Here is a 229,444-nt window from a genome sequence, read left to right on the forward strand (position 1 = left end):
TAAATTCATAAGATTATCTCCAACTAAAGCAAGATTGATTGCTAGAGAAGTTCAGGGGATGAATGCAGAATTAGCTATGGCTAGTTTAAAATTTATGCCAAATAAAGGTGCAAAATACATCGCAAATGCAATTTCAAGTGCAGTAGCAAATGGTGGCTTTGAAGCAAACGAAGTGGTTGTAAAAAGTTGTCGTGTGGATGCAGCTGCGGTATTAAAAAGATTTAGACCAAGAGCTAGAGGAAGTGCAAGTCGTATTAGAAAACCAACTTCACATATTTTAGTAGAAGTGGCAAAAGCGGAAGTGAAAGCTGAAGAGAAAAAAACAGTAGCTAAAAAAGCTCCAGCTAAAAAAACAACAAGCACTAAAAAAGCAACAGCAAAAAAGGAAAGCTAATGGGACAAAAAGTTAATCCAATTGGTCTAAGACTAGGAATCAATAGAAACTGGGAATCAAGATGGTTTCCAACTAAAGCAAATTTAGTAGAAAATATCGGTGAAGATTATAAAATCAGAGCTTTCTTAAAAAGAAAACTTTATTATGCAGGAATCAGTCAAATTTTAGTAGAAAGAACTGCTAAAAAACTTCGCGTTACTGTAGTTGCTGCAAGACCAGGTATCATCATCGGTAAAAAAGGTAGTGATGTTGATAATTTAAGAAAAGAATTGCAAGATTTAATCGGTAAAGATGTAAATATCAATATCAAAGAAGAAAGAAAAGCAGGAGCTTCAGCTCAACTTGCTGCTGAAAGTGTTGCAACTCAACTTGAAAAAAGAATTGCTTTTAGAAGAGCAATGAAAAAAGTAATCCAAGGTGCGCAAAAAGCAGGTGCTAAAGGAATTAAAGTTTCAGTTTCTGGTCGTTTAGGCGGTGCTGAAATGGCAAGAACAGAATGGTATCTTGAAGGACGCGTTCCACTTCATACTTTAAGAGCAAAAATCGATTATGGTTTTGCAGAAGCTAGAACTACTTATGGAAACATAGGAGTTAAAGTATGGATCTTTAAAGGTGAAGTATTGCATAAAGGTATGCAACCTGAAAAAACTGAAGAAAGTGCTCCAGCTAAAAAGCCAAGACGCACAAGAAGGGGTAAATAATCATGTTAATGCCAAAAAGAACTAAATATCGCAAAATGATGAAAGGGCGTAACAGAGGTTATGCTAATCGTGGAACAGAATTTACTTTTGGTGAATTTGCATTAAAAGCAACTGAAGCAGGACGCATTAACTCACGCCAAATCGAAGCAGCACGTATCGCTTTAACTCGTTTTGTTAAAAGACAAGGAAAAACTTGGATTAGAGTTTTCCCAGATAAGCCTTTGACAAAAAAACCTTTAGAAACTCGTATGGGTAAAGGTAAAGGTGCTGTTGAGGAATGGGTAATGAATATCAAGCCAGGCCGTATCATTTATGAAATGGCAGGAGTAAGCGAAGAAATGGCAAGAGAAGCATTGACTTTAGCTATGCATAAACTTCCATTTAAAACTAAGTTTGTTACAAGAGAGAGCCAAAATGAAATATACTGAGATTAAAGATAAAACAGCAGCTGAGCTTGCAACAATGCTAAAAGAAAAAAAGGTGCTTTTATTCACTTTAAAACAAAAGCTAAAAACAATGCAACTTACTAATCCAAAAGAGATTAGCCAAGTAAAAAAAGACATTGCTAGAATAAATACAGCAATTAACGCTTTAAGATAAGGATAGAAAATGGCATTTAAAAGAGAAATTCAAGGCGTTGTTGTTAAAATCGCTGGTGAAAAAACCGCAAGTGTTTTGGTTGAAAGAAAAGTGGTTCATCCAAGATATAGAAAAATTGTTAAACGCTTTAAAAAATATCTAATTCATGATGAGAGAAATGAAGTTAAAGTGGGTGATACTGTTGTTGCAGTAGAATGCAGACCACTTTCAAAAAGAAAATCATTTCGCTTAAAATCTGTATTAGCTACAGGAGTTGAGTAATGATTCAAAGTTTTACAAGACTTGCAGTTGCTGACAATAGCGGTGCAAAAGAATTAATGTGTATCAAGGTTTTAGGAGGTAGCAAAAGAAGATATGCTACTGTAGGTGATGTAATCGTTGCATCTGTTAAAAAAGCTTTACCAAATGGAAAAGTTAAAAAAGGTCAAGTGGTAAAAGCGGTTATCGTTAGAACTAAAAAAGAAATTCATAGAGATAATGGTTCTTTGATTCGTTTTGATGAAAATGCTGCGGTTATTCTTGATAACAAAAGAGAGCCTATCGGAACTCGTATCTTTGGGCCAGTGGGCAGAGAAGTTAGATATGGTGGCTTTATGAAAATCGTTTCACTAGCACCGGAGGTATTATAATGGCGGTTAAATTAAAAATCAAAAAAGGTGATAGCGTTAAGGTTATCACAGGCGATGATAAAGGTAAAACAGGTAAAGTTTTAGCGGTATATCCAAAAACACTTAAAGTGGTAGTTGAAGGATGTAAAATCGCTAAAAAAGCTATTAAGCCGAGTGAGAAAAACCCAAATGGTGGTTTTATCAATAAAGAAATGCCAATGGATATTTCCAATGTGGCAAAAGTTCAGGAGTAAGCGATGGTGAGATTAAAAGAAAAATACAATCAAAGCATTAAACCTGCATTGGTTAAAGAATTTGATATTAAAAATCCTATGCTTATCCCTGTGATCGAAAAAGTAGTTATCAGCGTAGGTGCTGGTGAGTTGGCTAAAGATCAAAAAGTATTGCAAAATGTTGCAGATACTATTTCTTTAATTGCAGGACAAAAGGCTGTGATTACTAAAGCTAAAAAATCAGTTGCAGGATTTAAAGTTCGCGAAGGTTTTCCTGTAGGTGTAATGGTAACTTTAAGAAAAGAAAATATGTATGCTTTTCTTGATAAGTTAATTTCTATTGCTTTGCCAAGGGTGAAAGACTTTAGAGGTTTAAGTAGAGATGGTTTTGATGGACGCGGAAACTATAACTTCGGTCTTGATGAGCAGTTGATGTTCCCAGAAGTGGAGTATGATAAAATTTTAAGAACTCATGGTATGAACATTTCTATAGTTACAACAGCACAAAATGACAAACAGGCACAAAAGTTATTAGAACTTATCGGTGTGCCATTTACAAAAGGAAAGTAAGATGGCTAAAAAATCAATGATTGCAAAAGCGGCACGCAAGCCTAAATTTAAAGTTAGAGCTTATACAAGATGCCAAATTTGTGGGCGTCCGCATTCGGTTTATAGAGATTTTGGAATTTGCAGAGTTTGCTTAAGAAAAATGGGCAACGAAGGTTTGATTCCAGGTCTTAAGAAAGCAAGTTGGTAAGGATAAAATATGATAAATGATATTATTTCAGATTCACTCACTCGTATCAGAAATGCAGGAATGAGAAAGCTTGAAACAACCAAGCTTTTACATTCTAAAGTTGTAGAAGCTTTAGTTGGAATTTTTCAAGCTAAGGGCTATATTGAGAGTTTTAATGTTATTGAAGAAGATAAAAAGAAATTTATCAATGTAGTTTTAAAATACGATGAAAAAGGTAAGAGTGTTATCAATGAGCTTAAAAGAATTTCTAAGCCTGGTCGTCGTGTTTATAAAGGTAAAGATGAAATCAAGCGTTTTAAAAATGGTTATGGTACTATCGTAGTTAGCACAAGTCATGGCGTTTTAGCTAATGATGAAGCTTATAAAGCAGGTGTTGGCGGCGAAATTTTATGTACCATTTGGTAAAAAATCTGCTTTTTATGGCATTGGGTATCCATTCTTTTAAAAAAGTAGAAATATCCTAGACAAATAAAAAGGAAAAATATGTCTCGTATAGGTAAACAACCGATTGCTATTCCAGCAGGAGTAGAAGTAAAATTAGAAGGAAATTTGCTTAAATTTAAAAAAGGAAATTTAGCAAAAGAACTTGATACTAAAGCAAATGTAAATGTTGAGATTAAAGATAATAATATTCTTTTTTCTCCAAAAGGTGAAGACAGACAAAGTAGAGCTTATTGGGGAACTTACAGAGCTTTAGCTTACAATATCGTTGTAGGTTTAACTCAAGGTTTTTCAAAAACTCTTGAAATCAATGGAGTTGGTTATAAAGCAGCTTTAAAAGGTAAAGTTTTAGAACTAAGCCTTGGTTTTTCTCATCCTATTAATTATGATATTCCAGAAGGAATTGAAATTGTAGTGGATAAAAATACTATTGCAGTTAAAGGAAGTGATAAACAAGTTGTAGGTCAAGTTGCTGCTCAAATTCGTGAATTTAGACCACCAGAGCCATATAAAGGAAAAGGCGTTAAGTATTCTGATGAACGCATTATCCGCAAAGCTGGTAAGACATCTAAGAAGTAAGGGTAGAATATGAGAGCAAATGTATTAAAAAGAAAACTAACTTTAAGAATCAAAAGAAAAAAAAGAATTAGAGCGAAAATTTCAGGTTGTGAAAATTTTCCAAGAATTTCTGTATTTAAATCAAACAGAACTCTATATATCCAAGCGATTGATGATGTAAAAGCTGTAACTTTAGCAGCAGTTGATGGACGCAAACTTGGCGTTAAAGCAAATAAAGAAGGTGCTAAAAAAATCGCTGCTGAATTTGCTAAAACTTTAAAAGCTAAAAAGATAGAACAAGCTGTTTTTGATAGAAATGGTTATGTATATCATGGTGTTATCGCAGCATTGGCTGAATCTTTAAGAGAAAATGGCATTAGGCTATAAGGGGTAAATCGATGGAAAAATATAATAGAGAAGAATTTGAAGAAGTAATCGTCGATATCGGCAGAGTTACTAAGGTTGTTAAAGGTGGTAGAAGATTTAGATTTACTGCTTTAGTTATTGTTGGAAACCGCAAAGGTTTAGTAGGTGTTGGTTATGGTAAGGCTAAGGAAGTTCCAGATGCTATCCGTAAAGCTGTTGACGATGCGTTTAAAAATATCGTTGAAGTTAAAACTAAAGGCTCGACTATCGCTCACGATGTAGAGGTGAAATACAACGCAAGTAGAATTTTACTTAAACCAGCTAGTGAAGGTACAGGAGTTATCGCAGGTGGTTCTACACGCCCTATCGTGGAACTTGCAGGTATTAAAGACATCTTAACCAAGTCTTTGGGTTCAAATAATTCAGCTAATGTGGTTCGTGCTACAATCAAAGCTTTAACAATGTTAAAAGGATAAGAAGATGAATTTAACAAAAGCAGCGGGTTCAACGCATAAAACTAAAAGAATTGGCCGTGGTCAAGGTTCTGGCATGGGTAAGACTGCTACTAAAGGGGGTAAAGGTCAAACTGCTAGAAAAGGTTATAATGAAAAAAGAGGTTTTGAAGGGGGTCAACAACCACTTCAAAGAAGACTACCAAAAGTAGGTTTTACTTCTAAAATTCAAAAACCTTATGTGATCAATGTTGAAAAAATCACAGCTGTAAAAGAGCTTAGTGAAATTACATTTGAGAGCATTAAAAGTGTTCACAAAATTTCAAAATCTGTGAATAAAATCAAATTAATTGGTGCAAGTGCAAAAGACTTAGTATCAAAAATCAAAGACGAGAATATTAGCGTCACCGGATCAAAATAATGAATAGAGCATTGACGAATAAGATTTTAATCACCTTGGCATTTTTATTTGCTTATAGGGTTCTGGCTTATGTGCCAGTTCCTGGCGTCAATGCTGATGTGATTGCGGAATTTTTTAATAACAATCAAAACAATGCTTTGGGTTTATTTAATGTTTTTAGTGGTGGAGCGGCTGAACGCTTTTCTATCATTTCTTTAGGTATTATGCCTTATATTACTGCTTCTATTATTATGGAGCTTCTTGCAGCAACTTTTCCAAATATTGGTAAGATGAAAAAAGAGCGTGATAGTATGCAAAAATATATGCAAATTATCCGTTATGCAACTATAGTGATTACTTTGGTTCAAAGTATAGGCGTTGCTATAGGTTTGCAAAGCTTGCACGGTCGTGGTGGTGCAGGGGCTATAATGGTAGAAGATTTAAATATGTTTATCGCACTTTGTGCTATTTCTATGCTTGCTGGAACTATGCTTTTAATGTGGCTTGGCGAACAAATCACACAAAGAGGTATAGGAAATGGTATTTCTTTAATCATTTTTGCAGGTATTGTTTCAGGTATTCCAAGAGCGATTTCAGGAACTGTAGGACAAATCAATTCAGGCGAGATGAATTTCTTAACCGCTTTTGCAATTTTTGCTTTGATTTTAATCACCATAGGGGTGATTATTTATATAGAACTTGGAGAAAGAAGAATTCCTATTTCTTATTCTCGTAAAGTTGTAATGCAAAATCAAAACAAACGCATTATGAATTATATTCCTATTAAACTCAATCTTAGTGGGGTTATTCCACCGATTTTTGCTAGTGCGATTTTGATGTTTCCAACAACAATTTTACAAACTAGTACAAATCCTTATCTACAAGCCATTAATGACTTTTTAAATCCAAATGGTTATTTGTTTCATGTTCTAACTTTCTTGTTTGTAATTTTCTTTGCTTATTTTTATGCTTCTATCGTATTTAACGCTAAAGACATAGCAGAAAATTTGAAAAAACAAGGCGGTTTTATCCCTGGAATTCGTCCAGGTGAAGGAACTTCAAGTTATCTTAACGAAGTGGCTTCTCGTTTAACTTTATCAGGTTCTATTTATTTAGGGCTTGTTGCAACCTTACCTTGGGTTTTGGTGAAATTTATGGGTGTGCCTTTTCATTTTGGCGGCACTTCTGTACTTATTGTAGTTCAAGTAGCACTTGATACGATGAGAAAAATTGAAGCTCAAATTTATATGAGTAAATACCAAACTTTAAGTGCGGTAGGTTTGTAATAAATAAAATTAGCAAGATTTTTCTTGCTAATTTATTCTAGGTTTTTGCTTTAAAAATAAAAACACAATGCACACTATAAAAATTACTATTGACCATATTAAAAAAGCATCTACAAGACCCATTTGTCTAACGATAGGTTGAGAGATAATAGGACTTAAAAATTGTCCTAAAAATATACAACTTGCTAAAATTCCATAAGCCCTAGAGCGAGCATTTTCAGGACAGATTGAAAAAAGATAAGCCGTATTATTTACAAGCATAATACCTCCACCCATTCCAAGCAAAGCTAAGGCGATTAAAACTGTGAAAAAGCTATCTACTAAAAAAAGCAGCAAAAAAGAACAAGATACGATAAAAAGAGTTAAAACATAGATAGTTTTAATACTTAAGAATTTTATAATATATCTATAGCTTAGAGAGAAAAAACCATAACATAGTGCAGATACAGACATCGAAATACCTATATATTTAGGATCCAATCCCAAATGTTCTTCTATATAGTAAGGAAGTTGAGTTGGCGAAATATAATAAACTACCATGATAAAAAAACCTATAAAATAGATAGGGAAAAATTGCCAATAATTTGTTTTTGTTTCTATTTTTGTATGATTATAGAATTTAAATTTTCTAGGTTCAAAAAGATAAATGATAGCCATTAAGGTAATTAAAATTCCAAGTCCATATACTAAAAAAGGATAACGCCAAGAATAACTTGAAACAAATCCTGCAATGGAAATAAAAACAGCACCCCCTACTGCACAAAAAAATCCTTGAAGACTTAAAGCATTTTCTCTACGATTAAAGCCACCGCGACTATAATAATCTCCAAGCAAGGCTGAAGCACCTGTCATTATAAAAGCAGTTGCCATACCAAAAATAGCTCTTGAAGTCAGTATAGCATAAATATCATTTAAGAAAAAGCCACTTACCCCAGAAATAGTCCAAACCACCATAGCAGGAAGAATAAATTTTAATTTGCCAAATTTATCCATTAAAATACCAGCAAATGGAGATAAAATGACAACAAAAATAGCAGGGATGGTTAAAACTAAGCGAACAAGTATATCAAGATGAGCTAATGTGAAACTTGAAGCAAGAGTAGCACCACTTTGGGTTAAAAGTTCTTCAAAATGTCTGTTGATAGCAGGTAGAGCAGATGAAATGACTACACTTCCTAGCATAGTCATAGCAGCCATAGAAAACACAGCTGCTTTAAATCCGGACTTTTCAGTAATTTGAATTATTTTTTTATCCATTTTTGTGTCATTTGGATGAAATTTATAAGTTTTGTCATTCATAATTTTTACCTTTTTTATTTTATTATACTCCAAAAATTATGGTTTGTATTTAAAATTACTTAAAATTATATTTTATTTATTTTGTTATGATAGTTTTGTTTTTAAAATATTTTAGCTTGATTAAAATATATTTTATAAGTAGAATTTTAAATATTTTTAGCTAAATTCAGCTTTTTATTTAACAAGGGTGCAAAATGAAGAAAAATTTAATCATAGTAGAATCTCCTGCAAAAGCTAAAACCATAGGAAATTTTTTGGGAAAAGATTATGAAGTTATCGCTTCTAAAGGACATATTAGAGATTTGCCTAAATCAAGCTTTGGGATTAAAATAGAAGATGATGAATTTATCCCTGAGTATAGAATCACAAGTGATCATAGCGCCTTAGTTAAAGAACTTAAAAGCAAAGCCAAAGATGCCAAAGAAGTCTATCTTGCAACGGATGAAGATAGAGAAGGAGAGGCTATAGCCTATCATATTGCAAAAGCTATAGGAAAAGATGAAAACACCTTACCACGCATTGTTTTTCATGAAATCACTAAAAGCGCTATAGAAAATGCTTTAAAAAATCCAAGAAAATTAAACATGCACTCTGTAAATGCTCAGCAAACCAGACGTCTTTTAGATCGCATTGTAGGGTATAAGCTCAGCCCTTTATTAGGACAAAAAATTCAAAGAGGACTTAGTGCTGGGCGTGTTCAAAGTGCGGCTTTAAAGATCATAGTCGATCGTGAAAAAGAAATTCGTGCCTTTGTACCCCTAGAATACTTTAGTATTGATATGATTTTTCAAAAAGATTTAGATGCAGAACTGGTTGAGTTTGACAAAGCTAAAATAGAAAAACTTACCATTACCAACAAAGATCGTGCTAAGCTTATACTAGAGGCTTGTAAAAATGAAGTTTATAATATAAATGATATTGAAAGCAAAGAAAGAAAAATCGCTCCACCACCTCCTTTTATGACTTCAACCTTGCAACAAAGCGCAAGCAATCGCCTTGGTTTTAATCCTAAAAAAACCATGATGATAGCTCAAAAACTCTATGAGGGAGTAAATACTCATCAAGGTGTGATGGGGGTTATTACCTACATGAGAACTGATAGTTTAAATTTGGCCAAAGAAGCTATAGAAAATGCAAGAAAATTCATACAAGTAAATTTTGGCAAAGACTATCTTCCAAGTAAAGCAAATGTATACACTACAAAAGCCAAAGGCGCTCAAGAAGCTCATGAGGCTATACGCCCTACAAATTTAAGTTTTACTCCAGAAATTGCGTCCAAATTTTTAGACAAAGATGAGTTAAAACTTTACACACTTATTTACAATCGCTTTTTAGCTTGTCAAATGAATCCTGCTATCTCTCAAACTCAAAATGTATTTGTAAAAAATGATAGAGCAGTTTTTAAAATAAGCGGTAGAAAAATCCTTTTTGATGGATATTATAAAGTTTATGGTGATATGGATAAGGATAAAATTTTGCCAAATTTTAAAATAGGTGAAAATTTAAAAGTGCAAAATTTAGAAATGAACTCACATTTTACCGAACCACCTTCAAGGTATTCAGAAGCTGGACTTGTAAAAAAACTTGAAAGTTTAGGCATAGGTCGCCCTTCTACTTATGCACCAACCATTTCTATACTTACAAGCCGTGATTATGTAACAATAGATAAAAAACAACTCATTCCTAGCGATGTTGCTTTTAATGTAACCGAAGTGCTTGAGAAAAATTTTAGCGATATAGTAGATAGTAAATTTACTTCAAACCTTGAAAATACCCTAGATGAAATCGCAGAAGATAAGGCAGATTGGCAAGAAACTTTAAAAGAATTTTACTATCCTTTTATGAGAAAAATCGAAGAAGGAAAAACAAAAATAGCTAGTCAAAAAACTGTCACAAAACTAGGCGAAAGTTGTCCTGATTGTGGCGGAGAGCTTGCTATCAGAAAAGGGCGTTTTGGAGAATTTGTAGCGTGTTTAAATTTCCCAAAATGCAAGTATTCAAGAAATTTAAAAAGTGAAAGCAAAAACGAAAGCGAAAATACAGCCACAAAAGCTAAAGCTAATGGTACAGGCATTACTTGTCCAAGTTGTCAAAAAGGTGAAATTGTAGAACGCTTTTCAAAACGCGGTAAATTTTATGGCTGTAGTGCTTATCCAAAATGCAATTTTATAAGCAAATACAAACCAAGTGAAGAAAAATGCGAAGAGTGTGGCGAAACTTTAGTGATAAAAGAGCTTAAAAAAGGTACATTCTTAGAATGTTTAAAGTGTAAAATCAAAAAAGAAATGAAGGATTAGAATGCAAATCATGCTTTGTGCTATTTCAAATATAGCGAGTGGAAATTGTTCAGAAGACTGTAAATACTGCACCCAAAGCGCTCATGTAAAAACAGATATTCAAAAATATCGTCGTAAAGAACTTTCACAAATCGTTTTAGAAGCAAAAATGGCAAAGAAAAATGAAGCCTTGGGTTTTTGTTTGGTTACGGCAGGACTTGGGCTTGATGATGAAAAGCTTGAGTATGTTTGCGAAGCTGCCAAGGCTGTGCAAAAAGAAGTGCCTAATTTGCTTTTAATTGCCTGTAATGGTATGGCAAGCGTGGAACAACTCAAAGAACTTAAAAAAGCAGGAATTTTTTCTTATAATCACAATCTTGAAAGTTCTAAGGAATTTTTTCCACAAATTTGCACCACACATACTTGGGAAAGTAGATTTCAAACCAATTTAAACGCTAAAGAAGCAGGGCTTATGCTTTGTTGTGGTGGAATTTATGGTATGGGTGAGAGCGAAGAAGATAGGCTAAGTTTTAGAAAATCTTTGCAAGAATTACAACCTTTTTCAACGCCTATTAATTTTTTTATAGCAAATGAAAATTTAAAACTACAAGTTCCAAGACTTAGTGCTGATGAAGCTTTAAAAATCGTGCGTGACACCAAAGAGGCTTTGCCTCAAACTGTAATCATGGTTGCAGGTGGACGTGAAGTGGTATTGCAAGAAAGGCAGTATGAAATTTTTCAAGCAGGTGCCGGGGCTATTGTTATAGGGGATTATTTAACCACTAAAGGTGAAGAACCAAGTCAAGATATAATAAAATTAAAAGAAATGGGATTTACTTTTGCATCAGAGTGTCATTGATACACAGGCTTTAATCGATTTAAAAATTCTCATTGTTATAGCCTTGTGTTTGCTTTTTTCTCCGCATATTGCGAGAATTTTACGCTTGCCTCTTTCAGCTACTGAAATTATTTTAGGGGCAATAATAGCGTATTTTGGTTTCATAGGAAAAAGTGAAAATTTTGCACTTTTAGCCAATGTAGGTTTTTATTATCTAATGTTTATAGCGGGTATGGAGGTAAATTTAAGAGCCTTTTTTAATATGGATAAAGAAATTGCTAAAAAAAGTTTTTTTTATATTTTTTTACTTTATACTTTATCTTCTTTTATAGTATGGATTTTTGGACTTTCTTTAGTATTTGTTATCATTATACCTGTGATGAGTGTAGGGCTTTTATCTTTACTTTTTAAGGATTTTGGAAAAGAGTGTTATTGGCTAAATATTGCTATGATAGTAGCTACTTTAGCTGAGGTGATTTCTATTGTGCTTTTGACTATAGCGGGAGCTTTTTTGCGCGAAGGAACAGGTATTATTGATGTAGCGCAAAGTATTTTATATCTTAATATCTTTTTGGGGCTTTGTTTGCTTGGATTTAAAATGCTTGGTGTGCTTTTTTGGTGGTATCCTCAGCTTAAAGTTGTGCTTATGCCATGGGAAGATAAAAATGAAAAAGATATAAGATTTTGTATGGCCATTTTTATACTGATCATTGTTGCTATGGTTATTACAAAACTTGAAATCGTTCTTGGTTCTTTTATAGCAGGTTCATTTATAGCTACTTTTTTTGATCATAAAAAAGATCTTGAGCACAAGCTTTCTACTTTTGGACACGGGTTTTTGATCCCTATTTTTTTTATCCATATAGGTTCAACCTTTGATCTTAAAATGATTTTAGATTATAAAATCGTTTTACAAGCATTTTTACTTATGTTTGTTATGGTGGGTTTAAGAATTTTATGTGCAAGTGTTTTTTTAAAAAGAATTGGTTTTAAAAATATGATTTTATTTGGTCTTAGTCATTCTATGCCTTTAACCTTGCTTATAGCAACAGCTACTCTGGGTTATTCGGGCAAGGTTATTGATGAGAAACTTTATTCAGCACTTATTTTAACAGCGTTATTTGAGGCTGTTATTGTTATGAGTATGATTAAATTTCTTTCTAATTCTAAAAAATGAAAGTTACTTTTTTACTCAAAAAAGCAAACAAAATCTTAAAAATTTAATAATAAAAAAACTCATAATCGTCCTTTTTTGTTAGAATTAATAAAAGTAACAATAAAAGGAGCGAAAATGTCAAATTCCGTTACTATAACCGATAATAGAAATGGAAAAAGCTATGAATTTCCTATATATGACGGTACAACTGGGCCAAGCGTTGTAGATATGTCAAGTTTTTATAAACAAACAGGAATGTTTTCTTATGATGAGGGCTTGACTTCTACAGCTACTTGTAAATCAAAAATCACTTATATTGATGGAGAAAACGGAATTTTAATGCACCGTGGCTATCCTATAGAGTGGCTTGCTGAAAACAAACTTTATTTAGATGTGGTTCATCTTTTACTTTATAAAGAATTACCTGATGCTACGCGTCTTGAAGCATTTCGTTATGAAATGAAAAAGCGTTCTTTTATCCATGAAGGTATGCATCGTCTTTTTGATTCTTTCCCTGATAATGCTCATCCTATGGCAGTTTTACAAGGTGCTGTTTCATCGCTTAGTGCTTTTTATCCTGATCATTTAAACATGAATGTAAAAGAAGAATATATGGAAATGGCAGCTAGAATAGTAGCTAAAATCCCTACTATAGTGGCTACTGCTTATAGATATAAACACGGCTTTCCTATGGCTTATCCAAATTTAGATCGTGGTTTTACAGAAAATTTCTTATATATGTTAAGAACCTATCCTTACGATCATGTAGAGCTTAAACCTATAGAAGTAAAAGCACTTGATACAGTTTTTATGCTTCATGCAGATCATGAGCAAAATGCTTCAACTTCAACAGTTCGTGCTGTGGGTTCAACTCACGCTCATCCTTATGCCTGTATAGCAGCAGGTATTGGTGCGCTTTGGGGTCATGCACATGGTGGAGCTAATGAAGGTGTTATTAGAATGCTTGAGCAAATAGGTAGTGTTGATAGGGTAGATGAATTCATCAAAAGAGCTAAGGATAAAAACGATCCTTTCCGCTTGATGGGCTTTGGGCATAGGGTTTATAAAAATTTTGATCCTAGAGCAAAAGTACTTAAAAAACTTCGTGATCAACTTATTGATGAGTTGGGTATTGATACCAATCTTATTAAAGTAGCAACGCGTATAGAAGAGATTGCTTTAAGTGATGATTATTTTGTTCAAAGAGGGCTATATCCGAATGTTGATTTTCATAGTGGACTTATTTTAAAAGCCTTAGGTATTCCAAATGAAATGTTTGCTACTTTATTTGTTATAGGACGCACCCCAGGATGGATAGCTCAGTGGATAGAACAAAAAGAGCAAGAAAGTCTTAAAATAGTCCGTCCAAGACAACTTTATTTGGGTGAAACTAGTAAAATATAATTAAAATTTTTGTGGAAATTAAAAATTCCACAAAATCTTCTTGTATAATTTTAAAAAATCTTATAGAAAGTGTATAATCATGCTTAATCTTGATAAATTTTTAGAAATTGCTATAAATGCTAGCAATCAAGCTTCTAAAGCTATTTTAGAAGAGAGAAAAAATTTCAAAACTTGGGAAAAAGAAGATAAAAGCCCGCTTACATCAGCAGATCTTGCTTCTAATAAAATTCTAAATGATATTTTGGGTTCTACGGATATTAAAATTCTATCAGAAGAAAAATTACTCAGCAAAGAAGAGTGTGAAGAATTAAAAACTTTTTGGCTTATCGATCCTCTTGATGGAACAAGTGGTTTTTTAAAAGGCAGTGATGAATTTTGCGTTATGACAAGTTTGGTTCATGACAATCGCCCTGTTTTATCACTCATACAAAATCCATCAAAAGGTGATATATTCTATGCTCATGCAAAAACCAAGGTTTATAAAAACGATAAACCTTTGCAAATTGACCAGCAAGAATACGAGAAAAATAAATATAAAGCCTTATTGAGTGTTAATCATCTTAGCAAAGAAGATGAAGACTTTGCAAAAGAGCATCAATTAGAAGCTATTAATATAGGCTCTGGATTGAAATTTTGTGCTATTTTAGAGGCTAGGGCAGGAGTTTATAAAAGATTTGAAAAGCTTAATATTTGGGATATTGTAGCAGGAGATTTTTTGATTAATCAAAATGGAGGATTTATGGGAGATTTTTCTAAAAAATACATTTTATATAGCCCTTTAAATTATAAATCCAGTCCTTTTATTTGTGTTTCATCTTGGAATTTTTTACAAGATTTTTTATAAAATAAAGAGTATAATTTTATATTTAAATAGTTTATAAGGATGAAGATGAGGTATTGTTTCATTTTGTTTTTAAGTTTAGTTTTAAGTTCTAATCTTTTAGCGAATAATTTTTCTCAGAAAAAAGTTATTAAAATTGAAAAAAGCGCAGATAGTTTTGAAGTAATAGATCTAAATCAAAATGTTGCAAATCCAAATCTAAATCAACAAAAAGCATTGTTTGATAGTTCTACCTTGATTGAAAAAAAATCGCAAATCATCAAAGATAAAGATATTGATTTTGCCATTGTATTAACTTCTAGGAAAAATTTTGGTTATTTTTTAGATGGTTTTAGGGTGAGTGATAAGGAATTTTCTACATTATTTGCTAAAAATTTGATTCAAAGTTTAAGGCTTGATTGGGTTAATTCTGCTGCAAATGGTATTTATCAAAGTCCTAAAACTTTGTCATATTTTAGCCCTAAGGATGCAAAACTTATAAATGTAAGTCCTTTTTTAACACAAGAAAAAGATAAGGCTAAAATGTATGCCAAATTTACAGATTATGTTGTGGTGGTAAATTTGCAAGATTTTTATGTAAATATTACAAATTATTTTATCACAACTAGTAAAGAGGGTGTGGCTAGTGTTAATTTTAAAATTATTTCTACAAGCAATGGAAAAATTCTTGCAGCAAAAAATGCAAAATTAAATTTGATATTAAAAGATCAAGATACAAAACAAAATTATCAAGATATTGTAAATCAAATGCCAAAAATGTTAGCTAGTGTTATAGATAATGAAATAAAAAAATTAAAATTAACTATCAATTAATTTAAAGATATATTGAAAAATTTTTAGATAATAATCACTTCATTTTCTAAGTTTATGCCAAATTCTTCAAAGACTTTTTTTCTAGCCAATTCGATAAGAAAAAACGCATCTTCAAAACTTGCATTTTTTTTATTGATTAAAAAATTTGCGTGCTTATCGCTTAACATAGCATCTCCTTTGCTAAATCCTTTAAGTCCTACAGCTTCGATTAAACGTCCTGCAAAGTCGTTTTTTGGATTTTTAAAGATAGAGCCAAAGCTTGCTCCATTAGGTTGGTTGCTTCTTGCATTTTTTAAAGCTTCATCTTTAAGGGTATCAAAGCCAAAATTTAGTTTAAATTCAGCCCAAAAAAAAGGCATATTTAAAGGACAAAAACGATAATCAAAATTTATATTTTCTCTTGGAATTTCGCCTTGAGAAGTAGCAATTTTGATTAAATTTTGACTGATACACTCTCCTTTAAGCCCTGCATTCATTTTCAAAAGACCACCAAGTGTGCCAGGAATTTTGCTTAAATACTCAAAACCCTTAAGATTATTTTCTTTAGCAAAGCGATATATTTTACTTGATTTTGTTTTGCAGCCTATGCGAAGATGTATAAAATCTTTATTTCGATCTAAAATTTGTATAAAATCAAAACCATCTCCTAAAATTCCTATATTTTTAGGTTTTGGGCTAACTAAAAGGTTGTTTGCACCACCTATTAAAAAACCATCAAAATCATAAATTTGATCCAAAACTAAAACTTCAAATTCATTTCCTATACGCACGGAAGAGTATTTTTTAAAATCAATGATCATTTGATAAAAGTTGGAATTTGATTTAGTATATTCTCAGTAAAATCAATCATAGTTGTAGTCATCCAAGGCATTAAAAAGATTAAAATAACCACAACCAAGATGATTTTAGGAACAAAAGAAAGTGTCATTTCATTAATCTGTGTAGTTGCTTGAAAAATACTGATCACAAGCCCTGCAATAAGTCCTGCCAAAAGCATAGGCAAGGAAAGTAAAAGTGTGATTTTAAAGGTTTGCACTCCAAGAGCAACTAAGGTACTTTCGTCCATTTTTATCCTTTTTAAGAATTTCTAGCTTCTTCGTATTCGCTAGGGATAAGATAATCATTTACATGTATGATTTTATCATAAAATTTATAATCATATCCTAGTTTAAAAAGCGTATCTACAGCTAAAAGTTGAGTTTGATTCATGCTAATAGAGTTTTTATTGGCATATAAATTAAGATAAGTATCAAGTTTTTCTTCATCAACACGGATAAGTTTTCTTTCCATAAGCATAGGGGCTAAAATTTTACGATTTGCATCGGCAATTTTTACAGCATTGGTTAAATCTCTTTCGATCTTAATCGCATCGCTTAAAGGCAAAGAACGACGCAAAGCCATTCCACCTAAAGGCAAAGGTAAATTTTCTTTAGCAAATTCAAGCCATATATCCCAAAGTTCCGCTTCCACGCAAAGACTTTGATCAAATTCTAAAATGCTTTCATGGATTAAAACTCCTGCATCCACTTCGCCACTTAAAACCGCATTTTCAATGTCTAAAAAATTCTTATAAATAATTCTTGCTTCAGGGTATTTCATACGAAAAATCAAAGCATTGGTGGTATTTGCTCCACTCAAAGCGACTTTAAAATTTCTTTTTAAATGCGTGTCTTTTTTCTTGATGAGTTTTGGCCCATAACCTTCACCAAAACTCACTGCTGTGCGTAAAAGCGCATACTCAGAAGCGATTAAAGGATAAAGTCCAAAAGAAATAGCCGTAGCATCAAATTCATTTTTCAAGGCAAATTCATTTAAAGTTTGTATATCTAAAGCTGTATTTTCATAAGCAAAATCATTCCCTATCCACCCAAATTTAATAGCCATATACATAAAAATATCATCAGCATCAGGAGAATGTGCAATAGTAATTTTTTTCATCTATGCTTCCTTTAAATCTTTGCTTTAATTCTAGCAAAATAAATCATTATTTAATTTTATTTTGTTAGAATTCTAACTAAAAATTTAGAATTTTTAAGGAAAGTTATGGATGATAATAAAAGAAAATCTCTAGACGCTGCCCTAAAAAGTTTAGATAAAACCTTCGGAAAAGGCACTATCTTAAGACTAGGGGATAAAGAAGTCGAGCAAATCGATAGCATAGGCACAGGTTCAGTTGGACTTGATCTTGCTTTAGGTATAGGCGGTGTTCCAAAAGGAAGAATTATAGAAATTTATGGACCTGAAAGTTCAGGTAAAACCACTCTAACTTTACATATTATCGCAGAATGCCAAAAAGCAGGTGGAGTTTGTGCTTTTATCGATGCAGAACATGCGCTTGATGTAAAATATGCTAAAAATTTGGGTGTAAATACAGATGATTTGTATGTTTCTCAGCCTGATTTTGGAGAACAAGCCTTAGAAATTGTAGAAACTATAGCAAGAAGTGGTGCAGTAGATCTTATCGTAGTAGATAGTGTTGCAGCACTTACCCCAAAAGCAGAAATTGAAGGCGATATGGGTGATCAACATGTAGGACTTCAAGCAAGACTTATGTCTCAAGCTCTAAGAAAACTTACAGGTATAGTTCATAAAATGAATACCACGGTAATTTTTATCAACCAAATTCGTATGAAAATTGGTGCTATGGGTTATGGCACTCCTGAAACTACAACAGGTGGAAATGCGTTAAAATTCTATGCTTCTGTGCGTTTAGATGTTAGAAAAGTAGCAACCTTAAAACAAAACGAAGAACCTATAGGAAACCGCGTTAAAGTAAAAGTAGTTAAAAATAAAGTTGCTCCTCCATTCAGACAGGCTGAATTTGATGTGATGTTTGGAGAGGGTTTAAGCCGCGAAGGTGAATTGATCGATTATGGTGTAAAACTTGATATCGTAGATAAAAGTGGTGCGTGGTTTTCTTATAAAGATAAAAAACTTGGACAAGGTAGAGAAAATTCAAAAGCCTTCTTAAAAGAAAACCCTGAAATTGCAGATGAAATCACAAAAGCGATTCAAAATTCTATGGGAATAGAAGGTATGATCAGCGGTAGCGAAGATGACGAAGGAGAAGAATAATGTTAGTAATTGAAGATGTTAGAGCCTATGAAGTTCTTGATAGCAGAGGAAATCCAACTGTAAAAGCCGAAATTACGCTAAGCGATGGAAGTGTAGGTGCAGCTATAGTTCCAAGTGGTGCGAGTACAGGTTCAAAAGAAGCTTTAGAATTGCGTGATAATGATGAAAGATTTGGCGGAAAAGGTGTTTTAAAAGCTGTTGCAAATGTCAATGAAACCATTGCAGATGAAATTTTAGGACTAGATGCTTTTAATCAAACTCAACTTGATGATACTTTGCGTGAGCTTGATGGAACAAATAATTACTCAAATTTAGGTGCAAATGCGACTTTAGGCGTATCTATGGCAACAGCTCGTGCGGCTGCGGCTGCTTTGGGAATGCCTTTGTATCGCTACTTAGGTGGTGCAAATGCGAGCATTTTGCCCGTACCAATGTGTAATATCATAAATGGCGGTGCTCATGCAAACAACAATGTAGATTTTCAAGAATTTATGATCATGCCTTTTGGTTTTACTAGCTTTAAAGAGGCTTTGCGTTCAGTTTGTGAAATTTATGCGATATTAAAAAAAGAACTCGCAAATTCCGGACATTCTACGGCTTTAGGTGATGAAGGCGGTTTTGCTCCAAATTTAGCTAACAACACAGAACCTATCGATCTTTTAATGACTTGTATCAAAAAAGCAGGTTATGAAAATCGTGTAAAAATCGCTCTTGATGTAGCAAGTACAGAATTTTTCAAAGATGGCAAATACCACATGGAAGGCAAGGCTTTTTCAAGTGAAGATTTGATCGAACGCTATGTAGAACTTTGTGCAAAATATCCAATTTGCAGTATTGAAGATGGCTTAGCTGAAAATGACTTTGAAGGCTGGATTAAGCTGACTGAAAAATTAGGCAATAAAATTCAGCTTGTAGGCGATGATTTGTTTGTAACCAATGAAGATATTTTAAGAGAAGGTATCATCAAAAAAATGGCAAATGCTGTGCTTATTAAACCAAATCAAATCGGAACTATTACCCAAACTATGAGAACTGTGCGTTTAGCGCAAAGAAATAACTATAAATGCGTGATGAGTCATAGAAGCGGCGAAAGCGAAGATGCTTTTATAGCGGATTTTGCTGTAGCTTTAAATACAGGACAAATCAAAACAGGAGCTCTAGCAAGAGGTGAAAGAACTGCAAAATACAATCGCTTGCTTGAAATTGAACTTGAAAGCGATGAATATTTAGGAGAAAAGCTCTGAGCGATTTACTTAAAGAATACGACGAAAGCACAAGAAAAAAAAGTTTTTATACCCATGTTATAAAAATGATTTTTTGGGCTTTTCTTGTTGTAATTGGAGCGATTTATTTTGGCAATATGTTTTTTGGGCAGTATTCTTTAGATACTTTATTGAGCTTAGAAAATACCAAAGAAGAGCTTAATAAAAAGATTATTTTGCTCAAAGAACAAAATGCTAAAGCACAAAAAGATTATTTTGAATTAAAAGGATTATACCCAAATGAAAACTAGAATTTTAGCAATATTTTTTATTTTTACCTCTCTTTTATATGCTGATGAAAATCCTTTCAAGACAGATCAAAATATAACCTTGGTTGCTCCACCTGAATTTCAAAAAGAGGAAGTTAAATTTAATTCTAGTGCAAGAATTTTAAAAAGCATTACTTTTAATTATATCAATTTAGACGGAAGTGAAGATAAGATCGATTTAGATGTCAATAAAAGTATTGATTGGCACGATACTTATACTATATCAAGATTTAAAAGCCCTGATCCTTCAAAAGTACTTGATGTTTCAGTTACTATACCTGAAAAAAATAGTTCTAAACAAGAATCAAACTCAACAGCCAATGTTGAAATACCTTTACAGGTTGCAAAGATTTATGATTTTATTTCTTATGCGGTTTATAAAAACAAAATAAAACTTAACACTAGTGATGAAATGATTACAGATTTTTCAGTAGGAAATCCAAGCAAAATCGTTATAGATTTTAGATCTAAAATGATTAGCCCTACAAAAAACATACGCCTTAGCAATTCTATTTTTAAACGCATAGACTTTGGATCTCATAAAGGATATTATCGACTTGTAATATATCTTGATGGAACTTATAATTATAATATTCAAAAAGATGCAACTGGATATATGATTAATCTGCTTTGATGAGATTTATTTTTTTAATATGTTGTGCTTGTTTAGTTTTTGCTAATGAAATTTTACTTCTTAGCAAATTCGATAAGCAAGATTTTAACTCTAAAGATTTTAATGCTTATTTGATGAGCGAAAAACTTGATGGAGTGCGTGGAATTTGGGATGGGAAATATCTAAAAACTCGCCAAAATTACCAAATAAAAACTCCTGACTTTTTTACAAAAAATTTCCCTCCTTTTGCTGTTGATGGTGAGCTTTGGATAGCAAGAAATAAATTTGATGAAATTTCAGCTTTAATTCGTAGTGGCGATAGCAATTTGACTTTATGGAAGGAAGTAACTTATAATATTTTTGATGTACCAAATGCTTGCGAAGAATTTCAAATTTCTACTTGCACTCTTAAAAATCGTTTGGCTGTTTTAGAAGAGTATTTGCAAAAATATCCTAGTGCCTATATAAAAATTATTCCTCAAATTCCAGTTGAAAATCAAAATAATTTAAATCAATTTTACGAAAGCATTATAAAAAATCAAGGTGAAGGTATTGTCATACGCAAAAATTTAAGTCCTTATGAAAAAGGCAGAAGTAAAAATGCTATGAAATTAAAACCCTATGATGATGCAGAGTGTGAGTTAGTAGGATTTCGCAAGGGCAAGGGTAAATTTGAAAATCAAGTAGGTGCCTTACTTTGTAAAATGCCTAATGGACAAATCATTAAAATAGGCAGTGGTTTAAAAGATGAAGATAGAAAAAATCCTCCAAAAATTGGTAGTATTGTGACTTATAAATTTAATGGATTGACCAAAAATTTCTTACCTCGCTTTCCGGTGTTTTTAAGAATAAGAGATGAAAATCCTTGACTTTAAAATTATTTTGTGATAAAATATTTCCTTTTATTTATTCGGGGTGTAGCGCAGTCTGGTTAGCGCACTTGGTTTGGGACCAAGGGGCCGAAGGTTCGAATCCTTTCACCCCGACCATTTTTTATAAATTTATACAAAATGGTGAGTGTAGCTCAGTCGGTTAGAGCATCAGATTGTGGTCCTGAGGGTCGTGGGTTCAATTCCCATCACTCACCCCACTAGCGCTCGTAGCTCAACTGGATAGAGCGACAGACTTCGGATCTGTAGGTTATGGGTTCGATTCCTATCGGGCGCACCACCAAGATTTTATATGCGTTCATAGCTCAGCTGGATAGAGCAACGGCCTTCTAAGCCGTAGGTCAGAGGTTCGAATCCTCTTGGGCGTACCACTTTGCGGATGTGGTGAAATTGGCAGACACGCCAGACTTAGGATCTGGTGCAGCAATGCGTGAAGGTTCAAGTCCTTTCATCCGCACCACTTACTTTTATCATTTTCAAACAAGAGTTGATTTCTCATAAATTTTTATTTCATTTTAAAATTTCTTATGATTGTTAGATAAAATGCAAATTTAATTTAGATAAATTTAAAAATTATCTTGCAAAAGATTTGAAAAATAATTCAAATATACAAAATTCAATTCAAGGAGATTAAAATGAAAAAATTAGGTTTAGCTTTGGCAGTTTTAGTTGCTTTAAATGTGTCAGCATTTGCAGGGGTTATCACTATACATGATTCTAATTTAGTTAAAGTATCAGGAGGAGATGATGCCTATGCAAAAATAGCTTTAGATAACGCTAAAGAAGAAATGAAAGATGAATTCAATACTGATAACTTAGAAATTTATGCTATAGAAAGTATCAAAAAAGATGATCCGCATGAATATGATATTATTCAAAGGGCTTTAAAAGTAATGAAACAAAAGATAGCAAAAGGAAAGACTGTTTATTATAATGAATTCTTAGTTGTAGATAGAAAAACAAATTGGGCTTCTGAATGGGATATTGAATGTGATCATCTTGATAGACCTATAAAATTAAGCAATAATGTTAATTGTCGTTCTGGTATCTCTTCAAAGCGCTATAATTTCAAATAATACTTGAAAGCTCTAAAATAATAGAGCTTTCACACCATAAAGGTTTTAACTATAAAAAACATAGTAAGTATAAAATATATCTAAATTTTAAGCTTTTTAAGTTAAAAATTTCTAGTTTTTTTAAATCGTTTTATCTTTTATATCTTTGCTGCAAAGACAAAATCAGCACTCATTAAAATCTTTTCTTGATTAAATTTTTGTAAATTCATTTTTAGTGTTAAAAATGTGATGATATTAACTTTATAAAAGTATTATTATATATTTTTTACTTAGGATAGCGATTATGAAAAAAACAATTTTAACCATTCTTTTTTTACTCACTCTTACGCAGGCTAAGGAAATACAAGTTTATGAAAGTCCTACTTGTGGCTGTTGTGATCTTTGGGCTGATTATATGAAAGCTAAGGGTTATGAGGTTAGTGTTCATAAAACCAATGATTTTCTTAAAATCAAAGAAAAAATGGGTATAAAAGATGAGTATCAAAGTTGCCATACAGGTGTGATGGAAGGCTATGCTATTGAAGGGCATGTTCCTGAAAGTGCTATAGCATGGTTGCTTGAAAACAAACCTAAAGATGTTATAGGAATTTCAGCTCCTGGCATGCCGCAAGGAAGTCCAGGAATGGAACAAGGTTATAGTGAAAAATATCCTGTAATTTTGATGAAAAAAGATGGAAGCTATGAGCTTTATGGATATTTTATAGGGGATAAAAAGCTTTAAAGTAAATTTTTAGCTTTTTACTTTTTTGATTTCTTTTTCAAGTATGCTATAAGGAGTTAAGCCTATGAATTTTTCATCCATTTTTCCTTCTTTGAAAAAACTAAGCACAGGTACTCCATATATTTCCCCAATGGCACTTGAAAGGTATTTAGCTGCTCTTTTTTCATAAAACATTGCTAAATTAGATAAACCTTTTTCATCAGCCCAAGCTTTTGCATCATTTGCATCATTTGCATCGCCTAAAACCACAAAGATATTAAAATCATAATTTTTAGCCAAATTCTGCAAAATAGGAATTTGTTCTTTACAAACTCCACAATCTTTTGTGAAAAATACTAAGGCAAAATTTTGTGCTTTATCATTTAGTTTTAGGCTTTTTTCAAAACCATTGTAGGCAAAATTATAGGTTTTATCACTATTTAAAGCTTTAAAATTTTCTCCACTATCACAAGCTACAAAAAATAAAGCTATAATTAAAGCAAAGAAATAAGCTTGGATTCGAAAAATTCCCATGGTTTTTCTCCTAAAATTCTATCTTTTATCATCCCATCTTTAATGATGATGGTAGTAGGGGTTGCAAACACAGCGTAACGATCATTGGTGATTTTAAGATCGTCTTTTAAAACTTTTACATTTTTAAAGTCAAATTGTTCGGCTAAAACCTTAACCACATTGGCATTATCGATGGAATTTATAGCATAAACACTGATTTTATTGGGGTGATTTTGTATGAATTCATCTAAAGAAGGGAGTTCTTTTAAGCAAGAAGGGCAGCCATTTTGAAAAAAGACTAAGACTTTTAAACTTGTATTATCATCAGCAAGTTTTACAGCTTTTCCTAAGGTATCTTTAGCTGAAATTTCAGCGCTTTTTTCTCCAACTTTTCCAGTATCTTTTGAATTTTCAAAAGAACAAGCATTGAGCAAAAACAAAATGCTTAAGATTAAAAGGCTTTTTTTCATTTTAACACCCCATGTTGTAAGATAAGGGTTCGATCTGCGAATTTGGCTAAATCAGGATTGTGTGTGATTAAAACTATGGTTTTACCTTCATTTTTTAATTTTTGCAAGGTTTGAAGAACGATTTGTTCATTGGCTTCATCTAAATTTCCTGTGGGTTCATCTGCGAGTAAAAGCTCTGGGTTGTTGATTAAAGCTCTTGCTATACAAACTCTTTGTTGTTCTCCGCCACTTAATTGGCTAGGTAAATGAGTGAGTCTATGCGAAAGTCCTACTTTTTCAAGAACCATTTTGGCATCTTCTTCATCTACACTTGAGTGATAATGCTGAGAGAGCATAACATTTTCTAAGGCGTTAAGATAGGGGATAAGATGAAATTGTTGAAAGACAAGCCCTATTTTTTCACGACGCAAGGTGATTTTTTGCTCTTCATCCATTTGCTCTAGGTTTTCATTATCCAAGATATACTCTCCAGAGCTTGGAGTATCCATGAGTGATAGTATGTTTAAAAGCGTTGATTTTCCACTTCCTGATGGACCCATGATGGCAAGCCATTCTCCTTCATAGACACTTAAGTTGATATTGTTTAAGGCTTTAACTTTGCCAAATTCTTTATTTAAATTGTTTATTTTAATAAGTTCTTTTTTCATCATTCACCTTTCAAATTTTCACACACATTGATTTTTAATGCTCTTTTTATAGGAAAAAATGCAGCCAAAAAGGCAAAAATCAAAGAAATGATTAAGGCTATAAAAACAGCTATAAATCTAAAATCAATACTAGAATTAAAAATCAAATAACCAAAGATATTGGCTAAAAATATCCCACAAAAAGCTCCGATTAAACTAGCAAAAAAACTTACTATAAAGCATTCACTAGCAAAAAGTTTAAAAATTTCACTTTTTTTCGCACCCAAGGCTAAACGCAGTGCGATTTCTTTTTTACGAGAAAATATAATAGAACTTAAAGTTGTATTAACGCTAGTAGTAACTATGATCAATACTACAAGTATGATTAAAAACATTAAAGCTTTGATTTTTCCAAGCACTAAACCTTCACTTAAGGATACTGAAGATATAGGTTTTGCATCGATGAATTCATTGCTGATTGCTTGTGTTTTGGCTTTAACTTCATCAAAATTTCCATAAACTACAGCATTAGCATAGTTAATACCGGCTCTATCGCTTAAATTTTGCACCACGCTTAAAGGGGCTAAAACAATGCTATCAAATTCATCATTGCTTGAAAGTATGCCTTTTATGGTAAGTTTTATGCTTTTTCCGTTGTTTGGATTATAAATTTGAAGTTCATTACCTGTTTTTAGGCCTAGTTGCTTGGCTAAATTAACTCCTAAAAAGGCTGAATTTTCATCAAAATCATTTAGAGAAAAGCTTCCTTCTTTAACTTCTAAAAAAGGTTTGGTGATTTTTAAAGCCCTAAAATCAGTGCCTAAAACCACCCCGCTTGTACTGCCTAAATTTAAAAAATCATACAAAAAAGGAGTTAAAGCTCTAGCCTTTAAATTTTCTTTTATTTTTTCATACTCAGCATTGGAGATAAAATTTTCATCTTGCTTAGGACTTATCATTACATTTGCTCCATAAGCTTTTAATTCTTTAGAAAGTTTGGTGTCAATATCAAAATAAATATTTAAAAAAGCTGAGCAAGTAAGTGCTCCTATAAAAACACTTAAAACTATTATAAAAAGTCTTTGATAAGAAAAGCTAATGCTTTTAAAAAGCTCATTAAGGAAAAACTTATCTACCATAAAGCACTCCTGCGGCTGAAAGTTGTGTGATATTTTTTATAGGAAGCAAGCAACCAAGTAAGGCAATAAGTCCTGCAAAAATAAAGCTTAAAGGTAAAGCTATAAAGGCTATATCAATAAAATATCCAAAAATACTAAGACTGATGATTTGAGAAAGTGCTGTGCCAAAAATAAAGCCAAATAAAGCAGCAAATAAAGCTACGATTAAATTTTCACTAGCAAAGATGAGATAAATTTGAAAAGTATTAGCACCAAGTACTTTTAAAAGTCCTATTTCTTTCTTTCTGCGATGAATTTCAGAACTCATTAGACTTGAAATTGCAATACTTGCAACAATAAGACAAATAATGCAAGTAATGCCCATTAAGGATTGGATCTTTTTAACCACCAAGCTTTGAGCATCGCTTATAGCATTTAGAGCTTTTGCATCAGCACCTGGTAAGCCATCGCTAATTTGACTAGCGATTGAGCCTACATAAGCTGAGCAATACCATTTATCATATTCTAACTGATCTAATTTTTCTTCTCCCATGCGACGTACTTTTTCAGAAAGGGCTGATTCAGGTATGGTAAAAGCTCTTACTTCTGCACTTGAGTAAAGCCCTTGTTTGTTGAGTAAATCTTGAGCTAAATTTAAAGGAGCGATGATTTTATTTGACATTTTAGGATTGGCATGAAGTAAAATGCCTACGATTTTTGCTTCTTTGCTTTGATTGTTTTCTCCTATGAGTTTGATAGTATCTCCTAATTTTAATTTATTGTTTTTAGCAAAGTCTTCGCCTAGCATGATTTCATTGCTATCATCTTTTGCCCATTCTCCTTGCACTGCTAAATAAGGATAAAGACTTTTTATACCTGTGATAAAATCATCATCATCTTTAATTTTTATGGCTTTTTGAAAATAAGTACCATAAATAAGTGCTTTTTGTTGGGAGTTTTCAATTGTGATTTTACCTTCCAAAAAAGGAGCAAGTGCGGTGATGTTGTTACGCCAATAAATGTCTTTAATCATATATAAATTTTTTTCTTCTAGGTAGTTTTTGTTTTTTAAGGGTTCATAAAGTTCATTACCTATTTCTATACTAAGGCTTGAGCCTTTGGGTAAAACAAGGATATTAGAGCCATAGCTTTTGAGTTGTTTGGTTACTTCATCGCCTATACTTAGGGTAATATTTAGCATAGTAGAGAGTAAAAGCGTGGCTAAAAAACAAGTAAGAAAGGCTAAAAATTTTTGAATTTTGTTTTTAAATATAGAGTTAAAAATCATTTTAGCCAACATCGTTTCTCCTTTGGATTAAAAATTGGGCTTCGTTTTCTTCTACATATTTTGTAGGATCTTTTTTAAATTCTTCATAGTTGTTTTGATTTGAAAAATAATAAGTAATCCCTTTATAGCTATAAGAAAAAGGAGCTTGGGTGTTTATAACCTTTGTTTTTGATACAGGATCTTGCACTTCGATTTCTTTGATTTGGCTAAAATAATTAGATCCTGCTATTACATCTTTAACATCTATGGTGATTTTTTTACCATCGTATTCGTATTTGAGTGGGATAGGATTACAACCCCCGCTTTTACCTACACTAGGTAAGAAAATACGCACATTGCAAGAAATGCAAATGAGTTGTCCATCTTTTTTGATATAGCCCATATCTCCACAAATCATACAAGCATCAAAAACAGCTACAGGAGAATCCCTATCTTCTCTTTTGTTGATAAGAAAAAACCTTATCACTTTGCCTTCTGCACTAATATAAGCAAAGCGGTGGAGTTTGTTGTCCCTTAAAAGAGCTATATCAAAGATAAATTTGCCATTCTTATCGGGTAAAATTTCTTTAGGTTCATCTATGGTTAAAGGCTTAGAGCTTACCATAAAAAAGTATAAAATAATGCAAAAACTTATAACACAAGAGATAAAAACACTGGAAAAATAGCGATTAATAAGACTTGTTTTAGCTTCGTTTTTGCGATAATTTATATCTAAAATTTGTTTTTTGCTTATATTTTTTTTGCGAATTTTTAAGCTTAAGAATGCTAAAAAAGTGATTAAAATTAAATAAACATAAATTCCAAAAACACCAAAATAATTACTTTTTCCTACAAAACTCACCAAAAAAGTATGAGTTTCTATGATGGAATTTCGCATTAAAGTAAGCAAGATATTGGCTAGAGCTTTATCGCTTTCTATAAGGATAAGCAGTAAAAACAGCATAAAGCTTGTTTTTTGATTAAAATTTTTTTGCCATTTTAAAAAGAAGAAAATCAAAATACAAACAAGCAAGGCTAAAGCAATAAAACCTAAAGAACTTATACCTTCGCTATCGATTAAAGAGCTAGTAAAAATAGGGAAATCTTGACTTAAAAAATAATAATGCAAAGCGGTGCAAAAACTTAAAATTCCCAATAAAATAAAATTTAAAATTTCAATTTTTTTCCAAAAATAAAATATAAAGCTTGCTAGCAATAAACCTATAAAAACAAAATCAAAATTAAAGATTAAATTTTCGGTTTTTAAAAATTGTGCTGCGATAAAAAAAGCAAAATATCCAAATAAAAAGCCCAAAAAAACTACTAAAAAACTTTTAAAAATATATTTTTTATCAGGAGTGATAAAGGCCATTAAAATACTTAGCGGTAAAACACTGATAAGAAAATGCACAAAATATATACTCATAATTTACTCTTTAAACATTGTTATTTTAATTTTTCAAATAAAAATAAAAATATTTAAACACTCGGAAAATCCGAGCGTAAAATTATTTTGGCGTGCCTGTGTATTTGAATTTATAATCTACTTTAAAAGGTTCAAACCACTTACCTACGCCTGTTTCTTCATCAACATGGCGTCCAAAACCTTGTTTTTCTGGATTTGAGATATAAAAAGTAAGTTCATAATTTCCTACGCCAAAGCCACCTTTTTTATCTTTTTCCATAGCGATATTTGCACCATAGTGAGGACCATCATCAGCCACCATAGGCATTAAAGTTCCACGTTTAATTGCACCTGTGTCGGTATTTTTAAGTTCATAAGCTATGGTTAAATAAGGCATCCAAAAACCTTCTGGAAAACCATTTGGATTGTTTTTAAGTGCGTGAATGTCAGCTTCTAGGTGAATATCTGCTAAAGATGCAGCTAAATCAATACCTCTTGGTTCCATTTCAATAGGTTGTAAATAAACAGCGGCTATTTCCATGCCATTAAGTTCTTTTGGATCGCCGATTGGCACTTCACCTGCAAATAAATTTGTACTAATAACCGCAGCTGCAGCAACTACTGATAAAACTTTTTTTATCATGATTTTACTCCTTTTTTTGAAATTTGTTTTGTTATTAAAATGCCAATAATTAGCATAATTAAAACTATAAATTGAGGGATTAAAGTTTCATAGTAAGGATAAATTCCAAGCCATAAAATCGGTTCAAAATTCATAGGTATAAGACTAGGAATGATGACTTTTCCTTCTATGAGTTCGGCTATGCCTTTGCCTGTAAAAACAAAAACCATGTAAAAAATAATGTAAGAAGTGATATAGAAAAATTGTTTTACAGGTATGCGAATGGCTCCTGCTTTTAAAAGAAAATATAAAACAATAAGTATTAAAATTCCAAGTCCAAGTCCGCAAAAAACAGCACCAAAATCAGTGCTTGTTTTAGCATCAAAAAGCAAGGCTTGATAAAAAAGCACAGTTTCTGCACCTTCTCTATAAACAGCTAAAAATACGGTGATCCAAAGGGTTTTTGCGCTATTATTTGATATAGCATCTATAGCACCTTGTTTGATAAAGCTTGTCCATTTTTTATTTTGTGCGTTTGAAAGTAGCCAAAAGCCCACATAAAAGAGTAGTAATACGGCTATAAGCATGGTAATACCTTCTATAAGCTCTCTACTTTGACCTGCATTTTCTTTAAATAGCCAAGAAACTCCAAAAGCGGTAATGAAACTTAAAATCACTCCTGTGAAAAGAGCACTATAGGCGATATTTAGACGATTTTTGTTGCCACTTTGCACAAGATAAGAAACAATGGCTACAATGATAATCAAAGCTTCCAAGCCTTCACGCAAAATAATACCTAAAGCCCATATAAACAGCGAATAAGGAGTAGAATCTTGAATTTTATCCACGCTGCTGGCTATGAGTTGTTCTAAGTCATTAAAAGTAGCTTCAAGCTCTTTTTTATCTGCACTTGCTTTAATCAGTGCCACGCCTTTGGAAAATAAACTTTCTATTTTAAGTTTTAAGCCACTATCTACAGCACCGATTTTATTTTCCATACCGCTTGCTTCAAAAATATCTAGATAAATTCCTTGTAAATCATCTACCATAGAAGTGCTAAAGCCATCATAATTTTTTAAAATTTCATCTAAAGCAAGTTTGATATCATTAGAAACTTTGGCATAATCTTTGCCTTTTGTTTCATCATTAAAGCCTGAAATTTGCAAACTTGAAAGTTCTGAATTTGGAATTTGTAAGAAAACATCAAAAATTTGTTCTTCTATGTTATCTAAGCCATCTCTTAAGCCTTTTTCATCTATTTTTGCATCGTTGATTTGGCGTATAAGGGTGCGTATGGCTTGTTGAATTTTTTGATCGTTTCCTGCTTTGGTAAATTTATTTACTAAAATTTCTACTTTGGTATTGCGATAATCACTAAATAAGGCATCATTTAAAAAATCTTTACTAGTTTGGTAGTTTTTTTCTTTAAAAGCATTAGCTGCCTGTGAAAATTTGGTAGAGATATTATCTAGTATAAATTGCAATCTTGCGTCCATTGCAGCGGCAGCTTGTAAATCAGCGCTTGCATTATTATCTGTAAGTTTGCTTGTATCATTATTTATAGGTATAGGAGCTTGGGTGGTTAAAGAGCTTTGTGCTAAATCTTTTTTATCCACACCCATCATTTGTGCGATTAAAGCTTCTGCATCAGCTTCGCGTTTGGCATTGGCTTCTAGGCTTGATTTTTCAGCTTTAGCCTTATCATAGTTTATATCGCTTGCTTCTGCTTTTAAACGATATCCATTTTGTAAAATTGGAGCTACTTCATCAAGATCATAATAAAGACTATCAATTAAAGCATTAATTTGTGTCAAAGGAGCTTCATCTTTATACATGCGACGCAAATTTACAAATTTACGTTCCATAGTGATAGCTTTTCTTCCTATGTTTCTTCCTATTGGGCCTTCCATATTTTCAAAATGTTGAAAATACGCATCTTCGCTAAGCTTTTTGGCGCCTAGATTATCGCCCTTTTTATAAGTTTCTATGCTTTGTTTTAGCATATCTTTGATAAGATTTGCTTCATTAATATAATCATCTACCCTAGCAAAAGCTGAGCTTGATAAAAAAATACTTATAATTAAAAATATAATTTTAAAAATTTTCATTATCATTACCCTTGATTTTTGATAAAAATAATATTTATTATCAAAATAAATAATGGCTAGTATAATACTAAAAATCTTAAATAGAACTAAAAAATAAGCTTTTATGTTGATAATATTTTTTTATTAAATTATAAAATGTATTTTAATAAATATTTAAATATATTTTATTTTTGTGATTTAATATGGGTTGTTTTTAAGTATCGCAAGGTCTTCTTCTAAGCTATGGACTTTGGGATATTGTGTTTGTGTTTTTTAATTTTTCCTTTTTTTCGATGTTTTAAAAGCTTAATAAAAATCAAAAAATCATTTATTGCGTATTCTTTAAGGAGATATAGCTATAGTATATTTTAGACTAAGCAGATATATCCAAAAGTTTATCTTTTTTATTGGTATTTGTGTTTGTAGAATCGCTATTGTCTTTATTTGCTTCTTCTTTCTCAGCCTTAGCTTCTACTTTTTCTTTTTTTCTTGAAATTTTAAAGTTGAAGTTATGCTAATTCTTTTGCTTTCAAAATTTGTATCTACTATCCCCCTGCAAGGCGTGTTAAGTAACATTAGCAAGCTCCTGATTTCTCATTTAAAATTATAATTTTAGATTATATTAAAAATTGTATAAAATAAGATAAAACTTAAATTTATTGAAGTAAAATTTTATCTATTTCATTCGCTTCTAAAAGTATCAACCATTTATATTTTGCTTATTGTTTTATAGTGTAAAAATTTTTAAAATAGAATGTTATCTTAAAAAATTTATGATTTTTAATTTCAGATATTGGCTTCCTTGAAAAATTTTAAAAAGTTTAGTAAAAAATATTAAGTTTTAAAAATATCATCCGATTTAAATAAAGTCTTAAGACTCAATCTAAAAGGAGGATGATATGGTTTCAGATGTTTCTATGGGTAATGCTAATTTAATGACTGCTGTTAATACTTCAGTTTTGAAAAAATCTATGGACACAAACGAGGCATTGATGAATGAACTCATCGAAGGTATGGAAGGTGTCTCTCAAGCCTCCGCTCCACAAGCTTCTAGCTCTAGTGGTTTGGATATTTACGCTTAAATATCTTAAGAACAAGCTTAAGAGCTTCTTGGTATCTTGGGCTTGTTTTTTTAAATAATTATTTCTTTAGTATTTTTTCGTTATAATTTTGCCATTTTATTTATCGTATTAAATTTTTACAAATATTTACTTAGGAGCAATGATGCAAATGATAAAGAAGATGGTTTTAAGTGAAACTTTCCCTGGTATTTTGCTTATATTTTTTACATTTTTAGCTTTATTATGTAAAAATTCTTCTTTAAGTGTTATTTATACAGATTTTTTTCATGCTAATTTTACAGTAGGATTTGATCATTTTCAAATTTCAAAGTCGTTGGATTTATGGATAAATGATGGTTTGATAGCTATATTTTTTCTATGTATAGGGCTTGAGTTAAAATATGAAATTTTACGTGGGCAACTTAAAAATATAAGAGCTGTATCTTTACCTATATTTGGAGCTTTAGGGGGTATGATTACTCCGGCTTTAATTTTTATTGCTATTAATTATTCTCATGATTTTGCTATGAAAGGTTGGGCAATACCTACAGCAACTGATATAGCTTTTGCAGTGGGTATTTTAATGCTTTTGGGAAATAAAATTCCTACAAGTTTAAAACTTTTTTTACTCTCTTTAGCTATTTTTGATGATTTGGGTGCTATTGTTATTATTGCTTTGTTTTATACAGATCAGCTTTCAGCTTTAGCGATTATTATTTGTTTGTTTTGTATATTTGCTCTGCTTTTGTTAAATTATTATCACATCACCCATCTTTCTTTGTACGTGTTGGTAGGTGTTGTGTTGTGGATAGCTATGCTTAAAAGTGGAGTGCATGCAACTTTGGCTGGTGTGATCATTTCTTTATTTATACCTCTTGATACAAAAAATAAAAAACCTTATTTACATGAAGTTCTTAAGGATTTAAATCCTTGGGTAGTTTATTTTATTTTACCTTTATTTGCTTTTGCCAATGCTGGAATTGATATTAGAGATATGCATCTTGGTTCAGTATTTTCTCCTGTAAGTCTTGGGATTATTTTAGGACTATTTTTAGGAAAACAATTAGGTGTTTTCACTTTTTGTTTTATTGCTATCAAACTTAAACTTGCAAAATTACCTGAAAATATTAAATATGGAAAATTTTATGGTATATGTATTTTAACAGGCATCGGTTTTACGATGAGCTTGTTTATTGATGGTTTGGCTTATAAAAATAGTGATATTTTTGAATATGCGGATAAACTTGCTATTTTAGTAGCTAGTTTTTTAAGTGCCATTGTTGGTTTTATTTATCTTAAGATTATTAAATGAATAATATAGCACATAAATTAAAAACTTTAGTTTTAAATGAGGCTTTTGGCGGCGTTTTACTTATAGTTTGCACTTTGCTTGCTTTGCTTGTGCAAAACGGGTCTTTTAGCGAACATTATCGAGAATTTCTAAATTTAAAAGTCGGATTTAGTGTAGGTGAATTTGAGCTTAACAAGCCTTTTTTACTTTGGATAAATGATGGGCTTATATCTATATTTTTCTTTGCTATAGGGCTTGAGCTTAAGAAGGAATTTTTGCACGGAGATTTTAAAAATCCTAAAAATATTGTTTTGCCTTTTATGGCTGCGTTAGGGGGTATACTTATACCAGCAATGTTGTTTGCTTTGGTGAATATAGGAGATGCTTATACTTTAAAAGGTTGGGCAATACCTACAGCTACAGATACAGCGTTTGCTTTAGCGATTTTAATGATGTGTGGCAAGCACATTCCATCAAGTTTAAAAATTTTCTTACTTTCTTTGGCTATTTTTGATGATGTGGGTGCTATTTTAATTATAGCTATTTTTTATACGACAAAATTATCAATAGCTGCTTTTGTAATTGCAGGACTTGCTATTTTGGTAATGCTTATTTTAAATCTTTTAGGGATAACAAGAAAGTCTTTTTATTTTATTTGCTCAGTTATTCTTTGGATTAGTGTTTTAAAAAGTGGAGTACATGCAACTTTAGCTGGAATTGTAACAGCATTTTTTATACCGATGCAAACTAAAAATGGGGAAGCATTTTTAGAAGAAATTTATGAAAGCTTAAAATTTTGGATTGCTTTTATTATTTTACCTTTATTTGCTTTTGCTAACGCTGGAGTAAATTTATCCAATATTGATATAGGAGCAATTTTTTCAGGTGTAAGTATAGGTATTTTCTTAGGGCTTTTTGTGGGTAAACAAGTGGGTGTATTTTTATTTTCTTATTTGGCAATCCGCTTTAAATTTGCAGCTTTGCCCCAAGGTTCAAATTTGAAACAACTTTATGGGGTTTGCATACTTACAGGAATTGGTTTTACAATGAGTTTGTTTATTGATGGATTGGCGTATGAAGTTAGTGATATTTTTAATTATGCAGATAACTTAGCTATTCTTATAGCCTCATTTTGTTCTGGGATTTGGGGTTTTATTTATCTTAAATTCTTTACTACTCGATCTTAAGGGGATTGATGAGGCATATTTTTTTTATTATTACGATTATATTTTTTATAAGTGGATGTAGTTTTTATCAGAATCTAAACTATCGTCCTAGTTACAACACAAATAAAGAAGCAAGGCTCAAGGTTATTGCAAATGAATGGAAAAAAACCCCTTATGTTTTAGGTGGAACTAGTAAAAAAGGTGCTGATTGTTCAGGATTTACACAGAGTGCATTAGCTCAGCTTAATATACGTATACCTCGCACTACAAAAACTCAATTAGGTTCTGGAAGAAAAGTTTCTAAATCAAAATTGCAAACAGGAGATTTGGTGTTTTTTAAGACAGGTAGAGGGCCAAATGGTATGCATGTTGGTATTTATATGAGCAAGGGAAAATTTATACATTTATCTACTAAAGGTGGAGTAAAAGAAGTCGAGCTAAATAGTTCTTATTGGAAGGCTCGTTATATAGGAGCAAGAAGGTATTAAAGTGAAAATAGGTGTATTTGATAGCGGAGTAGGAGGGCTTAGTGTTTTAAAATCTCTTTATGAAGCTAGACTTTTTGATGAAATTATCTATTATGGAGATACCGCAAGAGTTCCTTATGGGGTGAAAGATAAAGATACTATTATAAAGTTCTGTCTTGAAGCATTGGAATTTTTTGAACAATTTCAAATTGATATGCTTATCATTGCATGTAATACTGCTAGTGCTTATGCTTTAGATGCTTTAAGAGCAAAAGCACATTTTCCAGTATATGGCGTAATTGATGCAGGGGTTGAAGCAACGATAAAAGCTTTGCATGATAAAAATAAAGAAATTTTAGTCATTGCGACAAAAGCAACCATTAAATCAGAAGAATACCAAAAGCGTTTATTATCTCAAGGATATACAAATATAAATGCTTTAGCTACAGGGCTTTTTGTGCCTATGGTTGAAGAAGGTATTTTTGAAGGAGATTTTTTGCAAAGTGCTATGGAATATTATTTTAAAAATATCACAACTCCAGATGCTTTGATACTCGCTTGCACTCATTTCCCTTTACTAGGACGTTCTTTAAGTAAGTATTTTGGTGATAAAACAAAATTAATTCATTCAGGAGATGCTATAGTTGAATTTCTTAAAGAAAGAGAAAATATAGATTTGAAAAATCATAAAGCAAAATTACATTTTTATGCTTCAAGCGATGTTGAATCTTTAAAAAATACTGCTAAAATTTGGCTAAATTTATTAAGGAAATAAAATGATAGAATTGAAAAAACCAGATGAAATAGAAAAATTAAGAATAGCAAATCAAATTGTAGCAAAAACTTTAAATTTTTTAGAGAATGAAATTAAAATAGGAATGAGCTTAAAACAAATTGATAAAATGGCAGAAGATTATATTTTAAGCCTTGGCGCCAAGCCATCATTTAAGGGACTTTATGGTTTTCCAGGTGCCATTTGTACATCTTTAAATCAAGTTTGCATCCATGGAATTCCAGATGATAAAATTATCAAAGAGGGTGATATTTTAGGTCTTGATGTGGGAAGTTTGATTGATGGGTATTATGGGGATGCAGCAAGAACTATTGCTATAGGAGAAGTTTCACCCACTGATAAAGCTTTAATCTCTTGTGCTAAAGATGCGTTATACCATGCTATAGATATTATTCATGATGGAATGCGTTTTAAGGAACTTTCAGCTGCTTTAGGCGAATTTATCCATGCAAGAGGTTTTGTCCCGCTTCGTGGATATTGCGGGCATGGTATAGGACGAAAGCCCCATGGAGAGCCTGAAATTTTAAACTATTTAGAAAAAGGTGCGAGTGCAAAAAGTGGCCCTAAAATTAAAAATGGAATGGTGTTTTGCATAGAGCCTATGATATGCCAAAAAGATGGAACACCAAAGCATTATAATGGAAAATGGGATGCTGGAAGTATTGATGGGCTTAATGCGGCTCATTATGAACATTGTGTTGCTGTGATTAATGGGCGTGCTGAAATTCTTTCTATGATATAATATTAAATTATAAAAATAATATTTTTTTCTTAAAATCCTAAAAATTTAAAATTTTTTAAATAATATTGTAGTAATATTCTTTAATAATTTAAGTTACTAAATGATATTTTTATAGCAGTTTAAGTGTTATTAGAATAAAATGTTACATCTTATTAAACTAAAACATAAATATGGTTTAGATAATTTAATAAAAATTATTAAATTATCTAAATATTTATTTTAGTTTAAAGAGATCTTTTAAGATCTCGTTTGGGTTAGGCTATTTCCCTCCCCCTTTTTATTCGTAGCCTAACTCTCTTTTAAGAGTTTGGAAAATCTCTTTAAGCTAAAATATATTATATTTGCTTAAAGAGAATAAACGATTACTATTCTTATTTAAATAAATTTTTAAAATCCATTGTAGAGTTATAAATTCCAGTATTATCCATAGTTTCGCCCATGGTAATTGTGGTTGCTAACTCTGATAGAATGATTTTTATTTCATCTCTTTTATCTTGTATATAGGCCAATACACCTTCGTAATTACTTGTTTGAAGAATTAAAAGTGGATTAGCAATTTCAAATTCAAAAAGTTTTTTACCAACATAAACATTGAAAATATTTCCAAAAAGGGCTGTTCCCATGAAAGAGCAGTTTTGTATAAGTTGTGATGCTGTGGCATCAAGAGTTCTTTTTTGCATATCATCTGAATTTTCATCTATTCTTTCTAGAATGCTTTTTTCTATTTTTTTTAAAGACATATCAAGCACTTGAAGTGCTCCTATAAAATCATTTGCATCATTGATTTGAGAGCAAATTTGATTTGCTTTAAATTCATTCACGCCTTGAATTTCGCCTAAGTGTTTTTTAAATATTTCTAAATCACTTTTCATTGTTTACCTTTCAAAAATATTGCTAAATATTTAAAAAGCAAAAAGTGTTCCTAAATTAGGATAAGTTAGAATTTACCCAAAAAATAATCTCATTGCCAATTTTATTCAAGGCTTTTTGAAAAGCATTATAAGTAGAGCGGATATCTTTTTTTTCTATTTTTTCTTTAGTATTGAAAATTTTATGAGCTATTATCTGATTGTTTTCAAGATTTATGAAATTTACACTTATAGAAATTTGAGCGTAGTTTTCATTGTTGCTAAGAATTTGCTCAAAAGAATTAATCCTGCTCTCAAGGGCATAATCCGCACTTAAAGAGCTTGTTGAAGAAAGCAAGGTTGTAAAAATATTGCTTTGTTCAAATTTTGACAAAATTAAAAAAGAATAAAGATTGCTTGGTAAATCTCCCCAGAAATAATGTGCGTATTTGTTGCTAAAACCATTATCTATATAAACAATAGCTCTTGAGTTTAAATACAAAGGTGCATTTGCATTGCGAATTTTAAGAATTTTACCAGTTTTTTTAAAAAAAATATTTGAGTCTATTCCTTCATCTTTTAATATGATATTTTCATTTTTGTTGATGGTTTCGTGTCTTAAAGAGCATCCGCATAATATAAAAATAAAAGTCAAAATATAGAATATTTGCTTTAGCATTATTTTTCTCCTGGTCCAAGTTTAGGTTTGGTTTCTTTAAAAATCAAATCAGCAGGGCTATTTTGTAAATTTTCTATTAGAATATTGCTTTCAATTAAAACTCGTTTAAAAAGCTCTAAATTTTGAATCAAAGATGCTTTAATATCATCATAAGTGTTTAATTTTTCATCAGCTTTTTTTATGAAATTTTTTAAAATCATTGTGCTTTCTTTTATGTCTTTAAGACTGGAGTTGAAATTTTGCGCACTAAGGCTTATATTATCAGCCATTTTTCCTATTTTTAAACTTGCGTTTGAAAGATTAAGGCTTAAATTTTTAGAATTAGCGTTTAAATTTGCACTTAGTTCTGCTAGATTTTGCAAAAGGATTTCTAGATTTTTAAGATTTTTTTCGCTTAAAAGTTCTTTTGATTTATCATCGGCCGTTTTAACCAAAGAAAAAATATGTTCACTTTGTCTGTCTATGGTCGCTAAAAAACTTTCTTTAAAAGGAATGACTGGAAGTTTTCCCTGTATAGATACTAGATCTTTGCTATTTTTACTTCCGCCTTGAAGTTGGACAAATTTAAGTCCTGTAATACCTTGAAGTTGCAAAGTAGCAAAAGTATCTTCTTTTATAGGGGTGTTATTTTTAACCTTAATGCGTATGTTAACGCCGAGTTCATCTTGATTGTAAATGCCAATTTCTTCTACACTACCTACTTCCACGCCCAAAAGCCTTACGGGTGCTTTTACGCCAAGTCCTGCAACGGATTCTTGTGTGTGAATTTCATAATACTTAAAACTTTCTTCTTTAGAGTATCCACCAAGCCAAAGTATGAAACCAAGGCTTGCAAAAAATACTCCAAAAACAAAAAGTCCTACAAAAAAATAATTTGCTCTATTTTCCACTTTTACTCCATAAATCTTTTAAAAAGTCGTTCATTTTGCAGGCGTAATTCTCCATAAGTACCGCAAAATCCAACTTTTTTATTTTCTAAAATGATAAAGCGATCGAGTAAATTTTTCATACTTTCTTTATCATGTGTAACCAAAATGATATTTAAATCAAAACTTTTTTTTAACTCTAAAACCAAATCGTCAATTTCACGACTACTATGAGGGTCAAGTCCTGAGGTAGGTTCATCTAAAAAAAGCAATTTACTATCAAGTGCTAAAGCTCTAGCAATTGCCACTCTTTTTTGCATGCCGCCACTAAGTTCACTTGGAAATTGTTTTAAAACACTTTCGTTTAAACCTACCATTTTTAGTTTCATTAAAACCAGTTCTTGTATGCTATTTTCATCTAAATGAGTGTATTCTTTTAAAGGAATAGCGATATTTTCATAAATATTAAAAAAGCTAAAAAGTGCAGCAAACTGAAAAACCACACCCCATTTTTTACGCAAAGCAAGCGCATCTTCTTCATTGATATTTTTAAGCTTATAGCCTAAAATTTCATATTCTCCACCATCAAAATGTTCAAGCATAAGCATTTGTTTTAAAAGGACAGATTTTCCACTTCCACTACCTCCTAAAATACCAAAAATTTCGTTTTTTTTGATTTCAAAACTTACGCCATCATGGACGATTTTTTCTCCAAATTTTGTAATGATATTTTGCGCTTTAATAACCATTTAAATTCCTGTAGAGGTTAAAATAACGGAGAATAAAGCATCAAAGGCTATCACCCAAAAAATAGCATTTACAACGCTTTTTGTTGTATAAATTCCTATACTTTGTGTAGTGTTTTTTACCTCAAAACCACGAAAACAAGCAATAAGTCCTATCAAAAATCCAAAAATAGGTGCTTTTGCAAGTCCTATAAAGATATGTTTTATATCTACAGCTTCTCTAAAGCGTCTTAAAAATTCGGCAAAAGAAATATCAAGATTTAATTTTGCAACCATCATTCCACCTATAATACTGATTGCATCGCTAATGGCAACGATTAAAGGCATAGCTACTACCAAAGCCATGACACGTGGAATAACAATAAATTCAAAAGAACGAAAACCCATAGTATTCATAGCTGCAATTTCATCAGTAATTTTCATCACCCCAATTTGTGCGGTATAAGAGCTTGCACTTCTTCCTGCGATCACTATGGCAGCGATTAAAGGTGCAAGTTCTCTAGTGGCTGAAATTCCCATCAAATCCACTATGAAAATATTGGCTCCAAATTGTGCGAGTTGGTAAGCAGCCTGATAGGCTAAAACCACTCCTACTAAAAGAGCGGTTAAAATAACTATAGGTAAGGCTTTAAAAGCAGAATTTTCTATATGATATAAAAAAGCAATAAAGCGAAAATTTTTAGGATTTTTAAGGCATAAAAAAAGACTTGTGAAAAAAGCTCCTGTGAAATTGATGAATTTTATTAAAATTTTTAAAAGTTCTAAACTTAATTTTCCAAGATCGATAAAGTATTCACTGAAATTTTTATGTGATTTTTTTGTTTTGCCTAGTCTTTGGTAGTTTTTTTCACAAAGTTCAAACAGGATTTGAAAGCGTGAATTTAAGCTTTCTTTGGTGATTTTAATATTTTTATCTTTAAGATCATTTTCTAAAGCAAGGAAAAATCTCACTCCAGCGGTATCGATTGCTTTTAGATCTTTAAAATCAAAAATCACTTCCTTGCTTTGGATCAAAGCTAAAAAATCTTTTATTTTTAACTTATAAATACTTGTTTTATCCCAAATTCCAAAGATAAAAAGAGTGTTATTTTGAAATTTGAAATTTGTATTCATTTTATTTGCTAAGGATAAAATTTACAAGCTTTGAAACGCTAAATCCAAAGCATTCAAACACATCTTTGTCTTTACCACTTTCTCCAAAACTTTCTATGCCATATACTTTATGGCAAAATTTATAAAGTTCATTAGAATGTGCTGCTTCAACACCTATAACTTCACCTTTTAACAATCTTTCTTGATAAGCTTTATCTTGTTTTTCAAAAAGTTCAAAACAAGGCATGGAAACAACATTACAAGCAAAACCTTGTTTTTCAAGTTCGTTTGCACTTTCTAGACAAAGCCAAACTTCACTTCCACTTGCTAGAAGTGTAAATTTAGCGTCTTTGCTTTCTTTGAGTAAATACGCTCCGTTTTTTACATCTCCAAAAATAGGTTCATTTAGAGCTTTGAGTTTTTGGCGTGAAAGCACAAAAGCACTTGGAATATCAGCATTTAGGGCTATTTGCCAAGCTTTGACATTTTCTACCCCATCAGCAGGCCTAAAGGTTAAAAAATTTGGCATAGCTCTAAAAGTGCTAAGTTGTTCTATAGGCTGGTGTGTTGGGCCATCTTCGCCCACGCCTATGCTATCATGCGTGAAAATAAAAAAATGTTTGATTTTCATTAGGGCTGCTATTCTTGCGGCAGGTTTTAAGTACTCACTAAAGATGAAAAAAGTTGCCGAAAATGGTAAGAAAATTCCATATCTTGCAAAAGCATTGTTAATCGCTGCCATAGCGTGTTCTCTGATGCCAAAATGGATATTTTTACCTTCTATAAAGTCTCCCATACCGTGAAGTTCTGTTTTATTTGAAGGGCCTAAATCCGCACTTCCACCTAAAAATCCTTCTAAATTTTTAGCTAAAACATTTAAAATTTCACCATTGCTATCTCTTGTAGCAAGATCTTTTCCTTTAAAATCAGGATAAGCTATCTTGCTAAAATCAGGGTTTAATAGCCTTTCTAAAAGTTCTTTTTTACCACTTTTTTCAAGTTTATCTTTCCATTTTGCTTCTTCTAAATCCCCAAGTTCTACAGCACTTTCAAAGCGGATTTTGCTTGCTTGTGGGATATGAAAACTGATATTTGGATCAAAACCTGCTTGTTCTTTGGCTTTTTTAATCACTTCTTCGCCCAAAGGTGCGCCATGGCTTTTATGACTGCCTTCAAGCTCTCCTGCACCCTTTGCTATAGTTGTTTTTGCGATGATAAGACAAGGTTTTGTGGATTTTTTAGCTTGTTCTAAGGCTTTATTGATTTCTTCATAATCGTGTCCATTTATACTTAAAACTTCAAATCCTTGTGCTTCAAAACGCATTTTTACATTTTCGTTAAAGGCTAAACCTACATCGCCTTCTATGGAGATATTGTTGCTATCATAAATGAGTATGAAGTTATCAAGTTTGTGAAGTCCTGCTAAAGAACAAGCTTCATAAGAAATGCCTTCTTGTAAATCCCCATCTCCGCAAAGACAATAAATTTTATGATCGATTAAATCACTGCCTAGCAAATTTTGTGCTTTTTTTGCTGCCATAGCAAAGCCTACAGCATTGGCAACGCCTTGTCCTAAAGGGCCTGTAGCGATTTCTACTCCAAGAGTTGAAATTTCAGGGTGTCCAGGGGTTTTAGAATGAAGTTGGCGGAAATTTTTAAGATCTTCTAAGCTTAAGTCATAGCCGCTTAAATGTAAAAAACTATAAAGCAAAGCACTTGCATGTCCGCCTGAAAATACAAGTCTATCACGGTTTAGCCAAGTGGGATTTTTAGGATTGTGTTTTAAATGATAACTTAAAACACTTAAAATATCTGCTAAACCCAAAGGTGCACCTGGGTGTCCTGAGTTTGCTTTTTGCACCATATCGGCACTTAAAAATCTTAGAGTATTTGCCTGTTCTTGTAAAATTTGAATGTCCATTTTTTGCCTTTATAAGTATTGAATTATTAAATTTTGTATCATTTGCGCGAGTTTTTCATTAAGTTTTTCTAAGTCTTGTTCACATTCACTAAGAAGATTTTCTTTTGTTTTTATGGCTTGTTCAAGTCCAAGTAAATTGACAAAAGAATTTTTATGAGTATCGTTGTTAGTAGGCTTTCCGCTTTGTTCTTGACTTGTAGTTACATCGATAATATCATCATTGATTTGAAAAATCAGTCCTAGTTTTAAACCAAGTTTGTAAATTTGATTGCTTTCTTCGTTGTTAAGTTCGCAAATTTCACAACCCATTTTTAAAGCTGCAGCGATTAATCTTGCGGTTTTGTGTGTATGTAAAAACTCAAGTTCATTTAAACTCAGTCTTTTGTCTTCAAAGAAACAATCAATAGCTTGTCCTATGACCATTCCATTAAGTCCTGCATTAAAGGCAAGGGTTTTGATGAGTTTGATTTTGATTTCATCTTTTAAATGAGCATGACTTAGAACTAAAAAAGCTTCAGTATTTAAAGCATCACCCACTAAGATGGCTGTAGTTTCATCGTAGCTTTTGTGTAAGGTTGGAATTCCTCGTCTAAAATCCGCATTATCCATAGCGGGTAAATCATCATGTATGAGTGAATAAGTATGGATAAATTCCAAAGCTAAAGCCACATCTAAAGCTTGATTTAAAAGTTCAGGTTTATTGCTTTGTACTACGCTTAAAAGCAATTGTGCACGAAAATGCTTTCCTCCTGCTTTTAGCATAAGGGCTAAAGCTTCATTAAAAAAAGGATGAAAACTTTCAACTTTAGGTAGATTTTTTTCTAAGTGATGGATAAAAAGTTCTTTTAAATTCACTTAGTAAGCCTTATGAAAAATTGAAATTTACCGTCGCCACCTGAGTTGGCATTTCCGCCTAGTTCATTGTTGAAATTTGATAAAGGTAATTTAGTACTTTTGCGTTCAATCAAGATGCTAAAGTCATTACCAGCGCTTAAAATATTTTGTAATTCTTTAAAATTATTTAAAATAATATTATTAACGCGTAAAATTTTATCTCCTACCATAAATCCTGCATTTGATGCTTTTGATTTTGGATCTATTTTAGTTACAACAAGACTAGTATTAACCGTTAAACCAAGATTGCTTGTGAAATTTGTAATTTTTGGTTTTGGTTTAGAATCAGGAAGATTAAATTTGCTCAAATCTTTTGCAAAAACTTCAGTAGAAATATTTAAATCCATATTATCACGCAACACTTGAAAATAAAGAGTGCTTCCGCGATCTGCAAAAAGAATTTTTTCATTGAGTTTTCTTAAATCATTGGCGGGCAAGCCATCAACACTTATAACTTGATCGTTGATTAAAAATTGTGGATTTTTTCTTACATTGTTAACATAAATTTTATTTTCTCGAACAACAAAATCAACGCCAATATCCCCCCAATAAGCATCGTTATATTTCATAAAATGTTTTAAATAGCGATTGCCTATAAAAGAGCTATTATTTAAAGCAATCCCCATCATTTCACAGCACGGAGTCCCTAAAAGTCCTATTTTAGAATTAAAATCAAGTTGATCTTTTTCGTCAATATTTTGAGCTAAATACTTAATATGCCCTATATAAGGTTTATTAGGATCCCAAATTCCAACCCAATCATTACGAGTAAGTTTTTCTTCATCACCCATAGGAGTAGGGATTAGGCTAAAGTCAGTTCTTACAAGATATAAATTTAAAAATGGATCATATTTTACATATTTGTTAAGCTTAGTATTAGGCTGTTTTAACACAGCAAGTAAATTTTCACTGAGTGCAAAAGCTGGCATTCCTTCATAGTTGAGCATGCTTGCCTTATTTCTTTCATAACCTGCTAAAAAATCTTCAAATTTAGGTCTTTCTATACCAAAAGACAAAGTAAAAAGCATGCAAATAATTAAAATTTTTTTCATAATTTCATACCTCCAAAACCGCCTAAAACATCATTCGCCATACTTGAACGATTTTGCGCAACCATAGCCAAAACATCATTAATTGCAGAAATAAGTAAAATTTGCAAGGATTCTTTATCTTCAAGTAAAGAATCATCAATGCTAACATCGATAATCTCGCCTTTTCCATTGGCACTTACTTTAACAAGCCCTGCTCCACTTTTGGCACTAAATTCACGATTTGCAAGTTCTAGTTCTATATTTTTTGCTTTTTCTTGAACTTGATTTAAAAGTTCTCCCATTTTAGAAAAATCCATATTTTCAAACATTGATTATCCTTGATTTTTTAAAATTTCATTAACAACTACTTTATCACTAAAAGGATATTTTATCCCTTTAATTTCTTGAGTAGTTTCATCACCTTTGCCTAAAATAACGACTAAATCGTCATTTTCTTTTAGTTCTAAAGCTTTTTTTATAGCTTCTTTTCTATCTTCTATCATTAAAACTTTTTCTTTTTTAGTAAAGCCTGATAAAATTTCTTCCATGATGGTTTTTGGTTCTTCGCTGCGTGGATTGTCACTTGTAATGATAGCAATTTTTGCAAAATGTTCGACGATTTTTCCCATTAAAGGGCGTTTGGTTTTATCTCTATCTCCACCTGCTCCAAAAACAACGATGAGTTTTTTATTTTTAAGAGTGTCAAGCACTTTTTCAATGCCATCAGGCGTATGAGCAAAATCTACAATCACGCCTTTTGCTACTTGTTCTACCCTGCCACAAACCCCGCCAAATCCACTGATAGCTTTTTCCAAGTCTTTTAAATCAGGCTTTACGAGTTCATTCACACAAGCACTAGCAACTAGAAGATTGTAAAGATTAAAAAGTCCTAGCAAGGGCGAGTCTATGTGAAAAGTTTGATTTTTATTTGTTACAATAGCACTAATGCCTTCTTCTAAAGAATAAGCTTTGATTTGATATAAAGCAGGATTTTCTATGCCATAAGTAAAAGCATTACGCACATTAAATTTAATAGCCAAAGCATCTTTGTTGATAAATTTTAAACTCTCATCGGTAAAAAAAAGTTCTTTTGCTTCTTTATAATTTTCAAAAGTACCGTGAAAATCTAAATGATCTTGAGTGATATTGGTAAAAATTTTAGCAGCAAAATTTAAGCCTTCGATGCGGTTTTGAATTAAGGCGTGTGAGCTTACTTCCATGATGAAAAAATCACATTTTTTTTGAGTGGCTATTTGTAGGTATTCTAAGGTTTTAAGAATAGGGGAGGTGGTTAAGGATTTTTCATCGATTTGTTCATCGTTGATAAAAGCTCCTCTTGTCCCACAAAGCCCACACTTATAACCTAAATCCAATAAGATAGAATAAATCGCTGCTGCGGTTGTGGTTTTGCCATTGGTTCCTGTGATTCCTATGATTTGAATCTTTTCATCGATTTTTAAAAGTTTTTTACACTCATTTACATCAATGATTTTTGCACCTTTTTCTAAGGCTTGAGCGTGAAATTTAGCATTTTGTGTGGTTTGCAAAAAAAAGCATTCTTTTTCACACTCTAAGGTGTTATCTGTAATGAATGAATTTTCAAGTTTTAATTTCACTTTTAAATCCCATGAGTTTTTCTTGGAGTTTGATAAATCTATCATTTGCCCAAAAATGAGGCATAACATTTTCTATGTAATTTAAAGTCATATCTTTATAGCCATTATCAAGTAATTTTTCCAAAAAATCTAAAAAATCATCACGATTATCAATAACTAATTTAGTGCTGTTAATGATATTTTCAAAACTTTTTTGAAAGCCAAGTTCTTCTTCGCTTTTTAAAAAATCTTGATAATTTAACGCATGCCCATCTTCAAATTCGTTTTCCTGTTTGTTTTCTTGTTTTTTAAATTCAATTGTACTTAAAATTTCTTCTAAGTCTTTATCGATACTAGAGATTTTGTAATGTTCTATATAAAAATCAAAAAGTAAAGAAGCTTCTTTGGGAGATTTTAAAGCAAGATCGCAAAGGCAGATAAAATTTAGCAAGCGTTTATTTTTGCGTTTTTCATAAGCCATAGAAAAATACATTTTTGCAGTTTTAAAATCTTTTTTGTAAAAATGTTCAATTCCAAGTTTTTTATAATTTTGCAAATTCGTCTGCTCCGCCATTTAAATTGATTATAGTGATTTCTGGATGAATATCAATCTTAAGTTGCCTTTCAAGACCGTATTTTAGCGTTGTTCCACTCGATGCGCAGCCTTTACAAGCTCCTATTAAATGGACATAAACGATCCCATTTTTAATTCCTAAAAATTCAAGCCCTCCGCCATCACGTTCAAGCATAGGCAAGCTCTTTTCTAAACTTGCTTTAACAGGATTTACAAGCTCTTCATCACTAAAAGGCATCATAATTTATCCTTAAAAATTTTTATATACTTTAGCGTGATTGTGTTTAAAAAAAGGTAAATTAAGGCTTGAAATTTAAATAAATTAAAAAGGTTCGTCATTATTTTGTATGCTAAATCCTAAATCATAAGCTGTAAAGTTTTTGTTACCAAAAATTCCATTTAAGTTTCTAAATGATTGTTGGAGAATTTCTTCGTTTTTTTCATATTTTAAGAAGCTTAAATATTCTTTTAAAAAATTATTTAATTCTTCGGTATTTAAATTTTTAATTAAAAGATTTAAATTTTTATCAATAAGCGTAAAAAGTTGTTTTTTTAATGCGAGTGTAGAATTTTTAATTTTTACATTGTTTAAAAAAGCTAAATTAACCTTACAAATACCTAACAAGAATTCGCTATAGTTTAAATTTTTTCGAATATTTTTACTTTCAAATTCTCTAATATCGCTATCTTCATAACCCTTTTTTTCTAAAATTTTATCCAATAAAATCTTATGTTTAAAACAAACACTATCACTAATTTGCTTAAAATCGTTACATATATCTGGATGCTGTTTTAAAAAAGCTATAAGTTCTAATTCTGCAATGTGAATTTTTTCTTTAGGAAAATTGTATTTATTTTGAGAAATTAAAGGGGTTTGTATGGTTTTTTTTGAATTTTGTGATAAGACAATAAATTTTTCATCCACTTTTAATAAATTTGAAACTAGACTAGTGTAAGAATTTGCCACTAAAGGTTCAAGATTAAAGGTGAATTGTTGTATAGTTTCTAAAGCTTTTTGTTTATCAAGAGCAGAAATTATGGAATGAGTGGATATTAAGCGTCTGATATAAAATTCACCAAGCTCTATTCCTTCATCGAGTATATCATGAAGTTTTGTGCTTTCATTTTTTGCTACGAGCTCGGCAGGATCTTTTCCGCCTTGTAAAATTGCCACTTTACCGTCTATTTTGTTTGTGCTTAATAAAAATGCAGATCGTGTCGCAGCTTTTAATCCTGCTTCATCATTGTCAAAACATAAAATCACTTTTGCATCATAACGGCGGATTAAGGGTAAATGATGTTCGGTTAATGCTGTTCCAAGAACTGCTACAGCATTGTTAAACCCTGCTTTGTGAAAAGCTATTGCATCCATGTATCCTTCACATACTATTATTTCTTTTTTTTTGGCTATATTTTCTTTAGCGATGTTAAAAGCATAAAAAATTCTACTTTTATCAAAAAGTATATTTTGGGGTGAATTTACATACTTTGCCGGTACATTGGGATTTAAAGTACGCCCTCCAAACCCTACCAATAAGTCTTTATGATCGTAGATTGGAAAGGTGACACGCCATATAAAACTTGCGTAAAATTCATTATTTTCATCTTTTTTTAAAGCCCCAACACTCATAGCATCTTCTAAAGGAATTTTTTGATTTTGCAATAATCTTATGCTATCTTCGCTTGCTCCTGCAAAACCTAATTCGAATTTGGCTATATCTTTGTCATTTAAAGCTCTTTGGTAAAGATAGGTTAAGACTTCTTTGTGGTGTTTGAGATTATCTTTAAAATACGCATTTAAGCTTGGTAGTATAGACTTTAGCTCTTTTTTATTTTCTTGTTTTTCTTTTGTATAGCTCAAAGTAAAATTACTAAGGCTTGCAACTTTTTCAACCGCATCAGCAAAACTTAATTTTTCATAATCCATTACAAATTTAAAGGCATCTCCACCAGCTTTGCAAGCAAAACAATGATAAAAACCTTTGGTAGGATTGATATGCATAGACGGGTTTTTATCTGCATGGAAAGGACAGATACACACAAAACTAGAGCCTTGTTTTTTTACTTCAATATAATTTTCTATAACATCAACAATATTAAGTCTTTGGGATAAATTTTCTATACTTTCTTTAGTTATCATTTTACAAACCTTGTTAAAATTATACAAAGATTTGGCTATAATTTGGCATAAAATTTTTAGAGCGAGACTATGGATTTTTTCTTTGTAGAATACAGAGACCCTTTAGTAGGGCTTATAATTTTAACCATTTTAGTATTTGTTGTAGCTGTTGCAAATTATATTTGGAAAATATTTGCTAGCAAAGATGAAGAACAAAAGCTTGAAAAATTTATAAAAAAATTTGAAATGGATAACGCTCATAAAGAGTTATTAAGAAATAGTAGCTTGAGTTTTGGAAATTTAAGTTTTTTGGCTGAAATTTTTACTAAAAGCGGGGAATTTGAAAAAGCAACTCAAATTTATTTGATTGCTCTTGAAAAATGTAAAGATAAACAAGAAAGAGAATTTATTTTCCTTTCTTTAGCAAAAGTTTATTTTAAAGCAGGATTTTTAGAGCGTGCAAAAGAAGTTTTATTACAAGCTTTAAAACTGCGTCCAAGAAATATACAAGCCTTAAAACTTTTAAAAATTGTTTATTTAAAACTTCGTTCTTATAAAGAAAATTTAGAACTTTTAGAATGTCTTTTTGAGCTTAATGAAGATGTACAAAAAGAGCGTGATTTTATCAAAGCTTTAGAACTTTGTACTTTTAATATTACTGATGAAGAAAAAAAGAAAAAACTTTTAGAATTTAAAATAGAAGATAATCCTATGTTGGGGCGTTTAGTTTTTGAAAAATATCATATGTTTTTAGGGCAAAATTTTTTTGATATTTGTGATTTGCTTTATAGAGAAAATGAAGCGTTTAATTTAGAAAATCAAGATTTTTTAGAATTCTTTTATGCTTTGGGTAAAATTTCAAAGCATGATGATACGCACCAGTTTGTTTTTGAAAATTCTAACTTTAAAATGTTAAAAATTTTAAAAGATAATTCTTTTAATGCGGGGTTAGAATTTTCATATCGTTGTTCTGAGTGTAAAAATGTAATGCCTTTGTTTTTTTATCACTGTCCTGTTTGTTATGAGTTTAATACTTGTAAAATTATTTATGAAGTGAAAAACAATGAAACACATTGAAATTTATACAGATGGCTCATGTCTTAATAATCCAGGTTTTGGCGGATGGGCTTATATTTTGCGTTATAAGGAGTATCAAAAGGAAGGTTTTGGAGCTGAGGCTAATACCACTAACAATAGAATGGAGCTAATGGCAATTATTGAATCTTTGAAGGCTTTAAAAGAGCCTTGTGAAATTTCGCTTTTTACAGATTCTAACCTAATGGTTCAAAGTATTAATGAATGGCTAGAAGGATGGATAAAAAAGGATTTTAAAGGTAAAAAAAATATAGATTTATGGAAGGAATATATTAAAGTGGCAAAATCTCATAAGATTAAGGCTTTTTGGGTAAAAGCACATAATGGACATTTGGAAAATGAAAGGTGTGATACATTGGCGCGTGAAGCTGCTTTGAAAATTGCAAGGGAAAATGATGAAAAACATTGAAAAGCTAGAGCAGAGTTTAACTTATGAATTTAAAGATAAAAATCTTCTTATACATGCTTTAACCCATAAAAGTTTTAAAAAATCTTACAACAACGAACGCTTGGAATTTTTAGGTGATGCCGTGCTTGATTTAGTTGTAGGTGAATACCTTTTTCATAAATTCGCCAAAGATGCCGAAGGAGATTTATCTAAGCTTAGAGCAGCTTTAGTGAATGAAAAGTCTTTTGCAAAAATTGCAAATAGTTTAAATTTGGGCGATTTTATTCTTATGAGTGTTGCTGAGGAAAACAATGGAGGAAAAGAAAAGCCTTCTATACTTTCAGATGCGTTAGAAGCCATTATAGGTGCTATACATTTAGAAGCTGGGTTCGAGTTTGCAAAAACTATTGCTTTAAGGCTTATAGAAAAAAATTTCCCTCAAATTGATGCAAAAATTCTTATAAAAGATTATAAAACAAAATTACAAGAGATTACACAGGGAAAAATCGGACAAACTCCGCAGTATGAAACAGTGCGTGCTTTTGGCCCTGATCATTTAAAGCAATTTGAAATTGCTTTAATGCTTGATGGTAAAGAACTTGCAAGAGCTATTGCAGGAAGCAAAAAAGAAGCACAGCAAATGGCAGCAAAAATTGCACTTGAGAAATTAGGAGCTTTATAGTGAATACCTTTGGTACGAGATTGAAATTTACAAGTTTTGGTGAGTCTCATGGTGTGGCTGTTGGATGTATTATTGATGGAATACCTGCTGGGGTTAAATTTGATGAAGAATTTTTGCAAAATGAGCTTGATAAACGCAAAGGCGGAAGTAAATTTGCAACACCAAGAAAAGAAAGCGATAAAGCTCAGGTTTTAAGCGGGGTTTTTGAAGGATATACAACGGGTCATCCCATAGCTATAGTGGTTTTTAATGAAAATGCTCATTCTAAAGATTATGATAATTTAAAAGATCTATTTCGTCCTGCTCATGCGGATTTTACTTATTTTTATAAATATGGCATAAGAGATCATAGGGGTGGGGGTAGATCAAGTGCTAGGGAAAGTGTTGCTAGAGTGGCTGGTGGTGCAGTTGCAGCGATGCTTTTGCGTGAATTTGGCATTTGTGTTCAAAGTGGTGTTTTTGGGGTAGGAACTTTTGTATCAAATTTGAAAGAAAAAGAATTTGATTTTGAATTTGCTAAGAAAAGTGAAATTTTTTGCCTTGATCCAAAACTAGAAAGTGACTTTAAAAATGAAATTTTAAATGCTAGAAATTCAAAAGATAGCGTAGGCGCTGCTGTTTTTACAAAAGTTAGTGGTATGCTTATAGGACTTGGAGAAGTTCTTTATGATAAGTTAGACTCTAAATTAGCTCATGCTTTAATGGGAATTAATGCTGTTAAAGCAGTTGAAATAGGCGAAGGTATTAATGCAAGCAAAATGCGCGGATCGTGTAATAATGATGCTTTAAAAGATGGCAAGTTTTTAAGCAATCATAGCGGAGGAATTTTAGGAGGAATTTCAAATGGAGAAAATCTTATTTTAAAAACTTATTTTAAACCTACTCCTTCTATTTTTTCCAAGCAAGAAAGTATAGATAAATTTGGCAATAATTTGGAATTTGAACTCAAAGGTAGGCATGATCCTTGTGTAGGTGTTAGAGGAAGTGTTGTAGCTAGTGCTATGGTGCGTTTAGTTTTGGCTGATTGTTTGCTTTTGAATGCGAGTGCGAATTTAAACAATTTAAAAAATGCTTATGGATTAAAATAAAAAAAGCCCATTTTCATGAGCTTGATTGCAATATTTTGAAAAGATTCAAATACTATATCGCTTGTTTTGCTAAATACTTTATACTTTAACTAATAAAAAATTGATTAATATCAGCCTTATTTTCAAAAGCTATGCTTGTATAAGCTTGATTTTTAAATTTAAGTTCATAGCTTTTTCCTGCTTCGTGTTTAGTATAGGTAAGGGCTATTTTTAAGGCAAGTTCTAAGTCTTTTTCTGAAATTTTTTCATCTACCAAAGAGTAAGCTCCGATTAAATCCCCAATTTCTATTGCTTCATATTTAGGGGTTTTTAAACCTTTTAAAAGAGTATTTTCAAGTTCATTTCTACCTATGATCATTTTAGCTCCATTGGGTAATCTTAAATGACGACCATATTTTAAAAGTTGTGCGTCATTAACCTGCATATCTTTGTCAAATTCTATGAAATCTCGAATTTTTTTAGCAAAACTATCAAGAGTTAGCAAACAACCTCCACCCGGGCTTTCAAAGTCTTCTAAGCCAAATTTAGCTGCAAGTTCAAGTTGTCTTTTACGACTTCTTCCACTAATACCTTCGAGTTTTTCTCTATCTACCCAACCTTCTCTTTCAGGTTTGGTTAGAGGCAGGTTTTTTGCACACATAGGACGCAAGATTAAATCTTCTTCATCAAGAGCAAGTTTTTTAACCTTTGCCATCGCATCACTTCTTTGACTCATAGGGCGTTGTCCTAAAACTTCTCCTGTGATGATAAAACTTGCATTTTCTTCTTTTAACATAGCAAGAGCAGTTTTAAACATAAAAGCATGACAATCTATACAAGGATTAAAATGTTTGCCATAGCCATATTGTGGATTAAAAAGCACTTCTTGAAGATAGGAATTTCTTACATCTATCATTTCAAAATCCGCACCTACCATTGCCGCACGCTTTTTCATGATTTCGCTTTTATCACTTGTGCTTCCAAAACCTATGTTGATATTTAGAGCTTTAACTTCTATGCCTTGTGCAGTGATGAGTTTCATTGCAAGCATACTATCAAGCCCACCGCTAAAAAGAGCTAATGCTTTCATTGATTCCTTTCTGAGATTATAAAGTTTTTTAAGATTTTGTCGATTATAAAAGGTATAATTTTAACTAAAAAATCTTTAAAATAAGGATTAGAAAGTGTTAAAAATAATTTTGGTTTTAAGCATTTTGAGTTCTTTTACTTTTGCAAATTCTTGTGCTAACTACGAGCAAGAACTTAAAAAGTGTAATTCTTTAAAAAATTCACATGAGAGAAAAATGTGTCGTTTAGGTTTATTTGCAAAATGTAAAAAAGGATAAATAATGCAAATCGATACTTCTGCTAGTTTAACTCATTCTTTAACTAATAATGTTGATAAAAAAGAGCTTAGCGTATTAAAAAAAGAAGATCAAGATAAAATTCCCGTGCAAGATCTTTCGAGTTTAAATAGCGATAGTGTTAAGGTTGTTTTTGAAAATAAGCAAGGTGAACTTATAGCTTTAAATTTAAGCAATGAGAATTATAGTAGTTTACAAAAAAATTTTGGTTCTTATACGAATTATGTTGCTAGAAATGATGGTAGTATAAGGCTTAATGGCGAAGCAAACCAATTTGTTTCAAATTGGTTTGAAAGTGTAAAAGATAATTTTGGTTCTTTAAATTCAAATTTAAATAATAAACAACAAAGTGTAAAATTAAATTTTAATACAAGTACTCTTCAACAAAGTATGCAAAATTTAGGCTTTAAAACAAGCGATGAAAAAATATCTGATGATGCAAATATAGAAGAAAAATTAAATTTTTTTATTGATAAAGATGTAAATAAAGATGGTAAAGTTGATGATAGTGATGTTAAAGAACCTAGCATGAGAGAAATTTTAAGCGACATTAAAGAAGCATCAGGTGGTGGAGCTAATGCTATGAAAACCATAGATCCGCAAAAAATCAATAAAAAAGATGATAGGGAAAATAATATCAAAGAAAAAGAAGACGAAGATTTGCTTCAAAAAGCTCAAGAAAAAGGTTTAAGTGCTTTAAGTGCTGATGAGCAGGCAAAGCTTGAGGCTAGTAATCCTGAAGAATTTGAAAAACTGAAGCAAAAATCTTTGCAAGAATTAAGTCAGAATTTAAGTAAAGATTTTCAAAATAAAATTGAAAATCAAGAAGCGCAAATTGTAGATAAGAGAGTGTAGCAAATTATAATTTTATCCTCTTAGGGTTTTAAAATCATATATAATAGGTAGTGTAATTCTTAAATCCCCGTTATAGTATGGAAAATTTAAAGAAGCTTTTCTTATGCTTTCTAAAGCACTTTTATCTAATAAATCATATCCTGAGCTTTCTATAATTTTTAAATCTGCTAAAGTTTTGTTTTCTTTCCATAAAAATTCTACTTTTACAGTTCCTTGCATACGCATTTTTTTTGCTTGCCTTGGATAAAATTGTGCTTGTTGTATAGCTTTTTGGATTTCTTTTAATACAGGGTGATTATCTTTTCCTTGTGTTAATTGAGTGATCTTAGGTTTGACATTTGTATCAGTTGTTTTTGCAAAAGTTTTAACTTCTTGAGTTGGTGCTATTGGGGTTTTATTTGGTATTGGGTGTGGAGGTGTTTTTTTTATCTTTTTTTGAATTTTTTCAGGAGTTTTTTTAATAACTTTTGGCTGAGGTTTTGGTTTGATAGGTTCTATAATGGATTCTGTTGGTTTGGTCTCATTTGTTGGATTGGTTTGGGTAAATTGTTTTATTGCTAAAGAAAAAGAATCTTCATTTTTAATTTCCATTTTAAAAAAGTCATTTGAGTAAAAAATGACAAAAAGCAAAGGTATAAAGACTATAAAAGTTATATAAGAAGCTTGGTATTTATGATTTAAAAATAAAGTTTTCATTTGTTTTTCTCAGTAAGAATCTGAAAATTTTCATGTTCTTTGGCTTTTAAAAAATCTATAATTTTTACAAAGCTTTCAAATTTAGCATTTTTATCGCTTTTTAGTTCTACTATGGTTTTTTTATCAAGTGAAAAAATAGCATTTTGAACTTCATTTAAATCAGCTAATTTATCATTTAAATAAAAAGTATTTTTTTCGTCTATGGTTATAAGAAGTTTTTTTTCATTATTGCTTATATTGGTAGCATTTTCACTTGAAGGAAGTGAGATTTGAATTTTTCCATGCGCAATAAAGGTTGAAATACTAAGCACTATAGCAAGCAAAACAAGCATAATGTCTATAAATGGAACTATATTTAAACCTTCATTTTTTGGTAGTTTAAGCATTTTTATTTGCCTTATAAGCATTGCTTAATAGAGAAACTTTTCTAAGTAAGGCATTATAAGCCATTAAAGCAGGAATAGCAACCAAAAGTCCTAAAGCTGTAGCTTTAAGAGCTAAAGAAAGTCCCACGACTATAGATTTGACATCTATATTACCCGCCAAGCCCATTTCGTAAAATGTAACCATGATGCCTATTACAGTACCTAAAAGTCCTATATAAGGGGCATTGGAATAGATGATATATATAGTGGTTAAATTTTCACTAATCGCATCATCAAATTGCTCTTGATTCTCATAATTTTTAAAGTTAATTTTTCTAAAAAATAGCATTCTTTCTACGACACACCAAAAAGCTATAAATGCCATAATTCCTAGAATTAAAAAGATAATTAAGTCGATGTAATCTTTTAGAAATTCCACATTTTTCTCCAAAAATATACTTATAAATTTTAAAAGATTATACTATATAAAAAATAAATTTATAATTAATATCAATTATCATAATTTTTAAGAAATTCTTGTTTATAGTTTTTATTTTTATTAGGTTATAATTTATAAAAATTTAATAGGGTTTAACATGACTATAGATTTAAATCACAATTTTACCTCTTTTGTTCTTCTTGATGAAGTTGATTTTAATTTTTCGGAGTTAAAAAGCATTTTAGAAGATAAATTTAATATAAAAATAGCTGATGAAAATTTTACCAAAGAGGGCGTGATTTTTTCATATGAAAATATGTTAGTTACTCTAAATTTGATTAAAAATCCTATACCTAATCACGAAGCAGAATACTATGCAAATTTTAATTTTATGTGGAAAGATGCCTTAGAGCAAACTAAAAAACATAAAGCTCATCTTCTTATAGCGGTGCTAAGTCAAGATCAAAGCAAATTAGAACAAGCTAAAATGTTTACGAAAATTGCAGCTTTATGTTTGGATAATAAACATGCTTTAGGTTTTTATACAGGTGCAGTTGTTTTAGAGCCCAGTTTTTATATAGAAAATGCAAAAATGTTAGATGATAATCGCTTGCCGGTATATAATTGGATATATGTTAGTGTTTATTCTAGTGAAAATGGAGTTAATGCTTATACTTATGGGCTTAGAAATTTTGATAAATTAGAACTTGAAGTTTGTGATTTAAACATAGAAGAAAAAGAACTTTTCTTTTGTATTTATGATATTGTTTTGCATATTTTAACTTATGATATTAATCTAAAAGATAAAGATATTTTAAAATTTGAAGATGGAAAAGAAATAAAATTTATAAAAAGTCAAGGTATAAGTGTTGAGAATGAAAGCTTGAAAATTATTTTTTAAGTTTCACATTCACTTCACAGTTTTGAGTTAAACTTTCGCCAACCAAGACAAAAAAAGGAGAAATTATGAAAGCAAAACTAACTTTACTTGCTTTGTTGGGTACTACGGTGCTTTTAGCTAAAGATATGGTTGTTCCTGCTAGTGAACTTCCAAATAATGCCAAAGAATTTATTTCTAAAAATTTTAAAACCGCTCAAATTGGTTTGGTGAAAAAAGATATAGATTCTTATGATGTGATTTTAAATGATGGAACTGAAATTGATTTTATGATCAATGGAGAGTGGAAAGAAGTTGATGGAAAATATAAGGCTTTGCCACATACTATCTTACCTAATGTTATGAAAAAAGTGAGTACAACTCAACCAAATGCTCAAATTCTTGAAGTAGACAAAGAAATTAATGGTTATAAATTTAAGTTTAATAACAATATGGAAGTTTATACAGATATGCAAGGAAATATTCTAGGTCAAAAATTAGATTAATTTTTGAAAATTTAACTCCCTTAGAAAATTTGATGCAAAAATTTGGAAGCATAGTCTTCCAAATTTTTATTTTTTGATTGCAAAATCCAAAATATATTTAGTTTTAAAATAATACTTTATTGATACAAGTGATTGTTTTTTTTATAAAATTAAATTTACAAAATGTTACATAAGATTTAAAATATTTTTTTTAAAAAATAATTATTTATAAATATTTTGCTAAAATAAAAGAGATGTAATCTTAAATTTAAGGAAGAATAATGAATACTCCTAAATGGACTAGTCACGATACAAGGTGGGTTTTATCTCTTTTTGGAACGGCTATTGGAGCCGGCGTACTTTTGTTACCTATTAGTGCTGGGCTTGGTGGATTGATACCTTTGTTAGTTATACTTGTTTTAGCTTTTCCTATGACTTACTTAGCTCATAGAAATTTATGTCGCTTTGTGCTTTCAAGTTCTAATCCAAAAGATGATATTACTTTTGTTGCAGAAAGTTATTTTGGCAAGGGCGGTGGATTTTTAATTACACTTTTGTATTTTTTTGCTATTTTGCCTATTTTATTGGTTTATAGTGCTAATCTTACAACAACTTTGCTTGAGTTCTTAATCAATCAGTTCAATTTCAATGCAGATCTTACTCATGCTGCTCGTTGGTGGGTGAGTTTTTTGATTGTTGGAGTTTTGGTTTTGATTTCTATTCTTGGTGAAAATGTTGTAACAAAAGCAATGAGTTTTCTTGTTTTTCCTTTTATTATATTTTTATTTATTTTTTCATTGCTTTTAATTCCACAATGGAATTTATCGTTATTTGCAAATGTTGATTTTTCCGTAATTTCAACAAGTAATTTTTGGGTTACTTTATGGCTTGTTATTCCTGTGATGGTATTTAGTTTTAATCACTCTCCTATCATTTCTTCACTTGCTTGTTATTGTAAAAAAGAATATGGTGGTTATGCTGAACCTCGCGCTAGAAAAATTATTTCTTTGGCAATTATTCTTATGGTTTTTGTTGTAATGTTTTTTGTTTTTTCTTGTGCTTTAACCTTTACACCAGAAGATTTTGCATCAGCAAAAGATCAAAATATCAATATTCTTACTTTTATAGCAAATAAATTTCCTGAAGTTTCTTTACTAGCTTATGTTGGACCTATTGTTGCACTTGTGGCTATTAGCAAAAGTTTCTTAGGGCATTATCTTGGTTCTCAAGAAGGCTTAAATGGTATTTTATATAAAGCAAGTAATGGTAGAATTCAAGGTAAATTCGCTCAAACTTTAACAGCGATCATTACCTTTGCTATCGCGTGGTTTGTTGCGTATAAAAATCCAAGTGTTATAGGAATTATCGAGGCTATTGGTGGTCCTGTTTTGGCTATTTTGCTTTTCTTAATGCCGCTTTATTGTATTTATCGTTTTGATATTTTGGCAAGGTTTCGTAATAAATTTTTAGATCTTTTTGTTTTGGTAATGGGGATAGTTGCAATTTCTGCTGCAATTCATGATCTTTTATAAATTAAGGATAAAAAATGAGTAATTTAAGCATTTTTAAAATAGGTGTTGGCCCTTCTTCTTCTCATACTTTAGGGCCTATGCTTGCTGGAAATTTATTTTGTAAAAAAGTTGCTAAAAAGCTTGATGAAATTGATAGAGTTGAGGTTACTCTTTATGGTTCTTTGTCGTTAACAGGCAAAGGACACTTGAGTGATAAGGCTGTGATTTGGGGGTTAAATGGCTTAGAAGCTAAAAATTTAAGTGCGGCAATACAAGATGAAGTAAATAAAAATGCTATTGAAAATGCTCAAATTGATTTTTGTGGCGAGAAAAAACTTAGTTTTAATTATGAAAAAGATTTGATATTCTCTAAAGATTTTTTACCTTTACATGAGAATGGTATGAAAATTAAAGCTTATGATTGTAAAGGTGGGTTAGTTGATGAGGAAACTTATTATTCTGTAGGTGGAGGCTTTGTTTTAACAGCTGCGGAATTAGAAAAAAAAGGTAAAAATTCTAACCAAAATAAAAAGAAAAAACTAGATATAGAGCTTAATAATGCTAAAGAAGCTTTAGAGCTTTGCGATAAAAGAGATTGGGATTTAGCAGAGCTTTCTTATCGTTATGAATTGCAATTTCACACTAAAGAGGAAATTCGTGCTTATTGTCTTGAAATTTGGGAAGTGATGCAAGAAGTGTATTATAATGGTACGCACCCGAATGAAGATTATTTGCCTGGAAAACTTCATTTAAAGCGTAGGGCTAAAGGACTTAAAGAAAGAGTAGCGATGACAGCTGATCCTATGGGTATTATCGATTTTATTTCTTTATATGCTATTGCGATTGCTGAAGAAAATGCTAGCGGAGCAAAAGTCGTAACCGCGCCAACAAATGGAGCATGTGCTGTTATCCCTGCTGTTATGCTTTATCTTAAAAATCATACTATAGGTTTTAGTGATGAAAAGGCTATAGAGTTTTTATTAACAGCAATGCTTATAGGTTCTTTTTATAAGAAAAATGCAAGTATTAGCGGAGCAGAAGCAGGTTGTCAAGCAGAAATTGGTAGTGCTAGTTCTATGGCAGCTGCGGCTATGGCAACAGTTTTAGGAGCTAATGCTTTTAAAGCATGTAATGCTGCTGAAATGGCAATGGAACATCATCTAGGTCTAACTTGCGATCCAGTTGCAGGACTTGTGCAAATTCCTTGCATAGAAAGAAATGCCTTTGGAGCCATTAAGGCCATAAGTGCTGCTAGAATGGCAATGACACGCAAATCCACTCCTATGGTAAGCCTTGATGAGGTTATAGAAACCATGTATGAAACAGGAAAAGATATGAATTATAAATATAAAGAAACTTCTTTAGGTGGTCTTGCTACAAATTTAAAAACAGTATGCTAAAGTGTTTTTACACTTTAGTGTATTTTTTCATTCTTTGACTCAAAAATTCTTTCATTTCTTCTTTGGAAAAACTTTTGAGAATGCGAATTTGCTTAAAAAGCAAGCCAAGATTGATTACTCCCATCACTAAAAGCAATAAGCAAATCATTAAAAAAAGAAGATCTATGGCTCCAAATTCATTAATCATAGCCAAACTTGCAAAAAATACACTCGCTAATAATAAAAAAAATAAAAGCAATATTTGTTTTAATTTTGCTTCATTAAAATTATCGCAATTTTGAGTGAAATTTCTAAAAAGTATGATCTTTTTACCCAAATTTGAAACTAAAATTTCATCATTTTCCTTAAATAAGCCTTCTTTTAAACTTTGATAAAAAAAGATTTCATTGTTTAAATTTAAATCATCTTTGTAGCTTGATAAGGTGTAGTCCTTGTAAAAAAAGGATTTTAATTCATTTTTCTTTTCTATTTTAAATAATCTTAAATCATTTCTCGCATAAAAAAATCCACTAAAGTTCATAAATGCCATAAGTATCACTCCCTAAAAAATTCCTGTAAAGTGGCTTGAAATTTAAAGGTATTGTAACATTTTTTTCATCATTTAAACTTGAACTTTGGAAAATCAAAAACATATCTATTTCATCTTTAAAGATTTTGAGAAAATTTTCTCCACCCTCATACATTAAAAATTTAGCTTCACTTGGAATTTGGGTATAAATTTGGCGGTTTGGAACTTTAAATAAAGGGATATTTTTATCAAAATTATCTATATTTTGACGGCTTAAGATACAAAGATTAGGCGCTTTTGCTTTGCAAAGCCTAGCATCTAATATAGGGCAATCTTTTCTTATGGTTTCTCCACCGACTACAAGCAAATCAATCACCGCTCTAATTTCATGTGCATAAGTGCGACTTAGCTCATTGCTTACGATTTTGCCAAAAGGTGAGCCGTTCATAGAAAGGGCTAATTTAAAAAGTTTAAATTGCCCTTTTTGCCATTTTAAAAAAGGTTTTAAAAGTTTTTTTCCTTCTTCTTTAAGTATGTCAAATTCAACCTCTATACCTTGTTTTTTTAAAAATTCAGCTCCACCACTTGCGATTTTATTTTCATCTTTAACGCTGATGAAAATTTTTTTAAAACCTAGCTCGCTAAAGAGTTTTGCACAAGGAGGTGTTTTTCCTTGATGAGAGCAAGGCTCAAGCGTTACAAAAGCTATGCTATCTTTAAATACACCTTGATGGTTTTTGCAAATAAACTCATGTAAGGCGTTTACTTCTTTAGGCAATGAAATTTCAGGTCTTAAGCTTTTAAAAGCATGAGCTATGGCATTAAGTTCTGCATGAGCCAATCCAGCTTTTTCATGAGCTTTTATGGCTAAAATTTTTTCATTTTTATCTAAGATTACACAGCCTACGGCTGGATTTGGATAGGTTAAAAACTGATATTTCCAAGCCTCATTTAAAGCTAAATTCATATAAAATTCTTTCATTTAGCTACCTTGTATTTTAAAATTTGACATATTTTTAAAATTTTATATTTTTGTTTTAAAATAATAAATTCTAAATTTTCCATTTGTATTTCTTATTTTTAATTATATTAGTCATAGTTTTTCTAAGTTTTTTAGGATATAACAAAAATAGTAAGACTGAAGTATTATTTTTCATTTGTAGTATCCTTTATAATTTCAGGAATGATATAAGCTTAATAAACTAGAAAGTCTTGGTGGCCGGGAGAAAGGGATTCGAACCCCTGGAGGTGTGACCCTCAACGGTTTTCAAGACCGCCGCTTTCGACCACTCAGCCATCTCCCGATAAAGTAAAGTTTTGCCTTTTGGAGGCGACATCCGGATTCGAACCGGAGATCAAGGCTTTGCAGGCCCATGCCTTACCGCTTGGCTATGTCGCCCTGATAATGTTGAAAAAGTGGTGCCCGAGGCCGGACTTGAACCGGCACGGAAGAAAAATTCCGAGGGATTTTAAGTCCCTTGTGTCTACCAATTCCACCACCCGGGCGGGTGATTATGGAGCGGGAAACGAGATTCGAACTCGCGACCCCAACCTTGGCAAGGTTGTGCTCTACCCCTGAGCTATTCCCGCATAAATTTCTGAAAGAATTGAAGATAAAAGTATAGCAAAATAAACTTAAAAGGAGTTTATTTTGCCTTAAGTTATTTGCAAATAAATAAAGCTTTCGCGTTTAAAATTTGTTCTTTTTCGCTGATAATTGGAGATGAAAGTTCTATATTATCAGATTTTGCATTTAGCATTCTAGGTGCGATATTGGTATTGGCATTTACTTGTAAATTTTTCAATACACAAGTTTTATTAAGATCTAAAGAGTAAGTTTTTTCATATTCGTATGATGTTTTTAAAAGCTCTTTGTAGAGATTTTCTTTGTTGTTGTTTAGTGTATCTTTTGAAAATTTTGTTTGTATGGCTGGTGTTGAAACGCTGATGAAATTATTTTTAGCTATGATAGAATTGATGTCATTTAAAAGATTGTTAAAATCTGCAAGTTGGTTTTCTTTAAATTCACATTCTAAATTCGCATCAAATCTTTGACCTTTTGGAGTTTGTATACCATCTTTATAGGAAAAATTAGGTTCTAAAGAAAAACTTCCTCCGCTACAAAAATTTTCTTTTTTTGAGCGTTCTAAAATTTGATTGAAAGTATTTGTGATTTCAGCTTTTTCACTATTGTCTAATGTAATTTTTGAACTTAAATTTTCATTTGCCCAAAAATTAATATTTGCATATAAAATATCGGGTTTTAGTGTATTGCTTACTTCTATATTTCTTGAAAAATATAAATCATGATTAGAGTCTTTTTTGCCTAAAAATTCTACATTAAAAACTACTCCTGCAACAAAAAGTAATAAACATAAAAAACCTACACCTAAACCTTTAAAAAAAGCTAACATGGATATCCTTAATAATTTAATTTGAGCTAATTTTAGCAAAAAATTTTAAAATTTTTTTGTTATACTCTCATTTATGCAAAAAAAAGAGCTTGAAAAACTACAAGAAAATTTACTTCTTTGGTATGAAAAAAATGGACGCAAAACTTTGCCTTGGCGTAATTTACAAAGTCAAAATTGTGATGAAAGTTTAAAGCATATTGATAGAGCTTATGGAGTTTATATCAGCGAAATTATGCTTCAGCAAACTCAAGTTAAATCAGTTTTGGAAAGGTTTTATTTCCCCTTTTTGCAAAAATTTCCTACTTTAGAAAGTTTGGCTAATGCTAATGAAGATGAGCTTTTAAAGGTTTGGCAAGGACTTGGTTATTACACTCGTGCTAGAAATTTAAAAAAGGCAGCTTTAGAATGTGTGGATAAGTTTGAAGCTAAATTACCCAAAGAAGTTGAGGATCTAAAAAAATTAAGCGGTATAGGAGCTTATACAGCAGGCGCTATAGCTTGTTTTGGCTACGATCAAAAGGTTTCTTTTGTTGATGGCAATATACGCCGTGTGCTTTCTCGTCTTTTTGCTTTGGAAAATCCTAGCATGAAAGAACTTGAAAAAAGAGCTAAAGAGCTTTTAAATGTAAGTCATGCCTTTGATCACAACCAAGCTTTGCTTGATATAGGGGCTTTAGTTTGTGTGAGTAAAAATGCAAAGTGTGGGATTTGTCCTTTGTATGATTTTTGTCAAGGTAAATTTCATACAGAGCTTTATCCAAGAGCTAAAAAAATACTTTATGAGAGTGTAAATTTAAATCTTTTTTTGTTTGAATTTAATAAAAAATTTGCGATACAGAAAAGTCAAGATAAGCTTTATAAGGGTATGTATAATTTTCCTTTTTTTAAAGAAGGAGAGTATAAACTTTCTAAAGATATGAGTTTTGTAGGGGAGTTTAAGCACGGTTATACTAAGTATAAACTTAATATCAAGGTTTATCATCAAATTTTAAATAATGAAAATAAAAATTATGAATTTCAAACCTTAAAAGAGTTAGAAAGTACCGCACTTTCGGCACTTTCTTTAAAAGCGTTAAAATTAATTAAGCTCTGATTTTTTAGGCAAACATAAAGTAGCTATAAGCATGATGATTGTAAAAATAGCTATATAGATAAAAAAGCCATTTTCTATACCTGCATTTTTAAATTGTAAAGCAACCCAAGGAGCAGATCCTCCAAAAACAGCATTTGAAATAGCATAACCCAAACCCGTACCTAAAGCTCTTACATGTTCAGGAAAAAGTTTTGCTTTAAAAATCCCAGCAACTGAAGTATAAAAACTTAAAATAACAAACAATAATACCACCAACATAAATGTCAAAGAAGGATTATTTTGTGCGTTATTGGCTATAAGTGAAAAAATAGGATAAATTCCTACCAATGCCAAAATACAAAATACAATTAAAGATCGTTTGTGACCTATTTTATCTCCTATATATCCAAAAAGAGGTTGAATGATCATTAGTATAAATAAAGCACCTAAGAAAAGATTATTAACAAGCATTTTATCCATACCCGTATTTTCCATAAAAGTTTTAGTATAAGTTGTAATAGTATAAAAAGCTAAAGAACCTCCAGAAGTAACCCCAAGCACCATTAAAAAAGGTTTCCAAGATTTGCATAATGCTTTTAAAGTACCACGATCTTCATGCTGGCGAAGTTTTGTAGCACTTTCATTCATCATTTTTCTTACAAAAAGCGAGCCTAGTGCTAAAATTCCGCCTATTACAAAAAGTATTCTCCAAGCATAATCTTTCACATCATCAATGCTAAAAAATAAAAACATTATACTAATGCTTGCAACGGCCAAAAGTTGACCACCTATTAGGGTTACATACTGAAAAGATGAGTAAAAACCGCGTTTTCCTTCTGTAGCAAGTTCTGAAAGATAAGTAGCTGCTATGCCATACTCTCCACCTACACTAAGACCTTGAATGAGTCTTGCTATTAAAAGTAAGATAATAGCAAGATCGCCCACTGTATCTTTGCTTGGTAAGGCTGCTATCATAAAAGAGCCCAAAGCCATTAAAACCACTGATATAACCATAGATTTCTTACGACCTACTTTATCAGCTAAAGAGCCAAAAAGCCAAGAGCCTATAGGACGCATAAAAAATCCTGCTGCAAAAACCCCAAAGGCATTGATTTGCTGGATAACAGGATTATCTGAAGTTGAAAAAGTATGAGCAAAATAAGTTGCTGTAAAAGCATAGATATAAAAGTCAAACCACTCTACTAAATTTCCACTACTTGCAGCAATAATAGAGCGAATTTTTTTCGTGCGAGTAAGCTCTTGCATAAACCCTTCCTTCATTTTAGATTTTTATTTAAGTATAGTGTGATTTTTGTTTAATATATTTAAAAATAAAGAAGAGAAATAAAAAAGATAAAAATATTGATAAAAATGTTACATATTTTTAATAAATTTCATAAATTTTGGTAAAATGTTTACTCTAGGAAATATAATGAAATTTAAAAAAATATATATAGAATTAAGTGATATTTGTGGTTTAAAATGTGATTTTTGTCCTTCTCAAAAAGGAATTCGCGGGGTAATGAGTGAAGAAAAATTTCAAAACTTAGCTCATAAAATTTCTAATAAGGCTGAGCTTTTTACCTTTCATCTTTTGGGTGATCCTTTGCTTTTACCTAATTTGGAAAATTATCTAAAAATCGCAAAAGGTGAAGCTATGAAACTTGAAATCACTACAAGTGGCTTTTATCTAAATTCTAAAAATCAAGCTTTATTGTTAGGGTATGAGAATATCCATCAAATCAATATTTCTTTAATGTCTTTTTTAAGTCAAAGCAAAATTTCTTTAGAACAGTATTTTAAGCCTATTTTAGAACTTTGCAAAAAGCATTTAGAGCAAAAAAGCCTTTCTTTTATCAATCTAAGACTTTGGAATTTAGATGCTAATTTTAAGGCACCTAAGTCAAATTTAAAAATTTATGAGTTTTTAGCCAAAGAATTTGAAGCCAAGATCAATGCAAGCTTAAGTAAAAATCGCTTGCAAAGACATATTTTGCTTCATCAAAATAAACTTTTTAAATGGCCAAATTTAAAAGATAAACCCCTTTATAAAAAAGGAAAATGTCATGCTTTAAAAGAGCAAATTGGGATTTTAAGTGATGGAAGTTTGGTGCCTTGCTGTTTGGATACTAAAGCAGATATTAACTTAGGAAATGTTTTTGAAAATAACTTTGATAAGCTTTTTAAATCACCGCGTATAAAGATGATGAAAAAAGCTTTTGAAGAAGATAAACGCATAGAAAAACTTTGTCAAACTTGCGAATTTTTTAAAGCAAGATTGAGTGATTAAAAATTGTTATTTTCTAGCTTTGTTTTAAATTCTTGAATTCTGTCTATTATCTTAGGACTAAGACGTAATAATATATGTGTATCTTTGTTAAAATAAATACTTCCTGTTTTAACTGCTTTGGTATTTTTCAATAAAGTATTTGCATCTAAAAGATTGTTTTTAGCATTAATTCCAAGAATAAGTATGTCTGGATTTTGTTTAAGTATGTATTCTGCTGATATAACAGGTCTTGAAATTTGACTTTGTGGACTTAAATTTTTAATCCCTATAAGTCTTAAAATATCAGCTATTAAAGAATTATCATTAAAGGCCATTAAAGGGTTGCTAGAATAAAGATAAATCGCACTTTTATTTAGGGGTTTATCGCTTAATTTTTTTAAATTTTGGGTAAATTCTTGTTTTAAAAGCTCTGTTTCTTTTTCTTTTTTGGTGATTTGGCCTAAGGTTGTGATATTTTTTGTTATATCTTCTAAACGCTCGGCTTTTAAATTGATACTTTTGATACCAAAATTTTTAAGTCCTTCTTCTAAATTTAAAGAATAAGAGCTTAAAATCACCAAACTTGGTTTTAATGCTACTATTTTTTCAAGTGAAGGATTTGAAAAAGTGCCTACGCTTGTAAGTTTTGAGGTTTGATCTTTAGGATAGATATTTGAGTGTTGTAAAGTGGCAATGCCTACGATTTGATCTTCAGCCTTAAGCATAAAAAGGGTTTCTATGCTTGCAGGATCAAGCACTACAAGGCGTTCTTTTGCATTTAGTGTGATTAAAAACAAACTCATAATAATTAAAATTTTTTTCATTTTTTCTCCTTTAAAGCTAAAATATAAGGTTTAGAATTTTTATAAATAATCTCGCAGTTTAAATCATAAATTTCTTTTAAAATTTCTTGAGTAAAAAGCTCTTTACTCGTTCCAAAATACTTTATCTCCCCTTCTTTTAAAAAAAGGATTTTATCGCAGAACATAGAAGCTAAATTTAAATCATGCAAGATAGCAACAACGGCTATATTTTTTTCTTTAACCAGTTTTTCGCAAAGGCTTAAAAGCTCTATAGCATAGTTTAAATCAAGGGCTGAAGTGGGTTCATCTAAAAAAAGAATTTTTGGCTTTTTAAGCAAGGCTCTTGCCAAAAGCATTCTTTGAAATTCACCCCCACTTAAAGAAAGTATGCTTCTTTCTAGAAAATTTTCAAGTCTTAAATCCTTAGCAAATTCTTTAATTTCTAAAATATCTTCTTTAGAATAAGAACTAAAAGCGTGTTTTAAATTCGCATATTTGCTCATTAAAAGCACATCGATGACTTTTAAAGGGGTGTTTAATTCTGATTTTTGAGGCACAAATCCGCAAATTTTGGCAAATTCTTTAAGAGAAAAATCTTTGATATTTGTATTGAAAAGACTTATTTCTCCTTTATTTGGACTTAAATTTTTAAGTATAAGTTTTAAAAGAGTGCTTTTACCTGAACCATTTGGCCCTAAAATTCCTATAAAAGCTTGGTTTTTAAGTTCTAAATGAATATTTTTTAGTAAATCTTTTTGGTGATAAGCAAAGCTTAAATTATGTATTTTTAGCATTATAAAAATCTCCTAGCGCTTAAAGCTAAGTATAAAAAAATAGGAGCTCCAAAAAATGCAGTTAAAATTCCAATCGGAATTTGCACAGGAGCTAAAAGAGTTCTTGCTAAAGTATCACAAATAAGTAAAAATAATCCTCCAAATGCTGTACATAAAGGGATAACCAAGGCATTATCATAGTTTTTAAGCAAAAGTCTTATAGTATGAGGAATGATGAGTCCAACAAAGCCTATAAGTCCGCTAAAAGCAACCGCAAAAGATACAGCCAAGGATGAGACAATGAGTAAATTTATCTTTAATTTTTGAGCATTTACCCCTAGATTTCTAGCTTCATCATCTCCGCTTAAAAGTATGTTTAATTCGTTTTTATGAGCGTAAAAATAAAACAAACAAAAAATTAAAGGCAAGATTAAAATTCCCACACGAAACCAAGAAGCATTGCCTATATTTCCCATAAGCCAAGCGACTATTTTAAAAGAATCCTCGCCTATAAGATAAGTGAAAAAAGAAGTAAAAGCTCCTAAAAAAGATGAAGCTGCTATGCCGATAATGAGTAAAGTCGCTATAGAAGCTTTAGAAGAAATTTTAAAAACTCCTAGGGCAAAAAAGGCAGAGCAAACAAAACCTAAAATTCCATAATAATAATCATTCAATTTTAACAAATACGCCAAAACCGCTCCAAAGGTTGCCGCAGAAGCTATACCTATGATATAAGGATCAGCTATAGGATTTGAAAATACATTTTGAGTGATAGCCCCACTACTAGCTAAAAGCATACCGATTAAAATCGCCATTATAATCCGTGGTAAGCGTCCATCTATGATGATTTGTCTTAAAATTTCATCTTGGCTAAAGATATATGAAAAAAGCTCTTTTGGATTTAAATTCTCATCTCCTAAGCAAAGTGCTGTAAAGGAAGCGATTATATAAGCTACCAAAAGCCCTATAATCACTAAAATTTTAGAATGCGTATTTAAATTCAACATAGTAGTTTCTGCCATTTCCAACTAGGTATTGATCATTTATACTGTCTTGATAGGTGTAGTATCTTTTATCGAAAAGATTGCGAATTCCTGCTAAAATTTGTAATTTTTTATAATTATATTTCATGCCAATATCTGTTAAAAAATAATCCCTTATCCAAGAATTTTTAGACATTTTTCCTGTATTTTCATCTATAGTTCCACCATCTTTTGCTCTAGAAAAATAGGTTAAATCAATAAAATTTGAGAAATTTTTATTCCAAGCGTATTCAATCCCAGCTGTGGCTTTGATTTTTGAAACATAAGGAATTCTCATGCCGTCATTAACACCTTTAGAAATTTTAGCATCAAGATAAGTTAGACTTTCTCTAAAGATTAAATCATCATCTAAAAAATTTTGACTCAGGCTTAATTCTACTCCTAAACGGCGAGTTTGATCTATATTATAATATTTCCACCAAGATCCACTAGTAGAATGAGGGTTTCCAAGATAAGAAATTTCATCTTTGCTTAGGGTGTAAAATAAAGTTAGATTAAAGCCGTAAAAATTCCACCAAAAATCATCAATACCTAGTTCAAAGGTATCAAAGATCTCAGGATTTAAATTTGCAGAATAATACTTTTGTGAATTTTTATCCTTGTTGACAAATTGTGCTGGATTTGGAGAGACAAAACCTCTTTCGTATTTGATATAAAGCTTTCCTGTGTCTGAGTATTTAAAATTTGGAGTGATTTCAAAAGCAAAATTATTGGCGTTTTTATTGGTATCAAAAAGTGTTGTTGAGTCTATGATAGTAGGCGATGGGGGTCTTCCGTTCATACTCATTTCATTTCTATAAGATCTATCGGTATTATAAGAGCTAAATTCATATCTAGCTCCACCGGATAAAGTAAAAAATTCATTAAAATTATGAGAATCAAGAGCAAAAATAGAATGGCTTTGTTTAGTCATATCCATTAAAGTTGTCATCCTGTGATAATTTATGACACTTGGAACGCTATAATACACCAAACTCTTTCTTTTTGCATCATGGTTTGCAAATTCATAACCAAAAATAAAATAAGAATTATTTGCATAATTTAGTTTGTTTTTTAAACTTATCCCTGTAAGTGTGTCTTCAAAACCACTTCCATTTTGATATACAGGGACGCTTAGCCCCATAGAGCTCATTGTGGAAACATCTTTTAGATAATTGATTTTTTGATTTTGCCAAAAAGCTTCTAGGTTAAATTCCCATATATCATCAAAATAGTAATGATAATCCAAAGAAATTTCAGGGCGATTAATTTGTGTGATATTGTCACTATTGCCTTTTTGAGTTGGATCGCTTTGAGCTTGTGCTTTTGTTAGATAGCCACTGCTGGTATTTTTGCTTTTAAAATAATTATACCCCAAAGTTAAATCACTATTATCATTGATATCAATATAGGTTTTTGTGTTGATAAAATAACCTTTTTCATTATAACCTTCTTGATATCCATCAAGGTTAAAACTTTGTATATCAAAGCTAAAAGCTAAATTTTCATTTATTTGTTTGGCACCATTGATACCTAAATTTCCACCTAGTCCACCATGATCATAAGCACTGCTTTTTAAATTTATAGCAAAAGCATCTGATTTTTGTTTTTTTGTAATGATATTAATCACGCCACCTCTAGTACCACTTCCATAAAGCACAGATCCACCCCCAGGTATGATTTCTATGCGTTCTACATTATCTAAATTGATACTATCTAGTGGGGTTACACCATGGGAATTATCAAGAACATTAATAGCATGCCCATCAATCATAACTTTTACAGCTATATTGGATTTATTTCCTTGTCCACGCATATCTATATTGCGTCCAAGTCCAAAATTTACAAAACTAATGCTCGAAATTCTTTCTAAGGCTTGTTCTAAAGAAACATAACCTTTATTTTGTAGATCTTTGCCTTCTATGCTGATTACATTGCGTAAATTTGAATCCGCATCTTGTTCAAAACCTGTTGTACTAACAACAACTTTTTGTAGATTAATAGCTTTATTTGATTCTTGTGCATTTAAATTAGTTATTAGCAATAATGCAAATAAAGATAATTTAAAAGCTTTTTTATTTGGGTGCAAATTTTACTCCTTAAATAAAATAAATAATGATAATTTATATCATAATAATTTAGAAATAAATTTATCCTTTATTAACTTAATCTAGTATAAATTTTTGTTAAAATAGATAATTTATATATTTTAAGTGCTTTTTAATTTGATAATTGATACCATTTTTTTTAATATTTTATTTTAAAATCAAGAAAGGATAAAAATGAATTTTGAAAGCATTATTTCTCATATGAATGATCATCATAAATCAAATTTAGTCGATCTTTGTAAAAAATTTGGTGGTATTGAGCAAGTACAAGATGTTTTTCTAAAAAGTGTTGATTTTAATGGCTTAGATCTTGTTTACAATGATAAAGAAAATTTACGAGTGGAATTTCCTAAAAAAGCTGATGAAAACACGATTAAAGATACTATAATATCCCTTTGCATGAGTGTAAAGAGCGAGCAAAATTTTAGTGGCGTAGAAAAAGAATTAAATGAATTTATGCTAAGTTTTAATTCTGTAGCTTTGGCAACTTTAAATGCAAATGGAGAAGTTGTTTGCTCGTATGCACCTTTTGTAAGCACACAATGGGGAAATTATATTTATATAAGTGAAGTAAGCGAACATTTTAACAACATCAAAGTAAATCCAAACAATATAGAAATAATGTTTTTAGAGGATGAGAGTAAAGCTGTTTCTGTTATACTTCGTAAAAGATTGCGCTATAGAGTAAATGCAAGCTTTTTAGAGAGAGGTGAAAGATTTGATCAAATTTATGATGAGTTTGAAAAACAAACCGGAGGAGAAGGAGGTATTAAAACTATACGCAAGATGCTTGATTTTCATCTAGTAAAGCTTGAATTTAAAAAAGGACGCTTTGTAAAAGGTTTTGGTCAAGCTTATGACATAGAAAATGGAAATGTTGCACATGTAGGTGCTAGTGGAAATCCACATAAATTCCCACATAAACATTAATTTATATAAAATCTTATAAATTTTGTTCTTGTAAAGCTTGGGCTTGATGATGAGTGATTAAAGGTTCTATGATTTCATCAAAAAGCCCATCTTGCATAATGGCATCTAAGCGATATAAAGTAAGATTTATTCTATGATCGCTGATACGATTTTGTGGAAAATTGTAAGTGCGAATGCGTTCGCTTCTATCTCCACTTCCTACTTGTGATTTTCTTGCTTCACTTTCTTTTGCCAGTCTTTCACTCTCTTGCATTTCATAAAGTCTTGCTTTTAGGACTTTCATCGCACTTTCTTTATTTTTGTGTTGGCTTTTTCCATCTTGATTGACTACAACTATACCTGTAGGGATATGAGTGATACGAACAGCTGAATCAGTAGTATTTACACTTTGTCCACCATGTCCAGAAGAGCGCATCACATCAACTTTAAGATCGTTTGGATTGATTTCGATTTCTATATCATCAACTTCTGGCATTACTGCCACGGTGATAGCAGAAGTATGCACACGTCCTTGGGATTCTGTTTGAGGAACTCTTTGAACACGGTGCGTTCCACCTTCATATTTAAGTCTTGAATAAGCCCCTGTTCCTTTAACAAGCATGATGATTTCTTTAAATCCACCTACGCTTCCTTCACTAGAGCTTACAATCTCAAGTTTATAGCCGCGATTTTCAGCATATCTTGCATAAGCTTTTACAAGATCTCCTACAAATAAAGATGCCTCATCGCCACCTGTGCCTGCACGAATTTCAAGAAAAATATTTCTTTCATCATTGGGATCTTTAGGAAGAAGTAAAATTTTAATTTCTTCTTCAAGTTTTGGTTTTAGTTCTTCTAAAATTTTTAGTTCTTCTTTTGCAAGTTCCCCAAGTTCTGGATCGTTTAGTAAAGCTTTATTTTCTTCTATATTGTTTAAAGTTTGTAAATACTCTTTAGCTTTTAAAACGATAGGTTCTAAATTTTTTTGTTCTTTAGAGAGTGTAGTCATTTTACTGATATCGTTGATTATATCAGAACTGCTAAGAAGAGAATTTAACTCTTCAAAGCGTTTTAAAAAAGGATCTAGTTTGCTAGCTAACATTAAAAACTATATAGAAAATTATGCGATTTTATTTACTAAAAGGGCTAAGCGGCTTACACGGCGAGAAGCAGTTTGTTTTTTAATGAAACCGCGACTTACCATAGCATGAATGCTTTTATTAGCTACTTTTAAAGCTTCATTAGCAGCATTTTTATCTCCATTTGCTGCAGCTTCTCTTACGGCTTTAGTTATATTTTTAAGTCTTGTTCTATAGAATCTATTTCTTTCTGTTTTTTTAATAGTTTGTCTTGCTCTTTTTTCAGCAGATTTATGGTTTGCCATTTATATTTTCCTTTTTTGAAATTAAAGACTAAATTATATAAGAATAAAATTTAAAATTTAATTAATTTAAGCAAAATTTCAAAATAAGTCTTTTAAATTTATATCCCAAAAAACTAAATTAAATTTAAGTAAAAATCCATAAATTACCGCACTTAAAAGTCCAGCAAACAATCCTGCTAACATATCATCAAGCATTACACCTAGTCCGCCTTTGACTTTTTTATCTATCTTACCAATAATAGAAGGTTTTGTAATGTCAAAGAGTCTGAATAAAACAAAAGCTAAAATAAAATTGACTATCGAGTTTTCAACACTTGCTGCAATAGCACAAGCAAGAAAAACTCCAGCAACCTCATCGATAACTATGTGTTTGTCATCGTGAATTCCTGTTTTTTTTTCATAATCATCTATAACACGAATACTTGCAACAAAAATTAAAATGCTTAGTAAAAACAAAGTGTTAATCCCGAGATATTTAAGTATAAAAAAAGCAGGTATTAAAGCAGCGATAGTACCAAAAGTCCCACTTGCCTTTTTTACAGAACCTGAATAAAAAAAAGTTAAAAATAATTTTTGCATTTTATTACACCATATAAGACATTTGATGAATTTCTAAAAGTTTTTGATAAAATTCTTCATCATTTTTGTATTCTAAAATTCCATCAGTTGGAAAAAGCTCATTATAAATTTTTTGCATATTTTTTAATCTATTTGGAAAAAGAGAAGTTAAAATAACACTAGATACTTCCTTGCGCATGAAAATTGCTGGAGGAATGATACCCGCTCTTAGTAAATCTTTTAAAGACTGAGAATTATAGTGCAAATGGTGATGACAACCATGAGGGCAAGATCTTGTGCTAACAATCATGCGACATTGATCGCAAAATACAAATTCAGGCAAAACGATCACTTCTATGCCATAGTCCTTGGAAAAATCATCAAGTATAGTTTTTGGTTGGTTATCATCATAAAACATTCCAAGTCCTGTATGATTTTGTCCTACTACTAGTTTGGTACAACCTAGACTTTTTGCGATAATACTTTCTAAGCCAGGATTTAAATGAGCGTGAAAAATATTAATATTTTTTAATGGAAAAATGAAAATTCTATCCGGTGGAAGATAGTTTTGAATAAATTTTTTCAAATATGCTTCTTTAAGTTCGAATTCAAACCCATTTACATCAAAAGATTCTACAAGAAAAATTACAACTAAATCTGCTTTATCAATAGTCCAACGAAACATTCTTTCATGGGCACGATGCAAAGGATCAAAACTTGAAACTATAGCAGTAATTTTTTGTGCATTAAGATTGTTTTTGATTTGTTGAAAATTCTCTTTTATTTTTTCAATTTGAGAATTATAAATTTCTATTTTTCCACTTATGCAAGTTGTTCCCATGTCTTCTAAAGAGCAAGTGTTAGGACTGAAAATATCAGAAAAATTTTTATTATTTTTAAATTGGCTTTTAAAATCTATATGTCCTACTACTTTTTCATCTAGCATGAGATCGATTCTATCGCCAGATTTTATATCATTTAGTGCTTCTTCGGCATTTTTTGGTGCAAAGCTTAAGGGATAGGGAAAGCTTTCTCCTTTAAATTTTCCTGATTTAATGATTTCATTGACTTCTTTTTCATTCATTAAATGAGTGCAAGTGCCTAGCAAACCTTCTTTAATAAGTGATAAGATGCCAAATTCATTTTGATCTATGATAATGTTTTTATTTTTTCTTGCTGATTTCATATTTCTTCCTTTTTTCCCATAAAGATTTACGTGAAATGCCTAATTTTTTTGAAAGATCGGTATCAGGAAATATATTTTGGTAATTTATAATAACATATTTTACATACTCATCTATAGTTAAAATTTCATTGCTATTGATATTTTTTTCATTATCATTTAAATTAATGCAGTTTATTTTTAAATCATCTGTATTTGAATTGGTATGCAAAATAACATTTTTGTTTTGTATAAAATCTAGGAGTTTTTCCTTTTCTGTTACTTTTAATGCTTGAAAATTACTCAAAAATAAAAGATTGTTTTCTGTGGGAAGTTTCATAACTTTTTCAACTGAATTTGTAGATGTTAAATCAATAAAAGAAAGAGTAATGTCACATTCATTTGCATAATTAAAAACAAAAGCATCAGCGCTGCTTTGCTTGTTGGATTTTAATATCAATGGAAGTTTTAATTTTTTATAATTATACTCTGGAATTTTGATTGTTTCTAATCTTGATTTGATATAGCTTTGATAAGCTTTATTAAGGATTGAAAGTTTTCTAAAATCCTGATAATGCTTTATTTTTCTAATCAGCTCTTCTATCATAAAGGGTTTTTGAATATAATCACTAGCACCTAATTTCAAAGGATTTGAAACTGTATCTGTACTTATATAAGAAATAAGCAAAATAATAATACTATGTTTAAATTGACCTACGGCTTTTAGAAAATTATTAGTATTTGTAGAAAGCAGTATAATGTCATAGTATTTTTCACCATTGTATTCATCAAACGAGTTAATAATTTCACAGCTATATCCAGCATCACTTAGTTTAATGCTAATGCTTTGCGCTAGATAAATTTCATTTTCAATAATTAAAACTTTCATAATCTTGTCCAATCAAAATATTTTAAATTTACACTACTAAGCACCGCCATACCTTCTTTTCTTCCAATAAAACCCAATTTTTCCGTTGTTGTGGCTTTAACATTGATTCTAAATTCATCTAAATCTAAGGTATGAGCTATATTGCTTTGCATAGCTTGTTTAAAGTCTTTAAGTTTAGGGCTTTGTGCCATGACGCAAATGTCTATATTAATGAGTTCAAAACCTACTTCTCTGACTTTATCATAAGCTTGTTTTAAAAGCTCCATGGAGTTGGCATTTTTAAATTTCATATCAGTATCAGGATAAAGCTCTCCTATATCTCCAAGTCCTGCAGCACCTAAAATCGCATCGGTTAAAGAGTGAGCTAAAACATCTCCATCGCTGTGTGCTTTAAGCCCCATAGTAGGATGAATTTGCACTCCTGCTAAAAGCAAAGGGCGATTCTCTCCAAATTCATGCACATCAAAACCATTGCCAGTAAAAATTTCAAAGCTAGGTGTAGGCAAATCAAGTTTTTTAAGATCTTCTTTAAAGGTTAGTTTTCTTGCATTTTCTTCACCTTCAACAAACCAAATTTTTCCACCCATTGCAGCTATAGCTGTGCTATCATCTGTAAATTCTAGGTTTTGATCCAAGGCTTTTTTAAGCAATTTGGTTTTAGAAATTTGTGGGGTTTGAATGAGTTTGATTTTTTCTCTTTGCAAGGCTTCATTGTCAAAGAGTGTTGTATCTGCAACTTTTAAAGCAGGGGTAATACAATCTGCTTTATCTAAATTTTCAATCAAACGATCAAACAAATTTTTACTCACCAATACCCTTGCTACATCACTTACCATAACAAATTCGCTATCTATGAGCTCTAAGGCTTTTTTTAAGGATTCTGCTCTGGTATCACCACCTTCTATGAATTCATAGTTTTTAGTAAATTTTTTCATATAAGTGATATTACTAGAGGTAACAACTATTTTTTTAAAAGGATAAAAAGAGCTTAAATTTTTTGTTGCATAAAGCCAAAGAGGGTCATTTCCAAGTCGTAAAAATTGTTTTTTTACCTTTGTGTTAAAACGAGTAGAATTTCCAGCTGCTAACATAATGAGGCTAATTTCACTCATTTTTTCATTCCTCTTTTTAATATTGTTGGTTTTTATAATGTTACCATATTATACACTTATAAAAAGCTAAATTTTATCATTTTATTAGTAAAATTGATTTTTTTAAAAGACAAGGAAAAAATATGAAAGAACAAATTTTAGAGAAATTAAAAACTGTAAAATATCCTGGTTTTGAAAAGGATATAGTGAGTTTTAACTTTGTAAAAGATATTAAAATTCAAGATGATGGTGTATTCATTGATATAGAAATCGTTTCAGCAAATCCTGAAGTAGCTAATGAAATTCGTAAAAATGCTACTGAAGCTTTATCGAGTTTGGCTTTAAAAAATATCGAACTTAATATCATCACTCCAAAAATTCCTGAAGAAAAAAGTAATTCAAGAAGTGGAAAAAATATCGCTCCACAAGTAAAAAATTTCATCATGGTTTCAAGTGGAAAAGGTGGTGTGGGTAAATCTACAACTACAGTAAATTTAGCAATTTCCATGGCTAAAATGGGAAAAAGAGTAGGGATTTTAGACGCGGATATTTATGGGCCAAATATTCCAAGAATGCTAGGAGAAACCAAAACTCAGCCTGAAGTAGTAGGGCAGAGATTAAAGCCTATTTTAACTCATGGTGTTTATATGATGAGTATGGGGGTTTTGATCGAAGAGGGTCAAGGTCTTATGTGGCGTGGAGCTATGATTATGAAAGCAATCGAGCAACTTTTAGCTGATGTGATTTGGCCTGAACTTGATGTATTGTTTTTAGATATGCCTCCAGGAACAGGCGATGCACAAATTACTTCTGCGCAAAGTATTCCTATTACTGCAGGAGTTTGTGTAAGCACGCCTCAAACCGTATCTTTAGACGATAGCAAAAGAGCTTTAGATATGTTTAATAAACTTCATATTCCTATAGCGGGTGTGATTGAAAATATGAGTGGATTTTTATGTCCTGATAATGGTAAAGAATATGATATTTTTGGTAAAGGAACAGCTGAAGATATGGCAAAAGCCTATAAAAGTGAAGTTTTAGCACAAATTCCTATAGAAATGATAGTAAGAGAAGGTGGAGATGAAGGCAAGCCTGTGAGTTTTTATCACCCTGAAAGTGTGAGTTCAAGGCGTTATTTAATGGCGGCCGAAAAAATTTGGAGTTTTATAGAAAAGATTAACAATGAAGGTGGTGCGGATAATTCTGCTATACAACCTGTGATGAATGGAAAAAGTGCGTGTTCGCATTAAAAATTAAGTGGATAAGGAAAAGAAAATGATTAATACTAAAGAAGATTTTTTACTTTTAATCAAACAAATCGAGCAAAAAAGTGGTTATAAAAAACCTAAAGCTTTTGGTATAGCAAGGCTTGATAGAGGACAGCTAAATAAAAATAAAATCTTACAAGCAAGTTTTGCTTTGATTAATTACGAGCAAAATTTTGGCTCAGCAGCAATCATGCTTGAAGCTTTTATGCAAAGGGGCGTGGAGATTGATTTTAATGCGAGTGAGTTTGTGCAAACTTTAAAATTAGAAGATATTGATTTTGCACTTTCTTGTTTTAAACCTTTTTTAGAAGAAGAAGGGCATCAAAATATTGATTTATTAAAGATTATCAAAGATAAATTTAAAGACGATGAGTTTGCTTTTGTTTGTCTTTTTGAAGATAAAGAACCTTTAAGTGTAGAAAGTGTTTATCTAAAACTTTATTTGCTTTCTACTAAAAAAGTACCTTTAAGAAGTATCAATCTAAATGGAGCTTTTGGACTTTTAAGCAATGTAGCTTGGAGTGATGATAAGCCTATCGAGCTTGAGTATTTAAGAGCAAATGAAATGCGTTTAAAAATGAGCAATCAATATCCAAAAATCGATTTTGTTGATAAATTCCCAAGATTTTTAGCGCATATTATCCCTGAGGATAATACAAGAATTTTAGAAAGTTCCAAAGTAAGAATGGGTGCATCTTTAGCAGCAGGAACAACCATCATGCCAGGGGCAAGTTATGTGAATTTTAATGCAGGCACAACAGGAGCTTGTATGGTTGAAGGGCGTATTAGCTCAAGTGCTATAGTAGGAGAAGGTTCTGATGTAGGTGGTGGAGCTTCGATTTTAGGTGTTTTAAGTGGAACAAGTGGCAATGCTATAAGTGTAGGTAAGGCTTGTCTTTTAGGAGCTAATTCAGTTACAGGAATTCCTTTAGGGGATAATTGTATAGTTGATGCAGGTATTGCGGTGTTAGAAGGAACGAAATTTTTACTCAAAGATGCCGAGGAACTTGCTAAACTTAATCCTTATTTTAATTTTGATAAAGAAATTTACAAAGGCTTAGAGCTTAAAGGTTTAAATGGACTACATTTCCGTCAAGATTCTATAAGTGGTGCTATGATAGTAGTTTTAAATAAAAAAGCAGTCAAACTTAACGAAGCCTTGCATTGATATAAATTTATTTACATAAAGCTTTAAGCTTTATGTCTTTCTTTTAATTTTGAAATCACATCTGAGAAACTAAGATTTGCATCTGTAAGTAAAACACTTAAATGATACATTAAATCCGCTGCTTCACAAATAAGCTCTTCTTTATCTTTTACTGTCGCTGCTAAAGCTGTTTCTACGCCTTCTTCACCAACTTTTTGTGCAATGCGTTTTGTGCCACTTTTGAAAAGTTTTGCTGTATAAGAAGTATTTTCATCGGCATTTTTGCGTGAATTGATAAGTTTTTCAAGTCTGGCTAGAAAAACAAAATCTGCATTTTTAGAAATTTTTTCAAAACAAGAAATATCGCCCGTATGACAAGTAGGCCCTACAGGATTTGCTAAAATTAAAAGCGTGTCATTATCACAATCTAAGCTTAAATCTATGATATTTAAGAAATTTCCACTTTCTTCACCCTTCATCCAAAGACGCTGTTTTGTGCGTGAAAAAAAGACTACTTTGCCACTTTCTAAGCTTTTTTCTAAGGCTTCATTATTCATAAAGCCTAGCATTAAAACTTCGCAAGTTTTTGCATCTTGGATGATGACAGGTAAAAGATTATCCACTTTTTGCCAAGCGATTTTTTCATTAAGTTCTTTGAAATTTTGCATATTATATCCTTATACTTAAGCCTTGATTTTTAAGATAAATTTTTAATTCTTTAATGTCTATAAGTTTTTGATGAAAAACAGAAGCAGCTAAAGCCCCATCTATACCTAGTTTAAAAGCTTCTAAAAAATGTTCCATTTTTCCCGCTCCCCCACTTGCGATCAAAGGTACTTTACAAATTTTATATACAGCTTCTAATTGTTCTAAATCATAGCCATTTTTAACACCATCTTGATTCATCATATTTAAAACAATTTCGCCTGCACCTAGATCTTGCACTTTTTTAACCCATTCTAAAGTGCTTTTTCCACTATGTTTACTTGTTTTTTCATCCCCTGTGTATTGAAATACTTTTAAATTTCCATTTTCATCTTTAAAACTATCAATCCCTACTACTACGCATTGCACGCCAAAGCTTTTAGCAAGGCGTGTGATTAGGCTTGGATCATTTAAAGCAGGAGAATTGATAGAAATTTTATCTGCCCCATTAGCCAAAAGTTCAGCTGCATCTTCTTCGCTTTTAATACCCCCTGCAACACAAAAAGGAATATTGATATTTTTTGCTACTTCACTTACCCATTCTCTTGATATGCGTTCTTTTCTAGCGCTTGCAGCAATATCGTAAAAAACAAGTTCATCAATACCATTTTGAGAATAATACCTAGCAAGTTCTATGATATCTCCCATATCTTTATGGTTTTTAAATTGTGTTCCTTTTACTACTCTGCCATCTTTGACATCTAAACATGCAATTATGCGTTTTGTAAGCATCTTATTCCTTCTTCTACGCTAAAAACTCCGTCTAATAAAGCTTTTCCTACGATAACCCCGCTACAAATTCCTTTTAAGTTTTCAAGGTCTTTTAAGCTTGCTACTCCACCACTTGCCTGAATGCAAATATGAGGAAAAATTTCATGGATAAATTTGTAAAGTCTTACATTTACTCCTTGCATGGTGCCATCTTTTGAAATATCTGTGCAAAGTATGTGTTTTAAGCCTTTATTGCTATAAAAATCTAAAACTTCCATAAGCTTTTTATCGCTTGCTTCTTGCCAAGCATTTACAGCCACAACATAATCTTCTTTTAAAATCGTATCTAAGGCTAAAACTATAGCTTCACTACCAAATTCTTTTAAAATTTCAAGACATAAAGTCGCATCTTTAATTGCCATAGATCCTATAACTACTCTTTTTACTCCACAATCAAGCAAAGCTCTAACTTCTGCTTTAGAGCGTATACCTCCACCTACTTGCAAATTGACACTGACTTCTTTGGCTAATTTTTCTATCAAAGCAAATTGTCTTTTGCTAGGATCTTTTGCACCTGTAAGATCTACAAGATGAAGTTCTTTCGCTCCTGCTTTTTCGTATTCTTTGAATTTTTCCAAGGGATTGTATTTATATACTTTTTTTTGTTCGTAATCCCCTTTTACAAGACGCACCACTTCGCCATCTATAAGATCGAGTGCGGGTATGATTTGAGTCATCCTATATCCTTAATAAAATTTGAAATTAAAATTTCCCCAGCCTCGCTACTTCTTTCAGGGTGAAATTGCACCCCGTAAAAATTATCTTTCATTACGCTTGCGCTAAATTTTTGCGAATACTCACAATCTGCTATAGTGTATTCTCCAAGTCCTACACAATAACTATGCACAAAATAAAAATAAGCCCCTTCTAAGCCTTTAAACAAAGCATGAGAGCTATAAACTTCATTCCATCCCATATGTGGAAAAGTAAAGCCTTCTTTAGCTTTAAATTTTTGAGTTGTAAAATCTATGAGTTTTAAGGTTTCTTGATTTAATTCTTCAGAAAAATTTCCTAAAATTTGCATACCTAAACAAATACCAAGCAAAGGTTTTTTGGTATTTTGAATAAAATCAATAAGATTAAATTGTTCTAAATTTTTCATTGCTTCTTTTGCGGTACCCACTCCAGGTAAAAAAAGCTTATCCGCACTTTCAAGTTCTTTTAAATCCCTACTGATAGTTGAATTAAAACCTAATCTATCTAGACAAAATTTCAAAGATGCTAAATTCGCACAGGCTGTATCGATGATGATGATTTTCATATCACTCCTTTAGAGCTGGCTAAATTTTCACTTTCTATTTTCACTGCCATTTTCAAAGCTTTTGCAAAGGCTTTAAAAAGCCCTTCGGCTTTATGATGATCGTTTTTGCCTTTAACTTTTAAATGCAAACTCACGCCCATAGCATAGCTTAAAGAATAAAAAAAGTGCTCGATCATTTCTGTGCTTAAAGCCCCTAAATAAGATTTTTTAAATTTGGCTTTATAGACTAAATGAGGACGATTGCAAAAATCCATCGCACAACTTGCCAAACACTCATCCATAGGTAAAGCAAAACCATATCTTGCAATGCCGATTTTATCCCCTAAAGCTTTTTTGATACAAGCTCCAAGTGCTAAGGCTACATCTTCAACGCTATGATGCTCATCGATTTCTAAATCCCCTTTACAAGAAATTTCAAGCCCTATACCTCCATGTACAGCGATTTGCTCTAACATGTGATCAAAAAAATCAATGCCTGTTTTAATGCTAACCTTGCCCCCATTTAAGCATACTTTTACTTTTATATCTGTTTCTTTAGTAGTTCTTTGATAACTCGCGCTTCTAAAAGAACTTAAAATTTCATTTTCTATTTCTTTCCAAGAAAGTTCGCCGTATTTTAAACCACGCACGCCTAAATTTGAAGCCAAGATCATATCACTCTCACGATCTCCTATAACAAAACTTTGCTCCTTATCATAAAGTTCGTGTTTGATATACTCTTCTAACATAGCGGTTTTAGGTTTTCTGCAAGCACAATTTTCATTTTCAAAATGCGGACAAATAAAAATATCTTGAAATTCTATACCGCAACTTTTTAAAATATCAAGCATTTTTTCATGAGCGATTTCAAAATTTTCCTTTGGAAAACTTGGCGTTCCAAGACCATCTTGATTGCTTGCCATGACAAATTTAAATCCAAAATTTTTTAGTTTTAAAAGAGTGGGAATAGCATCTTTTTCAAAACGCAATTTTTCAAGAGTATCGATTTGAAAATCGCTTTTTGGCTCCTCTATTAAAGTGCCATCTCTATCTATAAAAAGGATTTTTTGACTCATTTTAAGCTTTCTAAACGAAAAGTTACTGCATTTTTGTGCGCGTCTAAATGCTCATTTTGTGCTAAAATTTCAACACTTTTACCTAAAGCTAAAAAACCTTCTTTACTTAACTCTTGAACGGTCATTCTTTTACTAAAATCTGCCAAACCTAAACTAGAATGCGTTTTAGTAAGTCCATAAGTAGGTAAAACATGATTTGTCCCGCTTGCATAATCACCCATAGACTCTGGGGAATAAGCTCCTAAAAATACTGATCCTGCGTGTTTTACACCTTTTAAAAGTTCTCGTGGATTTTGAGTTTGTATGATCAAATGTTCAGGGGCGTAAAGATTTGAAATTTCTAAGGCTTGATTTAAATCTTTAGCTATGATAATGCGTGAATTAGCAATGCTTTTGCTTGCAAGTTCTTTGCGAGGCAAAAGTTCTAATTGACTTTGGACTTCATCACTTGCTTTTTTAGCAAAATCTTGACTTAAACACACTAAAATCACTTGAGAATCTGCACCATGTTCAGCTTGTGAAAGCAAATCACTAGCTACAAATTTTTCATTAGCTAAATCATCAGCTATGACTAAAACTTCACTAGGTCCTGCTTGCATATCAATAGCTGCTCCGTTTATATCACTACTTACTTGGCGTTTTGCTTCGGTTACAAAGGCATTTCCTGGGCCAAAAATTTTATCCACCTTTAAAACACTTTGGGTACCGTAAGCCAAAGCTGCTATAGCTCCTGCACCGCCCATTTGATAAATTTCATCCACGCCACAAAGCTTAGCACAAAAAAGCACAGCATCATTGATTTTTGCAGGACTTGCTAAAACGATTTTTTCACAACCTGCAATTTTTGCAGGAATAGCTAGCATTAAAACCGTTGAAAACAAAGGTGCCAAACCCCCTGGTATGTAAAGTCCTACTTTTTCTATAGGGCGTGTTAAAACTTCACATTTAACGCCTTTTGTAGTTTCAAGAGCGATTTCATGTGGGATTTGGGCTTCGTGAAATTTTTTGATATTTTCATAAGCCACTAAAATAGCTTCTTGTAAATCTTTATCTAAACGATTGCTTGCTTGAGTGATTTCTTCTTGAGTGATTTTAATCTTTGAAATTTCAGCCTTATCAAATTTCAAAGCTTGTTCTATCAAAGCTTCATCGCCTTTTTCTTGCACTTCTTTAATGATAGAACTTACTATTTTTGAAATTTCATCTTTCGCACTTATAGCAGGTCGTTTTAACGCTTCTTCTTTTTGTTTTTCATCTAAATTATCATATACTAAAATTTGCATTTTTTACTCACTTTAACATTTTTTCTATAGGCAGAACTAAAATCGAACTCGCACCTTCTTCTTTTAAAGCCTCCATGGTTTCCCAAAAAAGATTTTCTTTACTTACCATATGTAAAGCTACATTTTTTTCATCGTGTGCTAAAGGTAAGATAGTCGGTCTTTCAACTCCTGGAAGTAGGGCTTGAATTTTATCAAGCTTTTCTTTTGGAGCATGAAGCATAATGTATTTAGATTCTCTTGCTTGCATTACTCCTGCTACACGCAACATAATTTTATCCACTAAGGCTTGTTTTTCTTTACTTAAAGCATTTTCTTTCTGAATCAAACAAGCACGAGATTCATAAATGACTTTAACTTCTTTAAGATTGTTTGCTTGTAAAGTTGCCCCGCTTGAAACAAGATCGCAAATCGCATCGGCTAAATTTGCCCTAGGGGCTACTTCAACAGAACCTGTAAGCATACAATTTTTATAATTAATCCCATTTTCTTTCATAAAACGCTTTAAAAGTTGTGGATAAGAAGTAGCTATCCTTAAGCCTTCAAAATCTTTCAAATTTTGAAATTTATTTTCTTGAGGTAAGGCAAGAGAAAGACGGCAATATCCAAAATCTAGCTTTTTTAAAAGCTTATAGCTTGGATTTTCTCCTAAAGACTGGCGTTCAAGTTCATTTTCTTCTAAAACATTTTCCCCTATAATGCCTAAATCTACAACCCCATCAAAAATAAGCCCAGGGATATCATCATCTCTAACGCGTAAAATATCTATGGGTAAATTTGTAGAAAAAGCGATCAAACTTTGTTCATGGATATGCATTTTAACACCACATTCTGAAAGAAGCTCTATGGATTCTTTTGAAAGTCTACCTGATTTTTGTATCGCAATGCGTAAACGAGTGTTTTCTTGCATAACATATCCTTGAAATTAAAAATTAAAAACTTATATTAGCATAAGTAGTTGAATTTTTAGCAAGGGTTTTAGAAAATAAATAAATTTAATTTTATTTAAAATAATTATTTAAAACTTTTTATTTTTAGGATATTTAATTGAAGTATTAATCCTAGCAAAAGCTAGGATTTGATTAAGCTACAAATTCGATGAAAGCCATTTCAGCGGCATCACCACGGCGAATTCTTGTTTTGATGATTCTTGTATATCCGCCATTGCGATCTTTGAATTTTGGAGCAATTTCAGTTACTAGTTTATTGGTAGCGTTTTTATCTTGTAATAAAGCAAAAACTGCTCTATGAGCGTTAAAATCTCCAAGTCTTGCTCTAGTAATCAATCTTTCTACATAACCTCTTAATTCTTTAGCTTTTGGTAGAGTGGTTTCGATTTTTCCGCTATTTACTAAAGCTATAGTTAAATTTTTTAATAAGGCAGCACGATGAGATGAAGTTCTGCCAAGTTTTCTATATCCATGTTTATGTCTCATTCTTTATCCTTCGTTTTGTGCTTTTAATTCTGCGATTTTATTTTTAAGTATTTCTTTATTATCGCTAAGCTTAGAAGTTCCCACAGGAAAACCTATGCTTTCCATGATGTTTTTAATTTCATCAAGAGATTTTTTACCTAAATTTTTAAGCCCTGCAAGTTCACTTACACTCATCAAAGCAAGCTCGCCTATGTAAACTACTCCTGCTTTTTCAAGACAATTATAACTTCTAGCACTTAAATTTAAATCTGTAATGTTTTGCAATAATTTAGTATTTTCTAGTTCATTGCTTGTTGCTTGATTTTTAATTACACTTCTAACATTGGTAATTTTATCAAATACTGATAATTGTTTATACATAGCTTCTAGAGCATTTTGAAAAGCTTCATTTGGAGTGATTTGTCCATCAGTTGTTACGGTTAAAACCACTTTTTCATAATCAGGATTATCTTCAAATAAAACTTTTTCAATATCATAGGTTGCCTCTCTTACAGGTGTAAAGAAAGCATCTAAAGCTATAAATTTAGGATCATTTATAAGCTCTTTAATTTCTTCGCTTGGTACATAGCCAATACCTTTTTCAACGATCAATGTGAATTTGAGTTCAGCATCTTCGTTGATTGTTGCTAGATAGGCGTCTTTATTTACTACTTCTACTTGATCATTATTTAGATCTTTGCCGTAAATTTCTTTTGAGCCTTTAAAGCTAAATTCTACTATTTCTTTATTTGATTCGCCTTTAATTTTAAAGCGTAGTTTTTTTAGATTAATGATAAAAAGTGCTACATCTTCAAGCATACCACGCATGCTATCAAATTCATGAGCTACGCCATCAATATGAATCGCAGTTGGAGCATATCCTATGGTGCTAGTGTAAAGTAAACGGCGTAAAGGATGGGCTAGGGTGATTCCATAGCCGATCTCAAAAGGCCAAGCACTGATTTTAGCCACAGTATCACTAATGTTTTCTATTGTAAATTCTGTTGGCGTATAAGCAGATGTTGTAATATTTCTCATATTTAGCCCCTATTACTTAGAGTAAAGCTCAACGATAAATCTTTCCTCAACCGGAATGACAACTTCTTCTCTTTCAGGTTTTCTTGTGAAAATTCCAAATCTTTTATCTTTTTCAACATCAACCCAAGCAACGATTCCAGTTTGTGCTGTAAGTTCGATAGCTCTTGTAATTTGAGGATTGTTTTTGCTTTTTTCGATAATTTCGATTTTAGCACCTGCTTCTACTCTAAAGCTAGGAATATCCACTCTTTTACCATTTACTAAAACATGTCCATGTGTTACAAGTTGTCTTGCAAAACGACGTGTTGTAGCAAAACCCATTCTATATACTACATTGTCTAATCTTTGTTCTAAAAGTTGGATAAGTAATACCCCTGTATTTCCTTCTCTTCTTGCTGCTTCAGCAAATAAACGACGGAATTGCTTTTCGCTTACTCCATACATAAATTTAGCTTTTTGTTTTTCTCTTAATTGAAGTCCATACTCACTAATTTTACCTTTTCTTGCTCCGTGTTGTCCTGGTGCATAAGGGCGTTTATCTAGTGCACTTTTGCCAGCTAGTCTTCTTTCTCCTTTTAATGCTAAGCTAACACCAAAGCGTCTTTCTAATTTTTCTACTGGTCCTCTATATCTTGCCATAATATTCTCCTAAATTTTTCTTATATCTTAGACACGACGACGCTTAGGCGGTCTGCAACCATTGTGAGCTAATGGAGTGATATCTTTTAAGAAAGTTACTTTGATTCCTTCCATAGCACCTACACTCTTAACAGCAGTTTCTCTACCGCTTCCTGGTCCTTGTACTTTAATGCCTACTTCTTTAATTCCGTGTTCTTTTGCTTTATTTAAAGCGTCTTCTACTGCTTGTTGTGCTGCATAAGGAGTTGATTTTTTAGAACCTTTAAATCCTAAACCACCTGCACTACTCCAAGCGATAGCATTTCCCATTTCATCAGTCACTGTAACCATAGTATTGTTAAAAGTCGCACTGATATAAACAATACCTTTTGCTATATTTTTTTTAACTACTTTTTTCTTTACGATTTTTCTTTTTGCCATGATTTATCCTTATGATTTTGCACCAACAGTTTTTCTCTTACCTTTTCTAGTTCTTGCGTTTGTTTTTGTTTTTTGTCCGCGAACTGGTAAGCCTTTTCTGTGTCTTAAGCCTCTAAAGCTTCCTAAATCCATAAGTGCTTTAATATCCATAGCAACTTGTTTTCTCAAATCCCCTTCAACCATATAGTTTTCTTGAATTTCTTTACGGATAGCTGCTGCTTCATCTTCACTTAACTCATGAACTCTTTTATCATAAGAAATTCCTACTTTATCTAGAATTTTTCTTGAAGTGAAAAGTCCTATACCATAAATATAGGTTAGTCCATACTCAATTCTTTTTTTCTTTGGTAAATCCACACCTGCAATACGAGCCATGTTTATCCTTGTCTTTGTTTATGTTTTGGATTTTCGCAAATAATGCGAACCACGCCTTTACGGCGAACTACTTTGCACTTGTCGCACATCTTTTTAACCGATGGTCTCACTTTCATGAGCGTCTCCTTGAATGAATTCCACTTGATTTACGACTACATCAGGTTTTATGAATAACCAACTATTTTCAAAATAAGTGGTGGATTTTAAAAATACTTCTTCATATAGTTCGATGTAATTTGTCGCAAAAACTCTAATTTTATCTAAAATTAGCTTTTAAATAACTTAGATTATTTATATCTAAAAGTTATACGCCCTTTATCAAGGCTATAAGGTGTAAGTTCTACTTTTACTTTATCACCTGGCATTATTCTTATATAATGCATACGCATTTTTCCTGCAATATGACATAAAATTACATGTTTGTTGTCAAGTTCAACCTTGAAATTTGCATTAGGCAATGCTTCAAGTACAGTGCCATCAATTTCAATTACATCATCTTTTGCCAAAATTTTCTCCTTTCATGAAATAAAAAGGCTATAATTTTAGCAAAAATTATTAAAATTTTTACTTAATTTTTAGTAATTTTTAAGTAATTAATCTAAAAATTTAGGTTTGATAAAAGGCACATGAGTCCCTATAACTTTGAGTTTTCTTTCTTTAAATTCTTTAAGTAGTTTTTCCCTCGTTTGTATAGCCTCATTTTGATCTATATCAAATTTTATAGCGATTTTAGGTTTTGGGATTTGTATATCATAAAGATGAAGTAAATCTCCCCAAAAGACTATTTTATCATCAATTATGATAGCATTTTGACCTGGGGTATGCCCGTAAGCAGGTATGGCTTTAATGCCTGAATTTTGAAAGATCAAATCTTTGGAATGATCGATAAATTCTATATTTTTAAGTTTAAGCAAGGTGTTTTTAATTTCTTGTCTATCGCTTTTGATCCAAAAATCATATTCTTTTTTATCGATTAAAATTTGAGCTTTTGGAAAAAGATTTTCTTCGCTCATTAAAGCACCTATATGATCAGGATGTGCGTGTGTTAAGATAATATGAGTGATATCTTTAAAATCGGTTTTATGGATATGTAATTTTTCTTTTAATGTGTCAATAGTATCTAAAAACCCTGTGTCTATTAAAGCATTAAAATTTGGATTTTTTATCAGAGCAATATTATGCTCATTTCTTTTGATTTTTGTGCGAGTTTTTTCTATAAAATTCTTATCTTCATCGTTTTGTGGCACTAAAAAAGAAAATAATAAATTTAAAAATTCATCATCAGATTGTTTAAGCGAGATTATATGGGTTTGATTTGAACTTTTGCTTGTGGTTTTTTCTTCTAAAAAATAAAGATTGGTTTTTAAAAGAGTGGTTATAAAATTAAACATATTTATCCTTAAATTTTTAGATAATATTTTGGAAATGATTATAGTATAATAAAAACAATGTTTTTAAAATTTAAGGTAATTAATCAATGAGAAAATCAAAATTTGGAACAAAGGAAATTAAGATCTTAGGACTTTCTTCACTAGGAGGAACTTTAGAATTTTATGATTTTATTATTTTTGTCTTTTTTGCTGAATATATAGCCAATGTATTTTTTCCTAAAGGTATGAGTGAATTTTGGGCTTTATTAAATACTTATGGAGCATTTGCAGCTGGATATTTAGCACGTCCTTTAGGTGGTATAGTTATGGCACATTTTGGAGATAAATTTGGGCGTAAAAATATGTTTATGCTAAGTATTTTACTAATGGTTCTTCCCACCTTTGTCTTAGCTTTTATTCCAGGTTATGAAACTCTTGGGTTTTTAGCTCCTATTTTATTGATACTTATAAGAATTTTTCAAGGCATAGCTATAGGTGGAGAATTGCCTGGAGCTTGGGTTTTTGTAAGAGAGTATTGTCAAGAAAAACAAAAAGCTTTCTTTTTAAGCTGTTTAAATTCAGCTATGGCTTTAGGAATTTTGTTAGGAAGTATAGTATTTTTAATCATTAATGCTTTTTTTAGTATAGAAGAAATTGCTACTTATGCATGGCGTATTGCTTTTTTTGTAGGTGGAATTTTTGGGATTATTTCTATTTATTTGCGTAGATTTTTGCAAGAAACTCCTGTTTTTAAACAAATGAAAAAAGAATCATCGCTTAGTTCTTTTCCACTTAAAGATTTATTTAAAGAAAAGGATATTGTAAAAAATTTATTTTCATCAATGATGATGACTTGGGTTTTAACAGGTTGTGTTATTGTGCTTGTTTTATTAATGCCTAAATTTATGCCCAGTATTTTAAATTTAAGTGGGGTTGAAGGAAGTTATTTACAGATATTAGGAATTTTGGGAATAGCTTTAGGCGGGCTTTTTATGGGTTATCTTGTAGATAAATTTGGTTTATTTAAAATTTGCATTTTCTTTTCTTTAGCTTTTGTATTTTTTTCTTTTTTATATTTTTATGCTTTATATGAGCTTAAAAATTTGGTTTTGGTGTGTATTTTGTATTCGATTGTTTGTTTTTTAGGTGGGATTAATGTGTTCGCACCTATTTTAATGAGTGAAGTTTTTAGAGCTAAAATAAGATTTTCAGGAATTTCTTTTTCTTATAATATTGCTTATGCAATTTCAGGCGGTATTACTCCGCAACTCGTTTTTTGGCTTAATACACTTGCGAGTAAAAATGAAAATCCATTTTTATATGGTATGAGTATATATATGATTTTTTTAGCGTTATTAGCTATTTGTGCTGTTTTTATAGTAAAAGATAAAATAAAATTTTGATAATCACTCTTAAAATGTTATAATTAAAATTATATTTTGGAGTTTATAAATGCCTTTTATTATGGAATTACTTAAGCAAAATAAATTAAAGTTAATTTCTTTTTTGCTTTTTTCTTTTATTACAAGCGTTGTTGGAGTTTTAACTCTTGTTTTTATCAATGATTATTTGCTTAAAAATGCACAAAACATTCCTATTTTTTATTTTATTGTTTTGCTTTTGATTTTTTTTATAAGTTCTACCATAGTTGAACTTGGACTTAGTATTTTTGGACAAAATTTTATTTTTAAAATGCAAAGGCGCGTAGTAAAGCAGATCTTAGACACCCCTTTGTTAAGAGTCGCTAAAGTAGGTAAGGCTAGAATTTTAGCTTCTTTGGGAAGTGATGTGAGAAATATATCTTTTGGGCTTTTAAGATTGCCTGATTTTTTACAATCAAGTATATTGATTTTATGCACTAGTGTTTATTTATGTTATCTTTCACCACAAATTTTTGCTTTGTGTGTGGTATGGATTATGGTTATTTTTATTACTAATAATTTTTTGATGATGAAAGTATATCAGTATTTTAGAAAGGCAAGGGAAAATGATGATGCTTTGCAAAATAATTACCAAAATATACTAGATGGACATAAAGAACTTTTGATCAATCGTGATAGAGCCAAGCTTTATTATGAAGATGAATTTGAAAATAATGCAAGATTGAAAAAGAAAAATAGTACTTTAGGTAATCTTTTTAACAATCTCTCAAACAACTGGACAAATGTAACTCTTTTGGCTTTAGTGGGTGTAGAGTTTTACTTAGCTTTAAAATTTGAATGGGCAAGTGTTGCAGATGCTACAACTATAGCTCTTTCTATTTTGTTTTTACGAACCCCTTTAGTATCTATGATAGGATCTTTTCCTACTTTGCTTTTGGCAAAAATCGCTTTGGATAAGATCGCAAAATTGGAATTAGATGATTATATAGAAGGTTTTAAAAAAACACATTATATCAGTGAATGGAAAAAAATTTCTTTTAGAAATACTCAATTTGCTTATGAAGAAAATTTTCATTTAAATCCTGTAAATATAGAGCTTAAAAAAGGTGAATTGGTATTTTTAATAGGTAAAAATGGAAGTGGTAAATCCACTTTTTGTATGCTTTTGACAGGACTTTTTAAGCCAAGCAAAGGCGGAATTTATGTTGATGATACGCTTATAGATGATAAAAATTTAGATGAGTATAGATCTCTTATTTCTGCTGTTTTTAGCGATTTTCATCTTTTTACTAAAACCTTAAATAAAGAAAATTTTGCAAGCGAAGAAAAAATTGCTTTTTGGTTGGAGTTTTTAGAACTTAAAGATAAAACAAGTGTCAAAGATAATGAACTGACCTTAACCAAACTTTCTACAGGGCAAAAAAAGCGTTTAGCTATGCTTATAGCCTTGCTTGAAGAAAGGGATATTTTAGTGCTTGATGAATGGGCGGCTGATCAAGATCCTGTTTTTAGAAGATTTTTTTATAAAAAACTTTTACCTTTGCTAAAAGAGCAAGGTAAAACAATCTTTGCTATCACACATGATGATGTGTATTTTGATATGGCTGATAGAATTTTACTTGCACAAAATGGTCAAATTTGTGAATTAAAAGGCGATATAAAAGAACTAGCAAAAAATGCGGTAGAAAAATTTTAAAGGAAAAAAATGAAAAAATTACTCATTTTATGTGTATTTTTAGGAGTAAGTTTAATGGCAAAATCTTTTGAGCTTGTAAAAGAGCCTGTGTTAACTACACAAATGGTTGAAGGGATTTTGGAGCTTGCAAAGAAAGAAGCAAGAAAAAATGGCTTTTATGTAAGTATTACTATAGTAGATAAATCTGGCCAAATTTTAGCAGTTTTAAGAGATGATAAGGCGGGCGTGCATACACTTAATGCTAGTTATAAAAAAGCTTATACGGCCACTTCACAAAAAAGAGAAACAGCGGTTATTTTTAAAGGTGTAAAAGATGGTAAAATACCTGAAGATATTCGTTATTTAGATGATAAGTTTTCCATTATGCCTGGTGGGGTGCCGATTTTTATAGATGGAGTTGTTGTTGGTGGTATAGGTGTGGGTGGAGCACACTTAGATGAGGATGTAAAAATAGCTAAAGCAGGGATAGCATTTTTAAAATAGGCTTTGAACATCAAAGCCTATGATTACTTAGCTTTTGCATAAATTTCTTTTTCAATGTCTATGTAAAATTGTGCGATAGCTTTGTAAGCTTCTTCCCAAGCTTTTAGTGTGGTTTCATCTGCATTTAATACTACTTTGATAGCTTTTAAAAGACAAGCCCCCACTATAGGATAGTGCTCTTCTTTAACATTTAATTTTGTATGGGTTATAGCTACTTTATCAACAAAGCTTCTCATATTTTCTAAATTTTCTATATTTTTAGCTGCCATTAAAATTGCCATAGCTAAGGCTTTTGGTTGTTCTCCAGATGCTTGTTTTTCCATATTAAACATAGGTTTTACCTCAGGATAATCATTAAACATTATTTTATAAAACTCATTGGTTAAATCTACTCCATTTTTTTGCAAAATAGGCACACAATCTTTGATGATTTGTATTTGTTCTTTTGTCATAATTTCTCCTTTTTAATGTAAAAGAGATATTATATATCTTAAAAAGGAGAAAAAAATTGACTTGTGTTAAAATTTTGTATTTAGTTGATTGAAAAAGTCTTGCATTAACATTGTTAATGCTTTATAAAAATGTGTTTTAGCTTTATTGATAACATCAAAACTCCACATGTTAAACCAAGTAAAAAATTCTTCTTTTAAGAATTTTTGCAAAATTATATCATCTTGTTTTTTGATTAAAAAACTAATAAATAATAATTCATTTATCAAGCTATCTGCAGGTTCTTTATTAAAAAAAGAAAAAAAGTTATTTTGCACAAAAATTTGCTTAATTTTATCAGAATTATCTGAATAAATTTCTTTATTTTCATCAAGATAAAAAGAAGCAAAAGGCGGTGCTTTTACATAATCAACATCGCTTAAAAACAAAGATGTAAAATCACTTGCTATTAATTTATCATCTTCGTTTGAAGATGATAAAAGCTTTAAAGCGGTGCATTGCAATTTGCTATTATTTTTTAAAAACCAATTTTGCCAGAATTCTTCTTTTTTAAGTTTTTCTAGCAAAAAATGATTAGGTGGATTTTGCATAAAATTGATAAATATATCTATTGCTAATTTTTGCATTAAGAATGTCCCAACATGATTTGAGTACTTATAAGTCCATAAAATAGCATTCTGGTGGTAAATACCCCTAAAAATGCACAAAGTAAGGCAAAATAAGCAAAAAATTTACTTTTAAATTTTTCATGTAAATAATTATGCAAATGCCAAGTAACAGTCCCAAGTCCTAAGAATGCAAAAGAAAGCGATATAAACCAATCATAGGTTCCACCTAAAAGTTCAAAAGGGTTTACAAGCCCCATAATCCAAGTTTGTCCTACATGTAGGGTTTGCAAAACTATAGCAGTGCTTAAAAGCCCTATACCTATAAGTCCTGTAAAAAACGACATTTTTCTTTCATGTTCGCTATTTTCAAAAAAACAATAATAAATAATAGCGCCTAAAAATATAGCACTAGCAAAAAAATAAAGCAAAGTGATCTTAAAATCCCAAGTAGGCACACTTTCTTGCATGGAGCCATAAGCTCCACTCATAAAGAAAAGTCCTAAAATTCCACATATTAGCGTAAGATAAAACACCCAATTTGAAGTTTTTAGATAAAGTAAAAAACCCAAAGCACACACAAGAGATACAAATAAAATTTCATTATTCATCCAGCCTATGTGCCACTCATTGTTTGCATAAAAAACACCCATTCTATTTAATACATTAAAAATGTGTGTAATATCATTTAAATGAAAAAATGAAGGGATAAAAGCAACCATCATTGCAATTCCTAAGGCTAACCCAAAAGACTTTAAATTTGCATAATTTTTGTAACCATTTATAAATGCAGGTGCATAAACCAAACTAAGTCCAATTACAGCTTGTGCTAAAATAGTAAATAACACCAAAGGCATTTCGCTTAAAATGTGATTAAATGATGTCATTTTTAACTCCTTGGTAGTTTTGAGGTAGATGAAAAATCGCACTTTTATTACCTGAAGGCAAACTATGCTTTTCAGGCACTATACATAAATTCGGATGCGTGATAGAAGCATCAGGTAAAGGTGTGATAGAGGCTAAATTTCCGTGTTCTTCTCTCAGTTTTGTTATATCGCCTGCTTTTAATGCTCTAAAAGGACAAGAGTCCACGCAAATTGGATTTTTACCTTCTTTTAATCTCTCATAACACCCATCGCATTTGCTCATATGACCACTTTCATGGTTAAATTGAGGTGCGCCATAAGGACATGCCATAGCACAAGCTTTGCAGCCTATACACATATTATCATCGATTGCTACTATTCCCCATTTTATTTTCATTGTTGCACCGGTTGGACAAGCTTTAAGGCAAGATGGATTAGAACAATGATTGCAAGAAATAGAGGTGTAGTAAGCAAAAACACTTTGCTCAAAACTTCCATCTTCTTTACAGGTCCAATTTCCCCCTTCAGTCTCAAACACACGGCGAAAATTAACCCCCACAGGCATGTTTTTATAATCCTTGCAAGAAAGTGAGCAAGTCCTACAGCCTACGCATTTGCTTTGATCTAGCATAAAACCAAATTGTGAATTTTCTTCTAATTTCATCTTTTTCTCCTTAAACTTTTGCAATTTCAACTAAAATAGAATGTTGTCCATTTCCTTTAGAAATAGCAGTTGGTACTATACTTGCCAAAGAATTTACACAAGTTCCCATATCGATACCATTTTCATATTTTGCCCATGCACCTTGTGGGGTTACTGCACAACCTGGTATGATTTTTGGAGTAACTTTTGCTATGCCTTGTATGATTCCTAAGTCATTTCTTACTTGCACCACATCGCCCGTTTTGATACTTCTTTGCTCTGCATCTATGGTATTTATCCAAATTTCTTGCGGATTAGCTTCTCTAATTTGTGGAATTTCCCAAAAGCTAGAATGCGTTCTACCTTTGTAGTGATAGCCAAAAAATTGCAAAGGATACTTTTGTTTTAATGGATCCAAAATCCCTTCTCTTTGGCTTTCAAAAACAGGAATAGGCACTATTTGTTGTCCTTCTTTTAATTTCCAAGTTTTTTGCATTTGTGCGAGTTTTGTGCTATAAATTTCTATCTTTCCGCTAGGAGTTTTTAAAGGATTATTGATAGGATCTTTTATAAAACTTTGTAATGCCACTACAGGTTTTACAGGCTCAAATTTTACAAGTCCTTTTTCACATATTTCTTCAAAACTAGGCAAAAGTGGATTTTTTTTCATACTTTCTTCATAAAGGTATTTTAGCCAATCTTTTTGTGTTCTTCCTTCGCTAAATTCTTTTTCTATGCCAAGTCTTTTAGCAAGTTCAAGACACATTTCATAAATAGGTTTTGCTTCACCAACTGGCTCGATAGCTTTTTGACAATAAATAATATAAGGTTTATTGCTATAATATCCTGCGCTAGGTCTTATAAAATCTTCTTGCTCTAGCATAGTTGCATCAGGTAAGATATAATCTGCGTAGTTATTTGAAGGAGTTCTAGTTACATTAACATCTACTATACACTCACATAAATTCTCATCGCTTAAAATATCATGCACTTCTTTAATGGTGCTGTGCTGATTTGTAAGACAATTTCCTGCTGTATTGAAAATAAATTTGATATTTTGTTTTAATTGTGTTGTGCCACGCACCCCATCACTAATATCTGTCATTTCTTTTCCGCGATAAATAGCGTCTGTAAATAAAAAACAAGGAATGGAATCTTTTATTGGATTTTTAAAAGGCATGCCCATTATATCATATGTTTTACTTGACCCTGTTCGACATCCTGTATTTGTCCCTTCTATGCCAATATTTCCTGTAATACAAGCTAGAGTTGCTATCGCCCTTGCATTTTGTTCTCCATTTGAATGTCTTTGCACTCCCCAACCTTGTTCTATAAAACAAGGCTTTATGGTGGCAATTTCTCTTGCAAGTTGAACTATGCGGCGTGCTGGAATTTTTGTAATCTTGCTAGCCCAATCAGGAGTTTTTTCTACTCCATCGCTTAGTCCTAAAACATAGCTTTCATAGCTTGAGTTTTTGGCTGCATCTTGTGGCAGAGTATTTTCGCTAAAGCCTATGGTGTATTTATCAAGAAAAGTTCTATCAAGTAAATCTTCTTTTATCATCACATAAGTTAGTGCAGCAATTAAAGCTGCATCGGTTCCTGGTGCTATAGGTATTCACTCATCGCAATGCCCTATCATAGAATCATTGTATCTTGGGTCAATGTGAATTATTTTACATCCACTTTCTTCTAAGGCTTTTTGATAAGCATAGCCTACTCCACCACCTCCCATTCTAGTTTCAACATGATTTGCTCCAAAAAATATAGCTAATTTTGCAGAGCGTAAAGTGTATATATCGCTAGCAGGAGATCCACCATAGAAAAAATTCATAGCATTTGAAATTTGAGCCGTAGAATAAGAATTATGATAATTTAAATAACCACCATAAAGACTTAAAAGTCTAGCCCATGGACCTTGTGTACAGCGATTGATTATTGTTCCTGTTGTTCCTGTTGCATAATTTATATAAAAGGCTTCATTGCCGTATTTTTCTTTAATTTCTTGCATTTTGGCAGAAATTTCATCAAAAGCTTGTTCCCAAGAAATAGGCATAAATTTACCTTCGCCTCTTTTTCCCGTTCTTTTTAAAGGTCTTTTTAAGCGATTTGCATTGTAAACTTTATATCTTGAACTACGCCCTCTAATACAGGCTCTTGCTTGACGATTATCAAAGCTATCATCACCTTCATTATTAGTGCTGACATATTTAATAATTCCATCTTGAGTATGCACTTTTACAGGACATTTTGTTCCGCAATTTACATTACATCCAGCCCATTTGCTGATCAATGGTGGAGTTTTTAATAAATTTGCACTTAGACTTATAGGACTTAAGGTTAAGCCGCCAAACAAAGAACTCCATTTTAAAAAATCTCTACGATTTTGTTCCATGTTATCTCCTTACATTTATGTGACAAAAAGTAATTGCGATTATAGTACAAATAATAATTTTATTCAATTAAAATTAAGACTTTAAAACTCATAAATATAGGCTTTATAATGAATTTTTCGTTTATGAATTTAACATCAAAAAATAAAAATTTGAATAATATAATGATAAAAATTTATTAAAATAGTATTTAAATATAAATTTATAACTAAAATATAGCTTTATCCCCCATATAGGCTTGCGAGTTGAGCTTTTTTGTTTTATAATTTTGTGCGTTATTAAAATAAAAAGGTTTTTTATGTTGAGATTTTTAATTTTTGCAATGTTGTTGTTTGCGAATTTAGAAGCAAAAATCCCAAAAGATACACTTATTATAGCAGTTGAAAATGAAATCGCAAGGATAAATCCTGCTTATAGTGAGGATCATGATGCAGTGATTAATCTTGTATTTTCAGGGCTTACGCGTTTTGATGAAAATATGAGTTTAAAACCCGATTTGGCTAAGTCTTGGGATGTTGGTAAAGACGGGCTTGTTTATGATATTTTTTTAAGAGATGATGTTTTATGGCATGATGGAGTCAAATTTAGTGCTGATGATGTGAAATTTAGTATAGAAGCCTTTAAAGATCCTAAAAACAATTCTTCTATTTATGTCAATTTTAAAGACATTAAAAGTGTGGAAATTTTAAATCCTTCTCATGTGAAAATCACACTTTTTAAACCTTATCCTGCATTTTTAGATGCTTTAAGCATAGGTATGCTTCCTAAACATTTGCTTGAAAATGAGAATTTAAACACAAGCTCTTTTAATCAAAATCCTATAGGTACAGGTCCTTATAAATTTGTAAAATGGAAAAAAGGTGAATATGTTGAATTTAAAGCCAATGAACATTTTTATCTTGATAAGGTAAAAACTCCAAGACTTATTATAAAACACATTTTTGATCCTTCTATAGCTAGTGTTCAGCTTAAAAATGGCAAGATAGACGCAGCTTTAATCGATGTTTCTCTGCTAAATATTTTTAAAAATGATGAAAATTTTGGAATTTTACGTGAAAAATCGGCCGATTATCGGGCTTTAATGTTTAATTTTGATAATGAATTTTTAAAAGATTTAAAAGTAAGACAAGCCTTAAATTACGCAGTTGATAAAGAAAGTATAGTAAAAAATCTTTTACATGATTATGCTTTTGTAGCTAATCACCCTTTAGAGCGTTCTTGGGCAAATTCTAAGAATTTTAAAATTTACAAATATGATCCTAAAAAAGCCGAGGATTTACTTGTAAGTGCAGGTTTTAAGAAAAATAAAGATGGAAATTTTGAAAAAGATGGGAAAATTTTAGAATTTGAAATTTGGGCGATGAGTAATGATCCTTTAAGGGTAAGTTTGGCTGGAATTTTGCAAAGCGAATTTAGAAAAATAGGAGTTGTAAGCAAGGTGGTGGCTAAACCTGCTGGAAGTTTTGATTATTCTAAAGTAGATAGTTTTTTAATAGGCTGGGGAAGTCCTTTGGATCCTGATTTTCACACTTTTAGGGTATTTGAAAGTTCGCAAGATAGTGCTTTAAATGATGAGGGTTGGAATTTTGGACATTATCATGATAAAAAAGTGGATATAGCCTTGCAAAAAGCAAGAAATACTTCAAATTTAGAAGAGAGAAAAAAATATTATAAAGATTTTATAGATGCTTTGTATGAAAATCCACCTTTTATTTTCTTGGCCTATCTTGATTTTGCTTTGGTTTATAATAACGATTTAAAAGGTATCAAAACAAGGACTTTAGGTCATCACGGAGTGGGTTTTACTTGGAATGTTTATGAGTGGAGTAAATAGTGCTAAAACGCTTAGTTTTTAGTATTTTCATAGCATTTTTTAGTACTTTTTTATGTTTTGTTTTACTTCATTTTAGCAAAGGTAGTATAGCTTATGCTAATGGAGTTAATTCACAAAGTAAAGAATTTATTCAAAGAATAGAACAAAATTTAGGGCTTGATAAGCCTTTGTTAGAGCAGTATAAAATTTGGCTTTTTAAGGCTTTAAAAGGAGATTTAGGAGTTTCTTTTTTAAGTGGAGAAAGTGTTTTAAAGCTTATAAAAGAAAGAATTTTTAATACTTTTATTTTGGGTTTTGGTGCCTTAATGCTTTTGTTTTTACTCAGCGTTTTTTTGGCACTTTTGGGATATTATTATAAAGAAAGTTTTATAGATAAAATCATCACTTTTTTAGCTTTTAATTTTTTTGCTTTACCTCCTTTTGTTTTGGCTTTATTGTTTGTTTTGATTTTTGGAATTTTTTGGAAAATTTTACCTGTTATAGGAAGTAGTGATATAGGCTTTGAAGATGATTTTTTAAATCGTTTAGAGCATTTGATTTTGCCTGTTTTGGTGCTCGTTTTATCACATTTGGCGTTATTTTTAAGGATTGCTAGAAATTTTATCAATGAAAGTTTTTCTCAAATTTTTATTCAAAATTTATACGCTAGGGCTTTAAGGGAGAAAGATATTTATTTTTTAGTTTTGAAATATTCTTTAAGTCCTATTGTAGCTTATTTTGGGGGAAGTGCTTTAAGTTTTATGATGGGAACTTATGTGGTAGAAAGTGTCTTTGCTTACGAGGGGCTTGGATCTTTACTTTTTAAAAGTATTATTTTTAAAGATTATCCTGTTGTGCTTGCACTTATATTTTTTAGTGTTTTGCTTGCAGCATTTTTTACATTTTTAAGTGATATTGTAGCTAGGATTTTAAATCCTAGATTAAGAAGGCTTGATTTTGTTTAAATTTCTTATCATTCTTGCGCCTTTAATTTTTTTATTTTTATGTGCCTTGTTTGCACCTTGTTTGACTCCTTTTGATATTTTAAGCACTCATTTAGAAAATTTGCATCAAGCTCCTAATTTTACTTATATTTTAGGGACTGATTTTTTAGGCAGGGATTTGTTTTCTCGTTTGCTTTTTGCTTTGAGAAATTCTTTGATTATAGGTGTTGGTGGATCTTTATTGTCTATTATCTTTGCTTTGTGTTATTTGTTTTTAGCGCGATGTTTTTTTTATGTTTTTTGGATGCGTATTTTAGAGTTTTTTTTAGCCTTGCCTGCTTTTTTACTTATGATGTTTTTTCAAAGTATGATAACTTCTGATGTGTTTTTGATGATTTTTTTAATCGCTTTAATTCATTGGTGTTTCATAGCAAGAATTATAGAAAGTGAATTAAAAAGACTTGAAAATTTAGATTTTTACAAAGCAAATATAGTGCTTGGAAGAACTAAATTTAGAGCTTTTTTTAAAGATTTAATACCTGCTTTAAAAACACTGATTTTTACACTTTTTATATTTAATATCGTTCATGCTATAGCCACAGAAGCTACTTTGAGTTTTTTTGGATTGGGTTTAGGATTTGAAATTCCAACTTTAGGTACTCTTTTGAGTGAGTCTTCAAAAGCAGTTTTTATAGGTGCTTGGTGGATGATACTTTTTCCACTTTTAAGCTTGCTTTTGTTGTTTTTACCTCTTTTATGGTTGGGTAATTTTTTACAAAAAATTTGGGGTATAAGATCTTGAAGGTAAGAAATTTAAATATCAGTTTGAAGAATAATTTATTGCTTAAGGATATTAATTTAGATATAAAAACAGGTAAAACTTTAATGATACTAGGACAAAGCGGAGTGGGTAAAAGTTTGTTAGGAAAAGCTTTGGTAAGACTTTTAGACTCTAATTTCACAATAAATTTTGATGAATTAAGTTTTCATAATTCTTGTATTTTTAATTTTAACAAAGAAGAGCTTAGAAATTTTCGTTCTAAGGTGGCACTTGTTTTGCAAGATGCAGAGCTTAGTCTTTATCCTTATTTGGATATTGGAAATTTATGTCATCTTGTTTTAAAAACTCATACAAAATTAAAACAAAAAGAAAGAAAAGATTATGCTTTTTCTTATTTTCAAAAATTAGGATTTGAAAATCTTGATCGTTTGTGGCATTCTTATGCTAATGAATTAAGTTTGGGTATGGCAAGAAGGGTGAGCCTAGCTTTAGCATTATTAAATCAACCCCAAATTTTAATTTGTGATGAAATCACAGCTTCTTTGGATAAAGAAAACGCTTCAAAGATCATATCGATTTTAGAAGAATTAAAAAATACCACAGCCTTAGTTTGTATCACTCATGATTTAAATTTGGTAAATTCTTTAGCAGATGAAATTCTTATGCTAGAAAAAAATAGTTCAAATTTATATAGCTTAGATGAGTTTTTAAGGTATTATAATGCTTAAAGTTTGTAATTTAAGTAAGTTTTATGAGCTTAAAAAGCATTGGTATTTAAAAAAAGAAAGACATATTATTTTTGATAATGTCAATTTTTCTTTAAATGAAAATGACAATTTAATAATTTTAGGTAAAAGTGGTGCAGGTAAAAGCACATTAGCTAGAATTCTTTGTTTTTTAGAAGATCCAAGTGAAGGTGAGGTATGGTATGAAAATCTTAACTTGCACAAGCTTGATAAAAACAAACAAAGACTTTTAAGAAAGCAAATTCAGTATTGCTTTCAAGATCAAAAAATGGCTTTAAACCCTTATAAAAAAATCAGAAATCTTATACAAGATGGTTTGGAAAATTTTAATTTACAAAAGAATGATAACTTGATTTTAGAATTTTTTGATTTTTTTAGTCTAAAAAAACAAATTTTAGAACAAAAGCCCTATGAGTTAAGCGGAGGAGAAGCTACGCGTGTAGGTATTATCCGTGCTTTGGTTTTAAATCCTAAATTGTTGATTTTAGATGAAATTACTTCAGCGCTTGATATTAAAACTTCTAAAGAAATTTTAACTTTTTTATATGACTATCAGCAAAAAAATAATATTTCTTATATATTTATAAGCCATCAAAGTGATCTTTTTTATAAATTTAATCATAAAAAATTAAAACTTTAAAAAATATTTTTTAATATAAGTTTCAATATAGAAAATTTAGAGTAAAATAAAGAAAAGTGTAAATTTAATTTTTGTTGTGGAGTGATTAAAGTGCTTTAAAAAAGGAGAATAAATGTCTCATATAGATGCTTCGCATCCTTATTTTGGTATTTTTTTAATGCTAGTACTTGCTAGTGTTATTTTTTTTGGACTGGTTTTTTTAGCTTCAAAAATCGGTAATAATTTTGCCGCAAAAAATCGTAAAAAATTAGGACTTGGAATTTATGAATGTGGTCCTATTCCTGTTAAACAAGCTAACAAGATTAACTCTCAATTTTTCATCATCGCCTTAATCTTCATACTTTTGGATATAGAAGTTGTGTTTTTGTTTCCTTGGGCATTGATTTTTAAAGATTTAGGTTGGTTTGGACTTTTAGAAGTTTTTGTTTTTATCGTACTTTTAGGAGTTGGATTTTTATATGCTTATAAAAAAGGAGCGTTTGCATGGCAGAGCATCAAATAAATTATGCAAGTGGTTTACCCGTAGTTTTAACTAGTGTTGATAAACTAGTTCAATGGGGTAGGAGTAATTCTTTATGGGCTTTATCTTATGGACTTGCTTGTTGTGCGATTGAGATGATGGCGGCTGGGGGTTCAAGATATGATTTTGATAGATTTGGAACGATTTTTAGAGCTTCACCACGTCATAGTGAAGTGATGATTATCGCAGGAACTTTATGTAAAAAACACGCTGAATTTACAAGAAGACTTTATGATCAAATGCCTGATCCTAAATGGGTGATTTCTATGGGAAGTTGTGCCAATACAGGCGGTATGTTTAATACTTATTCTACTGTTCAAGGAGTGGATAGAATTATACCTGTAGATATTTATGTGCCAGGCTGTGCTCCACGTCCAGAAAGTTTTCAGTTTGCTTTGATGATTTTGCAAAAAAAGATCCGCAAAGAAAAAGCAAGTCGTAAAATCGCACCTAAAAGGTTGGTATAATGAGAAAGTATAGCGATAAAAAAAATGCTCAAACTCAAAATTATTACAAAGATAGATTTTATCACGCGCCACACACTGTAAAATCTGATGTTAATGAAAGTGTTTTTAAAGAGGATTTTGAAGTTTTAAAAACTCAAGTAGAAATTTTAAATTCCTTTGTAGAGCTTGATTTTTGGGTAATAGAAATTAAAAAAGAAGACAATGTTAAAACCTTGCAAATGCTTAAAACTTTAGGGTATTTAAGTTTTACAGAGGCAAGTGCTATTGATTTTGTAGCAGATAAAAATGGTTTTGAAGTGTTTTATCAGCTTTTAAATTTAGAAAAAAAATTAAGAGTGAGAATAAAAACTTTTGTAGGCGTAAAAGAGCGTTTGCAAAGCGTGGCTCATATTTTTAAAGGAGCAAATTGGAGTGAGAGAGAAATTTATGATATGTTTGGAATTTTCATCATAAATCATCCCAATTTAAAACGCATTTTAATGCCTGATGATTGGTTTGGACATCCGCTTTTGAAAACTTATCCTTTAAAGGGCGATGAGTTTGCAAGATGGTATGAGATTGATAAAATTTTTGGCAAAGAATACCGCGAAGTAGTGGGCGAAGAACAAAGAGATTCTGGTTTTGCTGATGATAAAGATACGCTAAATTTTGCAAGACTTTATCATGAAGTGCCAAAAGGTGGTCAAAAGAAGGAAATTTCCTTTAAACAAGAATATCAAGAAGATGAAGGCGTGGCTTTTGTAAAAAAAGTAAAACGTGATGAAGCAAAAATTTTAGAGAAAAGGCGTTAAAATGCAAATTCCTAGCAAGTTAAAACCTTATTATGAAAATATAGCTTTTGAGCAAGAAGACTCAAAAATAATTATCAACTTAGGCCCTCAACACCCTTCAGCACACGGAAATTTACGCCTTATTTTAGAACTTGATGGAGAGCAAGTTGTAAAAGCGCGTCCTTGTATAGGTTATATGCATCGTGGTATGGAAAAAATGGCTGAAAATATGATTTATCAAGAGTTTATTCCTACTACTGATAGAATGGATTATATCGCTGCTTCAGCGAATAATTATGCTTATTGTGCAGCGGTTGAAAAGCTTTGTGGTTTAGAGATTCCACGCCGTGCCGCAGTGATACGCATGATACTTTTAGAATTAAACCGTATCACATCGCATTTGCTTTGGCTTGCTACTCATGCGCTTGATATTGGTGCGATGAGTGTATTTTTATACTGTTTTAGAGAACGAGAGTATGTTTTGGATTTGATAGAAAAGTATTGTGGTGCAAGGCTTACGCATTCTTCTATGAGAATAGGCGGGGTTATGCTTGATTTACCTGAGAATTATTTAGAAGAAATGCTTGCATTTTGCGATAAATTTCCAAATGATTTAAAAGATTATGAAGATCTTTTAGATGATAATAGAATTTGGCGTTTAAGAACTGAAAATGTAGGTGTGGTTACTAAAGAACAAGCCTTAAATTGGGGTTGTACGGGTGTGATGTTAAGAGGAAGTGGCATAAAATACGATATACGCAAAGAAGAGCCTTATTTGCTTTATAATGAAGTTGAATTTGGTGTGCCTTATGCTACGCAAGGGGATTCTTATGCAAGATATAAAGTTTATATGCAAGAATTTCGTGAAAGTTTGAAAATCCTTAGACAATGTGCCATGCTTTATAAAGATACTCCGCCTGAAATTTTAGCTATGCATCCTGAGTATGTAAGTGCTTCAAAGGAACAAATTTTAACGCAGAATTATTCTTTAATGCAGCATTTTGTTTTAATCACTCAAGGTTTAAAACCCCCTAAAGGCGAAGTTTATGTGCCTACTGAAAGTCCAAAAGGTGAGCTTGGCTTTTTTATCCATAGTGATGGTACAGGAAGACCTTATCGTTTAAAGGCTAGAACGCCTAGTTATTGGCATTGTGCGTTTTTTGAAGAAATGCTTGTAGGTACTTATTTAGCTGATGTTGTAGCCATTATGGGTAATGTAAATATAGTTTTAGGTGAGATAGATCGATGAGAAGGGTAGATTTAAGAAAAAGCAAAGAGCTTTTTGAAGATTTAGCACAAATCATAAAAGAAGCAAAACAAGGTGAGGTTTTAGTGGTGCTTTTTGAAATCGGCGATTTTTCTCCTGTTGAAAAAAGTTTTTCTTTTGTAAAAGAACAAGGCTGTGAGCTTTTAAATTCTTTGAAATTTAATCAAGTCGATTGGACTATTGTTATAAAAAAGGAGAGAGTATGATTTATGATAATGCTCTTTGTTTTTTAGATATGCCAAGCCTTAAAAACAAAAATTTATGTGAAAAAATAGGTGTAAATAGCATTAATATTTCTTGTTTGGAAGATAAAAACTTAAAAGCTAAATTTTACAAATGCGAAATTGCAAGTTTGAGTTTTGTTTTGGCCTTGCTTTGTAAATTAAGCGATGAAGGACAATTTTGCGATTTAGATGAGGGATATTTAAGTGCTGAATCTTGTTTTGGAGAGGAAGAAGCAGGCGAAGTGCTTGCTTTTTTAAAAGAGGTTAAGTATTTAATTATAGATAAAAATATCCATTCTTATAAAGATAGTGAAAATATCAAATATTTTTTGAATTTCCTAAGTGTAAAATATGGATTAAAGATTTTAGATAGCGATGAAGAAGAATGCGATTTTAAAAAGGCAAAATTAAACACCCTAAAAGAACTCGATAATTATGACGGGTTAGTGCTTTTTAGAGCAAATTTGCAAGATAAAAATTTACATTGTTCAAAGCAATTTTTACAAATTGCAAAATGCAAAGATCAAAGTGAAGTTGAAATTTTAGCTAAAGATTTTAGTTTTAAAACTAAGCTTTGTTTAGATGAAAATTTACAAGGCACCATAGCTTTTTTAAATTATGAAAATAATGGTTTTGATTTTACTCCAATTCGCATAAAGGAAGCAAAATGACAGTTAAGATTAATGGTATAGATTGCGCCTTTGAAGAAGGCGAATATATCTTAAATATAGCAAGAAGAAATGATATTTTTATCCCAGCGATTTGCTATCTTTCAGGCTGTAGTCCTACTTTGGCTTGTCGTATGTGTATGGTTGAAGCTGATGGTAAAAAGGTATATTCTTGCAATACTAAAGCAAAAGAGGGTATGGTTGTAGAAAGTGATTTGCAAAATCTTTGGGATGAAAGAAATGAGATCATGCAAGCTTATTGCATCAATCATCCTTTAGAATGTGGAGTTTGTGATAAATCAGGCGAGTGTGAATTGCAAAATTTCACTCATAAAAGTCGTGTAAATGTTCAAAAATATTGGATTAAAGACACGCATAAACCGCATAAACATTGGGGAATGATTAATTACGATCCCGCACTTTGCATAGTATGTGAGCGTTGTATTACAGTTTGTAAGGATAAAATCGGAGAAAGTGCTTTAAAGACTGTTCCTCGTGGCGGAGATAGTGTGGATAATAGCTTTAAAGAGAGCATGGGAAAAGATGCTTATGCGATTTGGACTAAATTTCAAAAAAGTTTGATAGGCCCTACAAATGGCGACACGCTTGATTGTTCATTTTGTGGAGAATGTACAAGCGTATGCCCAACAGGAGCTTTAATAGGTTCGAAATTTCAATACACTTCAAATATTTGGGAACTTAAAAGAATCCCTGCTTCAAATCCGCATTCAAGCGATTGTGAGTTGATGTATTATGATATTAAGCAAAGCGGCATTAGCAATCAAAAAGAAAAAATTTATCGTGTGAGTAATGATTTTGCCTTTGCAAGTTTAAATAAGGCTGCAAGATTTGCTTTTGATACGCAAAATGAGGCGGATAAAGATGAAAAAGCCTTTAAAGAACTTGTGGAACTTTTTGAGAAAAATGAAATTAAAAACATTAAATTTAATAGTTTTATTACCAATGAAGAAGCTTTGATTTTACAAAATTTAAAAAAGAAATTTAATCTTTCTTTGATCAATGAAGAAGCTTTGAAATTTAAAGAATTTTTACAAGAATTTATCGCTAATTCTGGTGAGTTTTATAGTGCTAATACTCAAGATATAACAAAAAGTGATTTTTTGGTTGTAGCTGGAATGCTTTTAAGATATGATGCTCCAACGCTTAGCTATAAAATCAATAATGCTTTAGTGATGAATAAAGGCTCAGGGCTTTATTTTCATCCTATGGAAGATATGGGTATAGCAAAATATTCTAAAAATTTTATTTCACATATTCATAAAAGTGGCGATGAAGAGCAAATTTTATATTTTTTACTTCAAAAATTTAGCCAAGATGAAGGTATCAAAACTCATTTAGCAGAGTTTTTTGTTAGTGAAAATAAAGAAATAGAAGAAAGTATCAACGAAGAAGTTGTAGAACAAGTCATAGAAAAAGATGAAGAAGGCAATGAAATTCAAAAAGAAGTAAAAAAAGTCGTGCCTAAGAAAGTGAAAAGCAACATAGAAGTACAACGCTCTGTTTTTGCTAAAAATTTAGGCATAGATGAAGATAAATTAGAAGATTTATTGCTTAAAAAAGCAAATTTTACTCTTGTTATAGGGAGTGATTTTTATTTTCATAAAAATGCGAAAAAACTTGCTAAATTACTTGCTTTGATCCAAAATACCACTCCTTTTAAAGTCTTTTTAAATCCTACGCATACTAATACCTTAGGTGTGGCTATGATTTGTGATTTGGATAAAAACGCACAAGAAGGCAAGACTTTAGGCTACAATGAAAAAGGTGATTTTAGTTTTTCTTATGAAGAGCATGCAAATTTAGCTAGTGCGAGTTTAAATCAGCAAGAAGGAACTTTTTTAAATTATGATAAAAGAGTGGTACCAACTAACGCTGCTTTAGAATTTAAGGGATATTTTTTAAATGATTTGGCTAATGCTTTAGGTTTTGATGAGGAATATACTATAAATTATACTAAGAGACTCCCTATAAATAAAGGTTTTTCTCCGATTGATTTTGATCATTTAGACAATTTTTATACCAATGCAGGCGATTGTAAAAGGGGATATGAGCTTAATTTAGAATGTTTCAAACAAGTTGCTAAAAAAGAATTCATCTCTCCAAATTTTGAAAATTTAAGCCTAAAAGAAGATGAAATTTTGCTTTATAGTGCTAATCCTAGCTATCAATTTGGTAGATTTTCAAATCGTGCTAGTGCGATTAATGAGGTGATTTTTTTAGGTGTAAGTGAAAATTTAGCTAAAGAGAAAAATTTAAAAGATAAAGATCTTGTAAAACTTAAAATAAAAGATAAAGAATTAAGCCTTAGTGTGCGTGTGGATAAGGATATAAAAAATGGAGCTTTCTTGCCGTATTTTGATGAAAAACTTGACACGCTAAGCTTTTTTGATGAAAGATTTGTTGTGGCGAATTTAGAAAAATTAGGAGCAAACCATGAGTGATTTTGCTTTTTTTGCTTTAGAGACTTTGATTAAATGTATTATTATCATTGCAATATTTGCGAGTTTAGCAGGTCTTGCAACTTATGCTGAAAGAAAGGTTTTAGCTTATTTTCAAAGACGCATAGGGCCTGATATGGTAGGGCCTTTTGGGTTTATTCAACTTGTAGCTGATATGATAAAGCTTTTTACTAAAGAAGATATAATCCCTTCAAATTCGCAAAAATTTATTTTTGCTATAGCACCTTTGATTTCTGCTATTTGTGCTTTTATTTCTTTAGCAGCTATTCCTATGCTACCTGAATTTACTTTATTTGGAAGGGTTATTCAGCCTATAGTGGCAGATATCAATGTAGCTTTGCTTTTTGTCATCGGTACTTCAGGACTTTGCTTTTATGCGGTGTTTTTGGGTGGACTTGCAAGTAATAATAAATGGTCGATTTTAGGGGCTGCAAGAGGGCTTGTAGCGATTATTTCCTATGAAAGCGTAGGAGCTTTAGCTTTGATTGCTATTATAATGCTTGTAGGTTCTTTTTCTTTGGTGGATATTAACAATTATCAAAGCGATGGATTTTTTTCTTGGCTTATTTTTAAACAACCTTTGGCTTTTGTGCTTTTTATAATTGCTTTATTTATAGAGACTAATAGAACTCCGCTTTGTTTGACGGAAAATGATGCTGAAATTGTAGCGGGTTATGGAACGGAGTATTCGGGTTTAAGATGGGGTATGTTTTTCATAGGTGAATATACTTCTATGATAGCTGGAGCTATTTTGGTCACTCTTTTGTTTTTAGGGGGTTTTAATAGCTTTTGGATTATTCCTGGTTGGATTATGATGATAGTAAAATCAAGTTTTATTTTCTTTTGGTATTTTTGGGCAAGAGCTGCTTTTCCGCAATTGCGTCCAGATCAAGTGATGAAAATGTGCTATTTGATCTTAATCCCTTTAGCTGTTTTAAACCTTTTAATCACTGCTTTGACAGTTCTTTTATAGGAGTTTGATATGAAAAATTATTATTTAGTAGATGAGAAAAGAAAAACTCCTGTTAGCACTTGGGAGAAAATTTCACAAGCTTTGCGTAGAAGCGTTAAACTAGAGCTTTTTGTAGGGCTTTTTGTGATGATGAGAGAATTACTTAAGAGAAATAATAGCGCTACGATTAAATATCCTTTTGAAAAGGTAAAGCTTGACAATCGTTACCGTGCTGTTCATCGTTTGATGCGTTTTATAGAAAGCGAAAATGAAAGATGTATAGGTTGTGGGCTTTGCGAAAAAATTTGCATTAGCAATTGTATTAGAATGGAAACTTCTTTAGATGAAAATGGGCGTAAAAAAGTAGGAAATTATAGTATTAATTTAGGGCGTTGTATTTATTGTGGTTTTTGTGCTGAGGTTTGCCCTGAACTTGCTATAGTGCATGGCACAGAGTATGAAAATGCAGCCGAGCAAAGGTCTTATTTTGGCTATAAGCAAGATTTTTTAACTCCTATTGATAAGCTTAAAAATCAAGTTGAATTTGAAGGAGCAGGAAGTCTTAGAAAGGATGCAAATTTGTGGGTTAAAAAAACGCCAAATTATTATGATGTGATGCAAGAAAGAGCCTTAGAAAATCAAAACACACAAGAGCAAGGAGAAAATAAATGATAGAAAATTTGGCTTTTGTATTTTTTAGTGTAGTGGTTTTAGGCTTTTTTGCTATTGCGGTTTTAAGTAAAAATATGCTTTATTCTCTTTCTGCTTTAGCGGGTGGAATGGTGTTTTTATCGGGATTTTATTTTTTACTTGATGCAGAGTTTTTAGGCGTGATACAAATTATTGTTTATAGTGGAGCTGTACTTGGACTTTATAGTTTTGCGATGATGTTTTTTGATGCTTCTAAAGAATTTAAAGAACAACTTAAAGCTAAAAAAAGTTTTTTTACTTTGGTGGTTTTAAGTGCAATTTTACTTTTGGCCATGCTTATAGGTTTTAAATACCAAAATATCAGTACGGATTTGCCTTTAAATGATCCTGCTTTGTTTGATTTTAATAAACAACTGGCTTTAGCGATTTTTTCAAAATATCTTTTAGCTTTTGAGTTTATAGCTATTTTGCTTTTGATCGCTTTAGTTTGTGCTATCACTCTTACTCATAAAGAGCTTACAAAGGAAAAACAATGATAGAAAAGTATTTTTTCGTTGCTATTTTAATGTTTGTCATAGGGCTTGTAGGGATTTTAAAAAGACAAAATCTCATTATGCTTTTTATTTCGAGTGAAATTTTATTAAATAGTGCTAATTTAGCTTTAGTAGCAGCTTCTAAAATGCACAATGATTTAAATGGACAGGTTTTTGCGCTTTTTATCATGGGTGTAGCGGCTTGTGAAGTAGCTGTTGGTGTAGCTTTGTGTGTGCTTTGGTATAGAAGAAAAGGCACTTTGGAATTAAAAAGCTTAAAAGAAGTGGAGGCTTAGTATGCAAAATTTGGCTTTGATTTCTCTTTTTAGTCCTTTTATGGCTTTTTTGTTTGCAAGTTGTTTTGCTTTGAGTGAGAAAAAACAATTTGTAGGGATATTTTGTTCACTTCTAGTAGCTTTGAGTACTTTTTGTTCTTTGTATTTGCTTTTTTGCAATGAAGCTTTTAATGTGAGTTTGTTTGAATGGTTTGCTGGAGTAAATTTTGGTTTTGATATAGATGCTATTTCACTTACTATGATGAGTGTTGTAGGTATTGTAGCTACTTGTGTGCATTTTTATAGTATTTTTTATATGGCTCATGATGAAGGTTTTAATAAATTTTTTGCTTATTTGGGGCTTTTTGTTTTTTCTATGCTTTTTTTAGTCATGAGTGATAATTTTTTAGGACTTTTCGTAGGTTGGGAAGGTGTTGGGCTTTGCTCTTGGTTGCTCATAGGTTTTTGGTATAAAAATGATACTTATTCTTTTGCGGCTAATGAAGCTTTTATTATGAATCGTATTGCGGATTTGGGTATGCTTTTAGGAATTTTTTGGCTTTATTTGCAAGCAGGAACTTTAAAATATGATGAAGTTTTTTCCATGGCACAAAGCCTAGATCACAATGCTTTGATCTTAATCGCAACTTGTTTATTTATAGGGGCTATGGGAAAATCTGCACAATTTCCTTTTCACACTTGGCTTGCTGATGCTATGGCAGGGCCAACTCCTGTTTCTGCATTAATCCATGCAGCAACCATGGTAACAGCGGGGGTTTATTTGGTAATTCGTGCAAGTACGCTTTATGATTTAGTTCCTGAGGTTTCTTATATTATTGCTTTACTTGGAGCTTTTGTAGCGATTTTTGCAGCCTCTATGGCTTTGGTGGCTAGGGATTTAAAACGCATTATTGCTTACTCTACCTTATCGCAACTTGGATATATGTTTGTGGCTGCAGGACTTGGGGCTTATGGTATAGCTTTATTTCACTTAGCTACACATGCTTTTTTTAAATCTTTACTTTTTTTAGGTGCTGGAAATGTAATGCATGCTATGAATGATAAATTAGACATTAAAAAAATGGGTGGACTTTTTAAACCTTTAAAATTTACCGCTATTTTGATGTGTATAGGATCTTTAGCTTTAGCAGGAATTTATCCTTTTGCAGGATTTTTCTCTAAAGATTTGATTTTGGGATATTCTTTCATTTCTTTTCACCATGGTATTTTTTTAGTGCTTTTAATCGCAGCTTTTTTAACAGCATTTTATAGCTTTAGACTTTTAATGTTGGTATTTTTTACCCCTGCAAGACATGATGAACATCCGAATGAAGCAAGTAAAATAGCACTCTTGGCTATGAGTCCTTTGATGGTTTTAGCTATTATTGCAGGATTTTTTGAACATAGTTTTTTTGAATATTTAAGCACAAAATTAGTTTTTATTGATGCACAAAATCAAATTGTAATGATTTGTGCGAGTGTAGCAGCTATTTTGGGTGTAATTTTGGCTATTTTTGCTTATAAAAATTCTTGGTTTAAGGAAAGTATTGAAGAAAATAAAATTCACAAACTTTTAAGTAATGATTATTTTATTCCTAGATTTTATCATCAATTTATCGTTTCAAAATATGAAAGTTTATGTGCGATTTTAAAGCATTGTGATCTTTATATTTTTGACAGAATAGTTGAAAAAATTGCTTTGTATTCTCAAAATATTTCACAAAAAATGATTATGCCAAACAGCTTAAACTTAATGCTTAGGTTTTTGGTGGCAGCTTTTGTGATTTTGTTGATTTTAGTATGGATGGTGTAAAATGCTAAATTATTTGATATTTTTTCCTTTAATTTCTGCTTTTGTGGTTTTGCTTTTAAATCGTGGGGGTGTTAAGGTTTTTAGCGTTGTTGTAAGTTTTATGATTTTGGCTTTAAATTTGGATATTTTTGCGGATTTTTTACAAGGGGTAAGCTTTGATTATAATCTCTCTTTTAAAATTTTGAAATTTTTTAGCTTTCATGTAGGAGTAGACAGTATTGCACTTGTATTGATGCTTTTAAGTTCTTTGATGATATTTTTAAGCTTTTTATTTTTGAAACTAGAACAGAAAGCGCTTATATCTTGTATATTCTTTTTAGAATTTGCTATTATGGGACTTTTTAGCGCAAAAGATGGTTTGTTGTTTTATATTTTTTGGGAATTTTCTCTTTTGCCTTTGCTTTATATTATGGGAGTTTATGGTAAAGATTTTAGAGCAGGGGTGAAATTTTTTATCTATGCTTTTGCGGGTTCAATTTTAATGCTTGTAGCATTGATTTATCAAGCTTATTTAAATTATCAACTTTTAAATATCTTCACTTTTGACTTGGAAATTTGGAAAAATAATGCCTCAGCAGCAAATTTTACAGAGCAACTTTTACTTTTTGGAGCATTTTTTATCGCTTTTGCTATCAAAGCTCCTTTATTTCCACTTCATACTTGGGCACCTAAGGTTTATGCAAATTCGCCTATACTTGTTTCTGTAATGCTTGTAGTTTTTAAAATGGCTCCTTTTGGATTTTTACTTTTTTGTTTACCACTTTTTCCAGATGCGAGTGTGTATTTTATGCCTTTAATTGTAGCTTTATGTATAGTAAGTATCGTTTATAATGCTTTAATTGCTTATAGAGCAGAAAATATTAAAGAATTGATTGCTTATAGTTCTATTTCACATCTTGGTGTGATGATTTTGGGAATTTTTTCTTTAAATGCTTTGGGTATTAGTGGTGCAGTTTTTTATATGTTTGCACACGGTATTGTAACAGGAACTTTATTTTTAATGGTTGAACTTTTATACCAAAGATATCATACTTATGATATTTCTTTTTACCATTCTTTGGCCAAAAAAGCACCTTTATTTTCAATTTTCTTTATGTTAATTTTACTCGCAAGCGTTTCTTTGCCTTTAACTGTTTCTTTTGTGGGAGAGTTTTTAATTCTTTTAGGTATAGCAAAGATTAATTTATTTTACGCTTTGTTGGCAGGTTTGGTGATTATTTTAGGAGCGATTTATATGTTCGCAGTATTTAGAAAAATATTTTTCATGCAAAAACAAAGCTTTATAGAGGGTTTTTCTTTACGTTTTAGAGAAATAGTAGCGCTTGTGTGCATTGTAGTAATGATTTTTGGACTAGGGCTTATGCCAAATATACTTTTAAAGCCGATACAAAAAGATGTGGATAATCTTATAAAAACAATGAATATTAGAGCTGTTGAGCAAAATACTTTAGATTTTTTATCTAAAATAGGAGAGGCAAATGTTAAATAATTTTTTAAATTTAGAACTTTTAAATATAAGCTTATCTTATCCATTTTTATTTTTAATTACAACTGCAATAGTTCTTTTGCTTTGCTCTGGTTTTTGGAAATTTCATCGATCGTTTTATATCGGCATAAGTTCTTTGTCTTTGATTGTAAGTGCTTTTTTGATTTTAAATAATGCAAATGCTCAAGGTTTAGAAGCAAAAGCTTTTTTGGCTACTTTAAATAATGATATTGTTTCATTTTATGCTTCTTTGGTGATTTTGTGTTTTTCATTTTTATATCTTTTAATGCAAAAAGAAGAAAATCAAGGTGAATTTTATGCTTTATTTTTATTTATGATTGCATCTTTGCTTTTGATGGTTTCAAGCTCAAATTTAGTACTTATTTTTATAGGACTTGAAAGTTCTTCTTTAGCGCTTTATACTTTAATAGCAATGCGTGGAAGTGATAATGCTATTTCAAGTGCGATAAAATACTTTAGTATAGCGGCTGTAGGAGCTGGGTTTTTTGTTATGGCTGTAGCTTTTATTTATTTAAAAACAGGAACTTTAGATTTATCTGCTAATTTAGCGTTAAAAAATGAGTTTCAAAAAGATCCCATGCTTTTGGGTGCTGGAGTGATGATTTTTGTTCTTTGTGCAATCAAGCTTTCTTTGGCACCTTTTCATTTTTGGCTTAAAGATGTGTATTATGCAGCACATACAAATTTGGTTGCTTTTATTTCAGTTGTGCCAAAAGTTGCCATGTTGGTTGTGGTTATTCGTTTGTTTGATTTTTTAAATAATACGGGTTTTGAATATATCATAATAGTTCTAGCGATTTTTTCTATGCTTATAGGCGCTTTTGCGGCTCTAAGTCAAAACAATATCAAAAAAATGTTTGCTTATAGTTCTGTAGTGCATTCTTCTTTGGTTTTGGTAGCTTGCATTCCTTTATTAAAAGAACAAAATTTTGATGGAATTTTGCTTGCTATTTTTGGATATTGGACTTTATTTGCTTTTGCAAATTATGCTGTATTTATGATTTTAAGCAATTATGAGAATAATTCTTATGAGAGTTTAAATGGGCTTTTGGTTAAAAAACCTTTAATTGCTTTTTGTTTAAGCATTAGTGTGCTTTCTTTAGCAGGTATCCCGCCTTTTGGAGTGTTTTGGGGTAAATTTATGATTTTAAATACAGCAATTTTAAATGGATATTGGTATTTGGCGCTTTTTGTGGCTTTATCTTCTGTTATTATGCTTTATGCGTATTTAAAGATTTTAATTCATGTTTTATTTATGAAAAATGATAGGGTTCATAATATTAAGTTTAGTTTTATACAAAATTTTATTTTAGCTTTTTGTGTTTGTGTAAGCACTTTTGCTATATTGTTAATGTTATAAGAGTTTTGCTATAATTATTTTATGAGAATATTATTTTTAATTTTATTAAGTTTTTTAAATGCTTTTGCTTTTGAGCTTGTTTTAAACACGGGTCGCGAAAATAATCAAGCTTTTGCAGTTTTACATGCGAGTAATGATTTAGAATTTACATGTCAAAAATTTATTACCGAAGCAAAAGTTCATTTTGAATGTGATATTGCAGGTATGGTTGATAATAAATTAAAAGATCAGAGTTTTTCTGCTTTTGATTTAAAATTTATACAAGAAGCTCAAAAAATTAAAATGATCATTTTGCCAAAAATACAAGCAAGAATGTTTGACACTTCTCAAAATATTTATATAGATAAAGAACTCAGTTCATCAAGTTCGCATAAAAGTAAGGCTTTTACTTTTATTTTTACACCAGAACTAGCACCTATTAAAGACTATGATGGACTTGATTTTAATATCAATTTTCCACATGAGAGTTTGCCTTATGTTGGAGCTTTGGATTTAAATTCTGATCCTGTTGTTATTCCTCAAAGTGCAGATATCAATACTTACTTACGCATCAAAAAAGAATACGATAAGGCTAATTACAATCAAGTGGTGATTGATGCACAAAATGCTATCAATAGATATCGTGGCAGTATTTTTACTAGTGAATTTATACTATATAAATTAAGAGCTCAAAATAAACTTTACACCCAAGATCCAAGCATGCGTGATCAGCAAATTTTAGAAAAGATGATTGATGACGCTAAAAATTGGACGCGTACTTTTACAAGTGATAAAAATTTTTCAGAAGTTTTACATATAATGTTAAGAACTTATATTGCTTTAGCTCAGCGTGCTGATGTAGAATATACAATGTCGATTTTGGATAATGAACAACCTAATAATTATTTTACTCAGTTATCAAAACTTGATTATGCAGACTATATTTATAATTTAAATGAAAAAGAAAAAGCTGTAAATATTTATGAAAATACTTATTTTAATACAAAAAATTTAGATTTAGCTGCAAGAGCAGCTATGAGTTTGGCAAAGAATTTGCTTTTAAATGAGCAGGTAAATAAAGCTATAGAGTATATTAATACCATTTTAAAAGCCAATCCTGAATATTTTGGAAAAGATATTCCAAGATCTTTAGAACTTGCTAAATTATTTAATCAAAAAGGACAATTTGATATAAGTGCAAGTATTTATGAAGATGCCTTTGCTAAAATGTCCAAACTTGATCCAAGTTATGAAGAAACTTTAAAAGATTTAGCCTTGGTTTTATCACATACTAACAGATCTAGTGATGCTAAAAAATACCTTGATTTGTATATGGATGATTATTTAGATGGTAAGTATTTAGATGAAATTAAAAAAGCAAGTGATGAGGTATTCTTTGCTTTAGGTGATAATAATGCAAGCTTTTTGCATCAGCGTTATACAGATTTAATGAAGCAATATGCAAATAAAGATGAGAATATTGCAAATAAAGCTTTAGATGAAGATGTTGCACTTTATTATAAAGAGGGAAATTTTAGTGCTATTTTAGCTTATAAAGATCTTATAGAAAGTAAAAAAATTCCAAATGCTACTCAATTTTTAGAGAAAGCAGCCATTAATGATTTAAAAAATGCCATAAAAGCTGATAATTGTATCAATGCTGTAAATATTTTTATGCGTTTTAGTGCTTATGATATAGGTCAGAAAATTGAGAATAAAAAACAAATGTTAGCTTGTCTTATCAGAACTTCTAATGTTGAACAAGCACTTGATTATATAGATAAAAATTATAATGAAGATTCTATATTTTATGGTCTTCAAAAAGCATCTATTCTTTTTGACAATAAACAATATCCTCAGGTGATTAAAATTTCTAAAGACATAACTAATTCTAGAATTTTAAAAAGTGATGATGAGAATTTTAAGGCTTATTATTTGCAATTTTTATCTTTATTGCGTTTAAATGACTATAATCAAGCCATTAAAATTTTGCAAATTTTAGAAAGTTTTCCAATGAATTTTAGTATGGTGGAAGCTTATGATGCTTTACTTTCTTACGCTAATGATCATAATATGCAAACAACTATTTTAACTTACGCACCTAAGGCCATTGACTATCAAAATTTTAAAGGTATAAATCTTTTTAGTCCTAATTTAGAATTTATGTATCTTGATGCTTTGACTAAAATTAATAAAAATGAAGAAAGTTTAGCTGTTTTAACAGATTTACTTAAATTAAAACTTTCAGATGAAGATAGAGCAAGAGCTTTATATATCCAAGCCTTAACTTATGAAAGAATGCAAAATGTACAAGCTGAAAAAGAAAGTTTAAAACAATGTCTTGAAATCAAAAGTGCTTCAAATTGGCAGAATTTATGTAAGAGTAAAAATCAAATTTTAAATCAATAAGTAAATTAGAGATAACTAGCTTTTTAGCTAGTTATCTAAGATTAAAACCTCTTCTTCTTAACATCTTCTAAGATATTATTAGCTATATCACTTACTGTACTAGAAATAATAGCTGATTCATTAGCAATTTCAACATTATCTTTAGTAGTTTGATCAATTTGAGCTACGCTATCATTGATTTGAGTGATACCTGCAGTTTGTTCTTTAATACTTTCTGCCATATCATTGATAGATTGAACAAGTAAATTAGTATTAGCTTCAATTTCTGATAAAGACTTTTGAGTTCTTTCAGCTAACTTTCTAACTTCATCAGCTACCACTGCAAAGCCTCTACCATGTTCTCCAGCACGAGCTGCTTCAATAGCTGCATTTAAAGCTAAAAGATTGATTTGATCTGCAATATCACCTATAATACCTGTAACATTTTTAATCTCTTCAGATTGAGTGATAACATCACTAGTTTTAACTGAAACATTTTGCATAGAAGAAGTGATCTCTTCTAAAGCTGCTGCAGTTTCTTCTAAAGATTGAGCTTGAGAATTTGAAGAAGTGGTTAAGCTTTGAACAGCAGTTTGTAATTTTCCACTTTCATTAGCTAAAGCATTAGCAAAGTCTGAACTTTGTTTTAGCATTTTAACTATTTCATCACCTAAAGCATTAGTAGTTAATTCTACACTACCGCTAGCATTTTCTAATTTATTTCTAAAGTCTAAGCTTTTGTATTCTTCAAAAATTTTATGAATAGCATTCATATCAGAACCTACTCTAGCTTGTAAAACATCAAGAAGTTTATTTAGAACATTTTTAAGTTCAATAAGCTGTGGGTTTCTTGGATTAGCAGTAATTCTTGCTGTTAAATTACCACCTTCTACAACTGATACGGTTTGAACTGATTCTTTAACGGCTTGATTGTCTTGTTCTAAGCCTCTTTTAGTAGCAAGAATGTTTTCATTGATAGCATTTGAGATTTGTCCAAATTCATCATTGCTTTTTACTTCTATAGTAGAAACATTTTTTGTTTTATAGTTGATAAAATCAAAGAATGAAGTTAAACCTGTTTGGATAGCTGCAAGTGGGGAGAGGTATTTTGATACGATGAAATAAAGGAGGATGATGCTAATAGATATCATAACAATTAAGGCTATAACTTGTATATATGCTGCTTTAAATATAGGTTTATTTATAATATCAGCGCTTTCGGTAATACAAGCTGTATAAGCAAAGACTTTAGTACAAGCTCCAAGTCTTTCTTCATTATTTAACTTATAAGAGAAGAAGTTGTTATCACCATTGAGTTTATATGCATTTAGAACAGGAGAATGGTCTACCGAAGGATCTAATAAAGCTTCGTTGGTTGCTGCAAATATTTTATTTTTTTGATCAAATAAAAAAGTATTTCCAGGAGTGTTTGCAACTAAATTTTGCAAATCTTCTGATGGTATATCGACACCCAGTACTCCTATGATTTTGCCATCTTTATAAATAGCTTTAGAATACGTTATTACATATTGTTTTAAAATTGTATCTAAATATGCTGGTGTAACAAAAATATCATTTGTTTTTAAAGCTTCTTGATACCAATCTTTTGTCTTTATATCTAAATCATCACGTAATTCAGGCATTTTTGCATCATTAGATTTTTGACTAAGTAAAACTTTTCCATTGTTTAAACCTAAATAAACATTTAGTGCATTTATACTATGACGATAATATTTCAATATTGGACCAACATTGTTAATAATATTTTCTTCAGTGATTAAAGATTGATAAGGTAAGTTCGCGATATCTTTTTCTAAAGCTCTAGTAAAAGATTGATTTGTGGAACGGAAATCTTCAACGGTAGATTGTGTGACTTTAAGTAGATCAGTTTGATTTTTAAGAGTGCTTTCATATAGTGAGGTTTTTGTAAAATAAAAACTTACAATACCTAGAACAATTAAGGCAAAAATTGCAATTAAATTTGCAATGAGAGAAAGTTTGATTTTAATACTATTCATTATTTTCCTTTTAATTTTTGTTATTTTTAGTATAAAACTAATAATTTGGCTATTATTTTATCACAAAAAAATAAAAATAAATTTTTATTTTTATTTTAAAAAGGAGAAAATATGGCTTATACTATGAAAAGAGGTAGAAAAAGAAACAAAAATTAGTGCTCATACTTTAAGATTTTGGCCTAAAAAGGTTTGTTTCCTTTTGTTCAAAAAGATGAAAATAGTGTGAAATATTTTTCAAAAAGCGATATAGAATGGGCAAAATGGATAGAATGGTTTCGAATTTCAGGTATGCCAATAGAACAAATCAAACATTATATAAAACTTTGCTCTTTGGGTATAAAAACTGCCAAAGAGAGACAAGAGATGTTAAAGCAAACAAAGAAAAAATTACAAAACCAGATTAAAACATTAAAAGAAAGTGAAAAAGTTTTAAGCAAAAAGATAAAAATTTATGAAGAAATGCTTGCAAATGAAGTCGATGGGTTTAATCTAGAAAGCAAGGACTATCAACCTTGCGATAAGTTTTGTAAAGAATCATGAGGCTTGATTCATTTTTTTAGAATTTAAACTTTTGCCTAATGCCCATTTTACAAGTAAGATAAGTACAGGAACTTCTACTAAGGGGCCTATAATGCTTGCAAAAGCTTGTTCTGAGTGAAGCCCAAAAGTAGCAATACAAATGATTATAGCTAATTCAAAGTTATTTCCACTAGCACTAAAGCATAAAGAACAAGTTTTAGGATAAGAAAGATGATTTTTCTTAGAAATAAACCAAGTTAGAAAAAACATGAAGATAAAATACAAAGTCAAAACAAAGGCTATTTTTAAAGCTTCTAAAGGCAGGTGAAATACTTCATTTGCTTTGTAAGAACACATAATGATAATAGTTGCTAGCAGGGTGATAAGAGTTATAGGGCTGATTTTAGGTAAAAAGGTATTTTCGTACCATCGTTTGCTTTTGTATTTTAAAAGTAGGGTTCTTGTTATAAAGCCCATTAAAAAAGGAATTCCTAAATAAATCAAAACATTTTTACTTAGAGCTGAAAAATCTATATCTAAACTTGTAGCTAAAGTGCTTTGACCTAGTAATTTTGGTAAAAAATCCAGATAAATATAAGCCAAAGTGGAAAAAAATAAAATTTGAAAAATGCTATTCATCGCTACTAAAGCACTGGTGTATTCTCTATCACCTTTTGCTAAATCGCTCCATACCACCACCATTGCGATACATCTTGCCAAGCCGATGATGATAACTCCTTGCATATATAAAGGCTCGTCTTTTAAGAAAATAAAAGCTAAGATAAACATAAGCAAAAGGGCCTATAAACCAATTTAAAATCATAGAAAGCAAGATAACTTTTTTAGAATCAAATACCTTTGAAAGCTTTGCATAATCAACCTTAGCCAAAGGCGGATACATCATCAAAATAAGACATAAAGTCAATACTACATTTACAGACTTGTACTCAAATAAATTCCAAAATAAAGCGATATTGGGGAAAATGATACCTAAAATTAAACCCAAAAAAATAGCTAAAAATATCCAAAGCGTGAGAAATCTATCGATAAAACCTAACATGTAAAGTCATTAAGAGAATTTGTCTTTATGGCTTGTAAAAGAGCTGTTATTTTATAATCTAAAATTTGAATTATTTTCTTAAATTCATCATCATAACTTCCGCTAGGATCTTTTAATCCAAAATCAAAATAATACCTTGATTTTAAGCTAGGACAAGCCACGCCACAACCCATACTTACGACTATGTCTAAATTTTGAGGCAAAGAATCAATGAGTTTAGAATAATGCTTTTTCATATCGATTTGATAAATTTCACGCATAAGTCTTATAGCCCGTGAATTTACACCCTTAGAAGTGTCGCTTCCTGCGGAAAATACTTCGATATCTACGCCCATTTTTTCAGCTTTATGCCTAGTTAGTGCTTCTGCCATTTGAGAACGGCAGCTATTGTGAATACAAATAAATGCAAGTTTCATTTATCGTTCTCGCAAGTGTTTTGTTCTAAAACTATGTTGTCAATATCTAGATTTTTAATATTTTCAAAAAGGTCAGAATGCAGTTTTAAAAGCTCATTGTTGATACCATAATACGCCCAAGTTCCCTTACGCTTGACATATAAAAATCCTGCATCTTTTAAAATTTTTAAATGTCTTGAAAGTCTTGATTGCCCCATGTTTAAAAGTTTTTGCAAATCACACACGCACAGTTCTTGATATTTTAAAAGATGGTATAGGATAAGCACTCTGCTTTCATCGTTGATCGCTGAAATGATGGTTAAAAACTTTTGCATTTATTTTCCTTATATGAAATTTATAAGCATACCAAAAGATATGGCTACGCTTAAAATGATAGATATAAACAATAATAAAAATTTCATCTTAAACATTTGCTTAAGTAAAACAAGTTCGGGTAAAGAACACCCCGCACCTGCGATTAAAAAACTCATAATCACACCTTGAGAAATTCCCATTTGTAAAAGTATCAAGCCTATAGGGATGATGGTTTCTACTCTTAAGTAAAGCAAAACTCCAAAAAACGCTGCTAGGATAATGCTTAAAATTTCATTGCCACTTAGGTATTTTTGTAAAATTTCTTGAGGGATGAAATCATGGATCAAAGCTCCTATAAGCACTGCGATTACTATATAGGGTAGCAATTTTTTATAGTTTGCAATACTCTCTTTAAAAAGTTTTTTGAAATTTATCTTCGTATCGTTAGTTTTGTTTTGAGTGTTAGCACAACAAGAGCTTGGTTTAAAGACTATTTTACCTATGTTTTTAGCATTTTGTGTGAAAATGCTTGGGGCTGAGTTTTTAGGAGTATGTTTTAAAAAGTACTCTTCTTTAAATTTTGAAAAAATAAGAGAAATTATAAAAATAAAAATTACTAAAAACAATACATACATAAGACTTAATTTCAAGCCAAAGGTAACAAAAAGCATGGTAAAAATGATAGGATTTATAAGAGGTGAGGTAAAAAGATAAGCCAAGCACACGCTAAGTTTTACCCTAGCTTCCAAAAATGCTTTTAAAAGCGGTATGGTAGAGCAGGAGCAAAAAGGCGTTAAAGCACCTAAAAATATAGCTTTAAAATAGCTTGAAATTTTATCTCCGTTCAGTTGTTTTCTAAACATTCCTTCGTATTTTTGGTTGATAATGCTAATAAGAAAAGAAATTCCTATAAAAAGCACAGAAAGTTCGACAAATAGATACAAAAACTCTTTAAAAGTGCTAAAAAATACTTGCATTGTTTTTCCTAAAAAATTTTTAGAGCAGTGTAATATAAATTTATTAATATATCAATATATATTTATATATTGATAATGTAATATATATACAGAGTGTTTTAAAATAAAGTTTTTACTTGAAATAATAAAGTTAAGATATAAAAGTTAATTTTAAAATTTCTATAGTTACTATTTAGATGTTGTATATTTTAAAAATGCAAACTTAAAATATTAGCATAATAAGGATATTTGAATTTATAACAATTTTCATTAATAATGTAAATTATCGTTTATAGTTAAATATTACAATGCCTACTTAAAAATTTTGAAACTAGGAGTTTGTAATGAAAAAATATATTAGTAGCTGTTTGGCTATTTGTTGTTTAAGTAGTGCTATTTATGCAAATGATGTAAAATATGATGCACAAAAAATAGCGGATATTTTTTATCAACTCAATGCGGATCCTAAAAATCCCAAAGTAAAAGTTAATCATGCAAAAGGTTTTTGTGCTATGGGAACTTTTGAGCCAGCACAATCTATTAATAAAGAAATTGATGTGCCTTTATTGACATACAAAAGTTTACCAATTCAAGTAAGGTATTCTTTAGGTGGAGCTTTTAAAGATGATAAAAGCAAAACAAGAGGCATGGCTATTAGAATTACTGATCCTCAAGATTCTGCTTCTTGGACTATGGTTATGTTAAATACAGAAATAAATTTTGCAAAAAATCCTAAAGAATTTGGTCAGTTTTTTGAAATGAGACTTCCTGTAAATGGTAAAGTTGATCAAGAAAAAATAAGTAAAATGATGCAAGAGGTTGATTCCTATAGAAATTTTGCTGCATATACTGATAAAATTGGTATTAGCAAAAGTGTAGCAAATACTCCATTTTTTAGCATACATACTTTCTATTTTAAGCAAACAGGGAGTGAAAACTATTTGCCAGCAAGATGGAAATTAGTTCCAAGTGAAGGTGTGGCGTATTTAAATGAGGCACAAATGAAAAGTGCAAGTAGTGATTTTTTAAAAGAAGATTTCGAAGATCGCGTAAAGACTAATAAGCCGGTAGAATATAAAATGTATTTAGTATATGCAAATAAAAATGATATTATTAATGAAACGACAGCTTTATGGAGTGGTAAGCATAAAGAAAGCTTAGTTGGAACTTTTAAAGTTAATGCTTTGAGTGATGAAGATTGTAATTTTGATGTATATTTCCCTTCAGATGTACCTCAAGGAGTAAATCCGCCACAAGATCCTTTGTTCGATGTAAGAAACGAGGCTTATGCTATCACTTTTGGCATGCGTCAATAAATCTTTACTTTCAAGGGTTAAAGTCTTTTAAGAATTTATACTGTTTTGCCAAAGCTTGTCTTAAGATTAAGCTTTGGGGATTCATTTTTTTATGTTTGTGAAAAATATAGGTTTTATGAGATATAAAATACAAGTGATAATTTAGTATTTTTGAAATATAAAAATGTGATTTTAGAGTAAAAATATAAAAATAATTAACCCTAGTATTCTATATAATATTTACACTTATACTTTATAATTTAGTAAATACTAAAAAAGGAAAAAATGAAAACTTTAATCATTTTCGCACATACATTTTGGGAAGATTCTAAGGCAAATAAGGCTTTGTTTGAAAGCATTAAAAATTCAAAACAAGTACAAATTCACAATCTTAGCGAAATTTACAAAGAGGGTAAAATCGATGTCAGTAAAGAAATGGCTTTGTTAAAAAATGCCGATAAAATCATCTTTCAATTTCCACTTTTTTGGTTTAGCACTCCAGCGCTTTTAAAAGAGTGGCAAGATAGGGTTTTAACAGCAATTCTTTATGGAGAAAATAAAGAACTTTTAAAAGATAAAAAATTTCAGATTGTAACGACTTTAGGCGGCGCGCAAGAGAGTTATGATGGGCATCATGGTGCGACTTTAGAAGAGCTTTTAAAGCCGATTTGTTATGCATTTGAATATCTAGGATGTAAGAGTTTAAAGCCTTTTGCAATCTTTAGTGCAGATGCAAATAAGCTTGATTTAAAAGCTTATCAAGACGCTATAAGTCAAAATTCAGGGTGTTCTTAAATACTTTTTATAAATTTAAGAAAATGCTTACAACTTACAAAAAATTTCTAAAACTCTAGCAATATAAAAAGCTTGAATTTAAGGTGATTGATCGCCTTAAATTTTTTAATTAAATTTTAATCCTCAAAATTTCTAAGCAAGGGATAAATTTTTATTTTTTATAAACACTGAACTAATATTTATAGTATAATTTTTTCCAAATTTTATGTATCAAATTGGCGATATAAAGGAAGATAAAATGACTTATGACATAGCGGTTATTGGAAGTGGTAGTGTGGGGAGTTTTGCTGGGTATTATGCGGCTAAAATGGGCTTAAAAACCTGTCTTATCGATAAATTTCAAGCACCTCATACTCAAGGTTCTTATCATGGTGATACAAGGATTTTTCGTATAGCTTATGGCGAGGGTGAAAAGTATATACCGCTTTTACAAGAGGCATACACGCTTTGGGGAGAATTTGAAAAAGAGCAAAATATCAAGCTTTTTGAGCGTTGTGGGCTTTTAAATATCGGCTCAAATTCTACTTTTATGCAAAATGTGCTCTCAAGTGTGAAAAATTACGATCTTAAAGCAAAAATTCTAAATGCCAAAGAATTGCAAGAAAATTATAATATTTGCGTATCGGATGATTTTTTCGGCGTGTTAGAAACAGATACAGGCTTTGTGTATAGTGATTTGAGTGTAAAAAGTGCTATCAATGCTGCTTGCAAGCTTGGTGCGCATACTTTGTGTGATGAAATCGTGCGCATATGCAAAGAAAATGGAGTGTATAAAATACAAACACAAAATTCCAGCATACAAGCAAAACAAATTCTAATCAGTGCAGGAAGTTATGTCAATGAAGTATTGGGCGTGTGTGAATTTGACTTGCCAAAAGTGCCTGTGGGCATTAGACGCAAAGTGGTGAATTGGTTTGATACGGATTCTTATAAACTCTCACAAGGTTTTCCAGCGTTTATACTCGAATTTGAAGACGATTATTTTTATGGTTTTCCTGATTTTGCAGATGGATTAAAAGTGGGTAGAGATAAAGTAGGGGAGATCATTAGCACCCGCGAAGAACGCGTGGAATTTGGATCTTATGAGCAAGATACTCTTGATATAGACAAGCATATCAAAGAATTTTTTCCTGATTTAAAAGATTTTAGCAAAGGCAGTGTTTGCACCTATCCTTTAAGCCCTGATGATGATTTTATCATCGATTTTTTAGATGAAAATCTCTTTTTTATGGGTGGGCTTAGCCATGGGTTTAAATTCGCTCCCGCACTTGGACTTTTAGGCGTGAAAGCATTGCAGACTCAAAAGCTAGATCCGAGTATAAAGCAGTATTTTAGCCTAAAGCGTTTTGGATAAAGCTGTATAACCCTTATATTTAAGGGTTATTTAATACGCTCTAATTCTTCTATAACCAAAGGCAAATCTTTAAAGCCTTCGCTTTCCATAAAATGTCCACCATTTGGAGTTTGTATGAATTTAGCATTTAGCTTTTTGGCTAAATTTTCACTCACCCAAATTGGCACGACTTTATCGTCTTTTGCGCTGATGATGATTTTGTGAATTATCATGTTATCAAGCTTTTTATAGTCTAATTTTGGCTTTATAAAATCATTTAAAATAGGCAATTTTGCCAAAGGTTCATCAAAGGGTGCAACCATTATTACACCGCCGATTTTAGTCCTTTCATCAAGCGAATTTAAAAAATCAAGCACCGCAACTCCACCTAAAGAATGCGTGATAAAAAAGGTATTTTCATCAAGTTTTGTGAAATTTTGACTCATGGTTTGCATCCACTCATCAAGCTTAGGCGAAAAAGCATTAGGGAAACTTAAAAGTAAAACTTCATGATTTTTAGCTTTTAAATTCTTTGCTACACTTGGTAAAAATCCGTAATTCTCATCGCTGCCATAGCCATGCACGATATAAATTTGCTTAGCAAAAACAAAGCTAATGCAAAGACAAAGCAAAAAGATGATTTTTTTCATAAGTGTCCTTTCTAAAATTCAGTAGTTTAGATAATATTTTGTATTTTTTGCAAAAGCTCATTGGCTTTTTCTTGATTTGCCTTTAAAGTGCTTAGGATTTCTTCTACTTCACGCAAGGTTTTTTCTTCTTTGGAATTTGGATTTTTAGCACTTATATCATAGTTTCTTTCTTCAAGTTCTTTTATGCTAACTAGATAAGAATGAGGAGTGATTTTTCTTTCCTTATAGATTTTTAAAAATTCCTCAAAATGTGCGTATTCTAAAGGCTTGTTTTTGGTGAGTTTAAAAGGTGGTATAAGCTCATAATAATACACCTTATCATCTTCACCACAAATACTTCTTTTTCCTTTTGAGAAAAAAAGCACATTAGTCTTAACAGCACTATAAGGCAAAAATACCCCACTTGGCAAACTCAAAACGCATTCTAAATTAAAATCATCTAGTAAATCTTTTTTTACACTCACAAAGGCATTTGAATTTTGAAAAAGCACACCTTCAGGCACAATGATCGCACATCTTCCGTTGTTTTTTAAAGATTTTAAAATGTGCTGTAAAAATAAAAGTTCAGTAGCATTTGATTTTATAGGAAAATTTTCTTGAATTTGTTCTTTTTCTTTGCCACCAAAAGGTGGATTTGCAAGTATTACTTCGTATTTATCTTTTTCTGTTATATCTGTAATTTTTTTACTTAAAGTATTTGTTTTTATGATATTTGGACTTGAAATTTCATGAAGTATCATATTCATAACGCCCATTGCATAGCTAAGCGGAGTTTTTTCTTTACCAAAAAGAGCATCATTTTTTAAAAATTCAAGCTCTTCTACGCTTAAATTTGCTTTTTTGCCTTTGGTTCTGTCTTTATATAAAATATGTAAAAAACTCTCAACTAAAAATCCACAACTACCACAAGAAGGATCATAAATTCTTTCTTTTGGTTTAGGATCTATTACTTCCACCATAGTCTTTATCAAAGGACGAGGGGTGTAAAATTCTCCACTATTTCCACCATCGCTACCCATATCTTTTAGAAGTTTTTCATAAACTTCACCTAAGGCAAATACTTCATCTTCTTTATTAAAACTAATCTCATCAATGATATTTATCACTTCTCTTAAAGTATGTCCATTTGCTATGCGATTGTCTATAAATTCAAAAATTCCACCGATTTTATACTCTATACTTTTAAAATCATCATTATTTTTAAAATTTTTAAGATAAGGAAAAAGCTCTTTATTTACGAATTCAAGCAAATCCGATCCACTTAAAGCATTTTTTACATCAAGTTTGCCATCTTTTTTAGGCGCTGCCCAAACACTCCAGCTAAATTTTTCTTGCAAAATGCTTTTATAATCTTTGCCATCTAAAAACGCTAAATCTTTTAAATTTGTCTCATAATCATCTAAAAATTTTAAAAAAAGTATCCAGCCAATCTGCTCTGTATAGTGCATAGCACCACTTATGCCATCATCTCTTCTTAGAATATCTGTGATTTTATCGATTTTATTTTGCATTTAAAAAATTCCTTTTCTAAAAAGTCTTAAAAGTTCTATATTTATATAATAATTACTTCTACCCATTTTAATACACTCTAATATTCCTAAATTTTCACAAATTTTAAGATATTTTGAAGCACTTTGTCTTGAAATGTCTAATTTTTTTATTAAAAAATCTATCTTTGTATAAGGATGAGAAAACAAAAGCTCCACAAAATCTTTACTATAAAAATTCGTTTTATTTTGTAAAATTTCACCTACATTAGACATCATTTTTTCTATCTTAATAATAGTTTCAATAGTTTTTGCAGCGGTTTGCTCTATGCCTTTAAGTATGTATTCTATCCACTTTAAAATATCCCCTTCATCACGCACTTTTTGCAAAAGCTTATAATACTCATCTTTATTTTTTACTATGTAAGCACTAAGATATAAAATAGGAAAATCCAAAAGTCCTTTATATACTAAATAAAGTATATTTATAATCCTACCCGTTCTGCCATTGCCATCATAAAAAGGATGAATGCTTTCAAATTGATAATGTATAATTGCCATCTTTACTAAAAAATCAAATTCATCTAAACTATCATCGTTAATGTATAGTTCTAAATTTCCCATAAGTTCTTGTATATCATTAGGATTTTGGGGTGGTATGTGTTTGATTTCTCCTGTAATAGGATTTTTAAGCATAGTTCCACTTTGTTTTCTAAAACCTGCATTATTTCTTTCTAATCTTTTTTGAATTTCTAAAATATGTGCATTTCTTAATAACTGCTCTTTTTTTAATAACTCATATCCTTTTTTCAAAGCACTTTCATAATCTTTCACTTCTTTTGCTGCTCTTGTGAGTTTGTTTTCATCAACTCGTGATAAAAAAAGTTCATCATGTGTTGTGATGATATTTTCTATCTCGCTCGAATCTTTTGCTTCTTGCAAAATCAAAGCATTAATTAAAATACTTGGATTTGGTATGCTTTTACTAAGTCCATTTAACTCTGCTAATTTTCTAGAAGCTTTAATGATAAGACTATAAATATTTGCATTTAATTCTATATTTAAAGGCAATTTTTGAGGTATAAATTCTTTCATAATTTTCCAATATGTTAATTTTTTCTAAAAATTTTAACATTATAAAAAAATATGTTAAAAAAATCAAAAATTTTTAACATATTAAGCCAATGTGTTAAAATTTGGCAAATTTTTTAACATTATAAATTTCCTTTAAAAGCTTTATCTAGTAATGAATTTTTAAGCTCTTGCAAGTCTTTTATCTGTGCTTGATAGTTTTGCTTTAAATTTTTTACATGAGAAGAAAGCTCATCTAAAATTCCTACTATTCTTTCTTGCTCTTTTATATCTTTCGGTAGGGGGATTTGAATATTATGTATTTGCTCTGTACTTAAATTCGGCTGAGCTGCACCAAGAGCGTTCGTAAGATTTTGCTCACTATTGCAATATAAAAACCAAAAAATATACTTCCTTAAAATATCATTATTAATTCTTAATAAACCAACTCTTTGATTTAGATAAGCTTTATTATTTAAATTATATAATCCTATTTTACCAGTAGTAGCACCACTCATAGCTATTAATATATCATTCTTTTGTATCAAATAATTGTCTAAATTATTTTTATAATCATTAGGATTACAAAAAACTAAATCATCTAAAACAATATTTTCATTTTGTATATTTTTAATTCTTATAATAGGAATTCCTATATCACAAAATAAATTGCTTTTAAATGCAAAACCATTTTTTAATTTAACAATATCACCAAGCTTTTTAACTTCCCAACCCCGCGGTAAATTTGTCATTTTATTATCCTAAACCATCATAAAAATAATTTAATATATAATCTTCAAAATCATCGTAAAGATTATTTTCTTTTAATATATTAATTATATCACCAGCTGTATATTCTTTAAATTTATCTAGTACTTGCTCTAGTGTTAATTCTTTATTTTCAAAATTTATAAATTTGCATTCATGGAGTTTTTTAGAAATGATTCTAGGTAGTCCAAATTCTTCAAGAGTATATACCACAGATGGCAAAAAAGCATTTGAAAGTTTTGTAACAAAACTTGAAATATCTATCCACTTTTCAGGATAAAGTATCTTTTGCAAAATGTTAATATCAGAAAATAACGATGCAACTTTAAAAGCCACATGGTTTTCAAATTTAAAAAAATCATCTAAATCAATTTGCATATCTTTAATAAGTTCTGGCAATGGTTTAATCCAATTTCGTGATATTTTTTTTACCAACTCAACATTATTAATATCATTAATATTTCTACAATGAAACTCTCTTATAGTTGCAATTTTAGACAATATATACCATTTATCCGGTTCATCATTAAATAAATATGTAAAAATTTCACTATTAAAATCTTCACTTTGTAGTATTTGAATTATTTTTATAATAACTTCTAAATCATTTTTCAGTGAAGCTTCTTTTTTAAGCAAATTAAATTTATCTTTTCCTATTAATTTTATTATTTCTAATTGATTATTTTCAACTTCTACTTGTATATTATTCGGAATTTCATTGTTTATTTCATCATTAATAGACAAGGATTCTGATTTGATTTCTACATCTAATATTTTTTCTTGATTATTATCTTCGTTTGGAGATTCAAATAAATATACTTCACCTATAAAATATTTAAACATCCTTCCACTTCTGCCTATAATATTTTTATAAGTTAAATGATTTATAATTTTTGACCCATTTTTATTATCCCATAAAATAAGATTTTTTGCTGGAATATTAATTCCCTCTATTAAAGAAGAGGTGGAAATGATAGTTTTTAACAAATCCTTCTCATCAAATAGTTTTACTTGTAATTGTGATAGGCATCTATGAAGCTTTCCATGATGTATCCCTATACCAATTTTTAATGCATTATTAAGGTAATGCTTTCCATAATATTTTGATAGCCATTTTGAAAAATTTTCTAATAAAATATTTGAATTTTCTACAACATCATTTTTTGACAAAATAGCATAAACATTCTTTATACTATTTTGACTTTTAGTATAAACTAGAGTTTTTTCGTCTCTTTTTATTATATCTATAATTTTTTGTTCTTTTTTAAAATTTTGCTCCTTGTAGCATTTATTAATATTAATAAAAACAGTATTAAAGTTCAGGCATTCAAATTCCATTCCTTCACAAAGAATACTATTTTTATTATTTATCTTATCTATATTAGGGCAAACATAATATCTTTGACTGGAGATATTTGTGTATTTCAAAATAGCATTTTGCAATGGGGCAAATCTTTCATTTTCGTATTCCTTTGATATCTTATAAAACTCATCAACAATAAAAAAATCAAGCTTTATATTTTCTTTGCGAATAAATGAAAAATATTCAACTGCTCTTTCTGGAGAAAAAATAAAGATATTATTATTTTCAAGTTTGGTTTGTTGTGTAGTTGTAATTATTTTATAGTCGTAAAATTTCCTTGTAAGTCTTCTTCTTGTCTCATCCAATAAAGAAATGGTAGGTACAATGATTAGTATGTTTTTTGGTTTTTTTATAGCTATTAAAGCATCAATAATAAAACTTTTGCCAAAGCTTGTTGGAGCAGATAAAATAAGACTATCATTGCTTAAAAGTCTTTTTAAAACCCTTGATTGCTCCCTATGTAAAACCTTTGGTTCATCTTCTCCTATATTTGTTTTAAAACATTCTAGTAAGAATCTATCTTCTAAAATTGAAGTGGATTGATTCATATAAGGATATAAGCCAAATTGCCTGATGAGATGATTTAGTATAGGTGGATATAAAGCTTTATCTTGAATTTCATCAAGCAAGTAAAAAAGCTCTCTCTTAGCCTCTGTTTCTTTGTTGTTATCATTTAAAATCTCATATATTTCTACACATTTATCAAAAATTTGCTCACTAGTCATTTGAAAAGACTCCTAAATTTTTAATGAAGTCATTTTCTATTTTATTTTTTTCAGGTACAGGAAATAAGATAATATGAAATTTTATTTCATGTATGTTGTGTATACTACCTAATTTTTCAGCAATTTTTTTAATTATTATTTCTGCTTGGTCTTTGTGAAAATTTGCTATTTTTTGTTTATATTCTTCTGATAATTCATCGTACTGATTAGTTATACAGCACTGATAAATAATTGATATAGGAATATGTAAAATTTTTTTTAATTCATCTATAGAAGCTTCTTGTTTTAAAATCTTTTTAATCTTGTTAATATTTTCTTCAGAAATTTCATCTTTTTTATCTTTCATATATAACTCTAAATCATTTAAATTGGTAATAATAGACTTTTCTTTATTTAATTTATTTTTTTGTAAAAGTTCTTGAATAGATTCAATAGCCTCATCAATTGCGCCTCTTATATTTGTATAAATTTTAGATTCACCTAGCCATAAATGGCATTCTTGATTTTCTATAGTTAGATGAACACTATCTGCGCCTTTTGCATAATCATTGGTATTTTGTTTATAAAAAATCTTAGGCACAATAGGTAAAGCGTTATAGTATTTCTTCATAATACCATAAAGAAAAATTTCTCCTATTTCCCCTTCTTTTTTATTTAAATTTTTAATAGATTGTTTTACTAGGGAATATGACTTTTCTCCTAAAGCTTCTCTCTCTTTTTTTGATAAAGCAGTCTCAGCTAATGTATCCATTATATAATCATTAAATTTCTCAAATCTCCACTTACCTTCCTCATAATCATTAATTAAAGATAATAAAAATCTACTGCACGAATCATCCATTACAGAATCAAGACAAATCTCAAAAGTAACATCATTTTTATTTTTTACATAGGTATTTATTATTGTTGTATTTTCTATCTCTTTACCTCGCATAAATCTCCCTTTGTAAATCATCAAAGCTTTGTTTTAGAATTTCTAAGCCACCAAATTCATCGGCCAATTCTCTTACATTACCCAAAGAACTAAGTTCTATAAGCGGTTTTAAGCCATCATCAAAATCTTTTATGCCGTATTCTTGATATCTATTTAGTAAAAATTCTATAAATTTTATAGCCTTTTCTTTTTGAAAGCGTTTTAAAAACTCACCATTTTCTACTTGTAAAACACGCTCTTGCCTTGTTTTTATCTCGGCATTAAAGCTTAAATGCGCTAAAACATCGTATATATCACAATCTTTTTGAAAAATTTCTCTTAGATCTTTTAAAGCATCTTCATCTACTCCATCATTTGCAAGGGCTTTTAAAAATCTTTCTCTATTTTTTTGATCACTCCAAATTTCACGCAATTTTGCTTCATCATCATAATACTCACCAAGCTTTCCTATCAAAAATTCTAAAAATTCTTTAGTGCTAAGTGGCTTACCTTGTGCTCCTACATAAGTAGTTGTGATATCTAAAACCTTAAGTTTTGTGCCTTTTAAGTGTATGGTTACGCTCTTTTTTTCTTTGCTTTCTTCTTTTGTTTGTTTTATATGCTCTTTAGTGATTTTTTCTTTTTCATCTTGCTCTTTTAATTCTTCTATTTTTTCACCATCCCATTTTGGATCATAAAAAAGTTTAGTCGCACCGACAAAATCAAGTATAGTAAAAAAGTCTTTACCTTCATAAACCCTAGTGCCACGCCCGATGATTTGCTTAAATTCCACCATAGAACCTATATTTGCTAGCAATACTATATTTCGCACATTTTTTGCATCAACTCCAGTTGTAAGCATTTTAGAGCTAGTAAGTATGACAGGATAGCTTTTGTCATTATCTTGAAACAATTTTAGATAATCAAGCCCTATTTTACCTTCATCACTCGTAACTCTTACACAATAATCATCTCTTTTAACGCTTTTATATTTATCTATAGCCCTTTTTACTTCATTTGCATGAGCTTGATTTGCACAAAAAATTATGGTTTTATCCATAGGATTTATAAGCTCTAAAATTTTCTTAGCGATAAAGTCATTATAGTTTGGTAAAAAGATATTTCTTTCAAATTCACTTTGTTTATAAAAGCCTTTTTCAAGCTCACCTTGTATCAAATCATCAGGATTATAGGTATAACCATCACTCAAAGTTGTTTTTATGAGTTTGACTTTATAAGGGGTTAAAAATCCATCTTCAATACCACTTTTAAGACTATAATCATAAACACTCTCACCAAAATACTCATAAGTGTCTATATTTTCTTCTTTTTTTGGAGTAGCGGTTAAACCAAGCTGAGTCGCATAAGAAAAATACTCAAGTACAGCTCTCCAGCTTCCTTCTTCGTTTGCTCCACCTCTGTGGCACTCATCTATGATGATAAGATCAAAAAAATCTTTTGGGTATTGAAGATAAAATTTGCTCTCTTGTTCTTCTTGGGTGTTTTCTTGTTCTTTTGAATTTGCGGCTAAGCTTTGATAAATTCCAAAGAAAATATTTGCATTTGTTATGATTTTTCCATCATTTTTCTTTATTTCTTCAGCACTAATTGCCTTACAATCACTTTCTATAGGATTAAATTCTCCTAAGGCTTGATCTCTTAAGCTCACTCTATCACATAAAAATAGTATTTTAGGCTTTTGATCTTTGTTTTCTTTATTCCATCTTGCCTCTAACAAACGATAGCACAAATTAAAAGCTATGGTTGTTTTTCCTGTGCCTGTAGCAAGAGTGAGTAAAATTCTATTTTTGTTATTTATAATGGCTTCTATGACTTTATCTATTGCTATTTTTTGATAATATCTTAATTCTTTTTGCGGTATATACATAACATTTTGGGTTAAAAGCTTGTATTGCCATTCTTTGACATTGCCATAAATCCTATCAAAAAGCTCTTTAGGACTTGGGAATTTATCTATATATTTACCACTATGATTTCTTATATTGTATTCATAAATTTTTTCTCCATTGCTACTATATACAAAAGGCACATTTAAAATTTTTGCATATTCTATGCCTTGAGATAAACCATCTAAAGGATCTTTACTAAATTTTTTAGCTTCTATTATAGCAAGGTTGTTTCCTTCATATCTAAGCAAATAATCTGCAAATTTTCTTTGTGCTCTTTTACCACCTAAAAGCTTTCTACCATCTGTAAAATAATAATTTCTTTTTATATTTTTTTCATTCCAAGAACTATCATAAAGCTTTGCATCTATAAATTTTACTCTAGTATCATCTTCTGAATACAAATTTTGCATTTTTACCCCAAAGTGAAATTAAATTTTATAATTATAGCATTTATACTAATTTTTAAAAAATTATTTTCACTCTTGACTTATAGCTACTCTAATGTTTTATAATTATAAAAAAATCAAAAAAGGAGCAAAAATGCAATACAAAATTTTAGAAAACAATCGCATCGCAAGTAAAGGCTATGCAATGCTTAGCAAGGATGCGAAATTTACACCCTTTGAATTTAGCCGCCATGCTATTGGCGATAATGATATTTTGATTAAAATCCTATATGCAGGCATTTGTCATAGCGATATTCACACCGCAAGAAGCGAGTGGGGAGAAGCTACTTATCCTTGCGTGCCTGGGCATGAGATAGCAGGAGAAGTTATCGCTGTGGGTAAAAATGTGAGTAAATTTAAAGTAGGAGATTACGCAGGGGTTGGTTGTATGGTAAATTCATGCGGTGAGTGCGATGCTTGCAAACGCTCACAAGAGCAGTTTTGCGAAAATGGCAAAACCATCTTTACTTACAATAGCTGCGATATTTTTCATGATAATGAAAACACCTATGGAGGCTACTCAAACAACATAGTCGTAAGTGAAAAATTTGCTGTTTGTGTGCCAAAAGATGCACCGATGGAAAAAGTTGCGCCTTTGCTTTGTGCAGGAATTACCACTTATTCTCCGCTTAAATTTTCAAACATTAAAGCTGGCTCAAGCGTAGCGGTAGCGGGATTTGGCGGACTTGGTATGATGGCGGTTAAATATGCTGTGAAAATGGGTGCAAAAGTAAGTGTTTTTGCTAGAAATGAAAACAAAAAAGCCGATGCTTTGGCTATGGGCGTGAGTTCTTTTTATACAAGCACAGATAAAAATGCTGTAAAAGAACGCTTTGATCTTATCATTTCTACCATCCCAACTCCTTATGATCCTAGTGCTTATATGGATTTGCTTAAATTTGGCGGTGAAATGGCGATAGTGGGTTTGCCACCTCACGAAGTTGCTCCAAGTATCAGCGTGATAACCTTTGTGCATAAAGCGGGTAAAAAAGTCTATGGTTCACTAATCGGCGGAATCGCAGAAACTCAAGAAATGCTTGATTTTTCTTTAAAGCATAAAATTTACCCTGAAACCGAACTCATCACTTCAAAAGATATCGACAAAGCTTATGAAAATCTCACTTCAGGAAAAGCAAAATTCCGCTATGTGATCGATATGAGAGATGAGTAATTAATACTTATCAAAAACTATATCGCTAATGTCAAAACCTTTTTGCTTAGCGATATCTAAAAGTTTATCTATCTCTTTTTTATCGATGATTTTTCTAGATAAAATCCAAAGATACTCTTTATCAGGACTTCCAACGACAGCGACTTCATAGTTTGTGTCTATAAAGAGAATTTCATAATTTGTTTTATTAAATAAATTCATAAAAATGCTAAATTTCACCGATAAAGCTCTTGGGGATTTTACTTTGGCTTTGCCTTGTACTTGCGAAACCTCTCCATCTTTTTTAACACAGATATTTTTTATATTTACAACAGGGGTAGAGCCTTCGTATTCTAGTTGATATTCAGCTTTAGACTGAACGCAAGATTTTTGAAAAAATGCAGGTTTTCTAGCCATTTCAAGCCAAGTTCCCATATATTTTTCTAAATTAACATCTCCTATAAGTTCTATCATGATATCCTCCTTTTGTTTTTTGAAATATTCTTTATATCTGATTAAATCATCACTTTATGTATTGACATTATAACTTGCATAAATTAAAATTGCGAGTTTAATTTTTCGAAAAAGGTTTTTTTAATGCAACAATCAAGTATAACTATAAACAATACTTATCAAATCAAGATCTTAATCACGCTTTGTCTAGGTGTGTTTGGGCTTATCAGTATGGAGCTTGGGGTGATGGGGATCATACCGCTTATATCGGAGAAATTTGGCGTGAGTGTTAGTGATGCGGGGTGGAGTGTGAGTATATTTGCACTTATTGTAATGTGCTGTGCGCCTATAGCACCTATGCTTTGTGCGAATTTTAATCCTAAAAAGCTTATGTTATTTTGCTTGGCTATTTTTTCTCTTAGCTCTTTGGCAAGCATGTTTGTAAATGATTTTTGGCTTCATTTGATCTTAAGAGCTATCCCTGCTTTTTTTCATCCTATTTATCTTGCACTTGCTTTTAGCACAGCCGCAAATTTAGCAGATGATAAAAGTAAAGTACCCCATATAGTCGCAAAGATTTTTATGGCTATTAGCGCAGGTTTGGTTCTTGGTGTGCCCCTTAGTAGTTATTTTGGTGGGAATTTTAGCTTTGAAATGGCGATGGCTTTTTATGTGGTGATCAATTCTTTAGCGTTTTTTATCACTTTGTTTTTTATGCCTGAATTTAAAAAGACAAGTAGGATAAAGGTAGGAAAACAGCTTTTAAGTCTAAGATATGCGCTTTTGTGGATTTCTATGCTTGCTGTTTTTTGTATTTCGACTGGATATTCAGGATTTTATTCTTATTATTCTGAATTTTTATTTAGCGTGAGTAAAATGAGCTTTACAAATATCAGTTTAGCACTTTTTATTTATGGTTTTGCAAGTATTATTGGTAATAATATCGCAGGAAAAACTTTAGTCAATCACTCAAATCAAACGCTTATATTTGCTTCTATAGCAATGATTTTGATATATGCTTTGATTTTTGTAAATGCAGCGCAATTTGCAATCATGCTTACATTAAGTTTGATTTTGGGAATTGTAAATGGAGCTATGAATAATGCAATGCATTATATCATCACTTTTCCTTTCCCTAGGGCAAAAGATTTTACCAATGGGCTTTTTATAAGTGTTTCAAATATTTCTATCAGCGTAGGTGCTACTCTTTGTGGCTTAGTCATTTCTATAAAAGAAACTAAATACATTGCGATAAGTTCTATCATCATGGTGGGCTTAGGGCTTATTTTGGTATTGGTTAGAATGAGATTAGAAGATAAAAAATTAAAAATTTAATTATAAAGGAGAAAAGATGAAAAATATACTTTTATTAAATGGAGCAAAAAGTTTCGGACATTCAGGCGGCAAGCTCAATGATACTTTGCATGAAGTAGCAAAAGAAAGCCTTTTAAATTTAGGATTAAAGGTCGATGAAACGCATATCGATAAGGGTTATGATATAGAAAATGAAGTTGCAAAGATACTTAATGCCGATGCGATCATCTATCAAATGCCAGGATGGTGGATGGGTGAGCCTTGGATAGTGAAAAAATACATTGATGAGGTTTTTACCGCAGGACATGGAAAATTTTATGCAAATGATGGTAGAAGTAGAGAAGATGCAAGTAAAAAATATGGCAGTGGCGGACTTGTAAATAATAAAAAATATATGTTTAGCCTTACTTGGAATGCACCGCTTGAAGCTTTTAATGATAAAGAGCAGTTTTTTGAAGGCGTGGGCGTGGATGGAGTGTATTTGCATTTACACAAAGCAAATCAGTTTTTAGGTATGAAGCCTTTGCCGACTTTTATTTGCAATGATGTGATGAAAAATCCACAAGTAGAAAAATACATCGAGGATTATAAAGCGCATTTGCAAAAAGTGTTTAGCTAAGCTAAATAGCAAATGTAAAATTTGCACCATTTCATAGATGATTTTAAATAAACATTAATTCATGCTGGGTTATTATTTAACCTAGCATTTTGATATCATAAAAACATTCTTATTTATTTCAAAGGTAGTATAAATGGATCGTTCAAAATATTTATTTATCTTGCTTGTTATTGCTATGTTTTTATGGGGTTCTTCATGGCCGACATCTAAGATTTTGGCGAACTATACAGATACTTCTATTATTACCTTCTGGCGTTTTTTCTTTGTTGTATTGGGTTCATTTTTTGTTTTAAGCTTTTTAAAAATTCCTCTTAGACTTGAAAAAAATGCTTTAAAATGGGTCTTGATAGCAGGAGTTTTAAATGGACTTTATGCCTTTGTATTTTTTATTGCTATAAAGCATGGTTTAGCAGGTAAAGGAGGGGTTTTAGTAACCACTATGATCCCTATATTTTCTTATTTGATATTTGTGATAGCGATATTCTTTCAAAAAGATAAAAAATCAACTCACAAGATCACAAAGAGTGAAATTCTAGGCTTATTTTTGGGTTTGATTTCAGGGCTTTGTTTGCTAAATTTAGGCTCTATGGAAGAGCTTTTGGGTAAGTTTAATGCTTTGTTTTTAAGCTGTGCTTTTATATGGGCTTTGATGGCTGTTTTTACTCATAAAGCAAAAGGGACTCATCCTTTGGCGATTAATTTTTATATCAACCTTATGTCGTTATTGATGTTTTCATGGGTGTTGTTTGATCTTAAAAGTTATGAGATCTTTCAATTTGATTTTAAATTTTGGATCAATCTTTTTGTGGTGGCTTTTTTATCTACGGTGGTAGGTACGAGTATATATTATTATGGAATTCACATTTTAGGAAGCGTAAAAGCAAATTCTTTTGTTTTAATCACTCCTGCTAGTGCTTTAATTTGCAGTTATTTTATACTAGACGAGGTGCCAAATGCACTTACCTTGTTAGGTTGTGCCTTGGCTATAGGTGCTATATATTTTATCAATATTTATGGTAAAAAAGCTTAGATTAAATTTTCAAAATCAAGATTGATTTTTTGATCCATAGCTTTAAATTTCATTTCTCTTTGTTTATAAAGTTCTAAGGCTTCTTGCATGCTAATGCTTTGAAATTTAAAGCTAGAACCTAATTTAACTTGTGCGAGTAAGCTTAGATCATTTTCTATAACCGTGGCTATTTTTGTATAGCCTCCTGTGCTTTGTCTTCCTGCCATTAAAATAATAGGAATACCACTTTTTGGCACTTGTATACTTCCAAAAACCGCAGGATCTGAGATGATATCTGCTGAGTTTTTATGCTCTATACTTTCACTAGATTCTGCATAAATTGCCATTCTATCGCTTTTTAAACCTACTTTATAAGTAGTATTTAAAAAGGTTTCTATGCCTTTTTGGGTAAAAGCATCTTCATTTGTTCCTAAAATAACGCGTATAATAGGCTCTTTAGGGCTTTTAAAAAGAGGGTTTTCACATTCTCTAGCTTCTAAATTAAAAGGTATAAAAGTATTATGAGTATTTAAAATATCATCTTTTTGCAAAGCTCTTCCTTCAAAAATTCCAACTCCCATTTTAGCATCACTGGATTTAGAGTTTAAAAAACTTTTTACTTTAAAGCCACCCGCTACGCATAAATACCCACGAAAACCTATTTTTGCTAAATCAAGTTCTAAAATATCGCCTTTATTTGCTTGATATACTTTGCAAGTTTTGATTTTTTGATTATCAAGCTTTGCCTCAAATTCAGCTCCACTTAAAACAAAATAATTCTCATCTAAAAATTCGTATTTTCCACCCTTTAAACAAAGCTCAATTCCTGCTTCATCTTGTTTGTTTCCAAGCAAGATATTTGCCATTCTTAAAGCATCTTCATCCATAGCTCCACTTCTTGCTATGCCAAATTTAGCAAATTTTTTTCTACCAAAGTCTTGCAAACTTGAATTTATAGACGCTTCAATGATTTTTATACTCATAAATTTCCTTTTGATAGACTTTTTTAGCAACTTGCTCTTGGATATCGAAAAATTCATCTTTTGAAATGGCTTTAAATTTTAAAAACATACCCGCTTTTAAAAGAGTGGGATTTTTTTCATCTTCTTTATCAAAAAATTCCAAAGGTGTTCTAGCAATGATTTGCCAACCCCCTGGGCTTGATATAGGATAAACTCCTGTTTGCTTATCAGCTATGCCTACACTTCCAGCTTCTATTTTTGCTCTAGGGCTTGAAAGGCGTGGGGTAAAAAGTCTTTCATCTAAACCTCCAAGATAAGGAAAACCTGCCATAAAACCTAGCATAAAAACAAGATAATAAGGTTTAGTGTGAAGAGATATAAGCTCTTCTTTTGAAATTTGATTGTGTTTGCACACAAATTCTAAATCCAGCCCAAATTCTTCATCATAACAAAGTGGAACTTCTATACAAAGACTTGAGTTTTGTTCTGCAAGTTTAATATCCTTTTTAATTTTTTCCAAAAAATCAAGCAAGGAATTTAAAGAAAGCACGCAAGGATTAAAATATATAAGCAAGCTTGCATAAGCACTTACCAACTCATCAATCCCATAAATTTCACCTTCTTTTAGGGCTTTTTGTATCCTTTGTTCTGTGCTTAAAACATAGGCATTGATTTGAGGTGAAATTTCTTGCTCAAAACGCAAAAGCAAAGCTTTACTTCCACTAAAATGCACACTAAACATTGCTAAAACTTATATAAAATTTTCCAAAGCACAAATTTGAATTTGCTCTTTTTTTAAATTTTCTTTGATTTTTTTAACAAATTCTAAAGCTTTTGCATTATCCCCATGAACACAAATACTATCGGCTTTTAAATCAATTTCTTTGCCATTTATACTTGTAACTTTGCTTTCTTTTATCATTTTTATCACGCGTTTGATGGCTAAATTTTCATCGTGTATTAACGCCCCTTCTAATTTTCTTGAAACTAAAGTGCCATCATCATTATAAGCACGATCTGCAAAAACTTCATTAGCATATCTTAAGCCCTTTTTCTTAGCTGCTTCATTCATAGCAGAATTACTAAGCCCTAGAAAAATAATATTTTCATCAAAACTCGCCACTGCCTCACAAAGTGCTAAGGCTAAATTTTCATCAATAGCTGCCATATTATAAAGTGCACCATGGGCTTTAAAATGTTGTATTTTCATACTTTTTGCCTTAGCAAAGCCAAATAAAGCTCCTAGTTGATACAAGGCATAGTTTTTAGCCTCTTCAAAGCTTATTTGCATATTGCGTCTTCCAAAACCCAAAAGATCAGGATAAGATGGATGTGCTCCTATGCAAACACCATTTTGCTTGGCTAAATTTAAGGTTTCATCCATCACACAAGGATCACCCGCATGAAAGCCACAAGCGACATTTACTGAACTTACAAATTTTAAAATTTCTTCATCCATTCCTATTTTATAGGCGCCAAAACTTTCCCCCAAATCACTATTTAAATCCACTTTGAACATTATTTGACCTTGTATATTTAATTATTGATTTTATTATATCTAAAGAAGAATTTTAAATAAACTAAAAGTTTTGAAAAATAAATAAAAAAGTTACAATAAGTAAAAAATGATATTTTAAGCAGGTTAAAACCTGCTTAATTTTTAGTCTTTTCTTGTTTTTGCATCAATTACAAATAAAGGTTTATTAAGAAGTTTAAAATCAGCAATGAAATTTAAAGTCTTATCACTTGTTACCCATTTGATAAATTTACTAGCTTCTGTATAATTTACATTTTTACAATGCTTAGGATTTGTCGCTATAACAGAATAAAAATTTTTAAGACTATCATCGCCTTCATTTACGATTACTAAGTTTGGCTTGCCTTTTTCATTGGCTTCGTATTTGATATAAGTGCCACGATCGGTTAAAATCACACCTTTTTTTTCTTCAGCGATTTTAATGCTTGCTAGCATACCTTGTCCGCTTTGTTGATACCAGCTTTGTTTTTCAGGCACACCTCCAAGATTTTTCCAAAGACTTTTTTCTTTATTATCAGTGCCTGATTTATCACCTCTTGATATAAAAGTGAGTTTTTCATTTTTGATAAGTTCTAAGCTTTCTTTTAAATTTTTACCTTTAAATTTAGAAGCTAAAGATTTATCTGCGATGATGATAAAATCATTATACATCACAGGAGTTCTATCTACACCAAAGCCTTTTTTCATAAATTCTTTTTCAGCCTTTGGAGAATGCACAAAAAGCACATCAGCATTGCAATCTTCACCCATTTTTAAAGCCGCACCTGTTCCTACGGCAACCCATTTTAAGGTATTGCCACTTTCTTTTTCATAAAGAGGTTTTAGAGCATCTAAAAGTCCTGTATTGTCAGTGCTTGTTGTAGTTGCCATTTTAAGTTCTGCTGCACTTGCACTTAAAGCTAAAGCAAGGGCTAAAGAAATGATTTTTTTCATTTTTTTTCCTTATAAATTTACATAAAAAAATATTTTAGCATAATTATGCTAAAATTACTTATTTTAAAAAGGATATTTTTGGATTATATTTTTGATGGTTTTAAACAGGCTTTATTTTTACTTTTCAATGCTGATGAAAGCGTAATTTCAGCTATAAAAACTACACTTTTAAGCTCAAGTATTTCTATAGTTTTAGCTTTGCTTATAGGTTTTCCTTTGGGATTTATCTTAGGTTTTTTTGATTTTAAATTCAAATGCTTTATAAAACTTATCATAGATACTAGCCTTTCTTTTCCAACAGTTGCAGTAGGACTTATACTTTATGCACTGATTTCAAGTCGAGGACCTTTGGGAGAATTTGGACTGCTTTTTACTATAAAGGCTTTAATTTTAGGGCAGTTTATCTTAGCGCTTCCTATAGTGATCGCACTTTTTTCAAATTTGATAGAAAATATGAATAAAAAACATTTTTTACTTATAAAATCTTTTCACCTAAGTCCTTTAAAACTTGTTTTAACGATGATTTATGAATTACGCTTTGCTTTGATTAGCGTCATTGCACTAGCTTATGGACGCATTGTAGCAGAAGTAGGAGTAGCGATGATAGTAGGTGGAAATATCAAATACGACACTAGAACCATAACCACAGCTATTTCTCTTGAAACAAACAAAGGCGAATTTGCTAGCGGTATAGCTTTGGCTTTGGTTTTAATTCTCATTGCCTTTTGTTTAAATTTCATCACGCACAAACTCAAAAGAACATAAAATGATAGAAATTTCTAATCTTTTTTTCAACTATCAAAACAAAGAAGTTTTAAAAATCAAAAATTTAAAACTTGATACAAGTAAAATTAGCATCTTAATGGGAGCGAATGGAAGTGGAAAATCTACATTTTTAAGAATATTAAAATTTTTAGAAGGAGATTTTTCAAAAAATATTTCTTATTTTGGAAATTTTAAACCTAATAATAAACAAAAGCGTGAAATTTATTTGCTTTTTCCAGAGCCTATTTTGTTAAATCGTAGTGTAAGGGCAAATTTTTTATTTACCTTAAAAACTTATGGGATTAAAGAAGATATTGAAGAACGCATAAAAGAAAGTTTGATGTTTTTAAATTTAGATGAAAGTCTTTTAAGTAAACATCCTAATGAACTTTCATCAGGACAAAGTCAAAAAATAGCTTTTGCTATAGCTTTAAGCGTAAGAGCGAAGTATTATTTACTTGATGAACCAAGTGCTTTTTTGGATAAAAATACTACACTTTTATTTAAAAAAGCTATTCTTAAAATGCATGAAAATTTCAATACAGGTTTTTTAATCGCAAGTCATGATAAACATTTTTTAGATTCTTTGGCGCAAAAAAAACTTTATTTGCACAGTGGAGAAATTTTAGAATTTGAAAATACTAATGTTTTTGAACTAGAAAATCAAGGTGTGAAATTTTGTAATTTTATAGATTTTAGTAATTGTAAAAAATATAAAGATTTTAAAAAACCTCCAAGTAAAATTGCTATTGATCCTTATAAAATTTCTTTTTTTAATTCTAAAAATATTCCAAAAAATAATTATGATTTTATTTTAGAAAAATGTTATATTATAGCACTTAGAAGTAGGAAAAGTGATGTTTTTATAAGGGTAAGTTGTATGGATAAAATTTTAGAATTTGCCTTGGAAAAACAAGAATTTTTAAGATTCGATTTAAAATTATACGAAGAACTCAGTCTTTATTTTTATGAAGATGCAATATGTTTCTTAAATTAACATACATTATAAAATTTAAATAAAATATTACAAATATCCCCATTTTTTATAAAATTTATCTTAATTATTTTTTAAATTTGTATTTCATACAAATAAACTCTTATATAATGTTTAAAAATAACCATATAAGGAGTTTTTATGCTTAATCAAAATAATCAAGAGCTTTTTAAGCCAAGTAAAGAATTTTCTCGTAATGCTCGTATAAAAAATTTATGTGAATACTATGATTTATGCGATGAAGCCAAGGAAGATTTTGAAGGTTTTTGGAAAAGACAAGCACTTGAGAAGATCGAGTGGTTTTCGCCTTTTTCAAGAGTGCTAAATGAGGATAAAGCTCCATTTTATAAATGGTTTGAAGGTGGAACTTTAAATGTAAGTTATCAATGTCTTGATCGTCATATGAAAACAAGACGCAATAAAGCTGCTTTGATTTTTGAAGGTGAAATGGGAGATTATGAAGTTTATACTTATAGAAGATTATTGCATGAAACTTGTAAAACAGCTAATTTGCTTAAAAAATTCGGAGTAAAAAAAGGTGATAGGGTTGTAATTTATATGCCTATGATTCCTCAAACAGCTATAGTAATGTTAGCTTGTGCAAGGATTGGGGCTATTCATAGTGTGGTATTTGGAGGGTTTTCTCCAGAAGCCTTAAGAGATAGAATTATAGATGCAGGAGCTAAACTTGTAGTAACGGCTGATGGTGCTTTTCGTCGTGGCAAACCTTATATGTTAAAACCTGCAGTAGATAAGGCTTTAAGTGAAGGGTGTGAAAGTGTAGAAAAAGTACTTATAGTTATACGCAATAATGAGCCTATAGAATATATTAAAGGAAGGGACTATGTTTATAACGAACTTGTGAAAAATGAGTCTTATAAGTGTGAACCTGAAATCATGGATAGTGAGGATTTGTTATTTTTACTTTATACTTCAGGATCAACGGGAAAGCCAAAAGGAGTTATGCATGCAAGTGCAGGATATATACTTTGGGCACAAATGACTATGGAATGGGTTTTTGATATTAAAGATTATGATAATTATTGGTGTAGTGCTGATGTGGGTTGGATTACAGGACATACTTATGTAGTTTATGGGCCTTTAGCATGTGGAGCAACGACTATAATGCATGAAGGAACTCCTACTTATCCAAATTCTGGGCGTTGGTGGAGAATGATAGAAGAGTATCAAATAAGCAAATTCTACACTTCGCCAACTGCTATAAGAATGCTTCATGCTGATGCACCTAACGAGCCAAGAAAATATGATTTAAGCACGCTTGAAGTGCTTGGAACGGTTGGAGAGCCTATCAATCCTAGTGCTTGGAAGTGGTTTTATGATGAAATAGGGGGAACTAAAAGTCCTATAGTCGATACTTGGTGGCAAACAGAAACAGGTGGGCATATGATCACGCCTTTACCAGGCGCTACTCCTTTAAAACCAAGTTGTGCCACCTTGCCTTTGCCAGGAATTTTTGCAGAAGTTATTGATGAAGAAGGCAATAAAAAAGATGAAGGTGAAGATGGATTGCTTTGTATAACTAAACCTTGGCCTTCGATGATTCGTGGAATTTGGGGTAATGATGAACGCTATATAGAAAGTTATTTTTCTCAAGCTAAAAAAGATGGAAAAGCTGTATATTTTAGTGGCGATGGTGCTTTTTACGATAAAAATGGTTATATTACCATCACAGGAAGAACAGATGATGTGGTTAATGTTGCAGGACATCGTATAGGAACGGCTGAAATTGAGAGTGCTATTGCTAAACATCCAAGTGTAGCAGAATCAGCTGTAGTGAGCATTTTGGATGCGATTAAGGGTGAGTCATTGTTTGCTTTTGTGGTTTTAAGCCCTACATCCAGTTGTGATCTTGGTGGAGCTATAGAAACTTTAAAAGAACTTAATGACATTTTAAGAGTAGAAATAGGACCTATAGCTAAAATAGAAAAAATTCTTTATACTCCAGGTTTGCCAAAAACTAGAAGTGGTAAAATAATGAGAAGAATTTTAAGAACTATAGCAAGAGGTGAAGAAATCAAACAGGATATTTCAACACTTGAAGATTCTAAAGTAGTAGAAATCATTGTTAAATTAGCTAAGGCAGAGTTTGAATAACAAGGCAAAAAGAACTTTGCCTAGTTGCATGAAAATTCATAAAAATAAGCTATAATGATAAAAAAATAAAAGGAAATTTTTATGCTTCAAACTTGTATTTTCCCTGCGGCAGGTTATGGGACGAGATTTTTACCTGCAACAAAAACTTTACCTAAAGAGATGTTACCTATCTTAACCAAGCCTTTGATCCATTATGGAGTTGATGAAGCTTTAGAAGCAGGAATGGAAAATATGGGATTTGTCACAGGGCGTGGAAAAAGAGCTTTGGAGGATTATTTTGATATTTCTTATGAACTTGAACATCAAATTTCAGGTACAAAAAAAGAATACTTACTTGATGAAATTCGTTCTTTAATCAATCGTTGCACCTTTACTTTTACAAGACAAAATCAAATGAAAGGCTTAGGTGATGCGGTTTTAAAAGGTAAACCTTTGGTTGGCGATGAAGCTTTTGGCGTAATTTTAGCCGATGATTTGTGTGTCAATGAAGAAGGCTTAAATGTTATGGCTCAAATGGTAAAAATTTATGAAAAATATCGCTGCACCATCATAGCTGTGATGGAAGTACCAAAAGAGCAAGTTTCAAACTATGGAGTAATTTCTGGAAATTTTGTAGAAGACAATCTTATTATGGTTAATTCTATGATAGAAAAACCAAGTCCTGATGAAGCTCCAAGTAATCTTGCTATCATAGGAAGATATATTTTAACTCCTGATATTTTTGGAATTTTAGAAAATACTAAAGCGGGAAAAAATGGTGAAGTCCAACTTACAGATGCGCTTTTAACTCAAGCAACCAATGGTATGGTTTTAGCTTATAAATTTCAAGGGAAACGTTTTGATTGTGGAAGTGTAGAAGGCTTTGTAGAGGCGACAAATTATTTTTACGAGAAAAGTAAATGTTAAACAATACGCTTTTTTTTAAACAAAGTGAAATTCACACTATAAGTTCTTATGCAAATCGTATTAATGATGAGGTAAAAAGTGGAGATATAGGGTATTATCATCTTATTGACACAAGTTTAAATTTAATCGATGAGAGCTTGCAATTTATTCAAGATAAAGAGTATGTAAAAAATATCGTTTTAGTGGGAATGGGAGGTTCAAGTTGTGGTGTAAAAGCCTTGCGTGATATGCTTTTTAATGAAAAAAGCAACCAAAGAGAGCTTTTTATACTCGATAACACAAGCTCGCATTCTTTTAATAAGACTTTAGAAAAAATCAAGCTTGAAGAAAGTTTGTTTTTAATCATCAGTAAAACAGGTAGCACTATAGAAGTTGTATCGCTTTTTAAACTTCTTATTGAACATTTTAAACTTGATATGCAAGAATTAAAAAAATACTTTGTTTTTATTACCGATAAGGATTCAAAACTTCATCAAGAAGGTGAAAATTTAGGTATTAAATGCTTTTTTATCCCTGCAAATGTAGGAGGTCGTTTTAGCATACTTTCAGCCGTAGGTATAGTTCCGCTTTGTTTTTGTGGCTATAATGCCAAAGCTCTTTTAGAAGGAGCTAAAGCTTGTTTTGAAGATTTTTTTACTCATAAAAAAGATGAAATTTTACAAAAAGCCTATCATTATTGCACACACAAAAATGCCAATATCAATGTACTTTTTTCATATAGTGATGCTTTTAAAGGCTTTAATGAATGGTATATCCAGCTTATTGCTGAAAGTTTAGGTAAAAAGCAAGGCTATAAACGTATAGGTTTAACTCCTATTGCACTCATTGGAGCAAGAGATCAGCATAGTTTTTTACAACTCATTATGGATGGACCTAAAAATAAAACTGTAACTTTTTTAAAAATCAAAGACGCTCAAAAAGCACCTATTATTCCTGATATTCATTTTAAATTTTTAGATTCTTTAAGTAATAAAGTCAATCTTCACGAACTTTTAAACGCTCAATGTGATGCAACTATGCACGCTTTAATCGCTGAAAATTTGAGTGTTGATGTGATAGAACTTGAAAAACTTGATGCTTGGCATGCGGGATATTTGATGTATTATTATGAACTTTTTACTTCAACTTGCGGTGTTATGCTAGGGATTAACACTTATGATCAACCTGGTGTGGAAGTTGGAAAGTTGATCTTAAAAAATATATTAAATTCTTAATCAAAATTCATTAAAAAAGAGTATAATGATTTTAAATTAAAATTATAATAAAAATTTTTAATTAATAATAATTATTATTTAAGAATTTTATGTTATAATTTTAAAAATCAAAAAAGGAGTCAATTATGTCAGTTACAAAACAATTATTACAAATGCAAGCAGATGCTCATCATCTATGGGTTAAATTTCATAATTATCACTGGAATGTAAAAGGTTTGCAATTTTTTTCTATACACGAATACACAGAAAAAGCTTATGAAGAAATGGCAGAACTTTTTGATAGTTGTGCTGAAAGAGTTTTACAACTTCGCGAAAAAGCCATCACTTGCCAAAAAGTTTTAATGGAAAATGCAAAAAGTCCAAAAGTTGCAAAAGATTGCTTTACTCCACTTGAAGTCATAGAACTGATCAAACAAGATTATGAATATCTTTTAGCAGAATTTAAAAAACTCAATGAAGCAGCAGAAAAAGAAAGTGATACCACAACAGCTGCTTTTGCGCAAGAAAATATCGCAAAATATGAAAAAAGTCTTTGGATGATAGGCGCTACTTTGCAAGGTGCTTGCAAAATGTAATTTAAGGGGCTTTATGCCCCAATTATACAAACTAGGTTATAATATCCTTTTTTAAAGGATAAAATTGAAAGTACTTAATTTTTTTTATGAAAATCACCCTAAATTTGAAGTAAGTTATGAAAGAAAAATTCAAATTTCAAAACCAAATATTATCATAAAAGGCCCACGATTTTGTGGTAAAAAAACACTTATTTTTAATTTTTTATCTCAATTTAAAGCAAGTGAAATTTTGTTTTTAGATTTATATGATACACGCTTTGAAAAACAAAGTTTAGAAAGACTTGCTGATTTTCTGAATGAAAATTTACAAATTAAAATTCTTTGCCTTTATAATTTGGATTTTATCCCTAATTTAGAAAAAATTAAAATTCCCATCATCTTAAGTACAAATATAAAAGATTTAAATATAAATGGGTTTGAAGAACTTGAACTTGATTATTTTGATTTTGAAGAATTTATTAGTGTAAGTAAGAAAAATTTACCTATAAATAATTTAGTAGGTCTTTTTTTGCAAAGTGGACGCAGTAAATTTGGAGAAAAAAACATACTTCTAAGACAAAGCTTTACTCTTTTAGAATTAGAAATTTTAAAGTATTTAGCTTTAAATTTGGGTCAGCAAATCAGTATTTCTAAGATATTTATAGAACTTAAAAAAATATTAAAAACTTCAAAAGATAGTGTTTATCAAGCTATAAAAAAATTAGAAAATACTTATGTGATCTATACTTTAAAACATGATGAAAAAAAACTTCAAAAGATTTATTTTAAAGATTTTGGCCTAAGAAATAATCTTTGTATTTCAAAGGATTTTTCGCATTTATTTGAAAATTTAGTTTTAAGCGAGTTGTTTAAATTTAAAGAAGATTTTTTTTATAACAAATACTTTAACTTTTATAGCCAAATATCTAAAATTGCTTATATTTCAAGTCCAACTTTAGATATTGATTTGATTAAATTACGTGCTAAGAAAATTTTACCAAAGGCTTTAGAACTTGGAATTTTTCATGTGATTTTTATCACTCTTTCAAGCGAGGATAGTTTTTTTGAGCAAGGGGTTAAATTTGAAGTCATATCTTTTGATAAATTTTCACTTGGATTTTAGGTGTTGTTTGAGTTTGTATCGTATTTTTCAAGGTTGTATCGTTTGATGATTTTTGTAATAAGATTGATATAATATCCCTTGCGTTCAGAATAAGAATCTAAAGTTTTAATAGCCTCTAGTCCTGTTATCTCTTTGCCTTCGCTTGCAAATTTAGCTCTTGCATCGCGAAACTTTTCATAAGCAAAATGACGATTTAAATTTAAAACATAAGAGTAAACACTATCTTGCAGACTATCAAAAATCTTAATTTTATGTTTTTTATCTGGATGTCTTAAATCAGGAATTAAACCTTTCTCACCCCAAGTCCATTCTCCAAAAAGATTATTTGCTTCTCTTGCGAAGCGACTTGTACCTGTAGCACTTTCAACTAAAGCTTGGGCTATACCCATGGATTTTGGAATTTTTTGAATACGTTTTTTATATTCTGCAAAATCATAAAGATTTTCAATGCGATATTTGTTTTTTATCGTGATAAGTTTTTCAAGATTTGTTTGATTTGAAGTCCTAAAGCCTGTTTTGTAAGCATCTTTAAAAAAGGCTTCGATAAAAGCTCTTTCTTGTTCAATTTTTTTAAAGCTTTGATCAAACATTTCATTCATTTTTATAAAAAAAATTTGTCTTTTTTGATCTATATCAAGTTTGTAATATTCCTCTCCAAAGCCATTTTTTAGATCATCAGCAAAAAGTGGGATTAGAAAAAGACTAAGAAAAATTATAATTGGCTTCAAAACAATACTTTACCTTTCCTTCAAAAAACAATTCTTCATTTTTATATGTAAACCCAACCTTTTCACCACTTTTAGGAGTTATTTTAACTTTATTTTGTACTTTTTTATTTAAAAATGCCAGATAAAAACAAGCCCCCATTCCTGTGCCACAAGCTAAGGTTTCATCTTCAACTCCGCGTTCATAGGTACGAACTTTTAAATGATTTTCATCTAAAATTTTTACAAAATTAACATTGGCATTATATTTTTGTCTCATTTTTTGACAAAGTATTGTATCAAATTCATCTAAATTTTGACAAAAATGCACTAGATGTGGAACTCCAGTGTCGCAAAGTTGCCAAGTTTTTCCTAATTCTTCAAAAGTATTTTGCACGCTTTTTATTTTGCCTAAAGATACTTCAACTTTATCTTGATTTACCTTTGCTTTTATTATTCCTGCACCGGTTAAAAAACTCATGTTAGGATTTATTTTGTTAATATGATGTGCAAAATGTGCCGCAGCCCTTGAGCCATTGCCACACATAGCAGCCCTTGAGCCATCGTTATTATAAAATTCCCATTCAAAGTCGTATTTTTCATGAGGCAATATCACGATAAAGCCATCCCCACCTATGCCCTCATAACGATTGCAAAGTTCTTTAGCTAAAGCACTTCTATCTTCTTTTCTATCAGCATTTGTTATGACAAAATCATTCCCACTTGCACAATATTTATAAAATTTCACATTTTTCCTTTAGAAATTTCTTGTATTACTTTAACACATTCTTGCCTAAAATCGACATAAGAATTAGTATTTTTAATGATAAAATCTGCTTTTTTAAGTTTTTCTTCAATATCTATTTGAGAATCAAGTCTTGTTTTTGCAGCTTCTAAGCTGAGCTTATCTCTTTGCATGATTCTTTTAAGGCTTAATTCTTTAGGTGTGTAAATTACAATGACTTTGCCTAAATTTTCATAAGCACCGCTTTCAAAAAAAAGAGGAATTTCTACAAAAAAAGCTTTATTTTCTTTATCTAGAATTTGCATTTGTTCTAAAATTTTAGCTCGAATTTTAGGATGAGTGAAATTTTCTAAGGTTTTTTTAGCTTCTTTGTTGTTAAAAACAATTTCTCCAAGGATTTTTCTATCGATTTTCTTTTCTTTTGTGAGTAAATTTTTTAAGTTAAAGGGAGAAAAAATCTTTTCAAGTTCTAAAGCATTTTCATCTAAAATTTTATGAGCAATTTTATCTGCGCTAATGCTTTTAAAGCCTAAAGAATTCGCTATTTCTATAAAAGTGCTTTTACCACAAGCAATTGAAGCGGTTACAAAAAAAGCATTTTTCATCTTATGCCTTATTAAAACTTTTTTCGTTAAAATACCTTTTTAGTTCTTAAAGGAAAATAAATGAAAATTTCATATGAAGATGCAGGCGTAAGTATAGATAATGGAAATGCCTTTGTAGAGGCTATAAAACCTTTGGTTAAAGAAACTTTTAATGATAATGTTGTAGGCGGAATTGGTTCTTTTGCTGGTGCTTTTAGAATGCCAAGTGGTTTTAAAAAGCCTGTGATTTTAGGTGCAACAGATGGTGTTGGTACCAAGCTTCGCTTGGCAATTGATGCTAAAAAATATGATACTATAGGGCAAGATTTAGTAGCAATGTGTGTGAATGATTTGATTTGTAATTTTGCTACGCCTTTGTTTTTCCTAGATTATTATGCTACAGCTAAGCTCGAAGTAGAAGTAGCAAAGGCTGTTGTATCAGGCATTGCCAAGGGATGTAAGATGGCAAATTGTGCATTAATCGGCGGAGAAACTGCTGAAATGCCTGGAATGTATGCAAAAGATGATTTTGATCTTGCGGGTTTTGCAGTGGGTATGGCTGAAGAAGATGAGATCGATAGAAGTAAATTTGTTAAAAATGGTGATATTTTATTGGCACTTCCTAGTTCAGGACTTCATTCAAATGGTTATTCTTTAGCTAGAAAAGTACTTTTTGAAAGTTTAAAATTAAAATTTGATGACAAGATAGGGGATAAAAATTTAATTGATATTTTATTAGAGCCTACAAGGATTTATGTGCGTGATTTTCTTACATTAAAGCCTTATATTAGTGCTCTAGCTCATATTACAGGGGGTGGTTTAGTAGAAAATTTACCACGCGTTTTGCCTCGTGGTATGGGTGCAACTATACGCAAACATCATCTTAAAACTCCTGAAATTTTTTATACTATAGGACAGGCTGTAGAAGAAAGCGAAATGTATAGAAGCTTTAACATGGGAGTGGGTTTAGTAATGGTTGTAGATCCTTCTAATGTAAGTAAGGTTTTAGAAAATTCAGATGCCTTTATTATCGGCGAAATTTGCATTAATGAAGGTATTGTTTTAGAGTGAAAACAAATTATTATGATTATTTATGTGCTAAAATGTATGTAATTTTGCCCATAAAAGCCCATAAAGACAAACTAAAATTTTATCTTTCTTATGTAAATAAGAAAGATAAAATTTTTAGAGTTAATGTGTGGAAATGGGCGGTTTTGATAAAAATTGCCAAAGATGATAAAACGAAATATTTTTGTTCGAATGTATTAAATAAAGGATAAAAATGCACAATTTAAATGAAGCTTTGTTTCAAAAAAAGATAAAAGAAATTCGCTTAAAAGCAATAGCGAGTATTATTTGTGGGTTTTTAGGTATCATTCCTTATCTTGGAGTTTTATTTGTTCTTGCGAGTTGGATTTTATTTTTTATTGTGCTTTATGATTTAAAAATCTATGGTGATGCTAAAAATTTGTTTAAGAATTTCCTTATTAGTGTAGGGATTGGATTTTTTTGGTCTTCTTGTTAATACAAGTATTTTATTTGCAATGCTAAAGCCTAGAACTGGCATTTTTGGTGGGCTTTATTTTAATCAAGATAATATTTTATGGCTATTGCTATATTTTTAGTATTACATTTTGCTATTTTGGCTTTGATTTTTCCTTTTTTGAAAGCTTTTTCTTATGAAATCGCTAGAGTAACAAAGCAAAAGTATTTTATTTATGCTTTTAATACTTGTTTTTTTAGGGCTTCTTACTTTGATTATCGGCATAGGCTTGGTGTTTTTGCTAGCAAGTTTGGTTTTTTGGATTTTAGCGTGGGTCAAATTTAAAGAATTTGATGAGCAAGAACTTTCAAATTTAGAAGAAAGATTGGCAAAAGCACAAAAAAAGGTTTTTGATTTTGATTTAAAATGGATTAAAATCACAATGGCTTCATTTATAATTTTAAACTTGCTCGTTTTAACATTTTCGTTTATATTAGAAATTATTAGCTTTGAAGATTTTAGGTTTTACTACACAAAAAAAACTTTATTTTACACAGCCATAATTCTAGCTTTGCTTAGTGTGTTTTTGTTTTGTAAAAAGATAAAAAATTACAAACTTTTTATTTATTTTTTTATATGGCAAGGTTTAAGTGTTTTTGGTAGTCATCTTCTTTTTATTCCTGATTTTATGGTAGATCAACGACCAGAAATTGTATATGGAAGTTTAAACATAATATTAAGTCTATGCTATATTATTTTTGCTTTTTTATTTTTTAAAATTTTGATTCAAATTACAAAGGAAAAACTTTTTTATCTTATTTTTGCATTTTATGTTTGCATAGAAATTTTGATAATATTAATTTTCTTTATTTTTATGATGGTTGATAACTATTATATATTTACAAAAAGTCCTATAAAGATGCTCATAGATAATTATAAATTACTTTTTCAAGTTGTTTATTTCGTTTCATTTTTAATTGTTTGGCTTATGCTTAAAGGACAAAAAAATGTAAAAATATGTTAGAATGATGAAAAAATACTATTTTACGTAGATGTTTATTAGGATATATTCGTATGTCTTAAAGCTCTTTATGGGGTGTTAAGTAATTATAATATTTAAAAATTAAAAAATATATAGTTTATCCACATTTTATAGTTTAACTTCTAAAAATTTGATCATCTCTTTTTTCATTTTTTAGAGCTAGAAAACATATGAGTGAAATTGCTTTAAAGTTAGTTAGAGCAGTTGATACTAAATATTTTGATAAGAAATTTAAATAGATTGATTTTACTTAAATTAAAGACTTTTTGCCTCGTGATACAAAATTAAGTGATGAATTTTTAGTTAAATTGATATTAAATATGAAAAAATTATAAATATTAATACTTTTTCAAATTAATAGTAAATATAGAGGGTTTGATTTTTTCACAAAAGATTTGGATAGAACTTGCAAAAAACTTTCTTCAATATTTATACTTTTAAATTTTGATGCAAATCCTATTCAATATAGCATTGGCAAAATAAACTAAAAAGCTTAAAATAGCTATACTCAAAAGAATTCCAAACCATGCAAAATTTCCTGTTCCAAGATTTGAAACCGCGTTAGTAAGGATATTAACTCCACCAAGTGCTTTAATGCCTTTAGCGCATACTCCAGCGGCGATGATTATGCTTACGACTGAGATAAAAATTTCAGCCATAGTCTTTTAAAATCACCATCATATCTTCGCCTAATTTTCTAGCATTTCTGTGTCTTGCAAATTCAACAAGAAAAACTAAAGAAATTCTTACAAAATTTGCTATCACAACATTGAGCTTGATAGTAAAAAAATACGCTATAAATAAAAATATAACAGGTAACCAAGGAAAGAGTATGTAAAAAGTAGGACATTTAGGATCAATGATTTGCGGAATTTCAACTTCATCATTTAAAACACCTTTTTCTTTATCTCTTTTATCAATCCAAGCAAAATAAAAAGGAATCAAGATGGCAATAATTACAACATAGGTAATCACACTATAAATTTGGTAATTTAAAAAAAGCCCTACGACATTATCACTTTGTCCTACCATATCTGCCATATTGATTGAATTTCCATCTTTTGGATCATAATCAAGTGCAATTAAAGAAAGCGCACATACGGCTGTAATAGGACGGATTTTAAGTGAGATTAAAACAGGATAAATACATGCTAACAAAAGCAAAAGCAATCCAGCATAGCTAGAAATGACGATTTTTAAAGCCATTCCAACAACAAAGTTCCACTTAAAATCAAGTATTTATTTTTGATTTTTCCTAAGGGTTTATTTGCTAAAAAAGCAAGTTTTGCTGAAGCATTAATATGTTTCATATAAGCAGCAAAACCTGCCACACTCATGATAATAAGTCCTACTCCAGAAAGCTGACTTTTAAAAGTCGCTGTGATAAAAGCATAACTATCAAGTAAAACATTTAAAAGCTTGTATACTCTCTGCTTGGAGCTTTTGGTATAGGTGTTCCTGTGATATAAAAAGCAAAAATAAGCAAGATAATATTTGAAAGAAAAATACAAAAATGGGATCGTATTTTTTTGAGTATATCATAAAAATTAGCATAGGGTCTCTTGAATTTACAATAAATTGGATTTTATCTAAATTTTTAAATAAAAAATATTTTTTTATTTAAAAATTACTTGTTTTTTGTATTATAAAATTAACATATATAGTTTGGTTACTGAAAAGTTTATGTTTGTTTAAAAAATGATTTTTGTATTATAATTATACACAAATCATAAATATTAAAAAGGATCTAGTGTGGCAAGAATTTTGGCATTTGATATAGGAATAAGCTCTATTGGCTGGGCATTTAGTGAAAATGATGAGTTAAAAGATTGTGGAGTTAGGATTTTTACAAAGGCTGAAAATCCCAAAACAGGAGAATCCTTAGCCTTGCCACAAGACGCCTTGCAAGAAGTGCTAGAAAACGCCTTGCTAGACGCAAAGCAAGGCTAAATCACTTAAAACATTTAATCGCAAATGAATTTAAGTTAAATTACGAAGATTATCAAAGCTTTGATGAAAGTTTAGCCAAGGCTTATAAAGGATCTTTAATTAGCCCTTATGAGTTAAGATTTAGAGCTTTAAACGAGCTTTTAAGTAAGCAAGATTTTGCAAGAGTGATTTTACATATTGCAAAAAGGCGTGGCTATGATGATATTAAAAATAGTGATGATAAAGAAAAAGGTGCGATTTTAAAAGCTATCAAGCAAAATGAAGAAAAACTAGCAAATTATCAAAGTGTGGGCGAGTATCTTTATAAAGAGTATTTTCAAAAATTCAAAGAAAATTCCAAAGAATTTACAAATGTTAGAAATAAAAAAGAAAGTTATGAACGCTGCATAGCGCAAAGTTTTTTAAAAGATGAATTAAAGCTTATTTTTAAAAAACAAAGAGAATTTGGCTTTTCTTTTTCAAAAAAATTTGAAGAAGAGGTGCTTAGTGTAGCATTTTATAAAAGGGCTTTAAAAGATTTTTCTCATTTGGTGGGAAATTGTAGTTTTTTTACCGATGAAAAAAGAGCGCCAAAAAATTCTCCCTTAGCTTTTATGTTTGTAGCACTTACAAGAATTATCAATCTTTTAAACAATCTTAAAAATACTGAAGGAATTTTATATACAAAAGATGATTTAAACACGCTTTTGAATGAAGTTTTAAAAAACGGCACTCTAACTTATAAACAAACAAAAAAGCTTTTGGGCTTAAGCGATGATTATGAATTTAAAGGAGAAAAAGGAATTTATTTTATTGAGTTTAAAAAATACAAAGAATTTATAAAAGCCCTAGGTGATCATAGTTTAAGCCAAGATGATTTAAATGAAATAGCAAAAGATATTACCCTTATAAAAGATGAGATTAAGCTTAAAAAGGCTTTAGCAAAATATGATTTAAATCAAAATCAAATTGATAGTTTAAGCAAATTGGAATTTAAAGACCATTTAAATATAAGTTTTAAAGCCTTAAAACTTATCACTCCTTTAATGCTTGAAGGTAAAAAATACGATGAAGCTTGTAATGAGCTTAATTTAAAAGTAGCAATCAATGAAGATAAAAAAGATTTTTTACCCGCATTTAATGAAACTTATTATAAAGATGAGGTAACTAATCCTGTGGTTTTAAGGGCGATTAAAGAATACAGAAAGGTCTTAAATGCTTTACTTAAAAAATACGGCAAAGTGCATAAAATAAACATTGAATTAGCAAGAGAAGTAGGTAAAAATTATAGCCAAAGAGCTAAAATAGAAAAAGAGCAAAATGAAAACTACAAGGCCAAAAAAGACGCCGAACTTGAATGTGAAAAACTAGGCTTAAAAATAAATAGTAAAAATATTTTAAAATTAAGATTATTTAAAGAACAAAAAGAATTTTGTGTTTATAGTGGGGAAAAGATTAAAATTAGTGATTTGCAAGATGAAAAAATGCTTGAAATTGACCATATTTACCCTTATTCTAGAAGTTTTGATGATTCTTATATGAATAAGGTTTTAGTTTTTACCAAGCAAAATCAAGAAAAGCTTAATAAAACCCCCTTTGAAGCCTTTGGCAATGATAGTACAAAATGGCAGAAAATTGAAGTTTTGGCAAAAAATTTACCTGAAAAAAAGCAAAAAAGAATTTTAGATAAAAACTATAAAGACAAAGAGCAAAAAGACTTTAAAGATAGAAATCTAAACGATACTCGCTACATCGCAAGGCTTGTTTTAAACTATACTAAAGATTATTTAGATTTTTTACCTTTAAGCGATGATGAAAATACAAAGTTAAACGACACACAAAAAGGCTCAAAAGTGCATGTAGAAGCAAAAAGCGGTATGCTAACATCGGCTTTAAGACACACTTGGGGCTTTAGCACTAAGGATAGAAATAATCATCTTCATCACGCTATTGATGCAGTAATTATTGCTTATGCAAACAACTCTATCGTAAAGGCTTTTTCTGATTTTAAAAAAGAGCAAGAAAGCAACAGTGCAGAACTTTATGCAAAAAAAATTAGTGAATTAGATTATAAAAACAAAAGGAAGTTTTTTGAGCCTTTTAGTGGTTTTAGGCAAAAGGTTTTAGATAAAATTGATGAAATTTTTGTCTCAAAACCTGAGAGAAAAAAGCCAAGCGGAGCCTTACACGAAGAAACATTTAGAAAAGAAGAAGAATTCTATCAATCATACGGCGGAAAAGAAGGGGTTTTAAAAGCCCTAGAACTTGGTAAAATCCGCAAAGTAAATGGTAAAATTGTTAAAAATGGCGATATGTTTAGAGTGGATATTTTTAAACACAAAAAGACAAATAAATTTTATGCTGTGCCAATTTATACTATGGATTTTGCTTTAAAAGTATTACCAAATAAAGCTGTAGCACGAAGTAAAAAAGGTGAGATAAAAGACTGGATTTTAATGGATGAAAATTATGAGTTTTGCTTTTCTTTATACAAAGATAGTTTGATTTTAATTCAAACTAAAGATATGCAAGAGCCAGAACTTGTTTATTTTAATGCTTTTACAAGCTCTACTGTTAGTTTGATTGTTTCAAAACACGATAATAAATTTGAAACGCTAAGCAAAAATCAAAAAATATTGTTTAAAAATGCAAATGAAAAAGAAGTAATCGCAAAAAGCATAGGAATTCAAAATCTAAAAGTATTTGAAAAATACATAGTTTCAGCACTTGGAGAAGTGACAAAGGCTGAGTTTAGACAAAGAGAAGATTTTAAAAATGAGTTACGATGAAGCTTTTAAAACACTGCTTATTAGCTCTAATGCCAAGCTAAATTTAGAGCTAAATCATCTTGTGATTAAGCAAGATGAAAATATAGCCAAATTGTTTTTAAAAGATATAAATATCATCGTTTTAGAAAGCTTACAAGCAAGCCTTAGTTCCGCGCTTTTTAACGCTTTTGCAAAGCATAAAATCATCTTGCTAACCTGCGATGAAACTCATAGTATAAATGGTATTTTTGCTCCTTTTTTAGGGCATTTTCAAAGTGCAAAAATCGCAAAAGAACAAATAAATGTAAGTGCTCAAAAAAAGGCTATTTTATGGCAAAAAATCATTAAAAATAAAATCCTAAATCAAGCCTTTGTTTTGAAAAAACACAATAAAATAGAGCAAAGCAATGAGCTTATAAATTTGGCTAAAAAAGTAAGTCTAAATGATAGTAAAAATATCGAAGCTGTTGCAGCGGCGCTTTATTTTAAAACTTTGTTTGGGACTTCTTTTTCAAGAGATGAGCTTTGCTTTGAAAATTCTGCTTTAAATTATGGCTATGCAATCATTAGGGCTTGTATTATTAGAGCAGTTTGTATAAGTGGGCTTTTGCCTTGGCTTGGCATAAAGCACGATAATATTTATAATTCTTTTGCGCTTTGTGATGATTTGATAGAAGTGTTTAGGGCTAGTGTTGATGATTGTGTTTTAAAGCTTAAGGGTGAAAGTGAGTTTTTAAGCAAAGATGACAAAAGAGCGTTGATTGGCAATTTACAAAGCAAAATCAATTTTGATGGGCAAAATTATCCTTTAAACAGAGCGATAAATCATTATGTGGCGAATTTTAAAAATGCTTTATTGTATGAAGATGAACTAAAGATAGTGAAATTTGATGATTGAAGATAAATTTATGCGCGTGCTTTTGATGTTTGATGTATCTACTAAAAGTAAAAAAGAGCAAAAACTAGCAAGTAAATTTAGAAACAATCTTATAAAATTAGGTTATTTTATGCTGCAATTTAGCGTTTATATGCGTATTTGCAAGGGTTTAAGTTCTGCAAAAAGTTCTATTGAAAATGTAAAAAAGATTTTGCCACCTTATGGAAATGTAAGGGCTTTAATCATCACTGAAAAGCAATTTGATAAAATGGAGCTTTTGCTTGGTGGCATAGTTTTTAATGAAAAAGTTAATAACGAAACCAATTTAACACTTTTTGATATAGATAGTCATGGAGAATTTAAATACAAAAATTCAAATAATGAAGAAATACAACTAAACAAAAAACAAGAAAAATATCATCAGCAAAATTTATTTGAATTTTAAAAGCGGTTTTAAGGGATTGTAACCCCGCAGAGTCCCGCAAACTCTTTATTTTAGTCCCTTTTTAAATTTCTTATGAGATTATAGCATAATTTTTGCTATTTTTCATCAAAAAACCCCTAAATTTTCATTATCTGGTAAATATCTATTTTACCATAAAGAAATTTAAAAAGGGACTAAAACCAAAACAATAGCAAATTTTAAATATTATATATTTTACCATAAAGAAATTTAAAAAGGGACTAAAACCCAGTGTATTAAAATTGCACGACTTGCTGGATTTTACCATAAAGAAATTTAAAAAGGGACTAAAACTGGTTGCTTCGTTCAATCAAAAACAGGTGCATTTTACCATAAAGAAATTGAAAAAGGGACTAAAACCCTAGTGGATTGAAACTCTGCTAGGGCTAATTACTCCACTAAAAGGAGGTTGCAAATTTGAAACTTATTGAAATTTAGGGTTGATTAAAATCGAAATAAAATTATTTAAATAATTTTAAGGCATAAAGATAATATCCACTAAGCTTTCATTTTCTAACATTTCACATTCTTTTGGTACCACCATAAGGGCAGCTTTATTGTTAAGATTGTTTATAATCGCACTAGAGCCTTCTTTCTTACCTTCAAGATTGGCTAAAATGCGTCCATTTTTAAACTCTATATTGCAAGCGACAAATTCTAAATAAGGTGTTTTTTTCTTGTAACTTCCTTGTAAAAAGGCTTTGCAAATATAGTCTTTAGGTTGAAGTAACCAAGAGTTTAAAATCTCTCTTGCGTAAAGATTAAACATTACCATAGCCGAGTAAGGAAAACCTGGTAAGGCGATGATGAATTTTTCATTAGCCTTAGCTATTTTGATATGTCTGCCTGGTTTTATGTCGGCTTTATCGATGATGATTTCATATTCTTTGACGGCTTTTTTTAAAAAGTCAAAATCTCCCATAGAAACCCCGCCCGTTGTAATCAAAATATCACAACTTTGCAAAGCACTTTCAAGGGTAGAAAAAGTGGCTTTTTCATCATCTTTTAAAAGAGGAAAAACCCTTGTATCGCAATTTAAATTTTTAGCTAAATTAGCTATGGCGATATGATTTGAAGAGCGGATTTGAGCGGGATTTTCTAAGGCTTCTCCTAGATCTTTGATCTCGCTTCCACTACTTAAAACCCCTACAATAGGCTTTATAAACACACTAATGTGAAAAAATCCAAGTTCAGCCAAAAGAGCTATCTCACTATAATTTAACCTTGTGCCTTTTTTGAGTAAAATTTCATCTTTTTTATAGTTTTCTCCTACCGCACGCACAGCAAAAGCTTGGGGAACTTTTTTTTCTATAAAAAGAGTATCATTTTCTACGCGTACATTTTCAACAGGGACTAAAGTATCGCTTCCTTCGCTCATGAGTGAGCCTGTAAAGGTTTTTACACATGTGCCATTTTGCACGCTAAATTGTGGCATAGTGCCCGCAGGTGTGAGGCCTAAAATTTTTAAAGGCTTGTCTTGATCTTCAAATTTGATCGCATAACCATCCATAGCCGAGGTTGGAAATTCAGGCTGATTTTTAGGGGCTTTTATATCTTGAGCTAAAATGCGTCCTAAACACTCTGTAAGAGCTATTTTTTCAATCTTTTCATAGGTTTTGATATGAGAGTGTAAAATTTTTAAACTTTCTTCATAAGACATTAGCATCTTTATTCCTTTATACTGATATAAATTTGAGTCTTGTTTGTTGTATAAAATTCAAAATCTGTGTCAAATTTTCTTTGGAGACTTGAATTTTTAAAAAATTCATTGATATTTTGCCAAAGTTTTGGGGCAATGATTTCAGGTTTTCCAAAACCTTCAAAAAGCATGTATTTGCCACCTTTTATACAGATTTTTTCGCCTTTTTCGTGAGGATTTTTCACGCCCACACAAATTTTATACTCTAGCTTGTGAGTGTTTTTATAATCATAATACACGCTATAAATTTCATCGGGCGCACCAAAGATGCTATGAAATTTTTTCCACAAAGGAAAAATCAAAGAACTATTTAAATCGCTCTCAAGTTCCTCATCAGTTTTAACGCTTACTCCATAAATACTAAATTCTTCTATTTCTTGTATCATTTTAAAAGTCCTGCACCGCAAAGTTTGGTTGATCTTTCTTTGGCATAAATTCTTTCTTTGTTTATCACATCATACTTCCAAATGGGCGCACTTGCTTTAAAATCTTCAACAAATTCATTAAGAAGTTTAAGTCCTAATTTTCTTTGTTTGCTTAAAATTCCTGCAAAATACGAGCTTTCATGTATCGCTACATCGCCTATAGAGTGAGCAAAAAGCAAGCTAATACCATCAAAATCTACTCTTTTTTGCCACTCATCAAACCATTTTTTTAAAAGCGGTTCATAAATATCAAAACTAAGTGCCTCAATACCTCCTTCTTCACGCACAATACCACAAAAAGTCAGCAAAGCACCGCAGTTTTTATCCTTGGAAAATTCATACCATTGGCTATAAATTTTAGGAATATCTAAAGAGCCTTGATAAAGTGTAAAATGTTCCATTTAACCCCCACAAACTGGCGGTAAAAGTGCTATTTTATCACCATCTTTTAACTTGGTGTTTTCATCAAAAATGATTTCATCATTTAAAGATACAGCACAAAGTTCTAGCCATTCTTTTAAACTCTCATCTTTTTGCAAAATTTCTTTTAATTCTTTTAAATTTTTTACTTCAAGTTCTAAATTTTCTTTATTTATAGGGCCTAAAAATTCCACTTTTACCATTTTATTCCTTTACTTCTAAATTTCCCATCATTCCTAAATCTTCATGTTCTAAAATATGGCAATGATACATTCTAAGTCCTTTAAAATCTTGTTTCATTCTAAGTCTTAACTCTTCATTAGGACGCACATTTATAGTATCTCTGAAGGCTCTAAATTCGGCTTTTTGAACTTTGCCATTGAGTTTTGATGAGATGAGTTCAAATTGCGTGCCGTGTATGTGGAAAGGATGATCCATGTGAGATTTATTTATCACTATCCAGTCTTCAACTACTCCAAGCTTGGAGCTTAAATCAATGCGTTTTAAATCATAGCTTTTGCCATTGATTAAAAACATAGACGCAAGAGCGATTTTTAATTCGCTTTCACTTTTTCCCATCATACCATGCATTTGCATATGATCTTCACTCATGATTATTTCTTTAAATTCCTTAGGCTCTTCTAAAGGTTTGAAAATTTTTAAATTTTTTGGAAGTTCTAATTTTTCTTTTTTTAGGCTAATACTAGCTAAAAATAGGGTATTAGGTTCTTCTTTTACCATCATTTTATCCCTATCATAATAAGCACTTTCTAGTCTAAATTCCCCATCTTTTGGAGCATCGATTAAAACTTCTACGCGAGAAGCAGGACTTAAGAAAAGTTCTTCTTTATAAATAGCTTTTTCTATAAGTCCGCCATCAGTACCAACAAGTATAAATTTAGCCCCTTGTATGCGTAAATTTAAATATCTTGCCGCAGTAGCATTATAAATGCGTATGCGTTCGTTTGTGGCGAGTTTGATTTTAGGTTTAAATTGTCCATTGATGAGTACAAATTCTCCTTCTCTACCATTAAGCCAATCATTTAGGTTGTTGTTTGGAATTTGAGCGTTTTCATCAAGACGCAAATCGCTAATCATCAAATCTCTTTCTTTTAAATGACTTAAAGCATCTTTTTTCGCTTTGATCACAAAAGCCCCCGCCAAACCCATAAAGACTTGTTTAGAAGTGGTATAATGAGGATGCGGATGATACCAGTAAGTTCCTGCGCTATCTTGAGGAATTTCAAAACGATATATTCTTTCTTCCCCTGCTAAGATAGGATCATGTGGGCTTCCATCTTGATCAGGTGGTACAGGAACGCCATGCCAATGTATGGTTGTAGCTTCTTTGAGTTTATTTTTGACTAAAATTTCAAGTTTATCTCCTTCAAAAACTTCTATTTTTGGAGCAGGCACTAGACCGTTGTAAGTATAAAATAAGGTTTTTTTACCTTTGATAAGCTCTATATAATTTTCTTTGATTTCTAGGGTAGCACGAAAAATATTTTTTTCTTTACTTTCATTTTTGAGCAAAGGCAAGGCTTTTAAAATTTCTCCTTGGGGGAATTGTTTTGGATCTAAAAGCTTTAAATTTTTTGGAGCAAAGTTGATAAAAGAAGTATCTAAGTCATGATTTATAGAATGATTTTTATGCATGGAGTGCATATCATGCATAGGATTTGCATAGGCTACACCCATACTTGCTAGAGTGAGTGCATTAAATTTTAAAAAATTTCTTCTATTCATTAGTTTTTCCTTTTGCTTGATTTTTTGTATTATAGTCATTATTTTTTTAGTTTTAGTAAATATTTATTTTGAAAATTTGGTTTAATTTTGTTATGATTTTAGCAATTTAATCAAGGAAAAATAATGTTTTATGAAAATATTCAAACCCCAGCTTATATTTTAGAAGAAGATAAATTAAGAAAAAATTGCGAGCTTTTAGCAAGTGTTGGCGAAAAAAGTGGTGCTAAAGTGCTTTTAGCTTTAAAAGGTTTTGCTTTTTCAGGAGCGATGAAAATTGTTGGAGAATACTTAAAAGGTTGTACTTGTAGCGGACTTTGGGAAGCAAAATTTGCTAAAGAATACATGGATAAAGAAATTCATACTTATTCGCCTGCTTTTAAAGAAGATGAAATCGATGAAATAGCCAGCTTATCTCATCATATAGTGTTTAACTCTTTAGCTCAATTTCATAAATTTCAAGCTAAAACACAAAAAAATTCCTTAGGTCTTCGTTGTAATGTTGAATTTTCTCTAGCCCCAAAAGAACTTTACAATCCTTGTGGAAGATACTCAAGACTTGGAATTCGTGCTAAAGATTTTGAAAATGTGGATTTAAGTACCATAGAAGGACTTCATTTTCACGCACTTTGTGAAGAAAGTGCTGATGCTTTAGAAGCTGTTTTAAAGGTTTTTGAAGAGAAATTTGGCAAATGGATAGGGCAAATGAAATGGGTGAATTTTGGAGGAGGGCATCACATCACCAAAAAAGGCTATGATGTTGAAAAGCTTATTGCTTTGTGTAAAAATTTCAGTGATAAATATAGCGTGCAAGTTTATCTTGAACCAGGTGAAGCGGTAGGTTGGCAAACAGGAAATTTAGTGGCTAGTGTAGTAGATATCATAGAAAATGAAAAGCAAATTGCTATTTTAGACACTTCAAGCGAAGCACATATGCCAGATACTATTATCATGCCTTATACAAGTGAAGTTTTAAATGCTAGAATTTTAGCCACAAGAGAAAATGAAAAAATTTCAGACTTAAAAGAAAGCGAATTTTCCTATTTGCTTACTGGAAATACTTGTTTAGCAGGTGATGTAATGGGAGAATACGCCTTTGATAAAAAGCTTAAAATCGGCGATAAAATTGTTTTTTTAGATCAAATTCATTACACCATTGTGAAAAACACAACTTTTAATGGCATAAGACTTCCAAATCTCATGCTTTTAAATGCAAAAAATGAACTTCAAATGATAAGAGAATTTTCTTATAAGGATTATTCTTTAAGAAATTAGTATTATTTATAATTTGCATAAAATGTTAATTTTACTCGGAAGAGAATCAAAGATGTAAATTTTATGCAAAGTATTTTATTTTTTCAAATATAAAATCAACTCAAATATCTAATTTTCAATACTTTGGTATGATTTTTTAATATTTTAAATCCTTGTGGAATTTTATTGAAATTCAGTGATTTTTAAATCAAATAGTATTAAGATAAATCGATTTAAAAATCGGCTTTAAAATGAATATTAGGTATATTTTGCATAATATTCATTCAAGCAAAATTTAAAGCTATTTTTGAAAATTTTGAATGCATGGGGGCTTTAATGGATTTGGAAAAATTAAGATTAGCTAGAAGTCTTTATTATCAATGTCTAGGAGAGCTTTTTGTTTTTTCATTTTCTGAAGAAAGATTGTCAAAATTACAAGAGTATTTAAAGACAATGCAAGAATGTTTATTTGATGAAAATTTAAAATCAAATTTCGATATCTTGCTTAAGCATTTAGATGATGAAAATTCTATACAAGCATTTTTTAAAGAATATGATTTGCTTTTTTTAAGTCTTAAAAATAGCATTCCAACGACTTTTTCTTACATAGAAGAAGGTTTTGAAAATTCAAATCCTTTACTTTGCGTGCGTCAAATTTTAGTCAAAAGTAAAATAAGACGCAATGAAAAATTTTTTAAAGAAAGTGAAGATAGTGTTGGATTTTGTTTATTGTTGATGAGTGAATTTTTAAGGCAAAATGAAGATGATTTAGCCAAAGAGCTTTTTGAAAAAGTGATCAATAAAAACATCGATGAGTTTTTAGGTGATGTTTTCATGAATAAAAATGCGAATTTATACAAGGAAATTTCAAGTATTGCATCGGCTTTTATGGAATTTGAAAGACTTTGCTTTGAAGTGGAAAAACCTGCAAAAATAAATTCTAAAAAAGTGCAAAACGATCTATCGCGTTCAGAATTTTTAAGAAGAGAAGCAAATAAACAAAGGAGGACTCGTGAAAAATCGCAGGGAATTTCTTAAAAAATCCGCTTTTGCCTTAGGGGCTGCTGGAGTGCTTGGTAGCACGACTTTAGCTCTAGCTAAAGATGAAGAAAGAAAAGATTTAGTTAAAGGTAAAAGTAAGAAAAAAGAAGTGCTTTTTCAAAGAAGTGCTAATTGGGAAAATTATTATATAAAGGCTGAGTAATGTCAAGTGTAGGTGAAAATATCAAGCTTACGCGTCGTTCTTTTCTTAAAATGGCAGCACTTTCAAGTCTAGCAACACCGTTGCTTGCTAGAAGTGAAACTTTAAGAGAAGCGAGTGCTGATGAGCTTAAAGAAGCTTATGAAGGTAGTAAAAAAGTAAAAACAGTTTGTACAGCCTGTTCTGTAGGCTGTGGGATTATTGCAGAAGTGCAAAATGGTGTTTGGGTGCGTCAAGAAATCGCTCAAGATCATCCTGTGAGTTCAGGTGGACATTGCTGCAAGGGATCTGATATGATCGATATGGTGCGTTCACATGTGCGTTTAAAATATCCTATGAAAAAAGAAAATGGAGAATGGAAACGCATAAGTTATGAGCAAGCTTTAAGTGAGATCGGAGAAAAACTAGCTGCTTATCGTAAAGAAAATCCTGAAAGTGTTATGTTTTTAGGTTCTGCAAAACTTAATAATGAACAAGCTTATTATATAAGAAAATTTGCAGCATTTTTTGGAACGAACAATGTAGATCATCAAGCTAGAATTTGACACAGCGCAACAGTCGCCGGTGTGGCGAATACATTTGGTTATGGCGCTATGACAAACCATCTTGGAGACATCCAAAGAAGTAAATGTATCATTATCATTGGAGCAAATCCAGCGGTAAATCACCCTGTGGGTTTTAGACATTTCTTAAAAGCAAAAGAAAAAGGTGCAAAGCTTATCGTTGTAGATCCTAGATTTACAAAAAGTGCAGCAAAAGCGGATATTTATGCAAGAATTCGTCCAGGAACTGACATTGCTTTCATGTATGGAATGTTAAAAATCATTTTTGATGAAGGCTTGGAAGATACAAAATATCTTGATGAAAGAGTTTTTGGAATTGATAAAATTCGTGAAGAAGCAGCAAAATGGACAGCTGAAGAAGTGGAAAATGTTACAGGGATCTCTAAAGAACTTTTGGTGCAAATCACTCACGAAGTAGCTAAAAACAAACCAACTACGCTTATTTGGGCTATGGGTTTAACTCAACATACTGTAGGAACTTCAAATACACGTTTAGCACCTATTGTGCAAATGGTACTTGGAAATATAGGTAAATTTGGTGGTGGAGTTAATATCTTACGCGGACACGATAATGTTCAAGGTGCTTCAGATATGGCTTGTTTGAGCGAAAATTTACCAGGTTATTATCCTTTAAATGAAGCGACTTGGAGATACTATGCCAAAATTTGGGGTGTGGATTATGAGTGGCTTTTAGGAAATTTTGTAAGCAAAGATTGGATGCATAAAACTGGGCTTTCACTTGCTAGATGGTGGGCAGCGGCTTTAAATGGAAAAGATGGAAATGATGCTATCGATAATGCAGGAACGCCTTTAAAAGCTTTAGTAGTTATGGGAAATGGTATTACTTCGACTGCACAACAAGTAAAAGTTAAAGAAGGTTTGGAAGCTTTAGAGCTTTTAGTTTTAGCCGATCCTTTTGTAAATGAAGCAGGGATTATTGCAGAAAGAAAAGATGGAATTTATCTTTTACCTGCAGCAACACAGTTTGAAACAAGCGGAAGTGTAACAGCAACAAATCGTAGCGGACAATGGAGATTTAAAGTTGTAGATCCACTTTATGAAAGCATGGAAGATCAAGAAATTTTATTTGAGCTTGCTAAAAAATTAGGTTTTTATGAAGACTTTACCAAGACTTTACGCGATGAAAAAGGTGAGATTGTTTGGCCTGAAAATGCAACAAGAGAAATTGCAAAAGCAGTTAGAAGTATAGGGCTTAATGGTTGGAGTCCTGAAAGGCTTAAAAAGCATACTTTATACTGGGATAAATTTGATGAGGTAACTTTAGAAGGAAAAGACGAAGTTGCTGGCGAGTATTACGGGCTTCCTTGGCCTTGTTGGAGTGATAAGCACCCAGGTTCTCCTGTGCTTTATAATACCGACATTGAAGTAGCAAAAGGTGGTATGGGCTTTAGAAATAATTTTGGACTCGAGTATGAAGGAGAGAGTTTACTTGCTAAAAATGCACCTTTAAATTCACCTATTGATACAGGTTATCCACAAATTACTAAAGATAATATAGAAAAAGTTTTAGGTATTACTTTAAGTGCTCAAGAAAAAGAAAAAATGGGATCAACTTGGTCTTATGATGATAGCAATATCATAGCAACTAAATGTATAGAAAAAGGCATAGTTCCTTATGGAAATGCTAAAGCTAGAGCTGTAGTTTGGACTTTTAAAGATAAAATTCCACTCCACCGTGAGCCTTTACATTCTCCAAGAAACGATTTGGTGCAAAAATATCCAAGTTTTGAAGATCAAAAAGCGCTTTACCGCGTGGATACTAAATTTGTTTCTGTGCAACAAGCTAAGGATTATTCTAAAGAATTCCCGCTTAATCTTGTTACTGCAAGACTTGTGAATTTAAATGGTGCAGGTATGGAAAATAGAGCATCTATGTATCTAACGCGTTTAACACCTGAAATGTTTTGTGAGATCAATCCTGAATTAGCAAAAGAGCAAGACATTAAAGCAGGAGATATGATTTGGGTGCATTCTCCAGAAGGTACTAAAATTCATGTAAGAGTGAAGGTTAATCCAGGTGTAGCAAAAGATATGATTTTCTTGCCTTTCCATTTTACAGGAGTTATGCAAGGCGTGGATTTAACGCACAATTTCCCAGAAGGAACTAAGCCTTATGCAAGCGGAGAAAGTGCTAATACGGTAACAAATTATGGTTATGATATCATGTGTCAGATTCCAGAGACTAAAGGCGGGCTTTGTAGAATCAGTAAGGATGGAAAATGAGTAAGGTAAATTTTGCAAATTTAGAAAAAGAACGCTTGAAATTCTTTTGTGATAATGAGCGTTGTATTGATTGTAATGGTTGTGCGGTAGCTTGTGATGAAGCACATGAGCTTCCTATTCATATTCGCCGCCGCCGTGTGATTACTTTAAATGAAGGAATTCAAGGAAAAGAAGTTTCAACTTCTATTTCTTGTATGCATTGTGATGATGCTCCTTGTTCTATCGTTTGTCCTGTGGATTGTTTTTACATCCGTGCTGATGGTATTGTTTTGCACGATAAAGAAATTTGCATAGGTTGTGGATATTGTCTTTATGCTTGTCCTTTTGGTGCACCACAATTTCCAAAAGATAGTGTTTTTGGAAATAAAGGCATTATGGATAAATGTACTATGTGTGCAGGTGGCCCTGAAGCAACGAATTCAGAAAAAGAAAGAGAACTTTATGGTCAAAATCGTATCGCAGAAGGAAAAGTTCCTGTATGTGCTGCGATGTGTTCGACAAAAGCACTTTTAGTAGGTGAAAGTTCTAAAATAGAAGAGATTTATCATAATAGACTTATGAATAGAAATTATGGCATTCCAAATCCTTCGGAAAGTTTGGAGTGGAAGATTGCTTACACAGGAAAGGAACGCTTATGAGAAAAGTATTTGTAACGCTTTTATTAAGCGTAGCGAGTTTATTTGCTTATGGTAGTGAGAGAATGGGACAAGATACTCAAATTTGGGATTTTCATCGTATTACAAATATCCCAAATTATGATACTTTTGGCAAACTTTGGACAACTTTGCAAGGTGAATATATAGCTACTATAGCTTTAATCGCTGTTATTGCGGTATTATCTGCATTCGCTTTGCATTATATGGTTATAGGACCTAAGCAATTTTCACACGATGGAAAGAAAATTTATGCTTTTACATTATTTGAAAGACTTTTTCATTTTATCGCGGCAATTTCTTGGGTGATTTTAGTGCCAACTGGTTTTGTGATGATGTTTGGGGCGACTTTTGGAGGCGGACTTTTTGTAAGGGTTTGTAAAAATTTACATGCTTTTGCAACGGTTTTATTTATCATCTCTATAATCCCTATGTTTTTATGGTGGATTAAAAGAATGCTTCCTGCAAGTTATGATATCAGATGGATGATGATAGTAGGTGGTTATTTAAGTAAAATCAAACGTCCTGTACCTGCAGGTAAGTTTAATTTTGGTCAAAAATCTTGGTATTATATAGCCGTATTTGGTGGATTTTTGATGATAATTACAGGTGGATTTATGTATTTTCTTGATTTCAATTCCACAGCAATTCAAGGTCTTTTTGGTTTAACTCAAATTGAACTTTTAAGAATTTCAGCTATAGTGCATAATTTCTTAGGCATAGTGTGTGCAGTGTTTTTTGGTGTGCATATTTATATGGCAGTATTTGCAATCAAAGGCAGTATCCATTCTATGATTAGTGGTTATAAAGAAGAAGAGGAGGTTTATATTTTACATTCTTATTGGTATAAAGAATTAAGCAATAAAAAGCAAATTGAACCTAGTTTTTCTTATGATCCTAATGTAAAAATTTAATCTTTAACCGCTATGTTATTGCATAGCGGTAGTTTTAAGCTTTTTTGAAATAAATAGAACGAATTTTATTTTATAAGTTGAATCTAAAATATATTTTTCCATATATAAATTTGTTATTTATGTTTTTTTTGATATAATATTATTTAAAGATAATTAAAGGATAAGGTATGGATCCGTTATTTACAACTCAAATTTTAAAATATAAAGGCAATGAATCTTTTACATGTGATGATACTTTAGTGCGTGAAATTAAGCTTGAAATTTTTATTAATGATGAAAAAGTAGGTGCTTTAATGGCAACTCCTGTAGATGAACAGGCATTAGCAATAGGATATTTAATGAGTGAAAATATCATTGCGAAAGTAAGTGATATTGAGAGTATAGAAACAAAAGATGATGGTATGAGTGTGCATATTAAAGCAAAGATTGATAAAGAAAATTTAGCAAAGCTTAATGCTGAAGGTGTAGTTATAAGTGGTTGTGGTAGAGCACATACTGCAAATATCGATCCAGAAGCCATTGAAGCGAGTAAAATTAGTTCTGATGCAAAATTTAGCAAAGGTGAAATTTTAAAACAAATGAGTACTTTTTATACTCAATGCGAGCTTTATGAGAAAACAGGCTGTGTACATACGGCTAAGCTTTTTGTAGATGAGAAAACTTTTTTTATAGGTGAAGATATAGCTCAGCATAATACCATAGATAAAGCTTTAGGAAAAGCACGTTTAGCTGGGATTGATTTAAGTCAATGTTTTTTAATGGTTAGCGGAAGGTTAAGTTCTGAAATGGTAGCTAAAGCAGTTATGCATAAAATTCCAGTGCTTGTTTCACGCACGGCTCCTACTTGTTTAGGAGTTATGATAGCAAGAAAATTTGATTTAACGCTTTGTGGTTTTGCTAGAGAAAATAAGATCAATATTTATAGTGGAGAATTTAGAATTCATGGATAAAAATCAAGAAAAAAAAATCATCTCATATATGAGAGAATTGTTAAATAGTAATGAAAAGTTAGATTGTGGTACGGCTTTTAAAATTGCAAAGAAATTTAATGTAAATATAGAAAAAATCGGACAATTAGCCGATGAAAATCACATGAGAATTGATAATTGCGAGTTGGGGCAATTTGGACATTTAGATTTTGAAAAAGCAAAGATTGAAGTACTTAAAAAAATAGAACCTAGTTTAGATGAAAAGCGTAGAATTTTTTGTAAAGATGCAAGAGATATTGCTAAAGAAGGTTGTGGGCTTAAAAGTATGCGTTCAGCTTTAAAAGCTTATAAGGTTGATGTAAAGTATTGTCAACTTGGTTGTTTTAAAGAAAAAAAAGGTAAGCAATTTATAGTAAGAACAAAAACTTGGATCGAAAATGCGGATGGAGATTTGCTTTTTGGACGAGGAAAAACAGAACTTTTGGAACTTATCGGACAAACAGGTAGTTTATTGCATGCTTCTAAACTTATGGGGATTAATTATAAAAAAGCTTGGATGCATTTACAAACCTTACAAAAAAATTCTCAAGAAATCTTAGTTAGCACAAGACAAGGACGCTCTAAAGAATCAGGAACAAAACTTACTCCTAGAGCTTTGGAATTAATGGAAAATTACTCTATTTTACAAAAAGATATAGAAGAATACGCTAATAAACGCTTTAAAGAACTGTTTTTAAAAGGAAAAAAATAAATCTTCTATCAAAAAATACTAATACATAATATTTTTATAATTAATTAATATTATTTTTTTAAAAATATGTTAAAATTAGAATCTAAATTTTTTATTTTTTAGGAGTTATAAGATGTTTAAATCTTTAAATATAGGTTTAAAACTTATTTTTTCTGTGGCAACTGTTGTTGTTATTGGACTTGTTATTTTAATTTCATTAATCACAAAACAAGTAAGTCAAAATATTACTAAAAATACAGAAGATATTCTTGCTTCTATCACGAAAGAATATGCTACCCAAACTCAAGGAATTTTTGGGGAAATGATCGCTTTAAATAAAAGTATTTCAGGTACTTTAACAGAAATGTTTAGATCAACCTCTAAAGAAGATTTAGATATAGATAATATAACAAATATTATAACCAATACTTTCGATAATAGTGCTTATTCTAATTTTACTTATTTGTATCTTATCGATCCGCCAGAATACTTTAAAGAAGAGAGTAAATTTTTCAATACTCAAAGTGGAAAATTTGTCATGCTTTACGCTGATGAAGAAAAGGATAATAAAGGCGGAATAAAAGCAATACAAGCTAGTGATGAAATAGCTAATCTGCAAGTTGTGCAAGATATATTAAAAAAAGCAAAATATGGGGAAAATAAAGTATATATAGGCCGTCCTATTAAGATGAATTTAGAAGGTCAAGATTTTGATGCTGTAAATGTTGCTATGCCTATTTTTGATCGAAAAAATCAAGTTGTAGGTGTCATAGGCATGACTTTAGATTTTTCAGATATTGCTACTTATCTTTTAGACCCTAAAGGTCAAAAATATGATGGTGAATTAAGAGTTCTTTTAAATTCAGATGGTTTGATGGCGATACATCCAAATAAAAATCTAGTTTTAAAAAATTTAAAAGATGTCAATCCTAATAAAGGTGCACAAGAGACTTATAAGGCTATGAGTGAAGGAAAAAATGGAGTTTTTAACTATATAGCTTTTGACGGTGATGATTCTTATGCTGCGATTAATAGTTTTAAAGTGCAAGATAGTTCTTGGACGGTTTTGGTAACTGCCCCTAAATATTCAGTTTTTGAACCTTTGAAAAAATTACAATTAATTATTATTGGTGCATCTTTTATTTTTATTTTTGTTGTTTTAGGAGTGGTTTATTATTGCGTAAGAAAAATTGTCGCATCTAGATTACCTGTGATTCTTAGTTCTTTAGAATCATTTTTCCGTTTTTTAAACCATGAAAAAATTGAACCTAAGGCTATTGAAATTCGTGCCAATGATGAGCTAGGAGCAATGGGCAGAATCATAAATGAAAATATTGAAAAGATTCAAATATCTTTAGAACAAGATCAAAATGCTGTAGATGAATCGGTGCAAACTGCTAGAGAAATCGAAAAAGGTAATTTAACTGCAAGAATTACTAAAAATCCTATAAACCCTCAATTAGTAGAACTTAAAAATGTTCTTAATAGAATGCTTGATGTTTTGCAAAGTAAAATTGGTTCTAATATGAATGAAATTAATAGAGTTTTTGATAGTTATAAGGCTCTTGATTTTAGTACAGAAGTATTTGATGCTAAAGGCGAAGTTGAGATTACAACTAATATTTTAGGTAAAGAAATTAAAAAGATGCTTGTAGCTTCTTCAAATTTTGCTAAAGATTTAGCTAATCAGTCAGAAGAGTTAAAAAATTCTATGCAAAAACTTGCTGATGGCTCTAATGCACAAGCGAGTTCTTTAGAACAATCGGCTGCAGCTGTAGAAGAGATTAATTCTTCTATGCAAAATGTAAGTGGAAAAACAGTTGAGGTTGCTTCGCAAGCTGATGATATAAAAAATATTGTCAATGTGATTAAAGATATCGCTGAGCAAACGAATCTTCTTGCTTTAAATGCAGCTATTGAAGCTGCACGTGCTGGAGAACATGGGCGTGGTTTTGCAGTTGTTGCAGATGAGGTAAGACAGCTTGCGGAAAGAACAGGAAAATCCTTATCTGAAATCGAGGCAAATATTAATATACTTGTTCAAAGCGTAAATGAAGTAGCAGAATCTGTAAAAGAACAAACAGCAGGAATCACACAGATTAACGATGCTATAGCACAACTTGAAACTGTAACTAAGGAAAATGTCGAAGTTGCAAATGTTACCAATAATATAACAAATGAAGTCAATCAAATTGCTGCGGCAATTCTTGAAGATGTGAATAAAAAAAGATTTTAAAAAAAGCTCATTTTTGAGCTTTTAAATTTTTTCTATATTATTTAAAATTTTTAAACACAAAACAAGTAATAAAATAATATTATTTTTCAAAGCTAATATCAAGGAAAAATAATGAAAATTGATTGTCGCAATCTTTCTTGTCCTCAGCCTATAGTTGAAACAAAAAACGCTCTTGAAAAACTTCAAGAAAATGAAATTTTAGAAATTGTTTTAAATTCTATTATTTCAAAAAATAATGTTGTAAAATTTCTTAACTCTTTAAATTTAAACCCTGTTGTAGATGAAAATGCACAAGAGTTTTGCATCAAAGTACAAAAAAAGAATTTTAATTCTAGTGAAGTAAATATTCACAATTATAATGTTTTATTTTTAAAAACCGACAAAGTGGGTGAGGGTGAATTGGGACAAAATTTACTTGTAGGATTTTTAAGTACCTTAAAAAATTTAGATCATACTCCAAGTAAAATTCTTTGCGTAAATGAAAGTGTTTTAATCAATGTTGATGAAAATCATAAAGCACATTTAGCTATGAAAGAACTTGAAAATTTAGGTATTGAGATCATAAGTTGCGGAGCTTGTTTGGAATTTTTCAATAAAAGCAAAGAACTTAAAATAGGAAATATAGGCAATGCTTATGAAATTTTAAACGAGCTTTTTGGTAAAGCAAAAATCATTACTCTATAAGGAAAAACACTGCAATATAAAAATCAAAATTTAACCCATTTTGTTAAAGCAGCAGGTTGAGCAGCGAAATTAAGCCCGGGTGGTCTTAAAACAATTTTAAATTTCATGCAAAAAACTCCTGCTTTACTTAGTGATATCGGAAATAATGAAGATGCAAGCGTATATCAAATCAGTCCTGATTTAGCTTTGGTGCAAACGCTTGATTTTATCACTCCTATAGTAGATAGTGCTTATCATTTTGGTGCTATTGCCGCAGCAAATGCTTTAAGCGATGTTTTTGCTATGGGTGCAGAGGTGATTAATGCCTTAAATATAGTAGGTTTTGATACTTGTAATCATGATTTAAATATCTTAAAAGAGCTTTTAGAAGGTGCAAATGATAAGGTGCAAGAATGCAATGCTTTAGTTGTGGGTGGCCATACTATAGAAAGCACTGAGCTTTTTTTTGGACTTAGTGTTACAGGAAAAGTACATCCTAGTAAATTTATTGCTAATAATACGGCTAAAGTTGGAGATTGTATCATTTTAACCAAGCCTTTAGGAACAGGAATTTTAAGTACGGCTTTAAAGGCACAAATGTTGAATCAAAAACATTTAGATATAATGCTTAAAAGTATGATGGAGTTAAATTATAAAGCCAGTCAAATTGCTCTTAAATTTCATCCAAGTGCCATGAGTGATGTCACAGGTTTTGGACTTTTAGGACATTTAAAAGAAATGCTAAATAAAAATATTTCTTTTGAAATTTTTGAAAGTGAACTTCCTTTTTTAGATGGAGTAAAAGAGTATTTTAATATGGGTTTAATTCCTGCTGGGGCTTATAAAAATTTAGAATTTATAAAAGAACTTGCCCCTGATTTAAATGAAGAAAAATTATTACTTTGTGATCCACAAACTTCAGGAGGACTTTTAATTTCTATAAGTGAAAAAGATTCCTTAGAATGTTTAAAAAAACTAGAAGATGAAAATATTCAAGCTAAAATTATTGCTAAGGTTGTAAATAAGCAAGAAAATGATATTATCATTTCTTAATTTTTGTTACTTATATACCCATTAAAATTTTTTTTATCATTTTTTATACATTTTCTATGATTTAAAATATTATTTTTATCTTATTTATATATTATTTATTAAAATTTATTTTATCTTAGGAGATACGAAATGATACAAAAAGCTTTAGCCTTAGCTGAAGAATTGCAAGGACAAATAGAAGCCAATATTTCAAATTCTGAAAAAGAATTCCATGCTAAAATGCAAAAACTTCTTAATAATCCCAAAAATAAAGTTATGCTTATAGAGCTTTTAGATCGTTCTTTTAGATGTAAAGATAAAAATGCAAGTTTTGAGCTTATAGAATATACTTTGAGTAAATATGGCATAGCGGATTTTTTTAGCACTTTTGAAAAATTCCTACTTTTTAGCTTTTTAAATTTTGGCAAATTTGCTCCTAATTTAAGTGTACCTTTTTTTGTCAAACATTTAAGAGAAGATACTAAAGCTATGGTTCTAGATGCAAATCCTAGTGTTTTAGAACCACATATTAAGAAAAGAAAAGAGCAAGATAAAATTACCTTAAATGTGAATTTAATCGGCGAAGAGGTTTTAGGTGAAGCTGAGAGTAAATATCGTATGCAAAAATACGAAGAAGCCTTAAAATCAAGCTATATCACTTATATTTCCATAAAAATTACTACTATTTTTTCACAAATTAATATTATAGATTTTCATTATTCCAAAGAAGAGGTCGTAAAAAGACTAGATTATCTTTATGCTTTAGCCTTAGAAGAAGAGAAAAAACAAGGTGTATCTAAATTTATCAATCTTGATATGGAAGAATTTAGGGATTTAGAGCTCACCGTTGCAGCTTTTATGGAAAGTGTGGCTAAATTTGATATTAAAGCAGGGATTGTTTTGCAAGCTTATATTCCTGATTCTTATAAGTATCTTAAAAAACTTTTTGCTTTTTCAAAAGAGAGGGTTTTAAAAGGTATGAAGCCTATTAAGATCCGTTTTGTTAAGGGTGCTAATATGGAAAGTGAAGAAACCATTGCGTCTCAAAGGGGTTGGGAGCTTCCTACTTTTTACAAAAAAATAGATACTGATAGTAATTATAATAAAATGCTTGATTTTATTCTTGAAGGAGACAATTATAAATACATCAACATAGGAATTGCAAGTCATAATATCTTTGAGATTGCTTATGCTTATACACGTATAAGTGAAGTGGGTGCTTTGGATTCTTTTACTTTTGAAATGCTTGAAGGTATGAGTTTGCAATGTTCTTATGAATTATCTAAAATGCATGATCTAATCCTTTATGCCCCAGTTTGCGATGAAGCACATTTTAACAATGCCATTGCTTATCTTGTAAGACGCCTTGATGAAAATACAAGTGAAGATAATTTTATGCGTTATTTTTTCAATCTTAAAGTAGGAGATAAAAACTGGAATATCCAAAAAGAACTTTTTTTAAAATCTTTAGAAGGCATAAAAACTCTTGATAATACTACACATCGTAAGCAAGATAGAAATAAAGAATCAAATATCATAAGTTCTTATGAAAGTAAAAAATTTAGCAATGAAAGCGATACGGATTTTATTTTAGCACAAAATAGAGCGTGGGCTAAAGAAATTAAAACTAAATATGAAAATTTAAAAGATTATGATGTTTATCCTGTTATAGGCGAACTTGATTTTAAAGCAGAAAATTTAAATGTTTTAGAAGTTAAAGATAAGATCGAAGATAGAGTTATAGGAAAGGCTTATTTAGCAGGAGAAAAAGAAATCAAACAAGCTTTAGAAGTAGCTAAAAATTCCAAATTTACACAAAAAAGTCATGATGAAATTTATCAAATTTTAGCCAAAAGTGCAAAACTGATGAGAGAAAGAAGAGGGGATTTGATAGGTTTGGCAGCTTTAGAAGTGGGCAAAACCTTTTTAGAGATCGATCCTGAAGTAAGTGAGGCTATTGATTTTATAGAGTTTTATCCGCACTCTTTAGAAGAGCTTAAAAAACAAAATCCAAAAGTTACATTCACACCTAAAGGTATAGGGGTTACCATAGCTCCTTGGAATTTTCCTATAGGAATTTCAGTAGGTACTATAGCTGCACCACTAGCCGCAGGTAATGTGGTGATTTACAAACCTTCTTCACTTTCAACTCTAACAGGTTATATGCTTTGTAAGTGTTTTTGGGATTCGGGTATTCCAAAAGATGCTTTGATTTTCTTACCTTCAAAAGGAAGTGATATTTCTAAATATTTACTTATTGATGAAGCGATTAAATTTTCAATTCTTACAGGAGGAGAGGATACTGCTTATGCTATGTTAAAAGCTAATCCAACCTTGCTTTTAAGTGCTGAAACTGGCGGAAAGAATGCGACTATCGTTTCTAAATTTGCTGATCGTGATAGTGCGATTAAAAATATCATTCATTCTGCTTTTAGCAATAGCGGTCAAAAATGTTCAGCTACTTCTTTGCTAGTCTTAGAAGAAGAGGTTTATCATGATGAAGAATTTAAAAAGACTTTAGTGGATGCTGCGAGTTCTATGGCAGTGGGCAATCCTTTTGAATTTAAAAATAAATTAGGTACTTTAGCTGATAAGCCAAGTTCTAAAGTTCAAAAGGCCTTAGATGAATTACAACCTTATGAAGAATGGGCATTAAAACCTAAGTTTTTAGAGGATAATCCTTATTTGATGACTCCAGGCATAAAATATGGCACTAAAAAGGGTGATTTTACTCATATGAATGAACTTTTTGTACCGATTTTAAGTGTGATGAAGGCTAAAGACTTAAAAGAAGCTATTGATATAGTAAATTCCACAGGTTATGGTTTAACTGCAGGTTTTGAAAGCTTAGATGAAAGAGAATGGGAGTATTTTCACACTCACATAGAAGCAGGAAATATTTATATCAATAAACCAACCACAGGGGCTATAGTGCTGCGTCAACCTTTTGGTGGGATTAAAAAATCAGCTATAGGTTTGGGTAGAAAAGTGGGAATTTATAATTATATCACTCAATTTTTAGAGATTAAGCAAGAAGATTTTGATGATCATTTAATTGAAGATAAATTTTCAAAAAAATTAGCACAAATAGATTTAAAAGAAGCACAAGATTTTATGAACAATTTAATTAAAATGTCTCAATCTTATGCTTATCATTATAAAAACGAGTTTAGTGTTTCAAAAGATTATGTCAATATTCGTGGAGAAGATAATCTTTTTTCTTATACTAAAATAAAGAATATGGTTTTAAGACTTTGTGGAAAAGAAAGCTTAAAAGATGTTTTAGGTGTGGTTTTAGGTGCAAATATTGCAAATATTGATCTAAGTATCAGTTATGATGAACAAGATGTTAGTATGATAGAACGAATTGTTCAAAGCATAGGAGCAAAAGTATTATTTTTAAAAGAAAATAAAGAAAATTTTATCAAGAGTATTAAAGAATATGAAAGAGTGCGTTATTTAGCAAAGCCAGATGTAAATGATGAGATTTATAAAGAGGCTGCAAAGCTTGCTAAAATCATTATAAGAGAAAAGCCATTATTAAATGGTCGTTTTGAACTTTTAAATTATTTTAATGAAAAAGCTTTAAGTATATCTTTTCATCGCTATGGAAATTTAGGCATTAGAGCAATATCTTAATGATCAAGGAGAGATTGATGGAAGTGGTTCAAATTAATACCCCAATAGCAGTGATGTTTGTAGTGTATGCCTTATTAATGCTTTATATAGGTTTTTATTTTTATAAGCAAAATAAAAATTCAGAGGATTATTTTCTAGGTGGGCGTACTATGGGGCCTGTGATATCTGCACTTAGCGCAGGGGCTTCTGATATGAGTGGTTGGCTTTTAATGGGTTTACCGGGAGCTTTATATGTAAGTGGTTTTATAGATTCTTATATTGCAATTGGGCTTACTATAGGAGCTAGTTTAAATTGGATTTTTGTGGCAAAAAGACTTAGAATTTATACCAGTGTGATTGCAAATTCTTTGACTATTCCTGATTATTTTGAAACTCGTTTTGATGATGATAAACATATACTGCGCATCGTATGTGCGGTGGTAATTTTGATATTTTTTACCTTTTATGTTTCATCAGGGCTTGTAAGCGGAGCAAAACTTTTTGAAAGTACTTTTGGTATCAGATACGATTATGCTTTAACTACTGGAACGATTATTATTGTTGCTTATACTTTTTTAGGTGGATATAAGGCGGTTTGTTGGACGGATATGATACAAGGGCTTTTAATGATGATGGCTTTAATTATTGTACCTTTGGTTATGCTTTATCATTTAGGTGGTTTTGGTGAAGCGATGAATATAGTAAGAGAAATAAAGCCACAAGCTTTATCTATGGGCGAAGGAGTAGGAATTGTAAGCATTATATCTGCACTTGCTTGGGGTTTGGGTTATTTTGGTCAACCACATATTTTAGTGCGTTTTATGTCGATTCGTTCTACTAAAGATATTCCTATGGCCACTTTTATAGGTATTGCTTGGATGGCGGTTTGTCTTTTAAGTGCTTGTATGATAGGTATTTTAGGTATAGCTTATGTGTATAAATTTGAATTAAGTTTGCAAGATCCTGAAAAGATTTTCATCGTGATGTCACAGCTTTTATTTAATCCTTGGATAGCAGGTATTTTACTCAGTGCTATTTTAGCGGCTATTATGAGTACGGCAAGTTCACAATTGCTGGTTTCAAGTTCTACTATAGCGGAAGATTTTTATAAAAAGATTTTTAGAGAAGATGCACCAAGTCATGTTGTATTAAATTTAGGTAAATTAGGTGTTTTATTGGTAGCTGTAATAGCGTTTTTGATTTCTACTGATAAAAACTCAAGTGTTTTGAGCATAGTTTCTTATGCATGGGCTGGATTTGGAGCTTCTTTTGGTTCTGTAATGCTTTTTTCTTTATTTTGGAGTAGGATGACAAGAGTAGGAGCGATCTTAGGTATGATAACAGGAGCTGCTACTGTGGTGCTTTGGAAGAATTTTGCAAATTCAGGTCTTTATGAAATAGTTCCAGGGTTTTTAGTAGCTTCGGTGGTGATTATTATTGCAAGTTTGTTTACAAATGTAAGATCTGGAACTAAGGCAGCTTATGAAAAGATGTTAAAAGAGCTTTGAGAATAAAAGCCTTTTTTAAGGCTTTTGGATTAAAAATCTTAGTGTAGGTCCACTTTGATCGATTTCAAGCACTTTAAAACCACGGTTTTTTACATCTTGAGGTATAGAATTGATACTTTGTGGGCAATCGCAAAGCACTTCCAAAATTTCTCCACTTTTAAGCTTAGGTAAGACATCAAGTGTTGCTATAGCAGGATAAGGACAAGCTTCACCTTGTAAATTTAAACTATGAGTAATTTTCACTGTTTATCCTTTAAGTTGATTTTTAAAAAAGTGTTTTTTGTAAAATACTACAAAAACAAACATTAAGATGAATAAAATAAGGTTGATAAAAAATCCATTTAAATTGCCAAATTCAGTTAAAAGATTGATTTTTATACCTTCTTTAAAAGCTTTTGGTAAAAAGTCATAACTTAAAGCTAAAATCACAGTTCCTATTATATTTGCAATTCCTACTATTATAAAATGACTTTGTCCTTCAAAGGCACGATAAGTCCAACCACACTCGCAACCTCCGGCAAAAACTATACCAAAACCAAACAAAAATGCTCCCACAGCTACAGCAGGAGAAAGTTCTATGAGTTTGCTAGTATGACCTTGCAAGATAAAAGCAAAAGCGATTAAAGAGGCGATAATCATACCGATTAATGCGCCTTTTATAGCATTATCTCTACCAAATAAAAATAAATCTCTAAAGCAAGAAGTAAAACAAATTTGCCCTCTAGAAATAACAAAGCCAAAAACAAAGCCAAAAATCAGTGCTAAAGCTAGAAGACTTTGTTTGTTTTGTGTGCTGATATTGCCATTTGTAAAAACAAGATAAAACACCCAAACTAAAAAGGCTATGAAAAGCAATATGCCTAAGTTAAAATATAATTTTGTACGCAAACTTTGCTTGTTTAACGGCAAGTTTTCTTTATTTACCCGTTCTAATTTAGCTTTAGGTTTAAAAAAGGAAGTGTTGCAAATTTTCACTCCTAGATAAATTCCTAAAACCATAAAAACAGTAAAAAGCCAAGTGTGTAAAGAAAAATAAGGTAAACCTGTAAAAAAATTAGCTAAATTGCATCCAAATGCAAGTCTTGCTCCATATCCTGAAAGAATTCCACCTACTATTGCTTGAAAAATTCTTATATTGCTAGCAGGTAGACGAAATTTGACTTTGTTAGCTAAAAGTGCGGCTACTAAACAACCTATAAACATACCTATGAGCATAATACCATCAGTTCTTGTTAAAGGGGTCCCATTTAAATTTTGCTTTTGGTAATAAGAATACCCATCTAAATTCATACCTAAAAGTTCTAAAAATTCACCACCCCAACGCGTCATTTCCCCAGTAACAGCCCAAACGCCACCAAAAATTCCAAAATACACTGCACTTAAAATTCCAAGTGCAATCATAGAACGGGAATTGTCCCAAAAATTGATTAAATATTTTTGTTTAAAAGAATTCAAAGAAAGATCCTAAAAATGTAATCATCAAAACTTGATGCTAAAAAAGAGTGAGATTATAGCTTAAATTTAATGTGAAGTCAAAAAGAATATTGATAAATTTATTTTGTTTTTCATTAAAAATCGCTATAATTATCACTTTGGAAGATTAGCGTATCTGGTGATCGCCACTGACTTCAAATCAGATGAAAGGATAGTTGACTATTCTTTGGGGAGTTCGATTCTCTCATCTTCTCGCCAATATTAAGTAAAATCAAGGAAATTTTTATGAGCAAAGCAGATATTATTGTCGGCATTCAATGGGGCGATGAAGGAAAAGGTAAGGTAGTTGATAAATTATGTGAAAATTATGATTTTGTTTGCAGAAGTGCAGGTGGACACAATGCAGGACATACGATTTGGGTAAATGGTGTAAGATATGCGCTTCATCTTATGCCAAGTGGAGTTTTGCATCCAAGATGTATTAATATTATCGGAAATGGAGTTGTGGTTTCTCCTGAAGTATTGATCGCTGAAATGGCTCAATTTGAAAATTTAAAAGGTAGATTATATATCAGTGATAGAGCTCATTTAAATTTAAAACATCATTCTTTAATAGACATTGCAAAAGAAAAACTCAAAGGCAAAAATGCCATAGGAACAACAGGTAAGGGTATAGGACCTTCTTATGCAGATAAGATTAATCGTACAGGACATAGAGTTGGTGAGCTTTTAGAACCACAAAGACTTTGTGAGGCTTTGATGAAAGATTTTGAAGCTAATAAAACTTTTTTTGAAATGCTTGAAATTGAAATTCCAAGTGCTGAAGAATTGCTTGCTGATTTAAAACGCTTTAATGAAATTTTAACTCCTTATATTACAGATACTACAAGAATGCTTTGGAAGGCTTTAGATGAAGATAAAAGAGTACTTTTAGAAGGAGCTCAGGGCTCTATGCTTGATATTGATCATGGAACTTATCCTTATGTTACAAGTTCAAGTACTATTTCAGCAGGCGCTTTAACAGGACTTGGGTTAAATCCTAAAGAAGTGGGAAATATTATAGGTATTGTAAAAGCATATGCAACGCGTGTGGGAAATGGGGCTTTTCCTACGGAGGATAAGGGCAAAGATGGAGAAAAAATTGCGCAAATTGGAAAAGAAATTGGCGTAAGCACGGGACGTAAAAGACGCTGTGGATGGTTTGATGCGGTTGCTGTAAGATATACAGCAAGGCTTAATGGTCTTGATGCTTTATCTTTGATGAAGCTTGATGTTTTAGATGGTTTTGAAAAGATAAAAATTTGTCGTGCTTATGAATATAAGGGCATGGAAATCGACTATATACCAAGCGATTTAGAAAATGTTCAACCTATTTATGAAGAAATGGATGGTTGGGATAAAGTTTTTGGTATAAAAGATTATGATTTATTGCCAGAAAATGCTAAAAAATATATAGCAAGACTTGAAGAGCTTGCAGGGGTTAAGGTAAAGTATATTTCTACTAGCCCTGAAAGAGATGATACTATCATCTTATGAAAAGTAAATATAATTCTGTTGTAAAGGTAAGAAAACAACAACTTGATAAAGCAGAATCAAATCTTAATCAAGCCAAACAAAGACAGCTTGAATATGAAAAAGCTTATGAACTTTCACGCCAAGAGTGTGAAAGTTTAGGCGTATTGCCAAAATCAGGATCTATAGCAGAGTTAAGATCGAATTTAAGTATGGCACAAGTAGGACGCGAGGCTTTGGCAAGAGCTAAGGAGAAAGTAGAACTTTCTAAAAAAGAAATGAATCATTATCAGTTTTTATATCAAAAAGCACATTTAGATTATGAAAAAATGAAGGTTTTGGAAGCCGAGGAAATTAAACAAAAGCAAAAAGAACTTGCCAAGGCTGAAGAAAAATTTTTAGATGAAATTGCAATCAGTCGTTTTTTCAAAGGAGAAAAAGATGATTAAAAAATTTATATTGTTAGTTTTTATTTCAAGTGTAGTTTTTGGAGCTGAACAAGATTGTGAGCAGTATTTTGAAGCTAGAAAAGCTCAAATTGAATTGCAAACTAGAGAATTTGATGAAGCAAGACAATCTTTAGAAGCTTATAAAGCCTCTTTTGAAGCTTTGCAAAAAGAAAGGCTTGAAAATTTAGAAAAAAAAGAGGCTGAGGTTAATGCAACTTTGGCAAAAATTGAAGAATTAAAGCTTGAAAACGCAAGGCTTGTAGAAGAACAACAAAAGATTTTAAATTCAATCAATGATAAAACTCAAGGTAGGGTTAAAGAAATTTATTCCCAAATGAAAGATGCAGCCATTGCAGATGTTTTAAGTCAAATGGATGCAGAGGATGCAAGCAAAATAATGCTTTCTTTGGAATCGCGTAAAATTTCAGGTGTTTTATCTAAAATGGATCCAAAAAAAGCCAGCGAGCTTACTTTGCTTTTGAAAAATTTAGATAATAATGCTAGTAATTAGGTGATTAAAATAATGAAAATTTTTCATTTTTAACATTCTTTTACCAAAAATAAGCTATTATTTCAAACATTATCAAATAAAAGGTTTTTAAGATGCGTATAAAATTACCACATATTCCTTATATCGCAAATAAAATGATGTTAGATATAGCTAATTCTTCTTTTGTAGAAATTAAAGATCAATTAGAAAAGCTTAAGGTATGTATAATAGAAGTTTTAGAGAAAGATATTCTAAATGAAAGAAAATTAGATGAAAGAGTAAAAGAGCTTTTAGAGCAACAAGAAGATGAAATGGAGCTTATGCAAGTAGATCGTAAAAATATGTTTTGGCTTGTGAAGAAAAAGTTAGCTCCTGAATTTAATGTGATTTTAGATTCTGAAGATAGACATAATCATCTAGCGCATCAAATTTTAGAAGAACTTGTAGAGAATGATTATATTAATTTTATAGTGAGTGAAAATAGAGTTAAAAATTTAATCTTTTCAAGCATAGAGTCTTATCTTAAAATTTATGAAAAACTTGAAGATGAGGTTTATGAGAAAATTAGCAATTATAAAACAAAACCTATTCCAGGTAGCGAAGAATACGATCTTATCTTTGAAAAACTCTATCAAGAAGAGCTTAGAAAAAAAGGTATGTTTTAATGAAGGCTTATATTTATTTAGAAAATGATATTTTTTTAAGTGCTAAGGCTTTTGGAAAGAGCGGTACTTTTTTTGGAGAGCTTGTATTTAACACTTCTTTAACAGGGTATCAAGAAATTATTTCAGATCCTTCTTATGCAGGGCAATTTATCGTATTTTCCATGCCAGAAATTGGTATAGTGGGAACCAATGAAAATGATAATGAAAGCAAGGAAATTTTTGCAAGTGGTGTTTTAATGCGTGAATTAAGTTCCAGTTTTTCAAATTTTCGCGCTAAAGAAAGTCTGCAAGATTATCTTGAAAAACATGGAAAAATAGGAATTTATGAACTTGATACGAGATATCTAGTAAAAATGATAAGAAATAATGGCAATTTAAGAGCTGTAATTTCAACTGAAATTTCAAATAAAGAAGATTTAAAAATCGCCTTAGAAAAATCAGCAAAAATTGATGAAGTAAATTTTGTAAAAGAAGTTAGCACTAAGAAAAATTATTCTCATAAACAAGGCGTTTGGAACGCTAGTTTTCAAAAATTTAATGATGCTAAAAGAAGTGAGAAAAAAGTTGCTGTTATAGATTATGGTGTTAAAACAAATATCTTAAATGAACTTGTAGAAGTAGGTTTTGAAGTAGAAGTTTATCCATATAATGTTAAAGCAGATGAGTTGATTACTCTGTATAAAAAAGGTGAAATTCAAGGCGTGTTTCTTTCTAATGGTCCAGGTGAGCCAAGGATTTTAAAACAAGAGATTGCAGAGATTAAAAAACTTGCAGAAGCTAAAATTCCTATGCTTGGAATTTGCTTAGGTCACCAGCTTTTAAGTAATGCTTTTGGATATGAAACTTATAAAATGAAATTTGGACAACATGGAGCAAATCATCCTGTGATCAATCTTGATACAAAAACGGTAGAAATTACCGCACAAAATCATAATTATAATGTTCCAGAAGAATTAGCTCAAGTGGCTCATATCACTCATAGAAATTTATTTGGCGATAATGTTGAAGGAGTAAGATATAAAGACTATCCTATTATTTCAGTGCAACATCATCCAGAAAGTTCTTCAGGTCCTCATGAAAGTAAGTATATTTTTAAAGAATTTATGAATTTGATGTGAGTATAGATTTTTTAGCTATTATCAGCGTTGCTTTTTTATCTAGTTTTGGACACTGCTATTCTATGTGTGGTGGTTTTAATTTACTTTTTATAAATTTGAATTCAAAAAGCAATAATTTATTTTTATTAACTTTTATTTATCATTTGTTTAGAATTTTTGCTTATATTGTTTTAGGGATAATTTTTGGGACTTTTGGGAATATCTTGGCAATCAATGCTAAGGTTCAAAGTTTGTCATTTTTTATTCTTGGTATATTTATGATGATTTTGGGTTTTGCTCTTATTTTTAGAGGCAATATGTTATCTTTTATTGAAAATAATGTTTTTTTTGATAGTTTTGTAAAGAAAATTATTAAAAAATCTAAAAATTTTAAAGGATTAAAATCAGCCATATTTTTAGGATTTTCAAATGGTTTTGTTCCTTGTGGATTGGTGTATTTTTTTATAGCCAATGCAATGAGTAAGCAAAATATTTTTGAAGGTATTTTGGTAATGATGATTTTTGGAATATCAACTTTACCTGCGATGTTATTTTTTTCTAAAATTTCACAGTTTTTTAGTGATTTTTTGAAAAATTTATTTAATTATTTATCGTATGGCGTTATTGTTTGTTACGGTATAAATCTTGCCTATATAGGTTTTAAGGCTTTTCAATGAAAGATTTTTTTAAAGATCAGTTTTTTAAAGCTCTTGAAAAAAATACAATTTTTTCAAGAGCTGATGTTCAAGGAAATTTAATTTTTGTCAGTGATAAACTTTGTCAAATAAGTGGATATAGTAAAAAAGAGCTTATAGGAAAAAAACATTCAATATTTAAACATCCAGATGTTGAGGAATGTTATATTGAAGAACTTTTAAAAAAACTTTCATATAAAAAACCTTATCAAGTTATTTTTAAAAATATTGATAAATTAGGCAAAACTTTCTATCTTGAAACTTTATTAATCCCCATATTGGATAAAAATAATGAATTAATAGAAATAGTAGCATTCTCTCATGATGTTAGTAATTCTTTTAAGCTTAATGAAGAGCTTGCTCTAAATCACGCTAAATTAAGAGAATTAAGTATTAATCTTGAAAATACAGTTAAAAATCACCAACAAGAATTTATACAGTTAGGTAAAAAATTTGAGAAAAAAATGCAAATTGCCTTGGAAAAAAATGAAAAAGATATTAAAATAGCATATGAAGAGATTTTGAAATCTTCATTAGAACAAATGATTAGCGATATAGCACATCAATGGAGACAACCGTTAAATGAGCTCGGTATTGCCATGTTTCAAATGAAGCAAAATCTTAAAGATGAAAAAGGATTTGCTGAAATTTACTCACAATCAAAAGATATGATTAAAAATATGTCAGAAACAATTGATGTGTTTAGAACTTTGTTTAACAAAGGAGTAGAGCAGTGTGTATTTATAAAAGAGACTTTAAATAAAGCCTTGGAAATTGCTTTTGAAACTATAGAAAAAAATCATGTAAATATTAATATTGTTTCGAAAAGTGATTATGAAGTTTTGGCATATGAGAATGGTTTAATAAGAGTTTTTCTTAATTTGATTTTAAATTCAATAGAAGCATTTAAAAACAAAAAAAGGAAAATCATAACAATAAATTTTTCAAAATTTGGAAAAAATTATCTGAAAATTACAATAAAAGATAATGCTGGTGGGATTGATAAAGAAAATTTAGATAAAATTTTTCAACCTTATTTTACAACAAAACATCCTAGTCAAGGTATAGGAGTAGGACTTTATATAAGTAGACAAATTATCGAAAGTTTCCAAGGAAAAATAAAAGTTAAAAATGGAAAAGACGGGGCTTGTTTTGAGATATTTTTAAAACTAAAAGAGAGGGTAGAGTAGAAATGTCACAAGAATGTAAAGAATTGATAATATTAGTAGTTGAAGATGAGGTTAAGGCTAGAGAATCAATGATTAATATATTAAGCGAACGCTTTAGTAAAGTAATCGGAGCTCAAAATGGAGATGAGGGGCTTAAAAAATTTAAAAAATTTAAGCCAGATTTAGTTATCACAGATATTGCTATGCCTATTATGGATGGACTGGATATGGCAAGAGAGATTAAAGAAATTTCAGATGATGTTCCAATTGTTGTTCTTAGTGCGTATTCAGAGAAAGAGAGACTTTTGCGTTCTATTGATATTGGTATAGATAAATATTTGATTAAACCTGTTGATATAGAAGAGTTGTTTAAAGTTTTAGATTATCTGATAGGTGAAAAAATTGAAGCAAATATGCTTGTAAAAATTTCTGAAGAATATCAATTTAACAAAACTAAACGAACTTTAATTTACAGTGGTGAAGAAATTGTTTTAACTAAAAAAGAATTGGCTTTTATTTCTTTGCTTTTAAAGCAACCTGGGGCTTTGGTTTTGCATGAAGATATTAAGAAAAATGTTTGGATAGGTGAACATGTGAGCGATACTGCTGTTAGAACTTTTATAAAAAGAGTAAGAGATAAAGTGGGTGAAGATTTTATAAAAAATGTGCCAAGTTTAGGTTATAAGATAAATATCAATAAATAAGACTGATTTAACCTTAAAATATAAAGCATAACAAATGATTAACAAAATTGTTGTTTTTAAGAAAAAATGTATAATTAATATTCTATAATATTCTCTTGTTATCAAAAATTTTAAGGAGAAAGTCGATGCATCCAGGTAATGTATTAAATTACGACTATACGGTTACAAGATATTTTATGTTTGCGACCATATTGTTTGGCATTGTTGGTATGGCTATAGGAACTCTTATAGCTTTTCAAATGGCATATCCTAATTTAAACTATTTAGCAGGAGAATATGCCACTTTTTCAAGACTTAGACCACTTCATACTTCGGGTGTGATTTTTGGTTTTATGCTTTCAGGGATTTGGGCAACTTGGTATTATATAGGTCAGCGTGTTCTTAAAGTGAGTATGGCTGAGTCAAGATTTTTAATGGCTGTTGGTAAGCTTCATTTTTGGCTTTATATGCTTACTATGGTTTTAGCTGTTATATCTTTGTTTATGGGTGTGACTACATCTAAAGAATATGCAGAGCTTGAGTGGCCTTTAGATATTCTTGTTGTTCTTGTTTGGGTTTTATGGGGTGTAAGTATTTTTGGACTTATTGGAATTCGTCGTGAAAAAACCCTTTATATTTCTCTATGGTATTATATAGCTACATTTTTAGGTATAGCTATGCTTTATCTTTTTAACAACATGGAAGTACCAACTTATTTTGTTACTGGAATGGGTAAATGGTGGCATAGTGTATCAATGTATGCAGGAACAAATGATGCTTTAGTACAATGGTGGTATGGACATAATGCTGTGGCATTTGTATTTACTGTGGGTATTATTGCTCAAATTTATTACTTCTTGCCAAAAGAAAGTGGTCAGCCGATTTTCTCTTATAAACTCTCTTTGTTTGCATTTTGGGGCTTAATGTTTGTTTATCTTTGGGCAGGTGGTCACCATTTGATTTATTCAACTGTACCTGATTGGATGCAAACTATGGGTTCGGTTTTCTCTGTAGTATTGATTTTACCTTCTTGGGGTTCAGCGATTAATATCTTGCTTACTATGAAAGGTGAGTGGAGTCAGCTTCGCGAGAGTCCGTTGATTAAATTTATGATTTTGGCATCAACTTTCTATATGTTCTCAACACTTGAAGGGCCAATTCTTTCAATTAAATCTGTTAATGCTTTAGCACACTTTACAGATTGGATTCCAGGACATGTTCATGATGGAACATTAGGTTGGGTAGGATTTATGACTATGGCTGCGCTTTATCATATGACTCCTAGAGTTTTCAAAAGAGAGCTTTATAGCAAATCTTTAATGGAAGCTCAATTTTGGATCCAAACCACAGGTATAGTTCTTTATTTTGCTTCAATGTGGATTGCAGGTATTACTCAAGGTATGATGTGGAGAGCGACAGATGAGTATGGTAACTTGCTTTATAGCTTTATTGATACCGTTGTGGCTATTGTTCCTTATTATTGGATTAGAGCGATTGGTGGATTGTTGTATCTTATCGGTTTCTTTATGTTTACTTATAATATTTACAAAACAATTGCTTGTGGAAGAGTGCTTGATAAAGAACCAAAAAGCGCTTCGCCTATGGCAGCATAAAAAGGAGAAAATATGTTTAGTTGGTTAGAAAAAAATCCATTCTTTTTTGCTGTAGCTGTTTTTGTAGTGATTGCTTATGCAGGCATAGTTGAAGTTTTACCAAATTTTGCAGAAAATGCAAGACCAATTGAAGGTAAAAAACCTTATACGGTTTTACAACTTGCAGGGCGTGCAGTATATATTAAAGATAGTTGTAATGCTTGTCATTCACAGCTTATTCGTCCATTTAAATCAGAAACAGACCGTTATGGTATGTATTCTGTAAGTGGTGAATTTGCTTATGATAGACCTTTTCTTTGGGGTTCAAAAAGAACAGGACCTGATCTTGCTCGTGTAGGAAATTATAGAACGGCTGATTGGCATGAAAATCATATGTGGGATCCTACTTCTGTTGTTCCAGATTCTATTATGCCTTCATATAAGCATATGTTTAAAAATAATGCAGATATTGAAACTGCTTATGCTGAGGCTTTAACTGTGAAAAAAGTTTTCAATGTTCCTTATGATACAGAAAATGGAACAAAACTTGGTTCTTGGGAGGATGCACAAGCTGAAGTAAAAGCTGAAGCTCAGGCTATAGTTGATCAAATGAAAAATCAAGAAGTAAAAGATGCTTTTGCTAAAGGTGAAATCAAAGAAATAGTTGCTTTGATCGCTTATTTAAATAGCTTAAAGTAAGATGATGGAACATTTATCAATAGTTTTTGATGTGATTAAAAATTTAATCACACTTGATTTAGCAACAGTTCAAAAACATGAGTGGGAGATTTTCCAAGGTTATGGTTTTTTTGTACTCGTGATGTTTTTGTCAATAGTATTATATGCGTATTGGTATCATTTATATAGAACAGAAAAAAAGGGCGAGAGAAATTATGAAAATTATGCAAATCTTGCCTTAAAAGATGATATTGATGATAGTGTATTAGAAAGTAAAAGGAGTGCTTAATGCAATGGTTAAATTTAGAAGATAATGTTAATCTCTTATCTTTAATTGGAGCTATTCTTATCATTTTAATCACACTAGTTATTGTGGGTAGAATGTTTAAGCAAATGAAAGAAAAAAAGGGCGAGTCAGAGCTTAGTGAACATAGTTGGGATGGAATAGGAGAGTATAAAAATGCTGTTCCTACTGGTTGGGCTGTGGTATTTTTCCTGACTATTGTTTGGGCTATTTGGTATTTTTTATGGGGATATCCTTTAAATTCTTTTTCAAGTATAGGTCAATACAATGAAGAAGTAGCAACTCATAATACAAAATTCGAAGAAAAATTTAAAAATTTATCTCCTGAAGATAAAATAGCAATGGGTCAAAATATCTTTTTGGTTCAGTGTTCAGCTTGTCATGGAATTACAGGAGATGGTATCAATGGTAAAGCTCAAAATTTAAATATTTGGGGTAGTGAAGAAGGTATAATCAATGTAATTAAACACGGTTCAAAAGGGATGAATTTCCCAGGTGGAGAAATGCTTGGTGCTGCTGATTTAGGTGTGGCAGAAGAAGATATCCCTGCTATTGCTGCTTATGTAGCAAAAGATCTTTCAGCTATTAAGAAAACTGCAAATGAAAATTTAGTAGCAAAAGGTAAAGAAGCTTATGCAACTTGTGCAGCATGCCATGGAGAAGATGGAAAAGGTCAAGATGGAATGTTCCCAGATCTTACAAAATACGGTTCTGCAGCTTTTGTAGTAGATGTTTTACATAGTGGTAAGGCTGGTTTTATAGGAACAATGCCGAGTTTTCCAACACTTAATGATATTCAAAAAGAAGCTGTTGGCGAGTATGTAATTTCTCTTTCAAGGGGTGAATGATGGAAAATAATAATAGATGCGTGTTTTCTCTTTCAGGTGTTACAGGTATGTTAATTGCTACGGTTTTGTTACTTGCTATCTTAGTAGTTTTAACTACTTGGGGTCTTAAAGCTCAGCAAGAAGTGATGCAAAAGCCATATAGCCTTAAAGATGTACAAAGTGTAAAGATGTTTGGTTCAAAAGAACAAGATCATAGAAGTATAAAGGAAGCACAATGAGTAAGGCTTTGGAATATTTAATTGTTATTGGTTTAGTTGTTGCTGCTGCAATCACCGCTTGGTCGGTTTTAACTGCAAATCATCTTCATATAGGATGAAAAAAATATTACAAGATGGCTTTTTTTTAGCCATCTTCTTCTTTGTTTTATTGCCTTCTAGGGTTTTTGCTCTCGATGCTGTACTTTTTAATGAAAATATTTTAAGTCAAAAAGTAAGTAATGAGATTAATCTTATAGGAAAAGAGCTTTACCAAAAAAGTAATATTTTTATTGGTGTTATGGTTGGTGATAAAACTGAAATTGAAACTTTATTAAATAAACAAAAAGAACTTCCTCAATCTTATATATTGCTTCTTTTGTCAAAAAATTCTCACAAAGTTGATATAGTGGGCTCAAAAGGTGCTTTAGCTTTGATTGATAAAGAAGCCGTGCTTAGTCCTTATCCTGGAACAGGATCTATTTTACCGATATTAGCTACAAATAAAGGTGATATTTATAATGCTGCTATACTTAATGGTTATGCAGATATTGTAGATCGTGTGGCAAAATCCTTGGGATTGCAATTAGAACATTCTATAGGTAATGCAAATCGTGATACTATCAATATCTTAAGAATACTTATTTATGGATTTATTTGCTTTGCATTGTTATACTATGCACAAAGAAGAATAAAGAGGAAAAAAAATGTTAGAAACTAAAAAAAGTTTTTGGCCTTATGGTATTTTGCTTTCACTTTTGGCTATAATTATTGCTTGTATTGTAACGATTTTTATAGCAAGTCACCATCCTGTGTATGAGGATGATTTTTATTTTGACTCTTATCAAAATGTTGAAAATAATTACAATCAAATACAAAAACAACAAGTAAATTTTGATAAATTTTTTAAAGTAAATTTTCAAAATGATAAAATCACTTTTATAGGTAAAAGAAAAATTCCTAGTTATGAAGTGGATCAAAATTCCTATGTTGCAAATTTTAAAATTTCTGCATTACAAAATATAAATTCTGATGATTTAAAAGTTCAAGTTCTTCTTACAAGACCATTCACTAAAAATTTTGATCAAAAGTTAGAAGGACAAGTTAAAAATGGAATTTTAAGTATCGCTTTACCTAAATTAGATAAAGGTAGATGGGAGCTTAAGCTAAAGTTTTATGCAAATCAAGAAACAGTGGGTTTTTTTAGCTACGAATTAAATGCTCAATGAAATTAAGAATTTTTAGTTCTTCAAGACAAATTAGAGAATATTATAATCAAAAAAAACAGCAAAATGCTTTATTAGATAGTGCTATTCATATAGGTGAATTTTTAGATAAAGTTTGTTTGAGCAATTTTCATAAAGCAAGTTCTTATGAAAGTTTGCTTTTAATGCAAGAAGCTTGTCTAAAAAGCAAGGATTTAGAAAAAAAACTAGGAATTTCGGTAGAATTTTTTGCTTTTTTGAAAAATAACGAATATCTTTTTTCTTTTTTTAAAGAACTTAGTTTAGAAAAAAAAAGCATAGAAGATCTTAAAAATAATGATTATTATGCCACCTATAATGAACATTTAGAAATTTTAGATGAGGTATATAAGAATTATCTTGCTTTGCTTGAAAAGAATTCTTTTTATGATGATCTTTCTTTACCTAAAAATTACACTCTTAATAAAGATTTTTTCGATGAGTATGAAGCTATAGTTTATGATTTGCAAGGTTTTTTAAGTAAATTTGAAGAAAATTTATTAAGTGAAATTTCTCAGATTAAAGAAGTGGTTTTAAGTTTTAAAACGAGTAAATTTAATCTTGAATATCTTTTAAAACTTGATTTTTTAAAAATATTTGATTTAAAAATAAACACTCATTATGAAATCAATCTTTCAAAACAAGAGATCTTAAAAGAAGAAATTTTTAAAACAAAAAATTCAAAAATTAAACTCAAATCTTTTGAATTAAGGGCTTTGCAATGTGCTTTTGTTATGGATGAAATTTCACATTTTGTACGCAAAGGTTTAAAGCCTGAAAATATTGCAGTTATAACTCCAGATGAAAGTTTTTGTGAGTTTTTAAGACTTTTTGATAAAGACAATATGCTTAACTTTGCAAGTGGAATTAGTATTAAAGAGAGTTTGTTTTATCAAAAATTTCAAGCACTTTATGAAAGTGCTAGCAGTGCTTCTTTTGTCTATAAAAATCAAGAGGATTATTTTGAAGACGCGCAGATGATTTTTGATTATCACAATACGCTTTTACATTCTTTAAAACTTGATTTTATAGAGTTTAAAAAGTATTTTGATGAGAAATGTGATTTTGAATATTTTGAAAAATTACTTGCTTTGTTTTTAGAAAATGAAAAGCAAGAGCTTATTTATTTGATACGAAAAGAACTTTATTTTATTAAAGATTTATTGAAAAATCAGTCTTTAACTCTTAAAGAGTTGATCCATCTTTTTTTCATGCAAATTTCACAACTTTCCCTTAGTGATGTAGGTGGAGGTAAGGTTACGGTAATGGGACTTTTAGAAAGTCGTGGGCTTTGTTTTGATGGAGTGATTTTGGTTGATTTTAATGAAGAATTTATTCCTAAAAGAAGTGTTAATGAGCTTTTTTTAAACAATGAAGTGCGTAAAAAAGCAGGATTGATTAGCTATGATAGAAGAGAAAATTTACAAAGATTTTATTATGAAAGCTTGATGAAGAATGCTTTAGAAGTAAGTATTTGCTTTGTGGAAAATGAAGAAAAAAGCAAATCACGTTTTTTAGATGAACTTGATTTTGACTTTTTTTATGAAACTCATATCCACCAAAAAGCTTATCTTAATGCTTTAAAATTAGACTATGAAGGCATAAAACCTAATCTAACTCCTATAAAAGCTCCTATTTTAAAGCATAATCCTTTCGAGTTTCCGCTTTCTTTTAGTCGTTTTAATTTATTGGAAAATCAAAAAAGAACTTATTATTATCGTTATATTTTAAATTTAGCAGAACCTAGGGTTTTAAGCGAGGAAAGCAAAGCGAAAAATCAAGGAAATTTTATCCATAAAATGCTTGAAATTTATTATAAAAATTATGCAAATAATAATTTTGATATAAAAGTTTTTGCAAATTTATTGGATAAAGAATATCAAAAATACAATATCAGTGAACTTGATCTTGAAGTATTTAAATTAAAATTTATACAATTTGCTAAAAATGAAAAAGAGCATTTTTCAAAAGGCTTTTATGTCGCACATACAGAGCTTGAGTTAAACAATATTTTAAAGCTCGGAACAGATAGTATAAAACTTAAGGGTACTATAGATCGTATCGATAGTTCAAAAGAAGGTAATTTGATTATTGATTATAAAAGTGGAAAAGTGCCAAGTAATTCTTATCAACTTGCTTTTTACCAAGCTTTATATGATGAAAATGCAAGCGTGGGTTTTTATGATTTAAATAGTATGCAAATATTGCACCAAAAAGCTAAAAGTTTAGATGAGCTGAAAGAAAGACTTAAAGACTTAGTTCTTATGAGCAAGGAAGAAATAGAGTTTGAAAATGAACAAGATGAGTACTGTCCTTATAAACTCATTTATAAAAAGGAATTAAAATGAGTCAATTTGAGCCTTTTTTGGCATTGGAAGCGAGTGCGGGAAGTGGAAAAACCTTTGCTTTGAGTGTGCGTTTTGTAGCACTTATTTTAAAAGGAGCTAGGATTAATGAAATTTTAGCTTTAACTTTTACCAAAAAAGCTGCTAATGAAATGCAAAAAAGAATTATTGAGACTTTTTTAAATTTAGAAAAAGAAAATAAAACCAGTGAATGCAATGAACTTTGCAAGCTTTTAGGTAAAGATAAAGAAGAGCTTATTTCTTTAAGAGATGCTAAAAAAGAAGAATTTTTAAGAACAGAGTTAAAAATCAGTACTTTTGATGCTTTTTTCGGAAAAATTTTGCGTGTTTTTGCTTTAAATTTGGGCTTAAGTAGTGATTTTACAATGAGTGAAGAGAGGCTTGATGTAAGAGAGATTTTTTTAAAACTTCTTAAAAAAGATGAATTAAAAGATTTGGCTTATTACATTAATTTAGTTGATGAGAAAGAAAATTTTTTTAACGAGCTTGAAAAATTTTATGAGAATGCTTATTTTCAAAATCGTCCTAAAATTCCAAATCCATCTAAAGCTTATATCAATAAAGCTTATAGTGAGTTAAGAAGTTATTGTTTGGGTCTTACTCATGTAAAAAATTATAAAAATTTGTGTGACAATTTTAAAAGTGAAGTTTTAGATTTATCTGTATTTATGCAATCAAGTTTTATGACAAAATTTGAAAGTACAAAATATTTGCAAGATTTAGAAAGCACTAACTTGCATTTTAGTGCAAAAAGAATGGAGCTTATAAATGCTTTAAATACTTATGCCATAGAGCTTGAAAATTATAAAATTGCTAATTTAATGAATCTTTTAAATCATTATAGTGAAGCTAAAAATATATTTCATAAAGATAAAAATACTTTAAATTTCCAAGATGTGAGTAAAAAAGTTTATGAGTTAATAACCAGTGAATTTAAGGATATGATTTATTTTCGTTTAGATGGTTTTATTTCGCATTTGCTTATTGATGAATTTCAAGATACAAGCGTGATCCAATATCAAATTTTACGCCCTTTGATTGCTGAGCTTGTTTCAGGGGAAGGAGTTAAGAAAAATCGCACTTTTTTTTATGTAGGAGATAAAAAACAAAGTATTTATCGCTTTCGTAAAGGAAAAAAAGAATTATTTGATTTGTTAAAACAAGAATTTGATCAAATTAAAAGTGACAGTTTAAATACTAATTATCGTTCTAAAGAGCTTTTGGTTGATTTTGTTAATGAAACTTTTAAAGAAAAAATCAAAGATTATAAAGAGCAATTTGCCTTAGAAAGCAAAAAAGGCGGTTTTGTGCGTATTGTGGAATCTAAAGAACAAAAGGTTAAAAACCAAGCTCAAGAAATCAAGGAAAAGACTTTAGAAACTTTATTTGAGCAAGTTAATTTTTTAAGATCTAAAAATATTTCTTATGATGATATTTGTATTTTGTGTTGGAAAAATAGCGATGCAGATATGGTTTTGGATTTTTTAAGAGAGCAAAATATTCCTGCATTTACTCAAAGTAATGTTTTACTTGAAAATAAAGCAAGCGTAAGACTTGTTTTAGAATATGCTAAATATTGTATTTTTGGTGATGAGTTTTACTTGGTATTTTTAAAAGAACTTTTAGGTTTTGAGCCGAGAAAAATCGCCCTTGATTTTTCAAAAAATGCTATGGAAAATGTACTTTTTTTAATAAAAGAATTAAAACTTGATTTAAATGATATCGCTTTAATACAATTTATCGAATATGCTAAAACTAAGGAGAATTTTTTAAAGCTTTTATTTGAGCCTTGCACTTTGAAAATAGTAAGCGAACAAAATATGGGTATTAGTATTATGAGTGTGCATAAATCTAAGGGTTTGGAATTTGATCATGTGATTTTGCTTGATAGTTTATCTAAAAACAATTCAAACAATGAAGATATCATGCTTGAATATGATATCAATCAAGGTTGGCAACTCCATATTAAAGATAAAATTCGAGAGCTTACTAAAGAGCCTATTTATACCCTTTTTAAAGAAAATATTACAAGAGCAAATTATGAAGATGATATCAATAAACTTTATGTGGCTTTTACAAGAGCTAAGGAAAGTTTAATAATCATAAAAAGAAATGAAGAAAGTGTAAATGGAAATTATCCAAGTTATTTTAAGGGGGGATTTTTAAATATACATTCTCAAGAGAGAGGTTTTTTAGAAAGCAAAGAACAAATTTTAAGCGTTAAAAAAGAAAGCATTCAAACTTTGCAAAAATTTGAAAAAATTAGCCTACAAGAAGTTCAAAGCGAAGAAAGGCTTGATAGTAAAGAGCTATATTTTGGAAATGCTTTTCACTTTTTTATGCAAAATTTAAAACTTCCTAAGGGTGAAAATTTTCAAATACTTACTCAAAGATGCAAGAGTAAATTTAGACATTTTTTAGATGAGAGTGATTTTGAAAAGCTTTTTAAAAGAATTGAAATTTTACTTAAAAATATTCAATTTCAAAATTTGGTTGGTGATGGAAAGCTTTTAAAAGAACAAGCTTTGAGTTTTAATGGAGAAATTAAACAATTAGATTTACTTGCTCTAAAAGATGAAGAAGCTTTTATAATTGATTATAAAACAGGTCTTGCTATGCAAGATAAACATAAAGAGCAAGTAAGAACTTATAAGATCGCCATTAGTGAAATTTTGAAAAAAGATAAAGTACATGCTTTTATAGTTTATTGTTTGGAAAATGAAATTCAAATTTTGGAAATATAAACTTTATTTTTACTTAAATTAAGTAAAAATTAATATTATTTTTTATACAATCACATTTTAAATTTTTGGCAAAGGTAAAAATTATGACAAAGATAACAAAGCCAAACGAAGTAAAACGAGAATGGATTGTTTTAGACGCAGAAGGCAAACGCTTTGGTCGTCTTTTAACTGAAGTAGCAACAATTTTGAGAGGTAAAAACAAACCTTGCTTTACTCCAAATGTTGATTGTGGTGATTATGTAATTATCATCAATGCTTCAAAAGCTGTATTTACAGGTGCTAATAAAGCAGAAGATAAGCTTTATCATAGACATTCAGGATATTTTGGAAGTGTAAAAAGCGAAAAATTTGGTGATTTACTTGAAAAAAATCCTGCAAAATTATATAAATTAGCAGTTAGAGGTATGCTTCCTAAAACAAATTTGGGCAGAGCTATGCTTAAAAAATTAAAAATCTATGCGGGTAGTGAGCACCCACACACTGCGCAAATTGCTAAAGAAGGAAAATAATCATGGCAACAACATACGCAACAGGTAAAAGAAAAACTGCTATCGCAAAGGTATGGGTAAAACCAGGTAGTGGTAAAATTAGTGTTAATGGTGTTGATTTAAACACTTGGCTTGGTGGACACGAAGCAATTAAGCTTAAAGTGGTTCAACCTTTACTTGTAACTAAACAAGAAACTTCAATGGATATTAAAGCAACTACTTTAGGCGGGGGCTATAGTGCTCAAGCTGAAGCTTTAAGACATGGAATTTCAAGAGCTTTAGCAGCTATGGATGCTGATTTTAGAGCCTTATTAAAACCTAAAGGACTTCTTACTAGAGATAGTAGAACTGTTGAGCGTAAAAAATACGGACGCCGCAAAGCAAGAAGAAGTCCGCAATTCTCTAAACGTTAATATTTTTTGGTGGGATTTTCCCACCTTTCTACAATTTTTTATAAAACTCATCCTTTTTTCTATCATTATATGATATAATTACAAAATTTAAATTTTTATTTTATAACACAATGAAAGGTTTTTTCTATGAAAAAAATATTATTATGTTTAGGTTTGGCAAGTGTTTTATTCGGTGCTGATAACAATGTAAAATTTGAAATCACTCCAACTTTAAACTATAATTACTTTGAAGGTAATTTAGATATGGATAATCGTTATGCACCAGGGATTAGACTTGGTTATCATTTTGACGATTTTTGGCTTGATCAATTAGAATTTGGGTTAGAGCATTATTCTGATGTTAAATATACAAATACAAATAAAACTACAGATATTACAAGAACTTATTTGAGTGTTATTAAAGGTATTGATGTAGGTGAGAAATTTTATTTCTATGGTTTAGCAGGTGGAGGATATGAAGATTTTTCAAATGCTGCTTATGATAATAAAAGCGGTGTATTTGGACATTATGGCGCGGGTGTAAAATTCCGTCTTAGTGATTCTTTGGCTTTAAGACTTGAAACTAGAGATCAAATTAATTTTAACCATGCAAACCATAATTGGGTTTCAACTTTAGGTATTAGTTTTGGTTTTGGTGGTAAAAAGGAAAAAGCTGTAGAAGAAGTTGCTGATACTCGTCCAGCTCCACAAACAAAATGTCCTGTAGAACCAAGAGAAGGTGCTTTGTTAGATGAAAATGGTTGCGAAAAAACTATTTCTTTGGAAGGTCATTTTGGTTTTGATAAAACTACTATAAATCCAACTTTTCAAGAAAAAATCAAAGAAATTGCAAAAGTTTTAGATGAAAATGAAAGATATGATACTATTCTTGAAGGACATACAGATAATATCGGTTCAAGGGCTTATAATCAAAAGCTTTCAGAAAGACGTGCTAAAAGTGTTGCTAATGAACTTGAAAAATATGGTGTAGAAAAAAGTCGCATCAAAACAGTAGGTTATGGTCAAGATAATCCTCGCTCAAGCAATGATACTAAAGAAGGTAGAGCGGATAATAGAAGAGTGGATGCTAAATTTATTTTAAGATAATGAATAAAACTATTTTATTTGATTTAGATGGCACTTTAATTGATTCTACTGATGCTATTTTAAATTCTTTCCAAGGAGCTTTTAAAGCCCTTGGATTAACTTCTAAAAATAATGAAGAAATCAAAAATCTCATAGGTTATCCTTTAGAGCAAATGTTTAGAATGCTTTATCCAGATAAAGTAAATTTAAGTAAAGAATTTGTATTGGCTTATCGTGAAATTTATGCACAAATTTATTTAGAACAAACCACTCTTTTGCCTAAAGTAAAAGAAGCATTAGAACTTGGAAGCAAAATTGCAGATCTTGGCATAGTTACAACAAAAGGAGGTAAATTTACTCCGATTCTACTTGATTATTTGGGAGTTAAAAAATTCTTTAAAACTTTAATTACTCTTGAAGATGTCACAAATCCAAAGCCAAGTTCCGAACCTATAATTTTAGCCTTAAAAAGACTCAATAAAACTCAAGAAAATGCCTATATGATAGGCGATACAATACTAGATATTCAAGCTGCAATTTCTGCTAATATCACTCCTTTGGCCTTAACTTGTGGCTATGGCAATGAAAATGAATTAAAATCCCATTCTATGGTATTTTTAAATGCATATGAGGCTGTTAATTATATAGCTAGATTAAACTAATTTCAAGTTTTCATTAAACGCCTTTTAAGAGAATTTATAGTAAATTGATAGCTAAAAAATTATAAAAATTATCAATATAAAGGAAGGTCTCAATGGGTAAAATTATGAAAACTATGGACGGAAATGAGGCTGCTGCATATGCTGCGTATGCTTTTACTGAAGTTGCTGGAATTTATCCTATTACACCTAGTTCTCCTATGGCTGATTACACCGATATGTGGGCAGCTGCAGGTAAAAAAAATCTTTTTGGAGTTCCTGTAAAAATCGTAGAAATGCAAAGTGAAGCAGGTGCTGCAGGTAGTGTGCATGGATCTTTACAGGCTGGAGCTTTAACTACAACTTATACAGCTTCTCAAGGATTACTCCTTAAAATTCCAAATATGTATAAAATAGCAGGTCAATTGCTCCCCTGTGTAATCCATGTAGCAGCGCGTTCTTTGGCTGCTCAAGCTTTGTCTATCTTTGGCGATCATCAAGATATTTATGCGGCAAGACAAATTGGTTTTGCTATGCTTTGTTCGCATTCTGTGCAAGAAACCATGGACTTAGCTGGTGTAGCACATTTAGCTGCAATTAAGGGAAGAGTGCCATTTTTACATTTTTTTGATGGTTTTAGAACAAGCCATGAAATTCAAAAAGTTGAAGTGATGGATTATGCGCATTTTGATAGATTATTAGATAGAGAAGCTTTGCTTGAATTTAGAAATAATGCTTTAAATCCAGAAAATCCAAAAACACGTGGAACAGCACAAAATGATGATATTTATTTTCAAACTAGAGAAGTAAGCAATCGTTTTTATGATGCTTTGCCTGATGTTGTTAATGAATATATGCAAGAAATTTCAAAAATTACAGGTAGAGAATACAAACCATTTACTTATTATGGACACAAAGAGCCAGAGCGTATGATTGTTGCTATGGGTTCTGTAACTCAAGCACTTGAAGAGGTAGTGGACTATCTTAATGCTAAGGGTGAAAAGGTAGGGATTTTAAAAGTTTATCTTTATCGTCCATTTAGTTTAAAATATTTCTTTGATGTTATGCCAAAATCAGTGAAAAAAATCGCGGTTTTAGATAGAACCAAAGAACCAGGAAGTCTTGGGGAGCCGCTTTATATTGATGTAAAATCAGCTTTCTATGGAAGAGAAAATGCTCCTGTTATAGTGGGTGGAAGATACGGACTTTCTTCAAAGGATGTTGATCCTGCTCAAATGATAGCAGTATTTGAAAATCTTAAACTTGATAATCCAAAAGATGGCTTTACTGTAGGTATAGTTGATGATGTAACTCACACTTCACTGAGTACTGGAGAGAAAATTTCACTTGGAGATGAAAGTACGATCGAATGTTTATTTTACGGACTTGGTGCTGATGGAACTGTGGGTGCAAATAAAAACTCGATTAAAATTATCGGGGATAAAACGGATTTTTACGCTCAAGCTTATTTTGCTTATGATTCTAAAAAATCAGGGGGTTATACAAGAAGCCATTTAAGATTTTCTAAAAAACCTATCCGTTCAACTTATCTTGTTTCAACTCCGCATTTTATTGCTTGTTCGGTAGCGGCTTATTTGGAAATTTATGATGTTTTAGCAGGAATTCGTAAAGGAGGAACTTTCCTTTTAAATAGTATTTGGAATGCTGAAGAAACCATAAGACAACTTCCAGATGCAGTAAAGAAAACTTTAGCCGAAAAAGAAGTAAATTTTTATATCATCAATGCAACCAAACTAGCTCGTGATATAGGTTTGGGAAATCGTACAAATACCATTATGCAATCAGCCTTTTTCAAACTTGCAAAAATCATTCCTTATGAAGACGCACAAAAATACATGAAAGAGCTCGCGTATAAATCTTATAGTAAAAAAGGCGATGCTATTGTAGAAATGAATTACAAAGCTATTGATGTGGGTGCTGATGGACTTGTAAAAGTTGAAGTGGATCCAAATTGGAAAAATTTAGAGCTTAAAGAAAAAGAACAAACCAATGCCTATAAAGGTACTGAATTTGTTGAAAAAATCGTAAAACCTATGAACGCAGCCAAGGGTGATGATTTACCTGTTTCAGCCTTTTTAGGTTATGAAGATGGAAGTTTTGAACACGGCACAACCGAATACGAAAAACGCGGTGTTGGGGTTATGGTACCAAGATGGATAGAGGCAAATTGTATTCAATGTAATCAATGTGCTTCAGTTTGTCCGCATGCTGTTATCAGGCCATTTTTGATCAATGATGAAGAAATGGCAAATGCACCTCGTGGTGTAAAAGATCATGCTTTAGAAGCTAAAGGAACCAAAGGAGAAAAATTAAGCTTTAAAATCCAAGTTTCTCCACTTGATTGTACAGGCTGTGAGCTTTGTGTTCATGAGTGTCCTACTAAGGAAAAATCTTTGGTTATGGTACCACTTCAAGAAGAGATGGATTTTGGCGAGCAAGAAAATGCGGATTATTTATTTAAAGAAATTACTTATAAAGATGATATTTTAAATAAAGAAACCACAAAAGGAGCACAATTTGCCCAACCTTTATTTGAATTCCATGGGGCATGTCCTGGATGTGGGGAAACTCCTTATATTACTTTAATTACAAGATTGTTCGGTGAAAGAATGATTGTGGCTAATGCTACAGGTTGTAGTTCTATTTATGGGGGTTCAGCTCCATCAACTCCTTATAGAAAAAGTGTGAAAAATGGACATGGTCCTGCTTGGGGAAATTCACTTTTTGAAGACAATGCCGAGTTTGGTTTGGGTATGAAAATTGCAACTGAAAACACAAGACACCGCATTGAACATATCATGAATGAGAGTATGCAAGAAGTTCCAAATGCTTTATCAGCCCTTTTTAAAGATTGGATTGCAAATAAAGACAATGGTGCTATGTCTGTGGAAATTAAAGATAAAATGATCCCTATTTTAGAGCAAAATAAAAATATTAAAGCGGTGCAAGATATATTAGAGCTTAAACAGTATTTAAGTAAAAAATCTCACTGGATTTTTGGTGGTGATGGTTGGGCTTATGATATAGGCTATGGCGGACTTGATCATGTTTTAGCAAGTGGAGAAAATGTAAATATTTTAGTACTTGATACAGAAGTTTATTCTAATACTGGCGGTCAAAGTTCAAAATCTTCTAGAACAGGAGCTGTGGCACAGTTTGCAGCAGCAGGCAAACCTATACAGAAAAAAGATCTAGGTCAAATTGCTATGACTTATGGTTATATTTTTGTAGCACAAGTAAATTCAACGGCAAATTATACTCATCTTATCAAAGCTATCACTGCAGCTGAGGCCTATGATGGACCATCTTTGGTGATTTGTTATTCTCCTTGTATAGCTCATGGTATTAAAGGTGGGCTTGGTTACTCAGGAGAGCAAGGTGAGCTTGCTACAAAATGTGGTTATTGGCCACTTTATACCTTTGATCCTCGTTTAGAAGAGCAAGGAAAAAATCCTTTAACTCTAACAGGAAAAGAGCCTGATTGGGATTTATATGAGCAATTTTTAATGAATGAAGTGCGTTATAATGCACTTAAAAAAGCAAATCCTGAACACGCTGCTGAGCTTTTTGAACGCAATAAAAAAGACGCTCAACGTCGCTATAGACAGCTTAAGCGTATCGCTATGGCTGATTATAGCAATGAGGTTGAAAGCTGATAAAATATATTTTTAGTGCAACATTGTGTTTTAGCACTTTGTTTGCACAAGATAATTTTGAAGAGTATTTTAAACTTATAGATAAAGAAAATCGCATAGATTTTAATACTCTTCAAAACCCATTTGTGAATCCTACTTTTGAAAAATTAAGACATATTAAAATTACTGCAATTATGCTTGATAAAGTAAAAATTTATGATCGATGGTATAAAAAAGGTGATATGATTGATGATGCTATAATACATGAAATAAATACTAAAGAGATTAAATTCCAATATGATAATTTAGAAATTGCAATCCAAATAAATAAAAATGATAAGATTAATATTAATTAACATTCTTTGTTGCCATTATCTTTATGCTTTAGATTGTCAAAAGCGTCTTTTTGATATCAGTATTAACGAAAAATTAAGCATACAAGAAAGTCTTGATGAGCTTGCAAAATATTGTTCTTTCAGTATTATTGTTAAAGATAAAATTGCCAAAGAAAAATTAGAAACATTGCAAAACTCTGTCAATATTCATCAAATGAGTTTGGACGAAATTTTTAATTTTTTTATCAAAGAGCATGATCTTAGCTATGATTTTGATGGTAAAATTTTAAGAATTTCAGGCATTAATACGAAGATTTTTAAGATAAGTTATATCACTTCTATCAGAGAAGGACAAAGCATAACTAAAGCGTCTGTAGACGCTAAACCAAGGCAAAGTGAATATAGCGGTAGTTTTGATGATGCAGAAGACAATATGATTAAAAGTATGGAAAAATTTGATTTTTGGCAAAATATAGAAAAAGAGATTATTGTATTATTAAAAAATTCTCATGAAGATTATGAGGCTAAAACTCCCATTATAAATCCCAATGCAGGTCTTATTATAGTAACTGGAACAAATTCTCAGTTAAAAAGTGTGAAAAATTATTTGCAAAAACTAGAAAATCGTCTTAAAAAACAAGTTATTATCGATGTTAGCATACTTGCTGTGAGTTTAAATGAAAGCCATTCTAGTGGGATTAATTGGCAAAATTTTAATATAGGTTTAAATTCACAAGCAAATAATGAAAATTCTTTTATTCAGTTTCAAAATGGGCAAGGTTTTGTTAAGAATTTGGGTTTAAGGGCGAATTTAAATTTTGATTCTATTATTAACTTTCTTTCTCAAAATGGAAAAACTAGCGTGCTTTCTAATCCAAAGCTTATGGCTTTAAATAACCAACAAGCCATTATTTCTGTAGGCGATACTATAAATTATCAAGTTAAAGAAAGTTCTAAAGGTACTGAAAATGGGACTACTGTTAGTGAAAGTTATAATAATTATTCTATTTTTGTAGGCATTTTACTCAATATCTTGCCTGAAATTTCTGATGATGGAAAAATAATGCTTAGGATTAATCCAAGCTTAAGTGATTTTAAGTATCCAGAAGATAATAAACGACAAAAAGAACCAAGAACTATTGCTCCTGATACCATACAAAAAAAGCTTTCTAGCGTTGTGCAAGTAGAGAATAATCAAACTTTAATTTTAGGTGGATTGATTTCTCACGATAAATCTAATGAGAAAAATTCTATCAATTTTCTATCAAAAATTCCAATCCTAGGTTCTTTGTTTAAAGGAGAAGTTTTAAATTCTAAAGCAACCGAAATCGTTTTTATTATCACTCCAAGTATAGTAGATAGCGTAAATGCTCCAAGTCTTAAAGATCTAGGATTTAAGCATTATGAGTAAAATTATTCCATTTAGAGAAGAAATTTTTCATCAAATCAATCAAATTTTAGAAAGCCAAAAAGCTTTTATTTTTTTATGGGGAAAAAGTGGTAGTGGTAAAAGTGTATTGTTGCAAAGATTGGCAAAAAAATATAATGTTGATTTTATTAATGAAAATTTTAAAGATCAGAGTTTCTTAAAAGAAAAAATTGAGTTTTTGATTTCACAAGGTCAGAGTTTAATCATTCTTGATGAAGTGGGAATGTATGATTATGCAATGCTAGAAAGCATCAGGATTTATAGTGATTCTATAAGTTTTGTTTTAAGTTCTCATAAAAAGTTAAATATACTTAAAAAAGAGCATTTTAAAAGTCGTTTAAGTGCTTGTTTTAAATTGAAAAATATTAGTCTTTTAGAACTTGATGATTATATTAAATTGAAATTTGGAATGAATTTTTCAAATAAATGTCTTAAGTTTTTACAAAAAATTTCTCAAGGAAATTTAAGATATATTGATAAAACTTTAAAAAGTTTTTATGAGATAAATAGTTTTTTTGATAAAAACAAAAGTCAAGAGTATATTTTAAAGCTTAGTGCTTTAGAGAATGGCTTATTAAGGTAAGATATGCAAGAAAGAATTAAAGAGCTTGAGCTTAGGTATAAATACTTTTTACTTAAAAAATATTTAAAATATTTATTATTAATTATTCTAATATCAGTAATAGCATTTTGTTTTTTTGTGCTAATGCAAAAATATAATAAGCAAAAAAATATTTATTTGCAGGCTATTGAACATAAAAAGCATTTGGAGCAAAAGATTCTTCAAGCGCAAATTTTACAAGAAAAAAATAAGATTTCTAGGGAAAAGTTATATAAAGAACTAGAAGAAGTTAAAGCGGTGCAGGAAAATACACATATTAGCAAGATAGAAATTGATTCTAAAATTTTAAATATTTCTGATTTAAAAAAATCTTTTTATCAAAATCCAAGCTATGAAAAGGCATTAAATTTAGCTAAGAAGTATTTTGATATTAAAGCTTATCAAAAGACAATATTTTGGGCTTTAAAAGCCAATGAACTTGACAAGCAAAAACAAGATTCTTGGCTGATTTTTGCTCAGGCTAAAAGAGCTTTAGGCGAAGAAAAAGAAGCTCAAAGTGCTTTAGATGCTTATATAAATTATTATGGTTTAATGGAATTAGATGGAAAGTAGAATGGATAAAATTTTTCAAGCTTATATTGATAATGAAATAAGTCTTGATGAAATTTGCACTAAATTTAATATCACTTCTTGGGATTTTTTTAACAAATTAGCAAATTTTTGTAATTTACATTTTGTTGATTTAGATGAAGATAATGATTTTATTTATGAAGGTATACCTTTTTCTTTACTTTTAAAATTTAAATTTCTGCTTATTAAAAACAATGATGGCTTTATGATTATTAGATCCAAACCTTGTTCTTTAGAGCTTTTAGAGCAAGTTAAGACTTTTATGATTTGTGAAAAAATCGACACTGCAATTGCCGATGAATTAAAGATAGCTAAAATTTTAAATCAAATTCGCATTCAAGAGGAGATTAAAAGATTAAGCATTAAGCTTAGACTTGAATGGCAAGAAAATCACAAAAGAGATGATCAAAGTTGCATCAGTCAAATTTTTGATTTTTTATTACATGAAATTTTATCTTTTCATGCGAGTGATATTCATATAGAAGCAAGGAATGATGATGCTTTGATTAGGTTTAGGGTTGATGGAATTTTGCGTGAATTTGCTATTTTTGAGAAGGATATTTATGAAGCTTTGGTTTTTCATGTCAAATTTTTAGCTTGTTTGAATTTAGCTGAATCAAGAAAAACGCAAGATGGAAGTTTTGAATTAGATTTTGAAAATGAAAGATATGATTTTCGTGTTTCATGTTTGCCTTTGATTTATGGCGAAAGTGTTGTTATAAGAATTTTAAAACATGATAAAGAAATTTTGGATTTGCATAAACTAAATCTTGGAGATAAAAATTTAGAAATTTTAAAAAAGATTTTACATCGTCCCAATGGAATGATTTTATTAACCGGTCCTACAGGTAGTGGTAAAAGCACAACTTTATACGCGTGTTTAAATGAATTGAAAAGTATTGAAAAAAAGATTATCTCCGCAGAAGATCCTATAGAATATAAAATTCCTTTAGTGCAGCAAATTTTGCTTAATTCAAAAGTTGGAGTCGAGTTTAATAGTGTTTTAAGAGCAATTTTAAGGCAAGATCCTGATATTATCATGATAGGAGAAATTCGCGATGAAGAAAGTTTAGATATTGCACTTAAAGCTTCTTTAACAGGTCATTTGCTTTTAAGCACCTTGCATACTAATGATGCTCTTAGTACCATTGATAGGCTTTTGGATATGCAAGCAAAAAGTTACTTGATAGCATCGGCTTTGAGTCTTGTTATAGCACAGCGTTTGGTTAGAAAACTTTGTCCTTGGTGTAAGCAAAAAAGCAAAAAACATTATATTGAATTTGAAGGTGAATTTTTTGAACCAAAAGGATGTGAGCGTTGTCATCATAGTGGATTTTTTGGCAGAGAATTAATCGCTGAGTGCTTAGAGATCAATGAAGATTTAGCTTGTGCAATTAGGGAAAATCAAGATAAAACGATTTTAATGGAGCTTGCAAAAAAATATGGCTTTCAAACTATGTTTGAACAAGGTTTAAAAAAAGCCAAAGAAGGTCTTACAAGTATAGATGAGCTTTTAAGGGTTGTAAGATGAAATTTTATGAAGTAGAATTTCTTAAAAACAATCAAAATTATACAAAAACTATAAAAGCTGAAAATTTAAATACAGCACAAGCAAAAGCCTTATCAAAGAATTGGAAAATCATTGATATAAAAGAAATTCAAAAATCTAATTTTCAGAGATTAAAGGATGAAAATTTTATACTCTTTTTTAAAGAGCTAGCTTTGTTGTGTGAAGTTGGATTAAGTGTTCAAGAAGCGATTAGAGAATTATATCTTATGCATTCTTGCAAGATTATGAAAAAAATATTAGACAATTTAATTTTAGCCCAAAATCTAAATCAAGCTTTTGAAAATGCTAATTTTGGATTAAATCGTGCGGAGTTAGCTTTGATTAAAACGGCTGAAAAGACAGGAAAAATCAGTGAAGTGTTTAGTCAAATTTCTAAACTTCGAGAAAAAAGCTTAGAGAGTCAAAAACAATTAAAAAAGGCTTTTAGATATCCTACTTTGGTTTTTTTAAGTATTATCGGAGCATTTTTGTTTTTAATGCTTTTTGTAGTGCCTAATTTTAAAGATTTATTTGAAAATTTAGGCGCGAGTTTGCCTTTTATCACGCATGTAATGTTAGAAATTTATAATTTTTTAGATGACTATGGAATTTTTTGCATATTTTTGTTTGTTATTTTTATTGTTATGCTTATTTTAGCTTATAAAAATTTTCATTCTTTTGCTTTTTCTTGCGATTTTTTATTTTTAAAAGTACCTTTGATTTCTCGTTTGATTATTTATAATCAAAATTATTATTTTTTTATGGTTTTTTCTTTGCTTTTAAAAAATGGAATTTCAATATCTAAAGCTTTTGATTTAGCTATTATAGGGCTTGAAAATAAATTTTTAATTTTTCAGTATAAAAAACTTTTTAGTTTTATAGATTCTGGTCTTGAGTTAAGTCAGGTTTTTAAAAAGATTGATATTTTTGATTCTTTGGTGTTTTCTATGCTTAGTGTTGCGATGAAAAGTGGGAGACTTGAAGTATTAAGTGAAGAAATTACCAAATATTATCAACAAAAAAGCGAAAATTTGATGGATAGATTTTTGATTTTTTTAGAGCCTATGATGACTTTATTTGTAGCGCTTTTAGTTTTGTTTTTGGCTTTAGGTATATTTTTACCTATGTGGGAGCTTAGCTCAGGGGTCAATTTTAACTAAAATAATCCCAAGCTACTTTAATAATAGTAGCTCCTACAACGATTAAAAATAAAGTTTTTATAAACTTTCCATTAGTTTTTAATACAAGTTTTGAGCCTAAATAAGCTCCTAAAACTTGTCCTACACCCATAAGCAAACCTACAGCCCATAAAAGTTCATATTGCCATAAAAATATAGCAAGAGCAATGATGTTGCTTGTGAAATTTAAAATTTTAGTATTAATGCTCGCTTTTCTCATATTAAAACCTAGTAGCATCACACAAGCAAAAATCCAAAATGAACCCGTTCCAGGCCCTAAAAATCCATCATAAAATCCTAAAGTTAAGCCACAAATTAAATGAAAAATTTTGATATTTTTTATTTTAGGTTCGCTTTCGTGTTTGCCTAAGTTGGGACGTAAGGCTGTATATAAGAAGGTAAGAGTTAAAAAGATTAAGATAATAAGCTTTAATTGCTCATCTTTTACAAAAAGAACACTATAACTTCCTATAGCTGCTCCTAAGGCTGTGAAAAAAACACCCCAAGCAAGATGAGGTAGAGTGGTGGATTTAAAATAAGTTAAAGTAGCTGTAAAAGAACCAAAGACGCTTTGGAGTTTGTTTGTTGCTAAGGATAAATGCGCAGGAATTCCACAGGCTATGAGTGCTGGTAGAGTAATAAGCCCTCCTCCACCTACAATAGAATCTATAAAACCAGCAAAAAGAGCTACAAAAAAAAGTATGAAATAATAAATCGTATTTAAGTGCTCAAAACCCATTCTTCACTCCTTAAATTTGTCAATTTCCTTACTTTGTCCTAAACGATAGAGTGCAAAGTCATATTTTATGGGATCATTTGCATCTAATTTTTTTAAATTTTGTGTGAGTTCTAAAACACTTTTATAATCATATATTTTACGCTTTAGAAGTCCTAAAGCCAAGGAAATTTTATGTGCATGTGTATCAAGTGGGATTAAAAGATCTTTGGTGTGAATTTTGGTAAAAAGTCCAAGATCAAGTTCATCTTTTCTAACCATCCATCTTAGATACATATTATAGCGTTTAAGAGGTGAAGTAGGGGTGTTTTGCCAAATTTTTCCAAAGAAAAATTCATATCCATAACTTGAATATGAATTTAAGGTTTTGATTTTTTGCATAAAAGCTAAGATGGCATCTGTGGTATTTTCTCTTTCTTGATAGGCTTGATAAAAAAGTTCGTAGAGTGAACTTTCATTTTTCAGCCTTGAAAGAGTGATAAAAATTTCTTGTATATCTTTTTCATTTTGGAAGCGGTATTTTAAATTTTTAAGTTCTTTTTTTATTTGTTTTTCTTGAAGGTTTAATAAAGAAAAATCAAGTTTCTTTAGAAAATTTACTATATTTTTAGCATTTCCATAGGCAAATAAAGCACAAATTAAGGCAATAAATTCATCATTGTGAATTTTAGCAATTTGCAAAGGATCTGGAGTTTCAAAAAGGGAATGATTGGTATTTTTTTGACTGGCTAAAAAATCGAGCTTAGCTTTAAGATGGATAAAATTTTTCATTTGATATTACTAGAGCTTAAGATTTAAGCCCTAGTAAGGTATCAAGCATTTGATCTACGGTAGAGACGATTTTTGCTGCTGCACCGTAACTTGATTGATATTGTATAAGGGCGGCTAATTCTTCATTTGTATTTACGCCACTTTTAGATTGGTACTCGCTATAAACAGAATTATAAAGAGTTTCATTGCTTGAATTGACGACATTGTTATTTTCACCATCTGAGGCTATTTTACCTGTAAGTTTGCGGTAATATTCTTCCATGGTAAGATTATCGATAGTGCCATCTTCATTATAAAAATTAACTTTTTCATATTGAAGTTGGATGATTTTATTTGCCATGTCATTTCCACTATCAACCCCACTTAAACTTGCTCTTACTGTGCTTGGATCATTTAAGATGGAATCTTTTACTTTCATATTACTTGCATCAGTTCCGCTGAAAAAACCACCTATGCTAAACGCACCTGCGAAATTTGTGCCCTTATCTTCAATGGCTACCTTAAAACCTGATTTTGCATTGATTTGAAATAAACCATCTCCAGTTTTTGCATCGTAGCTAAAACTTGCATTGATATGATCATCAACATCATCGTTTGAATTTTTATTGTCATTATCATCTGTATTAGCATTGATTTGACGCATGATATCATTCATGGTTGTATTTACATCTATGGTGATGGTTTTGGTGAGTTTTTTATCGCCTTTATCATCATAAATGACTATATCAAAACTTCCTGGTTGTATGGTTCTATCGTAATTAACTAAAGGAATATCTCCCTTAAGCCCAGATAGATAATCAGAAGTAACAGAACTTTTCGCAGAACTTGCATAAAGATTGTTAGTTTCATTGATCATGGTCTTGGCAAAAGTATCTAAAGAATCCATATAACCTTGGATAATTCCATCTTCATATTTTCCTTCGCTTTTGCTATAGTTTCTACCGCGTAAGTCAAGTTGAGCACCAAGCTGTCCACCGCTAATTTTTGCAGTAAGATCGCGAACTTTTTCATCAGGAGTTTCATAATAAATGCTATAAGATTTATTTTTATCATCATAATCAAGCTTTAAAGGATGAAAATTTATTCCATCTACTATACTAAAACCTTCTATACTTAGATTGTATTGATGTCCTGGATCAGTGATGGTTGTATCAAGGCGATTGTCTTGATTGATTTCATTTTTGCTTGCAACTGCACTAACTAGCTTTGAAAGAGTAAGCTCAAGTTCATCTCTTCTATCCCTAAGTTCATTTGCGTGTTCTGTTGGTAAGGCTTCTTGTCCATAAATTTGTTTATTTATAGTAGCAATTTCTTCGCCAATTCTATTAATCTCATCAACTGTATTTTTAATATCATCATTTACTTTTTTTTGGATTTTATCTAAGGTTGCAAAAGTGTTATTAACGCTTTCTGTTAAGGTCTGAGAAGCTTTTACAAGGGCTATTTTTGTGGCATTTTCGTTGGGGTTAGATGCAAAATCATTCCAAGCTTTGTTATAATTTTCTAAATCTTGCAAAATTCCAGTATTTTGTAAGTCGGGAAAACGCTGCGCAATTTCTTGTAAAGTGGAAGCCATATATTTAGTATATTCTAGTTGAGTAGATGCACCTTTTAATTTATAGTAAGAATACTCATCATGCAAACGCACTATACTTTCTACAGCAGTTCCTGTACCTACTTGAACTCCACCTGTTGTAATATATCCATTTGTAGTTTGCACCACTCTTTGGCGTGTATAAAAAGTTGCATTAGCATTTGAGATATTATTTCCAGTTGTTGCGATTTGAACTTCGCTTGCCTTTAAGCCTGTAACACCTGTGTATAATGTTCCAAAAATACCCATTATAAATCCTTATACATTGATCTTGAAAATTGACTCTGGATTTGTCTTTTTATCTCCATAAGCATTATTTGTTCCATCATTGATATTAAACATTTTATTTACTAAGCCATCAAGAAAATCTTTGACAATAAGAACAAATTTAGCATACTCTTTGTTTTTACTATGAAGGTTTTGAAGATTTTTTTTAAGTAGATCTAGTTTTTGTTTATCTTCATCATCTAAGAGTTCACTAAGCCCTTTTGTAGAGCTATTATTTAGCTCAACTAAGGCAACATCAAGTTGTTTTTTAGCTGTAATAAATTCCGCGATAAGTTTGTTTTTTTCTTCTACACTTGGCGTTACACTCTCATGTTTAGCCACTTTGATATTTTCTATATCTTCTTCGGTTAAAGCAATAAGTTTTGCTAAGATAGCATTTACTTCATCAAGTCTTTGTTTAAGCATATTTTCTCCTTTTCTCTCTCTCAAAAAAAGGAGAATGAAAGTTTTTAGATTAAAGAGTCAGCAATCGCAGCAGCCGTAGCTTTTGTATCGATTTTATAAGTACCGTTTTTAATCTGCTCTGCGATTTTACTCGCTTTATCATTTTCCGTTTTTTGAGTATCGTTTGTTTTAGTTTCTTTATCTATTCTATTTGTATTTAATGCGGTATTTGCCACATAACTTTGTTGTATAGGATTGATCATTTCTGCCTCCTTGATCTTAGTTATAATCCTCTACAAACCATATCGACCTAAATTTAAAAAACTTAACCCCTTTCTTTTAAAAAATCGTATAATAATTTTGAAAAACCCATACCTCCACTTAAAGCTTTACTCATGGTATCATTATACATGGAAGAGTATATTTCATCGCTGGCATCTTTTCCAAAGAGTGAATTTTGACTTTTTAAAGATACATCTAAAACTTGCTTTAAAAAAAATGCCTCAAAAGCATCCGTTTGTTCTTTTAAGGCTTCATCTTCTTTGCTCTTTGTAACTATATCATTGTCATTTATTTTGATGCTTGATTCTAAACTTCTTGCTTTGGCTGCACGATCAAGTAAAGCGCTATTCATACTATAAGTATTTAAAAAATTATCCACTTTCATTAGATGATCTCCAAATCCGCGTTAATTGCACCTGCGCGCTTTAAATTTTCCATAATAGCGATAATGTCATTTGGGGTTGCTCCAAGTTTGTTAAGCATTCTAGCTATATTTGCAACTGTGCTTTTGGCATTGTTGATTCTTAAGGTATTTGAACTTGGATCTACAAAACCACCATCTTTCATATCGATTTCATTTTGATTAGCTACTGCGTTATTGTTTGGATCTATTTTTATAGTGATATCTTTATGAGTGATTAAAACAGGTTCTACCTCTACATCAACTCCAGCAATCACTGTTCCTGTTCTTTCATCGATGATAACTTTGCTTTGTGGTTTATAAGCTATATCTTGTTCTAAAACTCTTGCCATAAAATCAACATTTGAAAGATCTTCAGGTTTTTTGAGTTTTACTGTGCGAGAGTCGATGGCTTTAGCTACTTCTTCGCCAAAGACAGTATTTAAAACTCTTTCTATATCGTTTGCGGTTTTAAAATCCGCTACTTTTAAACTTAAGGTTAGATCATTGTTTTGGCTAAAATTTTGTGGAATTTCTCTTTCTACATTAGCTCCGCCCATTACAGTTGCAGCAGTTGAGTGAGAACCTGCTCCTCCTGGTCTAGGTGTTAAACCTCCTGTTGAGATAGAGCCTTGTGCTATAGCATAAATTTCACCATCAATCCCACGAAGTGCAGTTAGTAAAAGTGTTCCACCTTGTAAAGATTTTGCATCACCCATAGATGAAACGGTAATATTAAGTTTATCTCCGCTTTTTGCAAAGGCTGGAAGTTTGGCTGTAACCATAACAGCTGCGGTATTTTTTGATTTGATATCATTAGGATCTACTTTGATATTCATACCTTGCAAAAGGTTTGAGATAGATTGTAGTGTAAATTTAGAGCTTGTTCCATCGCCGCTTCCATTAAGCCCTACAACAAGTCCATAACCTATAAGTTGGTTATCTCTTACACCTACAGTATTTGCTACATCCTTGATTTGCACTGCAAAAATGCTTGTCATAAAGAGTAAAAATATCGTTAAAACTCTCATGGATTCTTCCTTTAATCTATTGTTGATGATAGATCAAGCAAAAAGTGTTCCAAGTGAGTTAAGAAGAGTAAAAACTTAAGCTAGTTGATCCAAATTTCTTTTCTTTGACTTTTTGAAAATTTTGGATTTTTTCGGGAGTTTTTATGGTTGAGTGGTGTTCAAAAATGATTAAATTTAAAGTCTTTAAATCTAAATTTTCTAAAAAATGATAAATTTTTTCATAAATATCACTAAAACCTTCTCTGATATCAAAAGGTGGGTCAAGATATAAGATGATTTCATTTTTTGAATTTTCTATGAGTTTAGGTAAAATTTCAAAAGTATTTGCATGGATCACTTCTAAATTCGGATCTATATTTTTAGCATTTTCTAAAGCAATTTTATAAGCTTTTATATCAAGTTCTATAGCATAAGCTTTTAAAGCATAATTACTTAGTGCTTCAGCCGCTATTAAAGCACTTCCGCCAAAGGCTTCAATAAAAATTTTACTTCTTAAATCTTCTCTTATTACATTAAAAACACAACTTTTGACTATGCTTTTAGTACTTCTTGTTGTTGTAAGACTAGGTAAAAGTAGTTTTTTCCCTTTGTATTTACCACTTTCTATATTTGTATAAAGCTTTGTTTCTTTAGTTTTTTTTGTTTTTTCTTTAGGAGGTTTAATTTCTTGTTTTTGAAGAAATTTTTTTCTTTTTTCATTGTGATTAAAAAAGTCTTTAACGCTTATAAATTCATCATTCATCATTAAGTGCTTTTACGAGTTTGTTTTTAAGATCTTTTATGGCAAGATCGATTTTATTTTCATAATCTTTTTTAAATTCCAAAGCAATAGCGTCAATTTTTTCTTCAAGCAGTCTTTTTTGTTCAAGTGCAAGTTGCAAAGCTGCTGCTTTTAAGGCATTATCAAATTCACTTAAAGACTCAAACAAGGCTTCTTTGCTAAATGGTATGCTTAAAAATGGAGAGTTTTTAGAGATGATAAATAAGGGTTTTGCGGTATGAATTTTTTCATCGCTAATGATGAAATCACAATTTTTTTTCATTACCAAATGATCTTTTAAAAAAAGTTCTAAAGTTTTTTCTATGATGAGATCTTTGCATTCTAAAGAGATTTTCATATCAAACTAACCTTTAAAGTGTGATTTTTTAATGATGGAGCTTGTATGCCTTCGATAAGGGCTAAAAACTCAAAACGGCTCAAAATATAAAAGTCTTCAAATTCCCTTCCACTTGTTTGCATAAGTTTTTTAGCACAAGTATCAAAAAGATAAAAATCTTTTTCTTCTTTTACTACCATAAAATCCGCCCCGCTATCATAAGCGTCCAAAACAATATCTGCGGCTATTTTATAGCTTAGCGTAGGATTTAGATTAAGCAAGCTAAAGCCATTATTTTTTACACTGTTTTCATAGGAAATAAATTTAGCCTTAAGTTTGGATTTTAAAGTATCGCAAGCATTAAAACCATAAAAAGCTATATTGAAATCTTTAAAATTATGTTTAATTTCTTTAAGTTCTTTGATCTCATTATCAAAAGCATTGGTTTTAGGTAAATCAAAGTGTAAAATATTTTTATCAAAAAGCCCTAAATTTAAAATTTCATTTTGTAAGTTTTTGATCGTTGTTTCTAAAATTTCATTTTTGCTTTCAAGATGATAAAAAATACCCTTTTCTTTATCTGCTAGAGTTTTTAAAATTTCTATCTTTTTTTCAGGATATTTTTCTATCATTTTTGAAGCCAAATAAAACACTCCATCGCCCATATATTCAGGAAGATAGTCTAAAATTTCACTTGCATAATATAAATAATCATATTTTGCATAAAGTTTTTTATCCTCTTCATCACCAAATTTTTCAAGATATTTGTATTTGTCTAAAAAATCATTTTTATCGATGATAAGATCTTTAATGGCTCTTTTTGTGCTTAAAGGTTCGATACAAAGACTAAAATCAAATTCTTTTGCTATTTTTTCTAAAGGTGTAAAAAGTGGTATGATTTGCTTATTTACAACTATGTAAGTATCTTCATCTTTATCAAAATCAAAATAAATATCATCATCTTGAACTTGCAAAAGCAGATCATAAAAACTTGCAAAATTTTCATAATTATCATAAATATAAGGTTTATAATAAGCCTCATAATCCTTGGTTTTATCAAATCTAAAAATTCTTAATTCTAATTTTTTCATGGTTTTTCCTTAAATATTTTTATATTATATAAAATTTTTCTAAAATTCACTAGAATTTAAAAGGAAATTTTATAAAATCACGCATTATGAACAAAGAAGATTTTATTATCAAAGCTTTTTTAAATGAAAAAAATGGCGATGATGGAGCTATTATTGATGATTGGTGTTTTAGTAAGGATTTGTTTTTTGAAAATGTGCATTTTAAAAGAGAGTGGTTTAGCTTAGAGCAAATTGCTACAAAAGCAATGCTTGTTAATATCTCAGATGCTATTTCAATGAATGCTGTACCAAAATACGCACTTTTAGGACTTGCTTTACCAAAAAATTTAAGCGAAAATGAGATCAAAGCCTTGCAAAAAGGTTTTTTAAAAACAGCTAGGAAATTTAATATAAAAATCATAGGCGGTGATACTATAAGCAATGATAAAATAGACATTAGTCTTACTATCATTTCAAAGATTAACGATAAAGCTGTTTTTAGAAAAGGTTTAAAAAAGGGGCATTTACTTGCTTATACGGGAAAATTAGGACGAAGTTTAAAAGGGCTTGAAATTTTACAAAATGGGGGCACTTTAAAACCAAACCATGTATTTATAAAGCCAAAATTAAGAGCTAGTTTTTTTTATGAAGTCGCACCTTTAATTTCTTGTGCTATGGATATTTCAGATGGTTTAAGCAAGGATTTATCAAGACTTTTAACCTTAAATAAATGCGGTATTTCTTGGTTTAAAAAGCTTGATGATTATACGCTTTATAGCGGAGAAGAATATGAAATTTTGTTTGCTTTTGATGAAAAAGAGCGTCAAAATATAAAAACAATAGCCAAAAAACACGGCGTGAAATTAAATATCTTTGGAAAAGCAGTGAAAGGAAAATATGAATTTAGAGGAAGAGAACACCATTTTTAAGCCTTTGTATAGTTTAAAACACAGTCCTATTAATGCGTATTTTAGTAAAAATAGCGATGATTTTGTAGTGCGTGAAAGGCCTTTGTATGAATTTAGCGGTAAGGGTGAACATCTTATTTTACATATCAATAAAAAAGATTTAACCACAAATGAAGCTTTAAAAATTTTAAGCGAAACAAGCGGGGTTAAAATAAGAGATTTTGGTTATGCAGGGCTTAAAGATAAGCAAGGATCAACCTTTCAATACCTTTCTATGCCTAAAAAATTTGAGAGTTTTTTGTCAAATTTTTCTCATCCTAAACTTAAAATTTTAGAAATTTTTACCCATGAAAACAAGCTAAGAATAGGGCATTTAAAAGGAAATACTTTTTTCATACGCTTAAAAAAAGTTTTACCAAGCGATGCTTTAAAACTAGAACAAGCTTTGATGAATTTGGATAAACAAGGTTTCGCGAATTATTTTGGTTATCAGCGTTTTGGAAAATTTGGGGATAATTATAAAGAAGGGCTTGAAATTTTGCGTGGTAAAAAGATGAAAAATGTAAAAATGAAAGAGTTTTTAATTTCAGCTTTTCAAAGTGAGCTTTTTAATCGCTATTTGAGTAAAAGAGTGGAGTTGTCACATTTTGCAAATGATTTTAGCGAAAAAGAATTGATCCAAATTTATAAAATTTCTAAAGAAGAAGCTAAGGAGCTTAAAAAACAAGAACAATTTTTTAAGCTTTTAAAAGGTGAGGTTTTAGGGCATTATCCTTTTGGAAAATGTTTTTTATGTGAGGATTTGAGTGCTGAGCTTGAGCGTTTTAAGGCAAGAGATATAAGCACTATGGGGCTTTTAATCGGTGCTAAGGCTTATGAAACAGGAGAAGGTTTGGCCTTAAATTTAGAAAATGAAATTTTTAAAGATGCTTTGGAGTTTAAGGCTAAAATGCAAGGTTCAAGACGCTTTATGTGGGGATATTTAGAAGAGTTAAAATGGCGTTATGATAAAGAAAAAGCTCATTTTTGTATAGAGTTTTTCTTGCAAAAAGGCTCTTATGCTACTGTGGTTTTAGAAGAAATTTTGCATAAAAATTTGTTTGAGTGAAATAATTATGAGTTAAATTTTTACGTGATTTTTACTTTAGAATTTATTGCAAAAATGATATTTAAATTTTAAATTTAGGTATAGTTATATTAATTTAATTTTAAAACTAGGAGCAAAAATAATGAAAAAGATTTTAACAAGTGCTTTGGCTTTAGGAGCTATGACTTTGATTGTAGATTGTGGCGATGGCGATTTAGTCGAGTTAAAAAACAATGGCAACGATCAAGCTATGTTTGATTTAGGTAATCAAGAGATTATGAAAAAATATCCAAAATTATAAACTTTATGATTATACTTCAGTCAGAACAATTAGTGATATTAACAATCCAGAAGGCAAAATTAAAGAAATGAAGCGTGATTTAGAAATAGATAAAACTCCATATTCAAACTATGTTTTCTTATTAAATCCAAACGATAAAAAGACTATAAAGTTGTGAGTGTTTATTGCGATAAAGATTTTAAGAAAAGAGTTTATTATTCTGTGAATGATGCTCTTAGGTTTTATGCAAGATAATAAAACAAGCGGGAAAATCCCGCTATCTTTCTAATTTTTTTATACCGACATTTTGCAGAAATTACTTATTTTTAAGCCTGTTACTCCGCTTTTAAGGCAATCAAAACGCCTTCTATCATTTTTTTGATATCCCCATCAAGGATATTATCCACTTGAGAAAAAGCTTCTCCGCTGCGATTGTCTTTGACTTGCTGATAAGGGAAAAGCACATAAGAACGGATTTGATACCCCCAACCTATCTCGCTTTTTTCTCCAGTATTAGCACTATCTTGTTGTTTCATGAGTTCAAGTTCATAAAGGCGAGATTTTAGCATTTTAAAAGCGGTGGCTTTGTTTTTGTGCTGACTTCTGTCATTTTGGCATTGTACGACTATGCCGGTTGGAAAATGCGTGATTCTCACAGCCGATTCTGTTTTATTGACATGTTGTCCACCTGCACCGCTTGCTCTGTAATAATCTATTCTTATGTCTTTTTCTTCGATTTCAATTTCTATATCATCATCAAGTTCAGGGCTTACCATAACACTTGAAAAGCTTGTATGACGGCGTCCTGCACTATCAAAAGGAGAAGTTCTTACCAAACGATGGATACCATTTTCAGCTTTTAAATAACCATAAGCATTTTCTCCTTTAACTAAAAAGCTCACATCTTTAAGTCCTGCTTCTTCGCCTTCTTGAAAGTCTAAAGTTTCGACTTTAAAACCTTCTCTTTCACAAAATCTTAAATACATTCTATAAAGTATGCTTGCCCAGTCATTACTTTCCGTTCCACCTGCACCTGGGTGAATGGAAACAATGGCATTTTTACCATCATTTTCCCCGCTTAAAAGCATGGAAATTTCAAGACTTGTGATGGTATCTTCAAGTTTTGGTGCGTCATTAAATAAAGCTTCAAGTGTTTCTGTATCGTTTTCGCTATTGGCCAGATCGAAAAGTTCGCTTGCGTCATTTAGAGCATTAAAAGCATTTTCATAGTTTTTAAGTAGATTGGTGATTTTAGTTTTTTCTTTACCTATGACTCCTGCTTGTTTAACATCACTCCAAAAAGAAGGAGAATTTTCAAGCTCTTCGATTTCTTTAAGCCTTGTTTGGATATTTTCAGGCTTGATGATGGAGGCTATGTTGCCGACTTTGTTTTTTAAAGTTTTTAAAAGTTCGCTAAATTCGTAATTATCCATAAAAATTTTCTTTCTTCATTTTTAAGATATTATTTTAGCAAATTTTACATTAAAAAATCTATTATTACGATTTCTTACTGTTTTGCGAAGATTTGAAATTTTTATTTCACCCCTTCTTCCCAAACTCCCTCTTCAACCTAGGCACATCTTTGAATATAAATTTGATATACCCCCCCCCCATACCAATTTTTATTAGCCTGCATTAAAGCTTCGCCTAGTTTATAAGTAAAACATTCTTTTTCTTTTAAAGCTTCATTATAATCAGGATAAGTTTCTAAAGGAGGTAAAGCTAAATTTGGATTTTCTTTTATTTTTTCTTCATAGGCTTTTTGTTCAAATTTATGTTTGTCTTTTATATAAGATAATACATAAGGTATTCTTATATATCCTAATATACTTTTTGAATTAGCGATTAAAGCTTGTCCTAGTTTATAGGACAGATGGTTTTGAATACGAGCTTTAGCTGAATTAGCTTGAATAAAAGTAATTTTAGGATTTATTATGCTCATTTTTATACCCAAAGATTTAGCAAGTTTTTTACTTTCTAATTTTTTAATAATCAAATCTTGTTCTAGATTAGCTAATTCTAAACGTTGTTTTTTAATAGGAAAAGAATTAAGTTCATTTTGTAGGGTTGTTTTTTCTTGATTTAAAGTAGAGATGATATTATCTTTTTCTTTGATTTGTTTTTGCAAAGGAGCTAATTTAACTGGATCCATTATAGAACAATACTCATCTATAATTTCTTTATATAATTCTATAGGAGGAATTAAATGATTAAAATTATATTCTTTTGGTATTTCTATGTTTTCATTAGCTAAAGCTTCAAGATCTATTTCTTCTGTATGGTAATTACCTTCAGGGGAAGCTAGGAAGAAGGAGATGAGATTAATATTGTTTACCCCATTATTTAAAATTTTAGTATCATTAGTGATTTTAAATTGTCTATTGTATGTGTCAAAAAAGTATGAGAAGTTATAATCTAAACTTCGATTGAAAATTTGATCTTTTGGATTTTTAATTTGAATTTCACAAATACCTGAATCATTCCAAAGATGAATTCCTAATAAATTTAGATTAAAAGTATTTTTATTAAAACTAATAACTTCTTTACTTTTTATGCAATAAACTTTTTCACTGCATAACCAACTTTGTTTGAATTTGAAATTAGTGAAATTTAAATTTATTGCTTTTTCAATTGGATAAAAATAAAATTGTGGATTATCATTTATAATATTTATTTTTTTTGGAAAAGAAAAATTTTCAATATTATTTGCTATATTTCTCCCAAGTTCTCTCATTATAAAATCAAAATCATGAGCTTCATCTCTTTGTATTAAGCTATATGAAGATTCTAAATGTTTTTTATTTACATTAATTACATTAAATCCGTATTTAATTGCTAATTTTATATGGAGTGTATTTACATATTTTACACAGTTTTTATTCAACCATTTTTGAGGTGTTGGAGCAATAAAACAAATAATTTTTTTCTTTAAAAAATATAATTCTTTGTAAAGCCAATTCATCACTTGATAGCTTTTTGGAAATAAATCGATAGAATTATATTGTGCAATATCATGAGTATTTGATCCTGTAATAATTAAATCCGCATTTTCTAAAAGTTTTTTATTTCTGATTAACTCATATAAATTTTGTAAACTTGGAGTTCCGCCTAAAGATAGATTAAAACACTTAAATCCGGTATCTAGAATTCCTTGAGTTACCCCATTTTTAAATGCGAAATGACTTTCACCTAATAAAACTACATTTTTTTCATTCATAAATTTTTCCTAATTATTATTTTGATATGATTTTAAGGAATTATTTTATCAAAAAATTTAAAAAAGCGAGAAAAATGTCAAAACTTTATCTTATGTCTTTAGGTTGTAATAAAAATTTAGTCGATAGTGAGATCATGCTAGGGCGCCTTAGTGCTTATGAACTTTGCGATGAACCAAGCAAGGCTGATGTTTTAATCGTAAATACCTGTGGTTTTATCGATAGTGCAAAAAAAGAAAGTATTAATGCGATTTTGGATTTGCACGAACAAAGAAAAAAAGATTCTCTTTTGGTGGTTACGGGTTGTTTGATGCAGCGTTACCGCGAAGAACTTATGAAAGAACTTCCTGAGGTTGATCTTTTCACAGGTGTGGGTGATTATGAAAGAATCGATGAAATGATACTTAAAAAAACAAATTTATTTTCAAATTCGACTTATTTACAGAGTGAAAATTTCAAACGTATTATCACAGGTTCAAATTCCCATGCTTTTATAAAAATCGCTGAAGGTTGTAATCAAAAATGCTCTTTTTGTGCTATCCCAAGTTTTAAAGGCAAGTTAAAATCTCGCGA

At 30.6% G+C, this 229,444-nt stretch carries 238 protein-coding genes, 10 tRNA genes, 7 pseudogenes and 1 CRISPR repeat array (2 of these 256 only partly in view); of the genes and pseudogenes, 146 read left to right on the forward strand and 109 right to left on the reverse strand.

Annotated elements, in window-relative coordinates:
- The 15 genes from rplV to secY all read left to right on the forward strand — a co-directional run.
- Positions 1-394, forward strand: the 3' portion of a protein-coding gene (gene rplV, locus ELQ06_RS00275) for a 50S ribosomal protein L22 (RefSeq protein ID WP_002892034.1). The gene continues 17 nt to the left of window position 1, outside the view; the window shows 394 of its 411 coding nt (coding positions 18-411); the start codon falls outside the window, past its left edge; its stop codon occupies positions 392-394.
- Complete coding sequence (gene rpsC / locus ELQ06_RS00280; RefSeq protein WP_002851138.1) at positions 394-1,095, forward strand: 30S ribosomal protein S3; 702 nt, start codon at positions 394-396, stop codon at positions 1,093-1,095. Before rplV ends, rpsC begins: the two co-directional genes overlap by 1 nt.
- Before the next feature lie 2 nt (positions 1,096-1,097).
- Positions 1,098-1,523 (forward strand): 50S ribosomal protein L16, encoded by a 426-nt coding sequence (gene rplP / locus ELQ06_RS00285; protein ID WP_002779441.1) that lies wholly within the window; start codon positions 1,098-1,100, stop codon positions 1,521-1,523.
- Positions 1,510-1,695, forward strand: coding sequence for a 50S ribosomal protein L29 (gene rpmC / locus ELQ06_RS00290; RefSeq protein WP_002851566.1), 186 nt, complete (start codon positions 1,510-1,512; stop codon positions 1,693-1,695). Before rplP ends, rpmC begins: the two co-directional genes overlap by 14 nt.
- A gap of 9 nt (positions 1,696-1,704) precedes the next feature.
- Positions 1,705-1,956: a 30S ribosomal protein S17 gene (gene rpsQ / locus ELQ06_RS00295; protein ID WP_002851549.1), complete on the forward strand. Its 252-nt coding sequence runs from the start codon at positions 1,705-1,707 to the stop codon at positions 1,954-1,956.
- Positions 1,956-2,324 (forward strand): 50S ribosomal protein L14, encoded by a 369-nt coding sequence (gene rplN, locus ELQ06_RS00300; protein ID WP_002779438.1) that lies wholly within the window; start codon positions 1,956-1,958, stop codon positions 2,322-2,324. The genes rpsQ and rplN overlap by 1 nt, the downstream gene beginning before the upstream one ends.
- Complete coding sequence (rplX, locus tag ELQ06_RS00305) at positions 2,324-2,557, forward strand: 50S ribosomal protein L24 (protein ID WP_002779437.1); 234 nt, start codon at positions 2,324-2,326, stop codon at positions 2,555-2,557. Before rplN ends, rplX begins: the two co-directional genes overlap by 1 nt.
- Positions 2,558-2,560: 3 nt before the next feature.
- Complete coding sequence (rplE, locus tag ELQ06_RS00310; protein WP_134237453.1) at positions 2,561-3,106, forward strand: 50S ribosomal protein L5; 546 nt, start codon at positions 2,561-2,563, stop codon at positions 3,104-3,106.
- A gap of 1 nt (position 3,107) precedes the next feature.
- Entirely contained in the window at positions 3,108-3,293 is a 186-nt protein-coding gene (locus ELQ06_RS00315) for a type Z 30S ribosomal protein S14 (RefSeq protein WP_002851478.1), read from the forward strand.
- Positions 3,294-3,302: 9 nt separating this feature from the next.
- Positions 3,303-3,698: a 30S ribosomal protein S8 gene (gene rpsH, locus ELQ06_RS00320; protein WP_002851353.1), complete on the forward strand. Its 396-nt coding sequence runs from the start codon at positions 3,303-3,305 to the stop codon at positions 3,696-3,698.
- A 78-nt stretch (positions 3,699-3,776) separates the two neighbouring features.
- Entirely contained in the window at positions 3,777-4,313 is a 537-nt protein-coding gene (gene rplF, locus ELQ06_RS00325) for a 50S ribosomal protein L6 (protein WP_002851302.1), read from the forward strand.
- A gap of 9 nt (positions 4,314-4,322) precedes the next feature.
- Positions 4,323-4,679: a 50S ribosomal protein L18 gene (gene rplR / locus ELQ06_RS00330; RefSeq protein ID WP_002785535.1), complete on the forward strand. Its 357-nt coding sequence runs from the start codon at positions 4,323-4,325 to the stop codon at positions 4,677-4,679.
- Positions 4,680-4,690: 11 nt separating this feature from the next.
- A complete protein-coding gene (gene rpsE / locus ELQ06_RS00335; protein WP_002779428.1) occupies positions 4,691-5,134 on the forward strand; it encodes a 30S ribosomal protein S5 in 444 nt (147 codons plus the stop codon).
- A gap of 4 nt (positions 5,135-5,138) precedes the next feature.
- A complete protein-coding gene (rplO, locus tag ELQ06_RS00340; RefSeq protein WP_002851292.1) occupies positions 5,139-5,531 on the forward strand; it encodes a 50S ribosomal protein L15 in 393 nt (130 codons plus the stop codon).
- Complete coding sequence (secY, locus tag ELQ06_RS00345; RefSeq protein WP_002864789.1) at positions 5,531-6,796, forward strand: preprotein translocase subunit SecY; 1,266 nt, start codon at positions 5,531-5,533, stop codon at positions 6,794-6,796. Before rplO ends, secY begins: the two co-directional genes overlap by 1 nt.
- Before the next feature lie 27 nt (positions 6,797-6,823).
- Here secY and ELQ06_RS00350 read toward each other — a convergent pair whose 3' ends face one another.
- Positions 6,824-8,095, reverse strand: coding sequence for an MFS transporter (locus ELQ06_RS00350; RefSeq protein WP_002902893.1), 1,272 nt, complete (start codon positions 8,093-8,095; stop codon positions 6,824-6,826).
- 194 nt (positions 8,096-8,289) lie between these two features.
- Between ELQ06_RS00350 and topA the strand changes: the two genes are divergently transcribed.
- From topA to ELQ06_RS00380, 6 genes are all read left to right on the forward strand, one after another.
- A complete protein-coding gene (topA, locus tag ELQ06_RS00355; protein ID WP_052797893.1) occupies positions 8,290-10,392 on the forward strand; it encodes a type I DNA topoisomerase in 2,103 nt (700 codons plus the stop codon).
- A 1-nt stretch (position 10,393) separates the two neighbouring features.
- Positions 10,394-11,230 carry a biotin synthase gene (locus ELQ06_RS00360; RefSeq protein WP_002884213.1) on the forward strand — a complete coding sequence of 279 codons (837 nt, stop codon included), beginning with the start codon at positions 10,394-10,396 and terminating at the stop codon, positions 11,228-11,230.
- Complete coding sequence (locus tag ELQ06_RS00365; RefSeq protein WP_052794016.1) at positions 11,211-12,386, forward strand: cation:proton antiporter; 1,176 nt, start codon at positions 11,211-11,213, stop codon at positions 12,384-12,386. Before ELQ06_RS00360 ends, ELQ06_RS00365 begins: the two co-directional genes overlap by 20 nt.
- Positions 12,387-12,500: 114 nt before the next feature.
- Positions 12,501-13,769, forward strand: coding sequence for a citrate synthase (locus ELQ06_RS00370; RefSeq protein WP_002851494.1), 1,269 nt, complete (start codon positions 12,501-12,503; stop codon positions 13,767-13,769).
- 79 nt (positions 13,770-13,848) lie between these two features.
- Positions 13,849-14,613, forward strand: a complete 765-nt coding sequence (locus ELQ06_RS00375; protein WP_044261764.1) for a 3'(2'),5'-bisphosphate nucleotidase CysQ — start codon at positions 13,849-13,851, stop codon at positions 14,611-14,613.
- Between the two features lie 39 nt (positions 14,614-14,652).
- Positions 14,653-15,423, forward strand: a complete 771-nt coding sequence (locus tag ELQ06_RS00380; protein ID WP_079460105.1) for a hypothetical protein — start codon at positions 14,653-14,655, stop codon at positions 15,421-15,423.
- Positions 15,424-15,446: 23 nt separating this feature from the next.
- Here ELQ06_RS00380 and ELQ06_RS00385 read toward each other — a convergent pair whose 3' ends face one another.
- From ELQ06_RS00385 to ELQ06_RS00395, 3 genes are read right to left on the reverse strand one after another with little or no spacing between them, the layout of a single operon-like run.
- On the reverse strand, positions 15,447-16,223 hold the full coding sequence (locus ELQ06_RS00385) for a UDP-N-acetylmuramate dehydrogenase (protein ID WP_052797895.1): 777 nt from the start codon (positions 16,221-16,223) through the stop codon (positions 15,447-15,449).
- A complete protein-coding gene (gene fliQ / locus ELQ06_RS00390) occupies positions 16,220-16,489 on the reverse strand; it encodes a flagellar biosynthesis protein FliQ (RefSeq protein ID WP_002851290.1) in 270 nt (89 codons plus the stop codon). Before fliQ ends, ELQ06_RS00385 begins: the two co-directional genes overlap by 4 nt.
- Before the next feature lie 11 nt (positions 16,490-16,500).
- Positions 16,501-17,361 (reverse strand): menaquinone biosynthesis family protein, encoded by an 861-nt coding sequence (locus tag ELQ06_RS00395; protein WP_057035731.1) that lies wholly within the window; start codon positions 17,359-17,361, stop codon positions 16,501-16,503.
- Positions 17,362-17,466: 105 nt separating this feature from the next.
- Here ELQ06_RS00395 and recA point away from each other — a divergent pair, with 105 nt between their 5' ends.
- From recA to ELQ06_RS00455, 12 genes are all read left to right on the forward strand, one after another.
- Positions 17,467-18,498: a recombinase RecA gene (gene recA, locus ELQ06_RS00400; RefSeq protein WP_002851424.1), complete on the forward strand. Its 1,032-nt coding sequence runs from the start codon at positions 17,467-17,469 to the stop codon at positions 18,496-18,498.
- On the forward strand, positions 18,498-19,742 hold the full coding sequence (eno, locus tag ELQ06_RS00405; protein WP_052782083.1) for a phosphopyruvate hydratase: 1,245 nt from the start codon (positions 18,498-18,500) through the stop codon (positions 19,740-19,742). Before recA ends, eno begins: the two co-directional genes overlap by 1 nt.
- 65 nt (positions 19,743-19,807) lie before the next feature.
- Positions 19,808-20,011: a hypothetical protein gene (locus tag ELQ06_RS00410; protein ID WP_002839177.1), complete on the forward strand. Its 204-nt coding sequence runs from the start codon at positions 19,808-19,810 to the stop codon at positions 20,009-20,011.
- Complete coding sequence (cgpA, locus tag ELQ06_RS00415; RefSeq protein ID WP_002851387.1) at positions 20,001-20,663, forward strand: glycoprotein CgpA; 663 nt, start codon at positions 20,001-20,003, stop codon at positions 20,661-20,663. The genes ELQ06_RS00410 and cgpA overlap by 11 nt, the downstream gene beginning before the upstream one ends.
- Positions 20,663-21,511 carry a DNA ligase gene (locus ELQ06_RS00420; protein WP_052782082.1) on the forward strand — a complete coding sequence of 283 codons (849 nt, stop codon included), beginning with the start codon at positions 20,663-20,665 and terminating at the stop codon, positions 21,509-21,511. The genes cgpA and ELQ06_RS00420 overlap by 1 nt, the downstream gene beginning before the upstream one ends.
- A 42-nt stretch (positions 21,512-21,553) precedes the next feature.
- A tRNA-Pro gene (locus ELQ06_RS00425) sits at positions 21,554-21,631 on the forward strand.
- A 24-nt stretch (positions 21,632-21,655) separates the two neighbouring features.
- Positions 21,656-21,732: transfer RNA gene (locus ELQ06_RS00430), tRNA-His, on the forward strand.
- A gap of 3 nt (positions 21,733-21,735) precedes the next feature.
- A tRNA-Arg gene (locus ELQ06_RS00435) sits at positions 21,736-21,812 on the forward strand.
- 14 nt (positions 21,813-21,826) lie between these two features.
- Positions 21,827-21,903, forward strand: a tRNA-Arg gene (locus ELQ06_RS00440).
- Positions 21,904-21,907: 4 nt separating this feature from the next.
- Positions 21,908-21,992: transfer RNA gene (locus ELQ06_RS00445), tRNA-Leu, on the forward strand.
- A 175-nt stretch (positions 21,993-22,167) separates the two neighbouring features.
- Positions 22,168-22,608 carry a hypothetical protein gene (locus ELQ06_RS00450; RefSeq protein WP_134237454.1) on the forward strand — a complete coding sequence of 147 codons (441 nt, stop codon included), beginning with the start codon at positions 22,168-22,170 and terminating at the stop codon, positions 22,606-22,608.
- Between the two features lie 283 nt (positions 22,609-22,891).
- On the forward strand, positions 22,892-23,329 hold the full coding sequence (locus ELQ06_RS00455) for a DUF411 domain-containing protein (RefSeq protein WP_044261756.1): 438 nt from the start codon (positions 22,892-22,894) through the stop codon (positions 23,327-23,329).
- Between the two features lie 9 nt (positions 23,330-23,338).
- On the opposite strand, the gene traF is transcribed toward ELQ06_RS00455, so the two are convergent.
- From traF to ELQ06_RS08815, 9 genes and pseudogenes are all read right to left on the reverse strand, one after another.
- Positions 23,339-23,842, reverse strand: a complete 504-nt coding sequence (gene traF, locus ELQ06_RS00460) for a conjugal transfer protein TraF (RefSeq protein ID WP_002851157.1) — start codon at positions 23,840-23,842, stop codon at positions 23,339-23,341.
- A complete protein-coding gene (locus ELQ06_RS00465) occupies positions 23,803-24,291 on the reverse strand; it encodes a TlpA disulfide reductase family protein (RefSeq protein ID WP_002851267.1) in 489 nt (162 codons plus the stop codon). The genes traF and ELQ06_RS00465 overlap by 40 nt, the downstream gene beginning before the upstream one ends.
- Positions 24,288-24,941, reverse strand: coding sequence for an ABC transporter ATP-binding protein (locus tag ELQ06_RS00470; protein ID WP_002858988.1), 654 nt, complete (start codon positions 24,939-24,941; stop codon positions 24,288-24,290). Before ELQ06_RS00470 ends, ELQ06_RS00465 begins: the two co-directional genes overlap by 4 nt.
- Positions 24,938-26,056: an FtsX-like permease family protein gene (locus ELQ06_RS00475; RefSeq protein ID WP_052797897.1), complete on the reverse strand. Its 1,119-nt coding sequence runs from the start codon at positions 26,054-26,056 to the stop codon at positions 24,938-24,940. Before ELQ06_RS00475 ends, ELQ06_RS00470 begins: the two co-directional genes overlap by 4 nt.
- Entirely contained in the window at positions 26,046-27,335 is a 1,290-nt protein-coding gene (locus tag ELQ06_RS00480; RefSeq protein ID WP_002874563.1) for an ABC transporter permease, read from the reverse strand. The genes ELQ06_RS00475 and ELQ06_RS00480 overlap by 11 nt, the downstream gene beginning before the upstream one ends.
- Complete coding sequence (locus ELQ06_RS00485; RefSeq protein WP_052797898.1) at positions 27,325-28,728, reverse strand: Fe-S-containing protein; 1,404 nt, start codon at positions 28,726-28,728, stop codon at positions 27,325-27,327. Before ELQ06_RS00485 ends, ELQ06_RS00480 begins: the two co-directional genes overlap by 11 nt.
- 82 nt (positions 28,729-28,810) lie before the next feature.
- Positions 28,811-29,350 (reverse strand): iron transporter, encoded by a 540-nt coding sequence (locus tag ELQ06_RS00490; protein WP_002778842.1) that lies wholly within the window; start codon positions 29,348-29,350, stop codon positions 28,811-28,813.
- Positions 29,347-31,437: an FTR1 family protein gene (locus ELQ06_RS00495; protein WP_052794010.1), complete on the reverse strand. Its 2,091-nt coding sequence runs from the start codon at positions 31,435-31,437 to the stop codon at positions 29,347-29,349. Before ELQ06_RS00495 ends, ELQ06_RS00490 begins: the two co-directional genes overlap by 4 nt.
- A gap of 352 nt (positions 31,438-31,789) precedes the next feature.
- A pseudogene (locus ELQ06_RS08815) lies at positions 31,790-31,992 on the reverse strand (hypothetical protein).
- Positions 31,993-32,315: 323 nt separating this feature from the next.
- Between ELQ06_RS08815 and ELQ06_RS00505 the strand changes: the two are divergent.
- The 6 genes from ELQ06_RS00505 (at position 32,316) to map (ending at position 36,936) form a co-directional block, all read left to right on the forward strand.
- Entirely contained in the window at positions 32,316-32,498 is a 183-nt protein-coding gene (locus ELQ06_RS00505; protein WP_002858984.1) for a YjfB family protein, read from the forward strand.
- Between the two features lie 142 nt (positions 32,499-32,640).
- Complete coding sequence (gene nhaA, locus ELQ06_RS00510; RefSeq protein WP_032580608.1) at positions 32,641-33,789, forward strand: Na+/H+ antiporter NhaA; 1,149 nt, start codon at positions 32,641-32,643, stop codon at positions 33,787-33,789.
- Positions 33,786-34,955, forward strand: coding sequence for a Na+/H+ antiporter NhaA (gene nhaA / locus ELQ06_RS00515; RefSeq protein WP_052797899.1), 1,170 nt, complete (start codon positions 33,786-33,788; stop codon positions 34,953-34,955). The genes nhaA (ELQ06_RS00510) and nhaA (ELQ06_RS00515) overlap by 4 nt, the downstream gene beginning before the upstream one ends.
- 8 nt (positions 34,956-34,963) lie before the next feature.
- Positions 34,964-35,422, forward strand: a complete 459-nt coding sequence (locus ELQ06_RS00520; RefSeq protein WP_002826385.1) for a C40 family peptidase — start codon at positions 34,964-34,966, stop codon at positions 35,420-35,422.
- A gap of 1 nt (position 35,423) precedes the next feature.
- A complete protein-coding gene (gene murI, locus ELQ06_RS00525; RefSeq protein ID WP_044261751.1) occupies positions 35,424-36,176 on the forward strand; it encodes a glutamate racemase in 753 nt (250 codons plus the stop codon).
- 1 nt (position 36,177) lies between these two features.
- Positions 36,178-36,936 carry a type I methionyl aminopeptidase gene (gene map / locus ELQ06_RS00530; RefSeq protein WP_002856112.1) on the forward strand — a complete coding sequence of 253 codons (759 nt, stop codon included), beginning with the start codon at positions 36,178-36,180 and terminating at the stop codon, positions 36,934-36,936.
- A 371-nt stretch (positions 36,937-37,307) separates the two neighbouring features.
- Here map and ELQ06_RS00535 read toward each other — a convergent pair whose 3' ends face one another.
- From ELQ06_RS00535 to dnaG, 13 genes are all read right to left on the reverse strand, one after another.
- On the reverse strand, positions 37,308-37,808 hold the full coding sequence (locus ELQ06_RS00535) for a flagellar FLiS export co-chaperone (protein ID WP_002877873.1): 501 nt from the start codon (positions 37,806-37,808) through the stop codon (positions 37,308-37,310).
- 55 nt (positions 37,809-37,863) lie between these two features.
- Entirely contained in the window at positions 37,864-38,463 is a 600-nt protein-coding gene (locus tag ELQ06_RS00540; RefSeq protein ID WP_134237455.1) for an ABC-type transport auxiliary lipoprotein family protein, read from the reverse strand.
- Positions 38,463-39,353, reverse strand: coding sequence for an MlaD family protein (locus tag ELQ06_RS00545; protein WP_002871890.1), 891 nt, complete (start codon positions 39,351-39,353; stop codon positions 38,463-38,465). The genes ELQ06_RS00540 and ELQ06_RS00545 overlap by 1 nt, the downstream gene beginning before the upstream one ends.
- A 2-nt stretch (positions 39,354-39,355) precedes the next feature.
- Positions 39,356-40,078: an ATP-binding cassette domain-containing protein gene (locus ELQ06_RS00550; RefSeq protein WP_052797901.1), complete on the reverse strand. Its 723-nt coding sequence runs from the start codon at positions 40,076-40,078 to the stop codon at positions 39,356-39,358.
- Positions 40,079-41,188, reverse strand: a complete 1,110-nt coding sequence (locus tag ELQ06_RS00555) for an ABC transporter permease (protein WP_052797902.1) — start codon at positions 41,186-41,188, stop codon at positions 40,079-40,081.
- A 1-nt stretch (position 41,189) separates the two neighbouring features.
- Positions 41,190-43,088: a transketolase gene (tkt, locus tag ELQ06_RS00560; RefSeq protein ID WP_052797903.1), complete on the reverse strand. Its 1,899-nt coding sequence runs from the start codon at positions 43,086-43,088 to the stop codon at positions 41,190-41,192.
- Positions 43,089-43,097: 9 nt separating this feature from the next.
- Positions 43,098-43,943: a polyprenyl synthetase family protein gene (locus ELQ06_RS00565; RefSeq protein ID WP_002877869.1), complete on the reverse strand. Its 846-nt coding sequence runs from the start codon at positions 43,941-43,943 to the stop codon at positions 43,098-43,100.
- Positions 43,940-45,034 (reverse strand): PDZ domain-containing protein, encoded by a 1,095-nt coding sequence (locus tag ELQ06_RS00570; protein ID WP_002866852.1) that lies wholly within the window; start codon positions 45,032-45,034, stop codon positions 43,940-43,942. Before ELQ06_RS00570 ends, ELQ06_RS00565 begins: the two co-directional genes overlap by 4 nt.
- Positions 45,031-45,342, reverse strand: coding sequence for a YbaB/EbfC family nucleoid-associated protein (locus ELQ06_RS00575; protein ID WP_002851172.1), 312 nt, complete (start codon positions 45,340-45,342; stop codon positions 45,031-45,033). The genes ELQ06_RS00570 and ELQ06_RS00575 overlap by 4 nt, the downstream gene beginning before the upstream one ends.
- Before the next feature lie 3 nt (positions 45,343-45,345).
- Positions 45,346-46,629 carry a UDP-N-acetylmuramoyl-L-alanyl-D-glutamate--2,6-diaminopimelate ligase gene (locus ELQ06_RS00580; RefSeq protein ID WP_002867548.1) on the reverse strand — a complete coding sequence of 428 codons (1,284 nt, stop codon included), beginning with the start codon at positions 46,627-46,629 and terminating at the stop codon, positions 45,346-45,348.
- Positions 46,613-47,164: a hypothetical protein gene (locus tag ELQ06_RS00585; RefSeq protein WP_002851410.1), complete on the reverse strand. Its 552-nt coding sequence runs from the start codon at positions 47,162-47,164 to the stop codon at positions 46,613-46,615. Before ELQ06_RS00585 ends, ELQ06_RS00580 begins: the two co-directional genes overlap by 17 nt.
- A complete protein-coding gene (locus tag ELQ06_RS00590) occupies positions 47,151-47,423 on the reverse strand; it encodes a NifU family protein (RefSeq protein ID WP_052782074.1) in 273 nt (90 codons plus the stop codon). The genes ELQ06_RS00585 and ELQ06_RS00590 overlap by 14 nt, the downstream gene beginning before the upstream one ends.
- An 81-nt stretch (positions 47,424-47,504) precedes the next feature.
- Complete coding sequence (gene dnaG, locus ELQ06_RS00595) at positions 47,505-49,322, reverse strand: DNA primase (RefSeq protein ID WP_052797904.1); 1,818 nt, start codon at positions 49,320-49,322, stop codon at positions 47,505-47,507.
- A 69-nt stretch (positions 49,323-49,391) separates the two neighbouring features.
- Here dnaG and ELQ06_RS00600 point away from each other — a divergent pair, with 69 nt between their 5' ends.
- Genes ELQ06_RS00600 through aroC form a run of 4 tightly spaced genes read left to right on the forward strand, consistent with a single transcriptional unit; the run spans position 49,392 to position 52,554 of the window.
- A complete protein-coding gene (locus tag ELQ06_RS00600; protein ID WP_052797905.1) occupies positions 49,392-50,378 on the forward strand; it encodes a CDC27 family protein in 987 nt (328 codons plus the stop codon).
- The gene (gene rnhA / locus ELQ06_RS00605) at positions 50,365-50,805 is read left to right on the forward strand and encodes a ribonuclease HI (RefSeq protein ID WP_002851277.1); all 441 of its coding nucleotides are present in this window, start codon (positions 50,365-50,367) and stop codon (positions 50,803-50,805) included. The genes ELQ06_RS00600 and rnhA overlap by 14 nt, the downstream gene beginning before the upstream one ends.
- The gene (rnc, locus tag ELQ06_RS00610; RefSeq protein ID WP_002851153.1) at positions 50,792-51,466 is read left to right on the forward strand and encodes a ribonuclease III; all 675 of its coding nucleotides are present in this window, start codon (positions 50,792-50,794) and stop codon (positions 51,464-51,466) included. Before rnhA ends, rnc begins: the two co-directional genes overlap by 14 nt.
- The gene (gene aroC / locus ELQ06_RS00615) at positions 51,466-52,554 is read left to right on the forward strand and encodes a chorismate synthase (RefSeq protein WP_002870201.1); all 1,089 of its coding nucleotides are present in this window, start codon (positions 51,466-51,468) and stop codon (positions 52,552-52,554) included. Before rnc ends, aroC begins: the two co-directional genes overlap by 1 nt.
- An 85-nt stretch (positions 52,555-52,639) precedes the next feature.
- Here the strand turns inward: aroC and ELQ06_RS00620 are convergent, their stop codons facing one another.
- Entirely contained in the window at positions 52,640-53,623 is a 984-nt protein-coding gene (locus ELQ06_RS00620; protein ID WP_052794004.1) for an MnmA/TRMU family protein, read from the reverse strand.
- Positions 53,624-53,717: 94 nt separating this feature from the next.
- On the opposite strand from ELQ06_RS00620, the gene ELQ06_RS00625 reads away from it, so the two are divergent.
- Both ELQ06_RS00625 and ELQ06_RS00630 read left to right on the forward strand, forming a co-directional pair.
- Positions 53,718-53,879: a hypothetical protein gene (locus tag ELQ06_RS00625; RefSeq protein ID WP_002937383.1), complete on the forward strand. Its 162-nt coding sequence runs from the start codon at positions 53,718-53,720 to the stop codon at positions 53,877-53,879.
- Positions 53,880-53,882: 3 nt separating this feature from the next.
- Positions 53,883-54,752: a hypothetical protein gene (locus tag ELQ06_RS00630; RefSeq protein WP_052794003.1), complete on the forward strand. Its 870-nt coding sequence runs from the start codon at positions 53,883-53,885 to the stop codon at positions 54,750-54,752.
- 12 nt (positions 54,753-54,764) lie between these two features.
- Here ELQ06_RS00630 and ELQ06_RS00635 read toward each other — a convergent pair whose 3' ends face one another.
- From ELQ06_RS00635 to exbB, 3 genes are read right to left on the reverse strand one after another with little or no spacing between them, the layout of a single operon-like run.
- Positions 54,765-55,448, reverse strand: a complete 684-nt coding sequence (locus ELQ06_RS00635; RefSeq protein ID WP_052797906.1) for an energy transducer TonB — start codon at positions 55,446-55,448, stop codon at positions 54,765-54,767.
- A complete protein-coding gene (exbD, locus tag ELQ06_RS00640) occupies positions 55,445-55,834 on the reverse strand; it encodes a TonB system transport protein ExbD (protein ID WP_002851470.1) in 390 nt (129 codons plus the stop codon). The genes ELQ06_RS00635 and exbD overlap by 4 nt, the downstream gene beginning before the upstream one ends.
- A complete protein-coding gene (exbB, locus tag ELQ06_RS00645; RefSeq protein WP_002851166.1) occupies positions 55,827-56,252 on the reverse strand; it encodes a TonB-system energizer ExbB in 426 nt (141 codons plus the stop codon). The genes exbD and exbB overlap by 8 nt, the downstream gene beginning before the upstream one ends.
- A gap of 157 nt (positions 56,253-56,409) precedes the next feature.
- On the opposite strand from exbB, the gene ELQ06_RS00650 reads away from it, so the two are divergent.
- From ELQ06_RS00650 to ELQ06_RS00665, 4 genes are all read left to right on the forward strand, one after another.
- Positions 56,410-57,153 carry a DUF4261 domain-containing protein gene (locus ELQ06_RS00650; protein ID WP_044261739.1) on the forward strand — a complete coding sequence of 248 codons (744 nt, stop codon included), beginning with the start codon at positions 56,410-56,412 and terminating at the stop codon, positions 57,151-57,153.
- A gap of 65 nt (positions 57,154-57,218) precedes the next feature.
- Entirely contained in the window at positions 57,219-57,635 is a 417-nt protein-coding gene (locus tag ELQ06_RS00655; RefSeq protein WP_002938612.1) for a PepSY-like domain-containing protein, read from the forward strand.
- A 260-nt stretch (positions 57,636-57,895) separates the two neighbouring features.
- The gene (locus ELQ06_RS00660) at positions 57,896-59,146 is read left to right on the forward strand and encodes a serine/threonine transporter (protein WP_002843382.1); all 1,251 of its coding nucleotides are present in this window, start codon (positions 57,896-57,898) and stop codon (positions 59,144-59,146) included.
- A gap of 14 nt (positions 59,147-59,160) precedes the next feature.
- A complete protein-coding gene (locus tag ELQ06_RS00665) occupies positions 59,161-60,525 on the forward strand; it encodes an L-serine ammonia-lyase (protein WP_002892094.1) in 1,365 nt (454 codons plus the stop codon).
- A 7-nt stretch (positions 60,526-60,532) separates the two neighbouring features.
- Here the strand turns inward: ELQ06_RS00665 and ELQ06_RS00670 are convergent, their stop codons facing one another.
- From ELQ06_RS00670 to ELQ06_RS00700, 7 genes are all read right to left on the reverse strand, one after another.
- The gene (locus ELQ06_RS00670; RefSeq protein ID WP_002879889.1) at positions 60,533-61,054 is read right to left on the reverse strand and encodes a hypothetical protein; all 522 of its coding nucleotides are present in this window, start codon (positions 61,052-61,054) and stop codon (positions 60,533-60,535) included.
- Positions 61,035-62,015, reverse strand: a complete 981-nt coding sequence (gene ribD / locus ELQ06_RS00675) for a bifunctional diaminohydroxyphosphoribosylaminopyrimidine deaminase/5-amino-6-(5-phosphoribosylamino)uracil reductase RibD (protein WP_052797907.1) — start codon at positions 62,013-62,015, stop codon at positions 61,035-61,037. Before ribD ends, ELQ06_RS00670 begins: the two co-directional genes overlap by 20 nt.
- Before the next feature lie 234 nt (positions 62,016-62,249).
- A tRNA-Ser gene (locus ELQ06_RS00680) sits at positions 62,250-62,337 on the reverse strand.
- A 21-nt stretch (positions 62,338-62,358) separates the two neighbouring features.
- Positions 62,359-62,432 (reverse strand) — tRNA-Cys (locus ELQ06_RS00685).
- An 18-nt stretch (positions 62,433-62,450) separates the two neighbouring features.
- A tRNA-Leu gene (locus ELQ06_RS00690) sits at positions 62,451-62,539 on the reverse strand.
- A gap of 9 nt (positions 62,540-62,548) precedes the next feature.
- A tRNA-Gly gene (locus tag ELQ06_RS00695) sits at positions 62,549-62,623 on the reverse strand.
- A 71-nt stretch (positions 62,624-62,694) separates the two neighbouring features.
- The gene (locus tag ELQ06_RS00700; protein WP_002876246.1) at positions 62,695-63,447 is read right to left on the reverse strand and encodes a hypothetical protein; all 753 of its coding nucleotides are present in this window, start codon (positions 63,445-63,447) and stop codon (positions 62,695-62,697) included.
- A gap of 73 nt (positions 63,448-63,520) precedes the next feature.
- Between ELQ06_RS00700 and mutY the strand changes: the two genes are divergently transcribed.
- Complete coding sequence (gene mutY / locus ELQ06_RS00705) at positions 63,521-64,540, forward strand: A/G-specific adenine glycosylase (protein ID WP_052797908.1); 1,020 nt, start codon at positions 63,521-63,523, stop codon at positions 64,538-64,540.
- Here the strand turns inward: mutY and ELQ06_RS00710 are convergent.
- Entirely contained in the window at positions 64,526-65,785 is a 1,260-nt protein-coding gene (locus tag ELQ06_RS00710; protein ID WP_052782062.1) for an MFS transporter, read from the reverse strand. The two genes, mutY and ELQ06_RS00710, sit on opposite strands and share 15 nt — an antisense overlap.
- 166 nt (positions 65,786-65,951) lie before the next feature.
- Here ELQ06_RS00710 and ELQ06_RS00715 point away from each other — a divergent pair, with 166 nt between their 5' ends.
- Positions 65,952-66,809, forward strand: a complete 858-nt coding sequence (locus ELQ06_RS00715) for a radical SAM/SPASM domain-containing protein (protein WP_052782061.1) — start codon at positions 65,952-65,954, stop codon at positions 66,807-66,809.
- Here ELQ06_RS00715 and ELQ06_RS00720 read toward each other — a convergent pair.
- The 4 genes from ELQ06_RS00720 to ELQ06_RS00735 are packed head-to-tail and all read right to left on the reverse strand — an operon-like array spanning position 66,806 to position 71,475.
- Positions 66,806-67,612 carry an ABC transporter substrate-binding protein gene (locus ELQ06_RS00720; RefSeq protein ID WP_044261730.1) on the reverse strand — a complete coding sequence of 269 codons (807 nt, stop codon included), beginning with the start codon at positions 67,610-67,612 and terminating at the stop codon, positions 66,806-66,808. The two genes, ELQ06_RS00715 and ELQ06_RS00720, sit on opposite strands and share 4 nt — an antisense overlap.
- A complete protein-coding gene (locus tag ELQ06_RS00725; RefSeq protein ID WP_052793997.1) occupies positions 67,609-68,385 on the reverse strand; it encodes an ABC transporter ATP-binding protein in 777 nt (258 codons plus the stop codon). The genes ELQ06_RS00720 and ELQ06_RS00725 overlap by 4 nt, the downstream gene beginning before the upstream one ends.
- Positions 68,385-69,371: an iron ABC transporter permease gene (locus tag ELQ06_RS00730; RefSeq protein ID WP_002856526.1), complete on the reverse strand. Its 987-nt coding sequence runs from the start codon at positions 69,369-69,371 to the stop codon at positions 68,385-68,387. The genes ELQ06_RS00725 and ELQ06_RS00730 overlap by 1 nt, the downstream gene beginning before the upstream one ends.
- Positions 69,346-71,475 carry a TonB-dependent receptor gene (locus ELQ06_RS00735; protein WP_052797909.1) on the reverse strand — a complete coding sequence of 710 codons (2,130 nt, stop codon included), beginning with the start codon at positions 71,473-71,475 and terminating at the stop codon, positions 69,346-69,348. Before ELQ06_RS00735 ends, ELQ06_RS00730 begins: the two co-directional genes overlap by 26 nt.
- Positions 71,476-71,668: 193 nt before the next feature.
- Between ELQ06_RS00735 and ELQ06_RS00740 the strand changes: the two genes are divergently transcribed.
- The gene (locus tag ELQ06_RS00740) at positions 71,669-72,424 is read left to right on the forward strand and encodes a HugZ family heme oxygenase (RefSeq protein ID WP_052797910.1); all 756 of its coding nucleotides are present in this window, start codon (positions 71,669-71,671) and stop codon (positions 72,422-72,424) included.
- A gap of 13 nt (positions 72,425-72,437) precedes the next feature.
- Here ELQ06_RS00740 and prfA read toward each other — a convergent pair whose 3' ends face one another.
- From prfA to ELQ06_RS00770, 6 genes are all read right to left on the reverse strand, one after another.
- Entirely contained in the window at positions 72,438-73,505 is a 1,068-nt protein-coding gene (gene prfA, locus ELQ06_RS00745; RefSeq protein ID WP_052797911.1) for a peptide chain release factor 1, read from the reverse strand.
- 18 nt (positions 73,506-73,523) lie between these two features.
- Complete coding sequence (gene rpsT / locus ELQ06_RS00750) at positions 73,524-73,787, reverse strand: 30S ribosomal protein S20 (protein ID WP_002856547.1); 264 nt, start codon at positions 73,785-73,787, stop codon at positions 73,524-73,526.
- 78 nt (positions 73,788-73,865) lie between these two features.
- A complete protein-coding gene (locus ELQ06_RS00755) occupies positions 73,866-74,366 on the reverse strand; it encodes a phosphatidylglycerophosphatase A (protein WP_002851418.1) in 501 nt (166 codons plus the stop codon).
- Between the two features lie 4 nt (positions 74,367-74,370).
- On the reverse strand, positions 74,371-75,531 hold the full coding sequence (locus ELQ06_RS00760; RefSeq protein WP_002888517.1) for a sulfate adenylyltransferase: 1,161 nt from the start codon (positions 75,529-75,531) through the stop codon (positions 74,371-74,373).
- Entirely contained in the window at positions 75,509-76,396 is an 888-nt protein-coding gene (locus ELQ06_RS00765; protein WP_052797912.1) for a response regulator, read from the reverse strand. Before ELQ06_RS00765 ends, ELQ06_RS00760 begins: the two co-directional genes overlap by 23 nt.
- On the reverse strand, positions 76,393-77,508 hold the full coding sequence (locus ELQ06_RS00770) for a bifunctional 2-C-methyl-D-erythritol 4-phosphate cytidylyltransferase/2-C-methyl-D-erythritol 2,4-cyclodiphosphate synthase (protein WP_002877789.1): 1,116 nt from the start codon (positions 77,506-77,508) through the stop codon (positions 76,393-76,395). The genes ELQ06_RS00765 and ELQ06_RS00770 overlap by 4 nt, the downstream gene beginning before the upstream one ends.
- Positions 77,509-77,630: 122 nt before the next feature.
- Between ELQ06_RS00770 and ELQ06_RS00775 the strand changes: the two genes are divergently transcribed.
- Positions 77,631-78,737 (forward strand): Mrp/NBP35 family ATP-binding protein, encoded by a 1,107-nt coding sequence (locus ELQ06_RS00775; protein ID WP_002868831.1) that lies wholly within the window; start codon positions 77,631-77,633, stop codon positions 78,735-78,737.
- 25 nt (positions 78,738-78,762) lie between these two features.
- Positions 78,763-79,923 (forward strand): 2,3,4,5-tetrahydropyridine-2,6-carboxylate N-succinyltransferase, encoded by a 1,161-nt coding sequence (locus tag ELQ06_RS00780; RefSeq protein WP_052797913.1) that lies wholly within the window; start codon positions 78,763-78,765, stop codon positions 79,921-79,923.
- 23 nt (positions 79,924-79,946) lie between these two features.
- On the opposite strand, the gene hisIE is transcribed toward ELQ06_RS00780, so the two are convergent.
- From hisIE to ELQ06_RS00855, 15 genes are all read right to left on the reverse strand, one after another.
- Complete coding sequence (gene hisIE, locus ELQ06_RS00785; protein ID WP_052797914.1) at positions 79,947-80,570, reverse strand: bifunctional phosphoribosyl-AMP cyclohydrolase/phosphoribosyl-ATP diphosphatase HisIE; 624 nt, start codon at positions 80,568-80,570, stop codon at positions 79,947-79,949.
- A 1-nt stretch (position 80,571) separates the two neighbouring features.
- Positions 80,572-81,339 (reverse strand): imidazole glycerol phosphate synthase subunit HisF, encoded by a 768-nt coding sequence (gene hisF, locus ELQ06_RS00790; protein ID WP_002860062.1) that lies wholly within the window; start codon positions 81,337-81,339, stop codon positions 80,572-80,574.
- A complete protein-coding gene (gene hisA, locus ELQ06_RS00795) occupies positions 81,321-82,055 on the reverse strand; it encodes a 1-(5-phosphoribosyl)-5-[(5-phosphoribosylamino)methylideneamino]imidazole-4-carboxamide isomerase (RefSeq protein WP_052793993.1) in 735 nt (244 codons plus the stop codon). Before hisA ends, hisF begins: the two co-directional genes overlap by 19 nt.
- Positions 82,052-82,639 (reverse strand): imidazole glycerol phosphate synthase subunit HisH, encoded by a 588-nt coding sequence (hisH, locus tag ELQ06_RS00800; RefSeq protein ID WP_052793992.1) that lies wholly within the window; start codon positions 82,637-82,639, stop codon positions 82,052-82,054. Before hisH ends, hisA begins: the two co-directional genes overlap by 4 nt.
- On the reverse strand, positions 82,636-83,694 hold the full coding sequence (gene hisB, locus ELQ06_RS00805) for a bifunctional histidinol-phosphatase/imidazoleglycerol-phosphate dehydratase HisB (RefSeq protein WP_052793991.1): 1,059 nt from the start codon (positions 83,692-83,694) through the stop codon (positions 82,636-82,638). Before hisB ends, hisH begins: the two co-directional genes overlap by 4 nt.
- Positions 83,691-84,977: a histidinol dehydrogenase gene (hisD, locus tag ELQ06_RS00810; protein WP_002872786.1), complete on the reverse strand. Its 1,287-nt coding sequence runs from the start codon at positions 84,975-84,977 to the stop codon at positions 83,691-83,693. Before hisD ends, hisB begins: the two co-directional genes overlap by 4 nt.
- A 7-nt stretch (positions 84,978-84,984) precedes the next feature.
- Positions 84,985-85,884, reverse strand: a complete 900-nt coding sequence (hisG, locus tag ELQ06_RS00815; protein WP_002866577.1) for an ATP phosphoribosyltransferase — start codon at positions 85,882-85,884, stop codon at positions 84,985-84,987.
- 172 nt (positions 85,885-86,056) lie between these two features.
- On the reverse strand, positions 86,057-86,410 hold the full coding sequence (gene rplQ, locus ELQ06_RS00820) for a 50S ribosomal protein L17 (protein WP_002868307.1): 354 nt from the start codon (positions 86,408-86,410) through the stop codon (positions 86,057-86,059).
- A gap of 3 nt (positions 86,411-86,413) precedes the next feature.
- Complete coding sequence (locus tag ELQ06_RS00825) at positions 86,414-87,427, reverse strand: DNA-directed RNA polymerase subunit alpha (RefSeq protein WP_002855748.1); 1,014 nt, start codon at positions 87,425-87,427, stop codon at positions 86,414-86,416.
- A 12-nt stretch (positions 87,428-87,439) separates the two neighbouring features.
- Complete coding sequence (gene rpsD / locus ELQ06_RS00830) at positions 87,440-88,066, reverse strand: 30S ribosomal protein S4 (RefSeq protein ID WP_002856574.1); 627 nt, start codon at positions 88,064-88,066, stop codon at positions 87,440-87,442.
- A 27-nt stretch (positions 88,067-88,093) separates the two neighbouring features.
- Positions 88,094-88,486: a 30S ribosomal protein S11 gene (gene rpsK, locus ELQ06_RS00835; RefSeq protein WP_002779544.1), complete on the reverse strand. Its 393-nt coding sequence runs from the start codon at positions 88,484-88,486 to the stop codon at positions 88,094-88,096.
- Positions 88,487-88,495: 9 nt separating this feature from the next.
- Entirely contained in the window at positions 88,496-88,861 is a 366-nt protein-coding gene (rpsM, locus tag ELQ06_RS00840; RefSeq protein ID WP_002800121.1) for a 30S ribosomal protein S13, read from the reverse strand.
- 2 nt (positions 88,862-88,863) lie between these two features.
- Positions 88,864-88,977: a 50S ribosomal protein L36 gene (gene rpmJ / locus ELQ06_RS00845; RefSeq protein ID WP_002781429.1), complete on the reverse strand. Its 114-nt coding sequence runs from the start codon at positions 88,975-88,977 to the stop codon at positions 88,864-88,866.
- Between the two features lie 171 nt (positions 88,978-89,148).
- Positions 89,149-89,367 carry a translation initiation factor IF-1 gene (gene infA / locus ELQ06_RS00850; protein WP_002781436.1) on the reverse strand — a complete coding sequence of 73 codons (219 nt, stop codon included), beginning with the start codon at positions 89,365-89,367 and terminating at the stop codon, positions 89,149-89,151.
- Between the two features lie 87 nt (positions 89,368-89,454).
- Positions 89,455-90,252 (reverse strand): MBL fold metallo-hydrolase, encoded by a 798-nt coding sequence (locus tag ELQ06_RS00855; protein WP_052797915.1) that lies wholly within the window; start codon positions 90,250-90,252, stop codon positions 89,455-89,457.
- Between the two features lie 86 nt (positions 90,253-90,338).
- Here ELQ06_RS00855 and ELQ06_RS00860 point away from each other — a divergent pair, with 86 nt between their 5' ends.
- The 3 genes from ELQ06_RS00860 to ELQ06_RS00870 are packed head-to-tail and all read left to right on the forward strand — an operon-like array spanning position 90,339 to position 93,792.
- Positions 90,339-91,634, forward strand: a complete 1,296-nt coding sequence (locus ELQ06_RS00860; RefSeq protein WP_052793989.1) for an MFS transporter — start codon at positions 90,339-90,341, stop codon at positions 91,632-91,634.
- Positions 91,635-91,683: 49 nt separating this feature from the next.
- Positions 91,684-93,309: a multidrug ABC transporter permease/ATP-binding protein gene (locus tag ELQ06_RS00865; RefSeq protein WP_052793988.1), complete on the forward strand. Its 1,626-nt coding sequence runs from the start codon at positions 91,684-91,686 to the stop codon at positions 93,307-93,309.
- A gap of 9 nt (positions 93,310-93,318) precedes the next feature.
- Complete coding sequence (locus ELQ06_RS00870; RefSeq protein WP_002783438.1) at positions 93,319-93,792, forward strand: DUF336 domain-containing protein; 474 nt, start codon at positions 93,319-93,321, stop codon at positions 93,790-93,792.
- A 23-nt stretch (positions 93,793-93,815) separates the two neighbouring features.
- Here the strand turns inward: ELQ06_RS00870 and cgb are convergent, their stop codons facing one another.
- From cgb to ELQ06_RS00895, 6 genes and pseudogenes are all read right to left on the reverse strand, one after another.
- A complete protein-coding gene (gene cgb / locus ELQ06_RS00875; RefSeq protein WP_052793987.1) occupies positions 93,816-94,244 on the reverse strand; it encodes a single-domain globin Cgb in 429 nt (142 codons plus the stop codon).
- 66 nt (positions 94,245-94,310) lie between these two features.
- Entirely contained in the window at positions 94,311-94,868 is a 558-nt protein-coding gene (locus ELQ06_RS00880; protein WP_052793986.1) for a molecular chaperone TorD family protein, read from the reverse strand.
- Positions 94,868-95,734, reverse strand: coding sequence for a DmsC/YnfH family molybdoenzyme membrane anchor subunit (locus tag ELQ06_RS00885; RefSeq protein ID WP_052793985.1), 867 nt, complete (start codon positions 95,732-95,734; stop codon positions 94,868-94,870). Before ELQ06_RS00885 ends, ELQ06_RS00880 begins: the two co-directional genes overlap by 1 nt.
- Positions 95,721-96,377: a DMSO/selenate family reductase complex B subunit gene (locus ELQ06_RS00890; RefSeq protein ID WP_052793984.1), complete on the reverse strand. Its 657-nt coding sequence runs from the start codon at positions 96,375-96,377 to the stop codon at positions 95,721-95,723. The genes ELQ06_RS00885 and ELQ06_RS00890 overlap by 14 nt, the downstream gene beginning before the upstream one ends.
- A gap of 10 nt (positions 96,378-96,387) precedes the next feature.
- Entirely contained in the window at positions 96,388-97,122 is a 735-nt protein-coding gene (locus ELQ06_RS09065; protein ID WP_312025546.1) for a molybdopterin dinucleotide binding domain-containing protein, read from the reverse strand.
- Positions 97,111-98,751: pseudogene (locus ELQ06_RS00895) on the reverse strand (molybdopterin-dependent oxidoreductase); the annotation flags it as partial. The gene ELQ06_RS09065 and the pseudogene ELQ06_RS00895, both read right to left, overlap by 12 nt.
- Positions 98,752-99,047: 296 nt before the next feature.
- On the opposite strand from ELQ06_RS00895, the gene ELQ06_RS00900 reads away from it, so the two are divergent.
- The 20 genes from ELQ06_RS00900 (at position 99,048) to ELQ06_RS00995 (ending at position 119,548) form a co-directional block, all read left to right on the forward strand.
- Positions 99,048-100,583, forward strand: a complete 1,536-nt coding sequence (locus ELQ06_RS00900) for an ABC transporter substrate-binding protein (RefSeq protein WP_052793983.1) — start codon at positions 99,048-99,050, stop codon at positions 100,581-100,583.
- Positions 100,583-101,527: an ABC transporter permease gene (locus ELQ06_RS00905; protein ID WP_052793982.1), complete on the forward strand. Its 945-nt coding sequence runs from the start codon at positions 100,583-100,585 to the stop codon at positions 101,525-101,527. Before ELQ06_RS00900 ends, ELQ06_RS00905 begins: the two co-directional genes overlap by 1 nt.
- Positions 101,514-102,308, forward strand: coding sequence for an ABC transporter permease (locus ELQ06_RS00910; RefSeq protein ID WP_074484724.1), 795 nt, complete (start codon positions 101,514-101,516; stop codon positions 102,306-102,308). Before ELQ06_RS00905 ends, ELQ06_RS00910 begins: the two co-directional genes overlap by 14 nt.
- The gene (locus ELQ06_RS00915; RefSeq protein WP_038817277.1) at positions 102,305-103,015 is read left to right on the forward strand and encodes an ATP-binding cassette domain-containing protein; all 711 of its coding nucleotides are present in this window, start codon (positions 102,305-102,307) and stop codon (positions 103,013-103,015) included. Before ELQ06_RS00910 ends, ELQ06_RS00915 begins: the two co-directional genes overlap by 4 nt.
- Positions 103,008-103,673 (forward strand): ATP-binding cassette domain-containing protein, encoded by a 666-nt coding sequence (locus ELQ06_RS00920; protein ID WP_052782044.1) that lies wholly within the window; start codon positions 103,008-103,010, stop codon positions 103,671-103,673. The genes ELQ06_RS00915 and ELQ06_RS00920 overlap by 8 nt, the downstream gene beginning before the upstream one ends.
- Before the next feature lie 112 nt (positions 103,674-103,785).
- A complete protein-coding gene (locus ELQ06_RS00925; protein ID WP_002824972.1) occupies positions 103,786-104,175 on the forward strand; it encodes an NAD(P)H-quinone oxidoreductase subunit 3 in 390 nt (129 codons plus the stop codon).
- The gene (locus ELQ06_RS00930; protein WP_002824974.1) at positions 104,157-104,660 is read left to right on the forward strand and encodes an NADH-quinone oxidoreductase subunit B; all 504 of its coding nucleotides are present in this window, start codon (positions 104,157-104,159) and stop codon (positions 104,658-104,660) included. The genes ELQ06_RS00925 and ELQ06_RS00930 overlap by 19 nt, the downstream gene beginning before the upstream one ends.
- Positions 104,657-105,451, forward strand: a complete 795-nt coding sequence (locus ELQ06_RS00935) for an NADH-quinone oxidoreductase subunit C (protein WP_079460104.1) — start codon at positions 104,657-104,659, stop codon at positions 105,449-105,451. Before ELQ06_RS00930 ends, ELQ06_RS00935 begins: the two co-directional genes overlap by 4 nt.
- A gap of 1 nt (position 105,452) precedes the next feature.
- Positions 105,453-106,679, forward strand: a complete 1,227-nt coding sequence (gene nuoD, locus ELQ06_RS00940; RefSeq protein ID WP_052797917.1) for an NADH dehydrogenase (quinone) subunit D — start codon at positions 105,453-105,455, stop codon at positions 106,677-106,679.
- The gene (locus ELQ06_RS00945; RefSeq protein ID WP_002824979.1) at positions 106,676-106,903 is read left to right on the forward strand and encodes an NADH-ubiquinone oxidoreductase subunit E family protein; all 228 of its coding nucleotides are present in this window, start codon (positions 106,676-106,678) and stop codon (positions 106,901-106,903) included. Before nuoD ends, ELQ06_RS00945 begins: the two co-directional genes overlap by 4 nt.
- Positions 106,900-107,592 (forward strand): hypothetical protein, encoded by a 693-nt coding sequence (locus tag ELQ06_RS00950; protein WP_002851266.1) that lies wholly within the window; start codon positions 106,900-106,902, stop codon positions 107,590-107,592. Before ELQ06_RS00945 ends, ELQ06_RS00950 begins: the two co-directional genes overlap by 4 nt.
- Positions 107,589-110,051 carry an NADH-quinone oxidoreductase subunit G gene (locus tag ELQ06_RS00955; RefSeq protein WP_052797918.1) on the forward strand — a complete coding sequence of 821 codons (2,463 nt, stop codon included), beginning with the start codon at positions 107,589-107,591 and terminating at the stop codon, positions 110,049-110,051. Before ELQ06_RS00950 ends, ELQ06_RS00955 begins: the two co-directional genes overlap by 4 nt.
- Positions 110,044-111,042, forward strand: a complete 999-nt coding sequence (gene nuoH / locus ELQ06_RS00960; RefSeq protein ID WP_032584480.1) for an NADH-quinone oxidoreductase subunit NuoH — start codon at positions 110,044-110,046, stop codon at positions 111,040-111,042. The genes ELQ06_RS00955 and nuoH overlap by 8 nt, the downstream gene beginning before the upstream one ends.
- A gap of 9 nt (positions 111,043-111,051) precedes the next feature.
- The gene (gene nuoI / locus ELQ06_RS00965; RefSeq protein ID WP_052797919.1) at positions 111,052-111,693 is read left to right on the forward strand and encodes an NADH-quinone oxidoreductase subunit NuoI; all 642 of its coding nucleotides are present in this window, start codon (positions 111,052-111,054) and stop codon (positions 111,691-111,693) included.
- A complete protein-coding gene (locus tag ELQ06_RS00970) occupies positions 111,690-112,208 on the forward strand; it encodes an NADH-quinone oxidoreductase subunit J (protein ID WP_052782040.1) in 519 nt (172 codons plus the stop codon). The genes nuoI and ELQ06_RS00970 overlap by 4 nt, the downstream gene beginning before the upstream one ends.
- A complete protein-coding gene (gene nuoK, locus ELQ06_RS00975) occupies positions 112,205-112,501 on the forward strand; it encodes an NADH-quinone oxidoreductase subunit NuoK (RefSeq protein ID WP_002851490.1) in 297 nt (98 codons plus the stop codon). The genes ELQ06_RS00970 and nuoK overlap by 4 nt, the downstream gene beginning before the upstream one ends.
- A gap of 1 nt (position 112,502) precedes the next feature.
- On the forward strand, positions 112,503-114,293 hold the full coding sequence (gene nuoL, locus ELQ06_RS00980; protein ID WP_052784041.1) for an NADH-quinone oxidoreductase subunit L: 1,791 nt from the start codon (positions 112,503-112,505) through the stop codon (positions 114,291-114,293).
- 1 nt (position 114,294) lies between these two features.
- Positions 114,295-115,782 (forward strand): NADH-quinone oxidoreductase subunit M, encoded by a 1,488-nt coding sequence (locus ELQ06_RS00985; RefSeq protein WP_052793980.1) that lies wholly within the window; start codon positions 114,295-114,297, stop codon positions 115,780-115,782.
- Entirely contained in the window at positions 115,772-117,160 is a 1,389-nt protein-coding gene (locus ELQ06_RS00990; RefSeq protein ID WP_052784043.1) for an NADH-quinone oxidoreductase subunit N, read from the forward strand. Before ELQ06_RS00985 ends, ELQ06_RS00990 begins: the two co-directional genes overlap by 11 nt.
- Positions 117,161-117,181: 21 nt before the next feature.
- A complete protein-coding gene (locus tag ELQ06_RS00995; RefSeq protein ID WP_052797920.1) occupies positions 117,182-119,548 on the forward strand; it encodes a hypothetical protein in 2,367 nt (788 codons plus the stop codon).
- Between the two features lie 41 nt (positions 119,549-119,589).
- On the opposite strand, the gene ELQ06_RS01000 is transcribed toward ELQ06_RS00995, so the two are convergent.
- Positions 119,590-121,578: a methyl-accepting chemotaxis protein gene (locus ELQ06_RS01000; RefSeq protein WP_134237456.1), complete on the reverse strand. Its 1,989-nt coding sequence runs from the start codon at positions 121,576-121,578 to the stop codon at positions 119,590-119,592.
- A 78-nt stretch (positions 121,579-121,656) separates the two neighbouring features.
- On the opposite strand from ELQ06_RS01000, the pseudogene ELQ06_RS01005 reads away from it, so the two are divergent.
- Positions 121,657-122,085, forward strand: a pseudogene (locus ELQ06_RS01005) (MerR family transcriptional regulator).
- On the opposite strand, the pseudogene acr3 reads toward ELQ06_RS01005, so the two are convergent.
- The 4 genes and pseudogenes from acr3 to ELQ06_RS01025 all read right to left on the reverse strand — a co-directional run bounded on the left by acr3 (position 122,080) and on the right by ELQ06_RS01025 (position 124,811).
- A pseudogene (gene acr3 / locus ELQ06_RS01010) lies at positions 122,080-123,124 on the reverse strand (arsenite efflux transporter Acr3). The pseudogenes ELQ06_RS01005 and acr3 overlap by 6 nt on opposite strands.
- A complete protein-coding gene (locus tag ELQ06_RS01015; protein WP_134237457.1) occupies positions 123,118-123,540 on the reverse strand; it encodes an arsenate reductase ArsC in 423 nt (140 codons plus the stop codon). Before ELQ06_RS01015 ends, acr3 begins: the two are co-directional and overlap by 7 nt.
- A complete protein-coding gene (locus ELQ06_RS01020; RefSeq protein ID WP_002784181.1) occupies positions 123,537-123,854 on the reverse strand; it encodes a metalloregulator ArsR/SmtB family transcription factor in 318 nt (105 codons plus the stop codon). The genes ELQ06_RS01015 and ELQ06_RS01020 overlap by 4 nt, the downstream gene beginning before the upstream one ends.
- A 9-nt stretch (positions 123,855-123,863) precedes the next feature.
- Positions 123,864-124,811: a permease gene (locus ELQ06_RS01025; RefSeq protein WP_052797962.1), complete on the reverse strand. Its 948-nt coding sequence runs from the start codon at positions 124,809-124,811 to the stop codon at positions 123,864-123,866.
- Between the two features lie 323 nt (positions 124,812-125,134).
- Between ELQ06_RS01025 and ELQ06_RS01030 the strand changes: the two genes are divergently transcribed.
- The 3 genes from ELQ06_RS01030 to solA all read left to right on the forward strand — a co-directional run bounded on the left by ELQ06_RS01030 (position 125,135) and on the right by solA (position 128,234).
- Positions 125,135-126,106 (forward strand): catalase, encoded by a 972-nt coding sequence (locus ELQ06_RS01030; RefSeq protein WP_002823064.1) that lies wholly within the window; start codon positions 125,135-125,137, stop codon positions 126,104-126,106.
- A 264-nt stretch (positions 126,107-126,370) separates the two neighbouring features.
- Positions 126,371-126,880, forward strand: a complete 510-nt coding sequence (locus ELQ06_RS01035) for an NAD(P)H-dependent oxidoreductase (protein ID WP_002781066.1) — start codon at positions 126,371-126,373, stop codon at positions 126,878-126,880.
- A gap of 238 nt (positions 126,881-127,118) precedes the next feature.
- Positions 127,119-128,234, forward strand: a complete 1,116-nt coding sequence (gene solA, locus ELQ06_RS01040) for an N-methyl-L-tryptophan oxidase (protein ID WP_002787633.1) — start codon at positions 127,119-127,121, stop codon at positions 128,232-128,234.
- Between the two features lie 26 nt (positions 128,235-128,260).
- Here the strand turns inward: solA and ELQ06_RS01045 are convergent, their stop codons facing one another.
- The 7 genes from ELQ06_RS01045 to ELQ06_RS01075 form a co-directional block, all read right to left on the reverse strand.
- The gene (locus ELQ06_RS01045) at positions 128,261-128,863 is read right to left on the reverse strand and encodes an alpha/beta hydrolase (protein ID WP_002778507.1); all 603 of its coding nucleotides are present in this window, start codon (positions 128,861-128,863) and stop codon (positions 128,261-128,263) included.
- Positions 128,864-128,889: 26 nt separating this feature from the next.
- On the reverse strand, positions 128,890-130,374 hold the full coding sequence (locus ELQ06_RS01050) for a class I SAM-dependent DNA methyltransferase (RefSeq protein ID WP_052797960.1): 1,485 nt from the start codon (positions 130,372-130,374) through the stop codon (positions 128,890-128,892).
- Positions 130,375-131,445, reverse strand: a complete 1,071-nt coding sequence (locus ELQ06_RS01055) for a Fic family protein (protein WP_002892944.1) — start codon at positions 131,443-131,445, stop codon at positions 130,375-130,377.
- Positions 131,446-131,564: 119 nt separating this feature from the next.
- Positions 131,565-132,173: a restriction endonuclease subunit S gene (locus ELQ06_RS01060; RefSeq protein WP_052782209.1), complete on the reverse strand. Its 609-nt coding sequence runs from the start codon at positions 132,171-132,173 to the stop codon at positions 131,565-131,567.
- A gap of 4 nt (positions 132,174-132,177) precedes the next feature.
- Positions 132,178-134,277 (reverse strand): DEAD/DEAH box helicase, encoded by a 2,100-nt coding sequence (locus ELQ06_RS01065; protein WP_052782208.1) that lies wholly within the window; start codon positions 134,275-134,277, stop codon positions 132,178-132,180.
- Complete coding sequence (locus tag ELQ06_RS01070; protein WP_052782207.1) at positions 134,270-135,211, reverse strand: DUF1837 domain-containing protein; 942 nt, start codon at positions 135,209-135,211, stop codon at positions 134,270-134,272. Before ELQ06_RS01070 ends, ELQ06_RS01065 begins: the two co-directional genes overlap by 8 nt.
- Entirely contained in the window at positions 135,201-137,510 is a 2,310-nt protein-coding gene (locus ELQ06_RS01075) for a type I restriction endonuclease subunit R (protein ID WP_052782206.1), read from the reverse strand. The genes ELQ06_RS01070 and ELQ06_RS01075 overlap by 11 nt, the downstream gene beginning before the upstream one ends.
- Before the next feature lie 130 nt (positions 137,511-137,640).
- Between ELQ06_RS01075 and ELQ06_RS01080 the strand changes: the two genes are divergently transcribed.
- Positions 137,641-138,717, forward strand: a complete 1,077-nt coding sequence (locus ELQ06_RS01080; protein ID WP_134237458.1) for an NAD(P)-dependent alcohol dehydrogenase — start codon at positions 137,641-137,643, stop codon at positions 138,715-138,717.
- On the opposite strand, the gene ELQ06_RS01085 is transcribed toward ELQ06_RS01080, so the two are convergent.
- Positions 138,718-139,170: a lipocalin family protein gene (locus ELQ06_RS01085; protein WP_002778497.1), complete on the reverse strand. Its 453-nt coding sequence runs from the start codon at positions 139,168-139,170 to the stop codon at positions 138,718-138,720.
- A 123-nt stretch (positions 139,171-139,293) separates the two neighbouring features.
- Here ELQ06_RS01085 and ELQ06_RS01090 point away from each other — a divergent pair, with 123 nt between their 5' ends.
- The 3 genes from ELQ06_RS01090 (at position 139,294) to ELQ06_RS01100 (ending at position 142,112) form a co-directional block, all read left to right on the forward strand.
- The gene (locus ELQ06_RS01090; protein ID WP_131235404.1) at positions 139,294-140,484 is read left to right on the forward strand and encodes an MFS transporter; all 1,191 of its coding nucleotides are present in this window, start codon (positions 139,294-139,296) and stop codon (positions 140,482-140,484) included.
- Positions 140,485-140,500: 16 nt separating this feature from the next.
- Positions 140,501-141,082, forward strand: coding sequence for an NAD(P)H-dependent oxidoreductase (locus ELQ06_RS01095; RefSeq protein ID WP_002806425.1), 582 nt, complete (start codon positions 140,501-140,503; stop codon positions 141,080-141,082).
- 133 nt (positions 141,083-141,215) lie between these two features.
- Complete coding sequence (locus ELQ06_RS01100; RefSeq protein WP_134237459.1) at positions 141,216-142,112, forward strand: DMT family transporter; 897 nt, start codon at positions 141,216-141,218, stop codon at positions 142,110-142,112.
- Here the strand turns inward: ELQ06_RS01100 and ELQ06_RS01105 are convergent.
- From ELQ06_RS01105 to tupA, 4 genes are all read right to left on the reverse strand, one after another.
- A complete protein-coding gene (locus ELQ06_RS01105) occupies positions 142,109-143,074 on the reverse strand; it encodes a biotin-dependent carboxyltransferase family protein (RefSeq protein ID WP_134237460.1) in 966 nt (321 codons plus the stop codon). The two genes, ELQ06_RS01100 and ELQ06_RS01105, sit on opposite strands and share 4 nt — an antisense overlap.
- Entirely contained in the window at positions 143,055-143,795 is a 741-nt protein-coding gene (gene pxpB, locus ELQ06_RS01110) for a 5-oxoprolinase subunit PxpB (protein ID WP_002851148.1), read from the reverse strand. Before pxpB ends, ELQ06_RS01105 begins: the two co-directional genes overlap by 20 nt.
- A gap of 9 nt (positions 143,796-143,804) precedes the next feature.
- A complete protein-coding gene (locus tag ELQ06_RS01115) occupies positions 143,805-144,572 on the reverse strand; it encodes a LamB/YcsF family protein (protein WP_044260293.1) in 768 nt (255 codons plus the stop codon).
- Between the two features lie 141 nt (positions 144,573-144,713).
- On the reverse strand, positions 144,714-145,523 hold the full coding sequence (gene tupA / locus ELQ06_RS01120; protein WP_002851335.1) for a tungstate ABC transporter substrate-binding protein TupA: 810 nt from the start codon (positions 145,521-145,523) through the stop codon (positions 144,714-144,716).
- 78 nt (positions 145,524-145,601) lie between these two features.
- On the opposite strand from tupA, the gene tupB reads away from it, so the two are divergent.
- From tupB to ELQ06_RS01155, 7 genes are all read left to right on the forward strand, one after another.
- Positions 145,602-146,288, forward strand: coding sequence for a tungstate ABC transporter permease TupB (tupB, locus tag ELQ06_RS01125; protein ID WP_002935655.1), 687 nt, complete (start codon positions 145,602-145,604; stop codon positions 146,286-146,288).
- A gap of 1 nt (position 146,289) precedes the next feature.
- Positions 146,290-147,285: a tungstate ABC transporter ATP-binding protein TupC gene (tupC, locus tag ELQ06_RS01130; RefSeq protein WP_002855825.1), complete on the forward strand. Its 996-nt coding sequence runs from the start codon at positions 146,290-146,292 to the stop codon at positions 147,283-147,285.
- A 138-nt stretch (positions 147,286-147,423) separates the two neighbouring features.
- The gene (gene acs / locus ELQ06_RS01135; RefSeq protein ID WP_052797952.1) at positions 147,424-149,397 is read left to right on the forward strand and encodes an acetate--CoA ligase; all 1,974 of its coding nucleotides are present in this window, start codon (positions 147,424-147,426) and stop codon (positions 149,395-149,397) included.
- 81 nt (positions 149,398-149,478) lie between these two features.
- Positions 149,479-150,303: a UTP--glucose-1-phosphate uridylyltransferase GalU gene (gene galU, locus ELQ06_RS01140; protein WP_038816766.1), complete on the forward strand. Its 825-nt coding sequence runs from the start codon at positions 149,479-149,481 to the stop codon at positions 150,301-150,303.
- Positions 150,297-151,517 carry a glucose-6-phosphate isomerase gene (locus tag ELQ06_RS01145; protein WP_002855462.1) on the forward strand — a complete coding sequence of 407 codons (1,221 nt, stop codon included), beginning with the start codon at positions 150,297-150,299 and terminating at the stop codon, positions 151,515-151,517. Before galU ends, ELQ06_RS01145 begins: the two co-directional genes overlap by 7 nt.
- Positions 151,518-151,642: 125 nt before the next feature.
- Positions 151,643-152,092 carry a Dps family protein gene (locus ELQ06_RS01150; RefSeq protein WP_052797951.1) on the forward strand — a complete coding sequence of 150 codons (450 nt, stop codon included), beginning with the start codon at positions 151,643-151,645 and terminating at the stop codon, positions 152,090-152,092.
- 64 nt (positions 152,093-152,156) lie between these two features.
- Positions 152,157-153,194 carry an ATP-binding protein gene (locus tag ELQ06_RS01155; protein WP_052797950.1) on the forward strand — a complete coding sequence of 346 codons (1,038 nt, stop codon included), beginning with the start codon at positions 152,157-152,159 and terminating at the stop codon, positions 153,192-153,194.
- Here the strand turns inward: ELQ06_RS01155 and ELQ06_RS01160 are convergent.
- The 3 genes from ELQ06_RS01160 to coaE are packed head-to-tail and all read right to left on the reverse strand — an operon-like array spanning position 153,191 to position 155,248.
- A complete protein-coding gene (locus ELQ06_RS01160) occupies positions 153,191-153,922 on the reverse strand; it encodes a glucosaminidase domain-containing protein (RefSeq protein ID WP_002855377.1) in 732 nt (243 codons plus the stop codon). The two genes, ELQ06_RS01155 and ELQ06_RS01160, sit on opposite strands and share 4 nt — an antisense overlap.
- The gene (dapF, locus tag ELQ06_RS01165) at positions 153,897-154,646 is read right to left on the reverse strand and encodes a diaminopimelate epimerase (RefSeq protein WP_038400693.1); all 750 of its coding nucleotides are present in this window, start codon (positions 154,644-154,646) and stop codon (positions 153,897-153,899) included. Before dapF ends, ELQ06_RS01160 begins: the two co-directional genes overlap by 26 nt.
- Positions 154,643-155,248, reverse strand: coding sequence for a dephospho-CoA kinase (coaE, locus tag ELQ06_RS01170; protein ID WP_044258915.1), 606 nt, complete (start codon positions 155,246-155,248; stop codon positions 154,643-154,645). Before coaE ends, dapF begins: the two co-directional genes overlap by 4 nt.
- A gap of 60 nt (positions 155,249-155,308) precedes the next feature.
- Between coaE and purM the strand changes: the two genes are divergently transcribed.
- From purM to ELQ06_RS01190, 4 genes are all read left to right on the forward strand, one after another.
- Positions 155,309-156,298, forward strand: coding sequence for a phosphoribosylformylglycinamidine cyclo-ligase (purM, locus tag ELQ06_RS01175; protein ID WP_002860687.1), 990 nt, complete (start codon positions 155,309-155,311; stop codon positions 156,296-156,298).
- The gene (locus ELQ06_RS01180) at positions 156,295-156,507 is read left to right on the forward strand and encodes a hypothetical protein (RefSeq protein ID WP_002869217.1); all 213 of its coding nucleotides are present in this window, start codon (positions 156,295-156,297) and stop codon (positions 156,505-156,507) included. Before purM ends, ELQ06_RS01180 begins: the two co-directional genes overlap by 4 nt.
- A gap of 2 nt (positions 156,508-156,509) precedes the next feature.
- The gene (locus ELQ06_RS01185) at positions 156,510-156,752 is read left to right on the forward strand and encodes a hypothetical protein (protein WP_171910002.1); all 243 of its coding nucleotides are present in this window, start codon (positions 156,510-156,512) and stop codon (positions 156,750-156,752) included.
- 193 nt (positions 156,753-156,945) lie between these two features.
- Positions 156,946-157,734 carry a hypothetical protein gene (locus ELQ06_RS01190; protein ID WP_230095737.1) on the forward strand — a complete coding sequence of 263 codons (789 nt, stop codon included), beginning with the start codon at positions 156,946-156,948 and terminating at the stop codon, positions 157,732-157,734.
- Between the two features lie 491 nt (positions 157,735-158,225).
- On the opposite strand, the pseudogene dcuC reads toward ELQ06_RS01190, so the two are convergent.
- Positions 158,226-159,256 (reverse strand): annotated as a pseudogene (gene dcuC, locus ELQ06_RS08675) (C4-dicarboxylate transporter DcuC); the annotation flags it as partial.
- Between the two features lie 248 nt (positions 159,257-159,504).
- Here dcuC and cas9 point away from each other — a divergent pair.
- From cas9 to cas2, 3 genes and pseudogenes are all read left to right on the forward strand, one after another.
- Positions 159,505-162,470: pseudogene (cas9, locus tag ELQ06_RS01205) on the forward strand (type II CRISPR RNA-guided endonuclease Cas9).
- Positions 162,457-163,347, forward strand: coding sequence for a type II CRISPR-associated endonuclease Cas1 (gene cas1, locus ELQ06_RS01210; RefSeq protein ID WP_038814336.1), 891 nt, complete (start codon positions 162,457-162,459; stop codon positions 163,345-163,347). Before cas9 ends, cas1 begins: the two are co-directional and overlap by 14 nt.
- Complete coding sequence (gene cas2 / locus ELQ06_RS01215) at positions 163,340-163,771, forward strand: CRISPR-associated endonuclease Cas2 (protein ID WP_052782197.1); 432 nt, start codon at positions 163,340-163,342, stop codon at positions 163,769-163,771. The genes cas1 and cas2 overlap by 8 nt, the downstream gene beginning before the upstream one ends.
- A gap of 144 nt (positions 163,772-163,915) precedes the next feature.
- Positions 163,916-164,150: direct repeats of the CRISPR family, unit length 37 nt; unit sequence ATTTTACCATAAAGAAATTTAAAAAGGGACTAAAACC.
- A gap of 114 nt (positions 164,151-164,264) precedes the next feature.
- On the opposite strand, the gene ELQ06_RS01220 is transcribed toward cas2, so the two are convergent.
- The 5 genes from ELQ06_RS01220 to cueO are packed head-to-tail and all read right to left on the reverse strand — an operon-like array spanning position 164,265 to position 168,079.
- Positions 164,265-165,455 carry a molybdopterin molybdotransferase MoeA gene (locus tag ELQ06_RS01220; protein WP_052782196.1) on the reverse strand — a complete coding sequence of 397 codons (1,191 nt, stop codon included), beginning with the start codon at positions 165,453-165,455 and terminating at the stop codon, positions 164,265-164,267.
- Between the two features lie 2 nt (positions 165,456-165,457).
- Complete coding sequence (locus tag ELQ06_RS01225; RefSeq protein WP_044260307.1) at positions 165,458-165,874, reverse strand: GyrI-like domain-containing protein; 417 nt, start codon at positions 165,872-165,874, stop codon at positions 165,458-165,460.
- Positions 165,871-166,314 (reverse strand): molybdenum cofactor biosynthesis protein MoaE, encoded by a 444-nt coding sequence (locus tag ELQ06_RS01230; protein WP_044260308.1) that lies wholly within the window; start codon positions 166,312-166,314, stop codon positions 165,871-165,873. The genes ELQ06_RS01225 and ELQ06_RS01230 overlap by 4 nt, the downstream gene beginning before the upstream one ends.
- Positions 166,315-166,536 carry a MoaD/ThiS family protein gene (locus ELQ06_RS01235; RefSeq protein ID WP_002779488.1) on the reverse strand — a complete coding sequence of 74 codons (222 nt, stop codon included), beginning with the start codon at positions 166,534-166,536 and terminating at the stop codon, positions 166,315-166,317.
- Between the two features lies 1 nt (position 166,537).
- On the reverse strand, positions 166,538-168,079 hold the full coding sequence (gene cueO / locus ELQ06_RS01240; protein ID WP_052794182.1) for a multicopper oxidase CueO: 1,542 nt from the start codon (positions 168,077-168,079) through the stop codon (positions 166,538-166,540).
- Positions 168,080-168,202: 123 nt separating this feature from the next.
- Between cueO and nspC the strand changes: the two genes are divergently transcribed.
- From nspC to putP, 13 genes are all read left to right on the forward strand, one after another.
- Positions 168,203-169,351 carry a carboxynorspermidine decarboxylase gene (gene nspC, locus ELQ06_RS01245; protein ID WP_009883017.1) on the forward strand — a complete coding sequence of 383 codons (1,149 nt, stop codon included), beginning with the start codon at positions 168,203-168,205 and terminating at the stop codon, positions 169,349-169,351.
- Between the two features lie 303 nt (positions 169,352-169,654).
- Complete coding sequence (locus ELQ06_RS01250; protein WP_079460111.1) at positions 169,655-170,368, forward strand: molecular chaperone TorD family protein; 714 nt, start codon at positions 169,655-169,657, stop codon at positions 170,366-170,368.
- Positions 170,343-170,534, forward strand: coding sequence for a twin-arginine translocation signal domain-containing protein (locus tag ELQ06_RS01255; RefSeq protein ID WP_002851537.1), 192 nt, complete (start codon positions 170,343-170,345; stop codon positions 170,532-170,534). The genes ELQ06_RS01250 and ELQ06_RS01255 overlap by 26 nt, the downstream gene beginning before the upstream one ends.
- A complete protein-coding gene (locus ELQ06_RS01265) occupies positions 170,534-173,338 on the forward strand; it encodes a formate dehydrogenase subunit alpha (RefSeq protein ID WP_079254195.1) in 2,805 nt (934 codons plus the stop codon). Before ELQ06_RS01255 ends, ELQ06_RS01265 begins: the two co-directional genes overlap by 1 nt.
- Entirely contained in the window at positions 173,335-173,976 is a 642-nt protein-coding gene (gene fdh3B, locus ELQ06_RS01270; RefSeq protein WP_002851264.1) for a formate dehydrogenase FDH3 subunit beta, read from the forward strand. Before ELQ06_RS01265 ends, fdh3B begins: the two co-directional genes overlap by 4 nt.
- Complete coding sequence (locus tag ELQ06_RS01275; RefSeq protein WP_052797947.1) at positions 173,973-174,905, forward strand: formate dehydrogenase subunit gamma; 933 nt, start codon at positions 173,973-173,975, stop codon at positions 174,903-174,905. The genes fdh3B and ELQ06_RS01275 overlap by 4 nt, the downstream gene beginning before the upstream one ends.
- A gap of 167 nt (positions 174,906-175,072) precedes the next feature.
- A complete protein-coding gene (gene fdhD, locus ELQ06_RS01280; RefSeq protein ID WP_052797946.1) occupies positions 175,073-175,855 on the forward strand; it encodes a formate dehydrogenase accessory sulfurtransferase FdhD in 783 nt (260 codons plus the stop codon).
- Positions 175,848-176,585: a winged helix-turn-helix domain-containing protein gene (locus tag ELQ06_RS01285; RefSeq protein ID WP_052797945.1), complete on the forward strand. Its 738-nt coding sequence runs from the start codon at positions 175,848-175,850 to the stop codon at positions 176,583-176,585. Before fdhD ends, ELQ06_RS01285 begins: the two co-directional genes overlap by 8 nt.
- A 112-nt stretch (positions 176,586-176,697) precedes the next feature.
- Positions 176,698-178,800, forward strand: coding sequence for an aspartate chemotaxis receptor CcaA (gene ccaA / locus ELQ06_RS01290; protein WP_052797944.1), 2,103 nt, complete (start codon positions 176,698-176,700; stop codon positions 178,798-178,800).
- A 111-nt stretch (positions 178,801-178,911) separates the two neighbouring features.
- The gene (gene yedF / locus ELQ06_RS01295) at positions 178,912-179,484 is read left to right on the forward strand and encodes a sulfurtransferase-like selenium metabolism protein YedF (RefSeq protein ID WP_052797943.1); all 573 of its coding nucleotides are present in this window, start codon (positions 178,912-178,914) and stop codon (positions 179,482-179,484) included.
- 9 nt (positions 179,485-179,493) lie between these two features.
- Positions 179,494-180,516 carry a selenide, water dikinase SelD gene (selD, locus tag ELQ06_RS01300; RefSeq protein ID WP_079460112.1) on the forward strand — a complete coding sequence of 341 codons (1,023 nt, stop codon included), beginning with the start codon at positions 179,494-179,496 and terminating at the stop codon, positions 180,514-180,516.
- 129 nt (positions 180,517-180,645) lie between these two features.
- Positions 180,646-184,134, forward strand: a complete 3,489-nt coding sequence (locus tag ELQ06_RS01305) for a proline dehydrogenase family protein (RefSeq protein ID WP_052797941.1) — start codon at positions 180,646-180,648, stop codon at positions 184,132-184,134.
- Positions 184,135-184,151: 17 nt separating this feature from the next.
- Positions 184,152-185,621 carry a sodium/proline symporter PutP gene (putP, locus tag ELQ06_RS01310; protein ID WP_052797940.1) on the forward strand — a complete coding sequence of 490 codons (1,470 nt, stop codon included), beginning with the start codon at positions 184,152-184,154 and terminating at the stop codon, positions 185,619-185,621.
- Positions 185,622-185,636: 15 nt separating this feature from the next.
- Here the strand turns inward: putP and yedF (ELQ06_RS01315) are convergent, their stop codons facing one another.
- Both yedF (ELQ06_RS01315) and yedE read right to left on the reverse strand, forming a co-directional pair.
- Positions 185,637-185,864: a sulfurtransferase-like selenium metabolism protein YedF gene (gene yedF / locus ELQ06_RS01315; protein WP_052797939.1), complete on the reverse strand. Its 228-nt coding sequence runs from the start codon at positions 185,862-185,864 to the stop codon at positions 185,637-185,639.
- A gap of 3 nt (positions 185,865-185,867) precedes the next feature.
- Entirely contained in the window at positions 185,868-187,076 is a 1,209-nt protein-coding gene (gene yedE / locus ELQ06_RS01320; RefSeq protein ID WP_052797938.1) for a selenium metabolism membrane protein YedE/FdhT, read from the reverse strand.
- Between the two features lie 139 nt (positions 187,077-187,215).
- Here yedE and ELQ06_RS01325 point away from each other — a divergent pair.
- The 30 genes from ELQ06_RS01325 (at position 187,216) to ELQ06_RS01470 (ending at position 215,710) form a co-directional block, all read left to right on the forward strand.
- Positions 187,216-187,313 (forward strand) — tRNA-Sec (locus ELQ06_RS01325).
- Between the two features lie 27 nt (positions 187,314-187,340).
- Complete coding sequence (locus ELQ06_RS01330) at positions 187,341-188,591, forward strand: adenylosuccinate synthase (protein WP_052797937.1); 1,251 nt, start codon at positions 187,341-187,343, stop codon at positions 188,589-188,591.
- Complete coding sequence (locus ELQ06_RS01335) at positions 188,588-189,016, forward strand: flagellar export protein FliJ (RefSeq protein ID WP_052794186.1); 429 nt, start codon at positions 188,588-188,590, stop codon at positions 189,014-189,016. Before ELQ06_RS01330 ends, ELQ06_RS01335 begins: the two co-directional genes overlap by 4 nt.
- Positions 189,009-189,527, forward strand: coding sequence for a MotE family protein (locus ELQ06_RS01340; RefSeq protein ID WP_002851265.1), 519 nt, complete (start codon positions 189,009-189,011; stop codon positions 189,525-189,527). The genes ELQ06_RS01335 and ELQ06_RS01340 overlap by 8 nt, the downstream gene beginning before the upstream one ends.
- Before the next feature lie 92 nt (positions 189,528-189,619).
- Complete coding sequence (locus ELQ06_RS01345) at positions 189,620-190,171, forward strand: DUF507 family protein (protein ID WP_002851269.1); 552 nt, start codon at positions 189,620-189,622, stop codon at positions 190,169-190,171.
- Positions 190,171-191,289, forward strand: coding sequence for a glutamine-hydrolyzing carbamoyl-phosphate synthase small subunit (gene carA / locus ELQ06_RS01350; RefSeq protein WP_002851156.1), 1,119 nt, complete (start codon positions 190,171-190,173; stop codon positions 191,287-191,289). The genes ELQ06_RS01345 and carA overlap by 1 nt, the downstream gene beginning before the upstream one ends.
- Positions 191,286-191,945 carry a sulfite exporter TauE/SafE family protein gene (locus tag ELQ06_RS01355; RefSeq protein WP_002867237.1) on the forward strand — a complete coding sequence of 220 codons (660 nt, stop codon included), beginning with the start codon at positions 191,286-191,288 and terminating at the stop codon, positions 191,943-191,945. Before carA ends, ELQ06_RS01355 begins: the two co-directional genes overlap by 4 nt.
- Entirely contained in the window at positions 191,942-193,153 is a 1,212-nt protein-coding gene (gene bumS / locus ELQ06_RS01360) for a butyrate sensor histidiine kinase-like phosphatase BumS (protein ID WP_002851243.1), read from the forward strand. Before ELQ06_RS01355 ends, bumS begins: the two co-directional genes overlap by 4 nt.
- A gap of 2 nt (positions 193,154-193,155) precedes the next feature.
- Positions 193,156-193,836 (forward strand): butyrate response regulator transcription factor BumR, encoded by a 681-nt coding sequence (gene bumR, locus ELQ06_RS01365; protein WP_002858876.1) that lies wholly within the window; start codon positions 193,156-193,158, stop codon positions 193,834-193,836.
- Positions 193,837-193,961: 125 nt separating this feature from the next.
- On the forward strand, positions 193,962-195,428 hold the full coding sequence (gene ccoN / locus ELQ06_RS01370; RefSeq protein ID WP_002860335.1) for a cytochrome-c oxidase, cbb3-type subunit I: 1,467 nt from the start codon (positions 193,962-193,964) through the stop codon (positions 195,426-195,428).
- Positions 195,429-195,440: 12 nt separating this feature from the next.
- Positions 195,441-196,106, forward strand: coding sequence for a cytochrome-c oxidase, cbb3-type subunit II (gene ccoO, locus ELQ06_RS01375; RefSeq protein ID WP_002855439.1), 666 nt, complete (start codon positions 195,441-195,443; stop codon positions 196,104-196,106).
- 4 nt (positions 196,107-196,110) lie between these two features.
- Positions 196,111-196,374, forward strand: a complete 264-nt coding sequence (locus ELQ06_RS01380; RefSeq protein WP_002892448.1) for a cytochrome c oxidase, cbb3-type, CcoQ subunit — start codon at positions 196,111-196,113, stop codon at positions 196,372-196,374.
- On the forward strand, positions 196,374-197,237 hold the full coding sequence (locus ELQ06_RS01385; RefSeq protein ID WP_002851306.1) for a cbb3-type cytochrome c oxidase N-terminal domain-containing protein: 864 nt from the start codon (positions 196,374-196,376) through the stop codon (positions 197,235-197,237). Before ELQ06_RS01380 ends, ELQ06_RS01385 begins: the two co-directional genes overlap by 1 nt.
- Positions 197,234-197,455 carry a DUF4006 family protein gene (locus tag ELQ06_RS01390; protein ID WP_072223308.1) on the forward strand — a complete coding sequence of 74 codons (222 nt, stop codon included), beginning with the start codon at positions 197,234-197,236 and terminating at the stop codon, positions 197,453-197,455. The genes ELQ06_RS01385 and ELQ06_RS01390 overlap by 4 nt, the downstream gene beginning before the upstream one ends.
- Positions 197,452-197,553, forward strand: a complete 102-nt coding sequence (locus ELQ06_RS01395) for a hypothetical protein (protein WP_052782868.1) — start codon at positions 197,452-197,454, stop codon at positions 197,551-197,553. The genes ELQ06_RS01390 and ELQ06_RS01395 overlap by 4 nt, the downstream gene beginning before the upstream one ends.
- On the forward strand, positions 197,550-198,152 hold the full coding sequence (locus ELQ06_RS01400; protein ID WP_002851454.1) for a hypothetical protein: 603 nt from the start codon (positions 197,550-197,552) through the stop codon (positions 198,150-198,152). Before ELQ06_RS01395 ends, ELQ06_RS01400 begins: the two co-directional genes overlap by 4 nt.
- Positions 198,139-198,660, forward strand: coding sequence for a FixH family protein (locus tag ELQ06_RS01405; protein ID WP_002869790.1), 522 nt, complete (start codon positions 198,139-198,141; stop codon positions 198,658-198,660). Before ELQ06_RS01400 ends, ELQ06_RS01405 begins: the two co-directional genes overlap by 14 nt.
- Positions 198,657-201,023, forward strand: coding sequence for a PD-(D/E)XK nuclease family protein (locus ELQ06_RS01410; protein ID WP_052797936.1), 2,367 nt, complete (start codon positions 198,657-198,659; stop codon positions 201,021-201,023). The genes ELQ06_RS01405 and ELQ06_RS01410 overlap by 4 nt, the downstream gene beginning before the upstream one ends.
- Complete coding sequence (locus ELQ06_RS01415; protein ID WP_052797935.1) at positions 201,020-203,785, forward strand: RecB-like helicase; 2,766 nt, start codon at positions 201,020-201,022, stop codon at positions 203,783-203,785. Before ELQ06_RS01410 ends, ELQ06_RS01415 begins: the two co-directional genes overlap by 4 nt.
- 83 nt (positions 203,786-203,868) lie before the next feature.
- Entirely contained in the window at positions 203,869-204,294 is a 426-nt protein-coding gene (gene rplM, locus ELQ06_RS01420; protein WP_002779321.1) for a 50S ribosomal protein L13, read from the forward strand.
- Between the two features lie 2 nt (positions 204,295-204,296).
- Positions 204,297-204,686 (forward strand): 30S ribosomal protein S9, encoded by a 390-nt coding sequence (rpsI, locus tag ELQ06_RS01425; protein WP_002851459.1) that lies wholly within the window; start codon positions 204,297-204,299, stop codon positions 204,684-204,686.
- 126 nt (positions 204,687-204,812) lie between these two features.
- Positions 204,813-205,772: a fibronectin-binding outer membrane protein CadF gene (gene cadF, locus ELQ06_RS01430; protein ID WP_052797934.1), complete on the forward strand. Its 960-nt coding sequence runs from the start codon at positions 204,813-204,815 to the stop codon at positions 205,770-205,772.
- A complete protein-coding gene (locus ELQ06_RS01435) occupies positions 205,772-206,413 on the forward strand; it encodes an HAD family hydrolase (protein WP_052797933.1) in 642 nt (213 codons plus the stop codon). Before cadF ends, ELQ06_RS01435 begins: the two co-directional genes overlap by 1 nt.
- A 92-nt stretch (positions 206,414-206,505) precedes the next feature.
- A complete protein-coding gene (gene nifJ, locus ELQ06_RS01440) occupies positions 206,506-210,066 on the forward strand; it encodes a pyruvate:ferredoxin (flavodoxin) oxidoreductase (protein WP_002880446.1) in 3,561 nt (1,186 codons plus the stop codon).
- Positions 210,067-210,089: 23 nt separating this feature from the next.
- A complete protein-coding gene (locus ELQ06_RS01445; RefSeq protein WP_002880445.1) occupies positions 210,090-210,401 on the forward strand; it encodes a hypothetical protein in 312 nt (103 codons plus the stop codon).
- Entirely contained in the window at positions 210,379-211,791 is a 1,413-nt protein-coding gene (gene mshL, locus ELQ06_RS01450; protein ID WP_044260333.1) for a pilus (MSHA type) biogenesis protein MshL, read from the forward strand. Before ELQ06_RS01445 ends, mshL begins: the two co-directional genes overlap by 23 nt.
- Positions 211,784-212,392, forward strand: a complete 609-nt coding sequence (locus ELQ06_RS01455) for an ATP-binding protein (protein WP_002851464.1) — start codon at positions 211,784-211,786, stop codon at positions 212,390-212,392. Before mshL ends, ELQ06_RS01455 begins: the two co-directional genes overlap by 8 nt.
- Positions 212,393-212,395: 3 nt before the next feature.
- Positions 212,396-212,983: a membrane protein gene (locus tag ELQ06_RS01460; RefSeq protein WP_002851370.1), complete on the forward strand. Its 588-nt coding sequence runs from the start codon at positions 212,396-212,398 to the stop codon at positions 212,981-212,983.
- Positions 212,973-214,532, forward strand: a complete 1,560-nt coding sequence (locus tag ELQ06_RS01465) for a GspE/PulE family protein (RefSeq protein WP_044260336.1) — start codon at positions 212,973-212,975, stop codon at positions 214,530-214,532. Before ELQ06_RS01460 ends, ELQ06_RS01465 begins: the two co-directional genes overlap by 11 nt.
- The gene (locus tag ELQ06_RS01470; protein WP_052797932.1) at positions 214,529-215,710 is read left to right on the forward strand and encodes a type II secretion system F family protein; all 1,182 of its coding nucleotides are present in this window, start codon (positions 214,529-214,531) and stop codon (positions 215,708-215,710) included. Before ELQ06_RS01465 ends, ELQ06_RS01470 begins: the two co-directional genes overlap by 4 nt.
- Here the strand turns inward: ELQ06_RS01470 and ELQ06_RS01475 are convergent.
- The 10 genes from ELQ06_RS01475 to ELQ06_RS01520 form a co-directional block, all read right to left on the reverse strand.
- Complete coding sequence (locus tag ELQ06_RS01475) at positions 215,703-216,467, reverse strand: TSUP family transporter (protein ID WP_002855821.1); 765 nt, start codon at positions 216,465-216,467, stop codon at positions 215,703-215,705. The genes ELQ06_RS01470 and ELQ06_RS01475 overlap by 8 nt on opposite strands.
- Before the next feature lie 3 nt (positions 216,468-216,470).
- On the reverse strand, positions 216,471-217,235 hold the full coding sequence (locus ELQ06_RS01480) for a TIGR02757 family protein (RefSeq protein ID WP_052794191.1): 765 nt from the start codon (positions 217,233-217,235) through the stop codon (positions 216,471-216,473).
- Positions 217,236-217,251: 16 nt separating this feature from the next.
- Complete coding sequence (gene flgK, locus ELQ06_RS01485; RefSeq protein WP_002855300.1) at positions 217,252-219,078, reverse strand: flagellar hook-associated protein FlgK; 1,827 nt, start codon at positions 219,076-219,078, stop codon at positions 217,252-217,254.
- Between the two features lie 9 nt (positions 219,079-219,087).
- Entirely contained in the window at positions 219,088-219,522 is a 435-nt protein-coding gene (locus ELQ06_RS01490) for a flagellar protein FlgN (protein WP_002826016.1), read from the reverse strand.
- A 44-nt stretch (positions 219,523-219,566) separates the two neighbouring features.
- The gene (gene flgM, locus ELQ06_RS01495; RefSeq protein WP_002779262.1) at positions 219,567-219,764 is read right to left on the reverse strand and encodes a flagellar biosynthesis anti-sigma factor FlgM; all 198 of its coding nucleotides are present in this window, start codon (positions 219,762-219,764) and stop codon (positions 219,567-219,569) included.
- A 62-nt stretch (positions 219,765-219,826) separates the two neighbouring features.
- A complete protein-coding gene (locus ELQ06_RS01500; RefSeq protein ID WP_002784057.1) occupies positions 219,827-220,168 on the reverse strand; it encodes a hypothetical protein in 342 nt (113 codons plus the stop codon).
- Positions 220,168-221,214, reverse strand: a complete 1,047-nt coding sequence (locus tag ELQ06_RS01505) for a flagellar basal body P-ring protein FlgI (protein ID WP_052797931.1) — start codon at positions 221,212-221,214, stop codon at positions 220,168-220,170. The genes ELQ06_RS01500 and ELQ06_RS01505 overlap by 1 nt, the downstream gene beginning before the upstream one ends.
- A 58-nt stretch (positions 221,215-221,272) precedes the next feature.
- On the reverse strand, positions 221,273-221,956 hold the full coding sequence (locus ELQ06_RS01510) for an RsmD family RNA methyltransferase (protein WP_002867028.1): 684 nt from the start codon (positions 221,954-221,956) through the stop codon (positions 221,273-221,275).
- Positions 221,949-222,332 (reverse strand): hypothetical protein, encoded by a 384-nt coding sequence (locus ELQ06_RS01515; protein ID WP_052797930.1) that lies wholly within the window; start codon positions 222,330-222,332, stop codon positions 221,949-221,951. The genes ELQ06_RS01510 and ELQ06_RS01515 overlap by 8 nt, the downstream gene beginning before the upstream one ends.
- Positions 222,329-223,402 carry a DUF5644 domain-containing protein gene (locus ELQ06_RS01520; RefSeq protein WP_002880438.1) on the reverse strand — a complete coding sequence of 358 codons (1,074 nt, stop codon included), beginning with the start codon at positions 223,400-223,402 and terminating at the stop codon, positions 222,329-222,331. The genes ELQ06_RS01515 and ELQ06_RS01520 overlap by 4 nt, the downstream gene beginning before the upstream one ends.
- Positions 223,403-223,488: 86 nt before the next feature.
- Here ELQ06_RS01520 and ELQ06_RS01525 point away from each other — a divergent pair, with 86 nt between their 5' ends.
- The 3 genes and pseudogenes from ELQ06_RS01525 to ELQ06_RS08825 all read left to right on the forward strand — a co-directional run bounded on the left by ELQ06_RS01525 (position 223,489) and on the right by ELQ06_RS08825 (position 225,834).
- Entirely contained in the window at positions 223,489-224,310 is an 822-nt protein-coding gene (locus ELQ06_RS01525) for a thiamine-phosphate kinase (RefSeq protein ID WP_052797929.1), read from the forward strand.
- Positions 224,279-225,397 (forward strand): tRNA pseudouridine(13) synthase TruD, encoded by a 1,119-nt coding sequence (gene truD / locus ELQ06_RS01530; protein WP_052797928.1) that lies wholly within the window; start codon positions 224,279-224,281, stop codon positions 225,395-225,397. The genes ELQ06_RS01525 and truD overlap by 32 nt, the downstream gene beginning before the upstream one ends.
- Before the next feature lie 121 nt (positions 225,398-225,518).
- A pseudogene (locus tag ELQ06_RS08825) lies at positions 225,519-225,834 on the forward strand (hypothetical protein).
- A 157-nt stretch (positions 225,835-225,991) separates the two neighbouring features.
- Here ELQ06_RS08825 and prfB read toward each other — a convergent pair.
- Both prfB and ELQ06_RS08830 read right to left on the reverse strand, forming a co-directional pair.
- The gene (gene prfB / locus ELQ06_RS01535) at positions 225,992-227,089 is read right to left on the reverse strand and encodes a peptide chain release factor 2 (protein WP_052797927.1); all 1,098 of its coding nucleotides are present in this window, start codon (positions 227,087-227,089) and stop codon (positions 225,992-225,994) included.
- Positions 227,090-227,226: 137 nt separating this feature from the next.
- A complete protein-coding gene (locus tag ELQ06_RS08830; RefSeq protein ID WP_052821006.1) occupies positions 227,227-228,873 on the reverse strand; it encodes an alpha-2,3-sialyltransferase in 1,647 nt (548 codons plus the stop codon).
- A gap of 74 nt (positions 228,874-228,947) precedes the next feature.
- On the opposite strand from ELQ06_RS08830, the gene rimO reads away from it, so the two are divergent.
- Positions 228,948-229,444, forward strand: partial view of a 30S ribosomal protein S12 methylthiotransferase RimO gene (gene rimO, locus ELQ06_RS01550; RefSeq protein ID WP_052797926.1) — the start only. 823 nt of this gene lie beyond the right edge of the window; the window shows 497 of its 1,320 coding nt (coding positions 1-497); the start codon lies at positions 228,948-228,950; the stop codon falls past the right edge of the window.

Origin of the sequence: Campylobacter sp. CH246, from assembly GCF_004378835.1 — a bacterium.
GTDB lineage: Bacteria > Campylobacterota > Campylobacteria > Campylobacterales > Campylobacteraceae > Campylobacter_D > Campylobacter_D jejuni.

Excerpts from the sequence above, each read along its gene's own strand:
- ELQ06_RS00900 (WP_052793983.1), top strand. The coding sequence starts at position 99,048 with ATGTTGAGATTTTTAATTTTTGCAATGTTGTTGTTTGCGAATTTAGAA.
- ELQ06_RS01035 (WP_002781066.1), top strand. The coding sequence starts at position 126,371 with ATGAAAACTTTAATCATTTTCGCACATACATTTTGGGAAGATTCTAAG.
- ELQ06_RS01470 (WP_052797932.1), top strand. The coding sequence starts at position 214,529 with ATGAAATTTTATGAAGTAGAATTTCTTAAAAACAATCAAAATTATACA.
- bumR (WP_002858876.1), top strand. The coding sequence starts at position 193,156 with ATGTCACAAGAATGTAAAGAATTGATAATATTAGTAGTTGAAGATGAG.
- rpsQ (WP_002851549.1), top strand. The coding sequence starts at position 1,705 with ATGGCATTTAAAAGAGAAATTCAAGGCGTTGTTGTTAAAATCGCTGGT.
- ELQ06_RS01100 (WP_134237459.1), top strand. The coding sequence starts at position 141,216 with ATGGATCGTTCAAAATATTTATTTATCTTGCTTGTTATTGCTATGTTT.
- ELQ06_RS00955 (WP_052797918.1), top strand. The coding sequence starts at position 107,589 with ATGACAGTTAAGATTAATGGTATAGATTGCGCCTTTGAAGAAGGCGAA.
- ELQ06_RS01250 (WP_079460111.1), top strand. The coding sequence starts at position 169,655 with ATGGGGGCTTTAATGGATTTGGAAAAATTAAGATTAGCTAGAAGTCTT.
- hisG (WP_002866577.1), bottom strand. The coding sequence starts at position 85,884 with ATGCAAGAAAACACTCGTTTACGCATTGCGATACAAAAATCAGGTAGA.
- ELQ06_RS00660 (WP_002843382.1), top strand. The coding sequence starts at position 57,896 with ATGAATACTCCTAAATGGACTAGTCACGATACAAGGTGGGTTTTATCT.
- ELQ06_RS00455 (WP_044261756.1), top strand. The coding sequence starts at position 22,892 with ATGAAAAAAACAATTTTAACCATTCTTTTTTTACTCACTCTTACGCAG.
- ELQ06_RS00700 (WP_002876246.1), bottom strand. The coding sequence starts at position 63,447 with ATGTTAGCTTTTTTTAAAGGTTTAGGTGTAGGTTTTTTATGTTTATTA.
- ELQ06_RS01525 (WP_052797929.1), top strand. The coding sequence starts at position 223,489 with ATGAACAAAGAAGATTTTATTATCAAAGCTTTTTTAAATGAAAAAAAT.
- rplE (WP_134237453.1), top strand. The coding sequence starts at position 2,561 with ATGGTGAGATTAAAAGAAAAATACAATCAAAGCATTAAACCTGCATTG.
- hisH (WP_052793992.1), bottom strand. The coding sequence starts at position 82,639 with ATGAAAATCATCATCATCGATACAGCCTGTGCGAATTTAGCATCTTTG.
- ELQ06_RS00350 (WP_002902893.1), bottom strand. The coding sequence starts at position 8,095 with ATGAATGACAAAACTTATAAATTTCATCCAAATGACACAAAAATGGAT.
- ELQ06_RS00410 (WP_002839177.1), top strand. The coding sequence starts at position 19,808 with ATGATTTTTTGGGCTTTTCTTGTTGTAATTGGAGCGATTTATTTTGGC.
- hisD (WP_002872786.1), bottom strand. The coding sequence starts at position 84,977 with ATGCAAATTTTAGTATATGATAATTTAGATGAAAAACAAAAAGAAGAA.
- ELQ06_RS00770 (WP_002877789.1), bottom strand. The coding sequence starts at position 77,508 with ATGAGTGAAATTAGCCTCATTATGTTAGCAGCTGGAAATTCTACTCGT.
- mshL (WP_044260333.1), top strand. The coding sequence starts at position 210,379 with ATGATAAGATTAATATTAATTAACATTCTTTGTTGCCATTATCTTTAT.
- ELQ06_RS01030 (WP_002823064.1), top strand. The coding sequence starts at position 125,135 with ATGAAAAAATATATTAGTAGCTGTTTGGCTATTTGTTGTTTAAGTAGT.
- ELQ06_RS00480 (WP_002874563.1), bottom strand. The coding sequence starts at position 27,335 with ATGTTGGCTAAAATGATTTTTAACTCTATATTTAAAAACAAAATTCAA.
- ELQ06_RS01190 (WP_230095737.1), top strand. The coding sequence starts at position 156,946 with ATGCTTTTAATACTTGTTTTTTTAGGGCTTCTTACTTTGATTATCGGC.
- rpsM (WP_002800121.1), bottom strand. The coding sequence starts at position 88,861 with ATGGCTCGTATTGCAGGTGTGGATTTACCAAAGAAAAAAAGAATTGAG.
- ELQ06_RS01015 (WP_134237457.1), bottom strand. The coding sequence starts at position 123,540 with ATGAAACTTGCATTTATTTGTATTCACAATAGCTGCCGTTCTCAAATG.
- ELQ06_RS00575 (WP_002851172.1), bottom strand. The coding sequence starts at position 45,342 with ATGTTTGAAAATATGGATTTTTCTAAAATGGGAGAACTTTTAAATCAA.
- ELQ06_RS01075 (WP_052782206.1), bottom strand. The coding sequence starts at position 137,510 with ATGCAAAATTTGTATTCAGAAGATGATACTAGAGTAAAATTTATAGAT.
- ELQ06_RS01020 (WP_002784181.1), bottom strand. The coding sequence starts at position 123,854 with ATGCAAAAGTTTTTAACCATCATTTCAGCGATCAACGATGAAAGCAGA.
- nuoD (WP_052797917.1), top strand. The coding sequence starts at position 105,453 with ATGCAAATTCCTAGCAAGTTAAAACCTTATTATGAAAATATAGCTTTT.
- ELQ06_RS00370 (WP_002851494.1), top strand. The coding sequence starts at position 12,501 with ATGTCAAATTCCGTTACTATAACCGATAATAGAAATGGAAAAAGCTAT.
- tupA (WP_002851335.1), bottom strand. The coding sequence starts at position 145,523 with ATGAAAAAAATCATTTCTTTAGCCCTTGCTTTAGCTTTAAGTGCAAGT.
- ELQ06_RS01090 (WP_131235404.1), top strand. The coding sequence starts at position 139,294 with ATGCAACAATCAAGTATAACTATAAACAATACTTATCAAATCAAGATC.
- flgM (WP_002779262.1), bottom strand. The coding sequence starts at position 219,764 with ATGATCAATCCTATACAACAAAGTTATGTGGCAAATACCGCATTAAAT.
- rpsI (WP_002851459.1), top strand. The coding sequence starts at position 204,297 with ATGGCAACAACATACGCAACAGGTAAAAGAAAAACTGCTATCGCAAAG.
- ELQ06_RS01385 (WP_002851306.1), top strand. The coding sequence starts at position 196,374 with ATGCAATGGTTAAATTTAGAAGATAATGTTAATCTCTTATCTTTAATT.
- ELQ06_RS01475 (WP_002855821.1), bottom strand. The coding sequence starts at position 216,467 with ATGGGTTTTGAGCACTTAAATACGATTTATTATTTCATACTTTTTTTT.
- ELQ06_RS01115 (WP_044260293.1), bottom strand. The coding sequence starts at position 144,572 with ATGTTCAAAGTGGATTTAAATAGTGATTTGGGGGAAAGTTTTGGCGCC.
- ELQ06_RS00360 (WP_002884213.1), top strand. The coding sequence starts at position 10,394 with ATGCAAATCATGCTTTGTGCTATTTCAAATATAGCGAGTGGAAATTGT.
- ELQ06_RS00760 (WP_002888517.1), bottom strand. The coding sequence starts at position 75,531 with ATGAAATCAGCAAGAAAAAATAAAAACATTATCATAGATCAAAATGAA.
- rpsH (WP_002851353.1), top strand. The coding sequence starts at position 3,303 with ATGATAAATGATATTATTTCAGATTCACTCACTCGTATCAGAAATGCA.
- hisB (WP_052793991.1), bottom strand. The coding sequence starts at position 83,694 with ATGAGTCAAAAAATCCTTTTTATAGATAGAGATGGCACTTTAATAGAG.
- ELQ06_RS01045 (WP_002778507.1), bottom strand. The coding sequence starts at position 128,863 with ATGAAAAAAATCATCTTTTTGCTTTGTCTTTGCATTAGCTTTGTTTTT.
- rnhA (WP_002851277.1), top strand. The coding sequence starts at position 50,365 with ATGAAACACATTGAAATTTATACAGATGGCTCATGTCTTAATAATCCA.
- ELQ06_RS00505 (WP_002858984.1), top strand. The coding sequence starts at position 32,316 with ATGGTTTCAGATGTTTCTATGGGTAATGCTAATTTAATGACTGCTGTT.
- ELQ06_RS09065 (WP_312025546.1), bottom strand. The coding sequence starts at position 97,122 with ATGTGTCTTGAACTTGCTAAAAGACTTGGCATAGAAAAAGAATTTAGC.
- ELQ06_RS00380 (WP_079460105.1), top strand. The coding sequence starts at position 14,653 with ATGAAGATGAGGTATTGTTTCATTTTGTTTTTAAGTTTAGTTTTAAGT.
- ELQ06_RS00780 (WP_052797913.1), top strand. The coding sequence starts at position 78,763 with ATGATTAATACTAAAGAAGATTTTTTACTTTTAATCAAACAAATCGAG.
- ELQ06_RS01150 (WP_052797951.1), top strand. The coding sequence starts at position 151,643 with ATGTCAGTTACAAAACAATTATTACAAATGCAAGCAGATGCTCATCAT.
- ELQ06_RS01220 (WP_052782196.1), bottom strand. The coding sequence starts at position 165,455 with ATGCTAATGTCTTATGAAGAAAGTTTAAAAATTTTACACTCTCATATC.
- ELQ06_RS01225 (WP_044260307.1), bottom strand. The coding sequence starts at position 165,874 with ATGATACAAGAAATAGAAGAATTTAGTATTTATGGAGTAAGCGTTAAA.
- ELQ06_RS00550 (WP_052797901.1), bottom strand. The coding sequence starts at position 40,078 with ATGGTTATTAAAGCGCAAAATATCATTACAAAATTTGGAGAAAAAATC.
- coaE (WP_044258915.1), bottom strand. The coding sequence starts at position 155,248 with ATGAAAAATGCTTTTTTTGTAACCGCTTCAATTGCTTGTGGTAAAAGC.
- nspC (WP_009883017.1), top strand. The coding sequence starts at position 168,203 with ATGTTTTATGAAAATATTCAAACCCCAGCTTATATTTTAGAAGAAGAT.
- ELQ06_RS01380 (WP_002892448.1), top strand. The coding sequence starts at position 196,111 with ATGGAACATTTATCAATAGTTTTTGATGTGATTAAAAATTTAATCACA.
- ELQ06_RS00890 (WP_052793984.1), bottom strand. The coding sequence starts at position 96,377 with ATGAAATTAGAAGAAAATTCACAATTTGGTTTTATGCTAGATCAAAGC.
- ELQ06_RS00710 (WP_052782062.1), bottom strand. The coding sequence starts at position 65,785 with ATGCAAGAGCTTACTCGCACGAAAAAAATTCGCTCTATTATTGCTGCA.
- ELQ06_RS00730 (WP_002856526.1), bottom strand. The coding sequence starts at position 69,371 with ATGTTGAATTTAAATACGCATTCTAAAATTTTAGTGATTATAGGGCTT.
- topA (WP_052797893.1), top strand. The coding sequence starts at position 8,290 with ATGAAGAAAAATTTAATCATAGTAGAATCTCCTGCAAAAGCTAAAACC.
- ELQ06_RS00970 (WP_052782040.1), top strand. The coding sequence starts at position 111,690 with ATGATAGAAAATTTGGCTTTTGTATTTTTTAGTGTAGTGGTTTTAGGC.
- ELQ06_RS01060 (WP_052782209.1), bottom strand. The coding sequence starts at position 132,173 with ATGACAAATTTACCGCGGGGTTGGGAAGTTAAAAAGCTTGGTGATATT.
- fliQ (WP_002851290.1), bottom strand. The coding sequence starts at position 16,489 with ATGGACGAAAGTACCTTAGTTGCTCTTGGAGTGCAAACCTTTAAAATC.
- ELQ06_RS00620 (WP_052794004.1), bottom strand. The coding sequence starts at position 53,623 with ATGAAAGCATTAGCTCTTTTTAGCGGTGGGCTTGATAGTATGCTTGCA.
- nifJ (WP_002880446.1), top strand. The coding sequence starts at position 206,506 with ATGGGTAAAATTATGAAAACTATGGACGGAAATGAGGCTGCTGCATAT.
- ccoN (WP_002860335.1), top strand. The coding sequence starts at position 193,962 with ATGCATCCAGGTAATGTATTAAATTACGACTATACGGTTACAAGATAT.
- mutY (WP_052797908.1), top strand. The coding sequence starts at position 63,521 with ATGCAAAAAAAAGAGCTTGAAAAACTACAAGAAAATTTACTTCTTTGG.
- ELQ06_RS01335 (WP_052794186.1), top strand. The coding sequence starts at position 188,588 with ATGAAAAGTAAATATAATTCTGTTGTAAAGGTAAGAAAACAACAACTT.
- ELQ06_RS01285 (WP_052797945.1), top strand. The coding sequence starts at position 175,848 with ATGGATAAAAATCAAGAAAAAAAAATCATCTCATATATGAGAGAATTG.
- ELQ06_RS01185 (WP_171910002.1), top strand. The coding sequence starts at position 156,510 with ATGCACAATTTAAATGAAGCTTTGTTTCAAAAAAAGATAAAAGAAATT.
- ELQ06_RS01500 (WP_002784057.1), bottom strand. The coding sequence starts at position 220,168 with ATGAAAGTGGATAATTTTTTAAATACTTATAGTATGAATAGCGCTTTA.
- rplO (WP_002851292.1), top strand. The coding sequence starts at position 5,139 with ATGAATTTAACAAAAGCAGCGGGTTCAACGCATAAAACTAAAAGAATT.
- rpmC (WP_002851566.1), top strand. The coding sequence starts at position 1,510 with ATGAAATATACTGAGATTAAAGATAAAACAGCAGCTGAGCTTGCAACA.
- fdh3B (WP_002851264.1), top strand. The coding sequence starts at position 173,335 with ATGAGTAAGGTAAATTTTGCAAATTTAGAAAAAGAACGCTTGAAATTC.
- ELQ06_RS00930 (WP_002824974.1), top strand. The coding sequence starts at position 104,157 with ATGGCAGAGCATCAAATAAATTATGCAAGTGGTTTACCCGTAGTTTTA.
- rplP (WP_002779441.1), top strand. The coding sequence starts at position 1,098 with ATGTTAATGCCAAAAAGAACTAAATATCGCAAAATGATGAAAGGGCGT.
- ELQ06_RS00825 (WP_002855748.1), bottom strand. The coding sequence starts at position 87,427 with ATGAGAAATATTACAACATCTGCTTATACGCCAACAGAATTTACAATA.
- rplM (WP_002779321.1), top strand. The coding sequence starts at position 203,869 with ATGACAAAGATAACAAAGCCAAACGAAGTAAAACGAGAATGGATTGTT.
- purM (WP_002860687.1), top strand. The coding sequence starts at position 155,309 with ATGAAAATTTCATATGAAGATGCAGGCGTAAGTATAGATAATGGAAAT.
- nuoI (WP_052797919.1), top strand. The coding sequence starts at position 111,052 with ATGAAAAATTATTATTTAGTAGATGAGAAAAGAAAAACTCCTGTTAGC.
- rpsE (WP_002779428.1), top strand. The coding sequence starts at position 4,691 with ATGGAAAAATATAATAGAGAAGAATTTGAAGAAGTAATCGTCGATATC.
- ELQ06_RS00535 (WP_002877873.1), bottom strand. The coding sequence starts at position 37,808 with ATGAAAAGTGATTTAGAAATATTTAAAAAACACTTAGGCGAAATTCAA.
- rplN (WP_002779438.1), top strand. The coding sequence starts at position 1,956 with ATGATTCAAAGTTTTACAAGACTTGCAGTTGCTGACAATAGCGGTGCA.
- rpmJ (WP_002781429.1), bottom strand. The coding sequence starts at position 88,977 with ATGAAAGTGAGACCATCGGTTAAAAAGATGTGCGACAAGTGCAAAGTA.
- ELQ06_RS01455 (WP_002851464.1), top strand. The coding sequence starts at position 211,784 with ATGAGTAAAATTATTCCATTTAGAGAAGAAATTTTTCATCAAATCAAT.
- yedF (WP_052797943.1), top strand. The coding sequence starts at position 178,912 with ATGAAAATTGATTGTCGCAATCTTTCTTGTCCTCAGCCTATAGTTGAA.
- ELQ06_RS01415 (WP_052797935.1), top strand. The coding sequence starts at position 201,020 with ATGAGTCAATTTGAGCCTTTTTTGGCATTGGAAGCGAGTGCGGGAAGT.
- dnaG (WP_052797904.1), bottom strand. The coding sequence starts at position 49,322 with ATGATAACTAAAGAAAGTATAGAAAATTTATCCCAAAGACTTAATATT.
- ELQ06_RS00990 (WP_052784043.1), top strand. The coding sequence starts at position 115,772 with ATGTTAAATAATTTTTTAAATTTAGAACTTTTAAATATAAGCTTATCT.
- solA (WP_002787633.1), top strand. The coding sequence starts at position 127,119 with ATGACTTATGACATAGCGGTTATTGGAAGTGGTAGTGTGGGGAGTTTT.
- ELQ06_RS00375 (WP_044261764.1), top strand. The coding sequence starts at position 13,849 with ATGCTTAATCTTGATAAATTTTTAGAAATTGCTATAAATGCTAGCAAT.
- ELQ06_RS01145 (WP_002855462.1), top strand. The coding sequence starts at position 150,297 with ATGTTAAACAATACGCTTTTTTTTAAACAAAGTGAAATTCACACTATA.
- ELQ06_RS01520 (WP_002880438.1), bottom strand. The coding sequence starts at position 223,402 with ATGAAAAAATTAGAATTAAGAATTTTTAGATTTGATAAAACCAAGGAT.
- ELQ06_RS01070 (WP_052782207.1), bottom strand. The coding sequence starts at position 135,211 with ATGCGAGGTAAAGAGATAGAAAATACAACAATAATAAATACCTATGTA.
- ELQ06_RS00665 (WP_002892094.1), top strand. The coding sequence starts at position 59,161 with ATGAGTAATTTAAGCATTTTTAAAATAGGTGTTGGCCCTTCTTCTTCT.
- ELQ06_RS01055 (WP_002892944.1), bottom strand. The coding sequence starts at position 131,445 with ATGAAAGAATTTATACCTCAAAAATTGCCTTTAAATATAGAATTAAAT.
- ELQ06_RS01230 (WP_044260308.1), bottom strand. The coding sequence starts at position 166,314 with ATGGAACATTTTACACTTTATCAAGGCTCTTTAGATATTCCTAAAATT.
- exbD (WP_002851470.1), bottom strand. The coding sequence starts at position 55,834 with ATGCTTAAACTACCAAAAAATGAAGGTTTAAATATAGTTCCATTTATA.
- ELQ06_RS00315 (WP_002851478.1), top strand. The coding sequence starts at position 3,108 with ATGGCTAAAAAATCAATGATTGCAAAAGCGGCACGCAAGCCTAAATTT.
- ELQ06_RS00855 (WP_052797915.1), bottom strand. The coding sequence starts at position 90,252 with ATGTTTAATTTTATAACCACTCTTTTAAAAACCAATCTTTATTTTTTA.
- ELQ06_RS01505 (WP_052797931.1), bottom strand. The coding sequence starts at position 221,214 with ATGAGAGTTTTAACGATATTTTTACTCTTTATGACAAGCATTTTTGCA.
- ELQ06_RS01330 (WP_052797937.1), top strand. The coding sequence starts at position 187,341 with ATGAGCAAAGCAGATATTATTGTCGGCATTCAATGGGGCGATGAAGGA.
- cas2 (WP_052782197.1), top strand. The coding sequence starts at position 163,340 with ATGATTGAAGATAAATTTATGCGCGTGCTTTTGATGTTTGATGTATCT.
- ELQ06_RS00465 (WP_002851267.1), bottom strand. The coding sequence starts at position 24,291 with ATGAAAAAAAGCCTTTTAATCTTAAGCATTTTGTTTTTGCTCAATGCT.
- nhaA (WP_032580608.1), top strand. The coding sequence starts at position 32,641 with ATGCAAATGATAAAGAAGATGGTTTTAAGTGAAACTTTCCCTGGTATT.
- traF (WP_002851157.1), bottom strand. The coding sequence starts at position 23,842 with ATGGGAATTTTTCGAATCCAAGCTTATTTCTTTGCTTTAATTATAGCT.
- rpsT (WP_002856547.1), bottom strand. The coding sequence starts at position 73,787 with ATGGCAAACCATAAATCTGCTGAAAAAAGAGCAAGACAAACTATTAAA.
- prfA (WP_052797911.1), bottom strand. The coding sequence starts at position 73,505 with ATGTTAGCTAGCAAACTAGATCCTTTTTTAAAACGCTTTGAAGAGTTA.
- ELQ06_RS01085 (WP_002778497.1), bottom strand. The coding sequence starts at position 139,170 with ATGATAGAACTTATAGGAGATGTTAATTTAGAAAAATATATGGGAACT.
- ELQ06_RS01400 (WP_002851454.1), top strand. The coding sequence starts at position 197,550 with ATGAAAAAAATATTACAAGATGGCTTTTTTTTAGCCATCTTCTTCTTT.
- ELQ06_RS01510 (WP_002867028.1), bottom strand. The coding sequence starts at position 221,956 with ATGAATGATGAATTTATAAGCGTTAAAGACTTTTTTAATCACAATGAA.
- ELQ06_RS00860 (WP_052793989.1), top strand. The coding sequence starts at position 90,339 with ATGAGAAAATCAAAATTTGGAACAAAGGAAATTAAGATCTTAGGACTT.
- ELQ06_RS01065 (WP_052782208.1), bottom strand. The coding sequence starts at position 134,277 with ATGACTAGTGAGCAAATTTTTGATAAATGTGTAGAAATATATGAGATT.
- hisF (WP_002860062.1), bottom strand. The coding sequence starts at position 81,339 with ATGCTTACAAAACGCATAATTGCATGTTTAGATGTCAAAGATGGCAGA.
- ELQ06_RS00655 (WP_002938612.1), top strand. The coding sequence starts at position 57,219 with ATGAAAGCAAAACTAACTTTACTTGCTTTGTTGGGTACTACGGTGCTT.
- ELQ06_RS01410 (WP_052797936.1), top strand. The coding sequence starts at position 198,657 with ATGAAATTAAGAATTTTTAGTTCTTCAAGACAAATTAGAGAATATTAT.
- ELQ06_RS00925 (WP_002824972.1), top strand. The coding sequence starts at position 103,786 with ATGTCTCATATAGATGCTTCGCATCCTTATTTTGGTATTTTTTTAATG.
- ELQ06_RS00920 (WP_052782044.1), top strand. The coding sequence starts at position 103,008 with ATGCTTAAAGTTTGTAATTTAAGTAAGTTTTATGAGCTTAAAAAGCAT.
- ELQ06_RS00475 (WP_052797897.1), bottom strand. The coding sequence starts at position 26,056 with ATGGTAGATAAGTTTTTCCTTAATGAGCTTTTTAAAAGCATTAGCTTT.
- cgpA (WP_002851387.1), top strand. The coding sequence starts at position 20,001 with ATGAAAACTAGAATTTTAGCAATATTTTTTATTTTTACCTCTCTTTTA.
- putP (WP_052797940.1), top strand. The coding sequence starts at position 184,152 with ATGGAAGTGGTTCAAATTAATACCCCAATAGCAGTGATGTTTGTAGTG.
- rplF (WP_002851302.1), top strand. The coding sequence starts at position 3,777 with ATGTCTCGTATAGGTAAACAACCGATTGCTATTCCAGCAGGAGTAGAA.
- map (WP_002856112.1), top strand. The coding sequence starts at position 36,178 with ATGATAGAATTGAAAAAACCAGATGAAATAGAAAAATTAAGAATAGCA.
- ELQ06_RS01480 (WP_052794191.1), bottom strand. The coding sequence starts at position 217,235 with ATGAAAAATTTTATCCATCTTAAAGCTAAGCTCGATTTTTTAGCCAGT.
- tkt (WP_052797903.1), bottom strand. The coding sequence starts at position 43,088 with ATGGACATTCAAATTTTACAAGAACAGGCAAATACTCTAAGATTTTTA.
- ELQ06_RS01515 (WP_052797930.1), bottom strand. The coding sequence starts at position 222,332 with ATGAAAATCTCTTTAGAATGCAAAGATCTCATCATAGAAAAAACTTTA.
- rplQ (WP_002868307.1), bottom strand. The coding sequence starts at position 86,410 with ATGAGACATAAACATGGATATAGAAAACTTGGCAGAACTTCATCTCAT.
- ELQ06_RS00715 (WP_052782061.1), top strand. The coding sequence starts at position 65,952 with ATGAAATTTAAAAAAATATATATAGAATTAAGTGATATTTGTGGTTTA.
- ELQ06_RS01275 (WP_052797947.1), top strand. The coding sequence starts at position 173,973 with ATGAGAAAAGTATTTGTAACGCTTTTATTAAGCGTAGCGAGTTTATTT.
- ELQ06_RS00420 (WP_052782082.1), top strand. The coding sequence starts at position 20,663 with ATGAGATTTATTTTTTTAATATGTTGTGCTTGTTTAGTTTTTGCTAAT.
- ELQ06_RS00950 (WP_002851266.1), top strand. The coding sequence starts at position 106,900 with ATGATTTATGATAATGCTCTTTGTTTTTTAGATATGCCAAGCCTTAAA.
- ELQ06_RS00485 (WP_052797898.1), bottom strand. The coding sequence starts at position 28,728 with ATGAGTATATATTTTGTGCATTTTCTTATCAGTGTTTTACCGCTAAGT.
- ELQ06_RS00470 (WP_002858988.1), bottom strand. The coding sequence starts at position 24,941 with ATGATGAAAAAAGAACTTATTAAAATAAACAATTTAAATAAAGAATTT.
- acs (WP_052797952.1), top strand. The coding sequence starts at position 147,424 with ATGCTTAATCAAAATAATCAAGAGCTTTTTAAGCCAAGTAAAGAATTT.
- ELQ06_RS00995 (WP_052797920.1), top strand. The coding sequence starts at position 117,182 with ATGAGAATATTATTTTTAATTTTATTAAGTTTTTTAAATGCTTTTGCT.
- ELQ06_RS00395 (WP_057035731.1), bottom strand. The coding sequence starts at position 17,361 with ATGAAAAAAATTACTATTGCACATTCTCCTGATGCTGATGATATTTTT.
- ELQ06_RS00765 (WP_052797912.1), bottom strand. The coding sequence starts at position 76,396 with ATGAAAGTTTTAATTATTGAAAATGAAATTTATCTAGCGCAAAGCATT.
- nuoH (WP_032584480.1), top strand. The coding sequence starts at position 110,044 with ATGAGTGATTTTGCTTTTTTTGCTTTAGAGACTTTGATTAAATGTATT.
- ELQ06_RS01395 (WP_052782868.1), top strand. The coding sequence starts at position 197,452 with ATGAGTAAGGCTTTGGAATATTTAATTGTTATTGGTTTAGTTGTTGCT.
- ELQ06_RS00540 (WP_134237455.1), bottom strand. The coding sequence starts at position 38,463 with ATGCTAAAGCAAATATTCTATATTTTGACTTTTATTTTTATATTATGC.
- ccoO (WP_002855439.1), top strand. The coding sequence starts at position 195,441 with ATGTTTAGTTGGTTAGAAAAAAATCCATTCTTTTTTGCTGTAGCTGTT.
- ELQ06_RS01435 (WP_052797933.1), top strand. The coding sequence starts at position 205,772 with ATGAATAAAACTATTTTATTTGATTTAGATGGCACTTTAATTGATTCT.
- ELQ06_RS00885 (WP_052793985.1), bottom strand. The coding sequence starts at position 95,734 with ATGACATCATTTAATCACATTTTAAGCGAAATGCCTTTGGTGTTATTT.
- ELQ06_RS01390 (WP_072223308.1), top strand. The coding sequence starts at position 197,234 with ATGATGGAAAATAATAATAGATGCGTGTTTTCTCTTTCAGGTGTTACA.
- ELQ06_RS00385 (WP_052797895.1), bottom strand. The coding sequence starts at position 16,223 with ATGATCATTGATTTTAAAAAATACTCTTCCGTGCGTATAGGAAATGAA.
- ELQ06_RS00570 (WP_002866852.1), bottom strand. The coding sequence starts at position 45,034 with ATGAAAAAAATTTTAATTATTTGCATGCTTTTTACTTTGTCTTTTGGT.
- ELQ06_RS00600 (WP_052797905.1), top strand. The coding sequence starts at position 49,392 with ATGGATTTTTTCTTTGTAGAATACAGAGACCCTTTAGTAGGGCTTATA.
- ELQ06_RS01050 (WP_052797960.1), bottom strand. The coding sequence starts at position 130,374 with ATGCAAAATAAAATCGATAAAATCACAGATATTCTAAGAAGAGATGAT.
- rpsD (WP_002856574.1), bottom strand. The coding sequence starts at position 88,066 with ATGGCAAGATATAGAGGACCAGTAGAAAAATTAGAAAGACGCTTTGGT.
- ELQ06_RS01025 (WP_052797962.1), bottom strand. The coding sequence starts at position 124,811 with ATGCAAGTATTTTTTAGCACTTTTAAAGAGTTTTTGTATCTATTTGTC.
- ELQ06_RS00880 (WP_052793986.1), bottom strand. The coding sequence starts at position 94,868 with ATGCAAAAATTAGCAATAGATATATTTATCAATTTTATGCAAAATCCA.
- hisIE (WP_052797914.1), bottom strand. The coding sequence starts at position 80,570 with ATGCAAAATTTCAAAGAACTTAATGAAAAAATCGCTTGGCAAAAAGTG.
- rplX (WP_002779437.1), top strand. The coding sequence starts at position 2,324 with ATGGCGGTTAAATTAAAAATCAAAAAAGGTGATAGCGTTAAGGTTATC.
- pxpB (WP_002851148.1), bottom strand. The coding sequence starts at position 143,795 with ATGTTTAGTGTGCATTTTAGTGGAAGTAAAGCTTTGCTTTTGCGTTTT.
- ELQ06_RS01080 (WP_134237458.1), top strand. The coding sequence starts at position 137,641 with ATGCAATACAAAATTTTAGAAAACAATCGCATCGCAAGTAAAGGCTAT.
- ELQ06_RS00775 (WP_002868831.1), top strand. The coding sequence starts at position 77,631 with ATGAAAGAACAAATTTTAGAGAAATTAAAAACTGTAAAATATCCTGGT.
- ELQ06_RS00590 (WP_052782074.1), bottom strand. The coding sequence starts at position 47,423 with ATGATGCCTTTTAGTGATGAAGAGCTTGTAAATCCTGTTAAAGCAAGT.
- ELQ06_RS00630 (WP_052794003.1), top strand. The coding sequence starts at position 53,883 with ATGCAAATCGATACTTCTGCTAGTTTAACTCATTCTTTAACTAATAAT.
- ccaA (WP_052797944.1), top strand. The coding sequence starts at position 176,698 with ATGTTTAAATCTTTAAATATAGGTTTAAAACTTATTTTTTCTGTGGCA.
- rplR (WP_002785535.1), top strand. The coding sequence starts at position 4,323 with ATGAGAGCAAATGTATTAAAAAGAAAACTAACTTTAAGAATCAAAAGA.
- ELQ06_RS00490 (WP_002778842.1), bottom strand. The coding sequence starts at position 29,350 with ATGATAAAAAAAGTTTTATCAGTAGTTGCTGCAGCTGCGGTTATTAGT.
- ELQ06_RS00720 (WP_044261730.1), bottom strand. The coding sequence starts at position 67,612 with ATGAAAAAAATTTTAATTATTATGAGTTTGTTTTTAATCACACTAAAT.
- galU (WP_038816766.1), top strand. The coding sequence starts at position 149,479 with ATGCTTCAAACTTGTATTTTCCCTGCGGCAGGTTATGGGACGAGATTT.
- ELQ06_RS00555 (WP_052797902.1), bottom strand. The coding sequence starts at position 41,188 with ATGAATACAAATTTCAAATTTCAAAATAACACTCTTTTTATCTTTGGA.
- flgK (WP_002855300.1), bottom strand. The coding sequence starts at position 219,078 with ATGGGTATTTTTGGAACATTATACACAGGTGTTACAGGCTTAAAGGCA.
- secY (WP_002864789.1), top strand. The coding sequence starts at position 5,531 with ATGAATAGAGCATTGACGAATAAGATTTTAATCACCTTGGCATTTTTA.
- ELQ06_RS00495 (WP_052794010.1), bottom strand. The coding sequence starts at position 31,437 with ATGAAAATTTTTAAAATTATATTTTTAATTATAAGTATTTTTTTATCA.
- ELQ06_RS00520 (WP_002826385.1), top strand. The coding sequence starts at position 34,964 with ATGAGGCATATTTTTTTTATTATTACGATTATATTTTTTATAAGTGGA.
- tupC (WP_002855825.1), top strand. The coding sequence starts at position 146,290 with ATGATAGAAATTTCTAATCTTTTTTTCAACTATCAAAACAAAGAAGTT.
- ribD (WP_052797907.1), bottom strand. The coding sequence starts at position 62,015 with ATGAAAGAATTTTATATGAATTTAGCTTTAAATGAGGCTTGGAAATAT.
- ELQ06_RS00870 (WP_002783438.1), top strand. The coding sequence starts at position 93,319 with ATGAAAAAATTACTCATTTTATGTGTATTTTTAGGAGTAAGTTTAATG.
- ELQ06_RS00450 (WP_134237454.1), top strand. The coding sequence starts at position 22,168 with ATGAAAAAATTAGGTTTAGCTTTGGCAGTTTTAGTTGCTTTAAATGTG.
- hisA (WP_052793993.1), bottom strand. The coding sequence starts at position 82,055 with ATGACTCAAATCATACCCGCACTCGATCTTATAGATGGCGAAGTGGTG.
- ELQ06_RS01465 (WP_044260336.1), top strand. The coding sequence starts at position 212,973 with ATGGAAAGTAGAATGGATAAAATTTTTCAAGCTTATATTGATAATGAA.
- nuoK (WP_002851490.1), top strand. The coding sequence starts at position 112,205 with ATGATAGAAAAGTATTTTTTCGTTGCTATTTTAATGTTTGTCATAGGG.
- ELQ06_RS01340 (WP_002851265.1), top strand. The coding sequence starts at position 189,009 with ATGATTAAAAAATTTATATTGTTAGTTTTTATTTCAAGTGTAGTTTTT.
- ELQ06_RS00725 (WP_052793997.1), bottom strand. The coding sequence starts at position 68,385 with ATGCTAAAAATACATAATTTAAGCTTTGCTTATCACCAAAAAGATTTA.
- rpsC (WP_002851138.1), top strand. The coding sequence starts at position 394 with ATGGGACAAAAAGTTAATCCAATTGGTCTAAGACTAGGAATCAATAGA.
- ELQ06_RS01235 (WP_002779488.1), bottom strand. The coding sequence starts at position 166,536 with ATGGTAAAAGTGGAATTTTTAGGCCCTATAAATAAAGAAAATTTAGAA.
- recA (WP_002851424.1), top strand. The coding sequence starts at position 17,467 with ATGGATGATAATAAAAGAAAATCTCTAGACGCTGCCCTAAAAAGTTTA.
- prfB (WP_052797927.1), bottom strand. The coding sequence starts at position 227,089 with ATGGATAATTACGAATTTAGCGAACTTTTAAAAACTTTAAAAAACAAA.
- ELQ06_RS08830 (WP_052821006.1), bottom strand. The coding sequence starts at position 228,873 with ATGAATGAAAAAAATGTAGTTTTATTAGGTGAAAGTCATTTCGCATTT.
- cas1 (WP_038814336.1), top strand. The coding sequence starts at position 162,457 with ATGAGTTACGATGAAGCTTTTAAAACACTGCTTATTAGCTCTAATGCC.
- ELQ06_RS00670 (WP_002879889.1), bottom strand. The coding sequence starts at position 61,054 with ATGGCATTTATGAACTTTAGTGGATTTTTTTATGCGAGAAATGATTTA.
- ELQ06_RS00755 (WP_002851418.1), bottom strand. The coding sequence starts at position 74,366 with ATGCAAAAATTATTTTTAACTTTTTTTTATTCAGGTTCTGTAAAAAAG.
- nuoL (WP_052784041.1), top strand. The coding sequence starts at position 112,503 with ATGCAAAATTTGGCTTTGATTTCTCTTTTTAGTCCTTTTATGGCTTTT.
- eno (WP_052782083.1), top strand. The coding sequence starts at position 18,498 with ATGTTAGTAATTGAAGATGTTAGAGCCTATGAAGTTCTTGATAGCAGA.
- ELQ06_RS00650 (WP_044261739.1), top strand. The coding sequence starts at position 56,410 with ATGACTATAGATTTAAATCACAATTTTACCTCTTTTGTTCTTCTTGAT.
- nhaA (WP_052797899.1), top strand. The coding sequence starts at position 33,786 with ATGAATAATATAGCACATAAATTAAAAACTTTAGTTTTAAATGAGGCT.
- ELQ06_RS01305 (WP_052797941.1), top strand. The coding sequence starts at position 180,646 with ATGATACAAAAAGCTTTAGCCTTAGCTGAAGAATTGCAAGGACAAATA.
- ELQ06_RS01345 (WP_002851269.1), top strand. The coding sequence starts at position 189,620 with ATGCGTATAAAATTACCACATATTCCTTATATCGCAAATAAAATGATG.
- cgb (WP_052793987.1), bottom strand. The coding sequence starts at position 94,244 with ATGACAAAAGAACAAATACAAATCATCAAAGATTGTGTGCCTATTTTG.
- cadF (WP_052797934.1), top strand. The coding sequence starts at position 204,813 with ATGAAAAAAATATTATTATGTTTAGGTTTGGCAAGTGTTTTATTCGGT.
- cueO (WP_052794182.1), bottom strand. The coding sequence starts at position 168,079 with ATGAATAGAAGAAATTTTTTAAAATTTAATGCACTCACTCTAGCAAGT.
- ELQ06_RS00635 (WP_052797906.1), bottom strand. The coding sequence starts at position 55,448 with ATGAAAACTTTATTTTTAAATCATAAATACCAAGCTTCTTATATAACT.
- ELQ06_RS01105 (WP_134237460.1), bottom strand. The coding sequence starts at position 143,074 with ATGAGTATAAAAATCATTGAAGCGTCTATAAATTCAAGTTTGCAAGAC.
- ELQ06_RS00945 (WP_002824979.1), top strand. The coding sequence starts at position 106,676 with ATGAGAAGGGTAGATTTAAGAAAAAGCAAAGAGCTTTTTGAAGATTTA.
- ELQ06_RS01405 (WP_002869790.1), top strand. The coding sequence starts at position 198,139 with ATGTTAGAAACTAAAAAAAGTTTTTGGCCTTATGGTATTTTGCTTTCA.
- ELQ06_RS00865 (WP_052793988.1), top strand. The coding sequence starts at position 91,684 with ATGCCTTTTATTATGGAATTACTTAAGCAAAATAAATTAAAGTTAATT.
- rpsK (WP_002779544.1), bottom strand. The coding sequence starts at position 88,486 with ATGGCAAAAAGAAAAATCGTAAAGAAAAAAGTAGTTAAAAAAAATATA.
- bumS (WP_002851243.1), top strand. The coding sequence starts at position 191,942 with ATGAAAGATTTTTTTAAAGATCAGTTTTTTAAAGCTCTTGAAAAAAAT.
- ELQ06_RS00740 (WP_052797910.1), top strand. The coding sequence starts at position 71,669 with ATGAATTTTGAAAGCATTATTTCTCATATGAATGATCATCATAAATCA.
- ELQ06_RS01095 (WP_002806425.1), top strand. The coding sequence starts at position 140,501 with ATGAAAAATATACTTTTATTAAATGGAGCAAAAAGTTTCGGACATTCA.
- ELQ06_RS00985 (WP_052793980.1), top strand. The coding sequence starts at position 114,295 with ATGCTAAATTATTTGATATTTTTTCCTTTAATTTCTGCTTTTGTGGTT.
- ELQ06_RS01490 (WP_002826016.1), bottom strand. The coding sequence starts at position 219,522 with ATGCTTAAACAAAGACTTGATGAAGTAAATGCTATCTTAGCAAAACTT.
- ELQ06_RS01460 (WP_002851370.1), top strand. The coding sequence starts at position 212,396 with ATGCAAGAAAGAATTAAAGAGCTTGAGCTTAGGTATAAATACTTTTTA.
- carA (WP_002851156.1), top strand. The coding sequence starts at position 190,171 with ATGAAGGCTTATATTTATTTAGAAAATGATATTTTTTTAAGTGCTAAG.
- truD (WP_052797928.1), top strand. The coding sequence starts at position 224,279 with ATGAATTTAGAGGAAGAGAACACCATTTTTAAGCCTTTGTATAGTTTA.
- rnc (WP_002851153.1), top strand. The coding sequence starts at position 50,792 with ATGAAAAACATTGAAAAGCTAGAGCAGAGTTTAACTTATGAATTTAAA.
- fdhD (WP_052797946.1), top strand. The coding sequence starts at position 175,073 with ATGGATCCGTTATTTACAACTCAAATTTTAAAATATAAAGGCAATGAA.